General features: G+C 49.2%; 248 protein-coding genes, 5 tRNA genes, 1 other RNA gene and 3 pseudogenes (2 of these 257 cut by a window edge). 154 read left to right on the top strand and 103 right to left on the bottom strand.

What is annotated here, in order from left to right; all coding sequences use genetic code 11:
• The 5 genes from O3660_RS01860 to O3660_RS01840 all read left to right on the top strand — a co-directional run.
• A protein-coding gene (locus O3660_RS01860; RefSeq protein ID WP_049328599.1) for a class I SAM-dependent methyltransferase crosses the window boundary here: on the top strand, positions 1-245 show its 3' portion. 415 nt of this gene lie to the left of the window's left edge; only the last 245 of its 660 coding nucleotides appear in the window; the start codon falls outside the window, past its left edge; the stop codon is at positions 243-245.
• Positions 246-288: 43 nt separating this feature from the next.
• Positions 289-1,116, top strand: a complete 828-nt coding sequence (gene mutM / locus O3660_RS01855) for a DNA-formamidopyrimidine glycosylase (protein ID WP_049328653.1) — start codon at positions 289-291, stop codon at positions 1,114-1,116.
• 64 nt (positions 1,117-1,180) lie between these two features.
• Positions 1,181-1,966, top strand: a complete 786-nt coding sequence (locus O3660_RS01850; protein WP_003685330.1) for a 1-acylglycerol-3-phosphate O-acyltransferase — start codon at positions 1,181-1,183, stop codon at positions 1,964-1,966.
• A 188-nt stretch (positions 1,967-2,154) separates the two neighbouring features.
• Positions 2,155-2,892: a redoxin family protein gene (locus tag O3660_RS01845; RefSeq protein ID WP_049348362.1), complete on the top strand. Its 738-nt coding sequence runs from the start codon at positions 2,155-2,157 to the stop codon at positions 2,890-2,892.
• Between the two features lie 253 nt (positions 2,893-3,145).
• Positions 3,146-4,552, top strand: a complete 1,407-nt coding sequence (locus O3660_RS01840; RefSeq protein WP_049351464.1) for a dihydrolipoyl dehydrogenase — start codon at positions 3,146-3,148, stop codon at positions 4,550-4,552.
• 73 nt (positions 4,553-4,625) lie between these two features.
• Here O3660_RS01840 and O3660_RS01835 read toward each other — a convergent pair whose 3' ends face one another.
• On the bottom strand, positions 4,626-5,756 hold the full coding sequence (locus tag O3660_RS01835; RefSeq protein WP_049351465.1) for a PilT/PilU family type 4a pilus ATPase: 1,131 nt from the start codon (positions 5,754-5,756) through the stop codon (positions 4,626-4,628).
• Between the two features lie 203 nt (positions 5,757-5,959).
• Here O3660_RS01835 and O3660_RS01830 point away from each other — a divergent pair, with 203 nt between their 5' ends.
• The 3 genes from O3660_RS01830 (at position 5,960) to lepB (ending at position 9,606) form a co-directional block, all read left to right on the top strand.
• Complete coding sequence (locus O3660_RS01830) at positions 5,960-6,661, top strand: 5'-methylthioadenosine/adenosylhomocysteine nucleosidase (protein WP_049351466.1); 702 nt, start codon at positions 5,960-5,962, stop codon at positions 6,659-6,661.
• Between the two features lie 132 nt (positions 6,662-6,793).
• Positions 6,794-8,587, top strand: coding sequence for a translation elongation factor 4 (gene lepA / locus O3660_RS01825; protein WP_049351467.1), 1,794 nt, complete (start codon positions 6,794-6,796; stop codon positions 8,585-8,587).
• Positions 8,587-9,606 (top strand): signal peptidase I, encoded by a 1,020-nt coding sequence (lepB, locus tag O3660_RS01820; RefSeq protein WP_049351468.1) that lies wholly within the window; start codon positions 8,587-8,589, stop codon positions 9,604-9,606. The genes lepA and lepB overlap by 1 nt, the downstream gene beginning before the upstream one ends.
• Before the next feature lie 52 nt (positions 9,607-9,658).
• Here the strand turns inward: lepB and O3660_RS01815 are convergent, their stop codons facing one another.
• The 17 genes from O3660_RS01815 to O3660_RS01735 form a co-directional block, all read right to left on the bottom strand.
• Positions 9,659-10,537: a DMT family transporter gene (locus O3660_RS01815; protein WP_049351469.1), complete on the bottom strand. Its 879-nt coding sequence runs from the start codon at positions 10,535-10,537 to the stop codon at positions 9,659-9,661.
• A gap of 300 nt (positions 10,538-10,837) precedes the next feature.
• Positions 10,838-11,281, bottom strand: a complete 444-nt coding sequence (locus O3660_RS01810) for a phage virion morphogenesis protein (protein ID WP_049351470.1) — start codon at positions 11,279-11,281, stop codon at positions 10,838-10,840.
• 2 nt (positions 11,282-11,283) lie between these two features.
• The gene (locus tag O3660_RS01805; RefSeq protein ID WP_049351471.1) at positions 11,284-12,186 is read right to left on the bottom strand and encodes a phage minor head protein; all 903 of its coding nucleotides are present in this window, start codon (positions 12,184-12,186) and stop codon (positions 11,284-11,286) included.
• Entirely contained in the window at positions 12,183-13,652 is a 1,470-nt protein-coding gene (locus tag O3660_RS01800) for a DUF935 family protein (protein WP_049351472.1), read from the bottom strand. Before O3660_RS01800 ends, O3660_RS01805 begins: the two co-directional genes overlap by 4 nt.
• A gap of 15 nt (positions 13,653-13,667) precedes the next feature.
• Entirely contained in the window at positions 13,668-13,943 is a 276-nt protein-coding gene (locus O3660_RS01795) for a hypothetical protein (protein ID WP_049351473.1), read from the bottom strand.
• Position 13,944: 1 nt separating this feature from the next.
• Complete coding sequence (locus O3660_RS01790; protein WP_371464482.1) at positions 13,945-15,438, bottom strand: terminase large subunit domain-containing protein; 1,494 nt, start codon at positions 15,436-15,438, stop codon at positions 13,945-13,947.
• Positions 15,435-15,974 (bottom strand): phage protein Gp27 family protein, encoded by a 540-nt coding sequence (locus O3660_RS01785; RefSeq protein ID WP_049351474.1) that lies wholly within the window; start codon positions 15,972-15,974, stop codon positions 15,435-15,437. Before O3660_RS01785 ends, O3660_RS01790 begins: the two co-directional genes overlap by 4 nt.
• A 1-nt stretch (position 15,975) precedes the next feature.
• Complete coding sequence (locus O3660_RS01780; protein ID WP_013448348.1) at positions 15,976-16,293, bottom strand: hypothetical protein; 318 nt, start codon at positions 16,291-16,293, stop codon at positions 15,976-15,978.
• Complete coding sequence (locus O3660_RS01775) at positions 16,290-16,610, bottom strand: hypothetical protein (protein WP_013448349.1); 321 nt, start codon at positions 16,608-16,610, stop codon at positions 16,290-16,292. The genes O3660_RS01780 and O3660_RS01775 overlap by 4 nt, the downstream gene beginning before the upstream one ends.
• Positions 16,611-16,619: 9 nt before the next feature.
• Positions 16,620-16,823, bottom strand: coding sequence for a TraR/DksA family transcriptional regulator (locus O3660_RS01770; protein WP_049351475.1), 204 nt, complete (start codon positions 16,821-16,823; stop codon positions 16,620-16,622).
• Complete coding sequence (locus O3660_RS01765) at positions 16,816-17,037, bottom strand: hypothetical protein (RefSeq protein WP_049351476.1); 222 nt, start codon at positions 17,035-17,037, stop codon at positions 16,816-16,818. The genes O3660_RS01770 and O3660_RS01765 overlap by 8 nt, the downstream gene beginning before the upstream one ends.
• Complete coding sequence (locus O3660_RS01760; protein WP_009426270.1) at positions 17,015-17,404, bottom strand: hypothetical protein; 390 nt, start codon at positions 17,402-17,404, stop codon at positions 17,015-17,017. Before O3660_RS01760 ends, O3660_RS01765 begins: the two co-directional genes overlap by 23 nt.
• A complete protein-coding gene (locus O3660_RS01755; protein WP_049351477.1) occupies positions 17,397-17,735 on the bottom strand; it encodes a hypothetical protein in 339 nt (112 codons plus the stop codon). The genes O3660_RS01760 and O3660_RS01755 overlap by 8 nt, the downstream gene beginning before the upstream one ends.
• Before the next feature lie 108 nt (positions 17,736-17,843).
• Complete coding sequence (locus O3660_RS01750; protein WP_049351478.1) at positions 17,844-18,347, bottom strand: glycoside hydrolase family 108 protein; 504 nt, start codon at positions 18,345-18,347, stop codon at positions 17,844-17,846.
• A gap of 93 nt (positions 18,348-18,440) precedes the next feature.
• On the bottom strand, positions 18,441-19,028 hold the full coding sequence (locus O3660_RS01745) for a hypothetical protein (protein ID WP_049351493.1): 588 nt from the start codon (positions 19,026-19,028) through the stop codon (positions 18,441-18,443).
• 17 nt (positions 19,029-19,045) lie between these two features.
• On the bottom strand, positions 19,046-19,282 hold the full coding sequence (locus tag O3660_RS01740) for an excalibur calcium-binding domain-containing protein (protein ID WP_240600189.1): 237 nt from the start codon (positions 19,280-19,282) through the stop codon (positions 19,046-19,048).
• Positions 19,283-19,291: 9 nt separating this feature from the next.
• Positions 19,292-19,957 carry a helix-turn-helix transcriptional regulator gene (locus tag O3660_RS01735; protein ID WP_039405155.1) on the bottom strand — a complete coding sequence of 222 codons (666 nt, stop codon included), beginning with the start codon at positions 19,955-19,957 and terminating at the stop codon, positions 19,292-19,294.
• A gap of 142 nt (positions 19,958-20,099) precedes the next feature.
• Between O3660_RS01735 and O3660_RS01730 the strand changes: the two genes are divergently transcribed.
• The 32 genes from O3660_RS01730 (at position 20,100) to O3660_RS01575 (ending at position 37,995) form a co-directional block, all read left to right on the top strand.
• Positions 20,100-20,288, top strand: a complete 189-nt coding sequence (locus tag O3660_RS01730; protein ID WP_009426278.1) for a DNA-binding protein — start codon at positions 20,100-20,102, stop codon at positions 20,286-20,288.
• An 8-nt stretch (positions 20,289-20,296) separates the two neighbouring features.
• Entirely contained in the window at positions 20,297-20,581 is a 285-nt protein-coding gene (locus O3660_RS01725) for a hypothetical protein (RefSeq protein WP_013448358.1), read from the top strand.
• 36 nt (positions 20,582-20,617) lie between these two features.
• On the top strand, positions 20,618-21,493 hold the full coding sequence (locus tag O3660_RS01720) for a hypothetical protein (RefSeq protein WP_049351480.1): 876 nt from the start codon (positions 20,618-20,620) through the stop codon (positions 21,491-21,493).
• Positions 21,486-23,252, top strand: a complete 1,767-nt coding sequence (locus tag O3660_RS01715) for a DDE-type integrase/transposase/recombinase (protein ID WP_049351494.1) — start codon at positions 21,486-21,488, stop codon at positions 23,250-23,252. The genes O3660_RS01720 and O3660_RS01715 overlap by 8 nt, the downstream gene beginning before the upstream one ends.
• Before the next feature lie 41 nt (positions 23,253-23,293).
• Entirely contained in the window at positions 23,294-24,439 is a 1,146-nt protein-coding gene (locus O3660_RS01710) for an ExeA family protein (RefSeq protein WP_049351481.1), read from the top strand.
• Between the two features lies 1 nt (position 24,440).
• On the top strand, positions 24,441-24,674 hold the full coding sequence (locus O3660_RS01705; protein WP_049351482.1) for a hypothetical protein: 234 nt from the start codon (positions 24,441-24,443) through the stop codon (positions 24,672-24,674).
• Positions 24,675-24,684: 10 nt separating this feature from the next.
• Positions 24,685-24,825, top strand: a complete 141-nt coding sequence (locus O3660_RS01700) for a hypothetical protein (protein WP_254321771.1) — start codon at positions 24,685-24,687, stop codon at positions 24,823-24,825.
• The gene (locus O3660_RS01695; RefSeq protein ID WP_318250527.1) at positions 24,822-24,998 is read left to right on the top strand and encodes a hypothetical protein; all 177 of its coding nucleotides are present in this window, start codon (positions 24,822-24,824) and stop codon (positions 24,996-24,998) included. The genes O3660_RS01700 and O3660_RS01695 overlap by 4 nt, the downstream gene beginning before the upstream one ends.
• Positions 24,995-25,189 (top strand): hypothetical protein, encoded by a 195-nt coding sequence (locus tag O3660_RS01690; RefSeq protein ID WP_049351483.1) that lies wholly within the window; start codon positions 24,995-24,997, stop codon positions 25,187-25,189. Before O3660_RS01695 ends, O3660_RS01690 begins: the two co-directional genes overlap by 4 nt.
• Positions 25,186-25,686: a hypothetical protein gene (locus O3660_RS01685; RefSeq protein WP_049351484.1), complete on the top strand. Its 501-nt coding sequence runs from the start codon at positions 25,186-25,188 to the stop codon at positions 25,684-25,686. The genes O3660_RS01690 and O3660_RS01685 overlap by 4 nt, the downstream gene beginning before the upstream one ends.
• Positions 25,670-26,308, top strand: coding sequence for a hypothetical protein (locus O3660_RS01680; RefSeq protein ID WP_318250525.1), 639 nt, complete (start codon positions 25,670-25,672; stop codon positions 26,306-26,308). Before O3660_RS01685 ends, O3660_RS01680 begins: the two co-directional genes overlap by 17 nt.
• An 11-nt stretch (positions 26,309-26,319) precedes the next feature.
• Positions 26,320-26,928, top strand: coding sequence for a DUF3164 family protein (locus O3660_RS01675; protein WP_314052486.1), 609 nt, complete (start codon positions 26,320-26,322; stop codon positions 26,926-26,928).
• Positions 26,929-26,930: 2 nt separating this feature from the next.
• Positions 26,931-27,224 (top strand): hypothetical protein, encoded by a 294-nt coding sequence (locus tag O3660_RS01670; protein ID WP_049351486.1) that lies wholly within the window; start codon positions 26,931-26,933, stop codon positions 27,222-27,224.
• Positions 27,225-27,275: 51 nt separating this feature from the next.
• Positions 27,276-27,584, top strand: coding sequence for an HU family DNA-binding protein (locus O3660_RS01665; protein ID WP_318250535.1), 309 nt, complete (start codon positions 27,276-27,278; stop codon positions 27,582-27,584).
• Positions 27,585-27,748: 164 nt separating this feature from the next.
• A complete protein-coding gene (locus O3660_RS01660; RefSeq protein ID WP_371464478.1) occupies positions 27,749-28,465 on the top strand; it encodes a hypothetical protein in 717 nt (238 codons plus the stop codon).
• A gap of 55 nt (positions 28,466-28,520) precedes the next feature.
• Positions 28,521-29,456: a site-specific integrase gene (locus O3660_RS01655; RefSeq protein WP_049352828.1), complete on the top strand. Its 936-nt coding sequence runs from the start codon at positions 28,521-28,523 to the stop codon at positions 29,454-29,456.
• Between the two features lie 14 nt (positions 29,457-29,470).
• Positions 29,471-29,812: a DUF1870 family protein gene (locus O3660_RS01650; protein ID WP_049352827.1), complete on the top strand. Its 342-nt coding sequence runs from the start codon at positions 29,471-29,473 to the stop codon at positions 29,810-29,812.
• 8 nt (positions 29,813-29,820) lie between these two features.
• On the top strand, positions 29,821-30,021 hold the full coding sequence (locus O3660_RS01645) for a hypothetical protein (RefSeq protein ID WP_039405115.1): 201 nt from the start codon (positions 29,821-29,823) through the stop codon (positions 30,019-30,021).
• An 84-nt stretch (positions 30,022-30,105) separates the two neighbouring features.
• Positions 30,106-30,312 carry a hypothetical protein gene (locus tag O3660_RS01640; protein ID WP_070865663.1) on the top strand — a complete coding sequence of 69 codons (207 nt, stop codon included), beginning with the start codon at positions 30,106-30,108 and terminating at the stop codon, positions 30,310-30,312.
• A 146-nt stretch (positions 30,313-30,458) separates the two neighbouring features.
• A complete protein-coding gene (locus O3660_RS01635) occupies positions 30,459-30,935 on the top strand; it encodes a regulatory protein GemA (protein WP_049350625.1) in 477 nt (158 codons plus the stop codon).
• Positions 30,913-31,254, top strand: coding sequence for a Mor transcription activator family protein (locus O3660_RS01630; protein ID WP_205836768.1), 342 nt, complete (start codon positions 30,913-30,915; stop codon positions 31,252-31,254). Before O3660_RS01635 ends, O3660_RS01630 begins: the two co-directional genes overlap by 23 nt.
• Before the next feature lie 214 nt (positions 31,255-31,468).
• Positions 31,469-32,593, top strand: a complete 1,125-nt coding sequence (locus tag O3660_RS01625; RefSeq protein ID WP_049350593.1) for a hypothetical protein — start codon at positions 31,469-31,471, stop codon at positions 32,591-32,593.
• 58 nt (positions 32,594-32,651) lie between these two features.
• The gene (locus tag O3660_RS01620) at positions 32,652-33,590 is read left to right on the top strand and encodes a major capsid protein (RefSeq protein ID WP_049350594.1); all 939 of its coding nucleotides are present in this window, start codon (positions 32,652-32,654) and stop codon (positions 33,588-33,590) included.
• A 49-nt stretch (positions 33,591-33,639) separates the two neighbouring features.
• On the top strand, positions 33,640-33,909 hold the full coding sequence (locus tag O3660_RS01615) for a Gp49 family protein (protein WP_039405105.1): 270 nt from the start codon (positions 33,640-33,642) through the stop codon (positions 33,907-33,909).
• Complete coding sequence (locus O3660_RS01610; RefSeq protein WP_049350595.1) at positions 33,910-34,248, top strand: capsid cement protein; 339 nt, start codon at positions 33,910-33,912, stop codon at positions 34,246-34,248.
• A 2-nt stretch (positions 34,249-34,250) separates the two neighbouring features.
• On the top strand, positions 34,251-34,538 hold the full coding sequence (locus O3660_RS01605; protein ID WP_049350596.1) for a hypothetical protein: 288 nt from the start codon (positions 34,251-34,253) through the stop codon (positions 34,536-34,538).
• 3 nt (positions 34,539-34,541) lie between these two features.
• Positions 34,542-34,967 carry a gp436 family protein gene (locus O3660_RS01600; RefSeq protein WP_039405099.1) on the top strand — a complete coding sequence of 142 codons (426 nt, stop codon included), beginning with the start codon at positions 34,542-34,544 and terminating at the stop codon, positions 34,965-34,967.
• Entirely contained in the window at positions 34,967-35,464 is a 498-nt protein-coding gene (locus O3660_RS01595) for a Gp37 family protein (RefSeq protein ID WP_371464474.1), read from the top strand. The genes O3660_RS01600 and O3660_RS01595 overlap by 1 nt, the downstream gene beginning before the upstream one ends.
• Before the next feature lie 11 nt (positions 35,465-35,475).
• A complete protein-coding gene (locus O3660_RS01590; RefSeq protein ID WP_049350598.1) occupies positions 35,476-36,882 on the top strand; it encodes a phage tail sheath subtilisin-like domain-containing protein in 1,407 nt (468 codons plus the stop codon).
• Between the two features lie 23 nt (positions 36,883-36,905).
• Positions 36,906-37,421, top strand: a complete 516-nt coding sequence (locus O3660_RS01585; RefSeq protein WP_371464473.1) for a phage major tail tube protein — start codon at positions 36,906-36,908, stop codon at positions 37,419-37,421.
• Between the two features lie 105 nt (positions 37,422-37,526).
• Positions 37,527-37,820 carry a phage tail assembly protein gene (locus tag O3660_RS01580; protein ID WP_049350600.1) on the top strand — a complete coding sequence of 98 codons (294 nt, stop codon included), beginning with the start codon at positions 37,527-37,529 and terminating at the stop codon, positions 37,818-37,820.
• 34 nt (positions 37,821-37,854) lie between these two features.
• The gene (locus O3660_RS01575) at positions 37,855-37,995 is read left to right on the top strand and encodes a GpE family phage tail protein (RefSeq protein ID WP_049350601.1); all 141 of its coding nucleotides are present in this window, start codon (positions 37,855-37,857) and stop codon (positions 37,993-37,995) included.
• A 41-nt stretch (positions 37,996-38,036) separates the two neighbouring features.
• Here the strand turns inward: O3660_RS01575 and O3660_RS01570 are convergent, their stop codons facing one another.
• On the bottom strand, positions 38,037-38,315 hold the full coding sequence (locus tag O3660_RS01570; protein WP_049350602.1) for a hypothetical protein: 279 nt from the start codon (positions 38,313-38,315) through the stop codon (positions 38,037-38,039).
• Positions 38,316-38,372: 57 nt separating this feature from the next.
• Here O3660_RS01570 and O3660_RS01565 point away from each other — a divergent pair, with 57 nt between their 5' ends.
• The 25 genes from O3660_RS01565 to greB all read left to right on the top strand — a co-directional run bounded on the left by O3660_RS01565 (position 38,373) and on the right by greB (position 59,206).
• Complete coding sequence (locus O3660_RS01565) at positions 38,373-40,979, top strand: phage tail tape measure protein (RefSeq protein WP_053090725.1); 2,607 nt, start codon at positions 38,373-38,375, stop codon at positions 40,977-40,979.
• Positions 40,979-41,875, top strand: coding sequence for a phage tail protein (locus O3660_RS01560; RefSeq protein WP_049350603.1), 897 nt, complete (start codon positions 40,979-40,981; stop codon positions 41,873-41,875). The genes O3660_RS01565 and O3660_RS01560 overlap by 1 nt, the downstream gene beginning before the upstream one ends.
• The gene (locus O3660_RS01555) at positions 41,872-42,093 is read left to right on the top strand and encodes a tail protein X (protein ID WP_009426041.1); all 222 of its coding nucleotides are present in this window, start codon (positions 41,872-41,874) and stop codon (positions 42,091-42,093) included. The genes O3660_RS01560 and O3660_RS01555 overlap by 4 nt, the downstream gene beginning before the upstream one ends.
• The gene (locus O3660_RS01550) at positions 42,081-43,178 is read left to right on the top strand and encodes a phage late control D family protein (protein WP_371464472.1); all 1,098 of its coding nucleotides are present in this window, start codon (positions 42,081-42,083) and stop codon (positions 43,176-43,178) included. Before O3660_RS01555 ends, O3660_RS01550 begins: the two co-directional genes overlap by 13 nt.
• Entirely contained in the window at positions 43,141-43,776 is a 636-nt protein-coding gene (locus tag O3660_RS01545) for a phage baseplate assembly protein V (RefSeq protein WP_049350605.1), read from the top strand. Before O3660_RS01550 ends, O3660_RS01545 begins: the two co-directional genes overlap by 38 nt.
• Before the next feature lie 72 nt (positions 43,777-43,848).
• Positions 43,849-44,226 carry a GPW/gp25 family protein gene (locus O3660_RS01540; RefSeq protein WP_049350606.1) on the top strand — a complete coding sequence of 126 codons (378 nt, stop codon included), beginning with the start codon at positions 43,849-43,851 and terminating at the stop codon, positions 44,224-44,226.
• Complete coding sequence (locus tag O3660_RS01535; protein WP_049350607.1) at positions 44,217-45,359, top strand: baseplate J/gp47 family protein; 1,143 nt, start codon at positions 44,217-44,219, stop codon at positions 45,357-45,359. Before O3660_RS01540 ends, O3660_RS01535 begins: the two co-directional genes overlap by 10 nt.
• Before the next feature lie 3 nt (positions 45,360-45,362).
• Complete coding sequence (locus tag O3660_RS01530; protein ID WP_049350608.1) at positions 45,363-45,941, top strand: phage tail protein; 579 nt, start codon at positions 45,363-45,365, stop codon at positions 45,939-45,941.
• Positions 45,942-46,997 (top strand): phage tail protein, encoded by a 1,056-nt coding sequence (locus O3660_RS01525; protein ID WP_049350609.1) that lies wholly within the window; start codon positions 45,942-45,944, stop codon positions 46,995-46,997.
• Between the two features lie 22 nt (positions 46,998-47,019).
• A complete protein-coding gene (locus O3660_RS01520) occupies positions 47,020-47,787 on the top strand; it encodes a hypothetical protein (RefSeq protein ID WP_318250395.1) in 768 nt (255 codons plus the stop codon).
• Positions 47,784-48,266: a hypothetical protein gene (locus O3660_RS01515; RefSeq protein ID WP_049350610.1), complete on the top strand. Its 483-nt coding sequence runs from the start codon at positions 47,784-47,786 to the stop codon at positions 48,264-48,266. Before O3660_RS01520 ends, O3660_RS01515 begins: the two co-directional genes overlap by 4 nt.
• Before the next feature lie 164 nt (positions 48,267-48,430).
• Positions 48,431-48,547, top strand: coding sequence for a Com family DNA-binding transcriptional regulator (locus O3660_RS01510; RefSeq protein WP_080974606.1), 117 nt, complete (start codon positions 48,431-48,433; stop codon positions 48,545-48,547).
• Between the two features lie 79 nt (positions 48,548-48,626).
• The gene (locus O3660_RS01505; protein ID WP_080974607.1) at positions 48,627-49,406 is read left to right on the top strand and encodes a DNA adenine methylase; all 780 of its coding nucleotides are present in this window, start codon (positions 48,627-48,629) and stop codon (positions 49,404-49,406) included.
• 207 nt (positions 49,407-49,613) lie between these two features.
• On the top strand, positions 49,614-50,153 hold the full coding sequence (locus O3660_RS01500; protein ID WP_049350611.1) for a gamma carbonic anhydrase family protein: 540 nt from the start codon (positions 49,614-49,616) through the stop codon (positions 50,151-50,153).
• 14 nt (positions 50,154-50,167) lie between these two features.
• Positions 50,168-50,767, top strand: a complete 600-nt coding sequence (locus tag O3660_RS01495) for a nucleoside triphosphate pyrophosphatase (RefSeq protein ID WP_049350612.1) — start codon at positions 50,168-50,170, stop codon at positions 50,765-50,767.
• An 88-nt stretch (positions 50,768-50,855) separates the two neighbouring features.
• Entirely contained in the window at positions 50,856-51,635 is a 780-nt protein-coding gene (gene rsmA, locus O3660_RS01490; protein ID WP_049329405.1) for a 16S rRNA (adenine(1518)-N(6)/adenine(1519)-N(6))-dimethyltransferase RsmA, read from the top strand.
• Positions 51,636-51,650: 15 nt separating this feature from the next.
• A complete protein-coding gene (locus O3660_RS01485) occupies positions 51,651-52,316 on the top strand; it encodes a sel1 repeat family protein (RefSeq protein WP_049350613.1) in 666 nt (221 codons plus the stop codon).
• 2 nt (positions 52,317-52,318) lie between these two features.
• A complete protein-coding gene (locus O3660_RS01480; protein WP_003747231.1) occupies positions 52,319-53,047 on the top strand; it encodes an amino acid ABC transporter ATP-binding protein in 729 nt (242 codons plus the stop codon).
• Between the two features lie 63 nt (positions 53,048-53,110).
• Complete coding sequence (locus O3660_RS01475) at positions 53,111-53,470, top strand: hypothetical protein (protein ID WP_003747228.1); 360 nt, start codon at positions 53,111-53,113, stop codon at positions 53,468-53,470.
• Positions 53,471-53,474: 4 nt separating this feature from the next.
• On the top strand, positions 53,475-53,927 hold the full coding sequence (locus tag O3660_RS01470; RefSeq protein WP_049350614.1) for a protein YgfX: 453 nt from the start codon (positions 53,475-53,477) through the stop codon (positions 53,925-53,927).
• Between the two features lie 38 nt (positions 53,928-53,965).
• A complete protein-coding gene (gene folC / locus O3660_RS01465) occupies positions 53,966-55,249 on the top strand; it encodes a bifunctional tetrahydrofolate synthase/dihydrofolate synthase (RefSeq protein WP_049350615.1) in 1,284 nt (427 codons plus the stop codon).
• A gap of 13 nt (positions 55,250-55,262) precedes the next feature.
• Positions 55,263-56,411, top strand: coding sequence for a cell division protein FtsN (gene ftsN / locus O3660_RS01460; protein WP_049350616.1), 1,149 nt, complete (start codon positions 55,263-55,265; stop codon positions 56,409-56,411).
• On the top strand, positions 56,404-56,937 hold the full coding sequence (locus tag O3660_RS01455; protein ID WP_049350617.1) for a CvpA family protein: 534 nt from the start codon (positions 56,404-56,406) through the stop codon (positions 56,935-56,937). Before ftsN ends, O3660_RS01455 begins: the two co-directional genes overlap by 8 nt.
• A gap of 152 nt (positions 56,938-57,089) precedes the next feature.
• On the top strand, positions 57,090-58,640 hold the full coding sequence (purF, locus tag O3660_RS01450) for an amidophosphoribosyltransferase (RefSeq protein WP_049350618.1): 1,551 nt from the start codon (positions 57,090-57,092) through the stop codon (positions 58,638-58,640).
• Positions 58,641-58,714: 74 nt separating this feature from the next.
• A complete protein-coding gene (greB, locus tag O3660_RS01445; RefSeq protein WP_049350619.1) occupies positions 58,715-59,206 on the top strand; it encodes a transcription elongation factor GreB in 492 nt (163 codons plus the stop codon).
• 87 nt (positions 59,207-59,293) lie between these two features.
• Here the strand turns inward: greB and plsY are convergent, their stop codons facing one another.
• Positions 59,294-59,905, bottom strand: a complete 612-nt coding sequence (plsY, locus tag O3660_RS01440; RefSeq protein ID WP_049350620.1) for a glycerol-3-phosphate 1-O-acyltransferase PlsY — start codon at positions 59,903-59,905, stop codon at positions 59,294-59,296.
• A 57-nt stretch (positions 59,906-59,962) separates the two neighbouring features.
• On the opposite strand from plsY, the gene folB reads away from it, so the two are divergent.
• The 3 genes from folB to O3660_RS01425 all read left to right on the top strand — a co-directional run bounded on the left by folB (position 59,963) and on the right by O3660_RS01425 (position 61,629).
• Positions 59,963-60,313 (top strand): dihydroneopterin aldolase, encoded by a 351-nt coding sequence (folB, locus tag O3660_RS01435; RefSeq protein WP_049329397.1) that lies wholly within the window; start codon positions 59,963-59,965, stop codon positions 60,311-60,313.
• Positions 60,314-60,359: 46 nt separating this feature from the next.
• The gene (locus tag O3660_RS01430; protein WP_049350621.1) at positions 60,360-61,007 is read left to right on the top strand and encodes a nuclease-related domain-containing protein; all 648 of its coding nucleotides are present in this window, start codon (positions 60,360-60,362) and stop codon (positions 61,005-61,007) included.
• Positions 61,008-61,092: 85 nt separating this feature from the next.
• Positions 61,093-61,629, top strand: coding sequence for an NUDIX hydrolase (locus tag O3660_RS01425; protein ID WP_049350622.1), 537 nt, complete (start codon positions 61,093-61,095; stop codon positions 61,627-61,629).
• Positions 61,630-61,758: 129 nt separating this feature from the next.
• Here the strand turns inward: O3660_RS01425 and O3660_RS01420 are convergent, their stop codons facing one another.
• Positions 61,759-62,397, bottom strand: a complete 639-nt coding sequence (locus O3660_RS01420; protein WP_049350623.1) for an alpha/beta hydrolase — start codon at positions 62,395-62,397, stop codon at positions 61,759-61,761.
• Between the two features lie 39 nt (positions 62,398-62,436).
• Entirely contained in the window at positions 62,437-63,231 is a 795-nt protein-coding gene (locus tag O3660_RS01415; RefSeq protein WP_049350624.1) for a polyamine aminopropyltransferase, read from the bottom strand.
• A gap of 215 nt (positions 63,232-63,446) precedes the next feature.
• On the opposite strand from O3660_RS01415, the gene O3660_RS01410 reads away from it, so the two are divergent.
• From O3660_RS01410 to O3660_RS01385, 6 genes are all read left to right on the top strand, one after another.
• Positions 63,447-63,522: transfer RNA gene (locus tag O3660_RS01410), tRNA-Thr, on the top strand.
• 36 nt (positions 63,523-63,558) lie between these two features.
• A tRNA-Thr gene (locus O3660_RS01405) sits at positions 63,559-63,634 on the top strand.
• Between the two features lie 128 nt (positions 63,635-63,762).
• Positions 63,763-64,554: a 3-methyl-2-oxobutanoate hydroxymethyltransferase gene (gene panB, locus O3660_RS01400; protein WP_049351397.1), complete on the top strand. Its 792-nt coding sequence runs from the start codon at positions 63,763-63,765 to the stop codon at positions 64,552-64,554.
• Positions 64,555-64,673: 119 nt separating this feature from the next.
• A complete protein-coding gene (gene panC, locus O3660_RS01395; protein ID WP_371464466.1) occupies positions 64,674-65,510 on the top strand; it encodes a pantoate--beta-alanine ligase in 837 nt (278 codons plus the stop codon).
• Between the two features lie 88 nt (positions 65,511-65,598).
• The gene (gene mutS / locus O3660_RS01390) at positions 65,599-68,199 is read left to right on the top strand and encodes a DNA mismatch repair protein MutS (RefSeq protein ID WP_371464465.1); all 2,601 of its coding nucleotides are present in this window, start codon (positions 65,599-65,601) and stop codon (positions 68,197-68,199) included.
• 37 nt (positions 68,200-68,236) lie between these two features.
• Positions 68,237-69,088, top strand: coding sequence for a DUF5672 family protein (locus O3660_RS01385; protein WP_049329715.1), 852 nt, complete (start codon positions 68,237-68,239; stop codon positions 69,086-69,088).
• Between the two features lie 44 nt (positions 69,089-69,132).
• Here O3660_RS01385 and O3660_RS01380 read toward each other — a convergent pair whose 3' ends face one another.
• Positions 69,133-69,969 carry a DUF4198 domain-containing protein gene (locus tag O3660_RS01380; protein WP_049351394.1) on the bottom strand — a complete coding sequence of 279 codons (837 nt, stop codon included), beginning with the start codon at positions 69,967-69,969 and terminating at the stop codon, positions 69,133-69,135.
• A 387-nt stretch (positions 69,970-70,356) separates the two neighbouring features.
• Between O3660_RS01380 and O3660_RS01375 the strand changes: the two genes are divergently transcribed.
• Positions 70,357-71,406: a sulfate ABC transporter substrate-binding protein gene (locus tag O3660_RS01375; RefSeq protein WP_210398841.1), complete on the top strand. Its 1,050-nt coding sequence runs from the start codon at positions 70,357-70,359 to the stop codon at positions 71,404-71,406.
• A 77-nt stretch (positions 71,407-71,483) separates the two neighbouring features.
• Positions 71,484-72,542, top strand: coding sequence for a DNA polymerase IV (gene dinB, locus O3660_RS01370; RefSeq protein WP_371464464.1), 1,059 nt, complete (start codon positions 71,484-71,486; stop codon positions 72,540-72,542).
• A gap of 137 nt (positions 72,543-72,679) precedes the next feature.
• On the opposite strand, the gene recB is transcribed toward dinB, so the two are convergent.
• The 5 genes from recB to O3660_RS01345 form a co-directional block, all read right to left on the bottom strand.
• Positions 72,680-76,336, bottom strand: a complete 3,657-nt coding sequence (gene recB / locus O3660_RS01365; RefSeq protein ID WP_049351392.1) for an exodeoxyribonuclease V subunit beta — start codon at positions 76,334-76,336, stop codon at positions 72,680-72,682.
• Positions 76,337-76,480: 144 nt separating this feature from the next.
• A complete protein-coding gene (locus O3660_RS01360) occupies positions 76,481-77,182 on the bottom strand; it encodes a hemagglutinin repeat-containing protein (protein ID WP_049351391.1) in 702 nt (233 codons plus the stop codon).
• A gap of 199 nt (positions 77,183-77,381) precedes the next feature.
• Entirely contained in the window at positions 77,382-77,582 is a 201-nt protein-coding gene (locus tag O3660_RS01355) for a hypothetical protein (RefSeq protein ID WP_080974647.1), read from the bottom strand.
• Positions 77,583-77,615: 33 nt separating this feature from the next.
• Positions 77,616-78,092, bottom strand: a complete 477-nt coding sequence (locus O3660_RS01350; protein ID WP_049329709.1) for a hypothetical protein — start codon at positions 78,090-78,092, stop codon at positions 77,616-77,618.
• 2 nt (positions 78,093-78,094) lie between these two features.
• Positions 78,095-78,421: a DUF4376 domain-containing protein gene (locus O3660_RS01345; RefSeq protein ID WP_053090732.1), complete on the bottom strand. Its 327-nt coding sequence runs from the start codon at positions 78,419-78,421 to the stop codon at positions 78,095-78,097.
• 14 nt (positions 78,422-78,435) lie between these two features.
• On the opposite strand from O3660_RS01345, the pseudogene terL reads away from it, so the two are divergent.
• From terL to O3660_RS01305, 8 genes and pseudogenes are all read left to right on the top strand, one after another.
• Positions 78,436-79,787, top strand: a pseudogene (terL, locus tag O3660_RS01340) (phage terminase large subunit).
• Positions 79,784-80,443 carry a hypothetical protein gene (locus tag O3660_RS01335; protein WP_053090731.1) on the top strand — a complete coding sequence of 220 codons (660 nt, stop codon included), beginning with the start codon at positions 79,784-79,786 and terminating at the stop codon, positions 80,441-80,443. Before terL ends, O3660_RS01335 begins: the two are co-directional and overlap by 4 nt.
• A gap of 533 nt (positions 80,444-80,976) precedes the next feature.
• Positions 80,977-81,693 carry a helix-turn-helix transcriptional regulator gene (locus O3660_RS01330; protein ID WP_049351389.1) on the top strand — a complete coding sequence of 239 codons (717 nt, stop codon included), beginning with the start codon at positions 80,977-80,979 and terminating at the stop codon, positions 81,691-81,693.
• 98 nt (positions 81,694-81,791) lie between these two features.
• Complete coding sequence (locus O3660_RS01325) at positions 81,792-82,067, top strand: HipA family kinase (RefSeq protein WP_318250572.1); 276 nt, start codon at positions 81,792-81,794, stop codon at positions 82,065-82,067.
• Between the two features lie 31 nt (positions 82,068-82,098).
• Positions 82,099-82,329, top strand: coding sequence for a HipA family kinase (locus O3660_RS01320; RefSeq protein ID WP_003685086.1), 231 nt, complete (start codon positions 82,099-82,101; stop codon positions 82,327-82,329).
• 12 nt (positions 82,330-82,341) lie between these two features.
• Positions 82,342-82,491, top strand: coding sequence for a hypothetical protein (locus tag O3660_RS01315; RefSeq protein WP_003684959.1), 150 nt, complete (start codon positions 82,342-82,344; stop codon positions 82,489-82,491).
• The gene (locus O3660_RS01310) at positions 82,488-83,303 is read left to right on the top strand and encodes a DUF3037 domain-containing protein (RefSeq protein WP_371464462.1); all 816 of its coding nucleotides are present in this window, start codon (positions 82,488-82,490) and stop codon (positions 83,301-83,303) included. Before O3660_RS01315 ends, O3660_RS01310 begins: the two co-directional genes overlap by 4 nt.
• Positions 83,304-83,731: 428 nt before the next feature.
• A pseudogene (locus tag O3660_RS01305) lies at positions 83,732-84,196 on the top strand (hypothetical protein); the annotation flags it as partial.
• 148 nt (positions 84,197-84,344) lie between these two features.
• Here the strand turns inward: O3660_RS01305 and O3660_RS01300 are convergent.
• A complete protein-coding gene (locus tag O3660_RS01300; protein ID WP_049351387.1) occupies positions 84,345-85,253 on the bottom strand; it encodes a Dyp-type peroxidase in 909 nt (302 codons plus the stop codon).
• A gap of 103 nt (positions 85,254-85,356) precedes the next feature.
• Between O3660_RS01300 and O3660_RS01295 the strand changes: the two genes are divergently transcribed.
• On the top strand, positions 85,357-86,445 hold the full coding sequence (locus O3660_RS01295; RefSeq protein WP_049351386.1) for a metallophosphoesterase: 1,089 nt from the start codon (positions 85,357-85,359) through the stop codon (positions 86,443-86,445).
• 140 nt (positions 86,446-86,585) lie between these two features.
• Positions 86,586-87,176 carry a LemA family protein gene (locus O3660_RS01290; RefSeq protein ID WP_049351385.1) on the top strand — a complete coding sequence of 197 codons (591 nt, stop codon included), beginning with the start codon at positions 86,586-86,588 and terminating at the stop codon, positions 87,174-87,176.
• Between the two features lie 583 nt (positions 87,177-87,759).
• Here O3660_RS01290 and O3660_RS01285 read toward each other — a convergent pair.
• The gene (locus O3660_RS01285) at positions 87,760-89,160 is read right to left on the bottom strand and encodes a hypothetical protein (RefSeq protein ID WP_049351384.1); all 1,401 of its coding nucleotides are present in this window, start codon (positions 89,158-89,160) and stop codon (positions 87,760-87,762) included.
• A complete protein-coding gene (locus O3660_RS01280) occupies positions 89,139-90,710 on the bottom strand; it encodes a VPA1262 family N-terminal domain-containing protein (RefSeq protein ID WP_371464461.1) in 1,572 nt (523 codons plus the stop codon). The genes O3660_RS01285 and O3660_RS01280 overlap by 22 nt, the downstream gene beginning before the upstream one ends.
• Positions 90,711-90,843: 133 nt before the next feature.
• Here O3660_RS01280 and O3660_RS01275 point away from each other — a divergent pair, with 133 nt between their 5' ends.
• Positions 90,844-91,041 (top strand): dienelactone hydrolase family protein, encoded by a 198-nt coding sequence (locus O3660_RS01275; RefSeq protein WP_371464512.1) that lies wholly within the window; start codon positions 90,844-90,846, stop codon positions 91,039-91,041.
• A 565-nt stretch (positions 91,042-91,606) separates the two neighbouring features.
• On the opposite strand, the gene O3660_RS01270 is transcribed toward O3660_RS01275, so the two are convergent.
• The 4 genes from O3660_RS01270 to O3660_RS01255 are packed head-to-tail and all read right to left on the bottom strand — an operon-like array spanning position 91,607 to position 95,876.
• The gene (locus O3660_RS01270) at positions 91,607-92,719 is read right to left on the bottom strand and encodes an SGNH/GDSL hydrolase family protein (RefSeq protein WP_049351382.1); all 1,113 of its coding nucleotides are present in this window, start codon (positions 92,717-92,719) and stop codon (positions 91,607-91,609) included.
• Complete coding sequence (gene patB / locus O3660_RS01265) at positions 92,716-93,744, bottom strand: peptidoglycan O-acetyltransferase PatB (RefSeq protein ID WP_049351381.1); 1,029 nt, start codon at positions 93,742-93,744, stop codon at positions 92,716-92,718. Before patB ends, O3660_RS01270 begins: the two co-directional genes overlap by 4 nt.
• 10 nt (positions 93,745-93,754) lie before the next feature.
• Positions 93,755-95,191 carry an MBOAT family protein gene (locus O3660_RS01260; protein ID WP_371464460.1) on the bottom strand — a complete coding sequence of 479 codons (1,437 nt, stop codon included), beginning with the start codon at positions 95,189-95,191 and terminating at the stop codon, positions 93,755-93,757.
• A gap of 46 nt (positions 95,192-95,237) precedes the next feature.
• The gene (locus tag O3660_RS01255; RefSeq protein WP_049351379.1) at positions 95,238-95,876 is read right to left on the bottom strand and encodes a DedA family protein; all 639 of its coding nucleotides are present in this window, start codon (positions 95,874-95,876) and stop codon (positions 95,238-95,240) included.
• A 230-nt stretch (positions 95,877-96,106) separates the two neighbouring features.
• On the opposite strand from O3660_RS01255, the gene hda reads away from it, so the two are divergent.
• From hda to O3660_RS01235, 4 genes are all read left to right on the top strand, one after another.
• Positions 96,107-96,775 (top strand): DnaA regulatory inactivator Hda, encoded by a 669-nt coding sequence (gene hda, locus O3660_RS01250; RefSeq protein WP_049329701.1) that lies wholly within the window; start codon positions 96,107-96,109, stop codon positions 96,773-96,775.
• Entirely contained in the window at positions 96,772-97,440 is a 669-nt protein-coding gene (locus O3660_RS01245; RefSeq protein ID WP_049329700.1) for an HAD family phosphatase, read from the top strand. Before hda ends, O3660_RS01245 begins: the two co-directional genes overlap by 4 nt.
• A gap of 92 nt (positions 97,441-97,532) precedes the next feature.
• Positions 97,533-97,814 carry a TonB family protein gene (locus O3660_RS01240; protein WP_224783503.1) on the top strand — a complete coding sequence of 94 codons (282 nt, stop codon included), beginning with the start codon at positions 97,533-97,535 and terminating at the stop codon, positions 97,812-97,814.
• Between the two features lie 157 nt (positions 97,815-97,971).
• Positions 97,972-98,757: an endonuclease/exonuclease/phosphatase family protein gene (locus tag O3660_RS01235; protein WP_049329699.1), complete on the top strand. Its 786-nt coding sequence runs from the start codon at positions 97,972-97,974 to the stop codon at positions 98,755-98,757.
• Positions 98,758-98,920: 163 nt separating this feature from the next.
• Here O3660_RS01235 and ssrA read toward each other — a convergent pair.
• From ssrA to O3660_RS01220, 3 genes are all read right to left on the bottom strand, one after another.
• Positions 98,921-99,283: a transfer-messenger RNA gene (ssrA, locus tag O3660_RS01230) on the bottom strand.
• A gap of 113 nt (positions 99,284-99,396) precedes the next feature.
• On the bottom strand, positions 99,397-100,611 hold the full coding sequence (locus O3660_RS01225) for a pyridoxal phosphate-dependent aminotransferase (protein ID WP_049351378.1): 1,215 nt from the start codon (positions 100,609-100,611) through the stop codon (positions 99,397-99,399).
• 85 nt (positions 100,612-100,696) lie between these two features.
• Entirely contained in the window at positions 100,697-100,912 is a 216-nt protein-coding gene (locus tag O3660_RS01220; RefSeq protein ID WP_003682441.1) for a 4-oxalocrotonate tautomerase family protein, read from the bottom strand.
• A gap of 165 nt (positions 100,913-101,077) precedes the next feature.
• Here O3660_RS01220 and O3660_RS01215 point away from each other — a divergent pair, with 165 nt between their 5' ends.
• Complete coding sequence (locus tag O3660_RS01215; RefSeq protein ID WP_049351377.1) at positions 101,078-101,677, top strand: ABC transporter substrate-binding protein; 600 nt, start codon at positions 101,078-101,080, stop codon at positions 101,675-101,677.
• 59 nt (positions 101,678-101,736) lie between these two features.
• Here the strand turns inward: O3660_RS01215 and efp are convergent, their stop codons facing one another.
• Genes efp through O3660_RS01200 form a run of 3 tightly spaced genes read right to left on the bottom strand, consistent with a single transcriptional unit; the run spans position 101,737 to position 103,807 of the window.
• Positions 101,737-102,297 (bottom strand): elongation factor P, encoded by a 561-nt coding sequence (gene efp / locus O3660_RS01210; protein WP_049351376.1) that lies wholly within the window; start codon positions 102,295-102,297, stop codon positions 101,737-101,739.
• Between the two features lie 42 nt (positions 102,298-102,339).
• The gene (gene earP, locus O3660_RS01205; RefSeq protein ID WP_049351375.1) at positions 102,340-103,497 is read right to left on the bottom strand and encodes an elongation factor P maturation arginine rhamnosyltransferase EarP; all 1,158 of its coding nucleotides are present in this window, start codon (positions 103,495-103,497) and stop codon (positions 102,340-102,342) included.
• A 31-nt stretch (positions 103,498-103,528) separates the two neighbouring features.
• Positions 103,529-103,807, bottom strand: a complete 279-nt coding sequence (locus O3660_RS01200) for a hypothetical protein (RefSeq protein ID WP_049351374.1) — start codon at positions 103,805-103,807, stop codon at positions 103,529-103,531.
• A gap of 102 nt (positions 103,808-103,909) precedes the next feature.
• Here O3660_RS01200 and nadE point away from each other — a divergent pair, with 102 nt between their 5' ends.
• Entirely contained in the window at positions 103,910-104,698 is a 789-nt protein-coding gene (gene nadE, locus O3660_RS01195; protein WP_049351373.1) for an NAD(+) synthase, read from the top strand.
• Between the two features lie 67 nt (positions 104,699-104,765).
• Here nadE and O3660_RS01190 read toward each other — a convergent pair whose 3' ends face one another.
• Entirely contained in the window at positions 104,766-104,966 is a 201-nt protein-coding gene (locus O3660_RS01190) for a hypothetical protein (protein ID WP_003682450.1), read from the bottom strand.
• Positions 104,967-105,082: 116 nt separating this feature from the next.
• Here O3660_RS01190 and O3660_RS01185 point away from each other — a divergent pair, with 116 nt between their 5' ends.
• Positions 105,083-106,222: a homoserine O-acetyltransferase gene (locus O3660_RS01185; protein WP_049351372.1), complete on the top strand. Its 1,140-nt coding sequence runs from the start codon at positions 105,083-105,085 to the stop codon at positions 106,220-106,222.
• The gene (gene metW / locus O3660_RS01180) at positions 106,219-106,800 is read left to right on the top strand and encodes a methionine biosynthesis protein MetW (protein ID WP_003682452.1); all 582 of its coding nucleotides are present in this window, start codon (positions 106,219-106,221) and stop codon (positions 106,798-106,800) included. The genes O3660_RS01185 and metW overlap by 4 nt, the downstream gene beginning before the upstream one ends.
• A gap of 95 nt (positions 106,801-106,895) precedes the next feature.
• Here the strand turns inward: metW and O3660_RS01175 are convergent, their stop codons facing one another.
• Positions 106,896-107,360: a low molecular weight protein-tyrosine-phosphatase gene (locus tag O3660_RS01175; protein WP_003685247.1), complete on the bottom strand. Its 465-nt coding sequence runs from the start codon at positions 107,358-107,360 to the stop codon at positions 106,896-106,898.
• A gap of 86 nt (positions 107,361-107,446) precedes the next feature.
• A complete protein-coding gene (locus tag O3660_RS01170; RefSeq protein WP_049351371.1) occupies positions 107,447-108,547 on the bottom strand; it encodes a hypothetical protein in 1,101 nt (366 codons plus the stop codon).
• Between the two features lie 205 nt (positions 108,548-108,752).
• On the opposite strand from O3660_RS01170, the gene gloA reads away from it, so the two are divergent.
• The gene (gloA, locus tag O3660_RS01165; RefSeq protein ID WP_049351370.1) at positions 108,753-109,166 is read left to right on the top strand and encodes a lactoylglutathione lyase; all 414 of its coding nucleotides are present in this window, start codon (positions 108,753-108,755) and stop codon (positions 109,164-109,166) included.
• A gap of 51 nt (positions 109,167-109,217) precedes the next feature.
• Here gloA and O3660_RS01160 read toward each other — a convergent pair whose 3' ends face one another.
• Both O3660_RS01160 and O3660_RS01155 read right to left on the bottom strand, forming a co-directional pair.
• Entirely contained in the window at positions 109,218-109,967 is a 750-nt protein-coding gene (locus O3660_RS01160; protein ID WP_049351369.1) for a lysophospholipid acyltransferase family protein, read from the bottom strand.
• A 105-nt stretch (positions 109,968-110,072) separates the two neighbouring features.
• A complete protein-coding gene (locus tag O3660_RS01155; protein WP_049351368.1) occupies positions 110,073-110,822 on the bottom strand; it encodes a GNAT family N-acetyltransferase in 750 nt (249 codons plus the stop codon).
• A gap of 308 nt (positions 110,823-111,130) precedes the next feature.
• Between O3660_RS01155 and O3660_RS01150 the strand changes: the two genes are divergently transcribed.
• The 4 genes from O3660_RS01150 to O3660_RS01135 all read left to right on the top strand — a co-directional run bounded on the left by O3660_RS01150 (position 111,131) and on the right by O3660_RS01135 (position 115,027).
• Entirely contained in the window at positions 111,131-112,462 is a 1,332-nt protein-coding gene (locus O3660_RS01150; protein ID WP_049351366.1) for a YadA-like family protein, read from the top strand.
• A gap of 94 nt (positions 112,463-112,556) precedes the next feature.
• Positions 112,557-113,489, top strand: a complete 933-nt coding sequence (locus O3660_RS01145; RefSeq protein WP_371464456.1) for an AEC family transporter — start codon at positions 112,557-112,559, stop codon at positions 113,487-113,489.
• Between the two features lie 182 nt (positions 113,490-113,671).
• A complete protein-coding gene (dnrN, locus tag O3660_RS01140; RefSeq protein WP_049351364.1) occupies positions 113,672-114,145 on the top strand; it encodes an iron-sulfur cluster repair protein DnrN in 474 nt (157 codons plus the stop codon).
• A gap of 498 nt (positions 114,146-114,643) precedes the next feature.
• On the top strand, positions 114,644-115,027 hold the full coding sequence (locus O3660_RS01135) for a hypothetical protein (protein ID WP_371464455.1): 384 nt from the start codon (positions 114,644-114,646) through the stop codon (positions 115,025-115,027).
• Positions 115,028-115,068: 41 nt separating this feature from the next.
• Here O3660_RS01135 and O3660_RS01130 read toward each other — a convergent pair whose 3' ends face one another.
• Positions 115,069-116,034, bottom strand: a complete 966-nt coding sequence (locus tag O3660_RS01130; RefSeq protein WP_049351363.1) for a tRNA-dihydrouridine synthase — start codon at positions 116,032-116,034, stop codon at positions 115,069-115,071.
• A gap of 83 nt (positions 116,035-116,117) precedes the next feature.
• On the opposite strand from O3660_RS01130, the gene O3660_RS01125 reads away from it, so the two are divergent.
• Positions 116,118-117,692 carry a glycosyltransferase gene (locus O3660_RS01125; protein ID WP_049329682.1) on the top strand — a complete coding sequence of 525 codons (1,575 nt, stop codon included), beginning with the start codon at positions 116,118-116,120 and terminating at the stop codon, positions 117,690-117,692.
• A gap of 222 nt (positions 117,693-117,914) precedes the next feature.
• The gene (locus O3660_RS01120) at positions 117,915-119,243 is read left to right on the top strand and encodes an anaerobic C4-dicarboxylate transporter (RefSeq protein ID WP_049351362.1); all 1,329 of its coding nucleotides are present in this window, start codon (positions 117,915-117,917) and stop codon (positions 119,241-119,243) included.
• Between the two features lie 70 nt (positions 119,244-119,313).
• Here the strand turns inward: O3660_RS01120 and O3660_RS01115 are convergent, their stop codons facing one another.
• On the bottom strand, positions 119,314-119,739 hold the full coding sequence (locus tag O3660_RS01115) for a DUF4124 domain-containing protein (RefSeq protein ID WP_049329680.1): 426 nt from the start codon (positions 119,737-119,739) through the stop codon (positions 119,314-119,316).
• A gap of 189 nt (positions 119,740-119,928) precedes the next feature.
• On the opposite strand from O3660_RS01115, the gene guaB reads away from it, so the two are divergent.
• Entirely contained in the window at positions 119,929-121,392 is a 1,464-nt protein-coding gene (gene guaB / locus O3660_RS01110; RefSeq protein WP_003678893.1) for an IMP dehydrogenase, read from the top strand.
• Between the two features lie 274 nt (positions 121,393-121,666).
• Positions 121,667-122,686, top strand: a complete 1,020-nt coding sequence (waaF, locus tag O3660_RS01105) for a lipopolysaccharide heptosyltransferase II (RefSeq protein WP_049351361.1) — start codon at positions 121,667-121,669, stop codon at positions 122,684-122,686.
• Between the two features lie 141 nt (positions 122,687-122,827).
• Here the strand turns inward: waaF and O3660_RS01100 are convergent, their stop codons facing one another.
• From O3660_RS01100 to O3660_RS01090, 3 genes are all read right to left on the bottom strand, one after another.
• Complete coding sequence (locus tag O3660_RS01100) at positions 122,828-123,802, bottom strand: class 1 fructose-bisphosphatase (protein ID WP_049351360.1); 975 nt, start codon at positions 123,800-123,802, stop codon at positions 122,828-122,830.
• A gap of 67 nt (positions 123,803-123,869) precedes the next feature.
• On the bottom strand, positions 123,870-124,223 hold the full coding sequence (locus O3660_RS01095; RefSeq protein WP_049351359.1) for a hypothetical protein: 354 nt from the start codon (positions 124,221-124,223) through the stop codon (positions 123,870-123,872).
• A gap of 129 nt (positions 124,224-124,352) precedes the next feature.
• Complete coding sequence (locus tag O3660_RS01090) at positions 124,353-125,198, bottom strand: 23S rRNA (adenine(2030)-N(6))-methyltransferase RlmJ (protein ID WP_003683388.1); 846 nt, start codon at positions 125,196-125,198, stop codon at positions 124,353-124,355.
• A gap of 125 nt (positions 125,199-125,323) precedes the next feature.
• Between O3660_RS01090 and O3660_RS01085 the strand changes: the two genes are divergently transcribed.
• Both O3660_RS01085 and O3660_RS01080 read left to right on the top strand, forming a co-directional pair.
• Positions 125,324-125,938, top strand: coding sequence for a riboflavin synthase subunit alpha (locus tag O3660_RS01085; RefSeq protein ID WP_049351358.1), 615 nt, complete (start codon positions 125,324-125,326; stop codon positions 125,936-125,938).
• 17 nt (positions 125,939-125,955) lie between these two features.
• Positions 125,956-126,822: an ATP-binding protein gene (locus O3660_RS01080; protein WP_049351357.1), complete on the top strand. Its 867-nt coding sequence runs from the start codon at positions 125,956-125,958 to the stop codon at positions 126,820-126,822.
• 65 nt (positions 126,823-126,887) lie between these two features.
• Here the strand turns inward: O3660_RS01080 and O3660_RS01075 are convergent, their stop codons facing one another.
• On the bottom strand, positions 126,888-127,316 hold the full coding sequence (locus O3660_RS01075; protein WP_049351356.1) for a Spy/CpxP family protein refolding chaperone: 429 nt from the start codon (positions 127,314-127,316) through the stop codon (positions 126,888-126,890).
• Between the two features lie 277 nt (positions 127,317-127,593).
• On the opposite strand from O3660_RS01075, the gene rpe reads away from it, so the two are divergent.
• Positions 127,594-128,274, top strand: coding sequence for a ribulose-phosphate 3-epimerase (rpe, locus tag O3660_RS01070; RefSeq protein ID WP_049351355.1), 681 nt, complete (start codon positions 127,594-127,596; stop codon positions 128,272-128,274).
• Between the two features lie 103 nt (positions 128,275-128,377).
• Here rpe and O3660_RS01065 read toward each other — a convergent pair whose 3' ends face one another.
• Positions 128,378-129,760, bottom strand: a complete 1,383-nt coding sequence (locus tag O3660_RS01065) for a phosphomannomutase/phosphoglucomutase (RefSeq protein ID WP_049351354.1) — start codon at positions 129,758-129,760, stop codon at positions 128,378-128,380.
• A gap of 121 nt (positions 129,761-129,881) precedes the next feature.
• Positions 129,882-130,724, bottom strand: coding sequence for a neutral zinc metallopeptidase (locus tag O3660_RS01060; RefSeq protein WP_049351353.1), 843 nt, complete (start codon positions 130,722-130,724; stop codon positions 129,882-129,884).
• Positions 130,725-130,910: 186 nt separating this feature from the next.
• On the opposite strand from O3660_RS01060, the gene O3660_RS01055 reads away from it, so the two are divergent.
• Positions 130,911-131,408, top strand: coding sequence for a YbhB/YbcL family Raf kinase inhibitor-like protein (locus tag O3660_RS01055; protein WP_002232090.1), 498 nt, complete (start codon positions 130,911-130,913; stop codon positions 131,406-131,408).
• A gap of 76 nt (positions 131,409-131,484) precedes the next feature.
• Here the strand turns inward: O3660_RS01055 and O3660_RS01050 are convergent, their stop codons facing one another.
• The 3 genes from O3660_RS01050 to O3660_RS01040 form a co-directional block, all read right to left on the bottom strand.
• Positions 131,485-131,994, bottom strand: coding sequence for a peptidylprolyl isomerase (locus tag O3660_RS01050; RefSeq protein WP_004519830.1), 510 nt, complete (start codon positions 131,992-131,994; stop codon positions 131,485-131,487).
• Between the two features lie 118 nt (positions 131,995-132,112).
• Complete coding sequence (locus O3660_RS01045) at positions 132,113-133,528, bottom strand: DASS family sodium-coupled anion symporter (RefSeq protein WP_371464452.1); 1,416 nt, start codon at positions 133,526-133,528, stop codon at positions 132,113-132,115.
• A 265-nt stretch (positions 133,529-133,793) separates the two neighbouring features.
• Positions 133,794-134,966, bottom strand: coding sequence for a sugar transporter (locus O3660_RS01040; protein ID WP_371464451.1), 1,173 nt, complete (start codon positions 134,964-134,966; stop codon positions 133,794-133,796).
• A gap of 144 nt (positions 134,967-135,110) precedes the next feature.
• On the opposite strand from O3660_RS01040, the gene O3660_RS01035 reads away from it, so the two are divergent.
• The gene (locus O3660_RS01035) at positions 135,111-135,320 is read left to right on the top strand and encodes a heavy-metal-associated domain-containing protein (protein ID WP_003683379.1); all 210 of its coding nucleotides are present in this window, start codon (positions 135,111-135,113) and stop codon (positions 135,318-135,320) included.
• 246 nt (positions 135,321-135,566) lie between these two features.
• Here O3660_RS01035 and cueR read toward each other — a convergent pair whose 3' ends face one another.
• Positions 135,567-135,959, bottom strand: a complete 393-nt coding sequence (gene cueR, locus O3660_RS01030; RefSeq protein ID WP_004519824.1) for a Cu(I)-responsive transcriptional regulator — start codon at positions 135,957-135,959, stop codon at positions 135,567-135,569.
• 147 nt (positions 135,960-136,106) lie between these two features.
• Here cueR and O3660_RS01025 point away from each other — a divergent pair, with 147 nt between their 5' ends.
• The 5 genes from O3660_RS01025 (at position 136,107) to O3660_RS01005 (ending at position 139,980) form a co-directional block, all read left to right on the top strand.
• Positions 136,107-136,316 (top strand): heavy-metal-associated domain-containing protein, encoded by a 210-nt coding sequence (locus O3660_RS01025; protein ID WP_003674677.1) that lies wholly within the window; start codon positions 136,107-136,109, stop codon positions 136,314-136,316.
• A gap of 98 nt (positions 136,317-136,414) precedes the next feature.
• A complete protein-coding gene (locus O3660_RS01020; RefSeq protein WP_371464449.1) occupies positions 136,415-138,577 on the top strand; it encodes a heavy metal translocating P-type ATPase in 2,163 nt (720 codons plus the stop codon).
• Between the two features lie 87 nt (positions 138,578-138,664).
• A complete protein-coding gene (locus tag O3660_RS01015; protein WP_049351348.1) occupies positions 138,665-138,922 on the top strand; it encodes a hypothetical protein in 258 nt (85 codons plus the stop codon).
• A 122-nt stretch (positions 138,923-139,044) separates the two neighbouring features.
• On the top strand, positions 139,045-139,611 hold the full coding sequence (locus tag O3660_RS01010) for an SGNH/GDSL hydrolase family protein (protein WP_049351347.1): 567 nt from the start codon (positions 139,045-139,047) through the stop codon (positions 139,609-139,611).
• A gap of 120 nt (positions 139,612-139,731) precedes the next feature.
• Positions 139,732-139,980: a CsbD family protein gene (locus O3660_RS01005; RefSeq protein ID WP_049351346.1), complete on the top strand. Its 249-nt coding sequence runs from the start codon at positions 139,732-139,734 to the stop codon at positions 139,978-139,980.
• Positions 139,981-140,045: 65 nt separating this feature from the next.
• Here the strand turns inward: O3660_RS01005 and trpD are convergent, their stop codons facing one another.
• Together trpD and O3660_RS00995 are read right to left on the bottom strand one after the other, a co-directional pair.
• Entirely contained in the window at positions 140,046-141,074 is a 1,029-nt protein-coding gene (gene trpD / locus O3660_RS01000) for an anthranilate phosphoribosyltransferase (protein WP_049351345.1), read from the bottom strand.
• 88 nt (positions 141,075-141,162) lie between these two features.
• On the bottom strand, positions 141,163-141,753 hold the full coding sequence (locus tag O3660_RS00995) for an aminodeoxychorismate/anthranilate synthase component II (RefSeq protein ID WP_003683598.1): 591 nt from the start codon (positions 141,751-141,753) through the stop codon (positions 141,163-141,165).
• Between the two features lie 175 nt (positions 141,754-141,928).
• On the opposite strand from O3660_RS00995, the gene O3660_RS00990 reads away from it, so the two are divergent.
• The 3 genes from O3660_RS00990 to kdsA all read left to right on the top strand — a co-directional run bounded on the left by O3660_RS00990 (position 141,929) and on the right by kdsA (position 144,849).
• Positions 141,929-143,470, top strand: a complete 1,542-nt coding sequence (locus tag O3660_RS00990; RefSeq protein WP_049351547.1) for a YdgA family protein — start codon at positions 141,929-141,931, stop codon at positions 143,468-143,470.
• 78 nt (positions 143,471-143,548) lie between these two features.
• On the top strand, positions 143,549-143,932 hold the full coding sequence (gene panD / locus O3660_RS00985) for an aspartate 1-decarboxylase (RefSeq protein WP_003678944.1): 384 nt from the start codon (positions 143,549-143,551) through the stop codon (positions 143,930-143,932).
• 74 nt (positions 143,933-144,006) lie between these two features.
• A complete protein-coding gene (kdsA, locus tag O3660_RS00980) occupies positions 144,007-144,849 on the top strand; it encodes a 3-deoxy-8-phosphooctulonate synthase (RefSeq protein WP_049351548.1) in 843 nt (280 codons plus the stop codon).
• 56 nt (positions 144,850-144,905) lie between these two features.
• On the opposite strand, the gene mutL is transcribed toward kdsA, so the two are convergent.
• From mutL to O3660_RS00950, 6 genes are all read right to left on the bottom strand, one after another.
• Positions 144,906-146,882 carry a DNA mismatch repair endonuclease MutL gene (gene mutL / locus O3660_RS00975; protein ID WP_049351549.1) on the bottom strand — a complete coding sequence of 659 codons (1,977 nt, stop codon included), beginning with the start codon at positions 146,880-146,882 and terminating at the stop codon, positions 144,906-144,908.
• A 36-nt stretch (positions 146,883-146,918) separates the two neighbouring features.
• Positions 146,919-147,401, bottom strand: a complete 483-nt coding sequence (locus tag O3660_RS00970) for a GNAT family N-acetyltransferase (RefSeq protein ID WP_049351550.1) — start codon at positions 147,399-147,401, stop codon at positions 146,919-146,921.
• Positions 147,402-147,472: 71 nt separating this feature from the next.
• Entirely contained in the window at positions 147,473-148,609 is a 1,137-nt protein-coding gene (locus O3660_RS00965; RefSeq protein ID WP_049351551.1) for a 5-(carboxyamino)imidazole ribonucleotide synthase, read from the bottom strand.
• A gap of 208 nt (positions 148,610-148,817) precedes the next feature.
• Positions 148,818-149,105, bottom strand: coding sequence for a GIY-YIG nuclease family protein (locus tag O3660_RS00960; protein WP_152333220.1), 288 nt, complete (start codon positions 149,103-149,105; stop codon positions 148,818-148,820).
• A 225-nt stretch (positions 149,106-149,330) separates the two neighbouring features.
• Positions 149,331-150,806: an anthranilate synthase component I gene (gene trpE / locus O3660_RS00955; protein WP_049351552.1), complete on the bottom strand. Its 1,476-nt coding sequence runs from the start codon at positions 150,804-150,806 to the stop codon at positions 149,331-149,333.
• A 135-nt stretch (positions 150,807-150,941) separates the two neighbouring features.
• On the bottom strand, positions 150,942-151,319 hold the full coding sequence (locus O3660_RS00950) for a membrane protein (RefSeq protein ID WP_049329655.1): 378 nt from the start codon (positions 151,317-151,319) through the stop codon (positions 150,942-150,944).
• A 136-nt stretch (positions 151,320-151,455) separates the two neighbouring features.
• Here O3660_RS00950 and O3660_RS00945 point away from each other — a divergent pair, with 136 nt between their 5' ends.
• Positions 151,456-152,076 carry a Smr/MutS family protein gene (locus tag O3660_RS00945; RefSeq protein ID WP_049329654.1) on the top strand — a complete coding sequence of 207 codons (621 nt, stop codon included), beginning with the start codon at positions 151,456-151,458 and terminating at the stop codon, positions 152,074-152,076.
• A gap of 52 nt (positions 152,077-152,128) precedes the next feature.
• On the opposite strand, the gene O3660_RS00940 is transcribed toward O3660_RS00945, so the two are convergent.
• The 6 genes from O3660_RS00940 to dnaB all read right to left on the bottom strand — a co-directional run bounded on the left by O3660_RS00940 (position 152,129) and on the right by dnaB (position 156,976).
• Positions 152,129-152,617: a PilX family type IV pilin gene (locus O3660_RS00940; RefSeq protein ID WP_049329653.1), complete on the bottom strand. Its 489-nt coding sequence runs from the start codon at positions 152,615-152,617 to the stop codon at positions 152,129-152,131.
• A gap of 4 nt (positions 152,618-152,621) precedes the next feature.
• Entirely contained in the window at positions 152,622-153,167 is a 546-nt protein-coding gene (locus tag O3660_RS00935; protein WP_049329652.1) for a PilX N-terminal domain-containing pilus assembly protein, read from the bottom strand.
• The gene (locus tag O3660_RS00930; protein WP_049329651.1) at positions 153,146-154,081 is read right to left on the bottom strand and encodes a pilus assembly protein PilW; all 936 of its coding nucleotides are present in this window, start codon (positions 154,079-154,081) and stop codon (positions 153,146-153,148) included. Before O3660_RS00930 ends, O3660_RS00935 begins: the two co-directional genes overlap by 22 nt.
• Before the next feature lie 2 nt (positions 154,082-154,083).
• Positions 154,084-154,731, bottom strand: coding sequence for a type IV pilus modification protein PilV (gene pilV / locus O3660_RS00925; RefSeq protein WP_180947862.1), 648 nt, complete (start codon positions 154,729-154,731; stop codon positions 154,084-154,086).
• A gap of 15 nt (positions 154,732-154,746) precedes the next feature.
• Positions 154,747-155,412, bottom strand: coding sequence for a Tfp pilus assembly protein FimT/FimU (locus O3660_RS00920; RefSeq protein WP_049329649.1), 666 nt, complete (start codon positions 155,410-155,412; stop codon positions 154,747-154,749).
• 157 nt (positions 155,413-155,569) lie between these two features.
• The gene (dnaB, locus tag O3660_RS00915) at positions 155,570-156,976 is read right to left on the bottom strand and encodes a replicative DNA helicase (RefSeq protein WP_371464445.1); all 1,407 of its coding nucleotides are present in this window, start codon (positions 156,974-156,976) and stop codon (positions 155,570-155,572) included.
• Between the two features lie 154 nt (positions 156,977-157,130).
• On the opposite strand from dnaB, the gene O3660_RS00910 reads away from it, so the two are divergent.
• Both O3660_RS00910 and O3660_RS00905 read left to right on the top strand, forming a co-directional pair.
• Positions 157,131-157,712 (top strand): superoxide dismutase, encoded by a 582-nt coding sequence (locus tag O3660_RS00910; protein WP_003683473.1) that lies wholly within the window; start codon positions 157,131-157,133, stop codon positions 157,710-157,712.
• A gap of 223 nt (positions 157,713-157,935) precedes the next feature.
• Positions 157,936-159,477 carry an OFA family MFS transporter gene (locus O3660_RS00905; protein ID WP_049351556.1) on the top strand — a complete coding sequence of 514 codons (1,542 nt, stop codon included), beginning with the start codon at positions 157,936-157,938 and terminating at the stop codon, positions 159,475-159,477.
• 59 nt (positions 159,478-159,536) lie between these two features.
• Here the strand turns inward: O3660_RS00905 and O3660_RS00900 are convergent, their stop codons facing one another.
• From O3660_RS00900 to cmk, 10 genes are all read right to left on the bottom strand, one after another.
• A complete protein-coding gene (locus O3660_RS00900) occupies positions 159,537-160,382 on the bottom strand; it encodes a DUF817 domain-containing protein (RefSeq protein ID WP_049351557.1) in 846 nt (281 codons plus the stop codon).
• Positions 160,383-160,415: 33 nt separating this feature from the next.
• Entirely contained in the window at positions 160,416-161,681 is a 1,266-nt protein-coding gene (ispG, locus tag O3660_RS00895) for a flavodoxin-dependent (E)-4-hydroxy-3-methylbut-2-enyl-diphosphate synthase (RefSeq protein WP_049351558.1), read from the bottom strand.
• 1 nt (position 161,682) lies between these two features.
• Entirely contained in the window at positions 161,683-162,567 is an 885-nt protein-coding gene (locus O3660_RS00890) for a RodZ domain-containing protein (protein WP_049351559.1), read from the bottom strand.
• Positions 162,568-163,323, bottom strand: a complete 756-nt coding sequence (gene pilW, locus O3660_RS00885) for a type IV pilus biogenesis/stability protein PilW (RefSeq protein WP_049351560.1) — start codon at positions 163,321-163,323, stop codon at positions 162,568-162,570.
• Between the two features lie 8 nt (positions 163,324-163,331).
• Entirely contained in the window at positions 163,332-164,420 is a 1,089-nt protein-coding gene (rlmN, locus tag O3660_RS00880; protein ID WP_003683577.1) for a 23S rRNA (adenine(2503)-C(2))-methyltransferase RlmN, read from the bottom strand.
• A 168-nt stretch (positions 164,421-164,588) separates the two neighbouring features.
• Entirely contained in the window at positions 164,589-165,014 is a 426-nt protein-coding gene (gene ndk, locus O3660_RS00875) for a nucleoside-diphosphate kinase (RefSeq protein ID WP_049329641.1), read from the bottom strand.
• A 94-nt stretch (positions 165,015-165,108) separates the two neighbouring features.
• Positions 165,109-166,245 carry a cell division protein ZapE gene (gene zapE, locus O3660_RS00870; RefSeq protein WP_049351561.1) on the bottom strand — a complete coding sequence of 379 codons (1,137 nt, stop codon included), beginning with the start codon at positions 166,243-166,245 and terminating at the stop codon, positions 165,109-165,111.
• Between the two features lie 260 nt (positions 166,246-166,505).
• Positions 166,506-166,820, bottom strand: coding sequence for an integration host factor subunit beta (locus O3660_RS00865; protein ID WP_003678992.1), 315 nt, complete (start codon positions 166,818-166,820; stop codon positions 166,506-166,508).
• Positions 166,821-166,830: 10 nt separating this feature from the next.
• Positions 166,831-168,516, bottom strand: a complete 1,686-nt coding sequence (gene rpsA, locus O3660_RS00860; protein ID WP_152333218.1) for a 30S ribosomal protein S1 — start codon at positions 168,514-168,516, stop codon at positions 166,831-166,833.
• 154 nt (positions 168,517-168,670) lie between these two features.
• Positions 168,671-169,330: a (d)CMP kinase gene (cmk, locus tag O3660_RS00855; RefSeq protein ID WP_049351562.1), complete on the bottom strand. Its 660-nt coding sequence runs from the start codon at positions 169,328-169,330 to the stop codon at positions 168,671-168,673.
• Between the two features lie 216 nt (positions 169,331-169,546).
• Between cmk and ruvB the strand changes: the two genes are divergently transcribed.
• From ruvB to O3660_RS00820, 7 genes are all read left to right on the top strand, one after another.
• Positions 169,547-170,578, top strand: coding sequence for a Holliday junction branch migration DNA helicase RuvB (gene ruvB / locus O3660_RS00850; RefSeq protein WP_003683680.1), 1,032 nt, complete (start codon positions 169,547-169,549; stop codon positions 170,576-170,578).
• 122 nt (positions 170,579-170,700) lie between these two features.
• On the top strand, positions 170,701-172,608 hold the full coding sequence (locus tag O3660_RS00845; RefSeq protein ID WP_049329637.1) for an ATP-binding cassette domain-containing protein: 1,908 nt from the start codon (positions 170,701-170,703) through the stop codon (positions 172,606-172,608).
• Positions 172,609-172,698: 90 nt separating this feature from the next.
• Positions 172,699-173,130, top strand: coding sequence for a type II toxin-antitoxin system RatA family toxin (locus tag O3660_RS00840; protein ID WP_003683270.1), 432 nt, complete (start codon positions 172,699-172,701; stop codon positions 173,128-173,130).
• Positions 173,123-173,395: an RnfH family protein gene (locus tag O3660_RS00835; RefSeq protein WP_049351563.1), complete on the top strand. Its 273-nt coding sequence runs from the start codon at positions 173,123-173,125 to the stop codon at positions 173,393-173,395. Before O3660_RS00840 ends, O3660_RS00835 begins: the two co-directional genes overlap by 8 nt.
• 54 nt (positions 173,396-173,449) lie before the next feature.
• On the top strand, positions 173,450-174,028 hold the full coding sequence (gene pth / locus O3660_RS00830; RefSeq protein ID WP_049351564.1) for an aminoacyl-tRNA hydrolase: 579 nt from the start codon (positions 173,450-173,452) through the stop codon (positions 174,026-174,028).
• Between the two features lie 103 nt (positions 174,029-174,131).
• The gene (locus O3660_RS00825) at positions 174,132-174,341 is read left to right on the top strand and encodes a hypothetical protein (protein WP_036472378.1); all 210 of its coding nucleotides are present in this window, start codon (positions 174,132-174,134) and stop codon (positions 174,339-174,341) included.
• Complete coding sequence (locus O3660_RS00820; protein ID WP_049351565.1) at positions 174,338-174,706, top strand: VanZ family protein; 369 nt, start codon at positions 174,338-174,340, stop codon at positions 174,704-174,706. Before O3660_RS00825 ends, O3660_RS00820 begins: the two co-directional genes overlap by 4 nt.
• A gap of 104 nt (positions 174,707-174,810) precedes the next feature.
• Here O3660_RS00820 and O3660_RS00815 read toward each other — a convergent pair.
• The 8 genes and pseudogenes from O3660_RS00815 to dapA all read right to left on the bottom strand — a co-directional run.
• Positions 174,811-174,918: pseudogene (locus O3660_RS00815) on the bottom strand (opacity family porin); the annotation flags it as partial.
• A gap of 59 nt (positions 174,919-174,977) precedes the next feature.
• Entirely contained in the window at positions 174,978-176,153 is a 1,176-nt protein-coding gene (gene hemW, locus O3660_RS00810) for a radical SAM family heme chaperone HemW (protein WP_049351566.1), read from the bottom strand.
• 96 nt (positions 176,154-176,249) lie between these two features.
• Positions 176,250-176,588, bottom strand: a complete 339-nt coding sequence (locus O3660_RS00805) for a thioredoxin family protein (RefSeq protein ID WP_318250565.1) — start codon at positions 176,586-176,588, stop codon at positions 176,250-176,252.
• Positions 176,589-176,671: 83 nt separating this feature from the next.
• On the bottom strand, positions 176,672-177,181 hold the full coding sequence (locus O3660_RS00800; RefSeq protein ID WP_049351568.1) for a hypothetical protein: 510 nt from the start codon (positions 177,179-177,181) through the stop codon (positions 176,672-176,674).
• Between the two features lie 74 nt (positions 177,182-177,255).
• Positions 177,256-177,849 (bottom strand): RdgB/HAM1 family non-canonical purine NTP pyrophosphatase, encoded by a 594-nt coding sequence (rdgB, locus tag O3660_RS00795; RefSeq protein ID WP_049358175.1) that lies wholly within the window; start codon positions 177,847-177,849, stop codon positions 177,256-177,258.
• Positions 177,850-177,858: 9 nt separating this feature from the next.
• Positions 177,859-178,089, bottom strand: a complete 231-nt coding sequence (locus tag O3660_RS00790) for an NGO_0222 family membrane protein (RefSeq protein ID WP_003679018.1) — start codon at positions 178,087-178,089, stop codon at positions 177,859-177,861.
• A 122-nt stretch (positions 178,090-178,211) separates the two neighbouring features.
• Positions 178,212-179,297: an outer membrane protein assembly factor BamC gene (bamC, locus tag O3660_RS00785; RefSeq protein WP_371464511.1), complete on the bottom strand. Its 1,086-nt coding sequence runs from the start codon at positions 179,295-179,297 to the stop codon at positions 178,212-178,214.
• 126 nt (positions 179,298-179,423) lie between these two features.
• Positions 179,424-180,299 (bottom strand): 4-hydroxy-tetrahydrodipicolinate synthase, encoded by an 876-nt coding sequence (gene dapA, locus O3660_RS00780; RefSeq protein WP_371464444.1) that lies wholly within the window; start codon positions 180,297-180,299, stop codon positions 179,424-179,426.
• A gap of 337 nt (positions 180,300-180,636) precedes the next feature.
• On the opposite strand from dapA, the gene O3660_RS00775 reads away from it, so the two are divergent.
• From O3660_RS00775 to O3660_RS00755, 5 genes are all read left to right on the top strand, one after another.
• Positions 180,637-182,028 carry a nucleobase:cation symporter-2 family protein gene (locus O3660_RS00775; protein WP_070460825.1) on the top strand — a complete coding sequence of 464 codons (1,392 nt, stop codon included), beginning with the start codon at positions 180,637-180,639 and terminating at the stop codon, positions 182,026-182,028.
• Positions 182,029-182,144: 116 nt separating this feature from the next.
• Complete coding sequence (locus O3660_RS00770) at positions 182,145-183,287, top strand: class I SAM-dependent RNA methyltransferase (protein ID WP_371464443.1); 1,143 nt, start codon at positions 182,145-182,147, stop codon at positions 183,285-183,287.
• A gap of 287 nt (positions 183,288-183,574) precedes the next feature.
• Entirely contained in the window at positions 183,575-184,111 is a 537-nt protein-coding gene (gene nrdG, locus O3660_RS00765; protein WP_371464442.1) for an anaerobic ribonucleoside-triphosphate reductase activating protein, read from the top strand.
• A 35-nt stretch (positions 184,112-184,146) separates the two neighbouring features.
• On the top strand, positions 184,147-185,928 hold the full coding sequence (gene nrdD / locus O3660_RS00760) for an anaerobic ribonucleoside-triphosphate reductase (protein WP_371464440.1): 1,782 nt from the start codon (positions 184,147-184,149) through the stop codon (positions 185,926-185,928).
• A 189-nt stretch (positions 185,929-186,117) separates the two neighbouring features.
• Positions 186,118-186,504 (top strand): DUF5339 family protein, encoded by a 387-nt coding sequence (locus O3660_RS00755; RefSeq protein WP_371464439.1) that lies wholly within the window; start codon positions 186,118-186,120, stop codon positions 186,502-186,504.
• A gap of 296 nt (positions 186,505-186,800) precedes the next feature.
• Here O3660_RS00755 and O3660_RS00750 read toward each other — a convergent pair whose 3' ends face one another.
• The 5 genes from O3660_RS00750 to rfbD all read right to left on the bottom strand — a co-directional run bounded on the left by O3660_RS00750 (position 186,801) and on the right by rfbD (position 192,719).
• Positions 186,801-187,331, bottom strand: coding sequence for a transposase (locus O3660_RS00750; RefSeq protein ID WP_049351540.1), 531 nt, complete (start codon positions 187,329-187,331; stop codon positions 186,801-186,803).
• 256 nt (positions 187,332-187,587) lie between these two features.
• Complete coding sequence (locus tag O3660_RS00745; protein ID WP_371464438.1) at positions 187,588-187,857, bottom strand: hypothetical protein; 270 nt, start codon at positions 187,855-187,857, stop codon at positions 187,588-187,590.
• 107 nt (positions 187,858-187,964) lie between these two features.
• Entirely contained in the window at positions 187,965-188,834 is an 870-nt protein-coding gene (locus tag O3660_RS00740) for a hypothetical protein (RefSeq protein ID WP_065425742.1), read from the bottom strand.
• A gap of 21 nt (positions 188,835-188,855) precedes the next feature.
• Positions 188,856-191,705: an excinuclease ABC subunit UvrA gene (gene uvrA, locus O3660_RS00735; protein WP_049352391.1), complete on the bottom strand. Its 2,850-nt coding sequence runs from the start codon at positions 191,703-191,705 to the stop codon at positions 188,856-188,858.
• 150 nt (positions 191,706-191,855) lie between these two features.
• Complete coding sequence (rfbD, locus tag O3660_RS00730; protein WP_049352388.1) at positions 191,856-192,719, bottom strand: dTDP-4-dehydrorhamnose reductase; 864 nt, start codon at positions 192,717-192,719, stop codon at positions 191,856-191,858.
• A 609-nt stretch (positions 192,720-193,328) separates the two neighbouring features.
• Here rfbD and O3660_RS00725 point away from each other — a divergent pair.
• The 4 genes from O3660_RS00725 (at position 193,329) to dld (ending at position 199,759) form a co-directional block, all read left to right on the top strand.
• On the top strand, positions 193,329-194,528 hold the full coding sequence (locus tag O3660_RS00725; protein ID WP_371464437.1) for a calcium-binding protein: 1,200 nt from the start codon (positions 193,329-193,331) through the stop codon (positions 194,526-194,528).
• Positions 194,529-194,680: 152 nt separating this feature from the next.
• Positions 194,681-195,544, top strand: a complete 864-nt coding sequence (locus O3660_RS00720; RefSeq protein WP_003683512.1) for a phosphoribosylaminoimidazolesuccinocarboxamide synthase — start codon at positions 194,681-194,683, stop codon at positions 195,542-195,544.
• A gap of 237 nt (positions 195,545-195,781) precedes the next feature.
• Positions 195,782-197,902 (top strand): polyribonucleotide nucleotidyltransferase, encoded by a 2,121-nt coding sequence (pnp, locus tag O3660_RS00715; RefSeq protein WP_308111255.1) that lies wholly within the window; start codon positions 195,782-195,784, stop codon positions 197,900-197,902.
• Between the two features lie 165 nt (positions 197,903-198,067).
• Positions 198,068-199,759 carry a D-lactate dehydrogenase gene (dld, locus tag O3660_RS00710; protein ID WP_049352383.1) on the top strand — a complete coding sequence of 564 codons (1,692 nt, stop codon included), beginning with the start codon at positions 198,068-198,070 and terminating at the stop codon, positions 199,757-199,759.
• A 60-nt stretch (positions 199,760-199,819) separates the two neighbouring features.
• On the opposite strand, the gene O3660_RS00705 is transcribed toward dld, so the two are convergent.
• From O3660_RS00705 to O3660_RS00695, 3 genes are all read right to left on the bottom strand, one after another.
• Complete coding sequence (locus O3660_RS00705) at positions 199,820-201,184, bottom strand: sodium-dependent transporter (protein WP_049352380.1); 1,365 nt, start codon at positions 201,182-201,184, stop codon at positions 199,820-199,822.
• Positions 201,185-201,965: 781 nt separating this feature from the next.
• A complete protein-coding gene (locus O3660_RS00700) occupies positions 201,966-202,649 on the bottom strand; it encodes a 16S rRNA pseudouridine(516) synthase (RefSeq protein WP_049352378.1) in 684 nt (227 codons plus the stop codon).
• Positions 202,650-202,796: 147 nt separating this feature from the next.
• Positions 202,797-203,273, bottom strand: a complete 477-nt coding sequence (locus tag O3660_RS00695) for a hypothetical protein (protein ID WP_003683363.1) — start codon at positions 203,271-203,273, stop codon at positions 202,797-202,799.
• Between the two features lie 340 nt (positions 203,274-203,613).
• On the opposite strand from O3660_RS00695, the gene dnaQ reads away from it, so the two are divergent.
• From dnaQ to O3660_RS00670, 5 genes are all read left to right on the top strand, one after another.
• Positions 203,614-204,351 carry a DNA polymerase III subunit epsilon gene (gene dnaQ, locus O3660_RS00690; protein WP_049352375.1) on the top strand — a complete coding sequence of 246 codons (738 nt, stop codon included), beginning with the start codon at positions 203,614-203,616 and terminating at the stop codon, positions 204,349-204,351.
• Positions 204,348-205,034: a 2-C-methyl-D-erythritol 4-phosphate cytidylyltransferase gene (gene ispD / locus O3660_RS00685; RefSeq protein WP_049352373.1), complete on the top strand. Its 687-nt coding sequence runs from the start codon at positions 204,348-204,350 to the stop codon at positions 205,032-205,034. The genes dnaQ and ispD overlap by 4 nt, the downstream gene beginning before the upstream one ends.
• Before the next feature lie 32 nt (positions 205,035-205,066).
• Positions 205,067-205,546: a 2-C-methyl-D-erythritol 2,4-cyclodiphosphate synthase gene (gene ispF / locus O3660_RS00680; protein WP_049352371.1), complete on the top strand. Its 480-nt coding sequence runs from the start codon at positions 205,067-205,069 to the stop codon at positions 205,544-205,546.
• A gap of 43 nt (positions 205,547-205,589) precedes the next feature.
• The gene (gene rpiA, locus O3660_RS00675; RefSeq protein ID WP_049352368.1) at positions 205,590-206,261 is read left to right on the top strand and encodes a ribose-5-phosphate isomerase RpiA; all 672 of its coding nucleotides are present in this window, start codon (positions 205,590-205,592) and stop codon (positions 206,259-206,261) included.
• A gap of 73 nt (positions 206,262-206,334) precedes the next feature.
• The gene (locus tag O3660_RS00670; protein ID WP_049352366.1) at positions 206,335-207,072 is read left to right on the top strand and encodes a thermonuclease family protein; all 738 of its coding nucleotides are present in this window, start codon (positions 206,335-206,337) and stop codon (positions 207,070-207,072) included.
• Between the two features lie 179 nt (positions 207,073-207,251).
• On the opposite strand, the gene O3660_RS00665 is transcribed toward O3660_RS00670, so the two are convergent.
• The 3 genes from O3660_RS00665 to O3660_RS00655 all read right to left on the bottom strand — a co-directional run bounded on the left by O3660_RS00665 (position 207,252) and on the right by O3660_RS00655 (position 207,618).
• Positions 207,252-207,342 (bottom strand) — tRNA-Ser (locus O3660_RS00665).
• 64 nt (positions 207,343-207,406) lie between these two features.
• Positions 207,407-207,493, bottom strand: a tRNA-Leu gene (locus O3660_RS00660).
• Between the two features lie 38 nt (positions 207,494-207,531).
• Positions 207,532-207,618 (bottom strand) — tRNA-Leu (locus tag O3660_RS00655).
• 94 nt (positions 207,619-207,712) lie between these two features.
• Here O3660_RS00655 and rnr point away from each other — a divergent pair.
• The 4 genes from rnr to recR all read left to right on the top strand — a co-directional run bounded on the left by rnr (position 207,713) and on the right by recR (position 213,309).
• The gene (gene rnr, locus O3660_RS00650) at positions 207,713-210,193 is read left to right on the top strand and encodes a ribonuclease R (RefSeq protein WP_152333343.1); all 2,481 of its coding nucleotides are present in this window, start codon (positions 207,713-207,715) and stop codon (positions 210,191-210,193) included.
• Between the two features lie 81 nt (positions 210,194-210,274).
• On the top strand, positions 210,275-210,622 hold the full coding sequence (locus O3660_RS00645) for an ArsC family reductase (RefSeq protein WP_049352361.1): 348 nt from the start codon (positions 210,275-210,277) through the stop codon (positions 210,620-210,622).
• Positions 210,623-210,767: 145 nt separating this feature from the next.
• Positions 210,768-212,621, top strand: coding sequence for a SurA N-terminal domain-containing protein (locus tag O3660_RS00640; protein WP_049352357.1), 1,854 nt, complete (start codon positions 210,768-210,770; stop codon positions 212,619-212,621).
• Positions 212,622-212,703: 82 nt separating this feature from the next.
• The gene (recR, locus tag O3660_RS00635) at positions 212,704-213,309 is read left to right on the top strand and encodes a recombination mediator RecR (protein WP_049352356.1); all 606 of its coding nucleotides are present in this window, start codon (positions 212,704-212,706) and stop codon (positions 213,307-213,309) included.
• Between the two features lie 62 nt (positions 213,310-213,371).
• Here the strand turns inward: recR and O3660_RS00630 are convergent, their stop codons facing one another.
• Positions 213,372-213,659 (bottom strand): hypothetical protein, encoded by a 288-nt coding sequence (locus O3660_RS00630; protein ID WP_003683377.1) that lies wholly within the window; start codon positions 213,657-213,659, stop codon positions 213,372-213,374.
• Between the two features lie 214 nt (positions 213,660-213,873).
• On the opposite strand from O3660_RS00630, the gene O3660_RS00625 reads away from it, so the two are divergent.
• The 4 genes from O3660_RS00625 to O3660_RS00610 all read left to right on the top strand — a co-directional run bounded on the left by O3660_RS00625 (position 213,874) and on the right by O3660_RS00610 (position 218,992).
• Complete coding sequence (locus O3660_RS00625; RefSeq protein ID WP_049352353.1) at positions 213,874-215,124, top strand: lipoprotein-releasing ABC transporter permease subunit; 1,251 nt, start codon at positions 213,874-213,876, stop codon at positions 215,122-215,124.
• Positions 215,117-215,800, top strand: a complete 684-nt coding sequence (gene lolD / locus O3660_RS00620) for a lipoprotein-releasing ABC transporter ATP-binding protein LolD (protein ID WP_003683651.1) — start codon at positions 215,117-215,119, stop codon at positions 215,798-215,800. Before O3660_RS00625 ends, lolD begins: the two co-directional genes overlap by 8 nt.
• Before the next feature lie 132 nt (positions 215,801-215,932).
• A complete protein-coding gene (recD, locus tag O3660_RS00615; protein WP_049352351.1) occupies positions 215,933-217,696 on the top strand; it encodes an exodeoxyribonuclease V subunit alpha in 1,764 nt (587 codons plus the stop codon).
• A gap of 96 nt (positions 217,697-217,792) precedes the next feature.
• Positions 217,793-218,992 (top strand): hypothetical protein, encoded by a 1,200-nt coding sequence (locus O3660_RS00610; protein WP_049352348.1) that lies wholly within the window; start codon positions 217,793-217,795, stop codon positions 218,990-218,992.
• A gap of 95 nt (positions 218,993-219,087) precedes the next feature.
• Here O3660_RS00610 and O3660_RS00605 read toward each other — a convergent pair whose 3' ends face one another.
• Entirely contained in the window at positions 219,088-219,489 is a 402-nt protein-coding gene (locus O3660_RS00605) for an RNA-binding S4 domain-containing protein (RefSeq protein WP_371464435.1), read from the bottom strand.
• Positions 219,490-219,693: 204 nt separating this feature from the next.
• Between O3660_RS00605 and O3660_RS00600 the strand changes: the two genes are divergently transcribed.
• From O3660_RS00600 to O3660_RS00580, 5 genes are all read left to right on the top strand, one after another.
• Complete coding sequence (locus tag O3660_RS00600; RefSeq protein ID WP_049352345.1) at positions 219,694-220,653, top strand: acetyl-CoA carboxylase carboxyltransferase subunit alpha; 960 nt, start codon at positions 219,694-219,696, stop codon at positions 220,651-220,653.
• An 88-nt stretch (positions 220,654-220,741) separates the two neighbouring features.
• Positions 220,742-222,067, top strand: a complete 1,326-nt coding sequence (gene tilS, locus O3660_RS00595; RefSeq protein ID WP_049352344.1) for a tRNA lysidine(34) synthetase TilS — start codon at positions 220,742-220,744, stop codon at positions 222,065-222,067.
• Positions 222,068-222,286: 219 nt separating this feature from the next.
• Positions 222,287-222,886 (top strand): RNA polymerase sigma factor RpoE, encoded by a 600-nt coding sequence (rpoE, locus tag O3660_RS00590; RefSeq protein WP_049352341.1) that lies wholly within the window; start codon positions 222,287-222,289, stop codon positions 222,884-222,886.
• A gap of 5 nt (positions 222,887-222,891) precedes the next feature.
• Positions 222,892-223,440 (top strand): sigma-E factor negative regulatory protein, encoded by a 549-nt coding sequence (locus tag O3660_RS00585; protein WP_049352338.1) that lies wholly within the window; start codon positions 222,892-222,894, stop codon positions 223,438-223,440.
• Positions 223,441-223,558: 118 nt separating this feature from the next.
• Positions 223,559-223,901: the beginning of an RNA methyltransferase gene (locus tag O3660_RS00580; protein WP_049352336.1), read on the top strand. The gene runs 440 nt beyond the window's last position; 343 of the gene's 783 nt are visible here — the first part of the coding sequence; the start codon lies at positions 223,559-223,561; the stop codon falls past the right edge of the window.

Raw genomic sequence — 223,901 nt, 5'->3', positions numbered from 1 at the left:
CCGCTATTGGTTTCGAAATGGAATATGGGCAATTTATGGATTATCTGCCTGCTGTGAATTCGCCATCTGCTTTGCGGTTTTGGCGGTTTATGGAAAAGGCGGGGGATAGGTGGTGGCCTCAATGTGCGGCGGTTTATGGTGTGGTTTTAACGAAACATTTAATTGGTGTCCATCCTTTGCCTGAATTGGAATCTGCATTCGATGGCAATACGGTTGCTTTAAGTACGGCACGTTTGGCTGAATAGTTTTCAGACGGCCTATATATAATGATGAATTTGGAGACTAATGATGCCTGAATTACCTGAAGTGGAAACGACTTTACGCGGAATCGCGCCGCATATTGATGGCAAAAAGATAGAAAAAGTCATTATTCGCCAGTTTAAATTGAGATGGCCTATTCATCCAAACTTGGCGCAAATTTTGGCCGAGCGCAAAATTTTGGCATGCAACCGTCGTGCGAAGTATTTGATTATTACTTTTGAAACAGGTATTTTACTTATTCATTTAGGTATGTCCGGCAGTTTGCGGATTTTTACCGCCGATGATGAGCGTATCGCCACACCAGATAAACACGATCATTTGGATTTTGTATTTGATGACGGTACCGTATTGCGTTATCACGATCCGCGTAAATTTGGTGCGGTATTGTGGTATGAGGGTATTGCCGAGCATCATCCGCTGTTGGAAAAACTGGGGCCGGAGCCGCTCTCGGACGATTTTGATGCAAATTACCTGTATCAGAAATTGAAAAACCAAAAGCGAGCAGTTAAATTAGCGCTGATGGATAATGCGGTGGTGGTTGGCGTTGGCAATATTTATGCGAATGAAAGTCTGTTTAAGGCAGGTATTTCGCCATTGCGTCCGGCGAATAAGCTGACCAAAAAAGAATGCGCATTATTGGTGGAAACCGTTAAAGCGGTTCTGCAAAGGGCGATTGAAACCGGCGGCAGTACGCTGCGAGACTTCGTTAATAGCGATGGAAAAAGCGGCTACTTTCAGCAGGAGTATACGGTCTATAGCCGTCACAATGAGCCTTGTGTCCAATGTGGTGGGCTGATTTTTAAAGAAACTTTGGGGCAGCGTGGAACATTTTATTGTCCAAATTGCCAGAAATAGTTTCAGACGGCCTTAAATGTCAGAGGCCGTCTGAAAATAATGAACACAATACAGAAGAAATTTTATGTCTAAACAAAAAGCTCCTTTTTTTAAACGACTGGGCAGACTTTGCCGTTTGGCAGCTTGGTTATTCAGAACCGGTCGGGATTTGCGTGCCATCGATGGCAACAATGCAGAGGAACGCAATCACGCTGTGGTTGTTTTGGGAAAAGGTGCGTTGGATGCTTTGGATATCGAATTGGAAATCGGCGTACCGCCGCAAGGAAATGTGAGCGGTACTTTGGTGGTGGCCAATCATGTGTCTTGGTTGGATATTTTTGCCATGAGTGCCGTTTATCCGAGCAGTTTTATTGCGAAACAGGAAATTAGCGGCTGGCCGGTTTTGGGGAAAATGGGTAAAAATGCCGGCACGGTGTTTATTAAGCGCAATTCCCGCCGTGATATCGAGCCGATTAATCAGGCGATTTGTGCGGCATTGAAAGCAGGGCAAAATGTCAGTTTCTTTCCCGAGGCACGCACTTCTTCTGGCTTGGGTATTTTGCCGTTTAAAGCAGCCCTGTTTCAATCGGCTATTGATGCGAAAGCGCCGATTCAGGCAGTAACTTTGCGATATTATGATGGCGAAGGACAACGGACGGATCTGCCATCCTATGCGGAGGTAAACCTGTTTCAGTCTTTATGGCGTATTGTTTCTATGAAGAAAATCCGTATCCGTTTGGATTTCTCGCCTCAATACAAACCGACAGACATGCCGGATAAAGACCGCTATGTTTTGAAGGATATTGCGGAAACAGCCATCGGTGAAATTGTGGCTTCGGATTCTCCCGTTCAGCCCTTACCTAAAAAATAATTTCAGTCAGGTACTTGTTTTATTTCAGACGGCCTCCATTTAAAGAAACAGCTGTTTTCGGTTTAATTGAATTGATAGTTTAATGTAATTAATATTATTTGAACTATAAATTATACAAATCGATAGGCCTGCATTAGAATGCAAGCATTGATTCATTTCTCAAACCCGAATTTTTAAGGAGCTTAAAAATGGCTTTGCAAGATCGTACCGGTCAAAAAGTACCTTCCGTAGTATTCCGCACTCGCGTTGGCGACACTTGGAAAGATGTTTCTACTGATGATTTGTTCAAAGGCAAAAAAGTAGTCGTGTTCTCTCTGCCTGGCGCATTTACTCCAACTTGCTCTTCTTCTCATCTGCCACGCTACAACGAATTGTTTGGCGCGTTCAAAGAAAACGGTGTTGACGCAATCTACTGCGTATCTGTAAACGACACTTTCGTAATGAACGCTTGGGCTGCTGAAGAAGAAGCTGACAACATCTACATGATTCCTGATGGCAACGGTGAATTTACTGAAGGCATGGGCATGTTGGTTGGCAAAGAAGACTTGGGCTTCGGTAAACGCTCTTGGCGTTACTCCATGCTGGTTAACGACGGCGTGATTGAAAAAATGTTTATCGAACCTGAAGAACCAGGCGATCCTTTCAAAGTGTCTGACGCTGACACTATGTTGAAATACATTGCTCCTGACTGGAAAGCTCAAGAGTCTGTTGCCATCTTCACCAAACCTGGCTGCCAATTCTGTGCTAAAGCTAAAAAAGCTCTGCAAGACAAAGGCTTGTCTTACGAAGAAATCGTATTGGGCAAAGATGCAACTGTTACTTCCGTACGCGCTATTACCGGCAAGATGACTGCTCCTCAAGTATTCATCGGCGGCAAATACATCGGCGGCAGCGAAGACTTGGAAGCTTACTTGGCTAAAAACTAATTGCCTGTATGCTTAAGACGGCTTGAAAAGGCCGTCTGAAAGACCCAAATATAGAGTTATTCAAACGACGTTTGCAAATCGGCGTTCTGAATAACTCTATATTTACAAGTAGAATTTGAGATTATTGTTTTAAATCGATATTTAGGTATTGGCTATTAATTTTTAGATTTTGATAGTTTATGAAGTTTAGGCCGTCTGAAAACGGATAACCTGATGGCAATATCGGTTTGGATATAGACAGTAAGGATAAAATATGAAAAAGATTCAAGCAGATGTGGTAGTACTGGGTGGCGGTACAGCCGGTATGGGCGCATTTCGCAATGCCCGACTTCATACAGACAATGTTTACCTGATTGAAAACAATGTATTCGGAACAACTTGTGCACGTGTCGGCTGCATGCCGTCCAAATTGCTGATTGCGGCTGCGGAAGCGCGCCATCATGCTCTGCATACCGATCCGTTTGGCGTACATTTGGATAAAGACAGCGTAACGGTAAACGGCGAAGAAGTCATGCACCGCGTGAAGTCCGAACGCGACCGTTTTGTCGGTTTTGTAGTCAGCGATGTAGAAGAGTGGCCTGCCGACAAGCGTATTATGGGTACGGCAAAATTTGTTGATGAACACACCGTCCAAATTGATGACCACACTCAAATTACTGCAAAAAGTTTTGTGATTGCCACCGGTTCGCGCCCTGTGATTTTCCCACAGTGGGAAGTTTTGGGCGATCGCTTGATTGTGAACGATGATGTTTTTTCTTGGGATACCTTGCCTAAGAGTGTGGCCGTGTTCGGCCCTGGCGTAATCGGCTTAGAGTTGGGTCAGGCTTTGCACCGTTTGGGCGTAAAAGTTGAGATTTTTGGCGTAGCCGGTGCGATTGGCGGTATTTCCGATCCTGTTGTCGCTGAAGAAGCCAAAACCGTTTTTGGTGAAGAGTTGACTTTGCATTTGGATGCCAAAACCGAAGTCAAATTGGATGCAGAAGGTAATGTTGAAGTTCATTGGGAACAAGATGGCGAAAAAGGTGTGTTCCATGCCGAATATGCTTTGGCTGCCGCCGGTCGCCGTCCGAACGTGGACAATATCGGTTTGGAAAACCTGAATATCGAAAAAGATGCGCGTGGCGTGCCTGTTGCCGATCCGTTGACCATGCAAACCAGCATTCCGCATATCTTTATCGCAGGCGATGCGTCCAATCAATTGCCTCTGCTGCATGAAGCTTCCGACCAAGGCAAAATTGCCGGCCACAATGCCGCTATTTTCCCGAATATTGAGGGCGGTTTGCGCCGTAGCGTAATCGGCGTGGTATTCACCAGTCCGCAAATTGCCACTATCGGCTTGAAATACGCGCAAGTTACGGCGAAATATCAGCCTGATGAGTTTGTCATCGGCGAGATTTCCTTCCGAAATCAAGGCCGCAGCCGCGTTATGTTGGTCAACAAAGGCCATATGCGTTTGTATGCTGAGAAAGCGACCGGCCGTTTCATTGGTGCGGAAGTTGTCGGTCCTGCTGCCGAACATTTGGCACACTTGATGGCTTGGGCGCATCAAATGAAGATGACGATTCCGCAAATGCTGGATATGCCGTTCTACCATCCGGTTATCGAGGAAGGTCTGCGTACTGCATTGCGTGATGCCGATGCAAAACTGAAACAGGCTTGATTATTTGATGGAATAAAGGCCGTCTGAAACTCGTAGTAAGGTTTTAGACGGCCTTTTCTATGCTTTGAAGCTGTTAAATCAATTCTAAATCCGGACCGGCATTTTGCGCACGACGGCTTCGTAATTGAATGTCTAGGCGCAAGTCATGGGGGGAGTCGGCATTTTTAATAGCGTCTTTATAGCTGATATCGCCGTTTTCATACAAATCATACAAGGCTTGGTCAAAAGTGATCATGCCCATGCCGGTTGATTTTTTCATCATTTCTTTGATGTTGTGGACTTCGCCTTTTTGAATCAAGTCAGCAATAATCGGCGAATTGAGCAAAACTTCGACCGCCGCCACACGACCCCGTCCGCTTTCACGGGGAATCAGTCTTTGTGAAATAAAGGCTTGCAGGTTGAGCGACAAGTCTGTCAGCAACTGGGTACGGCGCTCTTCGGGGAAGAAGTTGATGATGCGGTCGAGCGCTTGGTTGGTATTGTTGGCATGTAGTGTCGCCATACACAAATGGCCGGTTTCCGCGAAGGAAATAGCGTAGTCCATGGTCTCGCGGTCGCGGATTTCGCCAATCAAGATAACATCCGGTGCTTGGCGCAGGGTGTTTTTCAGCGCAATCGGCCAATTTTCGGTATCTACGCCGATTTCTCGTTGGGTGATGATGCAGTTTTTGTGTTGGTGGATAAACTCAATCGGGTCTTCGATGGTGATAATGTGGTCGAAGCTGTTTTCGTTTCGATAGTCGATAAGGGAGGCGAGAGAAGTGGACTTGCCCGAACCTGTACCACCGACAAAAATAATCAGGCCGCGTTTTCTGAGGGCGATGTCTTTCAGAATAGGGGGCAGATTAAGCGTTTCAAATTTAGGTATATTGCTGGTAATGGAGCGGAACACCAATGCAGTTGCACCGCGTTGAACCATGGTATTGACACGGAAGCGGCTGGTATCGGGCAGGCTGATGGCGAAGTTGCATTCGTTGGTGGAAGAAAATTCTTCGATTTGTTTGGAAGACATAATCGAAAAAGCGATTTCCATACATTTTTCAGCACTCAACGGCTCATCACTCAGTCGCGTAATTTTGCCGTCCACTTTCATGGCTGGCGGGAAATTGGTGGTAATGAAAAGGTCGGAGCCTTTGTATGTGTTCATATGGTGTAGCCAAGCGAACAATTCTTCTTTTGCACCCGGAGTATTTTCGTCAAACATAAGAATTCAGATAGTTAATATTAAGTTATTTCATTGAGAATAATTATAACAGAAGCAACCATTATTTGCTGTTTGCCAGCTCGAGCGTCAATCTGTTTTAAATTGAGTGTCGTTCTGGGAATATAGCAGATTTTTCAGTATCCCTGTGATTTTAAATTCTGCTGTTATAATGTTGCCCGATTAGTGAATGGAAAGGTAACGAGATGTCAGTACAAACAATTGCCGTGGTCGGCGCAATGGAGCAGGAAATCGAGCTTTTGCGTGAAAGCATGGCTAATGTCAAGCATGTGTCCTTCGGTAAATTCTCTGCGTATGAAGGCGAGTTGGCCGGAAAACGCATGGTATTGGTTTTGAGCGGTATCGGTAAGGTTAATGCAGCGGTTTCGACTTCTTGGGTCATTCATCAGTTTGCACCGGATTGTGTTATTAATACCGGCAGTGCAGGCGGTTTGGGCAAGGGCCTGAAGGTTGGCGATGTGGTTATCGGCGAAACTGTGGCGCATCATGATGTTGATGTAACGGCTTTTGGTTATGTTTGGGGGCAAGTACCGCAACTTCCTGCTGTGTTTGCATCGGATGAGAACTTGATTCGCCAAGCAGAAAAGGCGGCGCAAGTGTTTGAAGGTACGTCCGTAACGCAAGGCTTGATCGTCAGTGGCGACCGTTTTGTGCACAGTAGCGAAGGTGTTGTGGAAATCCGCAGCCATTTCCCTGACGTAAAAGCAGTGGAAATGGAAGCCGCGGCGATTGCGCAGACTTGTCACCAGTTGGAAGTGCCGTTTGTGATTATTCGCGCCGTATCCGATTCGGCAGATGAGAAAGCGGACATCAGCTTTGAAGAGTTTTTGAAAACAGCGGCCGTCAGCTCTGCGAAGATGGTGACCGAGATTGTCAAATCGCTATAAAATCATGCAGAAACGTTGAATTTCCGTTAGAATACGGAACGATTCAACCTTATTCTAAGGCCGTCTGAAAACCGAATCCCTGTTTTTTCAGACGGCCTTTCCGACTTTAATTGCATTTATCTTAATAACAATATGAAAAACATACGGAATTTCTCCATTATTGCCCACATCGACCATGGTAAATCGACGCTTGCCGACCGTTTTATCCAATACTGCGGCGGCTTGGATTTGCGCGAAATGAGTACGCAGGTGCTCGACTCCATGGACATCGAAAAAGAGCGCGGCATTACCATTAAAGCGCAAACCGCCGCGCTCAACTATAAAGCACGCGATGGGCAGGTGTATCAGCTCAATCTGATTGATACTCCGGGACACGTCGACTTCTCTTATGAAGTATCCCGTTCGCTGTCGGCTTGCGAAGGCGCGCTTTTGGTTGTTGACGCATCGCAAGGCGTGGAAGCGCAAACTGTGGCGAACTGCTACACCGCGATTGATTTGGGCGTGGAAGTTGTGCCTGTTTTGAACAAAATCGACTTGCCTGCTGCAGAACCCGAGCGCGTGGAGCAGGAAATTGAAGACATTATCGGCATTGATGCCGTTGGCGCGGTGCAGTGTTCTGCCAAAAGCGGCATTGGTGTGGAAGATGTTTTGGAAGAAATCGTTGCCAAAATCCCTGCGCCGACTGGCGATGAAAATGCGCCGTTGCAAGCCGTTATCGTCGATTCGTGGTTTGACAACTACGTCGGCGTGGTCATGCTGATTCGAGTGAAAAACGGCACCATCAAGCTGAAAGACAAAGTGCGCTTTATGAGCACCAAGGCGGAAACGCAGGTTGAGCAGCTAGGCGTATTCACGCCGAAATCGGTTCAAAAACAAGAACTCAAAGCCGGCGAAGTAGGCTTTTTGATTACCGGCGTAAAAGAATTGGGACAGGCGAAAGTCGGCGACACGGTTACTTTGGTTGCCAACCCTGCCTCTGAGCCGTTGCCCGGCTTCCAAGAAGTACAAAGCCAGGTATTTGCAGGCCTTTATCCGGTGGAAAGCCACGACTACGAAGCTTTGCGCGATGCGCTGGAAAAATTGCAGCTGAACGATGCTTCGTTGAAATTTGAGCCTGAAGTTTCCCAAGCATTGGGCTTCGGCTTCCGTTGCGGCTTCTTGGGTCTGCTGCACTTGGAAATCGTGCAGGAACGTTTGGAACGCGAGTTTGACATGGACTTGATTACCACCGCGCCGACGGTGGTTTATGAAGTCGTGTTGAAAAACGGCGAGAAAATCGAAGTTGAAAACCCGTCCAAACTGCCTGAAATCAGCACCATCGAAACCATTCTTGAGCCGATTATCACTGCAACCATTCTTGTGCCGCAGGAATATGTCGGCAACGTCATGACTTTGTGTAACCAAAAGCGCGGCGTTCAGGTTAATATGCAATACATGGGCCGCCAAGTCATGCTGACTTATGATTTGCCGATGAACGAAGTTGTCATGGACTTCTTCGATAAGCTTAAATCGACTTCGCGCGGCTATGCTTCGTTGGACTACCATTTCAAAGAGTTCCAACCGTCTGATTTAATCAAGCTCGACATTATGGTCAACGGCGAAAAAGTCGATGCCCTGAGCCTGATTGTCCACCGTCAAAGCGCCGTTCACCGCGGTCGCGAGCTGGCAGCAAAAATGCGTGAACTGATTCCGCGCCAGATGTTTGATATTGCCGTACAGGCCGCCATCGGCAGCCAGATTATCGCCCGCGAAAACGTCAAAGCCCTGCGTAAAAACGTCTTGGCGAAATGTTACGGCGGCGATATTACCCGTAAGAAAAAACTTCTTGAAAAACAAAAAGCAGGCAAACGCCGCATGAAACAAGTGGGCAACGTGGAAATCCCGCAAAGCGCGTTCTTGGCGATTCTGCAAGTGAGTGATAAATAATGAGTATAAATCTGACTTTAGGCGCAATCGTTGTACTGCTGGCCGGCTTGGTCCTCAACTTCAAAAGCAGTAAAGAGCGTCAGGAAAACGGCGAATGGAGCTCCGGCCTGCAATGGAGTTATCTCTTGTGCATGGTCGGCGTATTCGGCATTTTGTCCGAATTTATGAGCTTTACCGCCGTATTGCTGGTGTTTGTCGTGTTCACCGGTATTGTTTGGGCAATCCATAAAGGCCGTCTGAAAAAAAGCGAGACCGGCGAAGACAATGCGCATTTTACCGACTATATGGGCGGCTTTTTCCCTATCATCTTGGTTATCTTTGTGTTGCGCAGCTTTATTGCCGAGCCGTTCCAAATTCCGTCCAGCTCCATGCGTCCGGGCTTGGTAAAAGGCGATTTTATCTTGGTGAACAAATTTTCTTACGGTATCCGCCTGCCGATTTTGAATAAGGTCATTATCCCTGTCGGCAACATTGCCAGAGGCGATGTCGTGGTGTTCAATTATCCACTTCAGCCTGAGATGAATTACATCAAGCGCATCGTCGGTATTCCGGGCGACGTTGTGGAATACCGTGATAAGGTTTTGACTGTTAACGGTGAAATTATTTCCGAAAAACCAAACGGCAATTATCAATACGCAGATGATACCGATCCGTCTATGATTCATACGCTTGAGCGTTTTCATACGGCCTTAAACGGCAAAAACTTTGATGTGGTCAAAGAGGCCGGTCAACCTTCCGTATCTATTGCTGTATTGAACAAATACATCTCCGAAGTGATGCCTGAAAGCAATTACTCGCTTGAAACAAGCGGTTTGGAAAATTGCGAATATGCAGAAGACGGTAATGGCTTTATCTGTAAAGTTCCTGAAGGCCGTTATTTCGCGATGGGCGACAACCGCGACAATAGCGCCGATTCTCGTTACTGGGGATTTGTTGATGACAAACTAATCGTCGGTAAAGCCTTTTTCGTTTGGATGAACTTTGGCGAACTCAGCCGTATTGGTACCAGTATCCAATAAGCAATAACAGATTAAAAGGCCGTCTGAAATTTTTCAGACGGCCTTTTTGTATCTATTTTTTGTCTTTTAACGAACCTAAATAAATCGCCAATAAAGTCAAAGTGGCGCCGCTCCATTGGACGGTATTAATCGGTTTATCCAGCCAGAAATAATCGATCAACATGGCGGCGACTGGTTCGGAGAGCAGTAGGAGGCCGGTCAGTGACAAGGATAAAAGCGGGATGGCGTAAGCAATTAATGCCCAAGCAAAGCATTGCATGACGATGCCGTAGATGGAGACTAGAATCACATCGTTTAAAGTTTTGGGGTATAGATGGGCGGCATCGAATAGTAGAGATGGGATGACCAGCGCCATTGCGCCGCCGAAGCTTAAAATCATCATCAGCGGAAACAAACCGACTTTTTCCTGCTCATGGGTTTTGCGTACAAAGACCATAGACAGGGCCAGCATGGCACCGGACATTACGCCGCTGACAAATCCCCATGCGGCATTGTCGTTATGACCGAACTCTGGGCTGCCGATTAAGGCTACGCCTATGGTGGCCAATATCAAACTTAAAATTTGCAGGGCGCTTAAACGTTCTGAATAAAAAAAGAAGCCGATGGCGGCTAAAAAGAAAATCTGCAGGCTGTTGAGCAAGGTGGAAATGCCGGGGCCTACGGCGTGAATGCTTTCGTGCCAAAGTGCGAGGTCGAATGCGAGGAAAACGCCGGATAAGATTGCGTAGCCAACCGTTTTTCTTTTCGTGGGCATTTTTTGTCTGAAAAAACGCCCGAGTAGGAAGAATATAGGGGCGGCGATCAGCAAGCGCCAGAATGCGATGGCGTAAGAGCCGACATCGACAAATTTGACGATCAAACTGCCCAAGCCGAAGACGACGCAGCCGACGACCAGCAGGGGTGCTGCATAATTTCCCGAACGTGTCTCCATCGGCTTCTCCAAGAATGAAATGAAGACGATTATTCCATAAAATATAGTTGGGGCGCTAATGATAAATAGTGGTAAGCTAAGATAAAGGGTTTATGATGAAAGGCCGTCTGAAAACTGTTTCAGACGGCCTTTTGATGATTTTCTGGCTTGATTGAAACCCAATGAGATAAATATATAGGAATGATGAGATAAATGGGAAGAAGTGGGATGATGGGGGATGAGGCGGGATGGGAAAAGTGAAAAAGAGTTGCAAATAGTGCAACAAAAAACGGACGGTTTTTTATCGTCCGTTTTTTGTTGTCAGAGTCCTTTTTTGAGTGCGGCGATGGCGATGTCTAGGATTCGGCGTTCGGCGTCCGGTTGGAGTTCATTGTTGCCGTTGATGGGGAGGTAGGGGCGCGCGGGGAGGTTGGTTTTGTGGCCGCGCCCTGCTTGACCGCCGAGGTGATGGATGGCGGCATATTTTTTGTTGCTGCCGATGCGGGCATAGTTGCTGCCGACCTGTGTGGTCAGGCTGGCGGCGAGTTGCCCGCTTTTTTGCAGGGTCTTGCCTCCCTCGTCTGCGGCGCGCCGGCTTTGTTTCCATTGCTGTCCGCCCCAACCTTCGGATTCGAAGTTTTCTTCGGTCATGGACAACAACTCGGTGGCGATGCCCCGCATCATGGCGCGGGTATTAGTGGCGTTGTTGAGCAGTGTACTTAAACCGTGGTCGAGCCGCTCTGCGTCTAATTTAATTTCAAGCATGGTCATCCCCTCAATAATTCACGCACCCATGCCAACGATTCGGGGGTTAGGGCGTTTTTGAATCTGTCGTTACCCATCATAGTTTTTAGGGCAATGCGGGCGATGTCCGGATGGGTTACCTGTGCTTTGTCTACGGCGATTTGCGCCATGCGGGATAGCATTGATTTGCCTTGGTTGGCATTGAAGCCTGCATTTGGTGCGATAAATTTGTTATTGATACGGATGCCGGTACGCTGTGCGTAACGCTCCTCGCCGGTATAGGGATTTGAACCTATATTGACGGTAATGGTTTCAAGCGTCGGACGAGGTTGGACGCGCCCTTCTCCCGCACTGCGCGACAGGGGTTTGACGCGGCACCGACAGCGGAAATCAAGCGGCGGATATAAGGTATCCCAAACAGGGTCGTCTGCGGCATAGACACGGTTGTGCATCATACGGTGGGTTTCGCGGGTGCGGCTGTCGTTGATGGCGACGTACTGCCAATAAGGGTGCGTATCGATGGAGTCCATCATTTCGGCGTAGCGACCCGCCATGTAGGCTGACTGCATATTGGTCAGATAAATGGTTTTAAGGCGGTGGGGGCTGCCGAGCTGTACGCTTTGGGTTTCGCCTTCGGGATTTTTAACTTCCTGCCTGCCCCACCAGCCTTTGCGTTGCAAGACGGGGGCGAGTTCGCGGCTGAATTCTTCCAGCGTCCGCCCTTGTTCAGCGGCATCGACGACGGCGGAATAGATGTCGGAGAGTACATCCATTTTGGCGGTTTTGGCCACCGTAAAGGCAGTGGCGTGCGCGTCGTCCAACATATCCTGCCAATCCCAAGATACGGCAATGCCTTTTTGCTTTAGATAGGCGACGGCGGCTTCCGGCGTCATGCCGAAGACGGCTTTAATATCTTGGGGGTTCATGATTTAAGCTCCTGTACCACTTCAATCCTGCCGACCAAGTCGGAAAGGAAAATCAGGCGTGCCAACTCGTTTTGTAAGGCGGTATCGTCCATATTCGGATAGGCGGCGGACAGACGGTCAAGCAGGTTCTCGGCGGTTTCTCCCTGCCTTAATTCAGCCACTAGAACGGCAGTCAGCCGTTCGCCTTGTTTATTCAGGATGCCTGTATCGGGTGCAAGTCCGTCGATGACCAAACCTGCATCCGTCAAATCGAACTCGGCAAAATCAGCAGATCTACCCTCTTGGGTTGGTTGGACTTCGTCCGCCAAGTCGCCGTCCTCAAGGCCGTATGTGCGCTGCCAGTATTGGTTGGTGAACTTGGCACCGGCATCCACCATCATCTTATCTCTTTCGGCCCGCTCTTTTGTGCCGCTCTTCTCGTTTTCAAACAGCACGAATTTCGGCGCAGATACGTCTCCGAAATTAATCTCCACCACCCACTTTATCAACTGATTTAATGCCACCTCAACAATACGGGTATCGCCGTCACGGATGTCGTCCGTTACCTCCAAACCAGCGGTCGCGCTGGCGTGGGTACTGTCTTTTTCGGTGGTTTGGTCTTGTCCGAGTAGAGCAATGCTGATTTCGGAGCGGCAATAACGGATGAGCTTGTCGTAGGCATCAATAGATGATGCCTTGCCGCTTGCCTCGTGGATTTCGACACTGGAATCGTTGGGGATGGTGCCGACGCTGTTGCCGATTAGAGCTTCGAGCGCGTCTAGCAGCTTGTCGGTATCCTGCGGGGTATTGGAACGCGGCTCTTTACCAATCAGCCAAGGCGCACCGTATTTCTCGGTGAACTGCATCCAAAATTTAAGGCCGCCGCGTTTGAAGGTGACCAGCCAAAAAACCAAGCCCAAATCGCCTAAGCCGTATGGGTTTAGATAATCTGCCTCATGTGTCGGGCAAAGAAACTTATAAGGCGGGGGAACGGTATCGGTCAGCCCGTTTTGGATGTAACGCAACTCGCCGTCGTCGTTGAAGGCGAACCACTCTTGCGGCTTGGCAATGATTTTTTCAGGCAGCCATGCAGAATCTGTACGCCAAATCAGCTCGATGGGTTGATAACCGTAAAAAACAGCGTTTAAAACATCTTTAATCAGGCGGTAAACATCGGTTTCAGCCAGCCAGCTATCGACAAAATCCCGGACATTTTTAGGTGTGTCGTCGCCCTCAAGCCGCCATTCGAGGCGGGCGACAGCGGCTTTTCGGCGGCGAACCAGCGAGCCGACTAATGGGTCGCGCATCAGCTCGCGGTAAACGGAGATTTGCCTGCCCATTTTGCGCAAAACAGGGTCGGGATTAGGCAGCCAGCCGTTAAAACCGCTGAAAAACGGGCGGGAAACGGCGAGATGTGCAGATAGATCCTGCGGCTTGAAGGTTATGATGCCTTGACTGGTTTTGAGTTTGAGGTGGGGTTTGGGCATGAATAAAACTTTCTATCAAAAAGGTAAGCACAATTCATATATTTTTCGCCAGAGATATGGCAATGATTGAGCCGTATCTTTTATAAACTTGAAAGGACTGTGCGGATTCCAATGTTTAGGCAGCAGTTTTGCCAGTATCAGAAGTAGAGGGTAAGAAGCGAGTAGCAATAGAAAAATTATGAATCTTGCTACAAGCAATACTGTAAAAGGCAGTGATGCAATAAGCGTAATTGCCACCAATACGGGTAAACACAGGGTGAAAATAATTTTCTTGATGGTTTTATCATTCATATCAATAACCTTTGGTTAATGCGCTTTTTCGGCGGATCCGGCGGCTGGCTACGCGTATCGGTCCGGTATTCAGCTCGCGGCTGGCGTAATGGGCAAGGACAAAGGCAATCGCCGCGTCGCCGTGGCGTTTTTTGCCGTCTTGACCTTTGGTGCGTGCATCGGGGATGCGCGGCACGCCTCTGACCAGCTCGAAGGCGCGCAGGTCGGTCAGGATGTCTTCGTCTTTGGGGATTGCGTCCAACGTGCCGTCTTCGAGGGCGGCTTTGAACGGAGCGGTATGGGTGCGGTACCAGTTTTCCGAGAGCATGACCGACTCGCATACCTCCGCGCCAAATTCGTCGCGCATGGCTTCGGCGATTGACTGACCGTTGCCGCGCGCGTCCAATGCCGCTCCGCGCAGATTGGGTAAGCCGTGCAACAGGTGTTTCATGATTTGCTCTTGTTGAGCAAACGGCATATTGCCCAACTCCAATACGAACGGCGGCTTAAGGCTTAAATTAGGCTGCTGCAATAAAGGGACGATGACGGTACGGTCGCCGCTGCGGGCAAAGTCTTCACCCACAAAGGAAACCCGGGTTTTATCCAAACCGTCGAGCAGCGGTTGCAGGGTGTCGGCGATCCAGTCCGCGACTTCGGCAGCGCGGCGCGGCTCGGGCAAGAGGCCGAACTCATCGCTTTGGTCGTATCTGATAACCGGCGTATAAGGACTCATACGGCTCTCAATCAAGGCTCGGTTGAGCCATTTGCCGCCGCCGTTTTTAGGGATGCAGTCCAACTCTTCGGATGCATCGTCGCCGTAGAAATCACGAATCTCTTTGCACCATGCCTCCTCTCCCTCTTTCGTCCACTCTTTACCCAAACGCAGGCAGATGCGGCGGTAGAGGCCGTCTGAAACGGCCTCGTCGAAAGTAATGCGGTGGATGGAGTACGGCTTTTTGCCCGCACGGATGTCGGTAATCAGCTCGTTGAACGGATTGTCCACACCGTCATGGGTAGAGATGATGTGTACCTGCCCGCCCCACATCAGCAATGCCATTGCCGCTTTGAGCAGCTCGGAGAGCTGCTCGTGGAACGCCGCTTCATCGATGATGACGCGCCCCTGCTTACCGCGAAGGTTTGAGGGGCGGCTGGATAAGGCGGTAACGCGCCAGCCGGACGCGAAACGGATGACGAAGGCGAGGACGGATTTTTTGTCGTCACCCTCGACGAACACCTCCTCAGTCTCTTCGATTTCTCCCGCCGCCAAACCGTAGAATTTCGCCCAGTTGGCACAATCGCGGATAAACTCTAAAGCCATGTCTTTGTTGTAGCCTATGTACCATGCGTCCATGCCGCCCGATGAGGCGGCAAGTAAGGCGGTATCGGCAGCCTCGCCCCAGCTCAGACCGATGCGTCGGGATTTTTCGCAGAGTTTGACGGGAGAGTTATCGGCGCACCAACGCTGCTGGTAAGACAGCAATGCCGATGGCGTGCGGTCTTCGGTTTTGGTCGTCATGATGCGATACCTAAAATCTGTTTGCGGATGGCTTCGGCAGCCGCGTCGGACAGCCCGCCTTTTTTTGCCTGCTTGGCCACGTTTTCGGCGGCGGCTGCGACTTTGGCTTTAACTTTTGCCTGATATTCTTTTAGACGTGTACTGGCTGATGTTAGAGTCGCGATATTTTTGGCCGATTTCGCAACCATGCTAAACCTGTCTACAGCCGATAAGTCTTCCATTTCACCAATTTCCAACATGGCTTCAAATAATTCGGACTGCACCATTGCAACCAATGCTTCGCTACGGGTATCGCCTTCATCGGCTGCGCCTTCGGCAATCAGTCGCGCGGCTTCGGTGCTGGATTTGATAGCGGAAAAACGACGTTGCACTTTTTGGCCGTAGCGGTGGGCGGCAGAGCGGCTGATTTCGTAGCCCTGCTGCTGCAACCATTCGGACAATGCCTGATAGTCGGCGAAGCCGTTTTCGACGAGCTTGCGTTCGAACTCGTGTCGGACGGCTTCGGGGAGCTGGTCGATGACGCTGCGTTTTGCCATATCAGCTCCACACTTTTTCGGGGCGGGCGATACCGGCGCGGCATTCAACCGTGTATTCCGCGATATCGACACCCAAACTGGTCAGGTCGGCAAACCACAAGCCGTGCGGTGCTTTATTCAGCTCGACCATTTTGCGGTCGGCAAGGTAGTCGAGCTGCTGGCGCAGTTCGGTGGCGGTGGTCTGCGGGTAAATCGCATTCATGATGTCCAGAAGAAAGGTCTCGCTGGTGGTATGCGGGCGGGCTTTATTAAGGGTGTTGATGATGTTCCAACGCATCCCCTCGCGGCGTTGTTTGGCAATCAATTCTTGGCTAATCATTTTTTTACGCTTTCCATTTTGTAGATTTCGGTGAGTTTTTCGGCGACGTTGTCGAGCTTGGCTTCGAGGACGACCTGATTGCGGATGTAGTCTTCCCGCAAAACATAGGTCAGGGGCAGGCCGGCGTTGAATTCCGCCAGTTTGTTTTCCATTATTTCGACTTTTCCTTGCAGGCGTTCCTGCTGTTTTTGGCGTTCGTCCTGCTGCTCGCGAAATTGCGCCAGCAGCATTTTGCCGAAGGTAAAACAGATGCCGAGGAAGGAGAGTAAAAAGCCGACAAGCTGCCAAAATTCGATGTGTATAAAGGTTTTTTCCATTTTTTAAGATCATCCGTGTTCGAAATATTCTTGGCAAACGATGCAGCGGGTGCAGCCTTTGACTGCTTTTCGCCTTGCTTCCGGTATCGGGCTGCCGCAATCTTCGCAATGGCTCAGGCTGTCGGCGCGTTCCGGTGTGTTTTGATGTTTCGCCAGGGACTCTTCCAAAAATATGGCTTCACGCTCTGATGCGCGGTCGGCAAAATCAGTCATGTTTCAGACGGCCTTTCGTGTACCAGTTCTGCCAGCCCTCAATTTGGATTTCGAGCTTTTGACAGTATTCACCGTAGCGCACGGCATGGTTCAAGAGTTGTTCGGGTGAGCCGCCGGTCGGACGCTCGGGGCGTTCGTATTTGACCAGCAGCCCGGTAGATACAGGCGGCAAATCCACTGTCGGTACGGTTTTAATCGGGGTATCCGAAGGCACGGTTGTAGAGGTGCAGGCTGTTAGAACCGATACCGTTAAAACCATTGCCGTCTTTTTGAATCGCGTCATGCGTTTGCTCCTGTAAGGTGTTTTTGGTTTTATCCAGCTCGCTCAGGGCGGATGCCAGCTCGATGCTTTGACGCTGCGCGAAGTCATGCCAACGCTTCGTTTCCGCCTGCGCTTTTTTAAGCTCGTCGGCGTATTGTTTGGCTGCCGCCATTGACGAGTTTTGGTAGGCGGTAATCAGGGCGGTTTGCTTGGCATCGGCTTTGTCGGCGGCATAGTGATAGCCGTTTAGCCAGATGCCTAACACAATCAATGCACGCCATGCCAATGCCGTTTTGTTTTTGTACAAAAAATCAATCATTGCCGCTCCATTCTTCGGGATTCGCGGATTTTTTGATTTCCGCCAACTGCGGTACGGCGGCAATGCCGCGTTTGATTAAGGCGTAGCCTCCGACCATTGCGCCGTATGCCCACCAAAGCCATTCGGGGGCATCGGGTGCGAGCGAGAATTTATAGGTCATCGCTGCGGCGGCAACGTTTGCCCATAATTTGGTATGGCTGATTTTCCCGGTTGCGGGATTGGAGACTAAGCCGCCCAGCCATCGGAAAAAGCCGGTCATTTTTGACGGTTTTTCTTCGCGGCGCGTTTCGCCGCCGCCACCCCGCTTGGACGGTGAGGCATCGTCCGGCATCCCTGAGAAGGTATAGCTGAACGAATGCCCAGATCGACGCTGAAACTGGGAGACATCACGGCGGCCATTAGGGCGAGTAAAGACTTTTTTGACATGATTGCTCCTTTTTTAATCAATGTTGTCCGCTGATGCGTGGATCAGGTTTTGCGCGACGCGGCGAATCCAGCCTTTGCCAAAAGAGGTGAACGTACCGAGCTTGGTATAAAAGACCAGACGCTCGGCGTTGAACCGCAATAAAAGGTCGTTTTCGGGAAGGGAATTGATGGCTTTGAGACTGATCTCGCCGATGATGCCGTCGTCCGGCACGCCTGCGGCGCGTTGGAGCATACGGGCGGCATTGCCGTAACCGTGGTTGACGCAGGCATCAAAAAATTGGAAAGCGACCGCTTCGGTCATTTTGTCGGCGTGGTAACGCTCCCAAAACGCTTTACGGTAAATGCCAACAGCCTGCTCACGGGTCATGGCACGCATGGAGCCGGTAAAGCCGTTTGCCTGTGCGGTACGCTTGGTGACGCCCCAGTTGGTTTCACCGCCGGGGTCTTTGGGATGGTTGACGTAACCGCCCTCGTGGGAGAGGACGCGGTTGATGAATTGGTTGAATTTGTCTGACATGGAAAATCCCTGTATTGAGGTTGAAATCAATACAGGGATTTTAGAAAAGGTCGTCTGAATGGGCTTTTAAAGGAGGTTAAAACCTGCCGGAAGCTAAGGTGTAATACACAGCTCAACTTCGGGATTGCATTTATCGCTTTTCATATATGCTTCATTTGAATCGTCCATTGCCTCAATCTGCATAGGTATATCCGATTTTGCCAACATGGAAACACTTTTCTGCTTACGATTGACCGTAATGAAATAATCCACTCCATTTTGATTATAAGTGGCTTGCATTTTTTTGACGGCAGTCTGAATGGCATCCATAAATGCCAAACGGTCTATCTCATAATCCAACGCAATAGCTGTGTAATACATACTCACTAAGCAATTGTTGATTCTTTGAGTTTTCGCCAATGTATTACAATTTATCCGGACGTTCTCAAAAATATCTCCTTCCTTGACCAGTTTTGCAGACAACGTAATGCCATTACCAAGGTCTTTTGTTTGATGTGTCTTGCCCGCAACAATTGATATTCTTGGGAACAAATCCATCATTCCATTGTTCAATTCATTGAACCGTTCCGAAAATGTTTCAGGATGAGGACCAATCATCCCTCCTGTTTTCATCACTCCTCCTGCATTAACCAAATGTGCAGCAGCCAATAAGAAGATTCCAAGATATATTTTTGTTTCCATTCTATTTCTTTCAGAAATCATCTTTTCTTTTTCGGGCAATTCTTGCCGCTTCCGCCCGGGTTGCAGTCGCAAGCCCGTCCGTCGCCGTCCCTGTCCAAACTCTTCCAGCCGCTCAATCCTGATTTTTTGCGGGCTTCATAAAATTTCTGCGCTGCCTGCTGCGTCGGAAAGTCTTTGCAGCTTTTCGCCAAGGCGGGGGCGGATGCGGAAAACATCATAACAGACACCAGCAATGTCAAATAACCCTTTTTCATTTTGTCTCCTTAATACAGGTCTTTGGATACCTGAACCACCTGCCCGATGACTTGTATATCAGGGTGGTCTGCCAGCATCAGCGGCATAGGCGGATAGGTCGTGTTGTCGGAAATCAAGAGCAGGCTGCCGTCGATTTGGCGTTGGACACGCTTTACCCATAAAACGTCGCCGCTGCGGATAACGTAAATCTGGCCGTCGCGCGGATTGGTTTTGGAGGTATCAACCAGCAGCGTGTCTTTGCTGCTGATGGTCGGCTCCATGCTGTCGCCTTTAGCTGTAACGATGTTGAGGTCTTGCTCATGCAGGCCGCGCTGGAGCAGCCAGTCTCGCCGGAACGCCAAATGATTGGCGGGGTCTGTTACGCCGTAGGCGGTCGTGCCGTTGCCCGCGGAGACCTCGACATCGAACATGGGGATATAGGCGTAGTCGTCTGACAATGCCGTCAAACTAGAAATATTCCTTTTGCTATTCTTTTTCCCAGAAATCAGCCAGTTTGCATCAACATCAAATTTGCTCAATATTTTTTCCACCATATCAAATGGTGGACGCTGCTTTCCGCTTAAAACATCATTTACCCTGGATACTTTTTCATCTATCAAATCGGCAAATTCAGCGATAGTCAGCTCTTCTTTTGCAAGAAGTTCACGAATATTTCCAGTAAAAATCAAACTCATAGAATTAATCCTTAAAAATAAACTAGAAATAATCTTGCTAGCCAGAAATATTCCTATTATACTTGCATCAAGTTTGATACAAGATTGTTTAAATCTTTAAACAATCATGATTCTAGCACGAGAACGAAATAGGAGATATTCCGTGAAAGCAGAAAAAATAAAAGCAGGTTTCCGAGAGCGCGGTGAAACGATGAAGGATTGGTGCATGGCGCGTGGTTATGACCCGACGTACGTGTCCCGCATTCTGAACGGAACCGTCAAGGCAAATCGGGGGAAGGCGCATCAAATCGCGCTGGAACTCGGGCTTAAGTCCAAACAAGACGCAGCGTAGGAGTCGATATGGCAGAAAGTAAAAGGGTACAACGGCTATTGAGGGTCTTTATCGCGCTTGACGAGCATCCGATTATCGGTCTGAGCAATAAGGATTTATCGGTCGGACTGGGGCTGACGCCATCGCAAGTCAGCAGGGATATTGATGATTTGGTTGCATCGGGATTGGTCATCAAGCTCGAAAACGGCAACTACGCCTACGGTATCAAAACCCTGCAAATCGCAGAGCGATTTAGAAAACAGCAAGAGCGGCTGAATGCGCGCTTGCAAGAATTGGAAAACCGAATTTACTAAATGCGACGACGTCGTCGCATTTGAGGAGCAAAAGAAATGGCAACAGAAATTTTAGGGCATACGGTCGGCGCAACGGCAAACGAACTGGCTATCCACAGCATGGAGGTTATGGACAAGTTTTCGAGCGGCGAGGCCTACAACGAGACGGTATGGATTGAGCGCGGACGATTTGCGGTACGCCAAACGATGGAAGGGATGTTTGAGCTGGGACGCGCGCTGATCATCATCAAGGAGCATACGCCGCATGGGCGGTTTGCCGAAATCGCTGAAAAAGAATTCGGCCTCGGACGGCGGGAATCCCAAAGACTGATGAATGCCACCCTCCGATTTATCGACCCGAAAATGAAACAGGTGCAGCCTAAGCTGATGACGTTGGGCAAATCCAAACTGCTCGAGCTGCTGGTTGAAGACGACGACACTTTGTTGGAGCTTGCCGAAGGCGGCGAGGTCAACGGCAACACTTTTGACGATGTCGACCGTATGACGGTCAAGGAGCTGCGCGTCGCCCTGCGCGAAAGCCGCGAAACGGCGGAAGCGAAAGATAAGGTAATTGCCGATAAAAATAAAAAGGTTGATGAGCTGGCGGAAAAGCTGTCGAAAAAGCAGACGGGTGTCAAAGAGCCTAAACCTGTGGATGTGGGCATCGAGCTGACGATGCAGCTTGGCAGCCTGGAAGTCGGTATCCGCTCGCAAATCAGCCGATTGCGCGAGATGTTTGAACAGATGGCGGCTCACGGCGAAGCGCATGGATTTGACCACCGCGCGAAGATGGTCGGCACGCTCAATCAAATTATTTTGGACTGCGAGCAACTGCGCGAAAGCTATGCCCTTCCGACCGAAGCCCCGACAGACAATGTGCCGGAATGGTTGGGCGGTGAAACGGGAGAAGGCGATGAATCCGGCAATGATTGAGCGTCTCAAGGCAGTCGAGAATCAGGCGGAAGCAATGGGACGCGGCGCACGCTCTGCATATCTTAAGCAGCAGGCGCAGGAATTGGGCATCAGCCTTGCCACGCTATACCGCAAGCTGGAGGCGGTCAGCGTCAAGCCGACGCGCAAACGGCGCAGCGATGCGGGCAAGACGGAGCTGAAGCCGGAAGAAGCTAAATTGATTTCGGCGGTTTTGGTGGAGGCAATGAGGCGCAACGGCAAGCGGTTGATGTCGGTGCGGCAGGCGGTGGAAATGCTGCGCGCCAACGGAAAAATCGAGGCGGCGCGGATTGATGAGGAAACCGGGGAAGTCATGCCGCTTTCTGAAAACACCATTACCCGGGCTTTACGAGAGTACAAGCTGCATCCCGACCAACTGCTCCAGCCCGAACCGGTCAGCCGGATGAAATCAGAGCATCCGAACCATTGTTGGCAAATCGACCCGAGTTTGTGCGTTTTGTATTACCTGCCACGTCAGGGCAAGGATACGGGGCTGCGGGTCATGAAAGAAGAGGAGTTTTATAAAAATAAGCCGAAAAACGTCGTCAAAATCGAAAATGACCGCGTCTGGCGGTACACGGGGACAGACCATGCCTCCGGCACGATTGCGGTGCGTTATTACTTCGGCGGCGAAACCAGCGCGAACCTCTGCGATTTTTTCATCTACATGATGCAGCAAAAGGCAGACCCGTTAAAAGACCCGTTTCGCGGCGTGCCGCGCATGGTCATGCTTGACCCGGGCAGCGCGAATACTTCGGCGGCGTTTAAAAATTTGTGCAAGTCGTTGGATGTGCATGTGCAAATCAACAAGCCGGGCAATCCGCGTGCCAAGGGACAGGTCGAGAAAGCTAACGATATTGTCGAGACGGCATTTGAGAGCGGGTTGCGCTTTACCGAGGTACACGACATCGACCAGCTCAATGCTTTATCGGAACGATGGATGCGTTACTACAACGGTACGCAAAAGCACAGCCGCCACGGCATGACCCGCTATCAGGCGTGGAACAAAATCAAACCCGAGCAGCTCATCCTGCCGCCGCCTGCGGATTATTGCCGAGAGCTGGCCATCAGCGCGCCGAAAGAGGCGAAAGTCTCGGCGGATTTGGAAATCCGCTTCGGCGGACGGGTATATAGCGTGAAAGGCATCCAGGGGATTTTGGTCGGTCAGAAGGTTTTGGTCGCTAAGAACCCTTGGGAGGTAAACGGGGCGCGGGTCGCCACTTATGACGCGGAGGGTAATGAGATTTGGGTATCCGTCCCCGAAGTGGTGTTTGACGAGATGGGCTTCCGCGCTGATGCGGCAGTCATTGGGGCGGAATACAAAGCCCCTGCCGATACGGACGCGCAGCAGCATCGCAAAGAGCTGGACAAGCTGGCGATGGGTGCGGAAACGCTGGAGGCGGCAGCCGCCAAACGCAAAGGCAAAGCAGTCCCATTCGGCGGCGAAATCGACCCGTACAAACATCAGGAAGATACGCTTGCCGCGCGCAATACGCTCTTTATGCCCAAACAGGGACAGCAGATGGCGTACAACCGGATGGAGGTCTCTGAGCAGGTATTGAGCAAGGTCGAAATCGCCAAACGCTTAAAACCCCGCGTCGAGGCAGACGGCGGCGACTGGAAACAGGCGATGGCGGTCATCCTCAAACACTACCCGGAAGGCGTGGTCGAGAGCAAATTGGACGAGGTTTACGACAGGCTCAAGACGATGGGTCGTCTGAAACTGCATAAAACCGGTTAGGCAAATGCGACGACGTCGTCGCATTTGAAAAAAGGGAAAGCATGAAACAGACCTTTAAGCAAATCGGCAAATCCTATGCCGCCGCGGCAGCCGAAATCGGATGCAGCAAGCCGATGCTGGTGGCGGTAGTCAATCACGGGCAATGGCCGAAAAAAAACGCAGCCGAGCTGCGAAGGAAGTTGAAACAATTTTTTGAAACGAATGGTGCGGAAATCCCAGCGAGCCTGAGAAACGAGCCGGAAGCCGCACCTGCCCAAGCAACTTACGAAGACAAGGACAATGAGATGTTACTACGAAAAGCAACTTTAAACCAAGCGGCAAAACAACATTTTAGCTTATTCCGCGACCCGTTTAACGACGAAATCCAGTCTGCAGACGATGTGTATATGACGCCGGATGTGCGCTATGTGCGCGAGGCAATGTTTCAGACGGCCTGTCACGGCGGTTTTGTGGCGGTGGTCGGCGAAAGCGGCGCGGGTAAATCCACACTGCGAGAAGACCTGCAAGACCGCATCAACCGCGAAGGCCGACAAATCATCCTGATCGAGCCTTATGTCTTAGCAATGGAAGACAACGACCAAAAAGGCAAAACGCTTAAGGCGGTACATATTGCCGAGGCCATTTTGGAGGCGGTGTCGCCGGGAACCAGCCCGAAACGCAGCCCGGAAGCACGTTTCCGCCAAATCCACCGCGCTTTGTCGGAAAGCGCGAAAGCAGGCAACAAACACCTGCTTTTGATTGAGGAGGCGCACGGTCTGCCGCTGCCGACCCTGAAACACCTGAAACGCTTTTTTGAACTGAAAAACGGGTTTGAACGCCTGCTCGGGATTGTCTTAATCGGTCAGACGGAGTTGGCGCAAAAACTTAGCGAAAACAATCCTGCGGTGCGCGAGGTGGTGCAACGCTGCGAGGTGGTCACACTCTTGCCGCTGACCGACGGCAAACTAGAAGGCTATCTCAAGCACAAATTTGACCGCGTCAATGCGGACATGGCGAAGATTTTAGACCAAAGCGCGATTGATGCGGTTGCTGAGCGTCTGACAGTCAAAAGCCGCACGAGCAAGGGATTGGAAACCAACAGCCTGCTCTATCCGCTGGCGGTCAACAACTTGGTGGCGGCAGCGATGAATCAGGCGGCGGAGCTTGGTTTTGAGATGGTTGACGGCGATGTGGTACGGGGGGTGTGAGATGGATAACAAATTCGGAAAATTTATTGACCCCAATCACTTACTGCTTCCACTTAGAAAACAGGTAGCTACCGGGAAAGTCGGCAGCATGGAATACACGATGGAAATCTCTGTGGGATGTGAGCCGATGGTTGTCAGTAAAGCTACTGGGAAGCGGTTTGTATTGACTTGGCAGGACATAGTGGAGTTAGCCGTTCTGGCCGGTATCAACGAATCGGAAGAGTCTGAAAAATAAAGGGGAAATCATGAAAAAATATGAAATCGAATTTGCCATTGTAATTGTGCTGCTGTCCATCGTCGTAGCCATACAGGCAATGCTGACCGAGCCTTGCCGCCAAAAACAGCCTATGCAGATCAACGTCTATGACAGGGGGCAGTACAAATGAGGGGGTTATGGATACTGACCGCCATGCTTGCCGCCTGCCAGCCGGTCGCGGCAACGGCAGATCAAAGAGATGCTCTTGAAGCCGATAAAAACTGGGAGGTAGTTTACGGCGGGATGAGCGAGACAGACAAAATAACAGGCGTGGTTTTGGAGCCCGCGGGAGAAGAAAAATGAACAGGGATTACAGCAAAATAAAAGTATCGGTATGGCGCGAAAAAGGCGGTCATCTTGTCACTGAGCTGACAACGGTGTCGGGTAAGTTTGTGATGATGTATGTGTCATCTCGGCTATCGGATGAAATTGAGGATGTGGTTCAGACGGCATTGCGGTGTTTGAGCCGTAAGGATTTGGAGGCGGCGCGATGAAAGTACGCTGCCCCACCTGCGGCGCGGTGATGAGCTTGGATGTCTTAATCGCCCATGACGATGCCCGTGAAGCCCTGATTGCCCTGACCGGCATTTCAGACGACCTTTTTAAGGCGGTATTGCGGTATCTGACGCTGTTTCGCCCCGCCGAAAAGGATTTAAGTTTTAACCGGGTTTCAAAGCTTATTGGCGAGATTGCGCCGATGATACGGGAGGGCGAAATCGTCCGTAACCGTAAAACTTACCCGGCTCCGCGTGAGGCTTGGATTTGGGCGGCAACACGATGCCTTGAGGCACGGGACGCAGGAAAGCTGACGCCGCCGCTGACCAGCCACGGTTATTTGTTGGAAAACATTACGTTTTGGTCGCCTGAAAAGACGGCGGGAACGGCGGTTTTGCCCTCTCCCCAACCCTCTCCCGCAGGAGAGGTGGCAAACACCAAATTGAGGAGCGGGTTGGGCGGTTTGATGGAGTGGTCAAATGGAGGCGAACAATAACTGGCTTAAAAAAGCAATCGCGCAGGGTTTTATGATGCTCGCCGCCCTAAACCTCAAAGGCCGCCCTGCCTCGGCGGATTTGACGGCAGTCGCCGAACTTTGGTTGGGCATACTGAGCGGCCGGTCGTGGCAACCGGAACAGGACGGAATCAGGATACAGGCAGCCTTTAGGGCTATCGCGGCATCCTCGTCAGAGTGGCCAAACCCTGCCGACCTTATCAAACACCTGCCGCCGCCCGAAATCAGAATGGTGCCGAGGCTGGAAAAGAAGCACCAGCCGACGGAATACGGCAAGGCGCAGTCCGCCGAGCTGAAAAAGATTGTCGGCAGATTGAAAAACGCACCCTGCATGAACAGGGATTGGATACACGGGCCGAGGCACCGGTCGGTGGACGAATGTCAAAGGATTTATGCCGAAAGGCAGAAAGGTAAAGAAATGAATGATTGGAAAAATCTAAACGATGAACTCCCGTGTATCGGGTGGATTTGCGACGTACTACTACCCGATGGAACGATCATCGAGAACGTGGAGGCAGTAGAAGTTGATGACGATAACGCTTTTATGCCCGAAGTTGGTTTTAAAAAATACCCCGAGGCCACGCATTTTCGAAAATCAAAATGAAAGGGAAACAAATGAACATTGATAAAACCCAATACAAACAGGATGCCAAAGGTAATCTCGTGCCGCTGGCCAATATTAAAGAAATCGACCTGCTGCGCGATGAGCTGGTGCAGGAAATCGCCGCCAAAGCCCGCGCGGTACAGGATAAACTGATGGCGTTCAAACGCGAGGCGATGGACGATATTGCAGCGTTTGTACAGTTGAGTGCCGACCGCTATGACGTGAATGTCGGCGGTAAGAAAGGCAATATCAGCCTGCACAGCTTTGACGGCGCATACCGCGTCAACCTTGCCATGCAGGACACGCTGGTATTTGACGAGGGATTGATTGCCGCCAAAGCCCTGATTGACGAGTGCATCAACGAATGGACGGAAGGCAGCCGCACGGAATTGAAAACACTGATTAACGCGGCGTTTCAGGTGGATAAAGAAGGCAATATCAGCACCGCCCGCGTACTTGGTCTGCGCCGCCTGCAAATCACGGATGAAAAATGGCAACGGGCGATGGATGCGCTCTCCGACAGTTTGCAGGTGCATATCAGCAAGCCGTTTGTGCGGGTGTATCAGCGCGGCGAGGATGGGGAGTATCAGTTGATGAATTTGGATGTGGCGAAGGTGTGAACATGGGAAAAATTTTCTTGTCACTCATATGCCTTTTTGTGTTAGCAGCTTGTGAACCAACTGCCAGTTATCAGCAATATAGAGAGGGAAAGCCAGTAGATATTCAAACCGAAGACCGCATCGTTGTGAAACGCATTGCTGTTATTCCTGATGATCTTGCTTACTCAAATTATCGCGGGGTATACGTAATTACCGACAAGAAAACCGGTAAGGAGTACATCGGTTTATCAGGTGTTGGCATATCCGAATCTGGCAGTCATCCAAGCGGCAAGACATCAATCTCTGATGAGCGGTAATAAAAACTGAAGCTATCTGAAACTATAAATTCATAAACCGCGCGGCACGGTCTGCCGCATTTAAATCTAAATAGGAGTCAAAAAGTGAATAAATCTGAATTAATCCAAGCCATCGCCGATGAGGCAGAATTGAACAAACGCGATGCGGCGGAATTTGTCGATGCGTTTGTCAGCGTGGTAACGCAGACGCTGAAGGACGGCAAAGACATTACGTTGGTCGGCTTCGGTTCGTTCCACGCTGCCCAATCTGCCGAGCGCAAAGGCCGCAATCCTAAGACCGGCGAGCCGTTGACCATTGCCGCCCGTAAAACGCCAAAATTCCGCCCGGGCAAGGCGTTGAAAGAAGCGGTCAACCGTTAAAGCCGCTGATGTTTAAAAAAAGGTCGTCTAAAGAGATTCAGGCGACCTTTTTATTTTGGTGAAATAATTTTAAAAATGTTATTGACTATGCGAAAATATCGCGTATAATACAACTCATCAGGAAGCACAAAGCAAGCCTGAACAACCTAAAAGGATGAATCAAAATGGCTAAATACTCTTACTCCTACGCTTGCGGTCATGGTACTGGAAGCGTATCTCTTTTCGGCAAAAGTGCCGACCGCGAGCGCAAACTGGCTTGGTACGAGCAAAACATGGTTTGCCCCGAATGCTACAAAAAACAGCAAGCAGCAGCCGAACAGGTTGCCGTTATCAAATACCGCATGGGCTCGGTGCCGTTGTTTTCCGTGGTGGTACACGGCAGAACCTTGGCAAATAAAGAATCCCTGAAAGCATTAGGTTTTTGCTTTACCCACGACGAAAAAGAAGGATTGGCCGGAGTGTTGGCTACGAAAGAGCCGCCCAAGGCATGGCAAAAAACTTTTGAAGCTAAGTCTGAAAGCGAACTGATGGAAAAAGCCGAAGCCATCATCCAAGAAATCGCCCCGCTCGGCTACCGTTTGGAGCAGCCGGCCAGCAATGTGCTGGATATGGCGATGCTGCGCCACCAATGGCAAAAAATCGCCGAGAAAGAAGCCAGCAAACCTGCATACAACGGCTGTTTTGATTTCTTGAAAGAGCGGCATGGCGCAGATTATGCCAACCGCAGCCGCGAGGGCGGCAAACCGTGGAACGGCAAAATCTACGGCCGGCCAGGCAGCTACAATTACTATGTGGACGACACCAAATACAGTATGACTGATGAGCAAAAAGCAGCCATCGATGAGTACCGTGCCGCCCTGCAGGCTTGGCGCGAACAATAAACCATCCAACCGGCGGGGAGCCTACGGCAGACCCGCCACTCCTTAAGGAGCAACCATGAGCTGGTTTAGCAATTGGCTGTCCCAGCCGCCGCGATTTAAGGCGGCAGCCGATGAATACCTGTCTGTCAGCCTCGCCGAATGTTGCCCGGAAATGCAAAAATACACCCGCTACCGAATGGAGCGGTATGTGTATCCGTTTATCGGGCAACAGCGCATCCACCGCATCACGCCCATGCAAATCATCCGCTGCATCCAAACCTACGAGCAAGATGCGCCGTCGCAGGCACGGAGGCTGTTGCAGGTGGTATCCGGGGTGTACCGTTATGCCAAGGTGCAGGGCTGGTGCCGCTACAATCCCGCAGAGGGGCTGGGCATTGCGCTCAAACCCTATACCTACAAGGGCTTTAGTTTTATCCCACCGCAGGATATGCCCGAATTTTTGGCGGCGGTGGATACCCATACCAATATCGATGCCGCCGCGCTGACCGCCTTTTGGCTCATTGTCTATACTGCTGTTCGGCGCGGCGAGGCGGTTAATGCAGCGTTGTCTGAATTTGATTTTGCGACGGCAACATGGACGATCCCTGCAGCGCGGATGAAAATGAGGCGGCCACATGTCGTCCCACTCGCGCCTCAAGTTGTGGATTTGTTGTCTGCTTGGCTGGTTGAGCGAACACGGCGCGGAATTGCCGGAGACCTTTTATTCGGCGGCATCGGCGGACACCGACCCTTGCACGTTATCACGCAGGCTGGCTGGCGGGACAAGATGACGATACATGGATTCCGCAAAGTTTTTAGCACGCACGCCCACGAAAGCGGGCTATGGTCAGTTGATGCCATTGAATTGCAGTTGGCCCATATCATCAGCGGTGTACGCGGCGTTTATAACAAGGCAATGCTGTTAGACGAGCGCAGACGGTTGATGATTTGGTACGCGGACGAGATAAACCGATGGCGCGCCATCGGTCGCGGCGGATATAATGGCTCCTAAGGAGGAGTTAATCTATGCACCACACTGTCATTGAGGCATACCGTCGTCTTTTGTTTTTAACCGTTTTGGAGGCAGCCAAAACGGTTGCCTGTACATCTGTACGTCCTGATGGGGTGTCAGAGCGGGCTTGGCACCGATGGGAAAGTGGCGAAGGAGCCATGCCTGATGAGGTGGCGGAAAATCTGTTGGCCCTGATACGGCTCAGGCAGAGAGAGATAGACAGTATCGCCGCGCAGATTGCCGGCGGAACTAAGCCTATACTGACCGCCCCAAAAAAAGGGGCGGATGTATTGGAATACAAAATCAAATTGTCGGTTTTTGCCGAAGCAATGGCGATGGGCTGTAAAACAAAATAGGAGGCCGAATGAAATATCCCGAAGCAGGCTACACCCCTGCAAATTTAAGATTTGTGATGGATACATACGGGCTGACCCTTGCCGAGGTTGGACGACGGACTGGCACGGCGTTGCGCACCGTGCAAAACTGGGTCGCCCCGGTTGATGCCAAGGATCACTCTGGGATGCCGCACCGCAAGTGGGTCATGCTGCAAAACACGCTCAAATAACTCTTGACTATGCGAAAATATCGCGTATAATAAAACTTATCGGGAAGCATGAAGCAAGCCCGAAAAACCAAAAGGACTCAAAAAATGAAAGATTTATTGGATACTGAAATGAAGCAGGCCGAACTTAGAAAAGTGGATGCCGAAATCGCAAAAATCATCGCAAACGCGCATAAGATAAATGCGGAATCGGTCAAAATAGCCCAAGAGGCTCGGTGGTATCCCATTATGATTGCTACCGGATTGGTATCAGCCGTCGCCGCAATGATGGCGGTAGTGATTAAATTTTTATGACGAAAGCCCCCAAACGGGGGCTTTTTTACATCCTTCCGTTTTAGTTGCACTGCGCAAAAATCCCGAATAGAATATCATTATTTATTGATTTTCTTGAAAAAAGTGAAACGATGTTTCACTTTTTTGAGGTTCTTAGGGGGCTGGAAATGGAAACCCGTGCTCAGAAAAAACAGCGGTTGATACGGCTCATCCATGTGGCTAAAACCCAGTTGATGATGGACGACGGCGAATACCGCGCGCTGCTCGCCAACCTGTCATGCGGCAAGACGAGCAGTACCAAACTGTCGGTCGAAGAGCTGGAGCTTGCCGTACGGGCAATGAAGATGCGGGGTTTTGTGGTTACCACAAAAGCGCAGGCGACATCAAGCAAGCCTGATTTGCCGGTGCATATGCCAAACCGCATGATGGAGGCGCAGGTCAAAAAGATACGCGCCCTTTGGTTGGAGCTGCACCATTTGGGCGTAGTGCGAAGCCCGTCTGAATTGAGCCTGGCTCGATTTGTCAAACGCATGACGGGCATAGATTATCATGGATGGTTAGGGACTGATGACGCGATACGGGTCATCGAGCATTTGAAGAAGTGGAAAGTGAGGGTGGAAAATGGCGGACAACAGAGTGCCTGAGCTGGTGGCGGACTTGGAAGACCAGGCGGTCGCCTGCTTGATGTCGGTATTGCCGATGGAGCGGCAGCAGGCGGTCGAGGTATCTAAAAAGCTGTCTCATCATCTGACCAGCAACTGGGGCGGGCAGTTGATTTATTTCCCAAAAAACCTTTTGGGCAGGGTATCCGAGCGAGACCTGAAGATTTATAAGGAGTTTAACGGCAAGAATCATGTGGAGCTTGCCCGCAAATATGATTTGACTGTCCAGCACATCTACCGCATCGTCAAGGAGGTCGGGATGGCGGAGCGGGCAAAAAATCAGGGAGATTTGTTTGTGTGATTACCCGATTTATTCAAGATAGCGGTCAGGATTCGTCCTGACCGCTTTTTTAGCGCATTTGTCGGTCTGGATAAGGGTTTGCCTATCCCAGTGGGTAAACGCGCTAAAAACGCGATTTTAACGCCTTTTTGACTAATCATTCTTTAAGCCGCATTAAAAGGCGGTTCAGACGGACTTTGCCACAATAGCCTCATCCATCCGATGAGGCTTTTTTATGTCTTACGAAATTTTTCGCGCAGGGACGCGTACCGATGCAAACGGCAATACGGTAACGATTACCGAGGCTGACCTTGCCGCCGCTGCCCAAGCATATGACCCGAAGGTGCATGAGGCTCCTATTGTGGTCGGGCATCCCAAGGCAGATGCGCCCGCCTACGGCTGGGTCAAGTCGCTTGGTGTGCAAAACGGCGTGCTGACGGCGGACTTTGCCCAAGTCGATGAGGGCTTTGCGGATTTGGTTAAAGCCGGACGATATAAAAAAGTGTCGGCAAGTTTCTACCCGCCAACCAGTCCGAACAATCCTAAACCGGGCATTTGGACGCTGCGCCATGTCGGCTTTTTGGGCGCGCAAACGCCCGCCGTCAAAGGTTTGTCCGCCATCAGTTTTGCCGAGGGCGAAGTTTATGTCGAGTTTGCCGAAGACGCACATCTTCAGACCGCCTCGTTATTAAGCCGTTTCAGAGACTGGTTTATCGGCCGTTTCGGCCTGGAAGAAGCCGATAAAGTGCTGCCTGATTGGCAAATTGAGGCAATTAAAGAATTGGCTGCCGTGCCTCAAACCCATGTGCCTGCCGAATTTACCGAATCACCCCCACCCCCAGAAAACCATGAAAACAAGGAGACCTCTATGTCGCTGGAACAAGAGCTTGCAGTCGAAAAGGCCGCCCGTGAAGCTGCCGAGAAACAGGCCGCTGAATCGCAGGCGGAATTGAAAAAGCTGCAAGACGAGCAGCATGCCGCCCTGCGCGATGGTGCGCATGAGCAGAATGCCGAATTTGCCGAAGGCTTGGTTAAAGAAGGTCGTCTGAAACCTGCCGACAAGGATTTGGTCGTCAAGGTTTTGGATTTTGCCGAATACCCTGACGACGTAACTGCCGACTTCGGCGAAGGTAGTAAGAAGCAGCCTTTGTCTGCTGCGCTGCGTGCGTTTTTTACCGCCGTTCTGCCCAAGCAGATTCAGGGCGGCGAGATGGCTAAAGGTGAAACGCCGTCGGGATTGGCGGCAGACTTTGCCGAAGCGTCGGACCCGGAAGCCTTGAGCCATCACCAACGTGCATTGGCATTGGCGGCGAAGGAAGGTATCCCTTACGAAGAGGCTGCCCGCCGTACTATTGCTTAAATCATCAACCCGTCAAATGCGACGATGTCGTCGCATTTGACCTGAAAAAGGATAAAACATGAGTGCATCTCATTTGCGCGGCCTGCGCGGACAGCTTGATCCGGTTTTGACCAATCTCGCACTGGGCTACAAGCAGGCGGATTTTATTGCCGAGAAAATCTTCCCGGTGGTGTTTACTGAAAAAGAAGGCGTGCGTGTGCCGGTGTTCGGCAAGGGTTCGTTTGTCGAGTATCAGACCGAACGTGCGGTCGGTGCGGCATCGAATGTGATTACGCTGGACTCGCCAAGCTTTATGCCGGTCGTGTTGGAAGAGCATGATTTGGCCGCCGGTGTGGATTACCGCGAACAAGCGGAATCCATGTACGACGAGCGCGCCAAGGCAACACGCCGTGCGGTCAAGGGCGTGCAGCTGCGTCAGGAAATCGAAACTGCCGCCCTCCTGCAAAACAAATCGGCTTATCAGTCCGGTTTCAGCAAAGACTTGGCCGCCACCCAAAAATGGAGCGATAAAAACTCTGATCCGTTGGCAGACATCGAAACCGCCCGCGAAACGGTGCGTGCCGGCTGCGGTGTACGCCCGTCGGTGCTGGTGGTCGGTGCAAGCGTGTTGGCGGCATTGAAACGCCACGAGAAGCTCATCGGTGCGCTGGGTGCAAACGAACGCAAGTCCCTGCTCACGGTCGAGCAGCTGAAAAATCTGCTGGAGCTGGACGACATCATCGTCGGCGAGGCGGTATCTACGCCTGCCGCCAATAAGGCCACCCAAGATATTTGGGGCAAATTCGCCAGCCTGATTGTGCGTCCGAATGTGGCTTCCGGCGGCAATGACGAGGGTGAGCCGAGCTTCGGTTATACCTTCCGCCGCCGCGGTATGCCGGTAGTCGACCGCTACGAAGAGGTCGGCGGCAAGGTGGAATACGCGCGCTATACCGACATCCGCAAAGCGGCGGTGGTCGGCGGTGCATGCGGTTTCTTGTTTGAAAACGCGGTTGCTTGATAAGTAAAAGGTCGTCTGAAAGGCTTCAGACGACCTGTGGAGAGAAAATATGACTTTATTTTTAAAGCGTGAAGATTTGGTTGCGCGTATTGCCGACACTCGATACCACCGTGTCGAAGGTACGACTGCTACCGTATGTACTGTGATTTTGCATTCCGGCTTTGTGGTCATCGGCAAGTCTGCCTGTATTACTCCCGACATCTTTGATGAGGCAAAAGGCCGCGAATTTGCCTATGAGGATGCCCTCAAAAATTTGTTGGACCTCGAAGCTTACCGCGTCAAAGAAAATGCGCATGACGCGCAGGAAAAGGAGTCTTAAATGGCACAAACGAAACAAGTGGTCTTGGTAACCACTGTCAAAACATCAGGCAAGGTGGTCAAAAACCGCTTTGTGGATTTTGCAGGCAAACAGGCCGTCGCCGGTGTGAAAGTGCTGGGTGCTGCTACTTTGGATGCGGATGCGGGCGAAATGTTGGCCGTTGATGTATTGGGTATCGCCTTAGTCGAGGCAGGCGGCACGATTGCCGTGGGCGATGAAGTGGCAGCCGATGCACAAGGCGCGGCAGTCAAGGCGGCAGGTAATGCCAAGATTGCCGGTACGGCGCGCTCGGCGGCAACTGCTGCGGGCGAAGTCATCCAAGTATTTTTGAAAGGCTGATTATGGCTAAAGTTTATATCGCAAACACCCCGTTAATTTTGGAAAACGAACAAGGCGGCCAATTCCGCGTCGAAGCCGGCGAAGCGGTCGAATTGACAGCGGAGCAGTACGAATCAGTTGCGGCACACGTTACCCCGACACTGACAACCGGCGAAGAGCTGGATGCGCAACAAAATGGCACTCCGCCGTCCGAGGGTACGCCGTCAGATGATACAGGCAATGCCGCTGCGGGCGAAGTTGAAAAACCGAAACGCGGTAAAAAACCGGCAGCAGCCGAAGAGGCGGAGTAAGCCATGTATATCGGTGCGGATGATTTGACGGCTGCGATGGGCAAAATGGAGTTGGTGCAACTGACCAACGACAATGCGCGCGGGACGGAACCCGACGCTCAGGTCATTGATGCGGCAGTGCGTTATGCCTGCGATTTGGTGGACGGATACCTGCGCGGCAGATATGTACTGCCTTTGGCGGAAACGCCGACGGTATTGCAGCCTTTATGCATCAACATTGCCCGCCATTTTTTACACAGCCGCCGAATCAACCGCGCCGACTTTCCAAAACCGCTGGAAACCGCCTACAACACGACGATTAAGACACTTGAGTCTATCCGTGACGGCAAAATCCATATCGGCATCGCTACATTGGACAAGCCGTCGCAACCTGAGCCGGGCGCATATCACGTCCGAGTGCGCGACAAAATGGATTTGGGAGGCTACTGATGAGCGCGACACGTCCGATTATTGATGCGGTAGTAGAGCATTTGCAGGCCGCTATCCCGTGGGTCAGCGTTGAGGCTTTCCCTGACCGCCCGTCCGAATACCAATTTATCCATCCCGTCGGGGCAATCTTGGTCGGCTACGGCGGCAGTAAATTTGGAGATATTGAGCAACTCGGCCGTATTGAGCAGCAGCGCGATGTCAGGCTGATGTTGACCGTTTTTGGCAGCAGCCTTAATGCGGATGACGGCACGCTGGCGATTTTAGATGAGACACGTCTTGCTATGGTTGGTTTTGCGCCGCCGAACTGCCAGCCCTGCCACCTTATCAGCGATGAGTTTTTGGCCGAGGATGCGGGTGCATGGCAGTATCAGCTGGTCTTGCAGACCGAGACCCAGCAGGTCGAAGTCTGCCGTGAGAAAAAACGCCCGCTCTTCATTGCTGCCCACTACCGCCGCCCCGACCAAGACCTCAACCCCGATTTAAAATCTAAAAAATAGGAGTATCCATCATGGCAGCAGCCTACCATCACGGCACGGAGACCATCCGCATCGACGGCGGTTCCAACCCCGTCTATACCGTTGACGGCGCAATTACCGCCATCGTCGGCACTGCGCCAGTCGGCGCGGTCAATGAGCTGACGGTATGTCAAACTAAAAAAGACTTTGGCCAATTCGGCGGCGAGCTGACCGCTCAAGGCTTTACCCTGCCGGATGCCGCACACATTTGGACGCGCTACGGCAGCGGTGTTGCCTATGTCGTCAATGTTTGCGACCCCGCCAAACATAAGACAAGCGTCAGCAATGAGGTATTGACGGTTGATCCTGACACTTTGACGGCCAAAACCGCCAAGCCCGCTTTGCAAAGCGTCTACACGCTGACGGACGGCAGTAATGCGCTGACCGAAAACACGCACTACACCATCAATACGCTAACCGGTGAGATTACCTACAAAACCAAGCCAACCGACCCAAAAATCAGCTACACCTACACTGACCCGACGAAAGTTACCGAAGCCGACATCGTCGGCGCATATGTCGCCGCTACCGGCAAGCGTACCGGCCTGGAACTTTTGACTGAAGGCTTCAACCGCCAAGGTGCGGACGCTAAAATCATCATCGTACCGGAATATGACAAGACTGCCACCGCTCGTGCGGCAATGGAAGTCATGGCAACCAAGCTCAAAGCCATTGCTTATGTCAATGCGCCGAAAAGCACGACCCTGAGTAAGGCTTTGGAAGGACGCGGTCCGTTGGGAAGCATCAATTTTCAAACCTCATCCGACCGCTGCCAGCTCTTTTACCCCTACGTCGTCGGTTTGTTGGGTTTGGAAAGCCTTGCCACCCATGCGGCAGGTCTTCGCATGAAAACCGATGTGGAACAAGGCTACTGGTACAGTATCTCCAACCGCGAACTTTTGGGCGTAACCGGCGTGGAAATCGGTCTGACTGCTCGCGCCGACGACCCGCAGTCGGAAACCAACCGCCTGAATGAAAAAGGCATTACGACTGTCTTCAATTCCTACGGTACAGGCTATCGTATGTGGGGTAACCGCCTTGCCTGCTTCCCGACTACATCGCATATTAAAAATTTCGAAGTGGCACAACGCACCGGCGACATTATTGACGAGTCTATCCGTCGTTTAGAGTTGCAGTATGTTGATAAACCGATTGATGCAGACGATCCGAATGCCTTGATTGACAGCCTGCTTGAGAGCGTCCGCACCTATATGTCTACGCCTAAATCTATTGTGGGCTTCTCGGTGGATTTGGACTATGAATACGATTTAGTCGATGCGTTTAGCAAAGGTCAGGTCCCCATCGTTTACGACTACACGCCGAAACTGCCGTCCGAGCGTATTACCAATACCAGCGTGATGACCCGCAAGTATCTCATCAATTTGGTATCGGCTAACTAAGGTCGTCTGAAAAAGGAAGAAATATGTCTGCAATCAATGCAATCTACAATGCCAACATCTATATTGACGGCAACAGCCTTTTGGGTAATGCATCCGAGTTTAAATTGCCTGAGTTTGAGTTTGGTCAGGACGACTTTACCGGTTTGGGTATGGTCGGCACGATTAAGCTGCCAAACGGCGTTGAGGCGCTGGAAGGCGAAGTTACTTGGAACAGCTTTTATCCTGAAGTGGCTAAGAAGGCATCCAACCCATTCAAAGCCGTGCAACTGATGGTACGCGGCAACCTGCAAACCTTTAATGCAGCAGGTTTGGCAGAAGAAGTCCCCATCGTAACTACGGTAACGGCGATGTTTTCAAAAAACGCCTTGGGCGGTTACAAGCCGAAGGAAAAGGCGGAATTTAGCTCAACCTACCAGGCGACAGAAGTCCGCCAAGTCGTCGGCGGTCGAGAAGTGCTGTACTACAACGCGCTCAAAAACATCTACCGCGTAGACGGTCAGGACGTTTTGACCCAAATGCGTAAAAACATTGGTGCTTAATCTTTAAATCGGATTAAAAGCCGTTTCAGACAATCTTTGACACAATCACCGTATCTTTACCGATACGGTGATTTTTTATTTTTATAAACGTTTTGGAGATGGCAAATGAATGAAGCCAAGAAATTGCAAGAAGATTTGGGTGTAAATACCGTTGTGAAACTGAAATATCCGGTACTGCTGGCGACGGGTCAGATGTTGGAACAGGTAACACTTCGTCGTTTGTGCGTGGGTGATTTGCGCGCCGTCTCGCATCTGACGAATGAGGTGGAGCAAGAACTGGCCCTGTTTGCCCGCATGACAGGCATGATTCCCGAAGACTTGGACTGCTTGGATTTGGCGGATTGGAAACAGTTGCAGGAAACGTTTCGCCGCTTCACGGAATCTGACCAAGACAAATAGTCCTCCTCTTTCAAAGGCCGAAGCGCAGCGGCAGTTGCTGTCTGCCGCTGCTGATTTGGCATGGTGGTTCGGTTGGAGCGTGGATGAGGTTTATACGCTGCCGCTGGACGAATTTGAAGACTGGCAGAAAGAAGCAACCCGCCAAATGAAGGCGGGTTATCAGAGGGGGATGTAAAAAAGCCGGACAAATCAGTATCCGGCTTTTCTTTCTTCAAATTATGCGGTGGTATTTGATTTTCCTACCCAATACAACAATCCGGAGAGGATGCCGCCCAGCAAGGTGGATGTCAATGCGGTCAATGGAGAGGCCATCAATGTAGCAAAAGCGGCAATCAAGCCGCCGAATATTGTTGAGATAACGGGTTGATCGGCAGTAAACAGCGAAAAAAATACAATCCCGAAGACGGTTGAAGACAACAGCCAGAAAAATATTTGCCCCGATATTTCAAAGCTGTCGGAAAAGTCCAACGGCTGCTCATCTTTCCTTGTGTTCATGGCCAGTCAATCCGTGTCTGTCAAATTCTTTTTTAATCATAGGTGTGGGGTTATCGAATGTCAAGCGAATTGGCGATAGGTATTGTTTTGGGTGCGTCCGTCAAAGCAGGGTTTTCTTCTGTTTTCGGGCGGACAAAAAACACAATCAAAGAGTTGGGTAGCGAAATCCAGCGTGTCAAAAGCCAGCAGGACAAACTGGGTTTGTCCATTTCGAAGGGGTTGGCATCGGGTAAACGCGGGTTGGGCGATATGCGCCGCCATTACGACATGATGGGACAGTCCATCCAAAAAGCGACCCATGCTCAAAAAAAGCTGAATGATGCCATCAAAAAACAGGAACGCGCCAAAGAATTCCGTGCGGGATTGCGTTCGGAAATGATGGATACGGCAGGTCATGGAGCGGTGGTTGCCGGTCCGGTTATTGCTTCAGTCAAAAAATACATGGAGCAGGAAAGTGCGTCGGCAGATTTGAAAATTGCCATGATGCGTAAAGACGGCAGTTTCGGCAGGTTTGACGAAATCGACCGTCTGACGACGAAATGGGGCGCAGACCTGCCGGGCAATAAAAAAGACTTTACCCAAATGGCTTTAGGACTGAAAAGTCAAGGTATTTCAGACGATACCATCATCAACGGCGGCGGTCTGGCAACCGCACAACTGAATACGGTTATCGGTATTCCGATTGCCGACGGCAGTTTTTTTGCCAAAAACATGGAAGCCCACGGTATCAAAGAAGCCGACCTGCTCAAATCCGCCGACCTGACCCAACGTGCCTATTTCGCAGCGGGGCTGAAAAAAGAAGATATGTTCGAGGCGATGAAATACTACTCGGGCAAGGCAAATAACATCGGCTTTACGGGGTTGGAGCATCAGAAAAAGATTTACGGCGTCGAAGGTTTGGCGGCGACAAAAGGTATCGAAGGGTCTCAGTTCGGTACGAACTTCAGCACTTTCTTGGGAAACCTTTCCAAGGGTGTTGAGAACCTCGAATATGCAGGGCGTGGACGGAAAGGCGAATTGCGTAAGATGATGCAGTCTGCGGGCGCGAACTTCGACTTTTTCAATGCTGACGGCTCTGTCAAGGATTTACGCCAAATTACAGGTATTTTGGAATCGGAGTTCGGAAAAATTCGTGCCAAATACGGCGACAAAGGGGTCATGGATATTTCCAATGCCATTTTCGGCTCTGAGGGTGGCAGGATTGCGGATATTCTGATTCAGTCAGGCGTTAAAGGCTTTGATGAAATGCTTGCCAAAATGGACGCGCAAGCCTCTTTGCAGGAACGAATCCAAGTCAAAACAGGGACGCTTTCCGCCGCACTGGAGGCGTTGGGCGGTGCGGCAGAGAATACCGCCGCCGTTTTCGGAGGCGTGTTTGCCGCCGAAATTCAGCAGTTTGCCCAAAAAGCTCAGGTATTTGTAGAAAACACTTTGCAGCCTTGGCTGAAAGAAAACAAAGGGCTGATTAAGTGGGTCGTCGGACTTGCTGCCGGATTCTTTGCGGGAAAACTCGCCATATTGGGGTTGATGTATGCGGCAAGTATGGCATTGATGCCTGTTCGTGCTTTGGCTACGGGGTTCTTCAAGGCTCAAGCTGCCTTCAGACTATTCCAACTGATGCGGCTCGGGAAAATAGGCAGGGGCGTCATGCTGCTGCGTATGTTCGGTCTGTCTGCGAAAAATGCCGCTTCCGCCGCCCGCTTTTTTTCATCGGTATGGAAAATCGGCAGTAGCATCATCGGTTCGGTCATCCGTAATGTCTTGAAGCTGGGAAGTACCTTTTTACAGTTCGGCTTCAACGTAATCGGTTTCGTTGTCAGGCAGATGCTCATGTTGGGCGGGGCATTCCTACGTCTGGGAGTGATGCTGCTGACGACCCCTATTGGCATTGCATTGACCCTGCTGGGTGTCGCCGCCTATATGCTCTACCGCAACTGGGATGCCGTAGTTGCCGGTGCGAAAGCATTGTGGCAAGACCTGGGCGTTTTTGTCGGCGGCGTAGTCAATGCTATTGTGTCTTTTTTCGGTACTTGCTGGGAGCGCATCAAAGCTTATTTCGGCGGCGGTATCGGCAATATTTCGGCGCAGATACTCAGTTGGTCGCCGCTTAATCTGTTTTATCAGGTATTCCGCGGCGTTATGTCTTGGTTCGGCGTGCAGTTGCTGTCCAGTTTTACCCAGTTTGGTGCCAATATCATCCAAGGGCTGTGGACCGGCCTTAAATCCAAATTCGATGCGGTCAAGGCATGGTTTGCTGAGAAGGCAGCATCTCTCAAGCAAACTTTTGCCGGTGTGATGGGCATCCACTCGCCCAGCCGCGTTTTCCGCCGATTTGGCGGATGGATGATGGACGGTCTGCAAATCGGCTTGGACAGGGGCGCGGCGAGTCCTATTGCCTCGATGGCCGGTGTGGCCGGTCGTCTGAAAAGCGGTTTTGCAGAGCATATGGGACAAATGGCAGCTCGAGTATCATCTGGCCGCGCTGCATTTGCGGACGCACGCAGCTCCCAGGCAACAGGCGGGATGACCATCAATTACAACCCAACCATCAATGCGCCGGGCGGTAATCCTCAGCAGATTGAGGCTGCGCTGCAAATTGGCCTGCGCGAATTTGAGGCAATGTTCCGCCGCATGATGGACGAAAAAGCACGGAGGGCTTATTGATGTATGCGATGTTGGGTGATGTGCGATTTGAGCTTTTAAACAGCTTCACATCGCTTGAGGCAGAACATTCGGCGAACTTTGCCAAACATGAGGTCTTAAAAGGCCGACCGCGGCTGCAGGCCTTACAAAACGAGCTGACGACGCTGCGTTTTTCGCTCAAGCTGCATTGGCGGCTGGGCAATCCCGATACGGCTTATAAGGGTCTGCTGTCGGCTTTAGAGGCGCAGCAGGCAGTGTCTTTGGTTTACGGCAGCGGCCGTTTTGTCGGATGGTTTGTACTTGAGCGGTTGACGGAGCGCATGTTGATTCAGGATGCGCAAGGACGGACGGCGGCGCGTGAATTGGATGTGGAGCTGACCCAGTTTGTCGGCGACCCGAATAACCCGCTCCCGACTCCTGCCGTCAAGTCGGGCGGGCAAAATCCGCTCCTGTCCTTATTGCCGGAGAGCGTGCAGGCAAAAGCGGGCAAATTGATTTCTGCGGTGGAAAAAGGTGTGAAAATTTACCGAGCAGCCGAAGCGGGCATCAGTGATATGCAGAATCTGATACAGGCTGCCAAAAATCTGAAAAACGACCCATCAGGGGCATTAAACCTGTTGGGGGACGCACTCAATATCGGCGGCAGCACTTTAGGACGGCTCAATGCCTTGCCGGAAGTAACGGCGGTTTTCGGCGACCTGAAAGGCGCGGCTGAATTTGCATTGCAGGCCGGGCAAGCGGCCAACAGGCTGGGCGGTGCCGTCGGCGCATTGCGTGCCGGGTATGAGAGCGGCTCCGTCGGCGGCTGGCTGGATGCGGTCGGAAACGGTGTTGCCGAGGCATCTGATGCGCTGGCAAACGGCTCTGCCGCTGCCCAGGCTTTGACCGGCTGGCTGGCGGCAAGAAAGGATAAATGATGAGTGCGGTAATACGCTACACCACCCAAGACGGCGACCGTTGGGACTTAATCGCGCACAAGCATTACGGCAATGCGCTGTTGATTGACGGCCTGATTGCGGCCAATCCGCACTTGCCGTTGGCGGAAGAGTTCGCAGGCGGTCTGACGGTCTTTGTCCCCGTCCTTGAAACCAAACCGAAAAACAACCAAGAGGAGCTGCCGCCGTGGATGCGTTAGGTGCGTTTTTAAAATCAAAAGGCCTTGACGGCGGCGGCAGTACCCATCCGGTTACCATGCCCGATTTTGTCCTGTCTTACGAAGACAAGGATATAACGGCAGATGTCGCGCCGTATCTGATTTCGTTTAGCTATACCGATTACCTTGAGGGGCAGTCGGATGAATTGCAGGTTGAGTTTGAGGATACGGACGGCCGCTGGCTGCGTAATTGGTATCCCGAACAGGGTTATGCTTTGTCTTTGAGCTTGGGCGACCAATTTACCGGGCTGGTCTCTTTCGGCAAATTTGAGATTGCCGAGATTGAATACAACCATCCGCCGTCGACGGTCAGCCTGAAGGCTCTATCGACCGGGATTATCAAGTCCAGCCGCACTTTGCGCGGTAAGGCGTATGAAAACACGACTCTGGCCGCCATTGTCCGTCAGGTGGCAGGCCGTCTGAAGCTGGAGGTAACGGGTACGGTCAAAAACATCCCCATCAAACGGGTGACGCAGTATCAGGAACGTGATATTGAGTTTTTGGCACGTTTGGCGCAGGAGTACGGCCACAGCTTTAAAATCGTCAGCAATAAGCTGGTCTTTGCCGATAACGCCGAACTAAAACAGCGTCCTGCCGTTGCCGTACTACTACCCGAGGACATCATCCGTATCCGCCTGCGCGATTTGATTAAGGGGGTTCCGTCTAAAGTAGATGTCAAAGGCTACGACCCAAAATCCAAACAGACCGTGTCGGCCAGCCGCAGCAGTAAATCAAGACGCGGCAAAGCCAAACACGGCAGTACGGGCGATACATTGCGTATCGTGCCGAATAAGGGTGAGAGCGCGGCGCAATTAAACGCCAGGGCAGATGCCAAATTGGCGGATGCGCAGGACGACCAATGTGCGGGTACCGTTACACTGGTTGGCAATGCGCTGTTGGTGGCGGGTCAAATGGTACGGCTTAAAGGATTTGGCAAGTTTTCTGGCAAATATCTGGTCAAGCAATCAAGACATGATTTCACGCGCCACGCCGGCTATACGACGGAAATCGAAATCAAGATGACGGAATATGTCCCTGATGAGGAGGAAAACAGTGCAAACCCATGATTTTACGGCAACGATGCAATTCGGCATTGTATCGGCGATTGATGCGGCGGCGCACAGTTTGAGGGTCAAAATCCCCGTACTCGACGACATGGAAACCGATTGGCTGCCGATGGTGACACCGGCGGCGGGCGGCAACCGTTTTTACAGCCTCCCCGATGTGGGCGAACTGGTTGTCTGCCTGCTGGATGCGCGGGGTGAGACCGGCTGCGTTATCGGCGCGATTTACAACGCCGCCGACAAGCCGCCGGTATCCGACCAAAACAAATGGGTCAAACGGTTTACCAACGGCACGGTCATCTCGCACGACCGCCGCAGCGGCGAGGTGGTTGTTGAGACGCCGGGCAAAGTCAAAATCAAAGCGGCGAAAAAAGTAGACATCCAATCGCCGGAGACAGAAATCACGGGCGATGCGATAGTAAAAGGGATGTTGACTTATACCGCAGGTTTGACGGCCAGCAATGACGGCGGCAGCGTCGCGGCAAATATCAAAGGTACAGTCAACATCACCGGCGACCTCTTCGTCAACGGCATCAACATCGGCAAACACATCCATGACGGCGATTCCGGCGGGCAAACCGGTGAGCCTAAAAATCATTAAACCGCATTAAAAGGCGTTTCAGACGGCCTTCTCTACAATCCCTGTATCTATAAGCGATACAGGGATTTTTTGATGTTTTACGCCGCGCCTATCTCGAAACACTGGCAGCTCGCGCCCGAAGGCTCGGGCGTGGTTCAGGGCGCGGACGACATCGACCAATGTATCCGCAATATCCTGTCCACCCGCAAAGGTGCGGACGTTACCCGTCCTGATTTCGGCTCCGACCATTACAAATGGCTGGACACACCCGAAGACGTGTTTGTCCCGAATGTCGTCCGCTCGACCATGTTGGCAATACAGACGTGGGAAAAGCGGGTAGTAGTCGAAGACATTATTTTCGGCGGTGCTGCGCCTCATCTGACCATGACGGTTTACTGGCGCGTCGCCGATGAGGTGGCGGGTGAGATTTATACGACAGACATCAGATTGGAGCAGGCGTCATGGATTTGAACAAGCTAAAACGCGAGGACGTCAAAGTGGTTTCGGACGATCTGTCCGAAATCTTGGCGCAAACCATCGCCGATTATGAAGCCCGCAGCGGCAAAACCCTGCAGCCTGCCCATATCGAACGGCTGCTGATCAATACCTATGCCTACCGCGAGACATTGGCGCGCAAAGCGGTCAATGAAGCCTACCGCCAGCAGCACCCGCGCTTTGCCACCGGCCTGATGCTGGATTTGTGCGGCGATGATGTGTCCACCCCGCGCCTGCAGGCGCAGCCTGCCTTGACCACCCTGCGCTTTACTGCGGTATTGAGCGGTTTGGAACAAATTGCCGTACCCAAGGGCACGCGGGTCAATGCTGGGCAGACCAGCTTTGTTACCGCCGAAGCCGCCCTGCTGACTGCCGTCCAAAGCAGTGCCGAAGTGGCCGCCGAATGCACCGTTACCGGCACAGTCGGCAACGGCTGGTCGGTCGGACAAATCAACAGCCTGGCCGAGCGGCTGCATCCGACAATTGATGTGGCCGTGGCCAACACCACCGTCTCCGCCGGCGGGGTGGAAATTGAAGACGACGAGGCCTACCGCGAGCGGGTGTTGCTGGCACCGGAGAGCTTTAGCGTAGCCGGGCCGGTGGGTGCCTACCAATATTGGGCGCGGCAGGCCAGCCCGGCGGTGGCGGACGTGTACGTGGCCAATGATATCGACGGCGGCAGCCAGCCTATAGGCGGTCGGGTGGCGGTAACCGTGCTGGCCAAAGACGGCCTGCCCAATGCCGAGCTGATTGGCAAGATTCAGGCTGCCTTATCAGCCGAGAAACGCCGCCCGCTGTGCGATACGGTGGTGGTCAAAGCCCCGACTGCCGTCGATTACACGTTGGACGCCGAGCTGACCCTGTTTACCGGCACCGATGCCCGCACTGCCAAAGCGGCCGCCGAGGAGGCATGGGTGGCCTATGAAGCCGCCCGCCGTAGCCGGCTCGGTTTGGACATCGTGCCGCTGGACATTCAGACGGCCTTGAAAGTGGCCGGCGTTTATAACGTGGTACTGCATAACCTGCCGCTGACTGTGGTCAAGCCCGACCAGTGGGCACGCTGCACCAGTACTACCATCCGCATTGCCGCACAAACGGCGGAGGGTTAGGCGATGGCCAAGCTAACCTACGCCGCCGTCATCGAACGCGACCAACGCGCCCGCGCGCTGGCCGAATTGGGACTGCGTTTGGATTTGGCCGAGCTGCCGCAGCTGATGCCGCGCCTGGTAGATTTGGTCGCCCCCGAACACCTGCCGCTGTTGGCCGAAAGCCGTAGCATCTTGGGTGCCGACGGCTACTGGTTGGCCGAATCCGACGACGCGCAGCGCAAGCTGATTAAGGGTGCCTACGAGCTGCACCGCTACAAAGGCACGCCGTGGGCAATCCGCGAGATCGTGCGGCGGCTCGGGTTCGGTGAGGTGCGGATTATCGAAGGGCTGAACGGCCAAACCTACGACGGCAGCATCAACTACAACGGCAGCCATGTTTACGGTGCCGGCAGCTACTGGGCGCACTACCGCATCATCATGAACAACGTGATTACCAACGACCAGGCCGCGCTGTTGCGCAAAACGCTGGCAGCCTTTGCACCGGCACGCTGCCTGTTGGCAGCCTTGGATTATCAGGCCGTGCCCCTGCGTTACAACGGGCGGGCGGCCTACGACGGCAACTTTAACTTTGGAGCAGCTTAAATGGCGAATATCACGGAAGAACTGAACAACCCGCAATGGGCGGAAGGTATCTACCAGCTGGAAACCACCGACCCGGTATTGGGCGGGCCGAACGGCATAGCCAACCGGCAGGCCATGCAACTCGCGGCGCGGACGCAGTATTTGAAGAAGAAGCAGGAGAAGGACAAACCAGGTGCGGCCAGCACTACCAAGGCCGGCATCGTACAGCTCTCGTCTGCCACTAATAGCGCCAGCGAAGAGCTGGCCGCCACGCCGAAGGCGGTGAAGGCGGCTTACGACAAAGCCGTTACCGCCGAAGCAGCAGCAGAAGGTGCAGTCAACATCACCGCCAACCAAGAAATCGGCGGCGACAAAACCTTTACCGGCATTGCTACCCTGAAAAAGGGCGCGATTGTGGCCGACAGCGTGGGCGACTTTAATGCCAACCAATACCTGCAAATCGGCGCCAACAACGTAAATTCTTATTTTTACAACAAGCGCAGCGGCAAATACCTGTCAATGCGCAACGACGGCGAGCTGCGTTATGACGGCAAGCGCCTGCTCAATATGGACGACCTGTTGGGCATGGTGCCCAGCGGCACGGTGCTGTATTTCGCCGGGCAAAGCGCGCCCGCAGGCTGGCTCAAAGCCAACGGCGCGGCCGTATCCCGCACCGCCTATGCCGCGCTGTTTGCCGCCATCGGCACGACTTACGGCGCTGGCGACGGCCGCAGCACGTTTAATTTGCCCGATTTGCGCGGCGAGTTCATCCGCGGCTGGGACGACGGCAGGGGTGTGGATACGGGGCGCGTGTTTGGCTCGGCGCAAGGAGACGCCATCCGCAACATCATTGGCCAATTTGTCTCAGATGACTACAACCGTTCTTTAGTTAATGAGATTCTTGGTGTATTTACAATGACCAAACGCAATAGTTCTCTATCCTATGATGCTGCGTCTACCGTAACTACAGGCGGCGAATATCTGAACGCAATCAAATTTGACGCCTCGCGTGTCGTCCCTACGGCCGCCGAAAACCGCCCACGCAACATCGCATTGTTGGCCTGCATCAAAATTTAATGCCGTCTGAAAAGGAAAAATCATGAGCGAAAACCAATACCCGCCAACCAAGCCCGTCTGCCAGTTGGATACCGACAACCTTTACCTGCACCAAACCGTGGCTGACCTCGACCCGTTGGCCGCAGACGGCAGCTACCTGTTGCCAGCCGGCTGCATCGTCGCCGAACCGCCCGAGGCTCGTGTAGGCTTCGCCGCCTGCTGGCTACCCGAAAGAGCCGAATGGCAATACCTGCCCGACCATCGCGGCAAGACGGCTTACCGCACGGCAGACGGTGCGGCAGTACAAATTGAACAGGTGGGCGAACTGCCTGACGAACTGACCTTTACCCCACGCGAGAACGAGCATCAAACATGGGATGTTCAGGCTAAGGCGTGGGTGCTAACCAAGGCCGCCGCTTCCCAGTTGCTGGCTGAAGCCATCGACAAAGGCACGGATGCGATTAACAACCTAGTGGATGAAGCTTATCGCCATGTAACCCGCTTCCAGCCTGAGTATCTATTGCGAGAACAACAAGCAAGGGACTACAAGGCCGGCGGCTGCAAAGGCGAAGCGCCGCTGCAAGTGGCGGCGTTTGCCAAGCCTGCCGGGAAAACCGCCTGCGAAGCGACCGACATCATCATTGCCCAAGCCGACAACTTGCGCATGGTCATGGGCAAACTGGGTGCATTGCGGATGCGCAAGTTTGAACTGAAAGGGCTAAAGACTGCCGCCGAAGTAGAGAAACGCACGGCAGAAATCTTGGCGGAGATTAAGCCGATTGCCGACAAACTGGGCGAGGTGGGCAAATGATTTATTTGGCTTTGTATCACGGACACCGTGGCGGCACGGGGCCGAAGGTGTGGGCGGAACGGTTTACAGATGGGCTGACCCGTGTTTTGACACGCGGGCGGTACTCACATTGCGAAATCGCGGTAAGGCTGCCTGAAACGGCAACCGGGCAGGAATACGAGTGCTACTCCTCATCCATCCGGGACGGAGGCGTACGCTGTAAAGTAATGACGCTGCCTGAAGCCAAGTGGGACTTAATCCAAATGGAGTCAACCTCCGAAGCACACGAACGTCTGCAAAGGCTATGGGCGGAAACCCAAGGCCAAGGCTACGACCTGAAGGGCGCATTGGGCATCGCCTTCGGGCTGCGGCATAACCGCCGCCGCTGGTTTTGCAGCGAATGGTGTGCGACTGCCCTAGGGCTACCCGCAGGCTGGCGTTGGTCGCCCAACGACCTCGCCGCCATCGTGCCCGCTTTATTCCAACGGGAGGCGCAATAAAAACCCCGCCACAGGGGCGGGTATACGCAATAAGTGGGACGGCGACGTAGTGGTGCGGGAACACCGCTACGCCAGCCAAGCAGATCATGCCTGCATTGACTTCTAAGGCCGCCTTAGTCTCTAGAGACCGAGGCATTCTATCCGTGATATGGGAGTGAGTGCAAATGCAAATCTACCGCGAAATGCGCTGCAAATACTGTGGCAAACTGCTTGCCAAAGGCAGCGGATGCGTGCAAATCAAATGTGCACGCTGTAAAAAAATCAATTCATTCAGTAACTAAAAAATCATCAGAGTGCCGTTGAGCATCATATTTAATCTGATTCCGAGCATCCCGAATGCCGAAAATTAGGAGTATATATATGATGCAAAAAACACAACAAACTCTACCGATTATCCCTTGGATGGGCGGCAAACGACGACTAGCAAAACACCTGTTGCCCATGTTTCCCGAGCATTCCTGCTATGTCGAGCTGTTTTCTGGTGGTGCGGCGTTGTTCTTTATGCGCCCAACGCCTGCTAAAGTAGAGGTACTCAACGACATCAACGGACAGCTCATCAACCTGTACCGCGTGGTACAACACCATTTCGATGAGTTCGTCCGCCAGTTCGAGTGGACACTGACAAGCCGAGAGGTCTTTGCCCGCCTGCAAAGCACACCGCCCGAATGCATGACCGATATTCAGCGTGCCGCTCGGTTCTTCTACCTTCAACATAATGCTTTCGGCGGCAAGACCGTCCATCAACATTTTGGCACGGCCACCACGTCAAAAGCGTGGGATGCATCGCAAATTAAGGCAAAACTGACAGCAGCCCAAGCTCGTTTGAGAGGAGTATTTATCGAAAACGAACCGTGGGAGCGTTGTTTCAAGCGATATGACCGAGAGCATACCTTCTTCTACGCAGACCCGCCGTACTGGCAAACCGCAGGTTACGACCACGCATTCGATTGGCCTCAGTATGAGCTGCTGGCCAAAGCGATGGCGGAGAGTAAGGGTAAATTCATGCTATCTATCAACGATCATCCTGATATAAGGGATTTATTTAAAGACTTCCGGATTGCCCAGCTTACGCTTACCTATACAGTTGGTAGAGACAAAACTGGTAAAACAAGCGGCGAGCTGGCCATATGTAATTGGTAAAATAAAAAGCGACGATAATGTCGCTTTTTAAAAAGTGCAAATTAGTTGCAAATATTGCAACAAAAAACTGAGCGGATTATCTCAAAAATCGCGTCGGTTTTTCGCGAGCGGCTTCACTTGATTTCGTATTGTTGTAGTATAAAATCGTTTTACGCCGTGTTTTCAGACGGCCTGATCAGTTTTGGTTTTGAGAAAAGGATATTGGAAATGGCAAACCCTATTCGTGCGTTTTTGGATTATGTGCCGTCGGTTGATGAGTCTTGTTTTGTAGATGAGACTTCGGTAGTGATTGGTGAAGTGTCGCTGGCGGAAGATGTATCGATATGGCCTTATGCCGTATTGCGCGGCGATGTGAACAGTATTTCTATCGGCAAGCGCAGCAATGTGCAGGACGGTAGCGTTTTGCATGTGTCGCATAAGAATGCGGCGAAGCCTGACGGTTCGCCTTTGATTATCGGCGATGATGTGACGATTGGGCATAAGGTCATGCTGCATGGCTGCCGAATTGGGAATCGTGTGTTGGTGGGCATGGGCTCGATTATTTTGGATGATACGGTTGTCGAAGATGATGTGATGATAGGCGCAGGCAGTTTGGTGCCGCCGCGCAAACGTTTGGAAAGCGGTTTTTTATACGTTGGCTCTCCTGTGAAACAAGTGCGTCCGCTGACGGATGAGGAAAAGGAATTTTTGACGTATTCCTCTGCGCATTATGTCCGCCTGTCCGGCCAGCATAAAATTTCAAAATAAGGAAAACCAATACAATGAACGCAATTTATCTGGCTTCGGGCAGTCCGCGCCGTCGTGAGATTTTGGAAAATTTGGGTTTCACAGTACGCCGCCTTCCTGCGGATATTGATGAAACCCCTAAAGAAGGCGAAGCTGCAGTAGAGTATGTGCGCCGTATGGCCTGCGAGAAAAATGAGGCGGCGGTGGCTCAATGGTTTACTGCTCATGATCAAGAGCCTGAGTTTGCTGTATTGACGGCGGATACGACGGTGGCGGATGGTGCGGCTATTTTGGGTAAACCGGAATCCGAAGCGGATGCGGTCGATATGCTGGAACGTTTGTCCGGACGGACGCATCAAGTGCTGACGGCTGTATGCGTTTACTGGCAAGGCGTGCGCCATGATGTGGTGCAGACGAGCGAAGTGCGCTTTAAAACGTTGACGGCTGAGGAGATTGCAGCCTATGTTGCCAGCGGTGAGCCGATGGATAAAGCCGGTGCGTATGGGATTCAGGGCTTGGGAGGCGTATTTGTCGAGCATTTGCAGGGCAGTTTTACCGGCGTAATGGGTTTGCCGGTTTATGAGACCGCGCAACTACTGAAATCTTTGGGTTTGGAAGCGCCGCCGTTTGCTTAAAATTAGGCAAATGCCGTCTGAAAGCGTGCCGACAAAAACGCCTGTTTCAGTTACAATACTGCCTTAAACAGCTTGCTTGAAGAAAGATATGAAAGAACATAAGGCCCGGAAACGCTTCGGGCAGAATTTTTTGCAGGATACGCGGATTATTAGCGATATTGTCAACGCGGTCAGACCGCAGCCCGATGATATCGTGATTGAAATCGGCCCGGGCTTGGCAGCTATTACCGAGCCTTTGGCGAAAAAACTCAATTGCCTTCATGTTTGCGAAATCGACCGAGACATCGTACGCCGTCTGAAAACCTTGCCGTTTGCAGATAAATTGGTGATACACGAAGGTGATGTATTACAGTTTGATTTCAACAGCATTGAAGGCAAGAAAAAAATTGTCGGCAACCTGCCGTACAATATTTCCACGCCGCTTTTGTTTCGATTGAGTGAAGTGGCAGACGATGTGATCGATATGCACTTTATGCTGCAGAAAGAAGTGGTCGAACGCATGGTGGCGCAGCCGAAAACCAACGACTATGGTCGTCTGGGCGTGATGCTACAATATTTCTTCGATATGGAAATGTTGATTGAAGTACCACCCGAGTCCTTTGATCCTGCGCCGAAAGTGGATTCGGCCGTGGTGCGCATGATTCCGGTGAAACACCGCATCGGTAAAGCAGAAGATTTTGAACATTTTGCCAAACTGGTGAAACTGGCTTTCCATCAACGCCGCAAAACCATACGCAATAATTTGAAGGAACTTGCCGGCGATGATGATTTGCAGGCAGTCGGCATCAATCCGCAGGACAGGGCAGAACACATCGCCGCTGAGAAATATGTGGAATTGAGCAATTATCTGGTTCAAAAGGCCGTCTGAAAGGTTGGGAACTTAATGTTGAAAAAATATGTCTGGTGTGGGTTGGTTGTACTTATTACCGGTACGGCATTTGCATTAGGCACCGGCGGAGAAGAAAACCTGCGGCGCAAAGCAAAAGCCGGCGATGCTGAAGCGCAATATCTGCTGGCCATGCAGTTGGAAATGACAACAGACCCTGTAAACCTTAAAGAAAGCGAGTTTTACTATTGGCTGAAAAAAGCTGCAGAAAACGGCGAGGGAGCGGCACAAGACTTACTTGATGATATTGAAGCTGAATATGATAAAACAGCTTTAGAAGACGAACTTGCGCCTAACGGTTCACAAAAATTGATGAATGAAGTGTTCAAACTGGAAAATCAGAAGCAGAAAAATTATCCGCTGATCAAAGAAAAATTATTTAAAGCGGCAGCTTTGAGCAACTATGCAGCTTTAGTGGATACCGCATGGCTGTTTGGAAATCGGGATAATGCGCAGAAATACGGCGTTCCCTTCCATCCCCTGAAAGCCTGCATCCTGTCGGTATATACCAACAACCGTTATGGCGACTTGAACAAAGATGCGCTGGATATATTGTGTCGCGGCATTTATACCAAGGACAACAGTGAGAAAATCGAGCATTACGCCAAACAGATTAAAAACAGGCCGTCCAAAATCTGGTCAATTTTAGAGAATGTCAAATAAACATGATTAAATTCAAAAATGTACACAAACATTTTAAAGATTTGCACGTTATCAACGGCGTGAATCTGGAAGTCAAACAAGGCGAAGTGGTCGTTGTATGCGGCCCTTCAGGCAGTGGCAAATCTACGCTGATTCGTACGGTAAACCAACTTGAGCGCATTGAAAGCGGCGAGATTTGGGTGGACGGCATCAATGTTGCCGATCCGAAAACCGATTTGAACAAAGTGCGCGAAGAAGTGGGCTTTGTGTTCCAAGGGTTCAATCTGTATCCGCATTTGACTGTCTTGGAAAATATTATTCTTTCTCCGATGAAAGTGAAAAACCAAAGCCGTGAAGAGGCGGAAAAGAAAGCGATGGAGCTTTTGGAACGCGTCGGCTTGGCGCATAAAAAAGACGCGCTGCCCGGCCAGCTTTCCGGCGGTCAGCAGCAGCGTGTGGCGATTGCACGCGGTTTGGCGATGGAGCCGCGCGTGATGTTGTTTGACGAGCCGACTTCCGCGCTTGACCCTGAAATGGTCGGCGAAGTATTAAAAGTAATGAAAGACTTGGCGGAAAGCGGCATGACCATGATGTGCGTAACCCATGAAATGGGTTTTGCACGCGAAGTTGCCGACCGTGTGATTTTTGTCGATAAAGGCCAGATTCTGGAAGATGAAACGCCGGAAGAGTTTTTTACCAATCCGAAACACGAGCGTGCCAAACAATTCCTGCAACAGGTGATGACACATTAAACTTAGGCCGTCTGAAATTTCAGACGGCATGATCGGTTAGAATGATTTTGAAAGTTGAACATTATGTATTTTGTTGACCGTACTGCTGTCGTGCTGAAGCCGACCGCCCGTTTTTTAGAATGGCTGAAATCCGCCGATGAAAATATGCCCGATTTGACCGTCGAGCAACTGCGCACCAACTGTTCCGTATTCCTTGTGCCGCAATTTGACGAACCCGAATCCGTCATTTCTTATTTTGACGAACGTTACCAGCAGATTTTTGAAGCCGAATTGGCAGGCTGGGACATCGATAAAAGCAAATGGCCGCAAGACATGAGCTTGAAGGCTTTTTGGGAATTTTTTGATACCGAAATCCACGATATGGTTTTGGATATGGAAGAGGCGGAATTGAACATTACGCCTGTTTTCGACAATATGATGTAAAGCCGTGCGAAGTTTTCAGACGGCCTTAAAGCCCTCGCGTTCTTTGAAAATTCTGATTGTTTTCTTACACCTTTTGGCGTTGGTCTTATGCCTTGCCGAGTTTTATGGCTGGATGATGTGGCTGGGTTTGGCGACATTGGCCGGTAGTTTTACCTATGCTTGGCGCAGCGTTAATTTTCAGACTCGAAATGCGGTCAGAAAAATCATCATCGACCGCCAATACCGTGCGACGGTTTACTTGAATGGTGAGGAAGAGGGAAGAAGCGCAGTTTTGCAAGATGGCAGTATGTTGACAGTTTATGCTTTGTTTCTGCAATGGAATGTTGACGGAAAAATGAACAAACACTGCATCTTGCCCGACATGACCGACCGCGATGCCTACCGCCGTCTGAAAGTATGGGCGCGCTGGTGTCGTGAAAAAGAAGACAAAGCAGAACTTGCGGCAGATATGGATTAAACGGCTGTTTCAGACGGCCTTTTGAAGCGATCAATACAATGAAAACATTACAAGACTGGCTTTCTCATTTGGAGACTGCCCATAGTTCCGGCCTTATTGATATGGGCTTGGAACGCGTGGGAGAAGTGAAAAAACGCATGAATTTGGTGCCGCAATGTCCTGTCGTCGTGGTGGCGGGTACCAATGGCAAGGGTTCCGTATGCGCCTATTTGTCGCATATTTATAAAGAAGCCGGTTTTAAAGTCGGCACGCTGACCAGTCCTCATCTTCTGCGTTACAACGAACGAATCGCCATCAACACTCAGCCGGTTTCAGATGAATTGATTGTTTCCTCATTTGAGCGTATCGAAGCGGCACGCGGTGAAATTTCTCTGACGTATTTTGAGTTTAATGCTTTGGCTGCCGTCGATATTTTCATGCATGAAAATGTGGACGTAATGATTTTGGAAGTCGGTTTGGGCGGACGATTGGATGCTGTGAATGTATTTGACGGCGACTGCTCGGTTGTTACCAGCGTGGATTTGGACCATCAGGCATTTTTGGGCGATACTGTCGAGCAGGTTGGTTTTGAAAAAGCCGGCGTGTTCCGTAGCGGCAAACCGGCCGTGTGCGGCCAAAACCCTGCGCCTGAATCATTGGTCAAACACGCAGAAGAAATTGGCGCAAAACTGTTGATGGTTCAGCGAGATTTTGATTTTGCGTCAATGGAAAGCGTGCAGTGGAACTACCGCTTCCATCCGCAATCTTCAGACGGCCAAAGCCGTAACCGTAATTCCTTGCCGTTTCCTGCTTTGCGTGGCGCGTATCAGTTGTCCAATGCCGCGTGCGCACTAACTGTTTTAGAATGTCTGAACAATCAGCTGCCCGTTGACATCGGAGCGATTAAACGCGGTTTGCTGTTGGTTGAGAATCCTGGACGTTTCCAAGTTTTGCCCGGCCGTCCGCTGGTGGTCTTGGATGTCGGCCACAATCCGCACGCAGCCCGTGCTTTGCGCCGCAGCCTGATTAACCTTGCCTTTGCACAAAAACGGACCGCTGTATTCAGTATGCTGTCCGACAAAGATATTGACGGCGTGCTGGAAATCGTTAAAGACCAGTTTGACGAGTGGAATATCGCGCCTTTAGATGTACCGCGCGGCATGACTGTGGAGGCTTTGCAGGCCAAATTGGCTGAACACGGCATCGACAATGTAAATGTTTTTGAAACCGTCGTCGCAGCCTACCGCGCTGCTTTGGCGAAAGCAACCGAAAATGATAGAATCGTTGTTTTCGGCTCATTCCATACTGTTGCCGATGTAATGGCTGTTTTGAAAGAACACTAACGAGGAAATTATCATGTCCGACAATAAACAAAAAGAAACTCCAAACGGATACGATTTAGACGGTTACGAACAACTCAAACGCCGCAACCGCCGCCGCTTGGTTTTGGCCTCCGGCTTGGTGGTGGCTTCAGGTATGCTGTTCGGCCTGGCGCTGACATCGGGTGACGATAAAAATTCACCGTTTAAAGAAGCCCCTGTCGGTCAGAGCCAAGTCAAAACGGCTGACGAGCCGAGCAAGGCCGTTGTTTTAGAGCCGAATAAAGAGGATGTCGCTGCTGCTGAAGAGGCTGCCCGCCATGCGGATGCCGAAGCACCAAATAAACCGCAAAATGCTGGCGACGAAGAAGATAATGCGCCGGTTGAAGTATTGAAGCCAAGCCGTGAATCTGCTCCCGAAGATGTTGGCGAGTCGTTGGTTTTGATCAACGATACTTTGGATGACGGCAATATTAAAGGTTTGGAAGAGTCCGAACGTATTCAACGAGCCGAGGCCGCCAAACGTGAAGCTGCGGAGCGCCGAGCCGAAGAACGCCGCCAACGTCAGGCTGAACAACGTGCTGCTGCGGCCCGTAAAACACAAGCCCAACAGGAAGCTACTGAGAAAGAAAACGCATTGGCAGCTAAAAAACGCGCACTTCAAGCGCGTGCTGAGAAAGCAGAGCGTGAAGCCGCTGCCGAACGCAATAAATTGGCACAATTGGAAAAAGCAGAGAAAGCCATTGCCGAGCGTAAATCTGCCAAAAACAGCAAAGACAGCGTAAAAGATAAGGCCGAGCCTGCTAAGAAAGCAGAAGCCAAAGTTGAAAAACCAAAAAATGAAAAGGCTAAACCAGAAACGGCCAAAGCAGAAAAAGCCGATAAGGTAAAAACTGCCGAGAAGCCGTCTGAAAAAGCCAAACCTAAAGCTGAAAAAGAAAAAGCAGAAGCCAAACCTGCTAAAAAGGCCGCTATTCAGGCTGGTTATGCTGAAAAAGAACGCGCACAAAGCCTGCAACGTAAAATGAAAGCCGCAGGTATCGATTCGACCATTACTGAAGTCATGACCGATAAAGGTAAGGTGTATCGCGTGAAATCAGCCAGTTATAAAAATGCACGCGATGCAGAGCGCGATTTGAACAAATTGCGTGTACATGGCATTGCCGGGCAGGTGACCAGTGAGTAATCTGCCTGTTGCCGATTTGTTGGCGGCCGCCGTCATCGTCATCTGCATCATTATCTCGTTGACACGGGGTATTATTGCCGAAGCAGGGGCGATGGTGGCGTGGGTAGTATCGTTTATTGCAGCCAGAACGCTCGCCGTGCCGTTTGCCGATGTGGTCTTTAAATCGGTTGAGCCGCATTCTTTGGCGGTTGCCATGGGTTTTGCCGCTGTGTTTTTTCTGGCATGGCTGTTGCAGAAACTGGCACGATCGCTGTTAAGCAGTTTGATGTCTGCCGTTGGTTTGGGAAGCATTAACCGTTTGCTTGGCGGCGTATTCGGTGCAGTGAAAGGTGTGATTTTGGTGACGCTGGCAGTGATGGTTTTTTCACACACTGATTTGCCGAAAACGGAAGAGTGGCAAAGTTCGTACACAATTCCGTATTTTGAATCACTTTCCGATGCTGCGATGCCTTATTTGCCTGGAAAAGATACCGCAATGCCGCATCTTTCGGGTAAAGCAGCTGAAGTTGAAGAATTGGATGATTGAGTTTGACGGATTCAGACGGCCTATGGGTCGTCTGAGTCCGTTTTTATTTGCGTAAATTTAGCATCATATTGTCAACAATTCGAGCAAACTCATCTAAATTATTTTATAATGACAGCTTACCCATTTAATCTTCAAACTCGGAGAAGCACGATATGTGTGGTGTATTAGGTTTGGTTAGTCATGAGCCGGTCAATCAGATGCTGTATGATGGTTTGCAGATGTTGCAACATCGTGGTCAGGATGCAGCAGGTATTGTTACTGCCGAAGGCAATATATTTCATATGCACAAGGGCAAAGGCATGGTGCGCGAAGTGTTCCGTACCCGCAACATGCGCGACTTGGTCGGTAATGCCGGCATTGCACACGTCCGCTATCCGACTGCAGGCAATGCGGGCAGCAGTGCAGAAGCCCAGCCGTTTTATGTCAGCTCCCCATTCGGCATTGTTTTGGCACACAACGGTAATCTGACCAATACAGAAGAGTTGTATGAAAATGTATGCAACAAACACCTGCGCCACGTTAATACCAGCTCCGATTCTGAAGTTCTACTCAATGTATTCGCGCATGAATTACGCCGCGAAGTCTCTAAAAATACAGCCCCTTATCAACTCACCATCGACAATATTTTCAACGCCGTTTCCGAAGTACACCGCATAGTGCGCGGCGCATACGGTGTCGTAGCCATGATTGCCGGATATGGCATGGTTGCCTTCCGCGATCCTCACGGTATCCGTCCGTTGGTATTGGGTTCGCAAACCGATGAATCCGGTAAAAAATCGTATGCCGTTGCCTCTGAATCAGTTGCTTTCAACGCGCTTGCCTATGATTTGGAACGTGATATCCAGCCGGGTGAAGCCGTGTTTGTCAGCTTTGACGGTTCAATCGTGTCGCGTCAATGCAGCGATAAAGTCAAACTCAGCCCTTGTCTCTTTGAATACGTCTATTTCGCGCGTCCCGACTCCGTCATCGACGGTGTATCCATCTATCAGGCCCGTCTGGATATGGGCGTTTCTTTGGCGGAAAAAATCAAACGCGAGTTGCCCGTCGACGATATCGATGTCGTGATGCCTATTCCTGATACCAGCCGACCCAGCGCGATGGAGCTTGCCGTCCATCTCGAAAAACCATATCGCGAAGGTCTGATTAAAAACCGCTATATCGGCCGCACTTTCATCATGCCCGGACAAGCAACGCGTAAAAAATCAGTACGCCAAAAACTCAGTCCGATGGAAACCGAGTTTAATGGCAAAAGCGTTTTGTTGGTGGATGATTCCATCGTGCGCGGTACGACCAGCCGTGAAATCGTTGAAATGGTACGAGCGGCAGGTGCGCGCAAAGTCTATATTGCTTCTGCAGCTCCCGAAGTGCGCTATCCGAATGTGTACGGTATCGATATGCCGACCCGTGAAGAACTGATTGCAAACGGCCGCAGCGCAGCAGAAATCTCGGCTGAGATTGGCGCGGACGGCATTGTTTTCCAAAACTTAGAAGACTTGGAAGCAGTAGTCAAAGCACTCAATCCAAAAATCGAATCCTTCGATTCTTCATGCTTCAACGGTGTTTATCAAACCGGCGATATCGACGAAGCGTATCTAAACCGCCTCTCTACCGAAAAATTAGGTTGTGGCGGTTTGAAAGTTCATCCAAGCAAAATGGAACACAGCATCAGTATCAGCGATAGTGATAGTGATGATGAAGAATAAAGTAAATTGACTTACAATAAAGGCCGTCTGAAAATTAACGTTCAGGCGGCCTTTAATTATGTTTTAGACACATTATGAGTACCGAAACCAAAAATTACATCACACCTACCGGTTGGCAGGCACTGAAAGACGAACTTTATCATCTGGTCCACAAAGAACGCCCAGAAATCGTCCAAATCGTTAACTGGGCGGCAAGTAATGGCGACCGCAGCGAAAATGGCGACTATCTTTACGGCAAACGCCGTATGCGCGAAATCGACCGCCGTATCCGTTTTCTAACCAAACGCTTGGAAGCTGCCGTCGTCGTCGACCCTGAAGCGCGTGAAGCCACGGATCAGATTTTCTTCAGCGCCACCGTTGGCTTATTGCGCGGAGATGGTCGTGAACAAACCGTTAAAATCGTCGGCGTAGATGAAATCGATACCGCTAAAAACAAAATCTCATGGATTTCCCCTTTGGCGCGCAGCCTGATTAAAGCACGCGAAGGCGATGAAGTTGTCTTGGATACACCGGAAGGACGTGAGGTTATAGAGATTTTGTCGGTGGAGTATATTAAGATTGACTGATTATGCGTGAATAAAGCGAATGAAACTACAAAAGGCCGTCTGAAAAATATACTTTCAGGCGGCCTTTTATTGATTGTATTTATGTTTTTAAGATTTTCCGGCTTTATCTCCGATTTTGCTTTCTTTACCTTGAATCAGGTTTTGAATATTGCTTTTGTGGCGGTACAACACCAATGCTGCAATGAATACGGTTGCCCATGCCCAAGAGGCGTGCGGCATCATGAAGAAGGCGAAGATGGGTGCGCAGATGGTGGCGACCAGTGCGGCGAGTGAGGAGACTTTGAAACCGAATGCCATGACCAGCCAAATCAAGGCGCAGAGTAGGGCGGTTGCAGGAGAGAGGGCGAGTAAGACGCCCAATGCGGTGGCTACGCCTTTGCCGCCTTTAAAATTGAAAAATATTGGCCACATATGGCCGACCAATGCGGCGATGGCAACCAGTGCTATCGTTGCACCAGACAAATTTAAAGTGTCTTGCAGACAGCGCGCCAAGATGACGGCAATCAAGCCTTTTACTGCATCGCCGAGCAGGGTCAGTGCGGCTGCTTTTTTCTTACCGCTGCGCAAGACGTTGGTGGCACCGGGGTTGCCGGAGCCGTAAGTGCGCGGATCGTCCATGCCGTAATATTTTGATACGATGACGGCAAAAGACAGGGATCCGATAAGATAGGCGGCAATAATGGCGAGTACATTGAACATTTTGGGTGCTTTACTTAAAATGGGAACGGTTATTCTATCAAAAAAACGGACAGGCAAATGGATAAAATCTTTTTGTACGGCATGAAGGCCGATACTTTAATCGGCGTATATGATTGGGAGCGCGAGCGTAAACAGACTTTGATTTTGGATTTGGAAATCAGTGTTCCCGAGCGTACCGGCACGAGCGACGATATCGGCGACACCATTCATTATGGCGAAGTATGCGAAGTTGTACGCCGCAGCCTTGCTGAACAGGATTTTTTACTGCTGGAAACTTTGGCGGAATATATCGCCCAATTGATTTTAAATGATTTTGGTGCGGCCAAAGTGCGTGTCCGTATTGTGAAGCCGGGTATCTTGCCAGATGTTGCGCAGGTCGGTATTGAGATTGAACGTACTCGGGAATAAACCATAAATATATAAATTTTTAGTTTTAAATAAAAAAGAAAACGTCATGATTGAACAAATATTGGGAAGTATGTCGGGTATATTTTGGATTTTTCTGATCATTATTCCTTTGCTTTTATTAAAAGCATTGTTGAAAAATCCTAAAATAAAGGGAAGTATGGGGGAAATAGCAGTTCGTTCTGTAATTGGAAAAAATTTAGATGAGAAAACTTATTCTGAGTTTCACGATTTAATTATTCCATCTCGAGATGGTACGACACAAATTGATCATATTTATGTCTCAATTTTTGGGATATTTGTGATAGAAACTAAAAATTACACAGGTTGGATTTTTGGTAGTGAAAAGCAATCTAAATGGACGCAAATCATCTATAAACAGAAACATTATTTCCAAAACCCGTTGCGTCAGAATTATGCTCATATCAAAGCATTGTCAGAACTATTGCAATTTCCTGAGGAGAAGTTTCATTCAATGGTAGTTTTCTTAGGTGATTGTGAGTTGAAATCGAAAATGCCACCAAATGTTTGCCGTATTAGGCAGGCGGCGGCTTATATTAAGAATTTTCAGACGGCCTTATTGCTTCCTCATGAAGTAGAGGCAATAGTTGCTGTATTGTCTTCAAGTGACTACCAAGCAAATAGTGAAAAGCTGCGAACACATACGGAGCGTTTGCAACAACGACATCAGCGGTAACTATTAGAAAAGGCATCCTCTGAGTTTATTTCTGTAAAATTTCAGACGGCCTTTAATATTTAATAATTTGGACATGAGGTAAAAAATGGATTTGAAAGAAACTAAATTAAGCAGCGAGTCAATCTACGAAGGTTCTTTTGTTACCATCAGCCGCGATCGGGTACGCCTGCCCAACGGCAACGAAAGCCAACGGGTTGTGATCCGTCATCCGGGTGCTGCGTGTGTATTGGCGGAAACGGAAGACGGCAAAGTTGTTTTGGTACGCCAATGGCGTTATGCCGCCGATCAGGCAACGTTGGAATTGCCGGCGGGTAAATTGGATGTGGCGGACGAAGATCCTGCCGAATGCGCTTTGCGCGAGTTGGCAGAAGAAACGCCATATGTCGCCGACAGCGTCAAACTGTTGTACTCCTTTTATACTGCAGTCGGTTTTTGCGATGAAAAAATGTATCTCTACCAAGCGCAAGGTGTGCGTTTGGGCAGCGAGTTAAGCAACGATGAGGATGAAATTACAGAAACCGTCCTGATGAGTAAGGAAGAGGTGCGCAATGCATTGGCAAACGATGAAATCAAAGATGGTAAGACTTTGATTGGTCTGCAGTATTGGTTGACTCAGAATTGATATGTTAAGCAGAAAATCCTTGATGGATTTCTGAATACTTGAGCCTGATATTTAGATAATAAGGTTTCATACAAACAAGGCCGTCTGAAAAAGCTTTCAGACGGCCTTGTTTTATTGTGTAGCCAGATTTTAGCCTAATAAAGCCGGTGCAAACCGTGTAATCGTATCGCGCAAAACGATGAGTTTGCCGTGGAAGAAGTGGGACGAACCGGCAATGGTCACAACAGGTAGGCCTTGTGGTTCTGCCCATGCCAGGGCTTTGTTGATTTCAACGACTTCGTCTTCCGCGCCATGAATCATCAATGTTTTGGCGACATCGGGAACGTTGGATGGTTCCGGGCGATCGGTATAGTGATGGACGGCGGCGCCCATCAGTAACAGTAAATCAGGCGTGCGCGCTTGTGCGGCAAAGGTGGAAACGTAGCCGCCGAATGAGAAACCTGCCAGGACGAATTGCGGCGCGTCAGGATGTTGCGCGCGGGCGTAGTCGATAACGGCAATACAGTCTTGCGTTTCGCCACGGCCGTAGTCGTGTTCACCTTCGCTATTGCCTACGCCGCGCAAATTGGGCAGGTAGCAATGGAAGCCGAGTTGGCTGAGGGCTTTGGCGGCGGTTTGGATGACTTTGTTGGTGTTGGTGCCGCCTTGCAGGGGATTGGGGTGGTTGATGACGGCAACGCCGCGGGTGGATTCTTGTGTGCTTGGCAGATAGATGGTTTCCAGCAAACCGGCCGGACCGGGGATTTGAATGATGTCGGGTTTGAGCATGAGTGTGTCCTTGTTTGTTTTCAGACGGCCTGAAACGGTTTACAGATAAAAATTCTTGCCATTGTTTTGATTGTTGGCTTTCAAATCAGCAAGCATCCGTTTGAAGTCCAAGCCGTATTTCTCGCTTAATTTTTCGGCACGTTTTTTTAAGTTGTCGATATTTTGCTCTTTAGGGCTACTTTGGAATGCCATGACCGCTACGTTGCCGTGGCTCTCGGCAGGCAGCTCGAGTACGCGGCCGTCAAAGACGTTGAGCAGGCGTTCGACAAAGCGTTGATAACGCTGGTCGCCGCTCCACCAGTTGGTGACAAATACACCGTCTGGAGAGAGGGCGTTGCGGCAGTCTTGGAAGAAGGGTTCTTCTACCAAAGCATCGATAATCTGTTCGCCGTCAAAACCATCTACCAAAATTACATCGGTATTGTGGCGGAACACTTTAATATATTCCGCACCATCTGCCTCGATAATTTCAAAATTTTCGCCTTCGTGCGGCAATTCAAACAGGCTGCGCGCCACGGCGATGACTTGAGGATTGATGTCCACAGCGGTTTGCTTGGTGTGGGGCAGATAGCTGTCTATCCAACGGGCAAACGAGCCGCCGCCCAAGCCGATTTGGGTGATGTGTTTGGGCGGAGTTTCTGCAAACAGCAGCCAACCCATCATGGCGCGGCTGTACGACAACACCAGCTCTGACGGATGATCGACATTCATGGAGCTTTGAATGGTGTCGCTGCCCAAGTGCAGGGAACGGATATTGCCTTCTTCAGAAATGCCAACTTCGGGCAGATGGGATTTGGCTGGGCGCAGGCGGCGGTAAGGATGGCGGGGTGGCATGGGTGCAGACGAAAGATGTAAAAGGAGTTATTTTAACAGAAACAATGATGTTTTGCGCTGGGGCGGTTTTCAGACGGCCTTTGAGTATGTTGGATGAAAAGATAAGGCAGGTATTTAATTTTCTTTAGAATCATTGGTTTTTATAATTTCGTGAGTAACTTTGTTTTAAAATGCTTGCCAAGATGGGAACTTATCGGCATAATGCCGACTTACTTGCCGGTATAGCTCAGTTGGTAGAGCACCTGACTTGTAATCAGGGGGTCCCGAGTTCGACTCTTGGTGCCGGCACCAGTTAAAGACTGATGATGCCGCAAGGCATTTCAGTAAGCCGGTATAGCTCAGTTGGTAGAGCACCTGACTTGTAATCAGGGGGTCCCGAGTTCGACTCTTGGTGCCGGCACCAATTAAAAGCCCGATTGTGAAAGCAGTCGGGCTTTTTGCTTATGCTTTGATATTTTAAAAGCAGACCTTATAATACCGCGTTTCCATTACAACAAAGGGCTGCCCGTCGGGCGGAACACACAAAACACCATGATTACCGTAAACACTTTGCAAAAAATGAAAGCAGAGGGCGAAAAAATCGCCATGCTGACCGCTTATGAATCCAGCTTTGCCGCGCTGATGGACAATGCCGGCGTGGATGTATTGCTGGTAGGAGATTCTTTGGGCATGGCGGTGCAAGGTCGTCAGTCCACTTTGCCGGTGAGCTTGCAGGATATGTGCTACCACACTGAATGTGTGGCTCGCGGTACTAAAAATGCCATGATTGTCAGCGATTTGCCGTTTGGCGTATATCAGCAGAGCAAAGAGCAGGCATTTGCGGCAGCGGCAGAGTTGATGGCGGCCGGCGCGCATATGGTCAAGCTTGAAGGTGGTGTCTGGATGGCGGAGACCACTGAATTTCTGCAAATGCGCGGTATCCCTGTTTGCGCCCACATCGGCCTGACCCCGCAATCCGTGTTTGCATTCGGTGGCTATAAAGTTCAAGGCCGCGGCGACAAGGCAGAAGCGTTGCTCAACGACGCCAAAGCGCATGATGTGGCAGGTGCGGCAATCGTATTGATGGAATGCGTTCCTGCAGAGTTGGCGAAAAAAGTGACCGAGACAGTTTCTTGCCCAACCATCGGTATTGGAGCAGGCGTGGATTGCGACGGTCAGGTTTTGGTGATGCATGATATGCTCGGCATTTTCCCCGGTAAAACCGCCAAATTCGTGAAGAACTTTATGCAGGGCAAAGACAGCGTTCAAGCCGCGGTCAAAGCTTATGTGGACGAAGTCAAAGCAAAAACGTTCCCATCTGTCGAACATACGTTTGCCGGATAAAATAAAAACCAGGCCGTCTGAAACTTATTCCAGACGGTCTTTTTGATGAATAAAAGCGTATAATCGGCCCGTGATTTCCGTTGGTGAAACGGCGGAAAATATAAAGGATTTTTCAAACCATGCAAATCATTCATACGATTAAAGAATTGCGCGAGTGGCGCAAAACCGCCGGAAAAGTGGCATTTGTGCCGACTATGGGCAATCTGCACGAAGGCCATCTTGCGCTGGTGCGCGAAGCGAAAAAACGTGCCGATAACGTTGTGGTCAGTATTTTTGTCAACCGCCTGCAATTCGGACAAGGCGAAGATTTCGATAAATATCCGCGCACTTTGCAACAAGATGCCGACAAATTGGCAGGCGAGGGCGTTGCCGTCGTGTTCGCGCCTGATGAAAAAGAGCTGTATCCGAATGTGGAACAGCGTTTCAATGTCGAGCCTCCGCACTTGCAAAACGAATTGTGCGGCAAATTCCGTCCGGGCCATTTCCGCGGCGTGGCGACTGTTGTGACCAAGTTGTTCAACATTGTTCAACCTGATACCGCCTGCTTCGGCAAAAAAGACTATCAGCAGCTGGCGATTATCAAAGGCTTTGTTGAAGATTTGAACTTCAATATCGACATTGTTCCTGTCGACACCGGCCGCGCTTCAGACGGCCTGGCACTTTCCAGCCGCAACCAATATTTGAGCGAAGCAGAACGCGCAGAAGCGCCGCGCCTCTATCAAGAGTTGCAAAATATTGCCGCTGCCCTGAAAAACGGCAATCTGGATTACGCCCAGCTTGAAGCCGAATGTATCCGCCATTTGACCGATGCCGGCTGGGTGGTTGATTACGTTGAAATCCGCCATGCACACAGCTTGGCAGTGGCTCATGTTGGCGATAAAGAATTGGTGGTGCTTGCCGCCGCCCGTCTGGGTACAACGCGACTGATTGATAATTTGGAAGTGGCTTTGGCTTAAACCCAAGCTGCTGTTAAAGGCCGTCTGAAACCTGTTTTTCAGACGGCCTTTTGTTACAATAACGCTTTTGCGTTCCTAAGGCTTTTCCATGTCCAAACCCACCGTTTCCCCGATGATGCAGCAGTATCTAGCCATCAAATCGCAACACGCCGACAAGCTGGTGTTTTACCGTATGGGCGACTTTTACGAGTTGTTTCTGGATGATGCGGTGGAGGCGGCAAAGCTGCTGGACATCACCCTGACCACGCGCGGGCAGATGGACGGCGTACCGATTAAGATGGCGGGCGTGCCGTTTCACGCGGCGGAGCAGTATTTGGCGCGGCTGGTGAAGATGGGCAAAAGCGTGGCAGTGTGTGAGCAGATGGGCGAAGTCGGCGCGGGCAAAGGGCCGGTGGAGCGCAAAGTCGTGCGCATCGTAACGCCTGGCACGCTGACCGACGCGGCGTTTCTGGAAGACAAGGAAACCAACCGCATCGTGGCGGTGAACGCGGATAAAAAACACATCGCCATCGCGTGGGCTTCTTTGCAAAGCGGCGAATTCAAAACCAAGCTGACGACGGCGGACAAACTCGCCGACGAGCTGGCGCGTTTGCAGGCGGCGGAAATCCTGTTGCCCGAAGGCAAAAGCCTGCCTGATGGTTTTCAGACGACCTCCGCCAACATTACGCGCCTGAACTCATGGCAGTTTGCCGCCGATGCGGGCGCGAAATTGTTGACCGAATACTTCGGCTGCCAAGACCTGCACGGCTTCGGTTTGGACGGCAAGGAACACGAAGCCGCCGTCGGCGCGGCGGGCGCACTGTTGAACTACATCCGCCTGACGCAAAACCTGATGCCGCAACACTTGGACGGCATTTCGCTCGAAACCGACAGCCAATATATCGGCATGGACGCCGCCACGCGCCGCAATCTCGAAATCACGCAAACCCTCTCCGGCAAAAAATCGCCAACCCTGTTTTCCATACTCGACAGCTGCGCCACCCACATGGGCAGCCGCCTCTTGGCACTCTGGCTGCACCACCCCTTACGCAGCCGCGCCCACATCCGCGCCCGCCAAGAAGCCGTTGCCGCGCTGGGTTCGCAATACGAAGCCCTGCAAGGTCGTCTGAAAAACATCGCGGACATCGAACGCATCGCCGCCCGCATCGCCGTCGGCAACGCCCGCCCGCGCGACCTCGCAGCCCTGCGCGACAGCCTGTTTGCCCTGTCTGAAATCGAATTGTCCGCCGAGGGCAGTAGTCTCTTAGAAACCCTCAAAGCCGTTTTCCCCGAAACCCTGCCCGTCGCCGAAACCCTCAAAGCCGCTGTAATGCCCGAACCCGCCGTCTGGCTCAAAGACGGCGGCGTCATCAACCAAGGTTATTGCGCGGAACTTGACGAGTTGCGCCACATCCAAAACCACGGCGACGAATTCCTGCTCGACCTCGAAGCGCGCGAACGCGAACGCACCGGCCTTTCCACCCTCAAAGTCGAGTTCAACCGCGTCCACGGCTTCTACATCGAGCTATCCAAAGTCCAGGCCGAACAAGCCCCCGCCGACTACCAACGCCGCCAGACCCTGAAAAACGCCGAACGCTTCATCACCCCCGAACTCAAAACCTTCGAAGACAAAGTCCTGACCGCGCAAGAGCAGGCATTGGCATTGGAAAAACGCCTGTTTGAAGCCCTCCTCAAAGACATTCAGACGACCCTTCCCCAGCTTCAAAAAGCCGCCAAAGCCGCTGCCGTCCTCGACGTACTCTCCACCTTCGCCGCCACCGCCGCCGAACGCGGCTTCGTCTGCCCCGAGTTCGCCGACTACCCCGTCATCCATATCGAAAACGGCCGCCATCCCGTCGTCGAGCAACAAGTGCGCCACTTCACCGCCAACCACACCCGCCTCGACCACAAACACCGCCTCATGCTCCTGACCGGCCCCAACATGGGCGGCAAATCCACCTACATGCGCCAAGTCGCCCACATCGTCCTCATGGCGCACACCGGCAGCTTCGTCCCCGCCGATGCCGCCCAAATCGGACCCATCGACCAAATCTTCACCCGCATCGGCGCCTCCGACGACCTCGCCTCCAACCGCTCCACCTTCATGGTCGAAATGAGCGAAACCGCCTACATCCTCCACCACGCCACCGACCAATCCCTCGTCCTCATGGACGAAGTCGGACGCGGTACTTCGACTTTTGACGGCCTCGCCCTCGCGCACGCCATCGCCGAACACCTGCTGCAAAAAAACAAATCCTTCAGCCTCTTCGCCACCCACTATTTCGAGCTGACCAAACTGCCCGAAGCCCACGCAACGGCAGTCAATATGCACCTTTCCGCGCTCGAACAAGGACAAGACATCGTCTTCCTCCACCACATCGAACCCGGCCCCGCCAGCAAAAGCTACGGCATCGCCGTCGCCAAACTCGCAGGTCTGCCCAACCGCGCTTTGAAAGCGGCTCAAAAGCATTTAAACGATTTGGAAAACCAAGCCGCCGCCAACCGTCCGCAGTTGGATATTTTCAGTGCCATGTCGTCTGAAAATGGGGCTGAAGAGGAAGGGAAAGAACAAGAAGTTGAGCCTGTTGATAATTTGCAGAACAATGAATTGGCTGAAGCGTTGGCGCAAATTCAGCCCGACAACCTCACGCCGCGCGAAGCCTTGGATGCCTTGTATCGCTTGAAAGATATCTGCAATAAGGCGTCGTAAATAACTCAAAGGCCGTCTGAAACAGGGGAATATATTAATGAGTTTTACTGACATTACCGTGGTTGGTATTACCGGCGCAGATTCTTATACCGGGGGCACGATGTATGCCATTATCCGTAGCTGTGCCGAATTGCCCGGCAGCCGTGGATTGCTGATCAGCCCGAGCTGTCCGCAAGGTTTGCCGGAAAATATCCGACATCAGCCTTGCCGGAAATTCGGTTATCTGGAATACAATCTGTTTGTTTTGTACCAACTGATGTATTACATCGATACTGATTATTGTTTGATTGTTCAAAATGACGGTTGGGTGTTGAACGGTCAAAACTGGCAGGATGCCTATCGGGAATATGACTATATCGGCGCACCTTTGCCGATTTTGTTGGAAACCGAAGCCGACGGGCAGTTTTTCCTGAAGGGGACCGACCAATATTTGGCCAAACAGCATCTGATTCAGACTTCCCCGAATTTGGACGAGCCGCAGAACGGCGGTTTCAGCCTGCGCAGCAAGCGGCTTTTAACCATGCCGCGGCAACTGGGCTTAAATGTAGAAATCCGGCCGCCTTTGCCGCCGAAAGACGGAAAAATTGCCGGTATGGAATGGCTGGTGCGGCTGCACCACGAGGATATGTTTTTGACGGCGCAACACCGTTATAGATTGCAGGACTTGGGTTTGAAATTTGCGCCTCCGAATATTGCTACGCAATTTTCTTTAGAAGTACCGTTTATCAATCAAATGAGGAATGTCCCTTTAGAGCGTGTCTTTGGGGCGCACTGGATGGGAAATGTGGTCTTGACCGGCTGCAATCGTGTCCGGTTTGCCCAATTGAATGAGGATAGATTGGAAACATACTCCCGTTTTTTTAGAAATTTGGGTTATGAATGGGAATAAATTAAGGCCGTCTGAAAGTTCAGACGGCCTTTTGTTAATGGCTGTTAGTGTTGATGATGGAGGGCATGGCGTGCAGCCGCGCGTTTGGTACCGACAGGTACGATCAGCGTTGCGTAAGCGTTGTCTTGTTGACATACGCTTTTATCGCTGTAATCGGTCTCGTTTACCACTTTGATTTTCCACAAACCATCAATCAACATAATCACATTGACCACGCCGTTTTTATCGGTTTTGCCGGAGAAGCCTTGAGGCTCGCGGTGGTCGTGGGTCGATTCCAAGTCCATTTCGGCCAAAGTGTCCGAGCTGGCGGTAACGGTGGCTTTAACCAAAGGCTCGCCTTTGTACAGGACTTTGACCGGCAAAATACCGCCCGCTTTGACTTCGTTCGGATTTTTCAGCGGAACCAGTTCCAGCTCTTGGCCGATAGGGCGGGTCAATACAGCTTCATCAACTGCGCCATTGCCCACTTGGACAAAGCTTTTGCCGAACATTTGCGCCTGTTCGCAATAGGTGGCGCCGGCCAGCTGTTTCAAGTTTTGCTGTTTCCAGCCGTCTTGGTTTTTCGACCAGAAAGTCGGTTTGTAGGTTGCGCTGACCCAGTAAGAACCTTCAGGCAAAGCGGCTTTGGAAACGTATTGATAGTTTTCGCCTTTATTTACCAAATCAACGGTTTTCTTTGAGCTGCCGGTCAATTGCAGTGGTTTGAAAATATGCACGCGGTCATCGGCGATTTTTTCGACATTGGGGAAGTCATGGCTGTAACCCAAATCCGCATGCAGGATTTGGCCGGCAGGTTGATGTGTCGGTGCGGCCACCCAAACATCGTGCGCCTGCGCCACTGCGCCTAATCCCAGCAATCCTAAAAGCATCCATTGTTTCATAGTTTCTACACTCCATTTTGTTGTTGAATGAAAGGCCTTGTATTTTGGCGAGTAGAAACATTACTCTTATTTGCATTTTTTGTAAATAAAAAGGATTAGATTTTTTAATTATAAATAATTATTTATATTGGATTTTCAGACGGCCTGACGTATTGGGTCATGCTGTTTGCAACGTATGTTTATCTTGTATAAATAGCTGCTTTAATCTTTATCTGATTGATGTATATATAATTTATCGTAATGCTTATCTGTGTGGGCATTTTTTCCCGACTTCCGCACGGATTGTATATAACCAAAACTGATAAACGCGAAAGCAAACATTATTTCCAGTTTGCATCCAATCCCGATAAAGTGCTCCCATATTTTCAACAGGAGTCGACCATGAATATCCGTACGCTTTCTTTTGCCGCTTTGACCGCCGCACTGGCTTTGAGCGCGTGCTCGCCAAAAGCCGAACAATCCGCCGACAATGCTTCTCAAGCTGCCGGAGGTAAGGGAGGAGAAGTCAAATTGCTGAACGTCTCCTACGATGTCGCCCGCGATTTTTATAAAGAATACAATCCTTTATTTGTCAAAGAGTTTGCCGCAAAAAACGGCGGACAGTTGGTTGAAGTCCAACAGTCGCACGGCGGCTCCAGCAAGCAGGCTCTGGCTGTCGCTAATGGTTTGGCTGCCGATGTGGTGACCATGAACCAGACTTCCGATATCGAGCTTTTGGTGAAAAAAGGTTTGGTCAAAGCCGATTGGAACACGCGCCTGCCGGACAATGCCGTGCCGTATACCAGCAACGTCGTTTTCTTGGTACGCAAAGGTAATCCGAAACACATCCAAGACTGGGGCGATTTGGCCAAAGACGGCGTGCAAATCGTTTTGGCCAACCCGAAAACCACCGGCAACGGCCGCTACGCCTTTTTGGGTGCGTACGGTTATGGTTTGAAAGTGAATAACGGCGATGAAGGCAAAACCAAAGATTTTGTGGCTGCATTGCTGAAAAACACACCTGTGTTTGAAAACGGCGGCCGCGCGGCGACGACGACCTTCAGTCAACGCAATATCGGCGATGTCTTGGTTACCTTTGAAAATGAGGCCAACTACGTCAGCAAAAAGCTGACCCAAGACCAGTTTGAAATTGTCTACCCAAGCTACACCATTCTTTCCGAAGCGCCGGTTGCCGTCGTGGACAGCGTAGTCGATAAAAAAGGAACACGCGCCGCTGCCGAAGCCTATCTGCAAAACCTCTGGAGCGAACAGGCCCAAGAGTTGGCCGCCAATCTTTATCTGCGTCCGCGCAATGCCGAAGTATTGGCGAAACACAAAGCCGATTTCCCTGAAATTGAGACATTTAATCCGAATGAGAAATTTGGATCGTGGGAAGAAATCATGAAAAAATTCTTTGCCGACGGCGGATTATTTGACCAGCTTTCCAGTAAAAAATAAGGCTTAAACATAGAGGCCGTCTGAAACTTCAGACGGCCTTTTGTTACAATAAGCCTTTTTCTTATCCACCTTTTCCCATGTCCCAACGCAAAATCATCCATATCGATATGGACGCATTCTACGCTTCGGTAGAACTGCGCGAGCAGCCGCACCTGAAAGGGCTGCCCGTCGTTGTGGCGTGGGACGGTACGCGGTCGGTCATTTGTGCCGCTTCTTATGAAGCACGCAAATTCGGTTTGCACTCGGCCATGTCGGTGGCGACGGCGAAAAGGCTGTGTCCTCAGGCGGTGTTTGTGCCGCCGCATTTTGATTTGTACCGCCAAGTTTCGGCGCAGATTCATGCCGTGTTTCGGCGTTATACCGATTTGATCGAACCTTTGTCTTTGGATGAAGCCTATTTGGATGTTACCCGAAATTTTGAAAATATCCCGTACGCCAGCGAGGTAGCCAAACGCATTCGTGCCGAGATTTTTGAAGAAACCGGTTTGACAGCCTCCGCAGGCATCGCGCCCAATAAGTTTTTGGCAAAAATCGCGTCCGACTGGCGCAAGCCGAACGGGCAGTTTGTGCTGCCGCCGCAAAAAATCATGGTGTTTTTGGAGAGCCTGCCGTTGGGTAAGATTCCCGGTGTCGGCAAAGTCACGCTGAAAAAGATGAATACCCTCGGTATGCAGACCGCCGGCGATTTACGCCGTTTTGAGCGCGGCGAACTTTTAAACCATTTCGGCCGTTACGGCTACCGCCTTTACGATTTGGCACGCGGTATCGACGAGCGGCCGGTCAAAGCCGAACGCGAACGCCTGCAAATCTCAACCGAAATCACCTTGCCCGAAGATTTGTCTTTGGCGCAGGCTTCGAGCCATTTACCGCACCTTGCCGAAGATCTCTGGCGGCAAATAGAACGCAAAAACGTCGAAGCCAAAGGCGTTACCCTCAAACTCAAAACCCACGATTTCCGCATTATTACGCGTTCGCTGACGTATTCTTCCGTCCTGCCCGACAACGCTTCACTGCTTCAGGCGGCGCATACTTTGTTGCAACGCATACCGCCGCAACGCGAAGACGCCTTCCGCCTGATCGGTATCGGTGTGAGTCATTTACTGCCGAAAAACCAGCAGCAGACGCTTTGGTTATAAAGAAATAGAAAAGCATTCTTTCCTTTTGAAGATAGGGCGCAGGACAATATTGTTCCATAACCATATCGGCAGCCGTTTAAACAGGCCGTCTGAAAACGTTTCAGACGGCCTTTTTGACGGTTTAACAAAATGATTTATCAAGAATTTGTTTTTCGTTCAACAAAAGTGGAAAGCAGGGCGGTATCGATGTCCCATTTCCAAATGCCTCGTTCCGAGCCGTCCATGCCGCGTAGGAAGAGGTAGCGGATGGCGATTTTGGTCAACGGCTTGCCGCGCAGGGCATAGTAGCGCGCAATGGCAACGGCGTAGATCAGGGCTTGCAGGTAGTAGTGATGATGCGCCACGGATTCGTTCATCGCTTGTTGCGTGTACGCGCTTGTATCGTTGCCCAAATGGTTGGATTTGTAGTCGATTAAAATGACATTGCCGTCTGAATCTTGGCAAACCATATCGATAAAGCCGTTCAAATAACCTTGTAAATCATGGAAATCAAGCAGTTGCGCGGCTTGGACGCATTCGGGCGACAGGTTTGCTTCGCTTGAGGCAAACCAATGGCGCAAGTCGTCCAGTTTGAAATCGTCCATGTACAGGGTGAACCCCATTTCGGGCAGGCGTCGGGTCGGCGGAATCTGCGACAGGCTCTCACCGATTAAAGGCGTCAGGCGGCAGGTGTCGAGCATGGCGCTTACCGTAGGCAGCCATTTGTCTTCAAAGCTGTGGCGTTGTAAAACTTCGGCAATCATTTCGGATTGGCTCTCGGCTGAGCCGGCGAAGTCGAGTTTTTCCAACATTTCATGCAAACATACGCCGGCATTGGTGCCGCGGGGGAAATGGTGGATATCAAGGCCGTCTGAAAGTGGGGACGGCAGGTTTTCAGACGGCATGGCACGGTCTGCGCTTTCTGCCGGGTCGATGGCAGGTTGCAAAGGCTCGTGTTGTTCGTCGGTTGACTTGGTGTGTCTGCTCAAACCGGTAAAGCTGGTGTGGCGGATAAAGTCAAAATCGCGGCGTTTGATGCTATGTGCGCCAAAAGCTTGGTCTTGCTGGCGGCTGTATTGGTAGACGGTTTCCGGCGGGGCTTCTTCCGTGAAGGCAAACTCCGTATTTTCAGGCGCATTTTTGATAAAGCGTTGCCAGTTGAGCTTGAGCATTTCCACAACATCTGTCGCGCTTTTATAGCTTTGGTTGACGCTTTCGCGGTCGGCATCCGGCAAACCTTCGAGCAGATAGGCAAAAGGATTGTTTGGCGTACAGTATTTGTTGGCGGCGGCGTAGATGTTGAGCTGTTCTTCGGCGCGGGTAAGGGCGACATAGAGCAGGCGTAAATCTTCCGCCGTCTTTTCGTCGGCCAGATGGCTTAGTTCTGCTTCCGAGGTTTGCGATTTCGCCAGCAGCTCGGTTTCGTGGTTGTCCGTATGCAGGATTTTCCAGTTTTCTTTGGAATTGTCTTTGGTATCCCACGCGAAGGGGCAGTAAACCAAAGGATATTGCAAACCTTTTGACGCGTGCATGGTAACGATTTTGACCAGTTTTTCGTCGCTTTCAAGACGGATGGTTTGCGCGTCTGACGGGAAATGGCCGCTGCGCGCACGGCTGATTTGTTCGTTTAACCATTTATGCAGGGCGGCAGGGTTGCGGCTTTGGCTGTCTTCTTCGGCCAAAAGCTCCAAAATTTGGTAGTAGTTGGTCAGGCTGCGTTCGTTGCCGCCTTTGAGCAGGCGTGTTTCGATATTATGTAGGGCGGCAAACTGCTGCACGGCGGCAAAAATGCCGCCTTTCCGCCATTTTTCCATGGCTTCGGCAGACGACTCCAGCCATTTGAGCAGCTGGTGTTCGTTGTGGTTGAGTTCGTAAATCTCTTTGGCGGTATAGCCGAACAAAACGCCGGTCAAGACAAAGCGCAGCCAGTCAGTCTGCCTTGGGTTGAGCCAAAAGCCGATCAACGCGGACAGCGAGTCGGCCTCGGCAGAATCGAAAACGGACTGGCGCGACAGCAACACGCTTTGGATACGGCGCTGTTTCAGTTTACCGGCAATCATCGCTGCTTCGTTGTTGGTGCGCACCAAGACTGCAATATCGCCGGACTCCAACGCGCGGCCTTTGAAGTTCAGACGGCCTTCGGCCGCTTCATTGAGCGCAAAGGCAATTTCATCGGCGCAATATTCGGCGGCTCGGCTGCGCAAAATCTCTTTGCCGGTTTGATCGTCCGTATTGAGCCAGCGCACTTGGATGGCGGGGCGGTGTGGCAACAGCCGGCTTTCGGCGCGGCTGGCGGAGACATCGCTGTAATCGATGTTTTCCAACACGAAGGGGTGTTTTTTTTGTTTGAACAAGGCGCTGATGCCGTTAATCAGCTTGGCATGGCTGCGGTAGTTGACGGCGAGGGTGTAATGCCTGTCCGCATCTTGCGCGGCTTGCAGATAGGCGTAAATGTCCGCACCGCGAAAGCTGTAGATCGCCTGTTTGGGGTCGCCAACGAGAAACAGCGGGCAGCCTTGTTCGATAAAAATTTGGCGGAAAATTTCGTACTGCAATGGGTCGGTATCTTGGAATTCGTCAATCAGCGCGATTTCCCAGTTTGCCGCCGCCGCTTTTGCCAATGCGTTGCCGTGTTCATTGGTGGTCAATGCCTGATGGACGTCCAGCAGCAAATCGTCAAACACGCGCTCGCGGCGTGATTTTTTTTGTTCGGCAATAGATTGGTTGATGTAGGAAAGGAGGTCGAGTTGCAGGCAGATAAAGACCGCTTCTTCCGCGCTTTCCATTGCCTGCAAATCACGACCGAGATTGGCCAAGGCTTGCAGCTGGATAATTTCTGGCGCATCGGCATCGGCTTTATATTCTTTTTTCAGTTTGCTGTTGAGCGTGTCGATACTGAAGAGGCTTAATTTCCCTAGCGTTTGTTTGCTCAGGCGGGGCAGATGACTGGATTCGGCGTTTGTTTTTAAATCGATAAAAACATTTTCAAAGGTATTTCTTTTGTAGGTCTGGCCATTAAGTTTGGGCAAGATTGTCCAAAACGCTTTTTCCAAGTCTTCCAACTGACCGCAAACTTTTTGCCATGTTTCTTGAAGGTTGGCTTGGGCTTCTTTCAAACTGCCTTCAGGCCGTCTGAATTTCAGATAGGGGCGGCCGGTGTAGCTTTTGATTTCGGCAAGCATTTCTTCAGGCGTGCATTTCCGGTCAAAAACCAATTGTGCCAATGTGGTATCGGTTGCCACTTTCTGCCGCCAAAAGTCCTGCGCAGGAATCAGCAGCCTCTCGCGCGAGTCGTCCGATAGCTCGACATCCAAAGGCGCGCCGCACAAAAACGCATAATCGCGCAAAACGCGCTGACAGAAGCCGTGGATGGTGTAAATCGATGCGTTGTCAAACTGGCTCAGCGTGGCTTTGAGGCGGAGAATCAGGCGATGGCAGCTTTCCTGTCCGTCTTGCTCACCTAAAGCCAAAGGAATCAAGCGATTGAGAAAGTCATCGGGGGATTTTTTCTCTTTTTCGTAATATTTGTTCAGGCCGTCTGAAATATGTTCCGGCTTGCCGCCCAAAGTTTGGATTTCGTTCAAAACCTGCAACACTTCGTCCAAACGCGCGCGCAAACGGGTTTTCAGTTCTGCCGTCGCCGCTTTGGTAAAGGTAACGACCAGAATTTTCTCGATGTCTTTTTTTTCTAAAACAATCAGTCGGGTAAAGAGCGCGGCAATGCCGTAGGTTTTACCCGTACCGGCAGAAGCTTCAATAAGGTTGGTGCCGTCGATGGAAAGTGTAAGCGCATCAAAAGGAAGGGCGGAAGACATGGTTGGAACGGAATAATATTAGCGAGGCATTATCATAACAGAGATAGTGTGTGGTTTTGCATTGATGATAAAAATGCCGTCTGAAAACTTTCTATTTTCAGACGGCATGTCTTAATGACTATTAAATGACTTCAATAGCGCATCTTAGTAGCGCAAACGGCGTTTGGCGTATCTTGGTTGGCGAGGACGATAGGTATAACGGTTCGCCGCAGGAGCTTTACTGTAGTCATAGTAGTGCGCAACATTATTACCGTTGATGGTCGTATTGTTGACGCTCAAACCGGTTGGAGAGCCGGTAGTAATAACAACATTGTCGCTTTGGATGGTGTTTGCCGTATTGGTTACGTTGGCTTCATTTTTACCTTTGGCGTTGATGCCGCCGTCAGGTTTGCCTGAAGCGTAGCTGCCGTTGACATTGACGGTCAGGTTTTTTTCGTTAACGCTGCTGATTGCGCCGGAAGTATTGACTTTGTTGCCTTCTACTTCAACGGAGTTGTTGGATACCAGGTTGGTACCGTGCAGGTTGACGTCACCGTTGTTGGCATTGATTTTAATGTCATTGCCAGCCGCTACATTCGCGCCTGTGGCGGTAGAAGAAGCGTTATCGGTTTTGTTGACGCCGACAGAGCCATTGACGTGAGGAACGGCAACACCGGTTTCAACATTGATTGTCGTACCAGCGCCGATACCGACATTAACGGCTGTACCTTGGTTGGAGGCAGTATTGGCTGACTCGGTGAAGGTTACGCCGTTGCCTGCGGTAATGTTGACGTTGTTGTTGGCAGTAATGTTGGATGCGATTTCAGCAGAGTCTTTGGCGTTGATGACAACATTGGTCGCATTCATATCGCCTTTGACGGCGGTAGATTCTTTTTTGTTTTCATCAGCGTAGTTGACGTTCAGGTTGGCATTTACATCAACGTTTGAACCGTCTTTGGTGTATCGATGAATTTGATACCGGCTTTGGCAGTCACGCTGCCGTTTTCTTTATTGGTTTCGGTGCCAGAGTAGCCTTTAATGGAATACTCGTTGACCTGTTTGTTTTCTACTGCTTTGCCGCTTGTCGACAGAACTTATAAATCAGGTGGTCGTCGTAGCTCGAATTGCGGTTGATGGTGCTGCTCACAGTAAAGGTTTGGCTGTCTGCAAAACACTCCCAGCCGGGCAGGTGCAGTTCGGCTACGAGGTCGAGATAGGCGGGCAGTTCGCTGCGGGTGTTCCCGCACCTGCCGCGTTGCCGTCTCATCTTTCTTATTCCCCGCCTGCGTGGCGAGATTTTTCATGCCTGCCTTTTTAGGACGGACACGATGGTGGCAAGATCATTGGGCGACCAGCGCCAGCAGTCGGGCAGCCCCAATGCGGCGGCGTACCACTCGGAGCAAAACCACTTGTCGCCGCGTTGGCGGGTTTTGAATACCACGCCGACGGCACCGAACCAGTCGTAGGGCTGGCTGACGGTATTGCGGTATAGACGGTCGAGTTGGCCGTGCTCATTGATGCTGTCGGGCAACGGGATTAGATCCCACTTATCAGCGGGCAGCAGCATCGTTTTGGCGCGCACGCCGCCGTCGCGCACGGAAGATGAAATACAGTCGTACCCGCCGCCTTCGACTGGGCCGTAGGCAATCTCGGCGTGGCTGTATTGGCCACGAGTGAGAATGCGGGTCAGCCAGTCGGTGGCTCGAGCACACCATACGCGCCAGCCGGAGCCGCCCCGATGGCCTTTATAGAGAGCTAGGTAGTATCGTGGTTTCATGATTACGCCTCCTCCAGCTCGGCGGCGGGCTGCTCGTAGTTAGCTGTCCAGCCGTCCGAATAATCGTATTCCAGCGGATTTTCGGCCTTTAACATGGCGGCTTTATGGCGTTCGGCGTTGGCAAAGTTGGCCTGCTCATCCAATACCATCTGCGTAGTCATCTCATCCAGTAGCTCGCGGGTCATGAGGACGAAATCGTTTTCCATCGTTTTCCAGCGTAACCCCACCGGCAACTCTTTCATGGTGCGCAGTAGGATGTATTGGGTGCAGCTCTCATCGTTGGTGTGAAACCACTTACCCACGCTTTTGACAAATACCCCAGGAATCATACGGCAGCTTGTATATGTTTACACGCTGGATGTTTTATCAAAGACGTGGCTATATTTGGCAGCGAGCGAATCATCACGCCCTAATCTGTAACGCCCTAGAACGTGTTTTCAACGGCGAAACAAAACGCCTGATTATTAATATTCCGCCGCGATACTCGAAAACGGAAATCGCGGTCGTGAACTTCATCGCGTGGGCGATGGGGTGCGTGCCGGATTGTGAATTTATTCATGCGAGCTATTCGGCTACGTTGGCGGTCAATAACTCCGTACAGATTCGGAATTTAGTGCAACACGAAGAGTATCGGGCAATTTTCCCTGATTTAGCACTTGCAAGCGAGAGTAGTCATCACTGGAAAACAACTGCCGGCGGCGTGATGTACGCAACAGGTACGGGAGCACGATTACCGGCTTTGGCGCGGGCAAACACCGCGAGGGGTTCGGCGGCGCAATCATACTGGACGATTTGCACAAGGCCGACGAAGCACGAAGCGAGGTCAGACGGCAGAATGTTATCGACTGGTTTCAAAATACGCTGGAATCACGGAAGAACAGCCCCGATACACCGATTGTCGTGATTATGCAAAGGTTGCATGAAAACGATATTGCAGGATGGCTGCTTGACGGCGGCAACGGCGAAGAATGGGAACATTTGTGCTTACCAGCGATTCAAGATGACGGCACGGCGTTATGGCCTGAAAAGCGCGATATTGAAACACTGCGCCGAATGGAACAAGCCGCGCCGTATGTGTTTGCCGGGCAGTATTTGCAAAAATCTGCACCGCCTGATGGCGGTACGTTCAAGCCTGATAATCTGCAATTTGTTAAGGTATTGCCTGCCGGTAATATCAGATGGGTGCGCGGATGGGACTTAGCCTCAACCGCAAACGATGGCGACTATACAGCAGGCGGCAGGCTTGGTGTTACAGAAGATGGGCGGTACATTATTGCCAATATTGTGCGCGGCCAATATGGGGCGGATGAGCGAGACAGAATTTTGAAAAACACGGTGCAAAAAGACGGTGTGAAAACAAAAATATCTATCCCGCAAGACCCTGGGCAGGCCGGCAAGTCGCAAACCCTATATTTAACCCGTCAATTGGCGGGTTTTTCTGTATCTGCCAGTCCTGAATCGGGCGACAAGGTAACACGAGCCGAACCATTCGCGGCACAGGTCAACATCGGTAACGTGATGTTATTAGATGACGGCACATGGGACACAGACGCGCTGATTTCAGAAATGCGGATGTTCCCAAACGGTCAGCATGACGACCAAATCGACTGTTTGAGCCGTGCATTTAGTGAGCTATTGGACACCCGAACGGGCATGATTGATTACCTGCGTTCGCAGGTTGAGGCAAACAAATGAGTAAAAAGACACCATTATCGCAAGGCTTTGTTGCCCGCGTTGCCGCTGGTGTCCGTTACGCCTTTACCGGCAACGCGGACGGGTGGTTTGATACGGGCGAGCCTTTAGCCCCTGTCGCACAGCAGGCAGAGGGGCGGCGGTTCGACTATGAGCCGTTCTACAACGTCGGGCATTCTAAGCCGCGTGAACGCGAGGCAATAGGCTTTGCACAATTACGCGCCCTTGCCGATAACTACGATGTGCTGCGTTTGGTTATTGAGACGCGCAAAGACCAAATGGAGTGCCTAAAATGGACAATCCAAAAGCGCGATGTCGAATCAACGGCAAACAACGAATCGCAGCGCAAAGACAGAAAGATTGACGAAGCTATTGCGTTCTTTCAGTCGCCTGACAAAGAGCATACATGGACGGACTGGCTGCGCATCTTGCTGGAAGATTTGTTTGTCATTGACGCGCCATGTATCTATCCGCGTAAAACACTGGGCGGCGACTTATTCGCCCTTGAAGTGATAGACGGCGCAACAATTAAGCGCGTATTGGACAATACAGGCCGCTTGCCAGCACCGCCTGATACAGCGTATCAGCAAATCTTGCACGGCATGGCGGCGGTTTCACAATTTCAGCCCACTTATTCAACGCTTCCTGCGTTTTTTTGACATCTTCTGCTTGCATATAAGCCAAGACTTTCAACCGTGCTTCATACACCTTTGCGCAATTAATTATCTTCTTGCACTGTGTCTGTTTTTGGTCTATCATATTCACTCCTTTTGTTGCAGGCCTCGTGCCTCAACCCTGCCCCACGTTCCTGCGTGGGGCTTTCCTTTTCAACTCCGGCCAAATCTCGTACCCGCCATTCCCGACGGGCTTTTTTATTTGGGTTGATCGTCTGATTTCTTTGAGTTCAAAAACAAGTCGGGATATTTCAGCTTTATCCGTGCAGGTATTCCGCGCTTCGTCCAATTGAAAACGCATTGAGGGCTATTCCCCGTTATTCGACCAATCTCCGCGTAACTGCCGATTGATTGCAACAGGCGTTTGTCTTCGCTGACTCTTTTATCCATAAATAAACCAAATATTTAAATCTAATGCCAATATTAAACACTATGTTTAGATAAAAATTAAGTCTTGTTTGACAACATTTTGTTTAAATATGGGAGAATAATTAAACCAACTGCGAATAGGATTAAAAATGACAATGCACGAAACAACTGACAGACTTTTTGAGATAGCCAAAGAGCAGGGAGTTTTAAAGCCGGCTGATATAGCAGGGCGTCTAAATATCAGCCAGCAGGCGTTGAAAAACTGGGAAAGTCGAGGTATAGCGGCAAAGGCGTTGCCTGAAGTAGCAAGAGTATTCGGCGTATCGGAAACATGGCTGCGAACAGGAGAAGGCAGCCGAACCGTGCCCGTCCTCATTGACCCAGGCCTACCCCATGAAGTCAAAGACATTCACAGCCCGATGATGTGGAGCAGCAACGACCTGCTGCCGGAGGATGACTACACGTTTGTTCCATATCTAAAGGAAAGTTGTTTTAAAGGGGGAACCGGCGCGTATGAGATTCCAGATTACAACGGCTACCGCCTGCCGTTCGGCAAATCCACGCTCAAACGCAAAGGCATCAATCCCGACAACGTCTTCTGCTGCACCCTAACCGGCGACAGCATGGAGGAGAAAATCGCAGAAGACGCGGCAATCGCGGTAGATACAGGCGAAACCGCTATACGCGACGGCAAAATATATGCTTTCGCACAAGATGGGATGTTCCGCGTCAAATACCTGATACGGCAGCCCGGCGGCAATGTGCTGATTCGCAGCCACAACAGCGGGTTCTATCCAGACGAAACCGCCCCTTTGGACAGCCTGACCGTTATCGGCCGCGTCTTCTGGTGGAGCGTGTTGGATTGACAAATTCCGCCCTGGGAAAATCTCAAAAAGTCGGATTTACAGATTTACACAAAGTGTAATTTTCATAGGGAAAAGAAATGTTGCAGATACAGACAATAATGGACCGTGCAGAGCAAGGCATTACCTCGCCATTCATCTGTATGGCGGAGAATAGTCTGGAATATTTCGTCAAAGGGCTGCATGCCACCCGTGCGAGCCAAATAAACGAATGGATAGGTGGAAACATAGCGCAGGCTTTAAGTTTGCCCGTTGTCCCGTTTGATCTGTTGGAAGTCGGAGAAGAGCTGTACGAAGAATTACCCGCAAGGATGAAGGAAATCGGCAAAGGCATCTGTTTCGGCTCGCAGACGCAAAAAAGGCTACGCATTGCTTGAGCCGGCGGACATCCCCCGAATCGATATAGTTATGCAGCGTCAAATCGCCACCTTCGATTGGTTTATCCGCAATGAAGACAGAACAATCGGCAACCCTAACCTTTTGTATAGAAATTGCGACAATCCCCTGATCGTCATCGACCATAACTGCGCCTTCGACACCGGCTTCAATCCAAAAAACTTCCTGCAAAATCATATTTTCTCATCGGCATTTAAACAGGTTTTGGAAGACTGGGTGCTTCAGGAAGAGATGGAATTATAGCTGAAAAGCGCATTGCCAGCCTACAGAAAAGCGTGTGATAATCTGCCGCTGGAGTGGGCATGGGCAAACGAAGAGCGCGACCTGCCCGCCGCCTATAACCGCAGCTATACCGACGAAACCGTCCGCCGCATTGATAACGGAACACTTTGGAGCATCTCATGAACCAATATGCCATGCGTTTTGCCGTCATACGGTTTATGCCCTATGTCCAAACGCGCAAATTTGCCAACATCGGCATCATCATAACCCACCCTCAAAGCGGCTACTTCGACTTTAAAATCGAACAGCGCTACAGCAGATTGAGCCGTTTTTTCCGCCACTTCGAGCCGTTCGTCTATAAAGCGGCAACCCATACCTTTGCAGAAGAATTACAGCGGATTAGAAAACTGGCGGCACACTCCGCGCCCGATCAGATACGCGCCATGCTCGACCATCTGACCCGCCCGCGCGAAGCCCTGATTATGGCCACCCAACCGGGCGTAACCCTCGCCTCCGACAGGGAGCAGGAACTGAACCGCCTGTTTGATTATTTTGTCGCCCACAGCTTTGCCAAAAGCCAACCCGAAGCAGAACTTACCCGCCAAATACAGGCAATGTTAAAGCCGCTTCAGACGGTATACCCCTTCAAAGAAAGCACAATCGGCGACCCGTCAGGCTTTCACGCCTCCATCCCCTTAGTGCAAAAGGCGGAAAACGGCGAAATACGGAAAATCATTAAGCCGATATATTTCGGACAAAAAGACCCTGCCGACATCTATCACAAGTCGGATAAGTGGATTGCCAGCATAAAATGGTTGCGGCGCAGCGGATACATCGACCGCTCTGAAATATTGTTTGCCTACGAGCCCCCGGAGTATCCAGACAAGGCACAACAAAAGGCATTGCTTGACGTGCTGGGCGATCTGAAGGAGCAACGTATACAGCTTGCTCGCAACAAGGACGACGCAATCATCAGAAACTTTGCCTCCGCCTGATTGCCCCGTTTTTAACTTGGTGGAATTTCGCCAAATTAAAACTGAAGCCGGCGCGTGTCAGATTAGCCTAACTTTGTAAAATTACCGATTTACACAAAGTGTAAATTTCAGGCCGTCTGAAATTCAGGCGGCCTTTTTCACGCCCGCTGAACCTGAAACGACACAAAACCGACACAACCGCCCGAAATGCGGTTTTTTTGTGCCTTCGAAATTTCAAAAATAAATTCTTTTAATAATCAAAATGTTTATAAATTTTAAACAAAAATCTTAAACAGAGTGTTGCATATTATTAAACACTATGTTTAAATACACCCATCGAAGCAAAACACAGTTTCAACGGTTCTTTAAAAATTTGAAAGCGTAGTAACCGCCCTTCAGGTATTGCGTGAGCGGTAAATCAATTCGTCCGCCGTGTAGTCAAGGGGTTGATGATGAAACCGTCTGAAATGTTGAGAGTGGCAGGTAAACCAATCGCGTATTACCCGGAATTGGCAAAGCCTTTAGGCGGCGTGAACGCGTCAATCTTATTCAGTCATTTCTTCTACTGGCACGATAAGACACGGCATGAATTAGGCATTTACCGGACAGCGGAAGAAATTGAAATTGAAACTGGGCTATCCGTTCAAGAGCAAAGAACGGCACGGAATAAACTGAAAGAACGCGGTGTCTTGACCGAGACTGAAAAACGAATTGAACACCGCATTTACTACAAGCTGAATTTAGACGCTTTTGATGATTTGATGTTGCAACATTCGGGGAGTGAGGAATCAACAGCCCCGAAATGCAATATCAACAGCCCCGAACTTCAAAATCAACATTCGGGGAGTAAGGAATCAACAGCCGTTATAAGAACAGAAGATTTAACAGAAGATTTAACAGTATATACCCCCTTATCGGTTTTTATCGTTGTCTGTAATCAGGGTTTATTAAGAAATGATAGGATAAATTTCTATGATGATACCATAAAAAATATTAAGGGAATTTAAATAACAAAACCTGCCTTTGAAAAGGCAGGTTTTTTTTCAGACGGCCTGTGAGCCGTTAAAGATTTTGCAAACGCTCGACAGAAGGTGCGTAGTAGTAAGCACCTGATACGGCTTTAGACAAATATTTCAGCAGTAAGTCGGTTTTGCCGTCTGCATCGCCGAACATATTGAGTAGCTGAACTTCAATATTGTGCAGCGTGTTGCAATAGGAAGTGAACATCAAACCATGTTCGCCGCTGAGTTTGCCGAAGGGCAGGCTGCGGCGGACAATTTTCAGGCCAATGCCGTTTTCTTTGACATTGACGCGGCCGAGATGGGAGTCGGGCAGGCGCACGTCTTTGCTGAATTCGTCATTGGCTTCTTTGCTGCGGCCCACGCAGGCTTCTTGTTCGACAGTAGAAACGGCATCCCATTTTTTCAAATCGTGCAGGTATTTTTGCAGCAAAACATAGCTTCCGCCGGCATCCGGCTTGCCTTCGGGAATGATGGCAACATTGCGTACATTGTCATCGCCCTGCGGATTTTCCGTACCATCGACAAAACCGTCCAAGCCGCGGTCTTCATACAGGCGCAGGCCGTGTTCTTCAGTGGCTACGCGAATGCTGTCGCCGAATGCGCCTAAAACAGATTGGGCCAAGGCATAGGCGGCTTTTTGCTCGGTGGCTTGAATGTGGATATAGAGGTCGTGTTGGGTGGAAGGGGCAAGGCCGTTTCCCAATTCAGGGAAAGGTTTGATTTCGCTGCCTTCGTCAGTATGGCCGAACGATTGCCATGCGCGGCTGCCGAAGGCAATGGTCAAACCCAAAATATCATTCGGAAAACGGGTTTTTAATTTGGCCAGTGCCTCCAAAGAAAGACGGCAGGCAGATTTGATGTCTTCGTTGCGGCCGTCTGAAATGTCTGCTTCGATAAAAATACCGGCTTGTGCGTGATCAGGAATAATGGCTGATTGGGGATGGCTCATGATGATTCCTTTCAAAATATTATGGGTTTTTACGCGTGGGATTATACACTGAAAGTTTCAGACGGCCTAAAATCTTCCTTTTGATTTTTTAGGGCAAAAAGGCATGTTTGGCAAGATGTTTTTTGTGAGCGTCATTCTGTTGCAAGTGTTTACATTCGGGCTTGGTCGTTCGTTGCAATGGCTGTTTGCGCCTTGGATTGGTAAAGTCGGCAGACGTTGGCTGATGGGTATTTCCTATTTCATTACAAACGGCTTGTTGGTCGGCTTGCTGCTGGAGTTGGGACATATGATGTTCCGCATGGTGGCGTTTTGGATGGTGATCTTGCTGTTTGTGATGTATGCCGCGTTGGCGACATTTATCCTGTATCTTTTGCTGCGCCGTTTTGTGGCGCGCCAACCGCTGTCACGAAGCCTGCGGCTGTTTGCGCCTTTGTTTGTGGCCGGTTTGCTCGGTTTTGGGATGTATAACGCCTATACGCCCGTTGTCCGCCATCAAACCGTATTCATCAATAAGAAAATGGATAAGCCGCTGCGTATCGGCGTGGCCAGCGATTTACACTTGGGGATTTTGTTTGGCGCGCGTCAATTGGACAAGCTGACGGACATTATGAAGCGGGAACAAGTCGATATGGTGTTGCTGCCGGGCGATTTGATGGACGATACCGTCGATGCTTACCTTAAAGAAAACATGAAACCGCATTTGCAGAAGCTGACTGCACCGATGGGCGTTTATGCCACTTTAGGCAATCATGACTGGTTCCGCGATCAGAAGCGTATCAAGCATGAATTGGAAGCGGCAGGTTTGACGGTTTTGGCCAATCAGGTTTTGGAAGTGAATGGCGTGTTGCTGGTAGGGCGGAGCGATGATTTGGATCGCAAGCGTCCCAGTGCGGAACAGCTTTTGGAAGGTCAAAATACCCAATTACCGGTTTTATTGATGGACCACCGTCCTACTTCAATCGAAGCCCATGCCCGGCTGCCGATTGATGTGCAAGTTTCCGGCCATGTTCACAACGGCCAAGTTGCACCTGCCAACCTTATTGTCCGTACGCTTTATCGTCTTGCTTACGGTTATGAGGCGATCGGCAACGGCCATTTCTTCACCACTTCGGGCTACGGCTTCTGGGGCATTCCCCTTCGTTTGGGTTCGCAATCAGAAGTGTGGGTTATCGACATCAAGTCAAAGCATTGAAATAGAAATATAAACTTCAGGCCGTCTGAATTTCAGACGGCCTTTTTTATAAAAACTGGGAAAAAATATTGGAATTGGATTATAATCAATGTAAAAAATCAGCCATCGATATGAGTGGCATCATAACTAGGGAACTCACTATGGGCATTATTAGTCTTACACTTATCTTCGTATCAATCGCCACCGTCTTATTGTATTTCAAACAACAGTTGAAAGACCGCAAAAAAGACTGTCGCGAATCCTTTGTTTCTTTGCGCATTGCGCTCGACTGCCGACATCAGGCCGTCCGTCATGTATTGGATGCATACAGCAAACATCTGCAAGAGCAGGGCATTGCATCGGATCCAAACGTTCAGCAGATGTGTGCTGAAGTCGAAACCGCATTGGCGCAAACTGCCAAAACCTTTTCCGAATCTAAAATCAAACATCTGTGCGAAGCCGAAACAGCATTGAATTATGCGCTGAAAAAATTGCAAATTGCCGTCAACGGCCTTTTGAAACAGTATCCTGATGAGAAATTGGCCGGTTTGATGGAAATGCTGGATGCTGCAGAAGCGGAAGTCACATCGGCACGCCGCACTTACAACCGCAGAGCCGGAAGCTACAACCATCATTTGAACAAATTGCCCAACCGCCTTGTTGCCAAGCCATTAGGCTTTGATAAGCAGGCAAGATTGGTTCGTTTTACGGAAAACCAAACGCAACGAATGAGCAGCAACGTTTTGGCTTGATATTGAAATGACACCAAAGCAGGTTAAGCTGTTATTTTGGCTGAACGGATATAAATGAACGGCTAAGATCTTTACAAAAAAACTCTTTGCTCGACAGCTGAAATCCAAATACAGGATTTCGGCTGTTGTTTGTTCTCGATCCCCATTTTATTCTCTTTAGGCACGCTAGATGCGCAATTGTTAGGCATCCAGGTCACCTTTTAGACAACAACAGGTACGCTTAGTCTGTTAGTTACTTTCAATAGGTTTAAATATGGTGTCCTCAGATGGCTTTACGCGGTCACTTCTGGGATATTCCCTATTTCATTTATCTTTCTTACCAACTACATTTGACACTATATCTATTCGCACTTTATCTCCTCAATATCTTTGTCAGACTTTCTATTAACCAATCAAACACGGGTTTTACGCGAGGAGGGGTAATATTTCGTTGCGGGCGGGAAACATATACTGTCCACTGCTTGCGGGGAAGTTCGGGGAAAAGCTTTACCAATTTGCTACTTGATAAATAAGTATGGTAAGCAAAGCGTTTTTGCTTGTTAATGTCTTGACACTAAATACTGCAAACAACGTAGGAAATTTTTCATCCATTAAATCTATCCAAATGAGTCCAATTTCTCCACCTTAAATCATTGTTAAATTGATTAGGGTAATAAATACCATTCTGAATATCTTCAAACGATAGTGATGAATCTTGTTCTAATTCTTCAGCGATACAAGCTGGTTGCATTCGGGACAAATGCAGATAAACAAATTTATCCAGTTCTACAATCGAAGCAAACCATTCTTGTTGGAAATTCAGGATTTGATTAATTTCGTTTTGAATGAAATTTTCTCTATCCTGTTTAGGAAGCATTATTTGGAAATATTTCACTAAAGCTCTATCTAGGACACTTCTAGCAATTGAGTAAGGATTCCCAAAATCCCAGTCCTTCCACTTCTCAAAAGCTAATTTGCATAAATACTGAACCCTATTTTCATCAGCATGAGCAAAAAAATACGCCAAACATTCTTTGATATGTGCCTCATCTTGATTTAATTGCAGACTGTCAATATAGATGCGGATTTTTTCATCGGTAGCATTGCTCAAAAATGCACCGAATCCTAGCTGTAAAGAAGGGTATCTGACAGGATATTGGTTAAAAACATCAAACCATTCATTAGGGCAATCTTTCCAAATATCTAATAATTGGATTTGCTCATTTTTCATATTATTTCTAAATAAATGATCTAATCTAAACAACAAAAGAAATTTTGCCAAATTATTGGTTGTGTGCAGCGCAAAAGGTTGGCGATATTTTTTTGGTAGCAAAGCAAGCCAATATAAAAGATTAAAAACCTTAGTTTCCTGATTAATCAATGATAATATTTCGTGGTCATAATGCTCGGATATAAATGAATATGATTGATGAAAATTTAAAGACAGACGATTATATAATTCATTTAAATGCCATTTATCTTCTGCGAGTTCTTTCCATCGTTCATTTTCTAAATTTTCTGTTAGAGAATCCATTCTCTCATTGTCATTAATTGATGCATTCTGAAGAGTAGACAACTCAATTTCCAGATGAGATAAATATTTCATAGCTAAATTTTTACAGGATTGAGAGAAAATAATTCCTTTTTCATAGCTGATTACCCAAAATTTAGGAAGAAGACAAGTCAATTCAAAAGCTATCTTTTGATCTTTATCACTAGAATGCTCATCTTGTAAAATGTTAATCAGCCATGAAATACTTTCTATCAACGTATTTTTCTTATCTATATCATCAATATAAATAACCGCATCATGGTAATCAATGCTTGATGGATAGAAATTATCCTGATATTGCCAAAAATGGGATTTATCATCCCATTTCCAATTAGCAAAATCAAAATGCTCATCAAAGAATGAAAATATTCCATCAGGAACGCTGGCATCATACTCAGGGGATTGAGCGAGGCAAAGTATTTGAGCAGTAGTTAATTGTTCTTCGATTTCCATAGAATATTATTCTCATCATTAATTGATTGTTCCCACATTTCTTCAAAAACATCAGCAATAATCTGCCCATCTTCAACTTCTTGAATGATGTGATGGCTTTTTCCTAGGCTATTCACCGATGTTCCCAATGACCAAGCTCTTACAGGTTCATCTATTGCTTGTGGAAAAATAATAAAACGGTCATGAAAATCGCCAACCTTAGAACGGTCAGCATTGACAAAGGTCAGATTTAACCAGCCAGCTTGACGAATTGCTTGGTTAATTTCGTTTGCAAGGTCGGCTTTATAAGATGATGTTTTATTTTCTTGTGGAGCAATTTTTAAGCCAGTTAGTGCTTTGATTGGTGAATTAGCAGACGGGCTAAAAAATACAGTTTCCAATAAATCTTTTGCATTCAAATAGGGATCCCAAAGATAAATACCATTTTTTCCATATTTTTTAATCAACTCTCTAATAAAATCCAACGCTTCTTGACGCATATCCCGCTTAAATTGCCTTAATTTCAAAGTATCATGTAATTCTTGTTTTTCTATTTTAAGAAATCTATTTCTAACCCAATTTCGATAATCTTTAGTATTCTTGCCAATTTGGCTTTGTGATGTCGGGGTAAAAATATTGATTCTTTTCTCTTTTCCATTAGGTAATTTGAATATTCGTTGATTATACTCCTGCAGGCTCATAGGGGAATTTACACTCTCGACGAATGAGCGTACTTGACCGCCACTACAAATTATCTGATTACTTTCATCCCAAATTGTATAATACCCCTTCCCATTAATTTGCTGAAATGGAATGATATTCCTCCCCGCGACTAATGGAATTTTCTGAAAATCAATAATACTGCCATATTGTTCCCTCCAAAAAATGCCTGAAAAGTTCATCTCTCCTGAGAAATGGGGGCTAACTGCCAAATTAGACAATAACTGATGACTTTGTTCATCTCTTCTTTCTATTGTAAATGCCACCGCAGCACAAGGAATTTGCACGATGATATTGCCTAATCTATCAGAATGAGTACCGATTTTAATGGGTAAGTATTCCTGTAACCTTCCAGAAAGCTCGTCCAAGGCAGCAAGATTTTTTATCAGTGGCGCAACGTATTCTTTGCTTTCGTCAAACCATTCAAAAAGATGTGAGCCTCCAAAAAAATTATTCTTGAGTAAACCTAAAAATTCATTCTTCCCTTGCTCTAAAGGCGGAACATAAACAGGAGGAATAGTTTTTAAATGACCATAACAAAGTTTATTGCGATCATCTTCATTCGAACCTGGAGTAACTAAGTAAGAAATGATTTTAAGAAAATCTTCTATAGAAACAATTCTTTTGAGAACTCCAAACTTTTGAGATTTATCAGCCTTTAATTTAATAAGATTTGGTGTAATGTTCTCTTTCTCTGTCAAAGGCAAATCTGTCTCATGAGCAACTGCCAGTGAGAAAATATTAAAAGAAGGGTTACTATCTCTTATACCAATCACTTCAAAAAGCTCAATACATTTAAAATTACCGATAGACGGCATTTTTAATATTTTTTCTATTGATTTAATATCCATTTAATTTCTCTATATAAAATATCTAAAAAAAATTTCTAAATTATGTAATTTATATTGAAATATCAAATATGTATAGTATGCAACAGCGTATCTAAGTCTCACTCAACGGTATTGATTGGCGTGAGTACTTTTTATAACTGAACGCTTCGACAAAACCAAACAATATCCTGTCATTGTAGTAGTTCATCCAGGTGGGGGTGTAAAAGAGCAAACAGTAGGGGTTTGTGTGCGTAAACTTACTGAAGTAGGTTTTTTAGCGGTGGCGAACAGCGTTTTTGGAAAAGTCCATTGGCTCAAGGCAGAACGGTCGAAGCCCAAGGGACGGAGCTGATCATGGGGAATTATGTTTTTTATACATCGGGAGAAGCGGTGTCCGCACCATTTGCTTACGCTTGTGAAGCCTATGATTTATACCTTACACATGCGCGTCATGTTGCCTAACAGCAGAAAACAAATTGCTAATACGCAGTTTTTCTGAAGGCTGTCTCATGATGCTCTGCGTTTCACGAATAAATTCCTCGTCCAGAGTTTAATCCAACACAGCATATCAGGAGAATCCACCTTTGGGTGCGCTACTCCAGCCAAGAAAGAGCTGGTGTGCATTGAGGATGCAATCCACATTTTTTATATGATAAAGACGCAGACAAGGAGGTTAAAAAACTGCGGATTTCTTTCAGGAAAATCTGTAGTTTTAAGTAATATTATCTTGTTTGGATGTTACTTGAAAAAGTAGCAAGGTAGCTATCTTTATCTTTTACTCAATAGTCGAAACCTAAGTACAAGATTTAAGCTTTTGTGTAAAGAGGTTTTTTACCAAGGTATCAGGCCGTCTGAAATATGAATTTCAGACGGCCTTTTGTGTACTGTTAATGAAAAGCACTTAGGCTTTTGCCAATTTATTGGGCAAAGCGGATCAGGCTGTCGGCAAGCTTATCGGCTGCAGTTTCATAACCTTGTGCAGAGAAGTGAACGCCGTCTTTGGCTGCCAAGCCTTGAGCCATCCAGTTTTTCATGCTACATGCTCCGCCCATTGCATCCTGCCAAGACCAGAACATGATTTTTTCATCACGGGCAACACGTTGCTGCATTTGTTGTATTTCGCTGAGCAAGACAGGGCGGTTGCCGCAGCTGCCGTAGGCGGTTTTCAAAGATTCCGGAGCGCCGAGGATCAGGATACCTGCGTTGGGCAGGGTGTTTTTGATTTGACGGATGTAATTGCGCCATGTCTGCTCGGTAGAGGAAATATCGAGATTGCCGGAAAAGGCTTCATTGGTACCGTAGGCAAGGATGATTAAATCGGCTTTGGTTTGTGCCAAATCTTCCCACATGCCCGGCCGCCATTTTGACCATTGGGATAACTGCGCGCCGTTGATGCCCATAGCGGAAACGGTTATGCCGCGTCCGGGGCGTTCGATATTAATGAAACCGATTTGCCAAGGCATGCTGCTGCTGAGGGTCATCGGCAAGGAGGCGTTGGTACGCAGCAGTTGCCAACCGTTTTGTGTGGCAGGGATTTCGCGTCCGTTGACAGTCAGGGTTTGCTCTGACCAAACCGGTTTGCCGAAGATGGAGATTTGTTGCATATCCATGCTGCCGTCGGCTGCGCTTAAGGTAACGCTGCCGCCATCGGCGCGCGCTTCAATCCCGCCGAAAGAAAAATCGCTGTGTGATTTGCGGCTGCTGATGGTGTTCCAACCGCTGCCGTTGTAACGGACGGTTGCCATGCGTTGGCCTTTGACAGTATTGGGGTAAACCCAACCAATGCCGCCGTTGCCCCATTGTTGTTGCAAACGGCGACGCAGGCGGTCGGTGAAATAGTCGCCGGCGGTGTGGGAGTCGCCGACTTGGATAATGCGGAATTTGCCGTCTGAAGTATGGTTAAGCTGTTGCAGTTTGTTTAGCCAGGCAGGGCGGTTAGAGCCGTAGTTGCTTAACAGGCCGTCATTGGTTGCGCAGGCGGTAATAGGGAGTGCGAGAAGCGTGAGGAGTAAGGTTTTATTAAATTTCATGGTTGTGTATCGTGTGTAAAATTAATTTTTTCCATAATTTTTCCGGCCAGTAATTTTTGGCCTTCTGCGGAAAAGTGAATGCCGTCCTTGCTGCGGTAACGGATGATTTTTCCATCTACTTTGACAGAGTCGGCATATTCTTCTGCGCCATTGCTCAACAGTTTGTCGGTCGGCAGCCAAATGGCTTGAGGCGACACCGTACCCGACAGGATTTTGTCGAGGTAGCGCATCTGTTCGTTGAGCTTGGCTTTTTTCATGTAAGGAATGCCCAGCCAAATGACTTGGACATCATGTGCGGAGGCTGCATCAAGAATACGGCGGACGCGGTTGAGGTATTCTGCCTCCCATTCGGGGGAAGCGAACTTCAGGTATTTTTTACCCATCGGGAAATCCCAAGGGTCGTTGGGGCCTAAGAATACAACCAAAACGCGGATGTCGGGTTCTTTTTGCAAAGTTTGTTCGATGGTTTTCGGCCAGTCGAAGAAATTGGGGTAGGACAAACCGGTGCTTTGTTTGCTGAGGTTGACCGATTGTACGCCATATTCTTGCTTGAGGTGTTTTTGTACGAAAGGTGCAACGCCCTGCATCAGCGAGTCGCCGGCAAAGAAAACTTTGTTGCCTTTTTTCAACACGACCTGCGTTGCCGACTGATCAGCCTGATTGCTTGGCTCACTGGCTACGGTATCCGTATTGTTAGCCGCATCGGAAGCAGCAGAGTCTTTTTGATTGTCCGATACTTCAATGTCTTCCGTATTTTCAGACGGCCTTGTTGTTTCAATACCAAAGTCTTCCGAAGCCAAAGCGTCTTCTGTTTCCAGTGAAGCTTTCAGGCCGTCTGAAAATTCGTAGGCTTTTTGTTGCCAATCCGCACCGATACGCCACCAAGCGTATTCGGATAAAGGCTCAAGCGGACTATTTTCATGATAGGTCTGCTGCCAATAGGCATTGATGGAGTTTTGTGCAAACCACGCCAGTGCAACCGCACTGAGCAGAATAGAAACAAACAGGGAGATAAAGCGTTTCATGTTCTGCTCCTTAGAAGTTGGCGTAAATAAAGCCGGGAATGCCGGACGGGGCGAAGACGATAATCAGGGCGAGGATAAGCGTGATGGGGATAAACCATAGCCATGCAGGCAGGTTGTCCAAGCCTTTTACCGATGCTTCAAATAGGCGAAGCAAATACGGGTACAGCAAAAGTATCAGTGCAAATGCACCCAGCAACATGAGGTCGGTCGGCAGAGGCGCGTTCCAACCTTTGTCATTGGCAAATAAGGCGCTGAACAGCATTTCCGTATCGGCAAGCGTTGTGCTGTTGAATATAACAAAAGCGAAACAAACGAAATGGAAGGTAAACAGCCAGGCAAGCGGTTTGCCGATTTTCAGACGGCCTAAGGCATTGCGACCGACGATTTTGTCGCCGCAATTAAGGAATACCAAAGCCGCACCGTGCAGCGCGCCCCAAATCAAAAAGCTCCAGCCGTAGCCATGCCAAATGCCGGAAAGCAACATGGCAATCATCAGATTGAGTTGGGTACGTCCGAAGCCTTTTTTGCTGCCGCCCAAAGGGATATAGATATAGTCGCGAATCCAACTGGACAGGCTGATGTGCCATCTGTCCCAGAAGTCGCGGATGTTGATGGCGCGAAGCGGCGCGGCAAAGTTTTTCGGCAGCTTGAAGCCGAGCAGCATGGCCAAGCCGATGACCAAATCCGAATAGCCGGAAAAGTCGAAAAAGAGTTGGAAAGTGTAGCCATAAATCGCAGACAACACGCCCCAGCCGTCGAACTGGGCTGGATTTTCAAAAACAGGCGATACCCAGCCTTCCTCCAATACGCCGGCAAGCCACCACTTTTTGGCGATGCCCAATACAATCAGGCCGACCGCCAACGCCGGATAAATCAGTTGGCGCGCCTGTTTGGTGCGGATTTGCGCCAATGCGCCCGCTTGTTCGCCGTCTATGCTTTTAAAAGCGGCCGCACGGATAATCGGGCCGGATGTGATGGTGGGGAAGAAGCTCAGATGCAGTAGGAGCTCGTGCCATTCAAAACGGTCTCCTTTGGGCTCGCGGTAGCAATACACCAAGTAAGCCAGCGATTGGAAAGTGTAATAAGACAGGCCCAAGGGCAAAAGGATGTCGATGACGGCGCTTTGCCCCGTATATTGTTGAATAATCGGGCGGAAAAAGTCGAAGTATTTGAAGAAACACAAAACAGTCAATGCCGCCGAAATACCGCAACCCAGCCAAAATTTGCGGATATTCTCGTTTTCAGAAAACATCAGCACGCTGACCAGGTAAACCACAGACGAGTAAACCAAAATCAGCGCGGCAAAGATAGGGTCGATACGGTAAAGCCAGCCCAGTCCGGCAATCAAAAGTAAAACGTTTTGAACTTGCGGCAAACGTGCAAATGCCCAGTACAGCGGCAAAAATGCGATAAAGAATACCGCAAACTCAATGGACAGCAACGGCATGACAATTCCTTGATGTGTTTAAACTTTCAAACTTTTCGATTGATTGTTATTTTTTGGCGTTAAGTTTGGCACGAATGACTTCGACTACCGCGGGTAAAATCGAAATCACGATGATTGCCGCCATGACTAAGCCCAGATTGTTTTTGACGACGGGGATGTTGGCGAAGAAGTAGCCTGTATAGGAAAACGACAATACCCACAACACTGCGCCGATAATGTTGTAACGGATAAACGTGCCGTAGTGCATATCGCCCATGCCTGCGACAAATGGCGCAAACGTCCGCACAATCGGCACAAAGCGGGCAATGATGATGGTTTTGCCGCCATGTTTTTCATAAAAAGCATGGGTTTTTTCCAAATACGAACGTCGGAAAATTTTGGAATTCGGGTTGGCAAACAGTTTTTGTCCAAAATACTTGCCAATCATAAAGTTGGCCGCATCGCCTAAAATGGCGGCCGCTAAGAGCAGCAATACCATGACGTGGATGTTCATGCCGCCGATGGCCGCAATACCGCCGGCGGCAAACAGCAGCGAGTCGCCGGGTAAAAATGGCGTTACGACCAAACCGGTTTCGCAGAAAATCACAACAAACAAAATCGCGTAAATCCACGGGCCGTATTGGGCGGAAAGGTGGACAAGGTGTTGGTCGATATGGAGGATGAAATCAATAAGGGTAGAAATCACTAGAGTTCCCCAAATAAAAAGGCCGTCTGAAAAAGAACAGACAAATGTTTCGGCGAGAAGTTCGACATTGTAAAACCAAAGAGGAATAAAACCAATGCCGTAAGCGCGTCAAGATATGTTTAGAAGTGCAGATATGTTGCAGGTATAGGCTTCAGACGGCCTTTATCCTTGATGGTGGAGGGCAAAACAACGTAAAATAAAGCCGATTTCAACCTAACCGGTGCGCCTTTGTGAACCAGCTCATCTTCGATTTCTCCAGCCATGATTATCCCGGCTTCGACAAATTTCTGGGAACAGAAAATGCCGAGCTGGTGTATGTGTTGCAGCACAAACATGGGCAATTTATCTATGTGTGGGGAGAAGAGGGCGCAGGCAAAAGCCATCTCTTGCAGGCATGGGTCGCACAGGCACTCGATGCCGGAAGAAATGCCATCTATATTGATGCCGCTGCCACGCCGCTGACAGAAGCCGCGCTGGATGCGGAATATCTTGCCATTGACCAAATCGAAAAGCTTAATAATGAAGAACAGGCTTTACTGTTTGCCATCTTCAACCGCTTCCGCAACAGCAGCAAAGGCTTTTTGCTTTTGAGTTCCGAATATACGCCGCAGCAGCTTGTTATCCGCGAAGACCTGCGCACACGCATGGCGTATTGCTTGGTTTACGAAGTCAAACCGTTGACTGACCGGGAAAAAATTGATGCGCTCGTCAGCATGGCGGCCGCCCGTCAGGTAACCATCGATCCGGAAATCTTCGAATACCTGCTGAACCATTGGCGGCGCGATATGGACAGCCTGATGCAAATGCTCGATACCCTCGACAACTACGCCGTTATGATGGGCAAGCGCATTACTTTGCCGCTTTTGCGCCAGCTTTTAAAACAACAGGAAACCCAATGAAAAACCTTGCCATTTTCGACCTCGACAATACCTTGATCAATACCGATTCGGATCACTCCTGGCCGCAATACCTGATTAAAAAAGGCATAGTCGATGCGGCTGAAACCGAGGCGCAAAATGAAAAGTTTTACCAAGACTATCAAAACGGTTGTCTTGATATCGATGCCTTCCTCAAATTCCATCTCGCGCCTTTAGCCCGTTTCAGCAAGGAAGAATTGGCTGAGTTTCATCGCGAGTTTATGGCCGAATATATTGTTCCGCATATTTCTCCGATGCAGCGTATGCTGGTGCAAAGCCATCAAATGGCGGGCGACGAAATGTTGGTTATTTCTTCGACCAACGAATTCATCATTACCCCTATCTGCCATCTTTTCGGTATTCACAACATTATCGGCACACAGCTTGAAACCGGTGAAGACGGCCAATATACGGGCAACTATGTTGGTACGCCCAGCCTGAAAGAAGGCAAAATTACCCGATTGAACCAATGGCTTGCAGAGCGTGGCGAGACCTTTGAAAGCTACGGCAAGGTTTATTTTTACAGCGACTCCAAAAACGATTTACCGTTGCTGCGTATCGTGGACGAACCTGTCGCCGTCAATCCGGATGCCGAGCTGGAAAAAGAAGCCAAAGCAAAAGGTTGGCCGATTTTGAATTTCAAATAACGATGAATCAGGCCGTCTGAAATATTTAACCTAACCACAACCCTAATAAGGACTAAAACATGAAAACGACTAAACTCCTCGCCTAAGCCCTGTTGTTTGCCGCTGTATTCGGTACCGCACAAGCAGCTGATACCGAAACCCTGGAAGCCATGAAAGCGCAAAACGGCAGCGTTAAAACCGTTTTGATGGATGTTTTCACAACTCCTGCCGGCAATGTTGACCGCGTGAATATCATTCAATCCAGCGGTAATCCTGAAATGGACGAACGCGCAGTGAAAAGCGTTTCCAAATATCCTTATCCGAAACGCAAAACTGCATCTAAATATCAACACACCGTTACTTTTGAAACCAATGTTGAAGTAATCAACAACTAATTCGGACGCAAGGCCATCTGAAAAACAGAAGGCGTTTTGATTGGGAAATTCCCTGTCAAAACGCCGTTTTATTCTTTAAACAAGTATAACCAAAATTGCCGTAAAACCACACGCTCCGGTGCTATACTGAAACAAATAAACCGCTTCATCACACATCATGTCTCCCCGTCCAGTTACCATTACTTCCTACAATATGCACAAAGGCATGTCTGCGCTCAACCGCAAAGTGCAGGTCAACCGCATGGCTGACGCGCTGGGTGCATTGGGTTCGGACGTTTTGTTTTTACAAGAAGTCCAAGGACAACATCTCAACAGAAGCCGCCGTACCGACTTTCCCGATGCGCCGCATTATGACATCATCGGCGACAGCCTCGATTATCATCGCAGCTACGGTAAAAATGCCGTCTATCCTAAACGCCATCACGGCAACGCCATTCTCAGCCGCCTGCCGCTGAAAACGGAAAACAACCTCAACATCAGCGTCAACAAACTTGAACAACGAGGCCTGTTGCATTGCGAAGTCGTGCCCGAAGGTTGGGAAGATCCGCTGGTGTGTTTGTGCGTCCACCTCAACCTGCGCGAGCCGGACCGCCTCAAACAATACCGTGCCATCAGCGACTACGTTGGCCGATATATTTGTCCGGAAAGCCCGTTGATTATCGCCGGTGATTTTAATGACTGGCGGCAGAAATCAGCCCATGAGCTGGGCAGGGCATTAGATTTGAACGAAGTATTCGTCGATAATACAGGCAAACGCCCCAAAACCTTCCCTTCGCGCCTGCCCATCCTCAGCCTCGACCGCATTTACACGCGCAACCTTGATGTCATTGATTCTGAAATCCACAACAGTAAAGACTGGCAGCATTTGTCAGATCATCTGCCATTGAGTGTAACGGTTAGGCCGCATCGTAAAATGAATATGAAATCAGATAGAAAAATGTAAGGTTGAAATTTTTTTAAAGCACTATTGGCAATGTATCGAAAGAAAAAGTTTTTTCACTTGGATATTTGAGACAAAAACAGGCCGTCTGAAAAGTTTCAGACGGCCTGTTTAAGTTTATAAAAAAGCGCAAACCTTTTTATGTCAAAAGTTTGCGCTTTAAATCTGGTGGAGGCGGGGGGAATCGAACCCCCGTCCGAAAGTCCTCTACAGAGCGTTCTACATACTTAGTTGTGTCTATTTAGAATCTCGTCCTCATCATGCCGACCAACAGGCCTTCAGAGAACCAGTTACCTTAAATCTCGTTTCCTGCCAAGTAACCTGACAGAAAACCAGTCAATGTAGAATGACGTTGCGGTAGCTTGCGCTACACAGCCCATTGACCAACTGCTGCAACGGCAGGCCTTAAGCGGCCAGTGCGTAAGTTTCGTCGTTTGCGACTATTTAAATTCAGTGTTTAACGGGAAATCTGAGACCCCGGTATGCCCGCATCTGCTTTGCAACCCCCGTCGAAACCAAGATCGCCCCCAGATAGGAAAAGTCGATTATACGCATGTCAGCGTGCTTTGCCAAGTTGCCGATTGATTGAAAAGGCCGTCTGAACAGCAGTTTGCTTTTTCAGACGGCCTGTTTGGCTTAGGTTTATTGATGGTAGTTTTGCAAGAAGCGTTTGAGTTTGTCCATGGCTTCTTCGATTTGATGAACGGGCGGCAGGGTAACGATACGGAAGTGGTCGGGGCGTATCCAGTTGAAGCCTGTGCCTTGGACGAACAAGACTTTTTCACGCACGAGCAAATCGTAGACGAATTTCATGTCGTCATGAATGCCGTACATTTCGGTATCGATTTTTGGGAACATATACATCGCGCCCATTGGTTTGACGCAGGAAACACCGGGGATTTGGTTGATCAGTTCCCATGCTTTATTGCGTTGTTCCAACAGGCGGCCGCCTGGCAGGATAAATTCGTTGATGCTTTGATAGCCGCCCAAGGCCGTCTGAATGGCGTGTTGCATCGGCGTATTGGCACAAAGACGCATGGAAGAGAGCATATCGAGGCCTTCAATATAGCCCTTGGCATGATGTTTCGGACCGTTGAGCACCATCCAGCCTTGGCGGAAACCGGCCACGCGGTAGGCTTTGGAGAGGCCGTTAAAGGTAATGGTCAGCAAGTCGGGAGCGAGGGCGGCAATGTGATGGTGTACAGCACCATCGTAAAGAATTTTGTCGTAAATTTCGTCGGCAAAAATAATCAGGCCGTGTTTACGCGCCAGTTCGGCGATTTCCAGCAGGATTTCTTTGCTGTACACCGCGCCGGTAGGGTTGTTGGGATTGATGACGACGATGGCTTTGGTTTTCGGCGTAATTTTGGCTTCTATATCGGCCAGATTCGGGAACCAGTCGTTTTCTTCGTCACACAAATAATGACGCACATTGCCGCCGGCCAGTGTCGCGGCGGCGGTCCACAGTGGATAGTCAGGCGCAGGAATCAGGATTTCATCACCGTCGTTGAGCAATGCCTGCATGGACATGGTAATCAGCTCGGAGACGCCGTTGCCGATGTAAACGTCGTTGACGGTAATATCGCGCAAGCCTTTGGTTTGATAGTAATGAACGATGGCTTTGCGTGCGGAATAAAGGCCTTTGGAGTCGCAATAGCCCTGCGCGGTCGGCAGGTTGCGGATCACGTCAACCAAGATTTCATCAGGCGCTTCAAAGCCGAATGGGGCAGGATTGCCGATATTGAGCTTGAGGATTTTGTTGCCTTCTTCTTCCAGTTGCAGGGCTTTTTTATGAACCGGGCCGCGGATGTCGTAGCAAACGTGATCCAGCTTGGACGATTTGGGAAATTTCTCCATGATGTGTGTTCCGTAAAATTGTTAACAATGGGGGTAAATGTACTCTTTTTGCGGGTAAATTAAAAGCATTTCAGACGGCCAAAGCTTACTTATTGCGCGCTTCGGCTCGGCGAACCGTCACGCTTTTTCCGCCTATGCCCCAGTTATCCATATCGATTTCGTCAATGACGACAACGGTTGTCTCAGGGTTTTTGTTGAGAACGCGTGAGAGTAATTCGGTTACGCCGCGGATTAATTCGGCTTTTTGCTCTGCACTCGGGGCTTCACTGCCGCCGGTTACTTTGATGTTGACGTAAGGCATGGCTGTCTCCTTTTAAAATAACGTTCATATGTTATCTTATTTTTATCAGGCCGTCTGAAATTTAATTGCAGGATTTTTCATTGCTCATGACTGCTTTTACAAAGAATTAAGTTTTTTGGAATAGATTGTTTTTACAATGCGGTTTTATTTTGGATGGATATCGTCATGAACCGTTTTCTTCAGTCTTTGATTGTGGCTGCACCGATGGTAATTGCCGCGCCTTATGTGGCAGCGGAAACGCATCCGGCGCAAAAGCAGATGCAGCAGAACATTGATGCCGTGTTGAAAATTGCACGCAATACGTCTTTGACAGAAGCGCAACGTGTGAAACAAGTTGAGCAGTATGCCAACCGTTATTTGGATTATGAGCGTATTTCGGCTTTGGCGGTTGGTGCGCCATGGCGTGAATTTTCTGCCAAACAGAAAGCTGATTTTATCCGTGCATTCAAAGATATGGTGATTGCGATGTACTCGCATTCTGCACTGATTGGTGCGGCGGATGCGAATGTGCGCCTGTTGCCGAAGATGACGGCAAACGGCAATAAGTTTGACGTTTTCTCGGAAATTCAGACCAAAAAAGGCACCAAGTATGAAGTGGCCTACCAGCTTTACGAAAGCGGCGGTGCGTATAAGATTTACAACATCCGCGTGGACGGTACCAGCCTGGTAACGGTATACCGCAATCAATTTGGCGAGCTGATTAAGAGCAAAGGTATTGACGGTACGATTGCGACTGTCGAAGCCAAGGGCTTGAAGAAACAATAAGGCAGATTGAGAAAAAGGCCGTCTGAATATTCAGACGGCCTTTTTGTGTTACGGGCTGATTAAGCACGTTTGCGGAATTCGCCGGTACGGGTATCGATTTCGACTTTGTCGCCGTTTTCGATGTAAGACATCACTTGGATTTCAGTGCCACCGACCAGACGTGCGGTTTTCATCACTTTACCGGAGGTATCGCCTTTAACGGCAGGCTCGGTATATTCAACTTCGCGAACGATGATGGTAGGCAATTCTACGGAGATTGGGTTGCCTTCGTAGAAAGTTACTTCGCATACGTCTTCCATGCCGTCAACGATGAATTTCAACGCGTCGCCGATGTTGTCGGCTTCGATTTCGTATTGGTTGAATTCTTCGTCCATGAAGACGTACATTGGATCGGCAAAGTAGCTGTAAGTACAGTTTTTGCGGGCCAAGATTACGACGTCGAATTTGTCGTCGGCTTTGTAAATGGTTTCAGAAGCGGCACCAGTCAGCAGGTTTTTCAGTTTCATGCTGACTTTGGCGGAAGAGCGACCGCCTTTGATGTATTCGGTTTTTTGAACAACCATAGGGTCGTTGCCGACCATGAATACGTTGCCGGCGCGCAGTTCTTGTGCTGTTTTCATTGTAGTTTTCCAATCAAATCGGTTGTAATAAAACGCGCTATTTTAGCGTATTTTTTTGTGCTTTGAAATAAAGGCGGCAAGTTTTTCAACGGCACTTTTTTGTGCAAAAAGTCCGTCCCGCCATTTTGCCGCGCTTTGCCGCCATTCGTTTTGGTGTGCCGTCAGGGTTTGCCATGCCTGCAGGCGCTGGCTGTCGCTGAGTGCTTCACCGTTGTTGAGTTCGTCGGAAAGGCGGCGGTGTGCCGTGGAGACAACATCCGGATAAACCTGATGCGCTTTGTCCCAAAACGCGTGCAGCTTGTCGAGATGGATATTTTCTTCTTGCGGATAGATGTGCCAAAAGAAAGGTTTTCCGACGAGCTGGGCACGGACAAAGCTGTCTTCGCCGCGAATGACGGCGCCGTCGGCAAGGGTGAGCAGTTTGTCGAAATCCTGTTGGGCAACGAAAGGGATTTTGATCAGGGTAACGTGTTCGCTCTGATACACATCGCCGTCTTCAAGCAGGGCATTTTGCGGCACTAGGCCGCTGTTTTTCAGGCTGGCGATGATTTGTGTACCTGCCAACAGCAGAGTAATGGGTTGGCCGGCCTGTTGCCACATGGTCAGCCATTTTGCCCAAATATCGCTTTGATAGCCGAAAAGCAGCCATTCGGGCGCATTTTTTTCGGGAAGTTTGAGTTGTCGGCGTAAGGCTTCCGTATCAAAGCGGGCAGATTCGGCGTAATCGCGTTCGCGCAGCAGGCCGCCGCTTTTTTCGCTGAAACCCATAAACCAAAAATATTTCTGTATGCCGCCGGCTTGAGGCGAGGGCATTAAGTGCAGCCTTTCGTTGCTGTCTTCCGCGCTGAGGTATTCCCAGTTAAGCCAAAGCGGTCGGTGTTGGCGGATGATGGTTTGAACGTTGTCGGGCAGTTCGCAGGCGAAGGTTTCGATGACGATGTCGGGGGTAGGGGCTGTATCGGTATCTTCGGCATGGTCGGCTTGCCAAGCGTGAATGCCGATGCCTTGGTGGATATTGGGAATCGAGGCCAAGTTAGGGCAGAGTACCTGAAGGGACGGGAAGTCGTCTGTCCATAAATGCACTTGCCAACCGAGTTCGCGTTGCAAAACACGCGCCAGCCGCCATGAAACGCCGATGTCGCCGAAGTTGTCGATGACGTTGCAGAAAATCCAGCAGGTATAAGGTGGGTTGGTGTTCATGGAAAAATATGCCCAAGGCCGTCTGAAAACATCAGAATGCGCCGAAATAGTGGAACAAATAAACAATCAGCAAAACAATCGGGATAAACATCAAAATGCTTTGCCGTTTCAATTCAGGCTCTTGTTTGAGGTGGTGTTTGATGACGTCAAAGAGGACGAATTTAAATAGGAACGTGGCTTCGCAGGCAAGGATGATGCCGTTGATGAGGTGTTGCGTTTTATCTTCGGGCGGGTTGAGGGCAAACCACAAGAGGGTGGCGAGCGGAACCAGGCAGACAACGAGCCAGCGCAGAAGTATGGGTTTGGACATGGTGTGCGTGCAAGAAATAAAAAGGGCATTATACCCTGTCGGCTTTCAGACAAGTGCAAATCAGGCTATCATTCGTTTTATTTGAAGCGAACATTTATCCCTATGCAAACCCAAGCCATCATCCGCCATATTGTTCAATGGCTCAAAGATTACGCCGAGCAGGCGCGTGCCAAAGGTTTTGTCGTCGGCGTATCCGGCGGCATCGATTCTGCCGTGGTTTCCACACTTGCCGCGCAAACCGGTTTGTCGGTTTTGTTGTTGGAAATGCCGATTCGTCAGAAATCCGACCAAGTCAACCGCGCGCAAGAGCACATGGGCCGTCTGAAACAGCGTTATCTCAATGTGAAAGCGCAAAGCGTCGATTTGACTCAAACTTTCGATACGTTTGCCGATACCGTTGATGTCAGCGAAACCGAATTTCCCAACAAACAGCTGGCACTTGCCAATGCACGCAGCCGCCTGCGCATGACGACGCTTTATTATTACGGTCAGTTGCATGGTTTGCTGGTGGCGGGAACGGGCAATAAAATTGAAGATTTTGGCGTCGGTTTCTTTACCAAGTACGGCGATGGCGGCGTGGACATCAGCCCGATTGCCGATTTGACCAAAACTCAAGTGTACGCGTTGGCAGCCGAGCTGGACGTGTCGGAGGATATTCAAAAAGCCGTACCGACGGACGGACTTTGGGATACCGAGCGTACCGATGAAGAGCAAATGGGCGCATCATATCCTGAACTCGAATGGGCGATGAGCGTGTACGACAGCCACAAGCCTGAAGATTTTGAGGGCAGACAGCGCGAAGTTTTGGCAATCTATACCCGATTGCACAAAGCCATGCAGCACAAAGTCAATCCGATTCCGGTTTGCAAGATTCCGGAAGAGCTGTTTTAAGTTTGAACATCAAAAGGCCGTCTGAAAACGCTGGATTAAGGTTTCAGACGGCCTTTTATATTTTATTTCAATAAGAATTGGGAATATGCTTGAAAAACAGCATCATCAGATACCAAAACAGCGTAGCGGCCGCCGCACCCAGCAATACCCACGCACTGATTTTGGCGATTTCCCGAATGGTGCGCTTTTGTTTGCGGCTGAACAAACGGTTCACAATCAATGCCGCTATGGCGCAAAAGAAAAAAAATCTCAAAAGCCTGCCTATCATTTCACATTCTCCCAAAAATATTGCCTTTAATCAGGGCAGGCCGTCTGAAGCCTTATGCACAAAACAAAAACGAAACGTTATAATACCCCTTTTGCCGCTTCACTTGGAAATTACAAATGACAACAAATGCCTCAGTGGGCATTGTAACGCCCCAGAAAATCCCGTTTGACACACCGTTTGCTCTGGAAAACGGCAAAACCTTACCCCGTTTCGACCTGATGATTGAAACCTACGGCACACTCAATGCCGACAAAAGCAATGCCGTCCTTATCTGTCATGCCCTGTCAGGCAATCATCACGTTGCCGGCAAGCACAGTGCGGAGGATAAATACGCCGGCTGGTGGGACAATATGGTCGGCCCCGGCAAACCCATCGATACCGAACGCTTTTTCGTTGTCGGTTTGAACAACTTGGGCGGCTGCGACGGCAGTACCGGTCCTTTGTCCGAAAATCCTGAAACCGGCCACGAATATGGCGCGGATTTTCCGGTTGTAACCGTCAAAGACTGGGTGAAGTCCCAATCCATGCTTGCCGATTACCTCGGCATTCAAAAATGGGCGGCCATTGTCGGCGGCAGCTTGGGCGGTATGCAGGCATTGCAATGGACGATTTCTTTGCCTGAACGCGTTGCCCACGCGCTCGTTATCGCTTCTGCGCCTAAACTTTCCACTCAAAATATCGCGTTTAACGATGTTGCCCGTCAGGCCATTTTGACCGATCCAGATTTCCATGAAGGCAATTACCGTAGCCATCGTACCGTTCCTTCACGCGGTTTGCGTATCGCGCGCATGATGGGGCACATCACCTATCTTGCCGAAGACGGCTTGGGTAAAAAATTCGGCCGCGATTTAAAATCAGATGGTTATCAATACGGCTATGGCGTTGAATTTGAAGTGGAATCTTATCTTCGCTATCAAGGCGATAAGTTTGTCGGTCGTTTTGATGCCAATACTTATCTGCTGATGACTAAGGCACTCGACTACTTCGACCCGGCCGCCGATTACGGCCACAACCTCACGCGCGCCGTGGAGAATGTGCAGGCCAAATTTTTTGTTGCCAGCTTCAGTACTGACTGGCGCTTCTCGCCGCAACGTTCGCATGAATTGGTCAAGGCATTAATCGCCGCGCAAAAATCCGTGCAATACATTGAAGTCAAATCCAATCACGGCCACGATGCCTTCTTGATGGAAGATGAAGCCTATATCCGCGCGGTTGCCGCTTACATGAACAACGTTTATAAGGACTGCCAAAAATGAATCTGCGCGACGATTTGCAACTCATTTACGATTGGATACCCGAAGGCAGCCGCGTACTTGATTTAGGCTGCGGCGACGGCGAACTGTTGGCCGCGTTGGTGGAACATAAAAATTGCACCGGCTACGGCGTTGAAATCGATACCGACAGCGTGATTGCCGCCATATCCCGCGGCGTGAACGTCATTCAAGCCGATTTGGAAGAAGGTTTGGTGGCTTTTGGCGATCAAAGTTTTGATGTGATTGTCTTGAGCCAAACCATTCAGGCGATGCAGAACACGGAAAAAATCCTGCGCTGCCTGATGCGCGTGGCCAAGCAGGCTATTGTCAGCTTCCCTAACTTCGGCTACTGGCGCAACCGCTTTCAAATTGCCGTCGGCGGCCATATGCCGGTTTCCGAGCGGATGCCGTATCATTGGTACGATACGCCCAATATCCATTGGTGTACCCTTAAAGACTTCGATTTATTGTGCGCCAAAAACAAAATCCGCGTGCTTGAGCGTGCGGTCATGACCGGCAATAAACAGATTAAACATCTGCCGAATTTATTGGGCAGTCTGGCGTTTTATCGCGTAGGTTGATTGAGGTCATAGATAAAGACCGTCTGAACAGGTAATCACGAAAGCATGGCTTTTGCAGATACCTGTTCAGACGGCCTTTTTTTGTTAAAGCCGGTTTAAGCCTGTTTCAATTTTTCCAACAAGGCCAAACTGCCGGCATCGACCAGACGGTAGGTTTCGTCAAAGTCGCCCGTGTACCACGGATCGGGAACGTGGTTGTAACCTGAATCGGGAATAAGGTCGGTCAGTTTGAAGATTTTGCCGGGGTGGAAACCGAGCTGCTTTTCGGTTTCTCTGAGGTTGTTGTCGTCCATCACGATGATGTAGTCGAAATGTTCGGCATCGCTGGGTTTGATTTTGCTGCTGGTAAAGCCTGACGGGTCGATGCCGTGTTGCTTGAGTGCGCGGCGCGTGCCTTCGTGCATGTCTTCTCCGTCGTGCCAGCCTGATGTGCCTGCGCTGGCTGTAATGACGGCATTGCCCATGCCTGCTTCGCGGGCGCGGTGGCGCAGGACGTATTCGGCCATGGGGGAGCGGCAGATGTTGCCGAGGCAGACGAAAAGGATTTTGTGGGTTTTCATATGCGTGAAAATGAGCGGTAAGCTTTGAAAATCAATGCAACACGCTAAACCGTTTTCAGACGGCCTTGGCGTGTTGCATTTTCAACTTAGTTTACATGGCTGAAGAAAGGATTGTGGCCTTCCAGTTTCAACGCTTGGGCATAAGTAGGGATGTTCTCGTTTTCGCCCAGTGGGTTGTGCAGCAGGTAGAGGTGCTCGATTCGGCATTCGGCCATCAGGTCGAGGAAGTTTTGCTGAACGATGGCGATATTGTCGGTTGAGGCCAGCTCCCATGTGAAGGTCTGCGGAACGATTTCAAACGTGCTGTCTGTCGCGTTGAAGCTGAACTGGAGCTTGCCATCCGCTTTCGCTGCGGCGACAACGCCGACACGCGGGCTTTGCATACGGATGGCGCGGATGGCGTTGGTGGCAAAAACGTCCATGGCCATGCGTTGGCGGGTGTGGCTGCCGTCGGTAAGCGCGTCAAGCGGCGTATTGGGCGAGAGCGGGTTGGTAAAGAGGGTAACGCCGTCGAGGGCGAGATGCTCTTGCCAAACCTGCATCAATGGCAGGCCTGCCTGTTGCAGGTTGAGGCCCAAGGCCGTCTGAATGTCTTTATTGCCGTAGCCCAGCGCGTAAACCACATGGACGGATTGACCTTCGGGCAGCGTCAATGGTTTGTATTCGAATTTTTGCAGGAATGCGCCTGCCGCTTCATCGTTTTGCTTGGCTTGGAACCACTCGCCCGGGGTAACGCTGCTCAAGTCGGTAGATTGAACGAGGTAAGGCAGCCATTGTGTGTTTTGCGTGAGGGTGCGCAGATTAGGGTAGTTTTGCAGGCAGGAAAAGAGGGCTTCGGTAGGTAGCGTGAGCGGCAGGGTTTGTTCTTTTTTGCAACCGGCGACCAAAACGACAGGCAGGGCAAACCATTGGGCTTCGTTATCGTTTTCTGCTTTTAAGACTTCGCCCACGCTTTGAATCAGGCTGGTGTAAGTACCAACATCGGGCGCCATGGTCATCGCCAATGAAAGGTTGATGTAATGGTTTTGGCTGAGCATGGTGCGGATTTCGGTTTGCAGTTGTCCGGCCGAAAGTTTGCGTGATGCGGAGGAGGAGTTGTGCGCCAGCTGATAGGCATTGAGCAGAAGGTAGTTTTTGATAGGGCTCTGCGGATAAGGGCGGGTATCTGGAAGAACAAAGGTTTTCATGACGGTTTGAAGTGTTGTGTTGTAAGTGTGGCGATTATAGCAATTTAGTCAGTCGGTGTGCTTGTTAATAAATCAAATTCAACTGGCGATAGGGATACGCTTCATTTTCACACGGGTTAAGTATCGGCATTTTCTAAGATGAGGAGGGTAAATGCCCGATGTGTTATAATTCATGACCAAATATAATTCAGAAAGGAACAAAATCATGCGCTTGCTTCATACTATGTTGCGTGTCGGCAATCTCGAACGCTCTTTGGATTTCTATCAAAATGTATTGAACATGCAACTGTTGCGCCGCCGTGATTATCCTGAAGGCCGTTTTACTTTGGCTTTTGTCGGTTATGGCGATGAGGCGGACCATACTGTTTTGGAACTGACCCACAACTGGGATACCGAGTCTTACGACTTGGGCGAGGCTTACGGCCATATCGCGATTGAAATTGATGACGCTTACGCTGCGTGCGAACGTGTCAAAGAGATGGGCGGTAAAGTGGTACGCGAAGCCGGCCCGATGAAACACGGCACGACTGTGATTGCGTTTGTCGAAGATCCGGACGGCTACAAAATTGAATTTATTCAAAAGAAAAGCGGTAGCGATTCGGTACAATATTCATCTTAAGACATGAGATAATGGAAAAGGCTGTCTGAACATTCAGACGGCCTTTTTTGATTAGCCCAACTGTTTTTGCTTTTCGCTCAACAGGGCGTGTACGTGAAGCGCGGTAACATAACGGTCTTCTCCTGCTTCAATCGGATCGAGGAAATGCAGCTCGACCGTGCTGGAAGGTTGGCTGATGACCATGCAGATAGATTGCCAAAGGCTGATGTCGCCGTAGTAGGCAGTGTGCGGATTGGGGCTGCTGCCGTCCGGATTCGGATAGCGGCAGAGTGCCGGAATAATCGGTACACCTGCATCATAGGCCGTCTGAAAAAAGCTGGGTTTGAACGGCAGGATTTCACGGCCTTCGGTACTGGTGCCTTCGGGGAAAATGGTGACGGTATCGCCGTTTTTCAGCGCTTCGGTCACGCCTGCAATTTTGGCGGAATTGCCTTTGATACCGCGGTTGCGCGAGACGTAAACCGTTTGCGCCTGTGTGGCGAGATAACCGACCACCGGCCATTTGGCCACATCGTCTTTAGCCACAAAGCGGCCGGGAAAAGCGCCGTTGACCGCCATAATGTCCAACCATGAAATATGGTTGCTGATAAGCATTTGGCCGCGGTCTTCTTGCGGCGGCGTGCCGAAAGTTTGCAGTTTCATGCCGCAGGAAGCGAGTACGCGCAGCGACCATAATTGGATTGCGCGCAGTTTGCGTTTGCTGCTGTAAAAGGGAAACAGAAAAAACATTTCGGCCATGCCGTACAAAAGGCAGCCGGCAATACAGAGAAGACGGAAGGCGAAGCGTAGTTTGGCAGTCATGTCAAAGGGGGAGTGTTTGTGTGTGTCGGGCGTGTGGGTTTGAATCGTTTCAGGCCGTCTGAAAGGCTGGACTCGCACTTTCAGACGGCCTGTGTGCCCTGACGTTTATGGGCGGGGGGCGAATTTTTGCAGATAGCGGTCGCTCAGTTTCGTGATGTCCATCATGATCAGCACATCCGCGCAGTTGAATGCTTCATCGACGCAAGGCTCGCCGCAAAACCACGCGCCTGCTTTGAGATAGCCTTTGATCAGTGCGGGTACAGGCGGATTTTCAGACGGCGTGATGCTGTCCCATTTGAGCGGGTTGAGTGGTTTGACGCGCCATTGTTCCGGAGCGAGGTATTTGTCTTTCAAAGCATGATACAGGCCCGCCGCATCGTTGCCGCCGTCGCGCATTTCGATACTGCCGCAACCAATCATAAAGCGCAGGTTTTCGTCTTTCATGAATTTGACCAAACCGGTCCACAACAGCATGACCAAGCCGCCGTTGCGGTAGTCCGGGTGGGTGCAGGCGCGGCCGAGTTCTACGGTTTGAGGCAGGATGTCTTTCAAAGGCTCAAGGTCGAATTCATGCTCGCTGTACCAGCCGCCGACTTTTTTTGCGGTTTCTTCTGTAATCAGGCGGTAGCAGCCGATAACTTCGCCGGTTGCATCATCGAAGGCGAGTAGATGGTGGCAATGTTCATCATAAGGATCGACATCGCGGCCGTCATCGCTTTCGATTTCCGCTCCCAATTCTTGGGCAAAAACCTGATAGCGCAATCTTTGGGCGGCTTCGATTTCAGCTTGGGTTTCTGCAAGGCGTACGCTCAGGCCGATTTTGGGGCTCGTTTGATTGAAACGGCTGGGGGACATGATGTTTCCTGTTTGAAGAAAATGGCTGATTATAGCGGATATACGGACAGATTTATATTGATTTGCTTTGCGGTAGGGCAAATTATGTCGGGTTGTTGGAAAAAGGCTTCAGGCCGTCTGAAACTGATGGCTGTTTCGAAGGATGGTCAGGAATATTTGCCAGGATGTTTGAAATTTATGACACAAATCAAAATATCTATCCAAATTATTTAATATGAGAATAAAAATATATACAATATAACTAGTTCAAAAGTATTAATATGATTGAATGGGATATTTTTAATATTTAAAAAATGGAGAATATAAAGATGAAACTGAATGTATCGCTCAGACCTTTGTGTTTGGCTTTAGCGCTTTTTTTCGGTACTGCGTATGCGGACGGAGGTATCGTTGCTGGAACCATGCACAAGACGGGTTCTTTGGCTGTCGGTAAAGAATCCGTATCGGGCGAAAATGCCGCTGCAGTTGGCGACAAGGCTAAAGCAGGTGGCTATAAGGCGGCTGCTTTGGGTTATGATTCTGCCGCTTCCGGTTTAAGCGCAACTGCTTTGGGTGGCGAATCCAAGGCGGAGGCATTGCGGTCGGTGGCGGTTGGCTTTCGGGCCCATGCCAAGGGAACAAATGATGTAGCAGTCGGTGGCGCAGCGGCTGCTTCTGGCGGTCAATCCGTTGCAGTTGGCCTGCTGTCCAAGGCTTCGGCTTTGCGTGCCGTTGCGGTAGGTAATGGCGCGCAGGCAAGTAATATTGATGCAGTAGCTATCGGCAGAGATAGTGAGGCGGATGCGCTCAGTGCGACGGCCTTAGGTGATCGAGCTAAAGCACGTGGGACTCAATCACTTGCGCTGGCATCGGCTGCTGAAGCAGAAGGTTATCAAGCAGTGGCGGTTGGTACGCGTGCGGTATCGAATGCCGTAAACAGTGTAGCTTTGGGTGTCGAGTCTTCCGCTACAGCCTTGAACGGTCTGGCTGTCGGCACCAGCTCCAGTGTGCGTAAAGAAGGTGGTACCGCAGTCGGCGGCGGCGCATCGGCTTTGGAAGAGAAATCTTTGGCACTCGGTTTCCAAGCCAAAGGTAAAGCCGAGAAAGCAGTGGCTCTGGGTGCACAAAGCATCGCAGATTCGGCTGCAGGGCAGGCAGGCTATGATTTTGCGACACAGTCGGCAAGTCAATCTGAAGAAACGGCATGGAAATCGACATTGGGCGCGGTTTCGGTTGGCAATGAAAAGGACAGCCGTCAAATTACCCATGTGGCTGCCGGTACTCAGGATACGGATGCGGTAAATGTGGCTCAGGTTAAAAGGCTTGCGGAAAGATGGCGGGCCGACAGTCAGCAAAAAGAGTCGGCGGTGGCTGCTCAAATCAATCAGATACGAGCTGAAACACACGTAGAAATGAAAAAACTGGAAGACCGTGCGGATGCCGGCTCTGCTGCTGCGATTGCGGTGGGTAATCTGGGACAAGCTTACCAGCCGGGACAGGGTGCGGTATCCATTGGCAGCGGCGTTTGGCGCGGAAAGGCCGGTTTTGCTGTCGGAGTATCGAAAGTATCCGCCAGTGGCAAATGGCTGGTGAAAGGTTCGGCTGTTGGCGCATCTAAGGGTGGTGCAGGCGGTGGAGCCAGCGTAACCTATCTGTGGTAGAAAATTTCAGATGGCCTTGAATGTTGAGGCCGTCTGAATTTGGCATGCCAAGCGGTAGAAGCGTAAAATTAACGTTTTTGTCGCTTTTTTTATTATGGAAACCTCTTTCCTGCTTGCCGGAAAAATTACCGAGCTGACGCTGATTGTTTTGATGGGTGTGGCCTTGGTGAAGGCCGGGCTGTTGAAATCGGAAAACAGCTACACGCTCTCTGTTATCGCACTTTATCTGATCAGCCCGTCCGTCATGATTCATGCTTTTCAGATGGACAATACGCCGCAGATTATTGAAGGGCTGAAGCTTTCCGTCATGCTGGCAGTGTTTTTCCATGTGGTGTTGATTGTTTTGGGCAGGTTGTTTAAGCACTTGTTCAAACTCGATGCGCTTGAACACGCGGCGACGGTGTACAGTAATTCGGGCAACCTGATTATCCCTTTGGTGATGTCGGTCTTTGGTGCGGAATGGGTGATTTACACCAGCGGTTTTATCATGGTGCAGACGTTTTTGTTTTGGACGCATCTGCGCCTGTTGATTTGCTGCCGCGGCAATGTGGCTTGGAAAACCATTTTCACCAATATCAACATCTTATCCATGCTGGTCGGGCTGCTGATGTTTACCTTTCAAATCAAGCTGCCGCATATTGTCGATAATACTTTGGCGACGGTAGGCGGCATGATTGGCCCGGTTGCCATGTTGGTGGCGGGCATGCTTTTGGCTTCTTTGCCGCTGCGCTCGATTATGTGGACGCCGAGGCTGTATCTTGTTGCTTTTTTAAGGTTGATTTTGATTCCGATATTATTGCTTTTTGCCGTTAAAGTCTGCGGTTTTGCCCATCATAATGCGCATGCGGATACGGTTGTTTTAATCAGCTTTTTGGCAACGACTTCGCCTGCCGCCTCGACAGTTACCCAAATGGCGGTTGTTTACGGTAAAAATGCCCAAAAAGCCAGCGCGATTTATGGGCTGACAACCTTGCTTTGTGTGGTAACCATGCCGGTGATGATTGCATTATATCGTTGGATTATTTAAGAAAAGGGCAGGCCGTCTGAAACGTTGGCATTATGTTTCAGACGGCCTGTTTGTTATTTTAAATTTGAAAATAACTTTTATTATCAATTAATTAAACAATTAAAAAACTATACAAAGATGATAGCTGCGTGTATCCTTACGCCTAACATTCATCCAATATAAATCTTTAAAGGAACACAGCCATGACTGACTTTACCCTTTGGGAAACCGCGCCTTTCAATTCTACGATTGACCATATCCTGCAACGTTATCACAACGTTCACCGCGCCCAGTTTGAAGAGTTGGTACCACTGGCGCAAAAAGTGGCGCAGGTTCATGCCGACACTTTCCCTGCCGAAGTGACCGATTTGTTGGCCTATATGCAAAACGAGCTGTTGATGCACATGATGAAAGAGGAACGCATGTTGTTCCCGATGATTAATCAGGGCGTGGGCCGTGGCGCGGCAATGCCCATCAGCGTGATGATGCACGAGCATGAAGAACACGACCAAGCCATTGCACGTCTGGAAGAGTTGACCAATAATTTTGAGCTTCCAGAAGGCGCTTGTGGCAGCTGGACCCGTTTGTACACATTGGCCAAAGAGATGGTGGATGATTTGAAAGACCATATCCACTTGGAAAATGAGATTTTCTTCCCTCGCGTTTTGGCTTCTTAAAATTTGAGGTTAATCAAGGCCGTCTGAAAGTTCAGACGGCCTGTTCTTTAATCCCTTGCTAAGTTAGTACAATAGTTCTAAAATTTTAATAAAGAAATAAAATTGGGCAGTAAAGGCACACATCCGTTCTTTTGTTTACTTAAGAAGGAGTTTATGAATGAAACATTCTAAAGTTTTACTATCGGGTATTCTGTTTGCTGCTGTGACTGCGTGCGCCCAAACGACGGGCGGTGACTGGAGCGCCCTGCAGGATACGAAAACAGGTGTGCAGTAGCGGCCTTATTATGAATTTGGCAATGTACTTCAGAAGATTTCTTTTAAGCAAACCGGCAATCCGGAAAATGGTCTGAAAAAGCCTGTCTTGACTGTGTATCGTCAGGGCAAGCTGTTGGGCGAAGCATATAATTTGGGAGCCTCTCATGGCAGCCCCTTGTTGCAACCCTGTTTTTGGTAAACGGCAAGTCATTAAATATCAATGACGACGATGATAGAAAACTGTTGGCGGCTGCTAAGAGAATCGATTTTTACGATTTCGGACGTAGTCGGATCGGCCATGCAGTCTTTACCGCGCCTAACGGCATCTGTCAGGATATGAAACACGGCAAAGGCGTTTCCTACAAGCTGGTTACCAACTATATTGATTTTCCGGATTATCCTTCGCCTGAAAATATCTTGATTATTACTGCGCAAGGCAAATATGAGCAAGACGGCTTCATGTTGGATTCTACCGAGTCAAGGGTGACCAGTGCCAATAAAGAATTTGCCAGAAAATATGGCGAAGCCCTGAAATCTAAGAATGGCCCTGAGACCAGACAGGTAAACATGGCTAATGCAGCCAGTGCGGAAAAAGGCAGATTGTTGGCTGATTATGTATGTAGGTGATGAAATCAAAGGCCGTCTGAAATTCAGACGGCCTTTTTTAATCATGAATGCATCTCTTGTTCAAACGACAGCAGAATCTGTTTCACTTTATCCGCTTCTTTGATGGCGCGGATGCGGTCAAACAATACCTGCGCCTGTTCAAACTCTTTTTTCATCATGCCCAGCCATTGTTTCAAACGGGCAACTGGATATTTGTTGTTGGCTTCTTTGGCAAGGCACAAGTCGAAAAATTGGACTATCCATGAAGAGACTTCGGCAAAGTCGGTGTCTTTCACTGTTTCGCCGTTTTCATATTGCTTGATTTGCCGCGCCAAGTCGGGACGGATGACCGCGCCGCGTCCGAGCATCACGCTGTTGCAGCCGCTGACGGTTTTAATATCGAGATAGTCTTGAAGGTTGAACACATCGCCGTTGGCGGTAACGGGAATACTGACTGCATCGCGGATTTTGCGCACCCATTCCCAATGTGCCGGCGGTTCGTAGCCTTCGACTTTGGTGCGTGCATGGACGGTTAACGCGCATGCGCCGCCGTTTTCAATCGCGGAAGCGCATTCCAATGCCAGACTTTTGTCTTCATAACCGAGCCGCATCTTAGCAGTCAACGGAATGTGTTGTGGCAGGCGTTGGCGCAGGGTGTGGACGATGTGGTAAATCAAGTCCGGTTCTTTGAGCAAGATCGCACCGCCTTTGTGTTTATTGACCGTCGGCGCGGGGCAGCCGAAGTTGAGGTCGATTTTGTCGGCACCGAAACGCACGGCTTCCAAAGCGTTGACGGCCATGTTTTCCGCATCGCTGCCCAAAAGCTGGACAGTACAGGGCGTGCCGGCCGGCGTGCGGTTAGCATGGGTGATTTCGGGAACATATTTAAGCCAAGTGGCGCGTGAGTGGACCGTGTGCGTAATGCGGACAAATTCGCTGACGCATTCGTCAAATCCGCCAATACGCGTCAACAGGTCGCGCATCACATCATCCACCAGCCCCTGCATGGGGGCAAGAATAAGCTGCATGAGTCAGGCCGTCTGAAAAAAGGAGGACATATTGTAGCGGTATATCGGTTAAAATACAGCTTCCTTTTTCAGACGGCCTTTTTATGATGCACACAATTCCGGCAACCGCCGCCATGTTGGTAAAAAATTCAGAACGTTATCTTTCAGAAGTTTTGAGTGCGCTGAAAGACTTTGACGAAGTCCTGTTGTTGGACAACGGCTCGACCGACCGTACTTTTGAAATTGCCAAGGGCTTTCCGAATGCCAGCTATTACAAGCATGACTTTATCGGGTTTGGCCCGATGAAAAATCTGGCGGCCAGACTGGCGCAAAACGATTGGATTTTCAGCATAGACAGTGATGAAGTGGCGGATGAAGCTTTAATCGAATCCATTCGTGCGGCCGTTTTGGAAAATGAGAAGGAACACATCTTTTCGCTTTCCCGTTTGAACCATTACCACGGCAGACTGATTAAAGGCTGCGGCTGGTATCCGGATATTATTCCGCGCCTTTACCATCGCAGATTTACCCGTTTTTCCGACCGTCAGGTGCATGAGTCTTTGGTGTTGCCGCAGGAAGCCAAGGTTAAACAACTTGATGGCCGTCTGAAACATTATTCTTTTGAAAACGCCGAAGGGCTGATTCAGAAAATGCAGCAGTACAGCTCACTGTATGCGGAAGAAAACCGCTTTAAGAAAGACAGTTCGCCGTTTAAGGCTTTGCTGCATGGCGGCGTATCGTTTGTGAAGAATTATCTGCTCAAACGCGGTTTTGCTTATGGGGCGGACGGGCTGACGATTTCAGTGTCCAATGCGCAAGGTTCGTATTACAAATATGTCAAACTCTACGAGCGCAACCGCACGATAACCGTCTCCCTCATCATCACCACCTACAACCGCCCCGATGCTTTGGAGCTGGTGTTGAAATCGGCTTTATCGCAAACCCGCCTGCCGGATGAGATTATTGTCGCGGATGACGGCTCAAGGCAGGAAACCGCCGAAGTGGTTGATTTTATCCGCCGTAGGACAAGCATTCCTGTTAAGCATTCATGGCAGCCCGATAGAGGCTTTCGTGCCGCCGAATCGCGCAACCGTGCGCTGGCGCAGGCGAAAAGCGATTATATTGTGTTGATTGACGGCGATATGGTCTTGGATCCGTCTTTTATTGCCGATCATTTGAAGATTGCCCGAAAAGGCCGTCTGATACAGGGTTCCCGCGTGATTTTGACTGAGGATAAAACGCAGGATATTTTGGACGAAGGCGATTTGCCTGCCTTGTCTATGTTCAGCTCGGGAATAGAAAAACGGCTGTCCGCCCTGCGCTGCCGTTGTTTGGCCAAATTGGCAGGCCGAAAAGGCAACCGCAAACACAAAGGCATCAAAACTTGCAATATGGGCTTTTTCCGCAGCGATGCGCTTGCCGTCAACGGGTTTGACAATAGCTTTGTCGGCTGGGGCAGGGAGGACAGCGAATTTGTCGCCCGTTGCTATCATAACGGTATGAAACGCCATAATCTGAAATTTGCCGGTATTGCGTACCACCTCTGGCACAATGAGGCAGAACGCGATTCTTTGCCGCAAAACGATGCTTTATTGGAGGCAACGTTGTCGGAACGCAAAATCCGCTGTGTTCATGGCGTATCGGATTTTATAAAAGATGAAGAAGTAGCTGGAAAATAGCCGTATCATCTTTTTAAATCATAAAGGCCGTCTGAAAATCTTTAGACGGCCTTTTTTGTATTTTTAAAAACCTAGCGGGTAAATGAGAATATTATTTATTTGATGTAAATCAGTATGTATAGTTCGGTAAAGTATGGTTAGGACAGAGGGTTTGCTCTATAATTCGAGTGTTTGTAATTTTATTTCGGTCAAGGCCGGATTTTGGGAGTTGTTATGTCAACTATGTTTTTTATCCAGTTTGCCATTGTGCTGCTGTGTATCCTGATTGGTGCGCAGGTTGGCGGTATTGGTTTGGGCGTGCTCGGCGGTATCGGCTTGGCCGTATTGTCTTTTGGTTTCCATCTGCAGCCGACCAGCCCTCCGATTGATGTGATGCTGATGATTATGGCGGTAGTCTCTGCCGCGGCGGCCATGCAGGCCAGCGGCGGTTTGGACTATATGATTAAGATTGCCACGCGCGTGTTGCACCGCAATCCGAAATACATCACCTTTATCGCGCCGGCGGTAACTTACACCTTTACCGTCTTGGCAGGTACGGGCCATGTGGCTTACTCGGTCTTGCCCGTGATTGCCGAAGTCAGCCGTCGCAATGGCATCCGTCCTTCCCGTCCGCTGACGATGGCGGTTATCGCTTCCCAATTTGCGATTGTCGCCAGCCCGATTGCCGCCGCGGTTGTTGCCTGCGTCACCATGCTTGAGCCGCAGCACATCACGATGGCGGACGTGTTGAAAGTTACCGTTCCGTCCACGATTTTGGGTATCGGTTTGGCTTGCGTGTTCGTAAACAAACTGGGCAAAGAGTTGAAAGACGATCCGCATTATCAGGCTTTGCTACAAGATCCGAATTATGTGAAAGAATACATCGATGTGGAGGAACAACAAACCGATGTCGTCATTTCGCCGAAAGCCAAATTGTCGGTCGGTATTTTCTTGACTGCGGCATTGCTGGTGGTCGTGATGGGTGCGCTGCCTGAGTTGCGTCCGGCTTTTGAACACGATGGCACGATCAAGCCTATGGGTATGGCGCATACGATTGAAATCGTGATGTTGTCTGCTTCTGCGCTGATTATTTTGGCGTGTAAACCCAATGGCGATGCGATTACCCGAGGTTCGGTATTCCATGCCGGTATGCGTGCCGTAATTGCGGTGTTTGGCGTGGCTTGGTTGGGCGATACCTTGATGAACGGCCACTTAACAGAAGTGGAATCGACCGTCAGCCATTTGGTTGAGTCTGCACCATGGACCTTTGCCTTTGCCCTGTTTATTTTGTCGGTATTGGTCAACAGCCAAGGCGCGACAGTGGCGACGCTCTTCCCAATCGCCATCAAACTGGGGATTCCAGCGCCCATCATTATCGGCACATTCGTTGCGGTAAACGGCTATTTCTTTATACCAAACTACGGCCCGATTATTGCCGCTATTGACTTCGATACAACCGGCTCGACCAAAATCGGCAAATTTATCTTCAACCACAGCTTCATGATTCCAGGCCTGTTGAGCATGGCATTCAGCTTAGCCATCGGCTTGTTGTTGGTTCAGCTGTATTATTGATAGGCTGAAAAAATAAAGGCCGTCTGAAATTAAATTTCAGACGGCCTTTTTGATATTGTTATCCGAGAGCTTAATTGCAGTATTTATTGACGTCGTTTTGGTATTGCTTAATCAGGCTGTCGCGATTGGCCAAGCGTGCGCTTTCGGCGACTTGGCGGTTGATTTTGGCGATTTTGCAGTTTTCCAGCTTGTTTTGGCGGTTTTGCTCTTCGATTTTTTTATTGCGTTCTTCAATTTGTTTGTTTTGTTCCGCAACCTGTTCGTTGGGCTGCTCGGCAACTGGTTCAGATGCCGAAACAGCAGGCGCAACGGCAGGTTTGACGTTGTGTGTGCGGATGTTGACCACGCCGGAACGCTTCGGTTGCAGACGGTTTGGCGTATCGGAATAGCTGTTGCCCGACGTGCCTTTCCAAGTGTAAACCTCGGCCGCGCCGGTCAGGGCGGCGGAAGAGAGAAGGGCTGCTGTCAGACAGGTTTTGAGTACGGAAGATTTCATGGGTTTCCCTTATGTAAATGATGTTCTCATCGAACCTATTTTACTTGAAACTGCAATGCGTTGGCATATTTTTGTACCTCAGATCAAATGATGTAAAAAAATAACGTTAAAACATGTATTGCCAATGTTAGCATCAAGCCGGTGTGATATAATGCCGTGCATCTTGCACAAACTGAAAGACCGAGCATCATGCGTATTGTAGAAAAAGCCTATACTTTCGACGACGTTTTGTTGGTTCCAGCGCACTCAAACGTGCTGCCTCGAGATGTCAAACTTCAAACCAAACTCACCCGCGATATCACGCTCAACCTCCCTCTACTTTCTGCTGCAATGGATACCGTTACCGAAGCGCGTCTGGCCATTTCTATGGCTCAAGAAGGCGGCATCGGCATTATCCATAAAAACATGACGCCGGAGCTGCAAGCGCGTGCCGTTTCCAAAGTGAAGCGCCATGAGAGCGGCGTGGTAAAAGATCCCGTTACCGTTGCGCCGACCGCATTGATCCGCGAAGTTTTGGAAATGCGCGCACAACGCAAACGCAAAATGTCCGGTCTGCCTGTTGTTGAAAACGGCAAAGTGGTCGGTATCGTGACCAACCGCGACCTGCGTTTTGAAAACCGTGTCGATCTGCCGGTTTCTGCCATCATGACCCCCCGTGACCGTTTGGTGACCGTTCCTGAAGGTACCAGCATCGATGAAGCCCGTGAAATCATGCATGCGCACAAAGTTGAGCGCGTTTTGGTATTGAACGACCAAGATGAACTCAAAGGTCTGATTACAGTTAAAGATATTCTGAAAACAACCGAATTCCCTAATGCCAACAAAGATGCCGAAGGCCGTCTGCGCGTCGGTGCCGCGGTGGGTACCGGCGGCGATACCGAAGAGCGTGTCAAAGCATTGGTGGAAGCCGGTGTGGACGTGATTGTGGTCGATACTGCCCACGGCCATAGCCAAGGCGTTATCGATCGCGTGCGTTGGGTAAAAGAAACTTATCCGCACATCCAAGTCATCGGCGGCAACATCGCGACTGCCAAAGCCGCTTTGGATTTGGTGGCTGCAGGTGCGGATGCCGTTAAAGTTGGTATCGGCCCGGGATCGATTTGTACGACCCGTATCGTGGCCGGCGTGGGCGTGCCTCAACTGACTGCGATTCACAATGTTTCCGAAGCCCTGAAAGGTACCGGCGTTCCCCTGATTGCCGACGGCGGTATCCGCTTCTCCGGCGATATTGCCAAAGCTCTGGCGGCAGGTGCATACAGCGTCATGCTCGGCGGTATGTTTGCCGGTACGGAAGAAGCACCGGGCGAAATCGAACTCTACCAAGGCCGCTCTTACAAGTCTTACCGCGGCATGGGTTCGTTGGGTGCGATGAGCCAAGGTTCTGCCGACCGCTACTTCCAAGACAAAACCGACAGCACAGACAAATATGTTCCTGAAGGCATTGAAGGCCGCGTGCCTTACAAAGGCCCGATTGTGAACATCATCCACCAGCTGACCGGCGGTCTGCGCTCCAGCATGGGTTACTTGGGTTGCGCCAATATTGCTGAAATGCACGAGAAAGCAGAATTTGTGGAAATCACTTCTGCCGGTATGAGCGAATCTCACGTTCACGACGTACAAATCACTAAAGAAGCGCCTAACTACCATCGTTAAACCAGTATAAAAAGGTCGTCTGAAAATATTTCAGACGGCCTTTCTGTTTTTATAAGGTTTTAAAAATGAAGCAAATATTGCTTGCCGCCGTTTGGCCTGGTGTTTCAGGTTGGGTATTTGCAGAACTTGCCGGATAAATTGGGAAGACAAACGCTTCACGCGCTGAAATGACATGTATCAACCAGTACGTTTTGAACTGAGCGATTAAACCGAGTTTCAGACGGCCTTTTAAAAATCGTATTACAATAAGCCAAAATTAAAAACACATTCCATTATGTCCAAAAAAATCCTGATTATTACCCCAAGCTGGATTGGCGACTGCGTTATGACCCAACCGCTTTATCGCCGTTTGCATGAGCTGCATCCCGGCTGCATCATTGATGCGTTTGCACCTAAATGGTCGATGGCCGTATTTGAGCGTATGCCTGAAATCAACCGTGTAATAGAAAATCCGTTTGGACATGGTGCGTTGGAATTGAAAAAACGCTGGCGTATCGGGCGTGAATTGGGAAAAGAAGGCTATGATCAAGTGATTGTTTTGCCTGGTTCGCTCAAATCCGCCATCATTGCCTTGGCTACGGGTATTAAGCAGCGTACGGGCTACGTCGGCGAGTCGCGCTATTTTTTGCTGAACGATATCCGCAAGTTGGATAAGGCCGCATTGCCTCTGATGGTCGACCGCTATACTGCGCTGGCGCATCCGACCCAAGCGGATTTTAACGGGCATTCTGATAATCCCTGTTTCACGATTGATCCCGAAAGCCGTCAAGCTGCTTTGGCAAAACATGGTTTGACGGCGGATAAACCGATTTTGGCATTTTGTCCCGGTGCGGAATATGGTCCGGCCAAGCGTTGGCCTGCGCGTCATTTTGCCGAACTCGGCCGCCGATATTTGACCGAGGGTTGGCAGGTTTGGCTGTTTGGTTCGCAAAAAGATTTCGATATTGCAGATGAAATCAACCGGCTTTCAGACGGCCTGTGTACCAATCTTTGCGGCAAAACCAATCTTCCGGAGGCGATTGATCTGTTGTCTTGCGCCGATACGGTCGTGTGCAACGACAGCGGTCTGATGCACCTTGCGGCCGCGCTTGATCGGAAATTGGTTGCGGTTTACGGTTCATCCAGCCCTAACCATACGCCGCCTCTAAGCCAAAAGGCAAAAATCGTCAGCTTGAATCTGGATTGTTCGCCATGTTTTAAACGCGAATGTCCGTTGGGGCATACGGATTGTTTGAACAAGCTGACGCCGGATATTGTGCAAAAAGCGGCGGAGGAGCTGGCTCGTTCGGCGTAATCCAATAAAGATTAGATGGAAAGCAGAAAGAGTAGATTTGAATCTGCCTTTTTGATTTTGTTTCTTTTATTTTTTAACAAAAGGCCGTCTGAAATATGATTTTCAGACGGCCTTTTTTTGGTTTGAAATCAATACATCTAATTATTTTTGATGCAGATTATAAACGTATTCCACTTCTTCGCGGCTACCCATGAATACGGCAACACGTTGGTGCAGGCCGGTAGGTTGGATGTCGAGCATGGCTTCGATGGCGTTGTTTGATGCGCCGCCGGCTTGTTCCATAAGCAGGCTCATCGGGTTGGCTTCGTACATCAGGCGCAGTTTGCCCGGTTTGGATGGATCGCGTTTGTCTTGCGGATACATGAATACGCCGCCGCGCATCAGGATGCGGTGAATTTCGGCAACCATGCTGGCTACCCAGCGCATATTGTAGTTTTTGCCGCGTACGCCGGTTTCACCTGCCAGCAATTCGTCAATGTATTGTTGAACAGGGGCGAACCAATGTCTTTGGTTGGACATATTGATGGCGAATTCTTTAGTGGATTCAGGAACGCGCGGATTTTCTTTGGTCAGCAGGAATTGGTTGGCATCGTCTAAAGTGAAGACAAATACGCCGTGACCAACAGTCAGTACCAGTTGGGTTTGTGGGCCGTATAAAACATAACCTGCAGCCACTTGGTCGCGGCCTTTTTGCAGGAAGGATTCGGTAGTCAATGCGCCTTCAGGTTTCGCCAAGATGGAGAAGATGGTGCCGACGGAGATGTTGACGTCGATATTGGAAGAGCCGTCCAACGGGTCAAACAATACCAAATAGCCGCCGTTTTCGTGTGTGGCGACATAGGTGTCTTCTTCTTCGCTGGCAAGGCCTGCGATGTTAGCATTGGCTTTTAAAACATCAATCATGATGTTGTTGGCGATGACGTCAAGTTTCTTTTGGTCTTCGCCTTGGATGTTGCCGGTACCTGCCATGCCCAAAACGCCGGAAAGCGCGCCGAGGCGGACTTTGGCGTTGATGTCCAAACAGGCGGTAGCCACGGATTCCAATACGCTGGCCAGCTCTTGCGGCAGTTTGTGTTCGGGCAGGTGTTGGGCTAAGAATTGGTTCAGTGTATTCATGGTTTCACTCTTTTCCTAAGTTTGAATCGGGTATTTTTCAATTTCAGGCCGTCTGAAAACGGCGTGTTCATTTGGTTTTGCTGTCGGCCATGTCTAAAACTTCTTTAGTGCAGGCGATGCTGGTGTCTTTGATGCGTTTTTTCAGCTCGTCGCTCATGGAGTCGCTACCGCCCAAAAGCGAGGTTGCTTCTTCAGGATTGATTTGGTCGACTGTTTTTTCACCGATGCAGCGGCAGATTTTTTCAGTGGTCGCGGAATCAAACGGGCTTTTTCCGGAAGCTTTTTCTACGCAGGCTTCGGTTGCCGAGCGGACAAATTCGGTGCGGAAACTTTGGGTAAATTCTTCTTTAAATTCGTTTTTTACTGATTCGCTGCACGCGCAAAGCAGGAGCGTGCAGGCTAGGGGTGTGCGTATATTCATGAGGGACGGTCGTTAATTGTTATGTTGTGAATTGTAGTGGAAAAAGGCTTAAGTATAAAGGGTTAAGGCCGTCTGAACGGGTATGGCGGAAAAATCGAAGCGTTTGGGTATGCATTCAGACGGCGGCGTTTATTTCGTTTTGCTTTCCAATATATAATGCGCGCCGGCATCTTGCGCTAAAATTTTGGCAAGTTCGGGCAGATTGTTTTGCAGCTGTTCGGCAAGCATATAGGGCGGGTTGATGATGAACATACCGCTGCCGTGCATACCGAAGCCGTCACTGCGCGGCGTATGGACATGAAGCTCGGCGTGCAGATAATTGTCGGGAGCGATTTTTTTGAGTTCGTCCGGCAGTTTGCGGCTTTCTTCGCGGCTCAGGCAGGGATACCAAACCATGTAGCAGCCGGTTTCAAAGCGTTTCAAAGCATCTTTCAAAACTTGGACGACACGGCGGTAGTCTTGTTTTTCTTCGTAGGGCGGATCAATCAAGACTGCAGCGCGGCGGGGCGGAGGAGGCAAGAGTGAAATCAAACCTTGATAACCGTCCACTTGACTGACCTGTGCTTTACGCGCGGGACGGACTTCGCGCATATTGTTTTGCAAATGGACAAAATCGGTAGGGTGCAGCTCAAAGAGGCGCATTTTGTCGCTGTCGCGCGTGAGCGCCTGTGCCAGCCAAGGCGAGCCGCAGTAAAGATTGTCTTGCGGCAGTATTTGTTTCAGACGGCCTACAAATTCGGCCAATTCGGCAGGCAGCTTGTCAGCTTGTTCCAAGAGAGCAATGCCTTGTTTGTATTCGCCGACTTTTTGCGCTTCATCGCCGCTCAAATCATACAAACCGGCACCGCTGTGCGTATCGATATACCAATAGGGCTTGTCTTTGCGGTTGAAATATTCAAGGACGAGGAAGAGGGTGAAGTGCTTGAGCATATCGGCATGGTTGCCGGCATGGAAGGCGTGGCGGTAGCTGAGCATGATCGGGCTGCGGAAATAAAAATCCGATTATACCCCAAACCATCGCCATCACCGCTTTCAGACGGCCTTTGTGCCTGGAAAATGCTACAATATCCGCCTTATCGTACCATCGGAAAGAAGACATCATGTTTACAGGCATAGTACAAGGCATGGGCAAAATTACAGACATCGCCCAACCTTCGCCCGACTTTCGTACCCACACTGTCGAGCTGCCCCCCGAAATCGCCGACAATCTGCAAACCGGCGCCTCTGTCGCCAACAACGGCTGTTGCCTAACCATTACCCGAATCGACGGCAACAAAGTCAGCTTTGATTTGATGGACGAAACCTTACGCAAAACCAATCTCGGCAGCTTGAAAGTCGGTGACAGTGTCAATTTGGAACGCGCGGCGCGGTTTGGCGATGAAATCGGCGGTCATTTGATGAGCGGCCATGTGATGGCGGTTACCCGAATTTCCCGTATTGAATCCAGCGAGTTCAACCGCACAGTTTGGTTTGAGCTGCCGGAAAACCTCAAACCCTACATCCTGACCAAAGGTTTTGTCGGTTTGGACGGTTGCAGCCTGACCATAGGCGAAGTCAGCGACAGCGAATTTTGCGTACACCTGATTCCGGAGACTTTGGAGCGTACCCTGTTTGGCAGCCGCAAAGAAGGCGACCCCATCAATATTGAAATCGATCCGCAAACCCAAGCCGTTGTCGATACCGTGATGCGTGTATTGGCTCAAAAGGCCGTCTGAAAAAAAAGAAAGCCGAAATGAAATTATCCAATTTTTTGAAAAAAGCTAATTCCGTTTTAAACCGTCTTGATTTAATCCTGCCTGACGAAGCCGGTAAAACCGACTGGCGCGCTTTGGCCTACCGTTGGCACAGCGTGGGCAAAAAAGGCATTTTGGAAAGCCTGCCGCGTCCGCATACCTTTCCTTTGAGCAGATTGGCGGCAGTCGGTTCGCAAACCGACAGGCTGAAACGCAATACCGAGCAATTTTTGGCAGGCCGTCCGGCAAATAATGTCTTGATGACCGGCGCGCGCGGTACGGGCAAATCTTCCTTGGTTAAAGCGTTGTTGCACGAATATGCCGAGCGCGGCCTGCGACTGATTGAGGTGGATAAAAGCGATTTAATCAGCTTGCCGGCTTTATTGACGCTGTTGTCCGAACGTCCCGAGAAATTTATCGTTTTCTGCGATGATTTGTCGTTTGAAACTGGTGATGAAACCTATAAAGCCTTGAAAACTGCTTTAGACGGCGGACTGTCGCAACGTTGCACCAATGTTTTGGTTTATGCCACTTCCAACCGCCGTCATTTAATTTCTGAATACATGGATGAAAACGGCGGTACTACGGGCATTCGCGGAGAAATCCATCAGAAAGAGGCCGTCGAGGAGAAAATTTCCCTTTCTGACCGCTTCGGCTTATGGCTGAGTTTTTATCCTTTCGATCAAAACGATTATTTGACCGCCGTAGCCAACTGGTTGGACGATTTCAATGTGCCTTTTGACGATACAGCGCGCCAAGCCGCGTTGCAATGGGCGCAAATGCGTGGCAGCCGTTCAGGCCGTTCGGCATGGCAGTTTGCCTGCGACTGGGCAGGCCGGTTGCCGGAAGAAAGAGTGCTGGATTAAGGTTGAAAAAACAAAGGCCGTCTGAATATGGTTTCAGACGGCCTTTCTGTATTTTTATTGATTTATTAGCGCAAGCATGAAGACAACCATTGCTGGCGTTGGCGTGGATTGAGCAGATGATAGAAGCGGTATTGGATTTCCATTTCATCCACCGCATAGTCCATGCTGGAGAGGTAGCGGTTTTCAACATAATCGCGAGTGGCGTTTGAGTCGAATGAGTCGCCGGAGAGGATTTTGATGATGGTTTGACGGCGGTTGCGGTCGGAGCGTACGGTTTTACGGTAGGCTTTATCGTTGATTTGTTTGAAGTCGGTACGCAGGCGGCGCAGGGCGGCGTGTTGGTCGGCGGATAAATTGAGCTGTCGGATGTCGCAATTCGGGTGGAAGTCGTTCAAAGTGGCCAGAAACGGATCGGCATGTGCAGGCAGACTGGAACAGAGTAGGGCGAGTGCTAAGAAAATAAAAGTCGGATAGCGGGAAAGTGCAACAGACACGGTGTTTTCCTAATGTTTCATCAGGTTTGGAAATATAACCGATAAGCGTGTGAAAGGCAGTATCAATGCAGTTAACTTTTGTTAATGATGTTAGATTTTTTTGCACATATATGTAATCTAATAATTTATTTTCAAAGCCTTACTATGTGATTATAAGTTTCATTAATGTATATGAAATGTAAATTCATAAAAATGACGGCAGAGATATTGTCGGCAGCATACAACATAGGGTTAAAAATGCGATAATGACAAAGGAACACACTTTAGGAGAATAAACATGGCCGACTACCGTATTGCACCCAGTATTTTGTCCGCTGATTTTGCCCGTTTGGGCGAAGAGGTTGCCGAAGTGATCCGCGCCGGTGCGGATTTGATTCATTTTGACGTGATGGACAATCATTATGTGCCGAATCTGACTTTCGGCCCTATGGTTTGCGCGGCTTTGAAACCGTATGCAACCGTGCCGGTCGATGTGCATTTGATGGTTGAGCCGGTTGACGATTTGATTCATGCGTTTGCCAAAGCCGGTGCCAATATTATTACTTTTCATCCGGAAGCCAGCCGCCATGTCGACCGCAGCTTGGGTTTGATTAAAGAATACGGCTGTCAAGCAGGTTTGGTATTGAATCCTGCTACGCCGGTCAATATTCTGGAAAACGTTTTGGACAAACTGGATATGGTGTTGCTAATGTCGGTCAACCCGGGCTTCGGCGGACAAAGCTTTATCCCGAATACGCTGGTGAAAATCCGCAAAGTGCGCGAGATGTTGGACGAGTATGAACGGCAAAACGGCCGCCATATCGCATTGGAAGTCGACGGCGGCGTGAAAACAGACAATATTGCTGAAATTGCGGCGGCAGGTGCGGATACGTTTGTGGCCGGTTCGGCGATTTTTGGTAAACCGGATTACAAAGCCGTTATCGATGAAATGCGTCAACAGTTGGCGCAAGTCGGATAACAAAGCCGGGATATTCTTGGTTTCCAAACTTTGGAATCATCAATGTTTAATATTAAAGGCCGTCTGAAATGATTTTCAGACGGCCTTTTTTTAGCCTAAACCCTTACAGCGGCCATTTCAATGCTGGATTGCTTTCAATGACTGCTTTGAATTGGTTTTGAATACGCTCAATCGCTTCTTGCGTATCCGCTTCAAAGCGCAATACCAAAATCGGCGTGGTATTGGAAGCACGCATCAGGCCGAAGCCGTCAGGGAATTCAACGCGCAAGCCATCGATGGTGATGATTTCGGTCGCACCTTCAAACTTGGCATTGGCAGCCAGCTCTTCAATCACTTTGTGGCCGTTGCTGCCTTCCGGCAGGTCGATGTTGAGTTCCGGAGTGGAAATGCTTTGCGGCAGCTTGTTCAACACTTCGGACGGATTGTCGAAGGCAGACAGGATTTCCAAGAGGCGTGCGCCGGCATACATACCGTCGTCGAAGCCGAACCAGCGTTCTTTAAAGAAAACGTGGCCGCTCATTTCGCCGGCAACCAGTGCGCCGGTTTTTTTCATGGTGGATTTGATGAAGCTGTGGCCGGTTTTTTCCATTACAGGTTCGCCGCCGTGTTCTTTAATCCAAGGCGCAAGCAGACGGGTGGATTTGACATCGAAAATCACTTTGGCTTTAGGATTTCGGCTCAACACGTCTTGCGCGAAAAGCATCAGTTGGCGGTCTGGATAGATGATGTTGCCGTCTTTGGTGACCACACCTAAGCGGTCGGCATCGCCGTCAAATGCCAAGCCGATTTCGGCATCGCTGTTTTTAAGCTCGACGATGAGGTCTTGCAGGTTTTTCGGTTTGGACGGATCAGGGTGGTGATTAGGGAAATTGCCGTCCACTTCGCAGAAAAGTTCGGTCACTTCATTGCCCAAACCTTTGTAGAGTTTGCCTGCAAATGCGCCGCCGACACCGTTGCCTGCGTCAATCACGATTTTCATCGGGCGTTTGAGCTTGATGTGGCCGACGATGTTGTTGTGGTATTCGCCGGAGATGTCTTTTTCGGTTACGCTGCCTTGTTTGTCGGCGACAACAAAACCGTCTTTCTCAACAATAGCTAAAAGTTCTTGAATGGCTTCGCCTGCGAGCGTGTCTCCGCCGAGCATCATTTTGAAACCGTTGTAATCGGGCGGATTGTGGCTGCCGGTAATCATTACGCCGCTGCCGCCGCATTCGTTGATGGCTGCGAAGTAGAGCATAGGGGTGGCAACCATACCGACGTTGAGGACATCGATGCCGCTGTCGGTAAAACCGCGTTGAATTTGTGCCATCAGGCCGGGACCGCTCAAACGGCCGTCGCGGCCGAGTGCGATGCGGGTAATGCCTTTTTTGGAGGCTTTAGTGGCAATGGCTTTGCCGATTAAGTAGGCAGCTTCGGCAGTCAGGGTTTTACCGACGATGCCTCGGATATCGTAGGCTTTGAAAATGTCGCGGGCGATATTTGCCATGTGGATTTCCTTTAAATTTAAGGGGAAATAATGGGGCTTATTTTAACACGGCTAAAAGGCCGTCTGAAGCATTCAGACGGCCTTTTGTCGTTACATCAAAGAACAGTGTTACTTGGACGAATCAATTGTTGAAAGTGTTGCACTGGTTGATGTCGCCGCTTTCCAAACCGCGCTTGAGCCAAGTCATGCGTTCTTCGGACGAGCCATGGGTAAAGCTGTCGGGAACGACATAGCCCTGAGCCTGTTTCTGCAAGCGGTCGTCGCCGACGGATTCGGCGGCCAGCATGGCTTTTTGAATGTCTTCGGCTTTGAAGATATTGTTGTTGACGGCGTAGTGTCCCCAAATACCGGCGAAACAGTCGGCCTGCAATTCGAGTTTGACGGAAAGGGCATTGGCCTCTTTCTTGCCGACTTGTTGTTGCATTTTGTGGACTTTAGGCAGAATGCCGAGCAGGTTTTGAGCGTGATGGCCGACTTCATGGGTAATAACGTATGCAAACGCGGCATCACTGGCGGATTCGAGCTTGGTGCGCATGTCTTCGTAGAAACTCAAATCCAAATAAACTTTTTGGTCGCCCGGGCAGTAAAATGGACCCATGGCAGATTGGCCTGTACCGCAGGCGGTGGATGTACCGCCTTCATACAACACCATGGTTGTCGGTGTGTAGCGTTGGCCGTGTTGTTGGAAATATTTGCTCCATGCTTTTTCCGTCTCGGCAAGGACGACACGGGACATTTCGTTCAATTCGGCTTCTTGTTGGCTGTCGAGTCGGGTAGCTTGCTGGGTAGGAATGCCCATTGAAGATGAGCCGCCAACCAAACCGCTCAAATCCACGCCGTAATATGCACCGACCAAAACCACGATAATGCCGAGTATGCCCGGCGTTTTGCCGCCACCGCCGCCGCCACGGCTTCCGCGGCGATCTTCGACGTTTTGGCTTTGTTCACGACCTTTCCAATCCATAATGTGTATCCTGTGTAGTTTTCATGCGGCGGATTATACTATGGAATGTCAAATGTATTTGATCGAATTGTGAATATTGCTTGAGGCCGTCTGAAAATACGACATCGGGAAAGTGAAAACGGCAGTATCTTTCAGACGGCCTTGGTGTTTGTTAGAATGAACAAACCTACTATTGGGAGATATAAGATGAAAGTCAGCAGTAAAGCTATTGTCAACGGTGAATTTGAAGACAAATACGGCAAGCGCGGCAGCCAGTTTAGCCCGAGCGGTATGCCTTCTTATTCGATTCCTTTTGAAATCGAAGATGCGCCTGAAGGAACAAAATCGTTTGCCGTGGTGTTGGAAGACAAAGATGCCATTTCAGCATCGGGTTTCGTATGGACACATTGGTTGATTTCGGATTTGAAACGCACTTCCGTGGCAGAAAATGAGAGTATTTCTGCAACAGATTTCACACAGGGCGCGAACACTTGGGCGAGCGCGTTAGGTAAATTTGAAATTGAAGAGGCTTCTTTTTACGGTGGTATGGCGCCACCGAACAACCGTCATCGTTATGAGCTGATTGTGTACGCGCTGGACACCGTTTTGGATTTACCACGCGGTTTCCGCTTTAATGAGCTGCATTTTGCCATGCAGGGTCATGTGTTGGATTCGGCATGCGTGGTCGGTACTTATGATGTGTGACGGTATGCGTCATTATTGAAAAACAGCCTGTCCGGTTTTAATTCGAACAGGCTGTTTTTATGGGAAATCAAATCAATTAAACCACTTCGGCTTTAGTGATGATGACAGGCTCGCTTGGTACGTCGTCGTGGTAGCCGTGACGTTTGGTAGAAACGCCTTCGATGGCATCGACAACGTCAAAACCGTCAACGACTTTACCGAATACGGCATAGCCCCAGTCTTGGACAACGGTTTTGCCGTACAGCTCTTTAGAACGGAAGTTCAGGAAAGCGTTGTCGGCAGTGTTGATGAAGAATTGCGCGCTGGCAGAATGAGGATCGGAAGTACGCGCCATGGCGATGGTGTATTTTTCGTTAGGCAAACCGTTGGACGCTTCGTTTTGAATCGGATCGCGGGTTTCTTTTTCGTTCATGTTTTCATCCATGCCGCCGCCTTGAATCATGAAGCCTTTGATAACGCGGTGGAAGATTACGCCGTCGTAGAAGCCGTCTTTGACGTATTGCTCGAAGTTTTTGGCGGTAACGGGGGCTTTGTCGAAATCGAGTTCGATTTTGATGTCGCCTTTGTTGGTGTGCAGGATAATCATGGGTTTCCTTTCGTTAGAATCCGGTTTTGAATCATTCGTTAAATTGTGTCTGAACGACAAACTTCAAGGCCGTCTGAAAAATATTCTTTCAGACGGCCTTGTTGTTTAGGTTGATGGTTTACATCAGTACAGCATAAGCCCACAGAGCAACCAATACGATACAGAGGACATTCAGCAATAAGCCGACATTCATCATTTCGCGTTGCTTAATCAAGCCTGTACCGAACACAATCGCGTTAGGCGGTGTGGCAACCGGCAACATGAAGGCACAAGATGCACCAATGCCGATGACGAATACCAAGACTTGTTCCGGCAGGCCCATTTGCGCGGCGATGCTGGCGAAAATAGGCACAAGCAAGGCGGCGGAAGCCGTGTTACTGGTGAACTCGGTCAGGAAGATGATGAAGGCGGCAACCACGAAAATCACCAGCAATGCAGGAGAATGGGAGAACGTGGAAGCAACTTGCTGACCCAGAGCTTCAGATGCGCCGGAAGATTGCAGCAATGCGCTCAAGCTGATACCGCCACCGAAGAGCATCAATACACCCCAGTCGGTATTGCGGGCAACTTCTTTCCATTGCGCCACGCCGAATACGACGACGGCAACGGCGGCAATCAGGGCAATAACGGTATCAGGGTTGGAAATATCGAATGCGGCTTTGATTTTGGAGCTGAATACCCAAGCGATGGCTGCGGCCAAGAAAATCAACAGCGCAATCACGCGGTGCAAAGTCCAAGGGATAGATTCAGCTTTAACTTCCACGCGCTCATTCAAATTAGGTTTGAGGATGACGTACATGGAGAACAGCATCAGCGGCAGAATCAACAGCATCATCGGCAGGCCGAGCTTCATCCAGCCGACGAAGTCCAAGTTCAGCGCTTTGGCGGCAATCATGTTCGGCGGAGAACCGACCACGGTGCCCAAGCCGCCGATACTGGCGCAGTAGGCGATACCGAGCAGGACGAAAACGTAGGTTTTGCGTTCTTTTTTTTGGTCGAGGTGGCTCATCATACCCATTGCCAAAGGCAACATCATCGCGGCAGTCGCAGTGTTACTGATCCACATAGACAGGAAGGCGGTAACGGCAAACAGCATCAACACGGCAACTTTCATATTGCCACGGGACAGGCGCAACAGGCTGACAGCGATTTTACGGTCGAGACGCTGCATGTGCAGGGCGGTTGCAAGCGCGAAGCCGCCGAAGAAGATGTAAATCGTCGGGTCGGAGAAACCGGCCATCGCTTTTTTGATGTCCATATCCGGGAAACCGAGTACAACGGCAAGGATAGGGATCATCAGTGCGGTAACGGTAATGTGTACGGCTTCGGTAAACCAAAGTGCCGCAACGAAAATCAACAGCGCGATACCTTTGTTGGCATCGGGGCTGTAGGGAAGGATGTAATAAATGCCGAAGCAGACAACAGCAGAGATAATGGTCGTCAGCAGTCCTTTAAAGTCGGTAATCGGCTTCTGCGCACTGAGAAGCTCGACGTTCTCAGGATGCTGAGTCTTATCCTTGGCGTTTAAGTCCATGATGTATTCCTCTGAAACATGATTGGTTTTTCTTTTCAGCCGTACGTTCAGACGGCCTAATAGGCGACAGTATATTTGTAATTTGATGTAGTGTAAACAAATTGTAAATTGTTTTTTAGAAATGAAATGAAAACCGGATAAGCAGCAAGAAAACTGCTTATCCGGCGGAATGAAGATCCATCGTGAGTTAATAAGAATCAGGACAAATCGGTAAAACTGCCAAAATTACGGCAGGGTCAGTAATACCATCCTGATTTATATGGATTTAAACATTTTGCGTCAGATTGTCTTGTTCCTTAAACAATAAACCGCAAACGGCCAGACCTGCCGCTGCCAGCAAGGCTCCAGCAATGCCGATATTGGAAAGGCCGAACCAAGTGGTCACATAATGCCCCAAAAGCGCACCGCCGCCGATACCGACGTTGTACAAACCTGAATAAATTGAGTTGGCCACATCTGTTGCATCCGAGGCAAATGCCAAGACTTTCGACACCATGCCCAAGCTGACGATGACGATGGCCACACCCCAAATAAACACCAGCGCGTACACCGCATAAGGGAAAGAGGCAAACGGCAGAAGCAGCAGGGCAGAGAGCAGGATGACCGCCACCGCGCCAAGCATAAACAGGCGTTGCGATTTGGCAAACCATTTGCCAAACAGATAAGAAGCGGCAAAACCTGCCAAACCGTACAGGCTCAAAACGATGGTAACTTGTTCAGCCTTAAATCCGCCAACTTGCAACACAAAAGGCTCGATATAGCTGTATGCCGTGAAATGTGCCGTAATAATCAACACCGTCATTGCATAAAGCAGCATCAGGTTGCGGCGTTTGAACAAACTCGGCAGGCTGCTTAAAGAGCCGGTATTTTGGCTGGGTAAAGCAGGCAGGTTTTTGGCCAATACCACCATTACGCCGGCAGCGCAGACGCCGATCAGCAGGAAACTGAGCTGCCAGCCGAAGTACTGCCCGACCACGCGCCCCAGCGGAATACCCAAAACCATCGCCAAAACCGTACCCGTACTGAGCAAGCCCAAAGCCTGATTGGTTTTGCCGGTGGGCGCAAGCCGTACCGCCAAAGAAGCCGTAATCGACCAAAATACCGCGTGTGTCAGCGCAATCCCGATACGGCTGACCAAGAGGATGTTGAAGTTCCAAGAAAAAAACGACAGCGCGTGAAACAGCGCAAACAGTGCGAACAGCATCAGCAATAATTTGCGCCGTTCGATGTTTTTTGTCATCAGCATCAGCGGCAGCGATAGAAGCGCAACAATCCACGCATACACCGTAATCATCATGCCCACTTCCGTTGCCGGTTTGCCAAAGCTCTGACCGATGTCGCTCAAAAGCGCAATCGGAATGTATTCGGTGGTATTGAAAATAAACGCCCCCACCGCCAGCGCGCATACGCTAACCCATTGTTTGAATGTTGAAGTCATTATTATTTCCGTTTGATGAAGCAAAAGGCGTTATTGTACGCCTATCTGCATTTTTCAGACGGCCTTAATGAAGAATTTGCAAGCTGTTTGCGTAAGGAGTAAAGTGTTCGGCAACCATATTTGTTTGAATGAAAGGAAATACAAATGCAAACTGTTACCTTCAACATCGACGGCATGACCTGCGGCGGCTGCGTGAAAAGCGTAACCCGTCTTTTGGAAGGCGTAGAAGGCGTGGAAAAAGCAGAAGTCAGCTTGGAAAACAAAAATGCAGTGATTACTTTTGATGAAAGCAAGACAGATACCGACGCGCTGATTGATGCCGTAGAAGACGGCGGCTATGATGTGGCTTTGTAACCGATAAGCGTATTTTGAAAAGGCCGTCTGAAACGCTTCAGACGGCCTCTGTCTCTTGATAACTTACTTTTTGCCATTATTTGGATTACACCGCCACACGGGTAAACAAAAGTTTTCGCGCATATCTGAAGCAAAGCGGCGGCAAGTGGCTGCCGTATTACGACGAGGCCTGTACCAAACCGTTAGCGGCCGACTAAGGCTACCTGAAACTTTTCAGGTAGCCTGTTTCTATTCTGCCCAAGCCGCCTAACTCTCCTCCAGCCCGGCCAAAATCGAACAATCCGGGAAGTCGTCTCCCGCGCAGGCATCGTGCCAACGTTGCAGCTCGGCCACCATGCCCTGCAAGCGTTCGATTTTGGCTTCCAGCTCGGCGATGTGCCGCGCGGTGAGCGTTTTCACTTCGCGGCTGGTGCGCTGCGGGTTGTGTTGCAGGCTCAAAAGCTGCCCGATCTGCGGCAGCGAAAAGCCCACTTCCCGCGCATGGCGGATAAAGCGCAGCCGGACAAGGTCGGCCTGTCCGTAGCGGCGGTAGCCCGCTTCGCTGCGCGCGGCCGGGGCGATTAGGCCGTGCTTTTCGTAGTCGCGGATTTGTTTGGCGGAAAGGCCGCTCTCGGCCGCGGCCTGGCTGATGTTCATCATGATGCTTGACCTTTACTTCGGGTAAAGCTTTATAGTGGCGGCACTTAGCGGGAAAGCAAGAGCAGACCCATCATTTCAGGTTACCTGAAAGCTTTGGCTGCAACGGGCTTTAAAACCTCAGCCTCATTCCAACAGAAAGGAAACCCTATGCAAACCATCACATTAAACATCGAAGGCATGACCTGCGGCGGCTGCGTGAAAAGCGTTACCAGCATCCTCGAAGGCGTAAACGGCGTGGACAAGGCCGAAGTGAGCCTGGAAAACAAGAATGCCGTCGTGGAATTCGACCCCGCCCAAACCAACCCCGCCGCGCTGATAGAAGCGGTGGAAGACGGCGGCTTTGATGCGGCTTTGTAAATCGAATCGCAACAAATCGACTGCAACACCCCAAAGGCTACCTGAAATCCTGCTCCGCTTTTTTCAGGTAGCCCAACCACATTCAGAAGGAAGAAACCATGCAACAAAAAGTCCGTTTTCAAATCGAAGGCATGACCTGTCAGGCATGCGCTTCGCGTATTGAAAAAGTGTTGAACAAAAAAGATTTTGTCGAATCGGCAGGGGTGAACTTTGCCAGCGAGGAAGCGCAGGTTACGTTTGACGACAGCAAAACCTCCGCCGCAGACATTGCCAAAATCATTGAGAAAACCGGTTACGGCGCGAAGGAAAAAACGGAAGACGCGCTGCCGCAGCCCGAAGAAACAGCGCATGTAAGCTGGAGGCTGTGGCTTTTGCTGGCCATTAATATTCCGTTTTTAATCGGCATGGCAGGCATGATGATCGGGCGGCACGATTGGATGATTCCGCCTGTATGGCAGTTTGTGCTGGCAAGCGTGGTGCAGCTTTGGCTGGCCATCCCGTTTTACAAAAGCGCGTGGGCGAGCATTAAAGGCGGGCTGGCGAATATGGACGTACTGGTTACCATCGGTACAGTATCGATTTATCTGTATTCCGTCTATATGCTGTTTTTCAGCCCGCACGCGGCGCACGGCATGGCACACGTGTATTTTGAAGTAGGCGTGATGGTGATCGGTTTTGTGTCGCTGGGCAAATTTTTGGAACACCGCACCAAAAAATCCAGCCTGAACAGCTTGGGCTTGCTGCTCAAGCTCACGCCGACCCAAGTCAACGTGCAACGCGATGGCGAATGGAAACAACTGCCCATCGACCAAGTACAAATCGGCGACCTTATCCGCGCCAACCACGGCGAACGTATTGCTGCCGACGGCATCATCGAAAGCGGCAGCGGCTGGGCGGATGAGAGCCATCTTACCGGCGAATCCAACCCCGAAGAGAAAAAGGCGGGCGGCAAAGTGTTGGCAGGCGCGCTGATGACCGAAGGCAGCGTGGTGTACCGCGCCACTCAGCTAGGCAGCCAAACCTTGCTCGGCGACATGATGAACGCGCTTTCTGAAGCACAAGGCAGCAAAGCACCGATTGCGCGTGTGGCCGATAAAGCGGCGGCGGTGTTCGTGCCTGCCGTCGTGGGCATCGCGCTTTTGACTTTTATCGCCACTTGGCTGGTAAAAGGTGATTGGACGGTTGCGCTGATGCACGCCGTTGCCGTTTTGGTGATTGCCTGTCCGTGCGCGCTCGGTCTGGCAACCCCTGCCGCGATTATGGTCGGCATGGGCAAAGCGGTGAAACACGGTATTTGGTTTAAAGACGCGGCGGCAATGGAAGAAGCCGCCCACGTCGATGCCGTCGTGCTGGACAAAACCGGCACGCTGACCGAAGGCAAGCCGCAGGTTGCCGCCGTTTATTGCGTTCCCGACAGCGGCTTTGACGAAGACGCTTTGTACCGCATCGCCGCCGCCGTCGAACAAAACGCCGCTCATCCGCTCGCCCGAGCCATCGTTTCCGCCGCCCAAGCGCGCGGTTTGGACATTCCCGCCGCACAAAACGCGCAAACCGTTGTCGGCGCAGGCATTACCGCCGAAGTGGAAGGCGTGGGTTTGGTGAAAGCAGGCAAAGCCGAATTTGCCGAACTGACCTTGCCGAAGTTTTCAGACGGCGTTTGGGACATTGCAAGCATTGTTGCAGTCTCGGTCGATAACAAACCTATCGGCGCATTCGCACTTGCCGACGCATTGAAAGCCGATACCGCCGAAGCCATAGGCCGTCTGAAAAAACACGGCATCAACGTTTACATCATGAGCGGCGACAACCAAGGAACGGTTGAATATGTCGCCAAACAACTGGGCATCGCACACGCCTTCGGTAATATGAGTCCGCGCGATAAAGCTGCCGAAGTGCAGAAACTCAAAGCCGCCGGCAAAACCGTGGCGATGGTCGGCGATGGTATCAACGACGCCCCCGCGCTCGCCGCCGCCAATGTTAGCTTCGCGATGAAAGGCGGCGCGGACGTTGCCGAACACACCGCATCTGCCACGTTGATGCAACATTCGGTCAATCAGCTTGCCGATGCCCTGTTGGTATCGCAGGCGACTTTGAAGAACATCAAGCAAAACCTGTTTTTCGCCTTCTTCTACAATATTTTAGGCATCCCGCTCGCCGCACTCGGCTTCTTAAATCCCGTCATCGCGGGCGCGGCCATGGCGGCAAGCTCGGTTTCCGTGTTGAGCAATGCCTTGCGCCTGAAACGGGTGAATATTGAGTGATAATATAAAGGCCGTCTGAAGACTGTTTTTTCAGACGGCCTTCAATCCATATTTTCTGATTTTGAGACCCAAGCGGGAGTATGTCGTATGGACATGATGTTGTTGACCAATATTGTATTGATTGTTTTATGTATTTTTACTATGTTGCTGGTGTGGTCGCGAAACTGGAAACGCAAGCAGGCGTATTTTGAGAAAATCAAAAGCAATCCGGAAAACCTCAAATGGGTTGAGCAAAATCTGACTGGTCAGGAGTGGAAGGATTTGAAAGTCGTGAGCGACCATTTTGGCCTACCCATGTTGCAGGCCAAGCAATTAATTGATTTTTATAAAAACAGTCAGCATTAATTTATGATTTAACGATAGAATTTGACTGAAGTTAAGGCCGTCTGAAATAGCACTCTTATAATAATATAAGTAATATTTCAGACGGCCTTGCTGTTGGTTCAAATAAAGGGAGGAGAACAAAAATGACCGTTTACTTAATCGGCGATTCCGTTCGGCTTGCATCGGAGCCTTACACACGCGCCGCTTTGCCTGAGGCGGATATTGTTTCTCCATCGGAAAACTGCCGCTCGTCGTATGATGTGCTAGAGCATATCGGGCAATGGACAGAGGGCGCGACTGTGGGAGACATTATCCACATCAACTGCGGTTTGCACGACATCCGTCACAATCAAGGCTGTAATGAGCCGGTGGCCGATATAGAAATCTACCGCAACAACCTGACCCGAATTTTCGATTATCTGAAACAGACAGGTGCAAAAATTATTTGGGCGAGCAGTACGCCGTTTTTGGAAAGCGTACACAATATCGTCAAACCCTCGCGCCGTTATCTGGCCGACTTGAAGGCCTATAACCGTGTGGCGGAGGATTTGGCAAGGCAATATGGTTTTGCCGTCAATGATTTATACAGTCTGATGTTTGGGCAGGATTTGACTGATGTGATGCTGTGTGACGGACTTCATTTCAATGAGTTCGGCAGTAAGATGATAGGCAAGGCAGTAGCCGAAGCAATATTGAAACAGATGGACTAACCCTACTTAACTCGTTTTGTCATGTTTTGGCTTTCAACGGCCTTTAAAGCTAAAGCAAAGTTCCCAATATCAGGTAATGAAGCACTAATTCTTATCAACATTTAATCTAGGAGTATGGCCATGAGCGGCGAATTAGATAAAATCAGCGGTAAAGTAAAAGAAGTGGTTGGAGACGTATCCGGCAATGCTAAACTTGAAGCTGAGGGCTTGATTCAACAAGGCGTTGGCAAAGTAAAAGAAGTGGTCGGCAACATTGAAGAAAAAGGCAGCGATGTTTTGCAAAAAGGCAAAGAAGAAGCCGAGCATTTGGTTGATGAAGCCAAAGAAAAAGCTGAAAGCTTAATTAATGATATTAAAAGAAAATTTTAATATTTAAAGAATAAAAGGCCGTCTGAAAGATTTTTCAGACGGCCTTTGTTTTATGGTTTTAAAGTTTAGGCAAACTGTTTGCCAAATTCGATAAATTCGTCTTTTTTGGCTTTGGCTTTGCCGGAGTCGATGGCTTCTTGAGCGGCTTTGACACCATCTGCCAGCGAAGCAACCACATTTCCTGCATAGAGCGCGGCAGCGGCATTAAGGACGACGATATCGCGTGCGGCACCGGCTTTGCCGTCCAACACTTCGTTCATTTTTTGCAGGGATTCTTGCGCGTTTTCGACTTTGATTTCGTCTAAATTGCGGCGGACTTCCATGCCGAAATCGGCTGGGCTGATGTCGTATTCGGTGATTTTGCCGTCTTTCAGTTCGGCAACGCGGGTTTTGCCGGTCAGCGTGATTTCATCCAAACCGCCTTCGCCGCACACAACCAAAACATGTTTGGAACCAAGCTGTTGCAATACGCGGGAAAGAATGCCGCACAAGTCGATGTGGAATACGCCCAACAGTTGGTTTGCCGCACCGGCAGGGTTGGTCAGCGGGCCCAAGATATTGAAGATGCTGCGGAAGCCGAGCGAGCGGCGGACTGGGGCAACATAGCGCATGGCGCTGTGATGGTTGGGCGCGAACATAAAGCCGATGCCGGTTTGCTGAATGCTTTGGGCAACCTGTTCGGGGTTGAGGTTGAGGTTGGCGCCCATTTGTTCCATGACATCGGCAGCGCCGCTGGATGAAGAAACGGAGCGGCCGCCGTGTTTGGCGACTTTCGCGCCCGCTGCAGCCGCGACAAACATGGAAGTCGTGGAAATATTGAAAGTTTTGGCACCGTCGCCGCCCGTGCCGACAATATCGACCAAGTCATCGGCGTTTTCCAATGGCACTTTGGTGGCAAATTCACGCATCACGCTGGCTGCGGCGGTAATCTCGGAAACGGTTTCAACTTTAATCCGCAGGCCGGTCAGGATGGCGGCGATTTGCTCGGGCGGAACTTGGCCGCTCATGATTTGGCGCATGAGGTCGGTCATTTCATCGTAGAAAAGTTCGTTGTTACTGATGAGGCGTTCAATCGCTTGTTGAGGGGTAATCATGATTTTTCCTTTGTTCGTGTCCGATGTGATTCAGGCCGTCTGAAAATGCGGTTTGAACACTGTCAAACACCTTTCAGACGGCCTTTCATTAAGATTTTTGCGGACGATAGTCTTTGAATTCTTCCAGGAAGTTTTTCAGCATATCGTGGCCGTGTTCGGTCAGCAGGGCTTCGGGGTGGAACTGTACGCCTTCGACGGCATATTCTTTGTGGCGTACGCCCATGATTTCGCCGTCTTCCGTCCATGCGGTAATTTCGAGGCAGTCGGGCAGGGTGGCGCGGTCGATGGCCAGGCTGTGGTAGCGCGTGCAGTTGACCGGATTGGGCAGGTCTTTAAACATGCCTGTGCCGTGATGGAAAACGGGGGAGACTTTGCCGTGCATCATCGTTTGCGCGCGCACGACATTGCCGCCGAACGCTTCGCCCATGGTTTGATGGCCAAGGCACACGCCCATGACGGGCAGCCTGCCGGCAAAGTGCTGCATGGCTGCAACAGAAATGCCTGCTTCTTTAGGGGAACAAGGGCCGGGGCCAATGACCAGATATTGCGGTTTCAGGGCTTCGATTTCTTCGATGGTGATTTCATCGTTGCAGCGAACCAAAACTTCCTGCCCCAATTCGGCAAAGTATTGGACGATGTTGTAGGTGAAGCTGTCGTAATTATCAATGAATAAAAGCATTTGCAAACCTTTAATGACATTTTGGCAGATAGGGTAAGGCCTGCCAAAAGTGTAAAAATCGTTTATGTTTGCATAATATCACAATCTTTACCTAAAGGCCGTCTGAAACGGCGGATAAGACAAAACAGCTAAAAAATGCTATGCTTTACGCTTTGAACCTAATCTGTTTGAAGTGATGAAAAAGTATCTTATCCCGACTGCCGCCATTGTTGTCGCCGCTGTGCTCGGCACGCCTTATTATCTTGGTGTCAAAGCGGAAGAAAGCCTGACCGAGCAACAAAAGCTGTTGCAGGAATCCGGTTTCCTGACCGTTGAGTCCCACCAATACGATCGCGGCTGGTTCAGTTCAACCGAGACCACCGTCATCCGCCTCAAGCCGACCCTGCTTCAAAATACGCAAAAATACCTGCCGGACAATTTGAAAACCGTCCTGCAAGAGCCGATTACGGTCATCAACCACGTGACACACGGCCCGTTTGCCGGCGGTTTCGGCACTCGCGCCCATGTGGAAACCGAGTTCCAATACCATCCGGAAACCAAAAAAGTTTTGGACCGCTTCTTCGGTCAGCAAACGCCGTTGACCATGACCAATACGGTTTACCTTTCCGGCGACGGCAAACTCAGCCTCAATATCCCCGCCTTCGACTATGAAGAGCTCTCCGGTATCAAGCTCAACTGGAAAGGCTTTAGCGGCAATACCGATTACAGCCAAGGCTTCAAAAGCTATCGCCACGATTACCTTGCGCCGTCTTTACAAGTCAAATTGGCCGATAAAGGCGATGTGTCTTTGGAAAACCTGCGCTTCCAATCCGAAACGGAAGACGGCCTGACCAAACTTTCTTTGGGCAAGAGCAGCATTACGCTGGATAAATTCCTGCTGCAATGGAAAGAAAACATCGATTACAACGTTAAGTTGAACGAACTGGTCAACCTTGTGACCAACCTGCAAATCGGTGCATTCATCAATCCAACCGGCACGATTGCTCCGTCTAAAATCGAAGTCAGCAAACTGCGTTTCGATACGCAGACCGGCGAAGTCGATAAATTCATCAACAGCGAAGGCCGCTTCCAATTTGAAAGCCTGACCTATGGCGAAGATAAATACGGCCCTCTGGACATCAATGTTGCTGCCGAGCATTTGGATGCCGCATCACTTCTGGCATTGAAAAACAAAATTGCCGAAGTGTCGGTGAAGAAAATGAGCGAAGAAGAAATCCAGGCTTCCTTGATTCAGACGGCCAAAAACGAGGCTTCAGGCCTGTTTACCAACAATCCGGTTTTGAACGTCAAAACCTTCAAATTCACTATGCCTCATGGCGATGTCGATGTCAGCGGCAAGCTTGCGTTTAAAGGTTTGGCCGCCAAAGACCTCAACAACTTGGGCGATATGCTGAAGAAAACCGAAGCCGACTTCAACATGAGCGTACCGCAAAAATTGTTGGAGCAGCTCGCCGTCAACCAAGCAAGCAGCCTGTTTAGCGTTAATACCGAAGATGAAGCCGCAGGCCGCGCCAGCATCGACGATATCAACGAAACCTTGCGCCTGATGGTGGATAGCACCATTAAAAGCATGGCAAGCGAGAAATATCTGACCTTAGAAGACAATAATGTCAAAACCCATCTGACTCTGCAAAACAGCGAGTTGAAATTAAACGGAAAAGTCCTGCAAAGCGACCCAGAACCTGAGTTTGACGAAGCAGACTTTCCCAATAACTAATCCTCAATCACACAAACAGCGGTTTTAACTTCCCAGAAGTTAAAACCGCAAATCAACCCACAATCAAAAAGGAAACCCATGTTCCGTACCATGCTCGGCGGCAAAATCCACCGTGCCACCGTTACCGAAGCCGACCTCAACTACGTCGGCAGCATTACCGTTGACCAAGACCTGCTGGATGCGGCAGGTATTTGCGTTAACGAAAAAGTCGCCATCGTCAACAATAACAACGGCGAACGCCTTGAAACCTACACCATCCCCGGCGAACGCGGCAGTGGTGTCGTTTGTCTCAATGGCGCGGCCGCGCGTTTGGTTCAAAAAGGCGACATCGTGATTATCATGTCTTACGTTATGTTGTCCGAACCCGAAATTGCAGCGCATGAGCCGAAAGTCGTCCTCGTCGATGAGAACAATAAAATCCGCGACGTGATTTCTTATGAGCCGCCGCACACCGTGTTGTAATATTCAAACAAAGGCCGTCTGAAACGTTTCAGACGGCCTGTTTCCCAAATTCAACTTATCTGAAAGGCTTTCCCGTGAATATCCAAATCAACAACATCACCGTCAGCAACGATGCGCCCTTTACCCTTTTCGGCGGCATCAATGTCCTTGAAGACCTCGACTCTACGCTGAAAGCCTGTGATCAATACGTTAAAGTAACCGATAAACTCGGCATCCCTTACGTGTTTAAAGCCTCTTTCGACAAGGCAAACCGCTCTTCTATTCACTCTTTCCGCGGTGTGGGTTTGGACGAAGGCATGAAGATTTTTCAAGCGGTGAAACGCGAGTTTAACGTTCCCGTGATTACCGACGTTCACGAGCCTTACCAATGCCAACCGGTTGCTGAAGTCTGCGATGTCATCCAGCTGCCTGCCTTTTTGGCGCGCCAAACCGATTTGGTGGTGGCAATGGCGAGAACCGGCAATGTCATCAACATCAAAAAACCGCAATTCCTCAGCCCGTCTCAAATGAAAAACATTGTGGAGAAATTCCAAGAAGCAGGCAACGAGCAAATCATTTTGTGCGAACGCGGTGCAAACTTCGGCTACGACAACTTGGTAGTGGATATGCTCGGCTTTAGTGTGATGAAAAAAACGTGTAACAACCTGCCCGTTATTTTTGACGTCACCCATTCCCTGCAAACGCGCGAATCTGGTGCCGCCGCATCAGGCGGACGTCGCGCCCAAGTATTGGACTTGGCACTTGCCGGTATGGCAACCCGATTGGCCGGTTTGTTCCTTGAATCTCATGCCAATCCCGACCAAGCCAAATGCGATGGACCAAGCGCATTGCCGCTTGCCCAATTGGAAGACTTCCTGACCCGTGTTAAAGCGATTGATGAAACCGTGAAATCGTTTGCACCTATGGATATTCGTTAAGGGCGAATAGTTGAAAGGCCGTCTGAAAGCATTTTCAGACGGCCTTTTTATCGGCGTTACTGTCCGCGTAAAAACAACGCATCCAATTCTTTTAAAGTCAGTTTGACCCAAGTCGGACGACCGTGGTTGCACTGGTTGCTGCGCGGGGTGTTTTCCATATCGCGCAGGAGCGCATTCATTTCTGGCAGCGTAAGCTGGCGGCCGGCGCGGACTGAGCCGTGGCAGGACATGGTGGCAAGGATGTGGTTTTCGTGTTCTTCGATGGTTTGGCTGCTGCCGACTTGGGCGAGTTCGCCCAATACATCTTTGGCCAGCGAAACGACGTCGGCTTTACCGAGCATGGCAGGAACTGCGCGGACGGCAAGGGTATTGCCGCCCATGTCGGACAATTCCAAGCCAAAGCCTGTCAGCATTTCGGCATGATCGGCAAGGGCGGCGCATTCTTCGTGGGACGCGGCAAAGGTTACGGGAATAAGCAGGCGCTGGCTTTGCAGGTTGCCGTTTTCCTGACGTTGGCGTTTCATTTTCTCGTAGTTGACGCGTTCGGCAGCAGCGTGCATATCTATGAGCAACAGGCTGTCTTCTGCTTGGGCAAGAATGTAGATGCCAAGTAATTGGGCAATAGCAAAACCGAGCGGCGGCAGTTCGGATTGTGATGGAAGGCCGTCTGAAAGCGGCGTATCTGTTTTGGGAGTAGGCATTTCAGACGGCATATTGCCGAAACGTGCCTGTTCGAATTGGCTCAACTCAAGGTCGATGTCGTCGGTTTTTTTGTAGAGCTCGGCATAAGTATTCATGGCCGCGCGGCTTTCTCGTAGGGACAGGCTGCGTTGTTGCGGTGTACGCGCGGCTTGGTAAGGCATAGGCGCGGTTTTGCCTGATGAACCAAAGGCATTGCGTGTATCGGGTTTGTTGCCCGTCGGGTAGTTAGATGCGCTATCAAACAGATTTTCGCTGTCGTTTTCAGACGGCATTGGGGTGGAGACAACGCCGGTAATGTCATGCAACACTTCGCCTGCGTTGCTGACGCTTTCGGTCAAGTCGGCGCGCGTGTCGGCAAGGGCTTTGTTGAGCGTGTGGAACACGAGTTGGTGTACTTGTTGGCTGTCACGGAAGCGGATTTCGGTTTTGGTCGGGTGGACGTTGACATCCACGGCTTCGGGCGGCAGGTCGAGGAAGAGGACGAAAGCAGGCGTCAGCGCGTTGTGCAATACGTCGCGGTATGCCTGCTTGACGGCATGGAGCATGACTTTGTCGCGGACAAAACGATGGTTGACGAAGCAGTATTGTTTGTCGGTTTTGCCTTTGGCAAAAGTCGGCTTGGCAATCGCGCCATAGAGCCGCAATGCGCCATTGCCGCTGTCAATTTCCAATGAGGCCGTCTGAAAATCATCGCCGACAATGGCGGCGATACGTTCATGCAGGCTTTGTGCAGAAAGTTTGAACACTTGTTTGCCGTCGCGTTTGAGTGAGAAGGCAATGTGCGGATGCGCCAGCGCAAGGCGTTCGAGCATGGTGGCGCAGTGGGCGTATTCGGTGTTTTCGGATTTGAGGAACTTGCGCCGCGCAGGGGTATTGAAGAAGAGTTCGGCAGCTTCGATGGTGGTGCCGATGGGGTGGGCGGCGGCGGTGGGGCTGCTGAGTTTGCCGTCTTCTGCTTTGACTTGGGTCGCGTGTGAACTGTCTTCTTGACGGCTGGTCAGGGTCAGGCGGCTGACTGAGGCGATACTGGCCAAACCTTCGCCACGAAAGCCCATACTGGCAACGTGTTCCAAATCGTTTAAGGTTTTGATTTTGCTGGTGGCGTGGCGGTGGAGCGCAAGCTCGATGTCGTCTGAGTGGATGCCGCTGCCGTTGTCGCTGACGCGAATCAGGCGGATACCGCCGCCGGCCAGCTCGACATCAATCGCTGTCGCGCCTGCGTCGATACTGTTTTCAACGATTTCTTTCAGAGCGTTGGCAGGGCGTTCAACCACTTCGCCGGCGGCGATTTGGTTGACAAGATGGTCGGGCAGTGCGGCAATTCGGGACATCGGTTTCTTTCAAAAAAGCAACGGCGGAAGGGAAAATTACAGGTATTTGCGCATCAATTCGCATTCGACGCGGACGGTTTTGTTCAGCTGCAACACGGCAGTACCGAGCAATTCATAACGATTGAGGCGATAGAAAGGTACGGAATTGAGCGAGGCATACAGTTTGAGAAAGCTGAGGCCTGCATTTCGTGCCATTTCTTCGGCGCGGCTGAGCAGGGCCGTACCCAAGCCGAGATTGTGGAAGAGCGGATGGACGTATAAGGCGTCCAGTTGCGCTTCTTTGAAATCGACTTGGAAGAAGCCTTGAATCAGCCCTTTGTATTCGACCACCCACAAGGCTTTGTTTTTATCGGAGATGGTTTCCAAATAGCTGTTGATGTCGAGCAGACTTTCCCATGTGTGCATAATAGTTTCATCATAACAGCGAATGCAGGCGTATTGAACGGCATGCAGATGGGCGTTGTGTATAGCTTGGCAGTCTTTTTCGGTTGCCGGACGGAGGATGGTCAGAAGGCTCATGGCGGATGGTCGGAAAAATTGATTTCAGACGGCCTTTTGCAATCAAAGGCCGTCTGAAAAAGTGGGTAAGGTTACAGGCTTTGATGTAAGGTTTGTGCGGTTTGGAACGCGTTGTCCGCATCGTTGGCCAAGACGGTAAAGTGGCCCATTTTGCGACCTTTCCGCGCGGCTTTTTTGCCGTATAGGTGCAGGTGTGCATTCGGACTGCTTTGCAGCGGCAGCCAATTCGGTTCGCCGCCGTCTTCCTGCCAAACGTCGCCCAAAATATTCGCCATGCAGCATGAAGAAAGCAGCTTGGTATCGGCGGGCGGCAGGTTGCACATAATGCGTACCTGCTGCTGGAACTGGTCTGCTGCACAGGCATCCAGCGTATGGTGGCCGGAATTGTGCGGGCGCGGGGCGATTTCGTTGACGACCAATTCATGCGTGTCGCCGACGACGAATATTTCCACAGCCAACACGCCGACATAATCCAATTCGTCCGCCAAGCGTTGCGCCATCTGCCGCGCCTGTTGTTGCACGTCGGCACTCAGCCGCGCAGGAACGATGGAATAGGCGAGGATGCCGTTTTCGTGGATGTTTTCGGCCGGGTCGAAGGTTTGCACGTTTTCATCGTTCAGACGACATACGATCACGGAAATCTCGCCGCGCAAATCCACCATTTTTTCCAAAACGCAATCCACGCCGCCGTGTTCGGCAAACGCGGCTTTGAGTTCGTCCACCGTTTTAACGCGGATTTGACCTTTGCCGTCGTAGCCCAAAGTCGCCGTTTTCAAGATACCGGGCAGAAATTGCGCGCTTTCTTCGCTGATGTCGCCTGAACGGCAAATCGCTTGATACGGCGCAGTTTGCAATCCCGCTTTGCGTATCCACGCTTTTTCCTGAATGCGGTTTTGCGCGATGGCAACACAGTCGCCGCTGGGGGAAACGTTGGTATGCTTTGCCAGAAAGCGCATCGCGTCGGCATTGACGTTTTCAAATTCAGTGGTAACCGCGGAGCATTTTGCCAACTCGTCCAAAGCGGCTTGGTCGTCAAACGGCGCGCACAAATGGCGGTCGGCAAATTCCGCCGCCGGCGCGTTCGGATCGGGGTCGAGAACGGTTACTTTGTAGCCCATGGTTTTGGCGGCAACGGTAAACATTCTGCCTAATTGGCCGCCGCCGAGGATGCCGAGCATGGCGGGAGGAAGGATGGGGGAGGTGTTCATAGCGTTTTAATTTGTCTGTGTTCTAATGTTTATTTCAGGTCGTCTGAAACCGTTAACCCGTCATTCCCGCGCAGGCGGGAATCCGGAGGGTAAATACCCTGCAATGTTTAAAGATTTCTGAAACCTAAGAGTCTGGATTCCGGCCTGCGCGGGAATGACGAAATTCAAGTGGTACCAAGGTTAAATTACATGTTTATGGAAATGATGGTTATTTAATAATTTCAAACCATAAATCCTGCCAACCTGGATTTTTCTCTTCAATAAGGCGCAGCTTCCATTGCCGATTCCATTTTTTCAATTGCTTTTCCCTGGTAATGGCGTGTTCCATCGTGGAATGCAGTTCATACCAAACCAACATGGTTAGATGATGCTGATTTGTAAATCCTTGCGCCAAATGTTCTCTATGTTGGTAAACACGTTGGATAAGATTGGATGTTACACCGATATACAGCGTTCCGTTTCGTTGGCTGGCGAGTACGTAAACGGCAGGTTGCATCATGTTTCCGCAAAAAACTTTAATCCGTCATTCCCGCGCAGGCGGGAATCCAAGCCTCAATCTTTCAGAAATCTTTAGAGATTCCCGTAATTTCAAATTTCTGGATTCCCGCCTGCGCGGGAATGACGCGGTAAAGGTAACTGTTCTAATCAAACGATTGCTGCTTATTGTTTGGATTTTCAGACGGCCTGTTGATTCCTTAAAGGCCGTCTGAAAACTCCAAGTCTACCTATCTAACCCCTCCTGCACCATCTGCGCCGCCCTGACCACTGCTCGGGCTTTGTTCTGAGTTTCCTGCCATTCTGAGTTCGGATCGGAGTCGGCGACGATGCCTGCACCGCTTTGGACGTATAGCGTGTTGTTTTTCACCACGGCGGTGCGGATGGCAATCGCCAAATCCATGTCGTTGTTGAAGCCCCATACGCCGACGGCGCCGCCGTAGATGCCGCGTTTGCTGGGTTCGACTTCTTCGATGATTTCCATGGCGCGGACTTTGGGTGCGCCGGAAAGTGTGCCGGCGGGGAACGTGGCGGCGAGGATGTCCATGTTGGTAACGTCCTCTTTCAGACGGCCTTCGACGTTGGAAACGATGTGCATCACATGGGAGTATTTTTCAATCACCATTTTATCGGTTACTTTGACTTCGCCTGTTTTGCTGATGCGGCCGACATCGTTGCGCCCTAAATCGATGAGCATGACGTGTTCGGCGATTTCTTTGGCGTCGCTTAATAAGTCCTGCTCGTTGGCAAGGTCTTCGGCGGGGGTTTTGCCGCGCAGGCGCGTACCGGCGATGGGGCGGACGATGACGTCGCCGCGTTCGCGGCGGACGAGGATTTCAGGCGAGGAGCCGACGATGTGGAAATCACCGAAATCGTAGTAAAAGAGGTAAGGCGAAGGGTTGAGCGTGCGCAGGGCGCGGTAGAGGGCGAGCGGGCTGTCGGTGAATTCCATGCTCATGCGCTGGCTGGGGACTACCTGCATACAGTCGCCTGCGAAGATGTAGTCTTTGATTTTATCGACACAGGCTTTGAACGGCTCTTCGCCGAATTCGCTGACGGTTTGGGTGTGTTTGCTGCCGAGCGAGAGCGGGATGGCGCAGCTTTGGCGCAGCTGGGTGCGGATGTCTTCGAGGCGTTCGCGGGCGCGTTCGTAGCCGTCGGGCTGCGAGGGATCGGCGTAAACGATGAGGTGGATTTTGCCGCTCAAATTGTCGATAACCGCCAATTCTTGCGACAACATCAGCAAAATATCGGGCGTGCCGAGCGGGTCGGCTTTGACGGTGTTTTTCAGGCGGTGGGCGAAGTGTTCGAAATTGTAGATGGTTTCGTAACCGAAGTAGCCGACCAGTCCGCCGGTAAAGCGCGGCAGGCTTGGGATTTCGGGCGTTTTGAAGCGGTTGTGGAAGGCTTCGATAAAGGGCAGCGGATTGCCGTTGTGTTGTTCAACGATTTCGCCGTTTTGGTAAACATCGACGTGTTTGCCACTGACTTTGAGATAGTGGCTGCAAGGCAGGCCGATAAAGGAATAACGGCCGAAACGTTCGCCGCCGACAACGGATTCGAGCAGGTAGGTGAAAGGCTTGTTGGCGAGTTTGAGGTAGATTGAGAGCGGTGTGTCCAAGTCGGCAAGCAGCTCTTGAACGAGTGGAATGCGGTTGTAACCTTGTGCGGCTTGGGCTTGGTATTCTTGTTTGCTGATCATCTTGATAAGTCTTTCAGACGGCCTGTTTTAGGGTGTTAAATCGTGTGAAGAGTATAGCATTTTATTGGGATTGTTGACAGTCTGAGCGTTATGTTAGATATGGAAAACGCCGTCTGAAAAAGACGGCGCGAGGTATTAGGCAAGGGTATTGGCGATTTTGTTTTTCCGGCTTCGTTTCCACTTGAAGATATAAGCGGCAACAACGGGAATCAGGGCGATAATGGATTTGAATGTCCAGCCTGAATACCATGTGCCTTCGGGAACATCGCTTGCAAGCCAAGTGAAGTACGGCCACCAGCAGGCAACCAGGCTGCCGAGGAACAGCGGCCAAATATGACGGCTTAAGTTACGTTGCCATAAAAGGAAACAGATGGCTGCCCAAACGAAAGTCAGTACGGTAATCAGGAGAATGGTGTAGGCATCTGAAATCAGGATGGCGGCAAAGTAGTAGCTGAGTGCGACCCATAATAGGGCAAGTATCAAGACGATGATTTCTTCCGGGCGTTTAAACATGATTTCTCTCTTTTGTAAGACTGGCAATGCGTTAATACTATACCCTAAACAAGAAGCGATGATAAGAGTCTTTCAGACGGCCTTGTAGTCAGGTTTGCTATAATGAGTGCAATCAATTTTTTGGAAAGGATAAACCATGACGGCAAACTTTCAAGAAACGCTGAAGGCTTTGGGCAAACAGGCGAAAAAGGAAGCTGCGGAGCGAGAAGTCGAAGCGAAGGCTAAAAAGCAGGTAGAGGATGTAGATTTCAGCAAGGCGGTTGGTAAGGTTACACCGTTGAAAAATGCGGGTAACTATTATGAACAGCCCCGTGATAAATCACCTATCAAGCCACGACCTAAAGAAATGGCGACTTTGGAGCAGGAAGATTATTTTTATGTGGGCAGCGGCGGCTGGGAAGAGCCGCCGGCTTCGTTCAGTAAAAACGGGCAGGGTAAAAATGATTTGATGCGTTTGCGAAATGGTCATTATCCTGTTGTGGCTGATGTGGATTTGCATGGCTATACGCAGGAAGAAGCGCAGCAGGTATTGAACGAGTTTATTGAGTTTACGAAAAAACGCGGTGTTTGCGGCGAGATTGTCCACGGCAGCGGCTTGGGTTCCGCAGGCTATAAACCGGTTTTAAAAAATATGACGCGCCGCTGGTTGATGCAGCATCCTGATGTGTTGGCTTATGTCGAGCCCCGACAAGGCAATGATGGCGCAGTCAGGATCTTGTTGAAACGCCAACGCCGAGACGATGATTGGAAACAGTAAAATAAAAAAAGCAGTGTCGATAAAATGACACTGCTTTTTTATGTTTGTCAGATTAAGAAGATTTCTTTTTGGAAACCGATTCGCAACCTTTGCCATTGGTCATTGTAGTTTTGGAATCTTTGGCAGAGTCAATATCAGTGCATTTGTAAGCATTGCCCAAACTATCCATCCAAACGGAAAGGGTATAGCCTGTTTTGATGGGAATGGCTTTCAAACGATAGGCTCGGCTTGTACTGGTATCAATCATTTCGGCAGAGTATTTATATTTGTCTGCCAAATCTTTATGGCCTTTGTATGAGGAAATAAAGTCATCCAACTGAGTTTTAATCTCATCAGTTTTCCACTTTGGATTTTTAACCATCTGGTTTTTAAAAGCAGAATTGATGGCGACTAACTCGGCATGCGCTTGTGATTGGTAGCCGCGTTCAATGTAGCGGTTGTAAGAGGGAATGGCAATGACGCTCAGGATGGCTAAGATGGCGACAGCAATCATCATCTCAACCAGCGTAAAGCCTAGTTGTTTGGTAGAGGTGGTATTCATTATATTATTCGCTGGCAACGTAAGACTGAAGAACGACTTGGGTATTGGCATTCTTACCCCATGCTTTGGCGGTAACGCGGTAAGTAATTCGACCCTCTGTCGTTTTACCTAAATATTCGATGATGTAGCGTGGATTATTTACGATGCCACTTTTTTTGTCTAAAGGATATTCCGTACCATTGGCGTCAATACACAGGCTTTTGTCGCATTTGCGCTTCCAAGCATCTACGGTTGGGTTGCCTTCTTCAGTAAAATCGCCATTGGATTTGACGTTTGGTGTGGAGCATAAACCTTTTTCACATTTTGCGGTAAAAGTAGTCTTTTTATCTTCAATATCAAAAATTTGATTTTCACCTTCACGCAGTGCCGCTTCGGCTAGGGTAGTTGCCAGTTTACGGTCGGCATCATTGGTGCTGATACGCTGTTCGGTATTGTAGGACTGGGTGGCTGTAACCACGAGCAGGGCGATAACGACCATCATCATTAAGACGATAAACAAAGCATAGCCCTGCTGCCGTTCGGGTTTGATTAGAGTGATCGGTCGGCGCATACGTTTCCTCCGCGGATGGTGGCATTAATTTTATAGATATCGACTTTATTGTCTTGTTCTTTTGATGGGTCAATACTGCCGTTATTCAGTACGATTTGGATAGAAGCCGGAGACTTGGCCTTAGCTGAGATATCCAATGCGGTTTTGTAATCAAATGATTCTGTATTCAATCCGCTGGCAGATGCATTTTCAGAATCAGGACATTCTGCATAGATATAGTGGATATCCATAGCAGTGATGCCTTTAATTAACAGCTGCGGATTACTCCATGAGCCATCATTTGATAATTGGAAACGGAACAAACCGCTCTCTTCGCCAAGTTTACCGACAGCGTAGGCAATCATTTCATGTTTCATAATGGCGATACTGCCGTCTTGATCAGAGTTGGTAATTTTTAAAGCTGATTTTGCCGCAGCCAAATCTTTAATTTCTATGTGAGGTTTGGCAATGCCGGAGCAGCTGCTGGCAATGGCAGTTTTTGCAGCAGAGTCCGCTTTGTCGATACCGTATTGGAACAGCAGGGCTTTGCCAGTTTGAACAAAGCCTGTATAGCTTAATTTATTGATTTCTTTAACCGGTAACAGCTTATTCACACCGGCTGTTTTCAATGTATATTCATCCGAGCTTTTGTCTTCTATCACTGCAGAGGCAGGAAAATTCGCCATATTGAAGCAGCCGAAATTACCTGCCATACGCGCATCGCGGACGATCATATTGGCGGCGTTGCGCAAATCTTGTTGGATACCGATACGGGCGTTGGCAGACTTGTTTAATCCGCGCGCAGTAAAGTAGGTGGAGCTGACAGCCATTAAGACGATCATGCTGAGCAGGCTGGCAACCAGAAATTCAAGGATGCTGAAGCCACGAATGGCGATTTTATTGGGAATATGGTTGAGTAAGCGTTTATTGTTCATTGTTAGTCTCTTACGCGTGATTGGTAGGTATAGACAACGTGATGCCCCGATGTATTGAGATTTTTTGCGCTATTTTCTTCTTCGACATCTTGCAACCATAAAACTTTCACGATGGTCGTGTCGCCTTTGCCATCGCATTTTGCGTTAAACCCATTTTCGTAAGTCGGCTCTGCACCGGAAGAATCTTTGCAGATGGTCGAGAAGACTTGGGCTTCGGGAAGGGCTTTGGCTAAATCAGCTTTAAACTGTGCAATTTGAGCCTGTGCAAGTTGGGCTTTGCTCATTTTGGCTTCAAATTTTGCAGTTTGTTTAGAGTCGGATTTTAGGTAGGCATCATAGGATTTTTTATAACGGGAGGTTTTTTCCCCTGCAGTATCGGTTTCTTCAGAGAGCGTCGGATTAATGAGCATGCCTTCAATTAGATTTTGTGTAATTTGGGCGACTGTGGTTTGATTTTCAGACTCGCGCACGCTGGATACGGTACGCAATTGAACAGCCAGAAGGGCAAGCACACCGATTGCAAGGACAAACATGGCGATCAAAACTTCAATCAGGGTCATACCTGATTGAAGTTTTGGAGTAAAGCTTGTTGAGCTTGTTTTCAGACGGCCTTTAAATGATCTGAGATGAGTAGGATTAGTAATGTTCATAAGATACCGTTGTTATTATTTGGAAGTGTATTCGCATATTTTGCGCTCATCGTTTTTAGCACAGATTTCGACATGCCCATTGCCATTGATTAAAAGTACGGTAGCACGGGCTTTCTTGGTTTCAGCATCGGCAGCAGATTTATCCGTTAGGCTGATTTTGATGTGGCCGTCTGAAAATTGATAATTTTTGCCATCAGTTGAATGACCAAATGTACCATTGGGAAGAAATCTCCACCAGACTTCTTTTGAAGCTGAGGCCGAGAGGGCAGAACGGTCATTGCCGATAGGGATATAGTTGAAGCTGCATTCCACTTTGTCGGTATCTCCATTAAGGATAATGGAGCGGATGGATAAATCAACTGTGTCGTTTTGATAGCGTAAGTCTTCGTTTTTATCAGCGTAGGCCAACATACCATTACCGGCATATTTGGAATCGCAACCATTATTGGGTGAGCCATCGGATTTGATTTTGACCGGGCAGATGTAAACGGGAAGATTGAGACGGACGGCCTCATTACGCGCGAAGCGCAGCAGATTTGCAATTTGCTCTGCTTGCGATGCCGCACGTCTGGAGGCAATCCATTGATTCATATTGGGAAGTGCGATGACTGCCATTACTGCTGCAATAGTAATGACGATCAGCAACTCAATTAGGGTGAAGCCTTTTTGTGTCTGATACATGAGTGATTTTTTAGTAGTAATGTGTTGGGTAACTGACGTTTTCTCTTTTGCACTTGCCTGTGGCAATGCTTTTGCTTTTATTAGATTTATTCTAAACGATTTTGTAATGCGTGACTAATGAAATATGAAATTCGGTTAGTTTTTCGGACAATCTGTCTCAATCTTCCATCAACATGGATTCTGGAATATAGGCAGCATTATCAAATTTGGTAAATTGACCCATCCAAGTGAGGAATACTTTCCCAACGGGACCGTTACGGTGTTTGCCGATAATACATTCCGCCAAGCCTTTTACGGGTGAATCTGAGTTGTAGTATTCGTCGCGATACATGAACATAATCAAGTCGGCATCTTGTTCGATTGCGCCGGACTCACGCAAGTCGGACATCATCGGGCGTTTGTCGGTACGCTGCTCAACTGTACGGCTCAACTGCGACAGGGCAATGACGGGAACTTGCAATTCTTTAGCCAATGCTTTGAGGGAGCGCGAAATTTCGCCAAGCTCGGAAGCACGGTTGTCAGAGCGACCAGAACCTGACATCAATTGCAGGTAGTCGATAACGATCAACCCCAATTTGCCGTTGAACTGGCGTGCAAGACGACGGGCGCGGGCGCGGAGTTCGATCGCAGTCAAACCCGGCGTTTCATCGATATACATGGGTGCATCGGAGAGTTTAACGACCGCTTCGTTCAGACGGCCCCAGTGTTCGTCTTGTAATCTGCCGGTTTTTAAAACGCTTTGATCCAAACGTCCGACTGAACCCAGCATACGCATGACCAACTGCGCACCGCCCATCTCCATAGAGAATACGGCGACAGGCAATTTGTTTTCTACGGCAACGTGTTCCGCAATATTGATCGAAAAGGCGGTTTTACCCATGGACGGACGACCTGCGACGATGATCAAATCGCCTGGTTGAAGACCTGATGTTTTTTTGTCGAGGTCGATAAAACCTGTCGATATGCCGGTTACTTCATCAGGATTGTCGCGCGAATAAAGCATATCGATGCGCTCGACCACTTCTTTCAGAAGGTCGGGCATCTCAAGGAAGCCTTGTTTGGATTTGGCGGTGCTTTCGGCGATTTGGAATACTTTGTTTTCTGCCTCGTCCAAAAGCTGGCCTGCATCGCGCCCTTGCGGATTGTATGCGCTGCGTGCAATTTCCGTGCCGACTTCGGCAAGCTGGCGCATGATGGAACGTTCGCGCACGATTTCGGCGTAGCGGCGGATATTGGCAGCAGATGGCGTATTTTGCGCCAGCGTAATCAGATAGTTGAATCCGCCTGCCGCTTCCAATTCTTCATTGCGTTCCAAACTTTCTTGGACGGTAATGACGTCGGCAGGACGGCTTTCATTAATCAGATTGGCAATCGTACGAAAAATCAGGCGGTGTTCGTGGCGGTAGAAATCCTCGCCGGAAACGACATCGGCAATACGGTCCCAAGCAGAATTTTCCAGCATCAGGCCGCCCAATACGGATTGCTCCGCTTCTGTGGAATGTGGCGGCAGTGACAATGCGCTGATTTCACGGTCTTCAGACGGCATATCGGAATAATTGCTCATGACGGGCATCTCTGGCTGGGAAATTGCAATCCACTATTATAGCGCAGTGTAAGTTCAATTGGTTTGTTTAGGCTAAAGCAGGTAAAATAGTAATGTTGTCGATTTGACAACACACACTACCAAAATATAAATATCAAGAATTAGGAGCATAAAAATGGAACACAAGCTGCCACAATTGCCTTATGAACTGGATGCGTTGTCCCCTCATCTGACCAAAGAAACTTTGGAGTTCCACTACGGCAAACACCATCAAACCTACATCACCAATTTGAACAATCAAATTAAAGGCACTGAGTTTGAAGAAATGCCTTTGGAAGAAATCGTGAAAAAATCTTCCGGCGGTATGTTCAACAACGCTGCCCAAACTTGGAACCACACTTTCTACTGGCTGGGCTTTACCCCTAAAGGCCAAGGCAAACCTGCCGGCGAATTGGCTGCAGCCATCGACGCCAAATGGGGCAGCTTCGAGAAATTCCAAGAAGCGTTCAATGCCTGCGCGGCCGGTACTTTCGGATCAGGTTGGGCATGGTTGGTGAAAACGCCTGCCGGTGAATTGGATCTGGTTTCTACTTCTAATGCAGGTACTCCGCTGACTACTGAAAACACTCCGCTGTTGACTTGCGACGTATGGGAACACGCCTACTACATCGACTACCGCAACAGCCGTCCTAACTACCTGAAAGGTTTCTGGGAAATCGTTAACTGGGATGAAGTTGCCAAACGTTTCGCCGCATAAAACGATATGGATGAAAAGGCCGTCTGAAAAATTTTCAGACGGCCTTTTTGTCAATATTGGTGTGAAGAGATGGTTTAGATGAATGTTTTTTCTGTCTGATGCGCAAAATTATCATGGAGCAAAAAAAAGGATAAAGGGGAGATTATGCTAAAATATTGTCAACAATTTTTTGATTCCGCATGATATGGAATCAGCGTTTGAAACACATAGACAAGAGGATTTTATGAAATTTCTAGACCGTGAGGCGACCATTGCCAAACCCGGCTTTAATCGTTGGCTGGTACCGCCTGCCGCTTTGGCCGTGCATCTTGCCATCGGGCAGATATACGCTTATTCCGTGTTCAATGCGCCGCTTACCAAGCTTATCGGTATTACTGAGTCGGCTGCAGGAGATTGGAAGCTGACCACGGTTGGTTGGATTTTCAGCATTGCCTTGGCGATGTTGGGCGCGTCTGCCGCTATGTTCGGTACTTGGATGGAGCGCGTTGGTCCGCGTAAGGCGATGTTTGTTGCTGCCTGCTGCTTCAGCTTGGGCTTTTTTGTGTCGGCGATCGGCGTCCATACGCATAATCTGTTTTTGCTTTATTTGGGCAACGGTGTGATTGGCGGGGTTGGTTTGGGCTTGGGCTATATCGGGCCAGTATCGACACTGATGAAATGGTTTCCCGATAAACCGGGTATGGCGACAGGTTTGGCGATTATGGGCTTTGGTGGCGGCGCGATGTTGGCTTCGCCTTTATCCGTGTCGCTGATGAATTTCTTCTCCAGTGAAACTTCGGTTGGCGTAGCGCAGGCTTTTGTCGTCTTAGGGTTGTTCTATCTGGTGTTGATGATGTTCGGTGCGTTTACCATCCGCATACCTGCCGATGGCTGGAAACCTAAAGGTTATGTTGCGCCGAAAATCAAAAGCAAATTGGTCAGCAGCAATCACGTCAATGTTTCCGAAGCCATGAAGACACCACAATTTTGGCTCTTGTTTTGGGTGTTATGTCTGAACGTGACGGCGGGTATCGGCGTTTTGGGTCAGGCTTCTGTCATGATTCAGGAGCTGTTTTCTGAAACTTCTGTCGGTAAACAGGCTGCCATTGGTGCGGGTGCGGCGGCAGGTTTTGTGAGCCTGTTGAGTCTGTTTAATATGGGCGGCCGCTTTTTGTGGTCCAGCGTGTCCGACAAAATTGGGCGTAAAAATACTTATACTATTTTCTTTGTGCTCGGCTCGCTGTTGTATTTTGCCATTCCGTCTATTGGCGAGAGCGGTAACAAGGCTTTGTTTGTTATTGGGTTTTGCGTCATCATTTCCATGTATGGTGGCGGTTTCGCAGCGATTCCGGCGTATTTGAAGGATTTGTTCGGCACTTATCAAGTTGGTGCAATCCACGGCAGGATTTTGCTGGCATGGTCAACTGCGGCCGTTATCGGCCCGGTGTTGGTCAACTATATCCGCCAAAGCCAAATTGAAAGCGGCGTTCCGGCTGCCGAGGCTTATAGCATTACCATGTACATCATGGCAGGTTTGTTGATTGTCGGTTTGCTGTGTAATTTGAGTGTCCGTTCGGTTCATGAAAAGCATCACGAAAAAGATATTAAGGTCGCGGCACATAGCGGCAACCCCGATGATGAAACCGCTGTATCCGATGCCTATCTGATCAGCAAGAAAGTATCAGTGGGCGGTATCGGCGTATGGTGGCGCTGGGCTTTGGTCTGTATCCCTTTGTGCTATGGTGTCATTATGGTGTTTGTTAAAGCCTTAAGTTTGTTTAATTGATTGTTGAAAATTAAAGGCCGTCTGAAATTTTCAGACGGCCTTTTTTACATGTTGAACAATTAATCTTTTGATACGCTAATGGTATGTTTGATGTGTTTTAAATTCGCAACGATGGTAAAAGTCATCATCACCAGTAAAGCCCATGAACTCCATTTGCTGATGTGTACTGATGCCCATGCGCCGATTTGGTTTGGATAGCGCCAAACGCCGAATAGGGTTCCCAAATTTTCCGCCAGCCAAATAAAAAATCCGATCAGGACGAAAGCGAGCAGGAGCGGCATTCTACGAGTGGTGTCATAGGGCGTGTATAAGACCGTTGTCCGGGCGTATAGGCCGAGAGCAAAAGCAGCGAGATACCAGCGATAGTCGCCGATATAGTGATGGGTGAAAAAATTGATATAAATCGCCAGTGCGCACAAAGTGCCCAACCAATACGGCGGATGGCTTTTGATTTTGAGGTCAAACAGCCGCCATGCTTGAATGATATAGCTGCCGACTGCGGCATACATAAAGCCTGCAAACAGCGGTACGCCGCCAATTTTGGTATAAGCCTCATCAGGATAGCTCCAAGACTGGATATCGCCTGATGTCTTGAACCACTCTAAAGCAAAGCCCACCAAGTGAAACAGCGTAATCGATTTCACTTCATCCCAAGTTTCCAGCTTGAAATACAGCATGGCTGCTTGTACGGAGATGGCAAAAATCAGCAGCAGGTCGTAGCGTGAAATCCCCAACCAGCCTGTTTTCGGAACGAGGAACATGGCAATGAAAAACAAGCCTGCAAATAAGCAGGCTTGTGCTTCTTTCAAACCGAAAAACCAAAATTCAACGATAAAGCGTCGCCAACCATGCAAATCCTTGCGTTTGGGATGCTCAGTCAGCCAAGTATCCAGTTTGCCCAACATATTTTCAGACGGCCTCTTAATCTTAAAAATGTTTTAGGCAGATTGAATCGGAATGACGCGGTTTTGCTTACGTTTTGCGCCACCCTCGCAGTAGTTGGTTTTGACATAATCTTCAACGATTTGTAAAAACTCAGCAGCGATATTGTCGCCTTTGAGGGTGACTTTCCGCTCGCCGTCTACATAAACCGGCGCAACCGGTGTTTCGCCTGTACCGGGCAGGCTGATACCGATATCGGCAAGCTTGCTTTCGCCCGGACCATTTACCACGCAACCCATTACAGCGACGTTTAATGATTCAACGCCTGGATATTCAGTGCGCCAAACAGCCATTTTCTGGCGTAAATAGTTTTGTACATCTTGAGCCAACTCTTGGAATACGGTACTGGTGGTACGGCCGCAACCCGGGCAGGCTGTAACCATTGGCGTAAAGGAGCGCAAGCCCATGGTTTGCAGGATTTCCTGACCGACAATGACTTCTTGTGTGCGGGGGGAGCCGGGTTCGGGCGTAAGGGAAATTCGAATGGTGTCGCCGATACCTTCTTGCAATAATACGGACAGAGCTGCGGTGGAAGCCACAATGCCCTTGCTACCCATACCTGCCTCAGTCAGACCGAGATGGAGCGGGTAACGGCAACGACTACCTAATTCGCGGTAAACCTGAATCAAGTCTTGTACGGCGCTGACCTTGCACGACAAAATGATTTTGTCTTCAGGCAAGCCTAAAGCCACGGCTTTTTCTGCCGATTCCAGCGCCGAAACAATCAAAGCCTCTTTCATGATTTCTTCAGGCGGTTTTGGTGTGGCAGAAGCTAAGTTGGCATCCATCATGCGCTTGGCAAGGCTTTGATCAAGCGAACCCCAGTTCACACCGATGCGTACGGCTTTATTGTTTTCTGCGGCAGTACGGATCATAAAGGCAAATTTTTCATCGCCTTTTGCACCTTTGCCGACATTGCCCGGGTTAATCCGATATTTGGCCAAAGCTTTGCCGCACTCTGGAAATTCAGCCAATAAGCGTTCGCCATTAAAATGGAAATCACCAATTAAAGGCGTGGTGTAGCCCATATCGTCTAAGCGGCTGCGGATTTCGGCTACTTTGGAAGCAGCTTCAGGAGTATTGACCGTGATGCGGACCATTTCCGAGCCGGCATCGCTCAATTCTTTGACCTGTTGGGCAGTTGCTGCGGCATCTGCCGTATCCGTATTGGTCATGGATTGAACAAGAACGGGCGCATCGGAGCCGATAATGAGGTGGTCAATTTTGACTTGATGTGTCTGACGGCGTTTAGGTGTGGTCATTTTAGTTTTTTCCTGCAACAAAAGAGGCGGATTTTTCACCGGCAACACGGTATTTCAAAGGTTCGATAGGTGTGCCACCGTAATTGGCTTCCGAGCCGGCTGCAATACCGATCCAAACATTGTAGGGTGCGCCGCCTCTCAGACGTTGTTCGCTTCCGGCAGGAACGATACGGCTGAATACTACTTTTCCATCTTTGTCTGTAATAATCAGATTGCTTCGGTATTGGACTTTAATCCAAAGTTCGTCTTTCTCGACTTTGACGGCAGGTTTCTCTTCTTGTGCTACGGCAGAAGCCTCAGAAGCAGCTTGATCATTAGCCACTTCAGGCTTATTGGTAATTTCTTTTTTGCCGTCTTCCGTCATTTCGCTAACGGCAACATTATCCGTTTTTAAGGCGGGCGTTTTCATCGTATCAGCAACATCTTTGCTGTTTTGAATATTTGCCTGTTCGTTTTCAAAACTGGATTTGCTTTGCCAAAAGTAAACGCCGCCTACAGCCAAAGCCAGTGCGGCTATCCCCAATATCCATTTTGGGAAGCCTTGCTTTTCAGTGTCTTGATAGCTTAAGCTGGTGTTGGCACTGCGTGTTACCGCGTATACATGGTCTTCAAGTTGCGGAGTAATGGAGAGCAAATGTTTGGCGATGGTTTGTTCGTCGATTTTCAGAAATCGTGCATACGAACGCAGATAGCCTGAAACAAAGACTAAACCGGGAAAGCCTGAATATTCCCCTTTTTCCAAAGCATCAATTTGTTCGGCAGACAGTTTCAAACGTGAAGCAACATCTTGAATATCGATTTTGGCATCAGTTCTGTGTGTGCGTAATTCATCCCCCAATGTTTTGGCGGCTTGTGTGTCGTAGCTAATTTTATCGTTATTTTCCATTTAGTGGCCCGTTGTGACAGTTTGTAGTTCGTCTGAATAAGGGAAGTTTGCCCTAAGTTGGGCTTCGTATTCGTATGCGGCGTGTTTATTGCCCAAAGCAGTAGCCAAACGCCAGCCTAAGAGCAAATCGTCAGCCTGCAGGACCTCAACTTTGCTTTGGTATTGGCGGAAATAATAGTCGGCATCGTTCAGATTGCCTGCCATCATTTTGGTTCGGGCAAGTTCTTTGAAAGCAGGGAAAAATTGTGGATTCGCTGCTAAAGATCTTTCCAAATAGGCTTGCGCTAAAGAGTATTGGCCTAACCTTGCACTGCAAATGCCTTTATTCATGTTGGCAATAAAGGGGCTTGGGTAGGTTGGGTCGGCCAGTGCTTTGTCAAAATAAGCCAAAGAATCGGCTGGTGCATTCATTTGATTGCACAAGAACCAGCCGTAGTTGTTGTTGACTTCCGCGCTATCAGGTTTTAAAGACAATGCTTTAAGAAAGCTTTCCTGAGCTTTGTCCTTGACTTTCAAATACTGATAAATCTCGGCGCGTACCAACCAAGCAAGGTCATTTTTTGAATTGAACTTAAGCGCCTCTTCGATACTTTCAGTAGCTTGGCGGTAGTTTTGGCCGCGCATATATTCTACAGCCAGTTGGGTTTTGATATTAGAAACTTGAATGGCACGTTCTTTAGGGCTTGGACCGGAAGAGGAAGCGCAGGCTGAAAGAGTCAGTGCGGTAAGTAAAGCGAATCCGAACTTGATTTTCATAATTAACCTTATTGTTCGACCAAAATCTGTTGCCATTTTTGTTGGCGGCGTGTTTTATCTTGTACTTGTCCGGCCAGTTGTCCGCAAGCAGCGTCAATGTCGTCGCCGCGGGTTTTGCGGACAGTAACGACAAAGCCGGCTTGTTGCAGAATATCGCGGAAGACACGGATATTTTCATTGGTAGAACGTTCGTAGCCGGAATTTGGGAAAGGATTGAACGGAATCAGATTGAATTTGCATGGTACATCTTTAACCAATTCAATCAATTCACGCGCATGTTGTGCTTTATCGTTGATGCCGTCGAGCATAACGTATTCAAAGGTAATAAAGTCGCGGGGGGCTTTGACCAAATAACGTTGACAGGCCGCCATCAATTCTTTAAGCGGGTATTTTTTATTGAGTGGAACAATCTGATCGCGCACTTCATCGTTGGATGCGTGTAAAGACACGGCCAAAGCAACAGGCATTGCATCACGCAGTCTGTCCATTTGTGGAACCATACCCGAAGTGGAAACGGTTACGCGACGGCGGCTTAAGCCGTAGCCGTGATCATCCAGCATAATGCTCAAAGCGGTAACAACATTATCAAAGTTTGCCATGGGCTCGCCCATACCCATCATCACCACGTTGGAGATAACGCGTTCATTTTTAGGGGTAACGCCCATGGCTTTATTGGCCCACCAAAGCTGGCCGATGATTTCAGCGGCAGTCAGGTTGCGGTTGAAACCTTGTCGTCCGGTAGAGCAGAAGGTGCATTCCAATGCGCAACCTACTTGGGAAGAGATGCACAAAGTTCCGCGTTCGGCTTCGGGAATGAAGACGGTTTCTACACCGTTGCCCGTGCCGACATCCAGCAACCATTTGCGTGTGCCATCAGTAGATTCTTGTGCCATCATTAATTTAGGCACTTCGATTGTGGCTTGTTCATTTAACTTGGCACGCAATGATTTGGCCAAGTCAGTCATTTCTTCAAAGTTTTGTGCACCGGCTTGATGCATCCAACGCATTACCTGCTTGGCACGAAAAGGCTTTTCGCCCATTTCGGCAAAGTGTTGCGTCAGTCCGTTTAAATCATAATTCAGTAGATTGGTTTTCATGTATTTTTATGTTTCTCAGTAAAGCTTTTAAAGCAAAGGGGCTTATTGGGCAGCTTTGCTTTAATAGCCTTTGGATTTTCAGACGGCCTTTAATTTGTAGGACATACAAAGCAGTTTTGCCGTCCGATATAAATCGGACGGCCGTAAAGCGGCTACAGGCTTTTATTCTTAGCGTGGGCAGATTTCGCTTTGGCTGAAGAAGTAAGCAATTTCAATTGCAGCATTTTCAACACTGTCAGAACCATGTACGGCATTAACACTGACAGATTCTGCAAAGTCGGCACGGATTGTGCCAGGAGCTGCATCGGCTGGATTGGTTGCGCCCATCAATTCACGATTTTTGGCAACGGCGTTTTCACCTTCTAATACTTGAATCATGACAGGATTGCGAGTCATGAATTTAACCAAGTCTTCATAAAAAGGGCGGTCTTTGTGTACGGCATAAAATTCTTTTGCTTCACGCTCAGAGAGATGTTTCATTTTTGCCGCAATAATGCGCAAGCCGTTTTCTTCAAAGCGGCTGTAAATCTTGCCGATGACGTTTTTTTCTACTGCATTGGGTTTGATGATGGAAATCGTACGTTCTATGGCCATGTTATGTCCTTGTTTTTATTGAAAGATAAGTTGTCGTAGCCAAGAGGCGAGGGAAGTGTATTCTACCAAATTTCGCCCCTTTTTGGGAAAGGCATTATTTGCTTAAAGTCAGGTGCGGTTGTTCCAAATAGACTTCAGATTGCATTTCGATCATACGGCTGGCTGTACGGGTAAATTCTTCTGCAAAATCGCCTTCGACGTAAATATCATTTACGCTAACTGCGCTGGTAGCGCACAGCTTCACACGGAAATCGTATAAAACGTCAATTAACCATGTCAGACGGCGTGCTTCTGCTTTTTCTTGAGGGGTTAGGCGTTCTAATCCTGAAAGGAAAACCATCTCGTAATGTTCGGCTAAATACAAATAGTCAGCTTGTGAGCGAGGGCCAAAACATAATGCGCGGAAATCAAACCAGATGGCGCGTTCTGACTGGGCTTTATGAGGAATTTCCCGTCCATGAATAATGCTGATGCCTGGGTTTAATTCAGAGATTCCGCTCATTTCTTTAAATAAAGCAGCCAGTTTTTGCTCGTTTTCTTCATTATTGGGGACAAAGAAAATTTCGGCAGGACGCAACGTACGCAAGCGGTAATCTTCGCCGCCATCCACATTTAAAACAGTCAGGTTGGACTCGATAAGAGCGATGGTTGGCAGAAAGCTACTGCGGTTTTGGCCTTGAGGATAGAGTTCGGATGGGGCGTAGTTGGAAGTGGCTACCAAGACGACACCTTCACTCAACAGGTTTTCCAGCAAGCGACCCAAAATCATGGCATCGGCAATATCGCTGACGTGAAACTCGTCAAAACACAAAACTCGTGTTTCTTTGGAAATTTCTGTTGCAACGGCTTTTAAGGGATTGGCTTCGCTTTTCAAGACTTTAAGGCGCTGATGGATTTCGGCCATGAAGGCATGGAAATGCACGCGACGCTTGCGACGATAAGGGAGACAGCCGAAAAAAGCATCCATCAAGAAACTTTTACCACGTCCTACGCCGCCATAAAAATAGAGTCCTTTAGGTACTTGGGGGGAACGCAAGCTACGGCCGAGAAAACGGTTGCGTTTGCGTTTGAACATCATCAGCTCGGTCCACAAACGATCCAAATATTCAATGGCTCGCGCTTGGGCTTCGTCGCGGATAAAGTTAGGCTGTTCGGCTGCAGCTTGATACCAAGTCAATGGGCTGTGGTTTTCAAATGGAGGTGGTGTGAATAGTTGGTCTCTATTGCTCATGTGTAACCTTTATTATGTTTTGCTGGCGATAGTTGAAACATCATCCGCAATAGTTTGGACAGCAGTTGGAATGATGTTTTCATTACAGAATAGTCGGTCTATTATAAATGATTTCAGACGGCCTGCGTTTTTTGCAAAAGCATTGTAGTAAATATAGTTGAAAGAGTGTGCGATTAAGGTATGCGTGAAAAGAGCCGGCTTTGGTATTTCTTGAGAAAATAAAAAAACGCCGCATTTCTGCGGCGTTTTGCTACTAAGTATTAATGAGCACTTTCTTGCAATGCCAAGTCTACACGCTCACGCAACTCTTTACCCGGTTTGAAGTGAGGAACATGCTTTTCTGGCACTTCCACGCGTTCGCCAGTTTTTGGGTTGCGCCCGATACGGGCAGGGCGGTGGTTCAAATCGAAGCTGCCGAAGCCGCGGATTTCGATACGTTGTCCACGAGCCAGTGAGCGGGTCATGGTATCAACCAAGACTTTTACACTGTATTCGACATCTTTAGCCAGCAGTTGGTTGCCATTTTTCTCGGCAAACACTTCTGCGAGGCGAACCATCAATTCAGACTTCGTCATGTCTGCAACCTTATTCTTGGTCGCCGGACAGTTTGGCTTTCAGCAAGTCGCCCAGGCTGGTAGTACCGGCATTGGCAGTTGCAGCGGCGTTAACTGAATTCAGGGCTTCGCGGTTTTCTTTAGCGTCTTTAGCTTTAACAGACAGGCGGATGCTGCGGTTTTTGCGGTCGACGGTTACGATAACGGCTTCAACCTCATCACCTTCTTTCAGTTTGGTGGTCAGATCTTCAACGCGGTCAGCTGCGAATTCGGAAGCAGGCAGGTAGCCTTCTACTTCGTCAGACAGGGCAACAACGGCACCTTTGGCGTCAACAGATTTCACAGAACCTTTAACCAAAGAACCTTTGTCGTTTACGCTGATGAAGTTACCGAAAGGATCGCCTTCCAGTTGTTTGATGCCCAAAGAGATACGCTCTTTGTCAACGTCGATTGCCAATACAACGGCTTCAACTTCTTCGCCTTTTTTGTATTTGCGTACAGCTTCTTCGCCAGCTTCAGTCCAAGACAGGTCAGACAGGTGAACCAGACCGTCGATACCGCCGGGCAGGCCTACGAATACGCCGAAGTCAGTGATAGATTTAACCGCACCGGAGATTTTGTCGCCTTTATTGTGGTTGGCGGCAAATTCTTCCCAAGGATTGGCTTGGCATTGTTTCATACCCAAAGAGATACGGCGGCGGTCTTCGTCGATTTCCAGGATCATTACTTCAACTTCGTCACCCAGTTGAACAACTTTGCTTGGGTGTACGTTTTTGTTGGTCCAATCCATTTCGGAAACGTGTACCAAACCTTCGATGCCTTGCTCGATTTCAACGAATGCACCGTAGTCGGTCAGGTTGGATACTTTACCGAACAGGCGGGTACCTTGTGGGTAACGACGGGTCAGGCCGCTCCAAGGATCTTCGCCCAGTTGTTTCATACCCAGAGAAACGCGTTGTTTGTCTTGGTCGAATTTCAGGACTTTGGCTTCTACTTCTTGACCAACTTCCAAAACTTCGCTTGGGTGTTTCACACGGCGCCATGCTAAGTCGGTGATGTGCAACAGACCGTCGATGCCGCCCAAGTCAACGAATGCACCGTAATCGGTGATGTTTTTAACGATACCTTTGATAACTGAACCTTCTTGCAGGTTTTCCAGCAAGGCTTTGCGTTCTTCGCCCAAAGTAGCTTCCAGAACAGCGCGGCGGGATACAACAACGTTGTTGCGTTTTTTGTCCAGTTTGATCACTTTGAATTCAATTTCTTTGCCTTCGAAGTGAGAAGTGTCTTTTACAGGACGTACGTCAACCAAAGAACCCGGCAGGAATGCGCGGATGCTGTTGATCATAACGGTCAGACCGCCTTTGACTTTGCCATTGATAACGCCGGACAGGATGTCGCCGTTTTCCATCGCTTCTTCCAAAGCGATCCAGTCGGCAGCACGTTTGGCTTTTTCGCGGGACAGTTTGGTTTCGCCGAAGCCGTTTTCAACAGATTCGATGGTAACGGTAACGAAATCGCCAACTTTAACTTCAATCTCGCCCTGAGCGTTTTTGAATTCAGCAACATCAATCAGAGATTCTGATTTCAGACCTGCGTTAACGGTAACGAAGTTTTGATCGATGCCGACTACTTCGGCAGTAATCACTTCACCTGGGTTCATCTCTTGCAGGGTAAAGCTTTCTTCCAGCAGCTGGGCAAAATTTTCCATAGTCATATATACTCTTTTCGGTACACCGCCAAGGGGTGCGGGTTAGGTTTGAAATGACCTGCCGTCCTTGGCGCGGCAGGTTGGGAAATGTTTTCAGACGGCCTTGTTATAGGGTTAACAGGCCGTCTGAAATGAAAACTTCGCGATTATACTCCAAATTTTAAACTTTATGATACCAATCAAGCACTTTTTTTACAGCTTCTTCGATAGAAAGGTTATTAGTATCTAAAAGCAGGGCGTCGGGCAGCTGTTTCAACGGAGCAATAGGGCGGCGGCGGTCTGCTTCGTCGCGCGCTTCAATGTCCGACAAAATACGCTCGAATGCAACGCCTTCGCATGGGATACCGAGTTGTTTGGCACGACGTTGGGCGCGGACATTGGCACTTGCGGTCAGGAAAATTTTTAATGCGGCATCAGGGAAAATAACCGAGCCGATATCGCGGCCGTCGGCGACCAAGCCTTTTTCAGTTAGGAAGTCGCGTTGGCGTTGCAAAAGGGCGGCACGCACTTTAGGCAACTGTGCGACGGCAGATGCGCCCATGCCGATCGCTTCGGTACGGATTTGCTCGGATACATCTTCGCCGTTTAATAATACGGCGCTGCCTTCAAATTGTGCGGGCAAGGTTTCTGCCAGTGTGCTGACGGCATCTTCATCTGTCCAGGCAACATTTTGTTTTTGTGCGTAAAGTGCGGTCAGGCGGTAAAGCGCACCGGAGTCGAGGTAAAGAAAACCCAAGGCTTCGGCTACGCGTGAGGCAACCGTCCCTTTACCGGATGCGCTGGGGCCGTCGATGGCAATGACTTTTTGCTTGAGGCTCATGTGTTCTCCTGAATGCGATAGGTATTTGAATTAACCGTTTATTATACGTTGCTTTGGCCGTCTGAAAGCGAAAATTTTTGTGTGATTTAGATTTGAGGGAAAAGTGGCTCGGCCTTATCGGGTATAATGGCCAAAATCATAATTTAACCGCTTTGTCTGATTGTTCGGGCCGTCTGAAATAACGGGTCGGGAACGGTCTTAGAATTTAGAAACATTATGTTACAAACTGATAATCTTACTTCTGCACAACCTCAGCGCATTATCACTGCTCAAAATATTTCCGCTCAGGAAGAATTGCTTGAACGCGCTTTACGTCCGAAAACTTTAGACGACTATATCGGGCAGGATAAAGCAAAAGAGCAGTTGGCCATTTTTATTCAGGCAGCGAAAAAACGTGGTGAAGCGCTTGACCACACTTTGCTGTTTGGCCCTCCGGGTTTGGGCAAAACTACTTTGGCGCACATTATCGCCAAAGAGTTAGGCGTTAATTTGCGCCAAACCAGCGGCCCGGTTTTGGAACGTGCCGGCGACCTTGCAGCCTTGTTGACCAATCTCGAGCCGCATGATGTGCTGTTTATCGATGAAATCCACCGTTTAAGTCCTGTGGTTGAAGAAATCCTTTATCCCGCGCTTGAAGATTATCAGTTGGACATCATGATAGGCGAAGGACCGGCCGCGCGTTCGGTTAAAATCGATTTGCCGCCGTTTACATTGGTAGGCGCGACGACCCGTGCCGGTATGCTGACCAATCCGTTGCGCGACCGTTTCGGTATCGTATCCCGATTGGAGTTTTATCAGAATAAAGATTTGGCAACTATTGTTGCCCGTTCTGCACAGTTGTTGCAGTTGGATATGGGCGACGAGGGCGCAATGGAAGTGGCCAAGCGCAGCCGCGGTACGCCACGTATTGCCAACCGCCTTTTGCGACGTGTGCGCGATTATGCCGATGTGAAAAACAACGGCGTCATTGATGCGGAAATTGCCAATGCAGCCTTGAGTATGCTGGATGTGGACGGGCAAGGTTTGGATGTGATGGATAGGAAATTCCTTGAGGCGATTCTGCACAAATTCAGCGGTGGTCCTGTCGGTTTGGAAAATGTGGCTGCTGCAATTGGCGAATCGACCGATACCATCGAAGATGTGATTGAGCCTTATCTGATTCAGCAGGGCTTTTTGCAACGTACACCGCGCGGACGCGTAGCAACCGAACGAGCCTATCTGCATTTCGGCTTGAAGGTTCAAGAATAATAATGAAGGCCGTCTGAAAACCGCTTTCAGACGGCCTGATACTTTCAATTTCATATGATTGTCGGCAAATATCTGCCGATAATCGGTTAAAATGTCTCCCTTTTCTTTTTTGAAGTTTCCCCATGAATATCTTATCCGTAGAAAATGCTTCTTTTGCCGTCGGCCACGTCGCCTTGCTCGACAAAACTTCTTTTCAACTCGACAGCGGCGAGAAAATCGGTTTAATCGGCCGTAACGGTGCGGGTAAGTCTTCGTTTTTAAAAATCCTCGCCGGCGTACAAAAGCTCGACGATGGGCAGATTATTGTTCAAAACAACCTCAAAATCGTTTATGTACCGCAGGAATCCTTTTTTGATAAGGACGCAACCGTATTTGATACCGTTGCCGAAGGTTTGGGCGAAATTCGCGATTTATTGCGCCGTTATCATCATGTCGGCCATGAGTTGGAAAATGGTTCGAGTGAGATTTTGTTGAAAGAGCTCAACGAATTGCAACTTGAAATCGAAGCGAAGGACGGCTGGAAACTGGATGCGGCAGTCAAGCAGACTTTGGGGGAACTCGGTTTGCCGGAAAACGAAAAAATCGGCAATCTTTCCGGCGGTCAGAAAAAGCGCGTCGCCTTGGCGCAGGCTTGGGTGCAAAAGCCCGACGTATTGCTGCTGGACGAGCCGACCAACCATTTGGACATTGACGCGATTATTTGGCTGGAAAATCTGCTTAAAGCGTTTGAAGGCAGCTTGGTTGTGATTACCCACGACCGCCGTTTTTTGGATAATATCGCTACGCGCATCGTCGAACTAGACCGCGGCATTCTGCGCTCCTATCCCGGCTCGTTCTCTAAATATAGCGAGAAAAAAGCGCAGGAATTAGCGGTTGAAGCGGAACATAACCGCCTGTTTGACAAATTCCACGCGCAGGAAGAAGCGTGGATACGCAAAGGCATTGAAGCGCGCCGTACCCGTAATGAAGGCCGCGTGCGCCGTTTGGAAGAGCTGCGCCGCCAGCGCGCCGAACGCCGCAATGTACAAGGGCAGGTCAACTTCAAGCTCGACAGCGGCGAGAAAAGTGGCAAAATCATCGCCGAATTGGAACACGCTTCGTTTGCCTATGGCGACAAAGTCATCATGGACAAATTCTCCGCCATTTTGCAGCGCGGCGACAAAATCGGCTTAATCGGTCCAAACGGTATCGGTAAAACCACCTTCCTCAAGCTGATTTTGGGTGAATTGCAGCCGACCTACGGCAGAATCCGCATCGGCAGCAAGCAGGAAGTTGCCTATTTCGACCAGTTCCGCAGCGCGTTGAATGAAAATGATACTGTGTTTTACACGCTCGGACAGGGCAATGATTACGTTGAAGTCGGCGGTAAGAAAAAGCATGTGATGAGCTATTTGGAAGATTTCCTGTTTCATCCGGCTCGCGCACAAAGTCCTGTTTCATCGCTCTCAGGCGGCGAACGCAACCGCCTTTTGCTGGCAAAACTCTTTACCCGTCCCGCCAATATTTTGGTCTTGGACGAACCAACCAACGACTTAGACATCGACACCCAAGAGCTGCTCGAAGACTTACTGCGTGATTATCAAGGCACGGTATTCCTTGTCTCGCATGACCGTATGTTCTTGGATAATGTGATTACCCAAAGCATTGTTTTTGAAGGACAAGGCCGTCTGAAAGAATACATCGGCGGCTATCAAGACTATATTGACGCAAAATCGCGGGAAGATAAAATTCAGACGGCCTCTGCGCCTAAAGCGGTTGCCGAACCTGAAAAAATTAAACCCAAAGCCAACCGCACAGTCAAACTTTCCTATAAAGAACAGCGCGAACTCGATGCCCTGCCTGATGAAATCGCCGCTTTGGAAACCGAGCAGGCTGAAATCAATGCCCAGCTTTCCGATCCTGAAATTTTCAAAGATTACGAAAAAGCAGGTGCATTGCAAAGCAGGGCTGAAGAAATCGAGATGTCGCTTTTGGAAAAACTGGAACGCTGGGAATGGCTGGAAGCGAAACAAAATGGCGAAGCGGTTTAAATTGGGAATTTTGTCCCAAAGTAGGGCAGATATTTTTCTAAATCATGCCGTCTGAACCCCGAATATTCAAAAACAAGGTCTACAACCAACATGAAAAAAGTCGAGAAAAACGTATTGGTGCTGCATAGCGCTAAGGAAATGTTTGAGCTGGTGGACAAAGTTGAGGACTATCCAAAATTTTTGCCGTGGTACAGCAAGACCGAAGTCATCGAACGCAAAGGCAATGAGCTAAAAGCGCGCCTGTTTATGGACTATATGCGCGTCAAACAGTCATTTGCGACGCACAACCACAATATCCCGGGGCAGGAAATCCGCATGGATTTGCTCGAAGGGCCGTTTAAAACCTTGCGCGGCACTTGGAAATTTATCGATTTGGGCGATGATATGTGTAAAGTCGAATTCAGATTAGAATACGATTTTTCCAATGCCGTACTTTCTGCCATGATTTCCCCGGTGTTCGGCCATCTCGCTGGCACGCTGGTGGATGCTTTTATTAAAGAGGCCGACCGCCGCTATGCTTGAGATTGAAATTGTTTACGGACTGGCCGACAGGCAAGTGTTGAAGAGCATGACCGTTGCAGAAGGTACAACCGTACGCGAAGCTACCTTGAAAAGCGGATTGGAGGTGGAGTTCCCAGAGTTGGATTTACAGCAAGCACCTTTGGGTATTTTCGGCAAGGCAGTGAAAGACGAGACTGTATTGCGCGATGGCGATCGGATTGAGGTTTATCGTCCATTATTGATTGATCCTAAAGAAGCGAGACGTAAACGTGCAGGGCAAGAATAAATCAAAGGCCGTCTGAAACTTTTTCAGACGGCCTGTCAAACTGAAAGAACAGTAATGAGCTTGAAAATTAAATTAATCGTTGGTTTGGGCAATCCAGGCCAAGAATACGAACAAACGCGCCATAATGTCGGCTTTTGGCTGTTGGACGAACTAGCGTGGAAATGGAAAGTCAATTTTAAAGACGAAAAGAAATTTTACGGCGAAGTAGCGCGCACCACTACGCCTGATGGCGATGTTTGGCTACTCAAACCCATGACCTTTATGAACCGCTCCGGTCAGGCAGTAGCCGCTTTGGCTCAATTTTACAAAATCAAGCCGGAGGAAATCTTAGTGGTTCATGACGAGCTGGATATTCCATGCGGCCGTATCAAATTCAAACTTGGCGGCGGCAACGGCGGACACAACGGCCTCAAAGACATTCAGACTCGTTTGGGTACGCCTAATTTCTACCGCCTGCGCTTAGGTATTGATCATCCGGGCGACCGTAATCTGGTTGTCGGTTATGTGTTGAATAAACCGTCGGCGGAACACAGACAGCAAATTGATGATTCCATTGCCAAATCCCTGCAAGGATTGCCGGCCGTGTTAAATGGCGAATGGGAAGAGGCAACACGTTTTTTACACAGTAAGTAAGCGTACCCGAATCAAACGGGCAACCTTGCGCATCATGTTCAGACGGCCTGAAAACAGACGGTGCAGTCTGACTAGTGATAAACCAATCAAAGAAACAGTAAATATGAGCGAACTGACTAGCCTTATGCAGACCGAAGCCCCAGGCATTGTTGGCGAAACATTAGACTTCTGCCTTTACGAATGCAGTATTGAAGATGCCCCGGATGCAGAAGAAGTGGCACAATGGCGTGATATTTTGAAGGCGCGTGGTGGAAAATTTGTCCGCTTGGCAGACATCTGTCAAACATGGCTGGATGAAGAGGCAGACAAATGAAAGCCTTACCATTAAACAAATTTACTGCCGCTGCCTTGATCTGGTTTGCCGCCGCCATTTATGCCTTACTTTTCAAAGAGGGCGGCAATAGCGCTCCACCATTTCCCCATTTTGATAAAGTCGGCCATTTCGGACTTTTCTTCGGTCAGGCATGGCTGTGCGCAAAAATATTTATTCAAGAGAATAGGGAAATACCCTATAAAGGCATTCTGTTTGCCGCTTTATTGTTTGCAGTAGGAAGTGAGTTAGCTCAGGCATTTCTGACTGCTACGCGGCAAGGTTCGATTGCGGACGGCATTGCCGATATGGCAGGTACGGCTGCGGCGCTGTGGTTTGCAGAAAAAGTAAAAACAGCAAAAAGTTAGATATATTTAAAGAAGTTAAAAGGCCGTCTGAAATCCTGAGAAACAGGTTTCAGACGGCCTTTTGTTACTTGATATTTGAAGCAATGATTGCTTCATGATAAGAATTAGAATGTTACGCGTACGCCGGCAGATACTTCGTGGGAATGGAGCTTAACGTTATTGATCTTGCTCCAGTGGTTATAGCGATAGCCTGCATCCAAGGCAACGTTTTGTATTTTCTTGTCGTAAATTAAGCAAATCTAAAAATGTTTTAACTGTTGTAAAAAAGCACTTATAAAAAACACTGTAACAAGTCGTTTAAGAACAAACGGCCTTGTTCTGTCGGGCGGAATACGATCGGGTCTGATTCAAGCAGGCCTTTTTGTCTGGCGGTTTCGATTTGTGCCATGATTTTTGCAGTGGGTACGCCGGTACGTTCCTGCAGCATTGAGGCAGGTACGCCGTTGGTTAGACGTAGGGCATTCATCATGAACTCGAATGGAAGGTCTTCGTCAGCAACGGTTTTGCGTTCGACTGCTTCATGCGGATTGCTCTGCATGGCGGCAAGATAGTCGTTGGGATGACGACGGCGGACGGTACGCTCGATACGGTCGGGATAGGAAATTTTGCCGTGTGCACCCGCGCCTATGCCCAAGTAATCGCCGAACTGCCAGTAGTTCAAATTATGGCGGCACTGCATATTAGCTTTTGCAAAAGCCGATGTTTCATAGTGAATAAAGCCTGCTCCTTCCAATTCGCCATGTACGGCATCTTCAATATCCAATGCTGCTTCATCTTGCGGCAATCCTTTGGGCGGCGTATGACCGAAAGGCGTGTTCGGTTCCATTGTCAGATGATATGCGCTGATATGAGATACGCCTGTTGCAATAGCGGTTTGCACATCGTTTAAGGCCGTCTGAACGGTTTGGTTTGGCAGGGCATACATCAAATCGATATTGACTTTGTCAAATAATTTCAATGCAGTATCAATGGCTGTCAGGGCTTCTTTGCCATTGTGAACGCGTCCCAATCGAGCAAGCATATCGTCGTTAAAACTTTGCACACCGATAGACAGACGCGTAATGCCTGCGTCTTTAAACCCTTGAAACTTCTCAATTTCAAATGTGCCCGGATTGGCTTCTAAAGTAATTTCCGCTTCGGGTTGCAAGCGCACTAATGAACGCACGCCACTTAACAAGCGGTCAATCGATTTCGCTTGAAACAGGCTGGGTGTACCGCCGCCGAAAAATATAGTTTCCACCGGTCTGCCCCAAATATTGGGCAATTCAAGCTGCAAGTCGGTTAATAGGGCATCGATATAGGCGTCTTCCGGCAGGCCGTTTTTCAGGCTGTGGGAATTGAAGTCGCAATATGGACATTTTTTGATGCACCAAGGAATGTGGATATAGAGTGATAAAGGAGGTAGGGCGGTTAGCTGGCCGGGGCGTTGGAAGGTGATTTGGGTCATGGTATGTGTTGAGGCTCAAGGCCGTCTGAAATTTTTAGGCCGTTATTTTAACTGAAATGTCGGCTGGGAAAGTAATCAGTAGGAAATATGCGAAGGCTAAGCGCTCAAAAATGCTTCAATTTCTTCTTCTGATAATTTGGAATTGCAGACGGATTTTATTTTGCCTTGAGAGATATTGAGTAATGCGGGAACAGTTTTGATGCCGTATTGTTCACGAAAAGTTTTTAAAGCTGCTTTGTTGCTGCTGTCTGTAAAGCGGATGGTAAGCTGCTTGTTTAAGGAAACGGTAGACAGTTTTGCAACAAAACGGCGACAGTATGAACAGCTTGGTTTGCCTAAAAAGACGATAGCAGTTTCTTGACTGTCAATGAGTTGCAGAAGTTCGTCAGGTGTGGTTGGGATGAAGGCAGCAACGTGTTTTGCAAAGGCTGCCAATTCTTCAGGTGTGGGCTTGGGCATGGGAATGAATGTGAGATAGGCCGTCTGAAGGTTTCAGACGGCCTGTTGTTTTTATGTAGTTAAAGTCTTTTGCGCATCCAAGATGAGAGTTTGGGTGCACCGAATAGCAGGAAAATGCCGATAAAAAGCTGCGCGATGTTGGTAAGTATACCGGCTTGGTTTTGTGCGCCGAGGTCCGCCCAAACGGATGTATGTGTATCGATAGCAATAGACTGTACAAAAAGATAGAGAGAGAACTGGTAAATTAGGTCGGGGATAGCTTGGAAAACAGTATATATGCCTATTAATACAATACCGGTCGTCAGCCATGGTGCAGGGTGTTTTGGGGCTTCCTGTACGGTTTGCAGATGTTCGGGCAACAGGCGGTTGGCAATGGCGGCAGGGAAACACCATAGCAGCAGCCATGCAATTAGATACAAGCCGTAGAGCATCAGTACGGATGAGATTTGTTTACTGTCATACATGCTTTCTGTCTGTACGAATATGGTCGCGATGCTGCCAAGTGTTTGTACGATACCGATTAAAACGACCAAGCGGATGGCGACAATCAAGATTTGCTTAGGGGACATGGATTTCTTCCATTATTTGTTGGATTTGGAACATCTAAAAAACGTTTCAGGTTTTCAGACGGCCTGCTATCGATTTATAAGGTTTCGATTTTTCTTAACAATTCACGCAATGCTTGGGCGCGGTGGCTTTCAGCATTTTTGATTTCAGGATCAAGCTCGGCGGCGGTGCAACCGTGTTCGGCCAGATAGAAATGTGGGTCGTAGCCGAAGCCGTTGGTGCCTGCGGCTTCTGCCTGCCATTGCCCGCGCCAGATGCCTTCTGCGATGATGGGCTGCGGGTCATTTTCGTGGCGGACGAGGACGAGTACGCAGACGTAGTAGCAGCTTTTGTCGTCTTTATCGGCAAGATCGGCAGAGAGTTTGGCGTTGTTTGCGGCATCGGATTTGGGGCTTTCGCCTGCATAACGTGCGGAGAAAATGCCGGGTGCGCCGTTTAAGGCATTGGTGCAGATACCGGAGTCGTCGGCAAGTGCCGGTAAACCGCTGTATTTGGCGGCATGACGTGCTTTAGCCAGGGCATTTTCAACAAAGGTATGGTACGGCTCGGGACATTCGGGCGTATTGAATTGTGATTGCGGCAGGACTTCGATGTTTAAGTCGGCAAAGAGGCGGGAAAATTCTTTGAGTTTGCCTGCGTTGCCACTGGCAAGGACGATTTTTTCAAACATGGTTTTTCCTTAATGGTTTTCGGTTTGCTGCATACGAGCCATTTGTGCGCGTGCTTTGTGGCGGATGTAAAGGGCAAGGCTGCCGATTTGGGCAAAAACGGCGGCAAAGGCAAACAGAAAGGCGGCAACGGCGAATTGTTTGCTGTGAATGCTCAGAAGATAAGCGCCCAACAAAATCAGTACGATAAACATCAGGGTAAACAGGGCGGTCAGGAGCAGATAGGCTTTTTGTCGGGTCATGGCAACTTGGGTAAGAGGGAAAAATGTTCTGATTATAACGTCAGATTGGGAATTTGAAACCATGCCGTATTCATTAAAAAGGCCGTCTGAATATTTCAGACGGCCTTAAGTCGAATAACGGATTAACGCAATTCTGTGTGCAGGCGGCTCAACAATGTGGAGGCATCGCTGCCTTTGTATGGGCTGCCGTCTTTGTTCAACAGATGGAGGCGTGCGCCATTGTTGATAGGCTCAACATACACGATGATTTCAGGATAAGTTTTTGGCGCTTCTGCTTTGCCTTTGCCAAATACGCGTTTGAACAGGCCCGGTTTTTTATTGGCAACTGCTTCGCCTTCGGTTGGCGCTTGTTGAACCAAGAAAGCGCGGCGTTCGGCATTTTGACCGATAACTGTCAGGCCGATGCGGTCAAGCGCAAGGGCGGTACGACGCCAGTTGCGGCCGTAATCGCCTGCCAGCAACAAAGTGCCATTGTCCACACGCGCCAATTCAGAAGCATTGCTGCGGGCGGCAACGCTTTGGGTCAGAGCCTGTTCGGCTTGCTGGCCGTCAACGCCCAAATATTGCATAAAGCGGGCGAGGAATGCAGCTTCGAGATTAGGGTCGTTTTCACCCGGCTGCCACATCGTAGTGTCTTTTTTACGGTCGGCATAAACTTCTTTCATGCCTTTGTGGGCGAAGAAGATGTCGGTCGAACCGTTTTTGCCTTGTTCGATGCGGATGATGAACTTGTCGCGTTCGCTAGTAGAGTAGATGCCACCCAAGCCGACTTTATCCAACAGGCGGCGCAGGCTGTCTTGAGGGATTTTGGCTCGGTTTTCTGCCCACTCGGTTTCCATTTGACCGATGGCCGGTTCTTCAGATTTTATGTCGAAACCGTTTTCTTGCCAGAACACTTTCAGCAACGGCCAAATTTCGCGAGGCGATTTACCATCGACAACCAACCAGCGTTGGTTGCCATCACGCTCAAGGCGTACGCCTTTAACAGATTTCAAAACTTCTGCATTGGCAGGTTGTTGTACGGCTTGAGTGCGGCGTTTGTTGAAGTCGCTGGCGCGGACGGCGCCGCTGCCTGCCGGTAATTGATAGAGGTTGCCTTGGTCTGGGTTGTTCAAATCAGGTGGTACTTCCAGTTTGACCAAGCGGTGTGATTGACTTTGATAGTCGAGTTTGGGTTGTTCTTTTTTGCTGCCGGAACAGGCAGTCATGCTAATCAGGGCGAGGGCTACTACGATGGGTTTGATATAGGTCATCTTGTTTTCCTGTGGATGAAGTTCTTAACAGGGAGGCCGTCTGAAAAGGGTGTTTGGGATTCAGACGGCCTTATTTCCGGATCAGATTTGTCCTGATTTTTCCAGAGCGGCTCGGACTTTGGCTTGACCGGCTTCGGTCAGTGCTACCAAAGGCAGACGAACATGGGGTTCGCATTTGCCCAATAAGCTCAGGCCCCATTTGGGCGCGGATGGGCTGGGCTCGCAGAACATGGTGTTATAAATTGGGATAAGTTGCTCGTTTAGACGACGGGCGGTCGCAATATCGCCCTCAAGGGCGGCTCGGCACATGTCGGCAAAGAGTTTCGGTGCAACGTTGGCTGCAACGGTTACCACGCCATGACCGCCACACAGCATGAAAGGCAGGCCGGTAGGGTCATCGCCGGAGAACACGGCAAAACCTTCAGGAACGCTGTTGATCAATTCGATGTTGTTGCCGATATTGCCGCTGGCTTCTTTCACACCGACGATATTCGGAATCTCGGCCAAACGCAAAATAGTGTCGTTGCTCATGCTCACGACGGTACGGCCGGGAACATTATAGATAATCATCGGAATCGAAGTGGCTTCGGCGATGGCTTTGAAATGTTGGTAAATGCCTTCTTGCGAAGGTTTGTTGTAGTAGGGAACAACAGATAAGGTATAGTCCGCACCGGCTTGTTCGGCGGCTTTGGAAAGGGCGATGGCTTCGACAGTATTGTTGGCGCCTGTGCCAGCGATAACGGGAACGCGCTTGTTGACGTGTTTGACAGTGGCTTCAATAACGGCCAAATGTTCTTCAACAGGCAGGGTGGCTGACTCGCCGGTGGTGCCGACTGCAACGATGCCGTCGGTGCCGTTTTCAATATGCCAGTCAATTAAGTCATGAAGTTGTTCGTAGTTGATGCTGCCGTCTTGATTCATCGGGGTAATCAGGGCAACCAGACTGCCTTTTAACATACGGAAACCTTTTAATTTTATGGTGTAGGTGAATTATGCAGTGGATTGTAGCTTACTTTGTTGTTTGTGTGAAACATATCCGCTAAGCGGCTTTGCTGTTTAATGGTGACTTGTCATTATCTTAATGAATAATACATTTTTAAATCATTGGTTTGTTTGTTTTAAGATGGAAAAATGATGTCAAGAATTAAAATGTGTTAAGGCGGTTTGAGGCCGTCTGAAAACGATTGGGCGGAACTTTCAGACGGCCTGATGGTTTTGAATTTGCTGATACATTTCAAATTGGTTAAAATACGCATCTTAATATTTTTTAACGATTCTTGAGAGAAGGTTCAACATGGCCGGAATGACTGAAAAACAAGCGGAACCGCTTGATTTGGTTTATGGTTTGGAAGATAAGCCGCCGTTTGGTAATGCGTTGTTGAGTGCGGTTACGCACCTTCTGGCGATTTTTGTCCCGATGATTACTCCGGCATTGATTGTCGGCGGGGCGTTGGAGCTGCCGGTTGAAATGACGGCTTATTTGGTGTCGATGGCGATGGTGGCTTCAGGTGTCGGCACTTATTTGCAGGTCAACCGTTTCGGGCCGGTCGGTTCGGGTATGTTGTCGATTCAGTCGGTCAACTTCTCTTTTGTTACCGTGATGATTGCGCTCGGTACCGGTATGAAAGAGGGCGGCTTGACTAAAGATGTGATGATTTCAACGCTCTTGGGCGTGTCCTTTGTCGGCGCGTTTTTGGTGTGCTTCTCCGCTTGGCTTTTGCCTTATCTGAAAAAAGTGATTACGCCGACTGTAAGCGGCGTGGTCGTCATGTTGATCGGCTTGAGCTTGGTGCATGTCGGCATTACTGACTTTGGCGGCGGCTTCGGTGCGAAAGCAGACGGTACGTTCGGTTCGATGGAAAACTTAGGTCTGGCATCGCTGGTGTTGCTGATTGTATTGGTTTTCAACTGCTTGAAAAACCCATTGCTGCGTATGAGCGGCATCGCGGTGGGTTTGATTGTCGGTTATATTGTTGCGCTGTTTTTGGGCAAAGTAGATTTTTCCGCCCTGCAAAACCTGCCGCTGATTACCCTGCCTGTTCCGTTTAAATATGGTTTCGCATTTGATTGGCACGCGTTTATCGTTGCCGGTGCGATTTTCTTGTTGAGCGTATTTGAGGCAGTTGGCGATTTGACCGCGACTGCGATGGTCTCCGAGCAGCCGATTGAGGGTGAGGAATACACCAAACGTCTGCGCGGCGGCGTATTGGCAGATGGTTTGGTGTCTGTGATTGCGACTGCGTTGGGCTCTTTGCCTTTGACTACTTTTGCGCAAAACAACGGCGTGATTCAAATGACCGGCGTGGCTTCGCGCCATGTGGGCAAATATATTGCGGCGATTTTGGTATTGTTGGGCTTGTTCCCTGTTATCGGCCGCGCGTTTACCACGATTCCGAGTCCGGTTTTGGGTGGTGCGATGGTGTTGATGTTCGGCCTGATTGCGATTGCAGGCGTGCGGATTTTGGTCAGCCACGGTATTCGCCGTCGTGAAGCGGTCATCGCGGCTACTTCTGTCGGTTTGGGTTTAGGCGTGGCGTTTGAACCGGAAGTGTTCAAAAACCTGCCGGTATTGTTCCAAAATTCAATTTCTGCCGGCGGTATTATGGCGGTATTGTTGAACTTGGTGTTGCCGGAAGACAAAACCGATAAAGCGGTTAAGGTTGAAACCGACAGTTTGGATCACTAAGCAAGCTTTGTTCAAAGGCCGTCTGAAGTTTCAGACGGCCTTTGGTTTTTCAGCTATAATATTGTTTTTATTTGTTATCCGAGTGGTTCGGATAGCTCTACCCGGAAAGGTTTTATATGACGGTTTATTCACTTTTTATCACTTGTCCTCGCGGTTTGGAAGCACCTTTGACGCAGGAACTTGAAAACATGGCATGTCAGGATATCCGCGCTGTTGACGGCGGTGTGGCATGTAAAGGCACGATGGAGCAGGTGTATCGCATCAACCTGCATTCGCGCGTTGCCAGCCGTGTTTTGCTGCGCTTGACCAAAGGCGGTTATCGCAACGAACACGATATCTACAAACTGGCACGAAATCTGCATTGGACAGGTTGGTTTAAGCTGGAGCAGACCTTTAAAGTCAAAGTTGAAGGCAAGCGCGCCAATGTGAAAAGCCTGGATTTTGTCGGTTTAAAGATCAAAGATGCCGTCTGCGATGCCTTCCGGGATATTTATGATGCGCGTCCGAGCGTGGGCAAAATCAACCCCGATATCCGCATTCATGCCTTTATCGATGAGCGCAATGTGGAAATCTTTATCGATACTTCCGGCGAAGCACTCTTCAAACGCGGCTATCGTCAGGATACAGGCGAAGCGCCATTGAGGGAAAATTTGGCGGCAGGTTTGCTGCTTTTGGCAGGCTATGACGGTACGCAGCCTTTCCAAGACCCGTTTTGCGGCAGTGGCACGATTGCCATTGAGGCTGCATGGATTGCGACACACCGTGCGCCGGGCTTGATGCGCCGTTTCGGTTTTGAAAAACTGCAAAACTTCGACAAAGAAAAATGGCAAGCCCTGCGCCGTGAAGCTGAAAAACAAATCAAACCGGCCGCCGCGCCCATTTCCGGCAGCGACAACGACCGTTATATGATTCGTGCCGCATTGGCCAATGCCCAAGCCGCCGAAGTGGATAATTTCATCCGCTTTGACGTGCAAGATGTGCAGGCTGCGCGACCAAACGGCGAACACGGCATTATGATTTCCAATCCGCCTTATGGCGTGCGCCTTGCCGAAATTCAGGCTTTACAGGCGCTTTATCCTCAACTGGGCACATGGTTGAAACAGCATTACGCAGGCTGGCTTGCCGGAATGTTGACCGGCGATCGAGATATGCCGAAATTTATGCGCCTTTCTCCGAAGCGTAAGATTCCGCTGTTTAATGGCAACTTGGATTGCCGATTGTTTTTGATGGATATGGTTAAAGGCTCGAATCGGGGGTAAAACCTGAAATTAAGGCCGTCTGAAAGATGATTTCAGACGGCCTTTTTTGATTTGTTAAAACCGTCTTTGTTATAACGGAGTTTGCTTTTCTTTTTTTATATTAATGCACTGAAATTGTTTTCAGACGACCTTTATCAAGGGAGCCGTGTAGATGTAATTATTGAAATTTACAATCTATCAAATTATAAAAAGCTATTACAAAATAAAGATGGATTGTTAAATAAAATACCATATTTAGTAGTATTGTGTTTTAATGCACACCATATCTTGTGTTTTATGGCATTGCAATGTGCGGTTTGAAATTTACAATCGAGCAAATCGTATGGCAGGAAGTGCCGGGCGAAGTGTCGCTGGCGTTTCTGTTTTCAGGCTGCCCGCTGCGCTGCAAGGGCTGCCACAGTGCCGATGCGTGGAAAGAGGGGATCGGCATGGAATTGACCGAGGATTATTTGAGAGGCCGTCTGAAACGCTATCGCGGGCTGATTAGCTGCGTGTTGTTTATGGGCGGGGAATGGCAGCCGGAAGCCTTGCAGAAAATGTTGGGCATCGTGACGCAGGCGGGTTTGAAAGCCTGTTTGTACACCGGTCTGGAGCGTGAGGAGCTGGAAGCGGTTTCAGACGGCATCCTGCCTTATCTGACGTATCTGAAAACCGGCCGCTGGCAGATGGAGCTGGGCGGCTTGGACAGCCCGGCAACCAATCAGAAATTTATCGATTTGCGCACGGGCGAGGTGTTGAACCGCTTGTTTATCAAAGACAAACCCGCGCCCAAAATCATCCCGATTACGACTCAGCCGCAGGCGGCCGCTTTTCAGACGGCCTGAGGCTTTTTTATCCAACCCACACAGGAGGAATTAACATGATTCGGCTGCATCCCGAACAGTTAAACGGCAAACTGCAATTCATGCACGACTATATCAGCGCGCAAAACGCGGCGGACGGCTCGAAAATGGATGCCAACGCCAACGTTACCCAGAAAAACATCGCCACGATGGAAGCGGAAATCATGAAAGACTTTTTCGTGCAGATTAACCGCGCCCAAGTGTCGCGCAAAATCGCCGAAATTTTCGACCAATCCGTCGCCGACGAATACATCCGCCAGATTGAGGCGCACGAGATTTATGTCCACGACGAAACCAGCCTCAAACCTTATTGTGTGTCGGTTACGCTGTATCCCTTCCTGCTCGACGGGTTAAGCAAACTCGGCGGTGAATCCAAGGCGCCGCAGCATTTGGCTTCGTTTTGCGGTTCGTTTATCAACCTAGTGTTTGCCATCAGCGCGCAGTTTGCCGGCGCGGTGGCGACGGTGGAGTTTCTGACCTATTTCGACTACTTCGCCCGCAAAGACTACGGCGACGATTATTTGGAAACCCACGGCAAAGAAATCGCCAACCACATGCAGCAGGTGGTGTACAGCATCAACCAGCCCGCCGCCGCGCGCGGTTATCAGAGCGTGTTTTGGAACATTTCCGTTTATGATCAATACTATTTCGACGCGATGTTCGGCGATTTCGTTTTCCCCGATTTCAGCAAACCGGTGTGGGCGAGCGTGGCGAAGCTGCAAAACTTCTTCCTCAAATGGTTCAATCAGGAGCGCATCAAAGCCGTTTTGACCTTCCCTGTCGTGACCGCCGCGATGCTGACCGACGGCGGCAAATGCAAAGACACCGTGTTCGCCGACGAAATGGCGAAAGAGTTGGCGGAAGGCAATTCCTTCTTCGTCTATCTTTCCGATAATCCCGACTCCTTGGCTTCCTGCTGCCGCCTGCGCAACGCCATCGAAGACCGCACTTTCAGCTACACCCTCGGCGCGGGCGGCGTAGCGACCGGTTCCATCAACGTCATCACCATCAACATGAACCGGCTGGAACAAGACGGGCGCGACCTTGCCACCGAAGTGGCCAAAATCCATAAATACCAATACGCCTACCGCAAACTGATGGAAGAATACCAAACCGCCGGAATGCTGCCCGTTTACGATGCAGGCTTCATCACGCTGGACAAACAGTTCCTTACCATCGGCATCAACGGTATGGCGGAAGCCGCCGAATCGCAAGGCATCAAAGTCGGCTACAACGACGATTACATCAATTTTGTCCAAGGCCGTCTGAAAACCATATTCGAAGCCAACCAAGCCGCCAGCAAACACTATGGCGTGAAGTTCAACACCGAGTTTGTTCCCGCCGAAAACCTCGGCGTGAAAAATGCCAAATGGGACAAAGCCGACGGCTACCAAGTCAGCCGCGAATGTTACAACTCCTATTTCTACGTCGTCGAAGACGAAGAAATCAACGCGCTCGACAAATTCCTGCTGCACGGCAAAGAACTGGTGGACTGGCTCGATGGCGGCTCCGCACTGCACTTGAACCTCGACGAAGCCCTGCCCGAATCCGGCTACCGCTCGCTGTTGGATATTGCCGCACAAACCGGCTGCAACTACTTCTGCGTAAACGTGCGCATCACCATCTGCAACGAATGCGGCCATATCGACAAACGCACCCTGCACGCCTGTTCCGTCTGCGGCAGCCACGACATCGACTACGGCACCCGAGTGATCGGTTATCTGAAACGCGTATCCGCATTCAGTAGCGGTCGACGTAAAGAACACGCGCTCAGACATTATCACCGTAAAGCGGCGTAATCATTGAAAAAAGGATTACTTAAAAAAGCAAGGGCCGTCTGAAATTTCAGACGGCCTTGATCATGTTTATATAGACTGACTCTTTCAATGATATATTTTTGATTAAATTAAACAAAAAACCTTGACACCTTCATATAATGAATTAACATATAACATCCTTTAACCTAAATTTAAAAAAGTGAGAGACACATGAAAACATCAGCTTTATTGGCGGCTTTGTTGGCAGCCCTGTCCCTGTCAGCATGCAGCGGTTCAGGCTCATCTTCTTCTGCCGTTTGTGACGAGTACGAAAAAGCATTTGCCGAAGCAACTAAAGACGTAGATGCCGCAACCAAAGACATGATGCAAAAATCTTTCGAACAAACCAAAGAAGCCCTGAAAAACCTGCCTGCAGACCAACGCGATGCAACTTGTAAAACTTCTTTGGACGCTTTGAAAGGCGTTCCTGCTGCCGAAACTCCTGAAGACAAAGCCGAAGAAGCCAAAGATGCTGCTGAAGAGGCTAAAGAAGATGCAAAAGACGCAGCGGAAGATGCCAAAGAAGCTGCTGAAGATGCTAAAGAAGAAGCTAAATAATATAAATAGCTTTATTGAAAAACGGATTCCAATAATTTGGAATCCGTTTTTTGTTGTGTGAGTTAGGGTAGTTATTTTAGATAAAGCTTTTTCAGTTTTCAGACGGCCATTTCTCATGCCATCTGAAAGCGTTAGTTTTAACTAAGTTGAAATTTACAACAGCAAGCCGTCAATCAAGCAACCGAGTGCGTGCGTACCGCACACACCCTACGCGATGGTTTTGAAGTTCCGCGTGATTTGCAGGTAGGGTGTGTGGCGCAGCCACGCACGCGGTCGGTAGTTCTTTATTATGGCATTCACTCTCCAAAACTCATTACCGCCGTTTCTTTTGTGCCGCCCCAATCTAACGGCAGCCGTCCATCCCGCACATAACGGTGAAATGACGAAAACGCCCAATCGCGAACATTGCCGCACAATCGATGTTTGACGGGATTGAAATGGATATAGTCCACGCAACGCTGCAAATCCGTTTCGTCGTGCATGGTGTGTTCGTAAAAACGCCGTTGCCAAATACCTCGTTCGTGCCGCCGCTGTTTGCTGGCAGACAGATTTTCGGCACGAGGGAAATGTGCGGAGAATTTGGTTTTAATCAGCCGCCAGCGCAGGGAATAATCCGCATCGTCGGGCGGCAGCGTCCAAATGGCGTGAATGTGGTTCGGCAGTACGCATGCGGCGACGGTTTCAAAGGGATATTGTTTTTGCACATCCATATAGGCCGCCCGCAATAAGCCGATATGTTCGACAAGCAGGCGTGATTTCGAGTCGGCGAGTTTGACAGTGAAAAAGAATGTGCCGCCGGCAATGAAGTTTCTGCGATAACGCGCCATAGGATTTTTGCTTGTGGTTTGGGTGTTGAAAAAGGAATGGTTTGTTGTTTAAGGTTTTAACTTTGTTGGAGCTGACGCTTTCAGACGACATTGGAGGCCGTCTGAAAAGTTAAAACGGCAAGCCATCAATCAAGCAACCGCGTGCGTGCGTACCGCACACACCCTACACGTTGGTTTTGAAGTTCCGCGTAATTCACAGGTAGGGTGTGTGGCGTAGCCACGCACGCGGTCGGTTGGATATGCAGGCTACGGCTTGCTACGCGTTGGTTTTGAAGTTTCGCGTGATTCGCAGGTAGGGTGTGTGGCGTAGCCACGCACGCAGTTGATTGAGTATGCAGGATAAGGCTTGCTGCGATAACGTACCATAGGATTTTTGCTTGTGGTTTGGGTGTTGAAGAAGGAACGGTTTGTTGTTTAAGGTTTTAACTTTGTTGGAGCTGACGTTTTCAGACGACATTGGAGGCCGTCTGAAATGTTGAAACGGCAAGCCGTCAATCAAGCAACCGCGTGCGTGCGTACCGCACACACCCTACGCGTTGGTTTTGAAGTTTCGCGTAATTCACAGGTAGGGTGTGTGGCGCAGCCACGCACGTGGTCGGTGGGTATGCAGGCTACGGCTTGCTGATTTACAGTTTATTTAAGCAAATTTGATACAATTTTCCATGAATCAGTAAATCGTAATACTACAGTAAGTAAACCACCTATAACGATAAGTCCCGTGTATAGAGGATGAGCTTTCACTATCTCTGGAAATACAGACCAATGGAAGCCGTATTTTTCTCTAAATGTTCCATTATTCTTTAAAGTATTGGCATGAGTCCTATCAAAAAAATTAGCTAACATATCTAATTTTCTTAATGTTGACATATGCAATGCCTTATAATTTTTATCTTTAAATGCATTTGCTTCTTCAGCACCTTCCATTGCATCCCTGGTTGCTACCTTGTTCATAGCAGCAAGTACCATCATTCGACCTTTATGTTTTTTGCCATATTGGTCTGTATACTCATGACTTGCATAATTTCTCCCATATAAAGAAACTAAAGCACGTGCTAAATCAAATTTTTTATCATCTGAAATAGTAGTCGGCTCACCCCCTAAAACTCTATAACGATGCTCTAAAGCTTGGAAACCATAATTAATATCTCTCATATTCCAATGAATATAATGAGCTCTAGAGTTTGTTCTAATAAAGTTGAAATAGTTATCAAGTACATCTTTTTCAAGTTCATCTAATGACTCATCTATCTTATCTTCTTTTTTCTTAATTTCAGCCGATAGCCAAATTGACCAATAATGCGTCTGAGCATCTTCTAAGTTTCGGAGCCCTATAGATGTTACTCTTCCTGTTTTAAATGCTTTTTTATGTTCATCATAAAATGACTCGCAAGAATAATGAATAACGTAGCTGTTACCCTTCTCTGCATAAATATGATTCATTGACTCTTTATTCTTTTTCCTATTTTTCAATCTTTCAAGTTCTGATGTGGCTGATTTAGTCATTAACAACTCCTGTCAATATGATTATTTTATTATGTATTCCAAATACTTCCCAGTATAACTTCCTTTCACTTTCGCCACTTCCTCAGGGCTACCTGAAGCAATAATCCTCCCCCCGCCATCGCCACCTTCCGGCCCTAAGTCCACAATCCAATCCGCAGTTTTAATCACGTCCAGATTATGCTCGATAATCACAATCGAGTTGCCTTTACCTTTCAGACGGCCTATGACTTCCAGCAGCAGGGCGATGTCGGCGAAATGCAGGCCGGTGGTGGGTTCGTCGAGGATATAGAGCGTTCTGCCGGTGTCGCGTTTGGAGAGTTCCAGGGCGAGTTTGACGCGTTGGGCTTCGCCGCCGGAGAGGGTGGTGGCGGACTGGCCGAGGCGGATATAGCCGAGGCCTACGTCCATCAGGGTTTGCAGTTTGCGCGATACGGTGGGGACGGCGTCGAAAAATTCGCGGGCTTCTTCGACGGTCATGTCGAGGACTTGGCTGATGTTTTTGCCTTTGTATTGGATTTCGAGGGTTTCGCGGTTGTAGCGTTTGCCGTGGCAGACTTCGCAGGGGACGTACACGTCGGGCAGGAAGTGCATTTCGACTTTAATCACGCCGTCGCCTTGGCAGGCTTCGCAGCGGCCGCCTTTGACGTTGAAGGAGAATCTGCCGACGTTGTAGCCGCGTTCGCGCGAGAGGGGGACGCCGGCGAAGAGTTCGCGGATGGGGGTGAACAGGCCGGTGTAGGTGGCGGGGTTGGAGCGCGGGGTGCGGCCGATGGGGGATTGGTCGACGTTGATGACTTTGTCGAGGTGTTCGAGGCCGTGGATGTCGTCGTATGGGGCGGGTTCTTCTTGGGCGCGGTTGAGTTCGCGGGCGGTGATTTTGGCGAGGGTGTCGTTAATCAGGGTGGATTTGCCGCTGCCGGATACGCCGGTGATGCAGGTAATCAAACCGAGCGGCAGCTCAAGGGTAACGTTTTTGAGGTTGTTGCCGCGCGCGCCTTTGAGGACGAGCATTCGGTCGGGATTGACGGGCGTGCGTTCAGTCGGCACGGCAATGGATTTTTTGCCGCTGAGGTATTGTCCGGTAACGGATTTTTCGCATTTGGCAACGTTTTCGGGTGTGTCGGCAATCAATACGTTGCCGCCGTGTTCGCCTGCGCCGGGGCCCATATCGACGACGAAATCGGCTTCGCGGATGGCGTCTTCGTCGTGTTCGACCACAATCACGCTGTTGCCCAAATCGCGCAGGCGTTTGAGGGTGGCGAGCAGGCGGTCGTTGTCGCGCTGGTGCAGGCCGATGGAGGGTTCGTCCAAAACGTACATCACACCGGTCAGGCCGCTGCCGATTTGGCTGGCGAGGCGGATGCGCTGGGCTTCGCCGCCGGAAAGGGTTTCGGCGGAGCGGCTCAAGTTCAGGTAATCCAGCCCGACGTTAATCAGGAAGCCGAGGCGTTCGGTGATTTCTTTGAGGATTTTTTCGGCGATTTGTTTTTTGTTGCCGTCCAAATCCAGCGTTTCGAAGAATTGGTGGGTTTTGGTGAGCGGCCAGGCGGAGACTTCGTGCAACGGCTCGCCGCTGACGTAAACGTAGCGGGCTTCTTTGCGCAAACGTGCGCCGCCGCAGCTCGGGCAGGCGCGGTGGTTTTGGTATTCGCGCAGTTTTTCGCGCACGGTTTCGCTGTCGGTTTCGCGGTAGCGGCGTTCGAGATTGGGGATGATGCCTTCGAAGGCGTGGCTGCGGTTGAAGGTGGTGCCGCGTTCGGATAGGTAAGTAAAATCAATGACTTCTTTGCCTGAGCCGTGCAGGATGACTTTTTTGACTTTTTCAGGCAGCGTTTCCCAAGCAGCCTGCACGTCGAAACCGTAATGCCGTGCCAGCGACTGAATCATTTGGAAATAGAACTGGTTGCGTTTGTCCCAGCCGTCAATCGCGCCCGTTGCCAATGACAATTCGGGATGCGCGACCACTTTTTCGGGGTCGAAGAAATTGGTGTTGCCCAAGCCGTCGCAAGTCGGGCAGGAACCCATTGGATTGTTGAACGAAAAAAGGCGCGGCTCTAATTCGGGCAGGCTGTACGAACACACGGGGCAGGCGAAACGTGCGGAAAACCAATGTTCTTCGCCGCTGTCCATTTCCATTGCCAGCGCGCGCTCGTTGCCGTGGCGCAGCGCGGTTTCAAAACTTTCCGCCAGCCGCTGCTTGATGTCCGCCTTCACTTTCACGCGGTCGATGACCACGTCGATATTGTGCTTGATGTTTTTTTCCAGCTTCGGCACTTCGTCCAACTGATAGACCTCGCCGTCCACGCGCACCCGCGCAAAACCTTGCGCCTGCAAGTCGGCAAAGAAATCGACAAACTCGCCCTTACGCTCGCGCACCGCCGGCGCCAGAATCATCACGCGCGTGTCTTCCGGCAGCTTCAACACGGCATCGACCATCTGCGATACGGTCTGGCTCGACAGCGGCAGATTGTGTTCGGGGCAATACGGCGTGCCGACGCGGGCGTACAAAAGGCGCAGGTAATCATGGATTTCCGTTACCGTGCCGACGGTGGAACGCGGATTGTGGCTGGTGGATTTCTGCTCAATGGAAATCGCGGGCGACAGGCCCTCGATCAAATCGACGTCGGGTTTGTCCATCATCTGCAAAAACTGCCGCGCATAGGCGGACAGGCTCTCGACATAACGCCGCTGCCCTTCAGCATACAACGTGTCAAACGCCAGCGACGACTTGCCGCTGCCCGACAGCCCCGTTACCACCACCAGTTTGTGGCGCGGAATGTCCAAATCGACGTTTTTCAAATTATGCGTGCGCGCGCCGCGGATGCGGATGGTGTCGTTGTCGTGTGAATGTTTGGGATGATGGTTGCACATGGTGTCAGGCCGTCTGAAAAATAAAATAAACGGCTATTGTAGCACTTTTCAAATGACAGACTGGATAGATAAAGCATTTGATATAAAAGAAACAAAGAGGCCGTCTGAAAATATGTTTTCAGACGGCCTTGATATAGATGGATCAGCTTATCAGTCGATTGTGCGGAGAATTTCGCGCAGGGCTTTTTGCCAGTCGGACGGTTTGATACCAAATTCGGTCTCGAGGCGTGAGCAATCCATGATGCTGTATGCAGGACGTGGAGCGGGCAGGGGGTATTGATCAGTGGTGATCGCGTTCAGTTCCGGAATGCGGAAGCTGTCGTCTAATTGGTGGGCCGTCTGAAAGATGGCTTTGGTAAATTCGTACCATGTTGCCGATTTATTGCCACAGTAATGGAAGATACCGCGTGGGGAAGTAGGCTGTTGCAATAAACTGATGATGGCATGAGCCAAGTCACCTGCATAAGTCGGGCAACCGGTTTGGTCATGAACGATGGAGAGGGAGTCACGCTCTTTAGCAAGGCGCAACATGGTTTTGACGAAATTGCTGCCGTATTCGCTAAACAGCCATGAAGTACGGACGATTGTACTTTCCGGATGCGCGGCTAAAGCCAAAAGCTCGCCTGCAACTTTGGATTGACCGTAAGTGCTGCGCGGATTGGTGTAGTCGGTTTCGCGGTAAGGGCGTTTGCCTTCGCCGTCGAATACATAATCAGTGGAAATATGAATAAAGCGCGCGTGTGCGGCGCGGGCGGCTGCGGCCAGGTTGTGAACAGCGGTTGCGTTGACGGCAAAAGCAGCCTCTGCGTTTTCTTCTGCTTTATCGACGGCAGTGTAAGCCGCGGCATTAACGATGGCATCTGGTTGGAAGTTTTTGATCATGTGATGCACGGCTTCGGTATCGGTAATGTCCAGCGAAGTAGAGTCGGTAGCAATCAGTTCCCAATCTTCGGGCAGGCGGTCGCGCAGACAGCGGGCAAGCTGGCCTTTGGCTCCGGTCAATAAAGTACGCATGGTTGAGTATCTCCTCTGATAGCTGTTAAATAGGTATTCGTGTCATTATAGTGTAAATACGACAAATTCACATTATTGACGTAGAACAAAATGCGGATGCGGCTGTATTTGGGCAAATTATCGATATCATCTATCCACAATAATAACCACTTATTGGTATTATGTTTGCTTACTATAACTATAGTTAAAGTTCAGCTTTCAACAAGATAGATAAAGGATCTATGCTGTTTGAGAGAGTGTGAATCAATGTTGATATTTTTATTGTTGCTAGGATAATGGAATTTAAAAACAGGCAAAACTCCGTCCTTTTGTCGGAAAATTCTACCGTTTGATATTTTTCAGTAAATATCTTGAAAAATATAACTAAAATAATATTTGAGCAAGGGCGGATTTGCTCGTTCCTCTAGCTCGATATCTTTATTAACCATTTTGGGAGTAATTATTATGGCAAGATCTTACAGCGGGCATCGTGGACCCCAGGCTAGTAAGCCTATCTGGACCCCAGGTAAGCCTTACTGCTCTTCTATTCCAGGGCAGTCCGACCCAGCTCACTTCTGCGGTTCATCAAAATCTTCTGGTTCTACCGGCAGCACCTCTAGAATTGGCAGCGTGCCGCCAATAGTTAATGTGGTACCTGGTTCACCTTACCACCCTTGGCACACCAAACCGAGCCATAAGCGTAGACGACCTCAACTAAAACCTGCGCCACAACCAGAACCGCAACCACAACCACAACCACAAAAACCTCAGCGTAAACCACCTCAACCAAAACCTGAGCCACAACCGCAACCAAAACCACAACCACAACCACAACCACAACCAAAACCACAACCAAAACCTGAGCCTAAGCCTAAGCCAGAGCTAAAACCAGACTGCAAAGACTGTGTTGACGACCATAACCAAGACAACTCATACGGTCACGAAGACAAAAACCCAGGTAATATCATCCGACCCAACGTTATCCGCGGTACTGATGCTAAAGATACCATTTATGGTACTGCTGGCGAAGACATCATCTTCGGTGGCAACGGCGCAGACGTAATCTACGCCGGTGCAGGTAACGACACCATTTACGGTGATGCCGACGGTGACTCTCTGTACGGTGAAGAAGGTAAAGACTACCTGCAAGGTGGTGACGGTAACGACTACCTGAACGGTGGTTCCGGTGCTGACATCATGCGCGGTGGCGACGGTAACGACGTTTATTTCGTTGACGATGCCGACGACCAAGTTATCGAGTACGGTAATCTGAACGGCGGTATCGATACTGTTCGTACAGTTATCGACTACACCTTGACTGATAACGTTGAAAACCTGTTTTTGCAAGGTATGCAAAACCTGAACGGTACCGGTAACTCTTTGAACAACAACATCGAAGGTAACGGCGGCAACAACCATCTGTACGGTTTGGCCGGCGATGACTGCCTGGTTGGTAAAGACGGTAACGACTACCTCGACGGCGGTGTCGGCAACGACATCCTGATCGGCGGTACCGGTAACGACACTTACTTCTTCGACAAAGGTTACGGTCACGACACTATCCGTGAGGAAAGCGGTAATGACACCCTGTTGTTCGGTAAAGGCATTGCAGCTTCCGACGTATTGCTGAGCAAATCAGGTGCTAACCTGACTGTTTCTGTCGGTTCTGACAGCATCACCATCGACGACTGGTTCACCGGTAACAATCACAAAGTTGAAAACTTCAAATTTGCTGACGGTAGCACTTACCAAGTAACCGGCCACGGTGACTACTACTCTCTGTCTGCTGTGAACCACATCCAAGAACAGACTCAAGTTTCTGGATGGTAATTTTCAGGGTTCTTCTCTGAAATCAACGGTTAAGGCCGTCTGAAACCAAAATATAAGGTTTCAGACGGCCTTTATTTCGTAAACAATCTGACGAAAAATTCCAAATTGGGCTAAAATGTCGCATTCTTCTGTCTATCTAAGAGATACCCGAAATGTCTGAAATCAGCTTGAAAAAAATCTACTCCGGCAAAGTACGCGATTTGTACGAAATTGACGATAAACGTATGTTGATGGTTGCTTCCGACCGACTGTCTGCATTCGATGTGATTTTGGATGACCCGATTCCGGGTAAAGGGGAGATTCTGACGCAGATTTCCAATTTTTGGTTTAAAAAACTGGCTCATATTATGCCTAACCACTTTACCGGCCATACCGTTTACGATGTTTTGCCTGAAAACGAAGCCAAAGTTTTAGAAAAACGCGCTGTCGTGGCTAAAAAACTCACTCCGGTGAAAGTGGAGGCTATTGTGCGCGGTTATCTGGCAGGCAGCGGTTGGAAAGATTATCAAAAGACAGGCTCTGTCTGCGGTATTCAACTGCCTGAAGGTATGCAGGAAGCGCAACAACTGCCTGAAGTGATTTTTACGCCATCGACCAAAGCTGAGGTTGGCGATCATGATGAAAACATTAGCTTTGAAGAATGCGAACGCATTATCGGAAAAGAATTGGCGGCGGAAGTACGCGCCAAAGCGATTCAGCTTTATACAGAAGCGGCCGAATATGCCAAATCTCGCGGTATTATTATTTGCGATACCAAGTTTGAATTTGGTTTGGATGAAGAAGGTACGCTGACTTTGATGGACGAAGTGTTGACGCCTGACTCCAGCCGTTTTTGGCCTGCCGACCAATATAAAGTCGGCACCAATCCTCCGTCTTTTGACAAACAATTTGTCCGCGACTGGCTGGAGCAAAGCGGTTGGAACAAAAAAGCGCCTGCGCCTAAAGTGCCTGCCGATGTAATTCAGAAAACAGTCGAAAAATATCAGGAAGCATTGACTTTGCTGACTCAGGATTAATTTTTAAGTTTGAAGGCCGTCTGAAAGAGATATGTTTCAGACGGCCTTTTTATTGTATCAATACTGGATTTTAAGGATGGTTGCCTTTATAATCGAGAGTTGTTTTCAGTGCCCTAAAAGGCCGTCTGAAAGCTTGTTTATAACCTGCCGCACGGTCTGAAACCCTAACTATGCACATTCGGATTTTAGTGTGCATTATTAGTGTTTTAGCAGTGCGGTATTTTGAAAGGAACAATAATGTTCAATAAACACGTTAAGACCTTCCAATACGGTAATCAAACCGTTACTTTGGAAACCGGCGAGATCGCTCGCCAAGCCGCTGCTGCCGTTAAAGTATCCATGGGCGACACCGTTGTTTTGGTTGCCGTTACTACCAACAAAGAAGTGAAAGAAGGCCAAGACTTCTTCCCTCTGACTGTCGATTACCTCGAGCGTACTTACGCAGCAGGTAAAATCCCCGGCGGTTTCTTCAAACGTGAAGGCAAACAAAGCGAAAAAGAAATCCTGACCAGCCGCCTGATCGACCGTCCGATTCGTCCTCTGTTCCCTGAAGGTTTCTACCACGACATCCAAATCGTAGCGATGGTCGTGTCTGTTGACCCTGAAATTGATTCTGACATTCCTGCAATGTTGGGCGCGTCTGCCGCGCTGGTGTTGAGCGGCGTACCGTTTGCCGGTCCGATTGGTGCGGCACGCGTGGGTTATGTAAACGGCGTGTACGTTTTGAACCCGACTAAAGCCGAATTGGCTAAATCACAATTAGACTTGGTTGTTGCCGGTACTTCTAAAGCCGTGTTGATGGTGGAATCCGAAGCCGACATCTTGTCTGAAGAAGTGATGCTGGGTGCGGTTGTTTACGGTCACGATCAAATGCAAGTGGCCATTAACGCCATCAACGAGTTCGCCGATGAAGTAAACCCTGAAGTATGGGATTGGAAAGCGCCTGAAACCAATGAAGAATTGGTTGCAAAAGTACGCGAAATTGCGGGCGAAACCATTAAAGAAGCGTTCAAAATCCGTCAAAAACAAGCGCGTTCTGCCAAATTGGACGAAGCTTGGAATGCAGTGAAAGATGCGCTGATTACCGAAGAAACCGATACTCTGGCTGCCAATGAAATCAAAGGTATTTTCAAACATTTGGAAGCCGACGTTGTCCGCAGCCAAATTTTGGACGGACAACCGCGTATTGATGGTCGCGACACCCGTACCGTTCGTCCGCTGAACATTCAAACCGGAGTATTGCCGCGCACTCACGGTTCTGCATTGTTTACCCGTGGCGAAACCCAAGCCCTTGCCGTAGCGACTTTGGGTACTTCTCGCGACGAGCAAATTATTGACGCGCTTTCCGGTGAATACACCGACCGCTTCATGCTGCATTACAACTTCCCGCCATATTCTACCGGCGAAGTCGGTCGCGTCGGCGCACCGAAACGTCGTGAAATCGGACATGGCCGCTTGGCAAAACGCGCACTGGTTGCCGTATTGCCGTCTCCTGAAGAATTCAGCTACACCATGCGTGTCGTTTCCGAAATTACCGAGTCCAACGGTTCGTCTTCTATGGCTTCCGTCTGCGGCGGCTGCTTGAGCCTGCTGTCTGCCGGTGTGCCTTTGAAAGCACACGTTGCCGGTATTGCGATGGGTCTGATTTTGGACAACAACAAATTTGCCGTATTGACCGACATCTTGGGTGATGAGGACCACTTGGGCGACATGGACTTCAAAGTTGCCGGTACGACCGAAGGCGTAACAGCGCTGCAAATGGACATCAAAATCCAAGGCATTACCAAAGAAATCATGCAAATCGCTTTGGCTCAAGCCAAAGAAGCACGTTTGCACATCTTGGATCAGATGAAAGCCGCCGTTGCAGGCCCGCAAGAGCTGTCTGCACACGCACCACGCTTGTTCACCATGAAAATCAACCAAGACAAAATCCGTGATGTGATTGGTAAAGGTGGTGAAACCATTCGTTCGATTACCGCTGAAACCGGTACTGAAATCAATATCGCTGAAGACGGTACCATTACTATCGCTGCGACTACTCAAGAAGCAGGCGATGCGGCGAAAAAACGCATCGAAGAAATCACTGCCGAAGTGGAAGTGGGCAAAGTGTACGAAGGTACTGTGGTTAAAATCCTCGACAACAACGTTGGCGCGATTGTCAGCGTGATGCCGGGTAAAGACGGTTTGGTACACATCAGCCAAATCGCTCACGAGCGCGTACGCAATGTCAGCGACTACCTGCAAGTAGGTCAGGTCGTAAATGTAAAAGCATTGGAAGTAGACGATCGCGGCCGCGTGCGCCTGTCTATCAAAGCTTTGCTGGAAGCACCTGCACGCGAAGAGAAAGCAGCCGAATAATCTGATTATTCAAGCTTGAAACAAAAGGCCGTCTGAAAATTTCAGACGGCCTTTTGTTTATTTAAAAGATGAGTATAAAAAACAGGTTTCGCCTTTACTTTGATAAAAGGGATTACTACAATGATTGCAATTTAATAAATATATTTATCTCTCAAGGAGTATGCAATGAATGCTACGCAATTAATCAGCCGGCTGACGCAAACCGTCGGTGAAAAATACATCATCACAGACCCGGCAAAAACTGAACAATACCGTCAAGGCTATCGTTTTGGCGAAGGCAAGGCGTTGGCGGTTGTCCGTCCGGGTACGGTGTTGGAAATGTGGCAAATCTTGCAGGCGTGTGTTGAGGCTGGTGTTATCGTGATTACGCAGGCCGCCAATACTGGCCTGACCGGCGGATCGACTCCTGACGGTAATGATTACGACCGCGATATCGTGATTGTGAATACCATGCGTCTGAACATCATTCAGCCGATTAACAATAACGAACAGGTTGTCTGCCTACCCGGTTCTACCCTGAATCAATTGGAGCTGCTGCTGAAACCTTTAGGCCGTGAGCCACACTCCGTGATCGGCTCGTCCTGTATCGGCGCATCTGTATTGGGTGGCGTATGTAATAACTCCGGCGGCGCTTTGGTACAGCGTGGCCCGGCTTATACGGAAATGGCTCTGTTTGCACAAATCAACGAAGAGGGCAAACTGGAGCTGGTCAACCATTTGGGCATTGATTTGGGCGAAACCCCTGAAGAAATTCTGACCAATCTGCAAGGTTTCCATTATCAGAAAAAAGACATTGTTCAAAATGCAGGCAAAGGGCATGACCATGCTTATTGCGATCATGTCCGCCAAGTGAATGAACCGACTGCCGCCCGTTTTAATGCCGACCCTGCGCGTCACTACGAAGCATCAGGTTGCGCGGGCAAGCTGATGGTGTTTGCCGTACGCTTGGATACGTTCCCACAAGAAAAACAGACTGCCGTTTTCTATATCGGCACCAATGATATTAATGAGCTGACCGATATTCGTCGTGCTGCTTTGAGTGAGTTTAAAAACCTGCCTATTTCCGGTGAGTATATCCATCGTCATGCTTTTGATATTGCTGCCGTTTATGGTAAAGATACTTTTTATATCATTAAGACGTTCGGTACCCACCAACTTCCGAAACTGTTTGATCTGAAAGCCCGTGTGGATAGATTCAGCAAAAAGATAAGTTTCTTACCAAAACACTTCTCTGATAAATTCATGCAACTGATCAGTAAAATTTTGCCCGATCACTTGCCGAAGTCTATGCGCAACTATCGGGATAAATATGAACATCACCTGATTTTAAAAATGGGTGGCGAGGGCGTAGAAGAAGCGCGTGCTTTCTTGAAAGAATATTTTGCAACCCATGGCGGCGCATTCTTCGAATGTAATGCCGAAGAAACGCAGGCGGCCATGCTGCATCGCTTTGCTGTGGCTTCTGCCGCGATCCGTTACCGTTCTGTACATGATGATGAAGTAGAGGATTTGGTTGCACTCGATATCGCCTTGCGCCGTGATGATCGTGATTGGTTTGAAACACTGCCGCCTGAAATTGACAATAAAATCATCCATAAATTGTATTACGGACATTTTATGTGTCATGTGTTCCATCAGGACTACATCATTAAAAAAGGCAACGACTGTATGGCTTTGGAACATGAAATGCTCCATCTGCTTGACCAACGCGGTGCGCAATATCCTGCCGAGCATAATGTCGGTCATCTGTATGAAGCCAAGCCCGAGCTGAAACAGTTCTATAAAAAACTTGACCCGACCAACAGCTTCAACCCCGGTATCGGTAAAACCAGTAAGAAGAAAAACTGGGCAGAATAAAGCATAGTCAAAATAAAGGCCGTCTGAACTTTTCAGACGGCCTTTTTATATGCTTGCTTATCAGAACAAGTTGCTGACAAAAATCAGCAGAATCACCAACGGTACGAGGTATTTCACATAGGCAAACCAGATATTGACAGTGGTCTGGTTGCCTTTGTAGAGCAATTCGTCCTTCGCTTCATCTTTCATCACGAAGCCGACAAACAAGGCAGAGCCGAGCGCGGTCAGCATAAACAGGATGTTGCCGCTGATATAGTCAAAGGCATCAAAAATGTTTTTACCAAACACGGAAATGTCTTTCCATGGACCGTAGCTCAAGATGGAAGGAATATTGCCGAAGATAAAAATACCTGCCAGTACGATGGTAATCGCGGCTGCGCGGCGGATTTTGGTTTTCTCCTGAATGGTCGTAATCAACACTTCATAAATAGTCAGAGAAGTGGTCAGCGCGGCAATCAGAAGCAGGGAGAAGAAAATTACTGCAAACACAGGGCCTGCCCACATATTGGAAAACACGATCGGCAGGCTTTGGAACACCAGAGTCGGGCCGGAGTTAGGGGCAACGCCGAAGCTGAAGAGGGAAGGGAAAATCATGAAGCCCGCCAACACGGCAATCAAAGTGTTGGTAATCGCGGTAATCACGGCCGTCTGAACCAGATCTTCATTTTTATCCAGATAGCTGGATAACGTAATCATCACGCCGAAACCCAAGCTCAAGGCGAAGAATACTTGTCCTAAAACGAAGACGAACAGTTCAGCGGTAATTTTGCTGAAGTCAGGTTTCAGATAGAAGGTAATACCTTCCATTGCGCCCGGCAGGGTAACGTTGCGCACGACCATGGCAATCAGGAATAAAAACAGCAAAGGCATCAGGTATTTTGCCGCTTTTTCAATACCACCGATTACGCCTTTGACCAAGATCCATTGGTTTACAACCACAAAAAGGAAGGTGTAGAAAGCAATTTCCCAAGGGCTGTTTTCGATGTGTTCGGTAAAGAAGCTTTTGGTGACTTCGCCGGAAACCGGACTGGAAATGTCCAAATTACCGCCGATGATATTGATGATGTAGCTGATCACCCAGCCGCCGAGCACCATGTAATAGGCCATGATGCCGAATGCGCCGAGCAGGCCCATCCAACCGACCAATTTCCAAACTTTGGCAACGGGTTTGCCATTCATTGTGCCGCCAAACGCATCCAGCGCGTTCACGCCTTTACGGCGGCCGATGACGTTTTCCACCAAAATCATCGGAATACCGATGACCAGCATGGCGATACAGAACAGAAACACATACGCGCCGCCGCCGTTTTCACCGACCAAATACGGGAAACGCCATGTTGCGCCAAAGCCGACAGTCGCGCCGGCAACGGTAAGGATGTAAGTCAAACGGTTGGACCAGGTTTGACGGGGTTGATTGGAAGACATAAATACTCAGATGTATAAAAACAAAGACAACATTTTACCGCAAAGATTTAACGAATCTTGACTAAAGTCTAAAAAGAAAATTAGTTAAAAAAACCATGTAGTAAAGAATTTTTAGTGGATTTATCTGGTTTGATTGGTATTAAAACCTGCAAACAGAGAATTTGGCTGAAGCGATATGAATGATTGAAAGAGCCGTAACGATAAAGGCCGTCTGAAAAGTAGGATATGGGAAAAGGTTGTTGTGAGGATATTGGATAGCACCAAGGTGTGCTTTCAAGTATGTCGGCAACAAAGATGGTATTTATCTAAGGCTGTCTAATAACATCCTGTAACCTTAGCTTGGATAGTCGCTGATAGTTTTTCTTTCTATAAAACGATTTGTCTGAAATGGGAACGGCACAGATTGATGCGGAAGAGACGAGAAAGAGAAAAGGAGTAATGGCAAGTTAATGAGTGGAGACGGGGTTTAGCAATGATGGCTTCTTTAGATGAGATGGGCCGTCTGAAAGTACGCCCGCTTGGTTGCCAAATTTTAGATAAAAAAAAACCATCTATACTAAGGGGAAAGTATAGATGGCCAAACACATTACGGGGAAAACGTCTTACTCACTTACTCACTTCTTTCGAAGCAAGCGTTACTCAGACAGGCGAATTATACAATAGTTCAGTCTTCACAGTGTTAAATTCTGTTAAATAAAAATAATAAGGTTTAGATTTTTGATTTTAAATAAATAAAAAATCCATATTGTTTAAAAATTTATCGAAAAAATTTGGAATTTTTTTAGATTTGGATAAATTTCCATTCTCCGGCGGCTAAATCATCGACATTCCAGTCGCCGAATTCCTCACGGTGGAGCTGCTCGACACGGTTGCCTGCGGCCGCAACCATGCGTTTGACCTGATGGTATTTACCCTCGGTAATAGTCATCATCAATGTGATTGGGTCGGCCAATACTGCTTCGGCTGCGGCAACGGTTTCATTATCGTCATGCAGAAGGACGCCGTTTTTGAGTGTGGTGCAAAGGGTATCGTCGGCAGGATGTTTCAAAGTGACGCGGTAGAGCTTCGGAACTTTGTGTTTGGGCGAGGTAACGCGGTGGTTAAATTGCCCGTCGTTGGTAATCAGAATAATGCCGGTTGTGTCTGCATCCAAGCGACCGACTGCCTGCATATCGATATTGCGCATGTGCTCGGGAAACAGGCTGAAGATGCTTGGATATTGCTGAGGTTTATGCGAAGTCTCGTAATCCGCAGGCTTATGAAGCAGAATGTAGAAATGGGGCATGGGGACGGCGGCAATTTCTTCGCCGTCAACAGACAGGGTGTGCACTTGAGACGGATCGATATTGTCTTTGGCACGATTATGGATTTCGCCGTTGATGGTAATGCAGTCGTTGTCTATCAGCCATTGGCATTGCTTGCGGCTGCCGAGGCCTTGTGATTGGATGTATTTGAGCAGTTGCATGGTTGGTTGAAAAGTAAGAAATGTTCAGACGGCCTTTATTGTACTGGAAAACCGGTGTTTAGGCCGTCTGAAAAGTAGGGGCAAAAAAAATCGCCCCTTTAAAATTTTAAGGGGCGCAAAAGGAACACAAACCACTACCAAAAACTGTTACAGGGCAAATTCTCCTATTTGATGTGTTGCCGGATAAAGTGCTTTCATCAAGTCATGTGGTGAAAGCGAGAAATCTTTGCTATTTGTCGTCAGACGGCCTTGCTGCGGCGTCAGCTCAAGCAATCGGGCGTTTGCCGACTGGATAAACTTGTTTTTCGTGCGCTGCATTTTTCTTTGCAGGGCGGAAACAACGCGGTTGTACAGACTGTCTTTTTGTTTGACTTCGCGTGTACCGGCAACCCAGCTCAAGCGTGTATTGCCATCTTCATCTTCAATCAGCAGGATGCCGGTTTCTGATTGGGGCGATTTACCCATGCAAGGGAGCCAAACATAATATCGGCCATCTAAAGTAATGAATACTGCGTCATGTACTTCACATTCGTCGCAACACTTGGTAGCGATTAAAGAGCGGATGGCTTGTTGGTGCAGTCTCAGAATGTCAAGGGAGACTTGCTTAAAAATACTTTCGGGCATTTTCTTCTCCTTTCATTCTGTTGTACGGTTGTTTTGTCTCGATGGGTTGTATTATACGGCGATTTTTTAAATTTGCAAATGATAATTGTTCCTATTATTTAATCTGTAAGTAAGGTATTAATTATTAAAGAAATTAAATTTAAAAAATTTTCTAGAAATTGGGTTTTCTACTCAAAAATGTTGTAATAGATGGCCATTAAATGAGAAAAGAATAAAGGCCGTCTGAAAAAATCCAGCTAAAAAGGGTATTTCAAAAGCAGCTAAAGTTTTGCTGACTATACATTTCAGACGGCCTTCAGTATGATTCAGGACGTTTTGATAATTGCAGAAACTACCAACCATGAGCCAACGTCAGATTATCCTCGATACGGAAACCACGGGTCTTTATCCTGAAAACGGCGACCGTCTGGTCGAATTTGCCGGCTTGGAAATGATAAACCGCCAAATGACCGACTCCACCCTTCATTTATATGTCCACCCTGAGCGCGATATGCCGGAGGAAGCGGCGAAGGTGCATGGTTTGACGATTGAAGTATTGGAAGCGAAGAATGCGCCGCCGTTTGCTCAAGTGGGTAAACAGATTGCCGACTTTATCCGTGGCGCAGAGCTGATTATCCATAATGCCAAGTTTGACGTCGGCTTCCTGAATATGGAATTCCGCCGCATGGGTTTGCCTTCTATTGAGGAACTCGGTTGCAAAGTTACAGACACGCTGGCCATGGCGCGTGAAATGTTTCCGGGGCAAAAGGCAAGCTTGGATGCGTTGTGTAACCGCTTTTCCGTTGACCGCAGCAAACGTGTCTTGCACGGCGCGTTAATCGACTGCGAGCTTTTGGGTGAAGTCTATCTTGCCATGACGCGTCAGCAGTTCGACCTGATGGGCGGCGAGGCGGAAGAAGAGGGCGAAGTCAAACAAACCGTTATTGCCGAAACCAAACGTACATCGCAGTTGAAAGTTATCAAAGCCAATGCAGACGAGCTGGCCGCACATGAAAAATATTTGGACGATTTAGGCGAAGCGTGTGTATGGCGAAAGGCCGAAATGCCTGATGAGGCCAATGCCGGAGCGTCAGCATGAGGCGCCGCAATATTGCTTTGATTCCTGCTGCCGGTGTCGGTGCGCGATTTGGTGCAGGAAAACCCAAACAATATGTTGAAATCAATGGTAAAGCCGTATTGCAACATACCATAGAAATCTTTGAGCAACACTCCCGTATAGATTTAATTGCCGTTATTCTTTCACCGGAAGATTCAGTTTTTCAGACGGTCTTGTCTGAGAAAGTACGCGTCTTTCGAATAGGCGGCGCAAGTCGTGCGGAAACGGTACGCAATGGTGTGTCCGTTTTATTGGAGCAAAGTTTGGCTGAGGCGCAAGACAATATTTTGGTTCATGATGCCGCACGCTGTTGCCTGCCTGCTGAAGCGTTAACACGTTTGCTTGATGAGGCGGGTGAGAATGATGAAGGCGGTATTTTGGCCGTACCGCTGGCCGATACGCTCAAGCGCTCAGACGGCAGTCATCATATTGATGAAACCGTTGCGCGCGCAGGATTATGGCAGGCGCAAACGCCGCAGCTTTTTCAGACGGCCTTGTTACACCGTGCTTTATCGGTTGATGATTTAAGTGAGATTACGGATGAAGCATCAGCTGTTGAAAAACTGGGTATCCGGCCGCGCTTGGTGCAGGGCGATACGCGCAATTTGAAATTGACGCTGCCGCAAGATGAATACATTGTCAGATTGTTGCTCAAGGCCGTCTGAACAATCAAAACCCATTATTTAAGGAAACAAACATGAATATCCGTGTCGGACAGGGCTATGATGTCCATCAGTTGGTCGAAGGCCGAGATTTGATACTTGGCGGCGTCAACATTCCGTTTGAAAAAGGCTTGCTGGGTCATTCAGATGCCGATGTGCTTTTGCATGCGATTACCGATGCCCTGTTGGGGGCAGCCGGTTTGGGCGATATCGGCAGTCATTTTCCTGATACCGCAGCCGAATTCAAAGATGCAGACAGCCGTGTGCTGTTGCGCAAGGCTTATCAAAGCGTGCAGGAGTTGGGTTGGAAGGTGGTTAATGTCGATACGACCGTGATTGCGCAAAAGCCAAAACTTGCGCCACACATTCCGGCAATGCGCGCCAATATTGCCGCAGATTTGGGTTTGCCTGAAAGCTGCGTGAACATCAAGGGTAAAACCAACGAAAAACTTGGCTATCTGGGACGTATGGAAGCCATTGAAGCGCAAGCGGCAGTATTGCTGATTAAGGCCTAAGAGCTTAAAATTACTTTATTATTCAAACTGAAAGACTGACAACATGGCAACTCAAGACGAACTCAAACGTATTGCCGCCGAAAAAGCGGTGGAATTTGTTCCTGAAAACGAATACATCGGTATCGGTACCGGCTCTACCATCAACTTCTTTATCGAAGCTTTGGGTAAAAGCGGTAAGAAAATCAAGGGTGCCGTGTCTACTTCTAAAAAATCCAGCGAGCTTTTGGCGAAATACGAGATTCCAGAAGTTTCACTGAATGAAGTGATGGGTTTGGCGGTTTATGTTGATGGCGCTGACGAAGTCAACCACGCGCTGCAAATGATTAAAGGCGGCGGCGGTGCGCATTTGAATGAAAAAATCGTGGCCAGCGCATCCGATAAATTTGTCTGTATCGCCGATGAAAGTAAATATGTTTCCCGTTTGGGCAAATTTCCATTGCCGGTAGAAGTGGTTGAAAATGCCCGTTCGCTGGTGTCGCGCAAACTGCTTACCATGGGTGGACAGCCTGAGTTGCGTGTTGGCTATACTACTTTCTATGGCAATCAAATCGTTGATGTTCACGGCCTCAATATCGACCAAGCCCTGAAAATGGAAGACGAAATCAATAAAATCACCGGCGTACTCGAAAACGGTATTTTTGCCCGTGATGCCGCCGATGTATTGGTTTTGGGTACGGCAGAAGGTGCAAAAGTCATCCTGCCTTGTCAGGATTAATGGAGATTAATCAATCTTAAAGGCCGTCTGAAAGTGCATCAGGTCTTTCAGACGGCCTTCAATTTGGCAAAATATGCAAATCAGTAAAATTATAAAATGGTTGCCCGTTGTTTTATCTGTTTTGGGCGCGCTTGGTTACAGCTCACGCGATACCGAGTTGATTCGTACAGGGGTAAGCGTTGCCGCAACATTGGCACAAGGCGACAATATCGGTTTGGAAAAGGTCAATGAATGGCTGGGGGAAAATGTCGTCAAAGCGACATCTGACAGCAAAGCCGAAGATAAACCCAAACCGGAACAAAAACAAAAGTCATCGCGACAATCCTACACATACAACGGAAAAATCATCAAAATCCATGATGGCGATACCATGCACATTATCGATAGCGACGGCAGGAAACACAAAATCCGTATGGCCTATATCGATGCGCCGGAAATCAATCAGGCTTATGGTACGCAATCACGAGACAATCTGATTGATGCAGCATTGAATAAAAAAGCCAAAGTCCGCGTGTTTGAAGCCGATCGTTACCAGCGCGAAGTTGCTCAAGTATCAGTCGGCACGATTGACTTGAATTTGATGCAGATACGGGATGGCACCGCATGGCATTATGAAAGTTATGCCAAAAAACAACAAAGTAAAACCGCCTACACTGACTATTCGGCCGCACAAAAACAAGCCAAGGAAAAACGTAAAGGCTTATGGAAAAAAGATAATCCGCAAGCGCCTTGGCAATTTCGCCATCAAAACCATGAGCAGCAGAACGGCAATAAAAAGCAGTCTGATAAACAATGGTTTGGGATTTGGTAAGTTTTAAGAAAGAGGCCGTCTGAAAACTTTCAGACGGCCTTTAATCATCAAGGTTTAGTATAAGATAAGAATGAGTGGTAGGTTTCTGATTAGAGGGTAAAAGAAATAAAAGTGTAATGTAATATTTTTAAGAAGGGCAGATATGAAAAAAGACACCGTTAGTTGGTGTCTTTAGTATCTGGCAGAGAGGAAGGGATTCGAACCCTCGATACGCTATTCACGTATACACGCTTTCCAGGCGTGCGACTTAAACCACTCATCCACCTCTCTGTGGACTATTATCCTGAGTTGTTATTTCAGAATAATGTGAAAAATTGACTGATTGATTTATCAGTGGTGCCCAGGAGAAGACTCGAACTTCCACACCCGTGAGGATACTAGCACCTGAAGCTAGCGCGTCTACCAATTCCGCCACCTGGGCAATTTAAATTTTCTTAAGCAAAGAAGCACCAAATTATTTGGTGCCCAGGAGAAGACTCGAACTTCCACGCCCGTGAGGACACTAGCACCTGAAGCTAGCGCGTCTACCAATTCCGCCACCTGGGCTTTGCTTTATTCTTCAATTTAAGGTAGAGTTGACTACCTGAACTGCGAAGAAGCAGCTATTATATATTTTAAAAAAAGAATGTCAACTATCAAAATGAACAAAAATACTAAATCTTTAAATTTACGAGAAAAAGACCCGTACTTGGAGCGGGAGAAACAACGTTACGCTCATCCGTTGCCCAGCCGTGAATGGGTCATTGAATTATTGGAACAAAAAGGTGTGCCGACAAAAATCGAAGCTTTGGCACATGAATTGTCGATTGAAGAAGATGAATATGAATTCTTCGAGCGCCGTCTGAAAGCGATGGCGCGCGATGGCCAGGTATTGATCAACCGACGTGGCGCGGTGTGTGCGGCAGAAAAATTGGCATTGGTTAAATGCCGTGTCGAGGCGCACAAAGACGGCTTTGGTTTTGCCGTGCCGCTAACGCCGACAGGCGAGGGCGATTTCGTTTTGTATGAGCGTCAGATGCGCGGCGTGATGCACGGGGATATTGTTACTGTTCGTCCTGCCGGTATCGACCGCAGAGGCCGTCGTGAAGGTACGGTTTTGGATGTGGTGGAGCGTGCGCAGTCTAAAGTGGTCGGCCGTTTTTATATGGATCGCGGCGTGGCCATTTTGGAAGCGGAAGACAAGCGTTTGAGCCAAAGTATAGTGTTAGAGCCTGAAAGCGTGGCGCACTTTAAACCGCAATCTGGCCAAGTGATTGTGGCTGAAATCGAGACGTATCCTGAAGCACATCGTCCTGCTGTGGCTAAGCTGATTGAAGTATTGGGTGATTATGCCGACAGCGGTATGGAAATCGAAATCGCTGTACGCAAGCACCATTTGCCTCATCAATTCAGCGAAGCATGTGTCAAAGCTGCGAAGAAAATTCCTGATCATGTGCGTAAAACCGACTTGAAAGGGCGCGTGGACTTACGCGATTTGCCTCTGGTAACCATTGACGGCGAAACTGCACGGGACTTTGACGATGCGGTTTTTGCTGAAAAAGTCGGCCGCAATTACCGTTTGGTGGTGGCGATTGCCGATGTCAGCCATTATGTCCGTCCTGATGACGGAATTGATGTAGATGCTCAGGAACGCAGTACCAGCGTGTATTTCCCACGTCGAGTGATTCCAATGTTGCCGGAGAAGTTGTCCAACGGTATCTGCTCGCTCAATCCTGATGTTGAACGCCTGTGTATGGTGTGCGATATGGTGATTACCTATGCCGGCAATATCAAGGAATACCGTTTCTATCCGGCAGTAATGCGTTCACATGCGCGACTAACCTACAATCAAGTTTGGGATTGGATTTCAGACGGCCAGGATCATCCGTTTAAGCAACAAATCGATACTCTGTATCAGTTATTTAAAATCTTGCAGAAAAAACGTTTCGAGCGTGGCGCGGTTGAGTTTGAGAGCGTTGAGACTCAGATGATTTTCGACGACAACGGTAAAATCGATAAGATTGTTCCTGTTGTCCGCAACGATGCGCACAAGCTGATTGAAGAATGTATGTTGGCGGCGAATGTTTGCGCGGCAGAATTTTTGCTGAAGAACAAACATACGGCTTTGTTCCGCAATCACTTGGGTCCGACTCCCGAAAAACTGGCCACTTTACGCGAGCAGCTTGGTTTGCTGGGGCTGAGTTTGGGTGGCGGCGATAATCCGACGCCGAAAGACTATGCTGCGCTTGCCGAGCAATTTAAAAACCGTCCGGACGCGGAGCTGTTGCAAGTAATGATGTTGCGTTCTATGCAACAGGCGGTTTATGAGCCGCATTGCGACGGTCACTTTGGTCTGGCTTATAGCGCATATGCACACTTTACTTCGCCTATCCGCCGTTATCCGGATTTAACGGTACATCGTGCCATTAAGGCTGTGTTGAACGGACAAACTTACCAGCCCAATAAAACCTGGCAGGCTTTGGGCGTTCATACCTCTTTCTGCGAGCGCCGAGCCGATGATGCCAGCCGCGATGTGGAAAACTGGCTGAAAACTTATTATATGCGCGACAAAGTCGGCGAAGTCTTCAGTGGTAAGATTTCGGGCATGACCAGTTTCGGTATTTTTGTAACCTTGGACGATATTCATATCGACGGCTTGGTTCATATCAGCGATTTGGGAGAAGATTATTTCAACTTCCGTCCTGAAATTATGGCGATTGAGGGCGAACGCAGCGGTGTCCGTTTCAATATGGGCGATACAGTCACCGTAAAAGTTGCGCGAGCCGATTTGGATACCAGCAAGATTGATTTGACCTTAATCAGCGGCGGTTCAGTCGGTAAGAAACGCGGCGGTAGAAAAGCAAAACCTGTAAGTAGGCCAATAGTTGCTGATAAGCCTGTCGAAAAGCGTAAGCGTAAACTTTCGGCTAAAGAAATTGATGAAGCGTTGGCCGCTCCCGTGAAGGCAAAGAAGAGCAAGGTGAAAAGTAAACCTGCCTCCAAGCCTGCTAAGCCAAGTAAACCTAAAGCCGCGAGCAAGAAAAAAGCGCAGGCGAAAACAGCTTCCGTCAAAGCCGGGGGTAAAAGTAATGCTCAACACAAAAGCGTGAAGATTAAAGTGAAGAAAGCTGCTAAGAAATAGGCGGCATTCAATTCAGGCCGTCTGAAAAGTTTCAGACGGCCTGAATTTGTGATTTTATGAATAAAACCAAGGATAAATAAGATGATAAAACTATACGGTATTCCCAATTGCGATACGGTTAAAAAAGCGCGCAGTTGGTTGGCGGGAAACGGCATCAAGTTTGAGTTTGTAGATTTTAAGAAAAACGCCCCGACTGCCGAATTGATTGATGGCTGGCTGGAGCAGGCAGCTTTGGAAATTTTGCTCAATAAAAGAGGTACGACTTGGCGCAAGTTGGATAAAGATGCGCAAGAATCTGCCGCCACAAAAGAAGGGGCGATTGCCTTGATGGTGGAAAATCCCAGCATCATCAAGCGGCCTGTATTGGTCAAAGAAGGACAGGTTCATGTCGGATTTTCAGTAGAAGCGTATCAGGAAATTTTCGGATAAGGCATTTTTAGGTTTTTAGGCCGTCTGAAAAAGCAAGCCTCGAAAAAATACGTTACAATACGCGCTTTGAGCCTGTTTTCAGGATTTTAAGATTTTTGCGGCAGCATTTTCCGGCTGCCGCGCCAAACTTTTCTTTCGGATAAATATGTTCCATATTGTTGAAAAATATAAAACACCCGCCCAGATTGTTTTAGGTATCATCGGTCTGACCTTTATCGGATTCGGTGCCAATAATTTGTCTTCGCCGGGTTCTGATTACATTGTTAAAGTCGGGGATGAGAAGGTCAGCGAGCATGCTTTACAGATTGCGATACAAAATGAGCAGGCTGCCGGCAATAATGCGCCTTCGCGTGATGCGATATTCCAATCTTTATTGCAAAGAGCTTACCTGAAGCAGGGTGCCAAGCTGATGGGCATTGCCGTGTCTCAGGAACAAATCAAGCAAGTTATCGTGGATGATCCGAATTTCCATGATGCTTCCGGCAAATTCAGTCAGGATTTGCTCAAGAAGTATTTGGATCAGCGCAAAATGACCGAGGATCAGTTTGTTGAAGATATCCGCGAACAGTTCCAGTTGCAAAATCTGTTGAATTTGGTGCAAAACGGTGCGTTGGTCAGCGATGCGCAAGCGCGTCAGTTGATTAACCTGACTCAAGCCACCCGTACCATCCGTTCATTTACATTCAGCCCTGAAGCATTTACGGCACAAGTAAAAGTAGATGATGCGGCTTTGCAAAAGTATTATGAAGCGCATAAGAAAGATTACTTGATTCCTCAAGCCGTTAAGCTGGAATATGTGGCTTTGAACATCAAAGATTTGGCTGATAAGCAAACCGTCAGTGCGGAAGAAGTACAAAAAGCTTACGACAGTAAAAGCGTAGATTTGTCGCCAAGAGCCGAAATTGCGCATATTTTCATTCCGGTTATGCCTAACGGAGATGAAGCAAGCAATGCGGAAATTAAAGCTGAAGTAGACAAAATGGCCGCAGAACTTAAAGCACACCCAGATGCTTTTGCCGAGCTGGCGGCCAGGTACTCCAAAGATTTGTCCAGCAGCAACAAAGGCGGCAATTTGGGCTACCTGAGCAAAAGCGGCGGCAGCGGCTTTGGACCTGAATTCGATAAAGCGGCATTTGCATTGGGCAAAGGCGAAGTCAGCGATACCGTTAAATCGTCTTTGGGTTATCACATCATCAAAGTTTTGAATGTCGAAGCTGAGCCGACTTTGGAACAAGCCAAAGCGCGTATCGAAGCAGACTTGAAACTGAAAAAAGCAGCTTCTGCCTTTAATGCCGCTAAAGAAAAATTGGGTGAAGATGCCTTCAATGATCCATCTTCTTTGGCAAAAGCAGCCGCCAATTCAGGCTTGAAAGTGGAAAACCTGGATGAATGGGTAACCAAAGCGGGTGCGAAAGAAGCCGGTTTGCCTGAAACGTTGATTAATGCTGCGTTTAGCGACGATGTGCTGAAGAAAAAACACAATTCTGAAGTCATTGCTATCAACAACGAAACCGTTTGGGTTATTCGTGCGAAAGAAGTGCGCGAAGAGAAAATTGCACCATTTGCAGAAGTCAAAGACACTGTCCGTGCAGCATATCTGCGCTCTGAAGCTGCCAAACTGGCAGAGAAGAAAGCCCAAGAAACTTTGGCTGCGTTGAAAGCCGGTAAAGCTGCCGACGTTCAATGGTCGCCTGTTTCGCAATTGAGCGCGCAAGATGCACGCAGAACCATGTCTCCAGAAGCTTATGCGGCTTTGTTGAAAGCGCGTCCTGTCGGCGGTAAACCTGCGTACGCATTATTGGAAGGTATGCCTGCACCGGTGATTATGGAAGTTCAGAGCGTTTCTGCTCCTGAAAATGCCGATTCACAGATTCCGGCTGCCAAACAGGCTTTGGTTCAGCAGCTTTCTGCCAATGTGTTTGATAATTTACTCCAGTATTTGGGTAAGAAAATCGATCGTACGCAAGGTGCACAGCAAGTTAATAATGCTGCCGAATAAGCAGAGTATTTGAGTAGGGCAGCCGGATGAATTCCGGCTGTTTTCTTATTTTTAGCTATCTTTTAAAAGGCCGTCTGAAATCATGAGTAAAAATCCTGATGCCTTTGTCCGCTTGATTAATGCATTAAAAATCCTGCCCAATGTCGGCCCGAAATCCGCACAACGCATGGCTTACCAGCTTTTACAGTATAAACGCGAAGAAGCGCAGGAATTGGTGGATGCTTTGCAATTTGCCTTGAAACAGGTGCAGCATTGTCGGATGTGTAATACATTTTGCGAAGGAGAATTGTGTGAAATTTGCGCGGACGAAAAACGCGAGAAAAGCCGTTTGATGATTGTTCATATGCCGGCAGATGTCTCCAGTATGGAGGCGGCTAATTGTCATGATGGTCTGTATTTTGTGTTGATGGGGCAAGTCAGTCCGGCGCAGGGCATGGATATTTCGGCAGTAGCGTTAGATAAGCTGGTTGCCCGTTTGCAGGCGAGTGATATTGAGGAAATTATCATTGCAACCAACTTCACAGCCGAAGGCGATGCGACAGCGTATGTATTGGCGGAATTGTTTAAAAATCTTCCTTATAAAGTCAGCCGATTGGCAAGGGGAATCCCTTTAGGCGGCGAGATGGAATATGTGGATGCCGGTACTTTGGCTCAGGCTGTTTACGATAGAAGAAATATTCAATCTTAAATGGCAATATAAAAAGGCCGTCTGAAAGTCTTTCAGACGGCCTTTTTATTGATTAAATCAGATTATTTGCAGCTGACGCCTTGAATTTGAGGCGTATCGCCGTTGCCGACTTTGAATGCACATTTGGTTGCGCTGCTGCCGGATACGGTAACAACACCGTTTCCGCTGTTGAGGCTGACAGGTTCTTTTACGCCCATGCCGACAGCAGTGGCTGCCAGTTTTTGAACATCGGCGTCGGAGTAAGCGGTATTGTTTGAACTGATTTTGATTTCTTTGGCGGCATATGCGTTGAAGCTGAATGACAAACCTACAGCTACGGATACGAGGGCCAAGAATTTTTTGCTGTTCATTAGTGTATTTCCTTTTTGATGGTGACAAAGTGTGTCACAGCTTCAGAATAAGGGTGATTGGCCGATTGTGCAAGTTTTTCGGCGGAATTTACGGGAAGATACATGGTTTTACATACACTTTATCCCTGAATGCTACATCAGTCGGGCAATCGGACGACCTGTCGGTTTTACGGTACAATAAGCCTTTTTTGACAAACGAATGAGGCATTTTTGAATGGCTTCTTTAGAAACTTGGATAGGCCTGCGCTATCTGCGTGCGAAAAAACGTAACGGCTTTATGTCATTTATTACCATGATTTCAATCGCCGGTATCGCCTTGGGTGTAACGGCTCTGATTGTGGTTTTATCCGTGATGAACGGATTTCAGAAAGAGATACGCGGTCAATTGTTGAACGTTGCACCTCATGCGGAAATTGGCTATTACGATGTCGGTAGCGCGCCGGGTTGGCAGAATTTGCGCGAATTTGTAAAAGGCAAAAAGGAAGTATTGGCCAGCGCGCCTTATGTTTCCGATCAGGCTTTGCTTGCCAACGCCGGTGAAGTGCGCGGTGTGCAGATACGTGGTATTTTGCCGTCTGAAGAAAAAAATGTCGTGGATTACGGTAAGGATATGCCGGCCGGCAGTTTTGATGATTTGAAACCGGGCGAATTTGATATTATTTTGGGTCAAGGGCTTGCTGAGGCATTGGGCACGGAGATTGGCGGCAAGGTTACAGTGATTACGCCAGAAGGTAACGTTACCCCTGCCGGCGTAGTGCCGCGCTTGAAGCAGTTTAATGTAGTCGGTGTGGTAAAAACCGGTGTTTATGAAGTCGATAACACATTGGCTATGACGCATATCGAGGATGCGCAAGTCTTGTATCGACTGGGTGAAAATGTCGGTGGGCTGCGTTTGAGACTGGCTGATCCTCAGAATGCACCCTCTTTCATTGCCAAGTTGATTCCTGATGCTAAAAAAGATGAGGTATGGGTGCGCGACTGGACGTTTAACAACCGCAGCTATTTTGAAGCCGTAGAGTTGGAAAAACGCATGATGTTCATTATCTTGACACTGATTATCGCGGTTGCTGCGTTTAACCTCGTCTCTTCCTTAGTAATGGCGGTAACGGAAAAACAAGCCGATATTGCGATTTTACGCACTTTGGGTTTGTCTCCGGGCGGCGTCATGAAGATTTTCTTGGTGCAGGGCGCATTTGCGGGGTTCTTCGGTACGCTTGTGGGCGTGGTATGCGGTGTATTGCTGGGTTGGAATGTCGGCAAGATTGTCGCGTTTTTTGAAGATCTGTTTGGCGTGCATTTGATTAACTCTCAAGTTTATTTCATCGATTACCTGCCTAGCGATGTGAACTTGAAGGATGTCGCCGTTATTGCCTGCATTTCGCTTGGCTTGGCATTTATCGCCACACTGTATCCGAGCTGGCGTGCTGCAAAAACCCAACCTGCGGAGGCTTTGCGTTATGAGTAAGACAATTTTGAAATGTACCGGCGTTGGCAAAAGCTATAATGACGGCGCATTGAATGTACAAGTGTTGAATCATTTAGATTTTGAAGTTGCCGAAGCGGAAAGCGTGAGTATCATCGGTTCGTCAGGCAGCGGTAAATCCACATTGCTGCACCTTCTCGGTGGCTTGGATATGCCGTCTGAAGGCAAGGTAATACTGATGGATCAGGATTTGGGCGGTTTGAGTCAAAAACAGTTGGGCGAATTGCGCAACCGTTATTTGGGCTTTGTGTATCAGTTCCACCATCTATTGCCTGAGTTTTCTGCTTTGGAAAATGTCATGATGCCGCTTTTAATCGGCAAAATGCCCAAGGCGATGGCCGAGGAAAAGGCTGTTAAGATGCTAAAAAAGGTTGGCTTGGACAAGCGTATGCTGCACCGTCCAAGCGAACTTTCCGGCGGCGAGCGTCAGCGTGCGGCGATTGCCCGTGCTTTGGTTAATGAGCCGAAATGCCTGTTGGCGGATGAACCGACGGGGAACCTTGACCGTAAAAATGCGCAAAATGTGCTGGACATGATGCTGGATTTGAAACGCGAATTGAACACCAGCCTGATTGTAGTGACCCATGATGACGAGCTGGCTGAGCGTTTCGACCGGGTAATGACCATGAAAGACGGCAGCCTGCAAGTGCTGCAATAAGGTTATTATTTCAGGCAAATATTTTATGCTTTGAACGGTATAATAGAGGCCGTCTGAAAAACAGGTTTTCATTATATGGAAATACTGTTTTTCAGACGGCCTTTCTTTTTTCGTATCAATCAATCCTAAGCCATGAATCCGACCAACTCTATCCTTTCCTCTGCCGCAGATGCGGCTATAGCGTTTTTCCGCCGCCACGAAGTACAGGGGGCATCCGTTATTGAACCTTATGTGGTTCGACTGTTTGCAGCCTTGCAAAACGGGCATTCGTTCATTTATTTGGATAAAGAGGATATCGATGCCTTAAGCAACTTGCCGAATTTGGTCGGTAATGCGGATAAACCGCTTATCCTGCAAGGCCGGAAATTGTTTTTGGGGCGAATGTGGCAGTTGGAGCATGATTTGGCTGTTGAAATCAAACGGCTGGCCAGAGCCGAAGCGGAAGAAGTGAATTTCATGGCGGCTTCAAAAAGCCTGAGCGACTGGTTTGATACTAAAGACAGTAAAGAGCAACGGGATGCTGCGGCTTTGGCTTTGCTGCAAAACTTTATGCTGATTACCGGCGGGCCGGGTACGGGTAAGACGACGACCGTAGCAAAGCTTTTGGGTCTGATTTGCAATAACAGTACGAAGCTGCCACGTATCGCTTTGGCGGCGCCGACGGGCAAAGCGGCTGCGCATATGGCACGGGCTTTGCAGCGTGCTTTAGACGGTTTTGATTTGTCTCCGAGCATTAAAGCGCATTTGGAAAATTTGGAAGGGCAGACCGTCCATCGATTGTTGAAACTGCGGCCGCCGCAAATGCGCCCTGCGTTCAATCGTGAATATCCGCTTGCTTTGGATGTTTTGGTGGTGGATGAGGCTTCGATGTTGGATTTGCCGCTAGTGTTGGATTTGTTGCGTGCCGTACCGAGCGGCTGTCGTTTGGTGTTGCTTGGAGATGAAAACCAGTTGCCGTCGGTTGGCTTGGGAGCCGTATTGGCGGCATTATCACGTCCGACGGCTTTGGATAAAGAAACCGCTGAAAAGTTGGAAGTGTACCTGCCCGATCATGATTTTGAGATTAAAGGGCAGCCACAAGCTTTATCGCAAAACAATGCCAAATTGACATTCAGCCACCGTTTTGGTGCAGACAGCGGTATCGGCTGTTTGGCAAGGGCGGTGGTGTCCGGGGAAAAGCAAACTGCGGTTGAACAGTTTGACAAGTTCCCCAAAGAATTGGGAATGAAATCAGGCCGTCTGAAAGAGCAGGTTGCCTTGCTGTATCAAAAGCAACAGGATTATTGGCAGGCCGTAGCGGAGAATAATGTTGCACTCGCCTATGGTTATGCGGCCGATGTGGTGGTATTGGCGGCTTGGCGGCAGGATGCTGATGATTTGAATCAGGCTTATCAAGAATACTTGCAACGGCAAGGCAAGGTTTCGGGCGAAACGCCTTGGTTTGCCGGACAAATCATCATGATTACGCACAATGATTATATGTTGGAAGTGTTTAACGGCGACATCGGGCTGATTATGCCGGATAAAGAATCGTTGAATGGCTTGTCTGCATATTTTCCTGAGAAAGATGGATTCAAAAAAATTGCTATCAGCCGTTTGCCCGATTTTGAATCGGCTTTTGCCATGACGGTGCATAAGAGCCAAGGTTCGGAATATCGGGAAGTATGGCTGTTGCCGCCGTCAGTACCTGCAACGACGGAGAGTGAAGAAGAGGCCCGAGGTTTGGATAAAGCTTTGCTTTACACGGCCATTACCCGTGCGCGTGAACGTTTTGTATTTTGGGGAAATGCGGAGGAATTATGTAAAGCTGTGGAATGCCATCAAAAACGCAGGACAGCATTGGCCGATGCCTTGAAATGGCAGTTTGAACAGCCTGATGAGCAGGCTTCCGTTTGACCTGAATCAAGAGGCCGTCTGAAAGAGGATAAAGCGTTTAAATCTGCTTGATTGATTACACTAATTTACATACGATAAAAATAATTAGTAAATAAAATGAATAATTTATACGAAATTCATAATTTTGTACGCTTTATCGAATACTTCACTTTCAATACCTTCTTTTGGAGAGTCGGCATGAAATTTCAAACCAAACTGATTGCAACCTGTATTTTATTGGCTTCATCATCTTATTCTTTGGCAGAGAATGCTGATGGCGGACGTGATGCGGCGGCTTTGGCCACCACCAACGATTACGTCAATTCCGGCAGTATCATTCGCAAAGATGACGATAGAATCAGCATTTTCAATGATTTGTTGACTGTAAATGGTGGCTTGCGCGTACGTGCGGATGCCAAAGACATCAATGCCAACAACAGCAGCATCAATCCGACGCCTGAAGATACCAATGCCAACTTCAATGCGGAGTTTTGGTTACGCGCAAAACTGTATAAAGATTGGAAATTGGTGGCGCAAATTGAGCCGAATATCGATTTGGAAACCGGTAAATTCAACGGCGATCATGATGTGCCGGTCAATAAACTGTATGCCGAAGGCACTTTGTACAACAATATTAAAGCGCGTGTCGGTAAATTTGGTGCGTTCTCTTCCTACGGCCGCGTCTGGGATACCGAAGTAACCGGCGGCGAAATCTTCTTCGACAATAAAACCCTGCCTACCAAAATCTATGCGGGCCGCCGCACTGGCAACCTGAACGACAACACATGGGGCATTGGCGGCCGCCGCAGACATTTTGCCGCGGTTCAAAGTATGTTGCCTGTGAATGAGAATATCAACGTCGGCGCAACCGTCAGTTACATGAAAGACATCGATGTACGCGGTGCGAAGAAAAATGCGGTCTTCGGAGAAATCGGTACGGACATCAAGTTTAATGATGATTGGCATTGGATGGCCGCAGTCAGCAAGTCCAATATCAAAGCCTATAATGATGCCGGACAAAAAATTAAAAATGATGGCGTGTTCACTGAAGTACGCTATAAATTGGCCGACTGGAGCGTCCGTAATTCTTATGACGTATTCTTGAACTACCGCCGTGTCGGTTCATTGTCCGGTGTCTCTTCTGTTGAGGATTACAGCAAAAACGTCCAAGGCGTGCAAATCGGTGCGACCTATATTCCTTGGAAAAACTGGAAATTCAAAGGTTTCTATTTGGCCGGCAAACAGGTTACGCCTACCGTCGGCACAGATAAGCAGGACGTAAACGTTATTCGTGGTCAGTTAGAATATAAATTTTAATCATCACAAAGAAAAAAACAGGCAGGATGTCCTGCCTGTTTTTGGTTTTCAGACGGCATGGATATAGGGCCGTCTGAAACAATGGATAAAACGCTTTACCAGCTATCGCGCTTCATACGGTCAAGCTGGCGGCGGTCGCGTTTGGTTGGGCGTCCGTCCGGATAAGCAACACTGATGCGGCTGGCTTGGTCGAGTTGTTTTTGAGCCTCGCGTTCGGCAGCCGTTTTCATGTCTTCTTCGTAGAGTAAACGCGCTTCCGGTGCCGGGCGGCGTTGATGATTGAGCGCGGCAACTTTGAATTTGTAGGGAAGGGAGTTCAAAGTCATGTCGATGGTGTCGCCGGCAGAAATATTTTTGCTGTTTTTCACTTTTGAGCCGTTTACTAAAACTCTGCCCAGCTCAATATGTTTTTGTGCCAGCGCGCGGGTCTTGAAAAAGCGTGCGGCCCACAGCCATTTGTCCAAGCGCATGGACGAATTGTCATGATCGTTTTTCATAGCCTGTTTGAAATGATTGAACTGAATTGAAGTTTATCATAAGATACGGCACTTCATGCGTTTAGTGCAGCTATACTATTCCTTTGTTAAAGGCCGTCTGAAAGATTTTTTATTGCAAAAGATGGCAGTTTCCCTTTGAGAAATGCTGTCAAATGCGTCTGATTAGCGTATCATGTCAGCAACCGTTACCGAGAGCTTTGTTTTATGAAACCCGTATTTTTGGACTTCGAACAACCCATCGCCGAATTAACCAATAAAATTGACGAGTTGCGATTCGTACAAGACGAATCTGCCGTTGATATTTCTGACGAGATTGCCAGACTGAAAAAGAAAAGCAGTGAGTTGACCAAGTCAATTTTCAGCAAGCTGACTCCGGCTCAAATTTCACAAGTATCCCGCCATCCGCAACGTCCTTATACTTTGGACTACATCAACGGTATTTTTACCGATTTTGAAGAGTTGCACGGCGACCGCCATTATTCTGACGATCATGCCATTGTCGGCGGTTTGGCGCGTTTTAACGGCCAAAGCGTGATGGTTATCGGCCATCAGAAAGGCCGCGATACCAAAGAAAAAATCCGCCGCAATTTCGGTATGCCGCGTCCTGAGGGTTACCGTAAAGCACTGCGCTTGATGAAGACTGCCGAAAAATTCAATATTCCAGTTATGACCTTTGTCGATACTCCGGGCGCGTATCCGGGCATTGGTGCAGAAGAACGCGGCCAGTCTGAAGCCATCGGCCGTAATTTGTACGAACTGACCCGTCTGCATGTGCCGGTATTGTGCACCATCATTGGTGAAGGCGGTTCAGGTGGCGCGTTGGCAGTGGCTGTCGGCGACTACGTCAATATGCTGCAATATTCGACTTATTCGGTGATTTCTCCCGAAGGTTGCGCTTCTATTCTTTGGAAAACTGCTGAAAAAGCAGCAGATGCCGCGCAAGCATTGGGTATTACCGCCAAACGCCTGCAAGAGTTGGATCTCATTGATAAAGTAATTGATGAGCCTTTGGGCGGCGCACACCGTGATTTTGAAACCACGATAAAAAACGTCAAAACCGTTTTGGAACAGCAATTAAGCGAAGCGCAAAGCATGACCATGCCTGACTTGCTTTCTCGCCGTTTCGACCGCATCATGGCTTACGGTAAATTTACCGATAAATAAGTTTGACTGCTGAAAAAGCAAGCAGATGTCGCTGCTTGCTTTTTTTGTGTTCTATTTTTGAGTAATTCACAATTTCAGGCCGTCTGAAATGTCGCAACTATCCCCTGATTCCCTATTTAAAAGTTTTCACGCAGCTTTTCCTGATTTGCCGAGCCATACTGTGGTTGAAGTTGGTTTGAGTGGCGGATTGGATTCTGTCGTCCTGCTGCATCTTTTGCACCGGACGCGTGAATTTCACCATTTTGATTTGCGTGCCGTCCATGTTCATCATGGTTTAAGCACTAATGCCGACAGTTGGGCAAAATTTTGTCAGGATTATTGTCGGGGTTTGAATGTGACCTTGCGCGTGTGCCGTGTCAATGTGGAAAAACAAGGAAAAGGTTTGGAGGCTGCGGCCAGGGCTGCCCGATATCAGGCATTTTCAGACGGCCTGAAGAAAATTATTGTTTTGGCCCATCACCGCAATGATCAAATCGAAACATTTATGTTGTCGGCTGTGCGAGGGGGTGGATTACGCGGTATGGCGGCCATGCCGGTATGGCGTGATTTAAATGAAGAGATTCAAATTTGGCGGCCGCTTTTGGCATTTTCCCGTCAGGAACTGGCTGAGTATGCGCAACAATGGGGATTATCTTTTGTTGAAGACGAAAGTAATGAAGACTCAGGCTATTTACGCAATTGGATGAGAAATCAGGCTTTGCCGAAATGGCAGCAGCGTATCCCGAATTTTGAGCAGCAAATTTGTACCAATGTTCGATTATTGCAGGAAGATTTGCAGCTTTTAGATGAATTGATTGAGTCTGAATACCAGCGCATCAGTCCAAACGGAATATTCAGCATCAGTCTATGGCGGCAGTGTACCCCGCTTTTGCGTCGTCGGCTGCTTTGGTATTTTTTGCGAAAGCAAACGGAATCATTGCCTTCTTATCACAGCATTGCCGATTTTGCCCGAGTATTAGAAACCGCTGATCAAGCGCAGTTGAATTTGCCAGACGGGAAACTAGTCGTATATCGAGATAAGCTGTTTGTTTGTCAGGAAAGTGAGTTTCAAAAACTGCCTTGGTGTAATGGCAGGGAAGTTCGAGGCCGTCTGAAAGATATTTTGCTGGAAAACGGTTTCGTTTTATTACCCTTTAAGGGAGGTTTGTCAGAAGAGGAGTTGGAGAAGCAGGCGGTACTTCGAAATGTGGCCAAAGGTGATGTGATTCAGTCGGGGCAGAGGGAAAAATCAGTCGAAAAACTATTGCAAGAGTGTCATATTGTGCCATTCGTCCGTAAATATTGGCCGATTATCCTAAGTATGGGCAACAAGTGCCTTGCTGTTATTAATCTTCGGGTGGGAAGCGATGTTCAAATAGGGGAAGGCTATCTGCCTGTTCATGAAAAGTTAGCTAAATATATAGTAGAAAAGTAAAGAGACTAACTTTAAATTTAATAAGTATTAGTAATTTAACTACTTTTGCTAAGTGTAGATATAATAAGCAATATAGCTTATATTAGAGTATCTATACGAATAAACTTTTGCGATTAAATGTAATCTTGTGGAACTTTTTCAAAGCGATGCTGTCTTTATTGTGCACAGCACGCTTTACTATTTTTTGGTTTAAAGCAGTAAAACGATTAAAGGTTGGGTATGAACGATCGCCAAATAGATCAAGTTTTGGTGGAGCGCGCGCAGAAAGGTGACCATAAGGCATTCGAGATGCTGATGTCCAAGTATCAGCGTCGGCTAAACAGACTGATTTCCCGTTTTATTCAGGATGAGCACGAAGTACACGATGTAACCCAAGAGACAATGATTAGGGCTTATCGTGCGCTGGTTAATTTTCGCGGTGAGAGTGCATTTTATACATGGCTGTACCGTATCGGTATCAATACGGCAAAGAATTTTCTGACCACTTCGGGTCGCCAGTTTTTTGTCAGTTCGGAAGCAGCCAATGAGGAGGGAGATGTTCTCGATTTAACCGATCAGATTGCAGATTACCATACGCCGGAAGCTGAAATGATGAATCGGGAAATCTTGCAGACCGTCGAAGCAAGCATTGCGCAACTGCCAGACGATATGCGTCAAGCCATTACACTTAGGGAAATGGATGGCTTGTCTTACGAAGAAATAGCTCGGGTAGTGGATTGTCCGATAGGTACTGTACGTTCGCGTATTTTCAGAGCGCGTGAACTGATTGCAAAAGATTTGCGGCCGCTGTTGGATACTTCTGAAGATCAAAGGTGGTAATAAAAATGAATGACAAAACAAATAAAGCATTGGAGTATGTGTCTGCATTGATGGACGGTGAAGCATTGACTGATGAAATGCTGGATGCTGTATTGGCAGACGAGGAAGCCTTGCGCGCTTGGCATGAATACCACATTATCGGCGACTGTATCCGTCAGGGTGCTGCGGCGAGTGTTACCGGTGAAACCATGCAAAGCAAAGCATTTACAGTGCCTCAAAACGAGGCTGAAGGCAAACAGGAAAAATATGCTCAGCATGAAGCGGCCAATAGCGGCTTCTTCAAATTCTTTGCGGCTGCTGCCAGCGTGTGTGCGATTGCTGTTGCAGTATGGCAATTTACACCGCAAACTTCTCGTGACGCTATGCCGGTTGCAGAGAAGTCTAATGTTCAGCCAGCCCAAAATATTATTCCGGTAAGCGGTACGCCTAGTGATAAAGCAGCTTCCGAGCCTGGCGAAACTGTTGTGCCAAATGCGGCAAAAGACGGCAAAATTGAAAACCGTCCGACTGTCCGTACCGAGCAGCAAAATGAGCAGCAGACAGTTGTGCAGTAAAAAATGAAATCATGTAAAACCCTTGCTTCATTGTAAGGGTTTTTTATTTTCTAAGTAAAACCGTTAGGCCGTCTGAAAGCATAGCTTCAAGGAAGTTAAAACAGTTATAATGCGCTCCATGAAACTGATTACCTCTGCTCAAAACGAACAGCTCAAACATTTATTCCGTCTGCTGACACAGGCCAAAGCAAGGCGTGAAAGCGGTGAAACCGTATTGGAAGGCATACATCTGCTGCAAACTTATTTGCAAAGCGGCGGTACGCCCAAACAGGTTTATCTACCTGAAAAGAAACAGCAACATCCTGAAATTCAAGAAATTGCGGCGCAGTTGGATGAGGGATTGATTACTTGGGTCGGTAACGAAGCATTGTCTAAAATCACCAGTCTGACCGATGCCGATGATGTGATGACTTGGATTGATATTCCGCAGCAGGCAGGTTTGCCTTCAGACGGCGATTGCG

The organism is Neisseria sp. 27098_8_139, assembly GCF_041433195.1.
Classification (GTDB): domain Bacteria; phylum Pseudomonadota; class Gammaproteobacteria; order Burkholderiales; family Neisseriaceae; genus Neisseria; species Neisseria subflava.
This window is presented reverse-complemented; position numbering and strand designations above follow the sequence as displayed.

Bases quoted from the DNA above. Each gene is read 5' to 3' on its own strand.
- mutM (WP_049328653.1), top strand. From the start codon at position 289: ATGCCTGAATTACCTGAAGTGGAAACGACTTTACGCGGAATCGCGCCG.
- O3660_RS01850 (WP_003685330.1), top strand. From the start codon at position 1,181: ATGTCTAAACAAAAAGCTCCTTTTTTTAAACGACTGGGCAGACTTTGC.
- O3660_RS01845 (WP_049348362.1), top strand. From the start codon at position 2,155: ATGGCTTTGCAAGATCGTACCGGTCAAAAAGTACCTTCCGTAGTATTC.
- O3660_RS01840 (WP_049351464.1), top strand. From the start codon at position 3,146: ATGAAAAAGATTCAAGCAGATGTGGTAGTACTGGGTGGCGGTACAGCC.
- O3660_RS01835 (WP_049351465.1), bottom strand. From the start codon at position 5,756: ATGTTTGACGAAAATACTCCGGGTGCAAAAGAAGAATTGTTCGCTTGG.
- O3660_RS01830 (WP_049351466.1), top strand. From the start codon at position 5,960: ATGTCAGTACAAACAATTGCCGTGGTCGGCGCAATGGAGCAGGAAATC.
- lepA (WP_049351467.1), top strand. From the start codon at position 6,794: ATGAAAAACATACGGAATTTCTCCATTATTGCCCACATCGACCATGGT.
- lepB (WP_049351468.1), top strand. From the start codon at position 8,587: ATGAGTATAAATCTGACTTTAGGCGCAATCGTTGTACTGCTGGCCGGC.
- O3660_RS01815 (WP_049351469.1), bottom strand. From the start codon at position 10,537: ATGGAGACACGTTCGGGAAATTATGCAGCACCCCTGCTGGTCGTCGGC.
- O3660_RS01810 (WP_049351470.1), bottom strand. From the start codon at position 11,281: ATGCTTGAAATTAAATTAGACGCAGAGCGGCTCGACCACGGTTTAAGT.
- O3660_RS01805 (WP_049351471.1), bottom strand. From the start codon at position 12,186: ATGAACCCCCAAGATATTAAAGCCGTCTTCGGCATGACGCCGGAAGCC.
- O3660_RS01800 (WP_049351472.1), bottom strand. From the start codon at position 13,652: ATGCCCAAACCCCACCTCAAACTCAAAACCAGTCAAGGCATCATAACC.
- O3660_RS01795 (WP_049351473.1), bottom strand. From the start codon at position 13,943: ATGAATGATAAAACCATCAAGAAAATTATTTTCACCCTGTGTTTACCC.
- O3660_RS01790 (WP_371464482.1), bottom strand. From the start codon at position 15,438: ATGACGACCAAAACCGAAGACCGCACGCCATCGGCATTGCTGTCTTAC.
- O3660_RS01785 (WP_049351474.1), bottom strand. From the start codon at position 15,974: ATGGCAAAACGCAGCGTCATCGACCAGCTCCCCGAAGCCGTCCGACAC.
- O3660_RS01780 (WP_013448348.1), bottom strand. From the start codon at position 16,293: ATGATTAGCCAAGAATTGATTGCCAAACAACGCCGCGAGGGGATGCGT.
- O3660_RS01775 (WP_013448349.1), bottom strand. From the start codon at position 16,610: ATGGAAAAAACCTTTATACACATCGAATTTTGGCAGCTTGTCGGCTTT.
- O3660_RS01770 (WP_049351475.1), bottom strand. From the start codon at position 16,823: ATGACTGATTTTGCCGACCGCGCATCAGAGCGTGAAGCCATATTTTTG.
- O3660_RS01760 (WP_009426270.1), bottom strand. From the start codon at position 17,404: ATGATTGATTTTTTGTACAAAAACAAAACGGCATTGGCATGGCGTGCA.
- O3660_RS01755 (WP_049351477.1), bottom strand. From the start codon at position 17,735: ATGCCGGACGATGCCTCACCGTCCAAGCGGGGTGGCGGCGGCGAAACG.
- O3660_RS01750 (WP_049351478.1), bottom strand. From the start codon at position 18,347: ATGTCAGACAAATTCAACCAATTCATCAACCGCGTCCTCTCCCACGAG.
- O3660_RS01745 (WP_049351493.1), bottom strand. From the start codon at position 19,028: ATGGAAACAAAAATATATCTTGGAATCTTCTTATTGGCTGCTGCACAT.
- O3660_RS01740 (WP_240600189.1), bottom strand. From the start codon at position 19,282: ATGAAAAAGGGTTATTTGACATTGCTGGTGTCTGTTATGATGTTTTCC.
- O3660_RS01735 (WP_039405155.1), bottom strand. From the start codon at position 19,957: ATGAGTTTGATTTTTACTGGAAATATTCGTGAACTTCTTGCAAAAGAA.
- O3660_RS01725 (WP_013448358.1), top strand. From the start codon at position 20,297: ATGGCAGAAAGTAAAAGGGTACAACGGCTATTGAGGGTCTTTATCGCG.
- O3660_RS01720 (WP_049351480.1), top strand. From the start codon at position 20,618: ATGGCAACAGAAATTTTAGGGCATACGGTCGGCGCAACGGCAAACGAA.
- O3660_RS01715 (WP_049351494.1), top strand. From the start codon at position 21,486: ATGATTGAGCGTCTCAAGGCAGTCGAGAATCAGGCGGAAGCAATGGGA.
- O3660_RS01710 (WP_049351481.1), top strand. From the start codon at position 23,294: ATGAAACAGACCTTTAAGCAAATCGGCAAATCCTATGCCGCCGCGGCA.
- O3660_RS01705 (WP_049351482.1), top strand. From the start codon at position 24,441: ATGGATAACAAATTCGGAAAATTTATTGACCCCAATCACTTACTGCTT.
- O3660_RS01700 (WP_254321771.1), top strand. From the start codon at position 24,685: ATGAAAAAATATGAAATCGAATTTGCCATTGTAATTGTGCTGCTGTCC.
- O3660_RS01695 (WP_318250527.1), top strand. From the start codon at position 24,822: ATGAGGGGGTTATGGATACTGACCGCCATGCTTGCCGCCTGCCAGCCG.
- O3660_RS01690 (WP_049351483.1), top strand. From the start codon at position 24,995: ATGAACAGGGATTACAGCAAAATAAAAGTATCGGTATGGCGCGAAAAA.
- O3660_RS01685 (WP_049351484.1), top strand. From the start codon at position 25,186: ATGAAAGTACGCTGCCCCACCTGCGGCGCGGTGATGAGCTTGGATGTC.
- O3660_RS01680 (WP_318250525.1), top strand. From the start codon at position 25,670: ATGGAGGCGAACAATAACTGGCTTAAAAAAGCAATCGCGCAGGGTTTT.
- O3660_RS01675 (WP_314052486.1), top strand. From the start codon at position 26,320: ATGAACATTGATAAAACCCAATACAAACAGGATGCCAAAGGTAATCTC.
- O3660_RS01670 (WP_049351486.1), top strand. From the start codon at position 26,931: ATGGGAAAAATTTTCTTGTCACTCATATGCCTTTTTGTGTTAGCAGCT.
- O3660_RS01660 (WP_371464478.1), top strand. From the start codon at position 27,749: ATGGCTAAATACTCTTACTCCTACGCTTGCGGTCATGGTACTGGAAGC.
- O3660_RS01655 (WP_049352828.1), top strand. From the start codon at position 28,521: ATGAGCTGGTTTAGCAATTGGCTGTCCCAGCCGCCGCGATTTAAGGCG.
- O3660_RS01650 (WP_049352827.1), top strand. From the start codon at position 29,471: ATGCACCACACTGTCATTGAGGCATACCGTCGTCTTTTGTTTTTAACC.
- O3660_RS01645 (WP_039405115.1), top strand. From the start codon at position 29,821: ATGAAATATCCCGAAGCAGGCTACACCCCTGCAAATTTAAGATTTGTG.
- O3660_RS01640 (WP_070865663.1), top strand. From the start codon at position 30,106: ATGAAAGATTTATTGGATACTGAAATGAAGCAGGCCGAACTTAGAAAA.
- O3660_RS01635 (WP_049350625.1), top strand. From the start codon at position 30,459: ATGGAAACCCGTGCTCAGAAAAAACAGCGGTTGATACGGCTCATCCAT.
- O3660_RS01630 (WP_205836768.1), top strand. From the start codon at position 30,913: ATGGCGGACAACAGAGTGCCTGAGCTGGTGGCGGACTTGGAAGACCAG.
- O3660_RS01625 (WP_049350593.1), top strand. From the start codon at position 31,469: ATGTCTTACGAAATTTTTCGCGCAGGGACGCGTACCGATGCAAACGGC.
- O3660_RS01620 (WP_049350594.1), top strand. From the start codon at position 32,652: ATGAGTGCATCTCATTTGCGCGGCCTGCGCGGACAGCTTGATCCGGTT.
- O3660_RS01615 (WP_039405105.1), top strand. From the start codon at position 33,640: ATGACTTTATTTTTAAAGCGTGAAGATTTGGTTGCGCGTATTGCCGAC.
- O3660_RS01610 (WP_049350595.1), top strand. From the start codon at position 33,910: ATGGCACAAACGAAACAAGTGGTCTTGGTAACCACTGTCAAAACATCA.
- O3660_RS01605 (WP_049350596.1), top strand. From the start codon at position 34,251: ATGGCTAAAGTTTATATCGCAAACACCCCGTTAATTTTGGAAAACGAA.
- O3660_RS01600 (WP_039405099.1), top strand. From the start codon at position 34,542: ATGTATATCGGTGCGGATGATTTGACGGCTGCGATGGGCAAAATGGAG.
- O3660_RS01595 (WP_371464474.1), top strand. From the start codon at position 34,967: ATGAGCGCGACACGTCCGATTATTGATGCGGTAGTAGAGCATTTGCAG.
- O3660_RS01590 (WP_049350598.1), top strand. From the start codon at position 35,476: ATGGCAGCAGCCTACCATCACGGCACGGAGACCATCCGCATCGACGGC.
- O3660_RS01585 (WP_371464473.1), top strand. From the start codon at position 36,906: ATGTCTGCAATCAATGCAATCTACAATGCCAACATCTATATTGACGGC.
- O3660_RS01580 (WP_049350600.1), top strand. From the start codon at position 37,527: ATGAATGAAGCCAAGAAATTGCAAGAAGATTTGGGTGTAAATACCGTT.
- O3660_RS01570 (WP_049350602.1), bottom strand. From the start codon at position 38,315: ATGAACACAAGGAAAGATGAGCAGCCGTTGGACTTTTCCGACAGCTTT.
- O3660_RS01565 (WP_053090725.1), top strand. From the start codon at position 38,373: ATGTCAAGCGAATTGGCGATAGGTATTGTTTTGGGTGCGTCCGTCAAA.
- O3660_RS01560 (WP_049350603.1), top strand. From the start codon at position 40,979: ATGTATGCGATGTTGGGTGATGTGCGATTTGAGCTTTTAAACAGCTTC.
- O3660_RS01555 (WP_009426041.1), top strand. From the start codon at position 41,872: ATGATGAGTGCGGTAATACGCTACACCACCCAAGACGGCGACCGTTGG.
- O3660_RS01545 (WP_049350605.1), top strand. From the start codon at position 43,141: ATGTCCCTGATGAGGAGGAAAACAGTGCAAACCCATGATTTTACGGCA.
- O3660_RS01540 (WP_049350606.1), top strand. From the start codon at position 43,849: ATGTTTTACGCCGCGCCTATCTCGAAACACTGGCAGCTCGCGCCCGAA.
- O3660_RS01535 (WP_049350607.1), top strand. From the start codon at position 44,217: ATGGATTTGAACAAGCTAAAACGCGAGGACGTCAAAGTGGTTTCGGAC.
- O3660_RS01530 (WP_049350608.1), top strand. From the start codon at position 45,363: ATGGCCAAGCTAACCTACGCCGCCGTCATCGAACGCGACCAACGCGCC.
- O3660_RS01525 (WP_049350609.1), top strand. From the start codon at position 45,942: ATGGCGAATATCACGGAAGAACTGAACAACCCGCAATGGGCGGAAGGT.
- O3660_RS01520 (WP_318250395.1), top strand. From the start codon at position 47,020: ATGAGCGAAAACCAATACCCGCCAACCAAGCCCGTCTGCCAGTTGGAT.
- O3660_RS01515 (WP_049350610.1), top strand. From the start codon at position 47,784: ATGATTTATTTGGCTTTGTATCACGGACACCGTGGCGGCACGGGGCCG.
- O3660_RS01510 (WP_080974606.1), top strand. From the start codon at position 48,431: ATGCAAATCTACCGCGAAATGCGCTGCAAATACTGTGGCAAACTGCTT.
- O3660_RS01505 (WP_080974607.1), top strand. From the start codon at position 48,627: ATGATGCAAAAAACACAACAAACTCTACCGATTATCCCTTGGATGGGC.
- O3660_RS01500 (WP_049350611.1), top strand. From the start codon at position 49,614: ATGGCAAACCCTATTCGTGCGTTTTTGGATTATGTGCCGTCGGTTGAT.
- O3660_RS01495 (WP_049350612.1), top strand. From the start codon at position 50,168: ATGAACGCAATTTATCTGGCTTCGGGCAGTCCGCGCCGTCGTGAGATT.
- rsmA (WP_049329405.1), top strand. From the start codon at position 50,856: ATGAAAGAACATAAGGCCCGGAAACGCTTCGGGCAGAATTTTTTGCAG.
- O3660_RS01485 (WP_049350613.1), top strand. From the start codon at position 51,651: ATGTTGAAAAAATATGTCTGGTGTGGGTTGGTTGTACTTATTACCGGT.
- O3660_RS01480 (WP_003747231.1), top strand. From the start codon at position 52,319: ATGATTAAATTCAAAAATGTACACAAACATTTTAAAGATTTGCACGTT.
- O3660_RS01475 (WP_003747228.1), top strand. From the start codon at position 53,111: ATGTATTTTGTTGACCGTACTGCTGTCGTGCTGAAGCCGACCGCCCGT.
- folC (WP_049350615.1), top strand. From the start codon at position 53,966: ATGAAAACATTACAAGACTGGCTTTCTCATTTGGAGACTGCCCATAGT.
- ftsN (WP_049350616.1), top strand. From the start codon at position 55,263: ATGTCCGACAATAAACAAAAAGAAACTCCAAACGGATACGATTTAGAC.
- purF (WP_049350618.1), top strand. From the start codon at position 57,090: ATGTGTGGTGTATTAGGTTTGGTTAGTCATGAGCCGGTCAATCAGATG.
- greB (WP_049350619.1), top strand. From the start codon at position 58,715: ATGAGTACCGAAACCAAAAATTACATCACACCTACCGGTTGGCAGGCA.
- plsY (WP_049350620.1), bottom strand. From the start codon at position 59,905: ATGTTCAATGTACTCGCCATTATTGCCGCCTATCTTATCGGATCCCTG.
- folB (WP_049329397.1), top strand. From the start codon at position 59,963: ATGGATAAAATCTTTTTGTACGGCATGAAGGCCGATACTTTAATCGGC.
- O3660_RS01430 (WP_049350621.1), top strand. From the start codon at position 60,360: ATGATTGAACAAATATTGGGAAGTATGTCGGGTATATTTTGGATTTTT.
- O3660_RS01425 (WP_049350622.1), top strand. From the start codon at position 61,093: ATGGATTTGAAAGAAACTAAATTAAGCAGCGAGTCAATCTACGAAGGT.
- O3660_RS01420 (WP_049350623.1), bottom strand. From the start codon at position 62,397: ATGCTCAAACCCGACATCATTCAAATCCCCGGTCCGGCCGGTTTGCTG.
- O3660_RS01415 (WP_049350624.1), bottom strand. From the start codon at position 63,231: ATGCCACCCCGCCATCCTTACCGCCGCCTGCGCCCAGCCAAATCCCAT.
- panB (WP_049351397.1), top strand. From the start codon at position 63,763: ATGATTACCGTAAACACTTTGCAAAAAATGAAAGCAGAGGGCGAAAAA.
- panC (WP_371464466.1), top strand. From the start codon at position 64,674: ATGCAAATCATTCATACGATTAAAGAATTGCGCGAGTGGCGCAAAACC.
- mutS (WP_371464465.1), top strand. From the start codon at position 65,599: ATGTCCAAACCCACCGTTTCCCCGATGATGCAGCAGTATCTAGCCATC.
- O3660_RS01385 (WP_049329715.1), top strand. From the start codon at position 68,237: ATGAGTTTTACTGACATTACCGTGGTTGGTATTACCGGCGCAGATTCT.
- O3660_RS01380 (WP_049351394.1), bottom strand. From the start codon at position 69,969: ATGAAACAATGGATGCTTTTAGGATTGCTGGGATTAGGCGCAGTGGCG.
- dinB (WP_371464464.1), top strand. From the start codon at position 71,484: ATGTCCCAACGCAAAATCATCCATATCGATATGGACGCATTCTACGCT.
- recB (WP_049351392.1), bottom strand. From the start codon at position 76,336: ATGTCTTCCGCCCTTCCTTTTGATGCGCTTACACTTTCCATCGACGGC.
- O3660_RS01360 (WP_049351391.1), bottom strand. From the start codon at position 77,182: ATGAATGCGACCAATGTTGTCATCAACGCCAAAGACTCTGCTGAAATC.
- O3660_RS01355 (WP_080974647.1), bottom strand. From the start codon at position 77,582: ATGAGACGGCAACGCGGCAGGTGCGGGAACACCCGCAGCGAACTGCCC.
- O3660_RS01350 (WP_049329709.1), bottom strand. From the start codon at position 78,092: ATGAAACCACGATACTACCTAGCTCTCTATAAAGGCCATCGGGGCGGC.
- O3660_RS01345 (WP_053090732.1), bottom strand. From the start codon at position 78,421: ATGATTCCTGGGGTATTTGTCAAAAGCGTGGGTAAGTGGTTTCACACC.
- O3660_RS01335 (WP_053090731.1), top strand. From the start codon at position 79,784: ATGAGTAAAAAGACACCATTATCGCAAGGCTTTGTTGCCCGCGTTGCC.
- O3660_RS01330 (WP_049351389.1), top strand. From the start codon at position 80,977: ATGACAATGCACGAAACAACTGACAGACTTTTTGAGATAGCCAAAGAG.
- O3660_RS01325 (WP_318250572.1), top strand. From the start codon at position 81,792: ATGGACCGTGCAGAGCAAGGCATTACCTCGCCATTCATCTGTATGGCG.
- O3660_RS01320 (WP_003685086.1), top strand. From the start codon at position 82,099: ATGCAGCGTCAAATCGCCACCTTCGATTGGTTTATCCGCAATGAAGAC.
- O3660_RS01310 (WP_371464462.1), top strand. From the start codon at position 82,488: ATGAACCAATATGCCATGCGTTTTGCCGTCATACGGTTTATGCCCTAT.
- O3660_RS01300 (WP_049351387.1), bottom strand. From the start codon at position 85,253: ATGAGCCATCCCCAATCAGCCATTATTCCTGATCACGCACAAGCCGGT.
- O3660_RS01295 (WP_049351386.1), top strand. From the start codon at position 85,357: ATGTTTGGCAAGATGTTTTTTGTGAGCGTCATTCTGTTGCAAGTGTTT.
- O3660_RS01290 (WP_049351385.1), top strand. From the start codon at position 86,586: ATGGGCATTATTAGTCTTACACTTATCTTCGTATCAATCGCCACCGTC.
- O3660_RS01285 (WP_049351384.1), bottom strand. From the start codon at position 89,160: ATGGAAATCGAAGAACAATTAACTACTGCTCAAATACTTTGCCTCGCT.
- O3660_RS01280 (WP_371464461.1), bottom strand. From the start codon at position 90,710: ATGGATATTAAATCAATAGAAAAAATATTAAAAATGCCGTCTATCGGT.
- O3660_RS01270 (WP_049351382.1), bottom strand. From the start codon at position 92,719: ATGAAATTTAATAAAACCTTACTCCTCACGCTTCTCGCACTCCCTATT.
- patB (WP_049351381.1), bottom strand. From the start codon at position 93,744: ATGAAACGCTTTATCTCCCTGTTTGTTTCTATTCTGCTCAGTGCGGTT.
- O3660_RS01260 (WP_371464460.1), bottom strand. From the start codon at position 95,191: ATGCCGTTGCTGTCCATTGAGTTTGCGGTATTCTTTATCGCATTTTTG.
- O3660_RS01245 (WP_049329700.1), top strand. From the start codon at position 96,772: ATGAAAAACCTTGCCATTTTCGACCTCGACAATACCTTGATCAATACC.
- O3660_RS01235 (WP_049329699.1), top strand. From the start codon at position 97,972: ATGTCTCCCCGTCCAGTTACCATTACTTCCTACAATATGCACAAAGGC.
- O3660_RS01225 (WP_049351378.1), bottom strand. From the start codon at position 100,611: ATGGAGAAATTTCCCAAATCGTCCAAGCTGGATCACGTTTGCTACGAC.
- O3660_RS01220 (WP_003682441.1), bottom strand. From the start codon at position 100,912: ATGCCTTACGTCAACATCAAAGTAACCGGCGGCAGTGAAGCCCCGAGT.
- O3660_RS01215 (WP_049351377.1), top strand. From the start codon at position 101,078: ATGAACCGTTTTCTTCAGTCTTTGATTGTGGCTGCACCGATGGTAATT.
- efp (WP_049351376.1), bottom strand. From the start codon at position 102,297: ATGAAAACAGCACAAGAACTGCGCGCCGGCAACGTATTCATGGTCGGC.
- earP (WP_049351375.1), bottom strand. From the start codon at position 103,497: ATGAACACCAACCCACCTTATACCTGCTGGATTTTCTGCAACGTCATC.
- O3660_RS01200 (WP_049351374.1), bottom strand. From the start codon at position 103,807: ATGTCCAAACCCATACTTCTGCGCTGGCTCGTTGTCTGCCTGGTTCCG.
- nadE (WP_049351373.1), top strand. From the start codon at position 103,910: ATGCAAACCCAAGCCATCATCCGCCATATTGTTCAATGGCTCAAAGAT.
- O3660_RS01190 (WP_003682450.1), bottom strand. From the start codon at position 104,966: ATGATAGGCAGGCTTTTGAGATTTTTTTTCTTTTGCGCCATAGCGGCA.
- O3660_RS01185 (WP_049351372.1), top strand. From the start codon at position 105,083: ATGACAACAAATGCCTCAGTGGGCATTGTAACGCCCCAGAAAATCCCG.
- metW (WP_003682452.1), top strand. From the start codon at position 106,219: ATGAATCTGCGCGACGATTTGCAACTCATTTACGATTGGATACCCGAA.
- O3660_RS01175 (WP_003685247.1), bottom strand. From the start codon at position 107,360: ATGAAAACCCACAAAATCCTTTTCGTCTGCCTCGGCAACATCTGCCGC.
- O3660_RS01170 (WP_049351371.1), bottom strand. From the start codon at position 108,547: ATGAAAACCTTTGTTCTTCCAGATACCCGCCCTTATCCGCAGAGCCCT.
- gloA (WP_049351370.1), top strand. From the start codon at position 108,753: ATGCGCTTGCTTCATACTATGTTGCGTGTCGGCAATCTCGAACGCTCT.
- O3660_RS01160 (WP_049351369.1), bottom strand. From the start codon at position 109,967: ATGACTGCCAAACTACGCTTCGCCTTCCGTCTTCTCTGTATTGCCGGC.
- O3660_RS01155 (WP_049351368.1), bottom strand. From the start codon at position 110,822: ATGTCCCCCAGCCGTTTCAATCAAACGAGCCCCAAAATCGGCCTGAGC.
- O3660_RS01150 (WP_049351366.1), top strand. From the start codon at position 111,131: ATGAAACTGAATGTATCGCTCAGACCTTTGTGTTTGGCTTTAGCGCTT.
- O3660_RS01145 (WP_371464456.1), top strand. From the start codon at position 112,557: ATGGAAACCTCTTTCCTGCTTGCCGGAAAAATTACCGAGCTGACGCTG.
- dnrN (WP_049351364.1), top strand. From the start codon at position 113,672: ATGACTGACTTTACCCTTTGGGAAACCGCGCCTTTCAATTCTACGATT.
- O3660_RS01130 (WP_049351363.1), bottom strand. From the start codon at position 116,034: ATGCAGCTTATTCTTGCCCCCATGCAGGGGCTGGTGGATGATGTGATG.
- O3660_RS01125 (WP_049329682.1), top strand. From the start codon at position 116,118: ATGATGCACACAATTCCGGCAACCGCCGCCATGTTGGTAAAAAATTCA.
- O3660_RS01120 (WP_049351362.1), top strand. From the start codon at position 117,915: ATGTTTTTTATCCAGTTTGCCATTGTGCTGCTGTGTATCCTGATTGGT.
- O3660_RS01115 (WP_049329680.1), bottom strand. From the start codon at position 119,739: ATGAAATCTTCCGTACTCAAAACCTGTCTGACAGCAGCCCTTCTCTCT.
- guaB (WP_003678893.1), top strand. From the start codon at position 119,929: ATGCGTATTGTAGAAAAAGCCTATACTTTCGACGACGTTTTGTTGGTT.
- waaF (WP_049351361.1), top strand. From the start codon at position 121,667: ATGTCCAAAAAAATCCTGATTATTACCCCAAGCTGGATTGGCGACTGC.
- O3660_RS01100 (WP_049351360.1), bottom strand. From the start codon at position 123,802: ATGAATACACTGAACCAATTCTTAGCCCAACACCTGCCCGAACACAAA.
- O3660_RS01095 (WP_049351359.1), bottom strand. From the start codon at position 124,223: ATGAATATACGCACACCCCTAGCCTGCACGCTCCTGCTTTGCGCGTGC.
- O3660_RS01090 (WP_003683388.1), bottom strand. From the start codon at position 125,198: ATGCTCAGCTACCGCCACGCCTTCCATGCCGGCAACCATGCCGATATG.
- O3660_RS01085 (WP_049351358.1), top strand. From the start codon at position 125,324: ATGTTTACAGGCATAGTACAAGGCATGGGCAAAATTACAGACATCGCC.
- O3660_RS01080 (WP_049351357.1), top strand. From the start codon at position 125,956: ATGAAATTATCCAATTTTTTGAAAAAAGCTAATTCCGTTTTAAACCGT.
- rpe (WP_049351355.1), top strand. From the start codon at position 127,594: ATGGCCGACTACCGTATTGCACCCAGTATTTTGTCCGCTGATTTTGCC.
- O3660_RS01065 (WP_049351354.1), bottom strand. From the start codon at position 129,760: ATGGCAAATATCGCCCGCGACATTTTCAAAGCCTACGATATCCGAGGC.
- O3660_RS01060 (WP_049351353.1), bottom strand. From the start codon at position 130,724: ATGGATTGGAAAGGTCGTGAACAAAGCCAAAACGTCGAAGATCGCCGC.
- O3660_RS01055 (WP_002232090.1), top strand. From the start codon at position 130,911: ATGAAAGTCAGCAGTAAAGCTATTGTCAACGGTGAATTTGAAGACAAA.
- O3660_RS01050 (WP_004519830.1), bottom strand. From the start codon at position 131,994: ATGATTATCCTGCACACCAACAAAGGCGACATCAAAATCGAACTCGAT.
- O3660_RS01045 (WP_371464452.1), bottom strand. From the start codon at position 133,528: ATGGACTTAAACGCCAAGGATAAGACTCAGCATCCTGAGAACGTCGAG.
- O3660_RS01040 (WP_371464451.1), bottom strand. From the start codon at position 134,966: ATGACTTCAACATTCAAACAATGGGTTAGCGTATGCGCGCTGGCGGTG.
- O3660_RS01035 (WP_003683379.1), top strand. From the start codon at position 135,111: ATGCAAACTGTTACCTTCAACATCGACGGCATGACCTGCGGCGGCTGC.
- cueR (WP_004519824.1), bottom strand. From the start codon at position 135,959: ATGATGAACATCAGCCAGGCCGCGGCCGAGAGCGGCCTTTCCGCCAAA.
- O3660_RS01025 (WP_003674677.1), top strand. From the start codon at position 136,107: ATGCAAACCATCACATTAAACATCGAAGGCATGACCTGCGGCGGCTGC.
- O3660_RS01020 (WP_371464449.1), top strand. From the start codon at position 136,415: ATGCAACAAAAAGTCCGTTTTCAAATCGAAGGCATGACCTGTCAGGCA.
- O3660_RS01015 (WP_049351348.1), top strand. From the start codon at position 138,665: ATGGACATGATGTTGTTGACCAATATTGTATTGATTGTTTTATGTATT.
- O3660_RS01010 (WP_049351347.1), top strand. From the start codon at position 139,045: ATGACCGTTTACTTAATCGGCGATTCCGTTCGGCTTGCATCGGAGCCT.
- O3660_RS01005 (WP_049351346.1), top strand. From the start codon at position 139,732: ATGAGCGGCGAATTAGATAAAATCAGCGGTAAAGTAAAAGAAGTGGTT.
- trpD (WP_049351345.1), bottom strand. From the start codon at position 141,074: ATGATTACCCCTCAACAAGCGATTGAACGCCTCATCAGTAACAACGAA.
- O3660_RS00995 (WP_003683598.1), bottom strand. From the start codon at position 141,753: ATGCTTTTATTCATTGATAATTACGACAGCTTCACCTACAACATCGTC.
- O3660_RS00990 (WP_049351547.1), top strand. From the start codon at position 141,929: ATGAAAAAGTATCTTATCCCGACTGCCGCCATTGTTGTCGCCGCTGTG.
- panD (WP_003678944.1), top strand. From the start codon at position 143,549: ATGTTCCGTACCATGCTCGGCGGCAAAATCCACCGTGCCACCGTTACC.
- mutL (WP_049351549.1), bottom strand. From the start codon at position 146,882: ATGTCCCGAATTGCCGCACTGCCCGACCATCTTGTCAACCAAATCGCC.
- O3660_RS00970 (WP_049351550.1), bottom strand. From the start codon at position 147,401: ATGAGCCTTCTGACCATCCTCCGTCCGGCAACCGAAAAAGACTGCCAA.
- O3660_RS00965 (WP_049351551.1), bottom strand. From the start codon at position 148,609: ATGAACACCTCCCCCATCCTTCCTCCCGCCATGCTCGGCATCCTCGGC.
- O3660_RS00960 (WP_152333220.1), bottom strand. From the start codon at position 149,105: ATGCAACCTGCCGTTTACGTACTCGCCAGCCAACGAAACGGAACGCTG.
- trpE (WP_049351552.1), bottom strand. From the start codon at position 150,806: ATGATCAGCAAACAAGAATACCAAGCCCAAGCCGCACAAGGTTACAAC.
- O3660_RS00950 (WP_049329655.1), bottom strand. From the start codon at position 151,319: ATGTTTAAACGCCCGGAAGAAATCATCGTCTTGATACTTGCCCTATTA.
- O3660_RS00945 (WP_049329654.1), top strand. From the start codon at position 151,456: ATGACGGCAAACTTTCAAGAAACGCTGAAGGCTTTGGGCAAACAGGCG.
- O3660_RS00940 (WP_049329653.1), bottom strand. From the start codon at position 152,617: ATGAATACCACCTCTACCAAACAACTAGGCTTTACGCTGGTTGAGATG.
- O3660_RS00935 (WP_049329652.1), bottom strand. From the start codon at position 153,167: ATGCGCCGACCGATCACTCTAATCAAACCCGAACGGCAGCAGGGCTAT.
- O3660_RS00930 (WP_049329651.1), bottom strand. From the start codon at position 154,081: ATGAACAATAAACGCTTACTCAACCATATTCCCAATAAAATCGCCATT.
- pilV (WP_180947862.1), bottom strand. From the start codon at position 154,731: ATGAACATTACTAATCCTACTCATCTCAGATCATTTAAAGGCCGTCTG.
- O3660_RS00920 (WP_049329649.1), bottom strand. From the start codon at position 155,412: ATGTATCAGACACAAAAAGGCTTCACCCTAATTGAGTTGCTGATCGTC.
- dnaB (WP_371464445.1), bottom strand. From the start codon at position 156,976: ATGAGCAATTATTCCGATATGCCGTCTGAAGACCGTGAAATCAGCGCA.
- O3660_RS00910 (WP_003683473.1), top strand. From the start codon at position 157,131: ATGGAACACAAGCTGCCACAATTGCCTTATGAACTGGATGCGTTGTCC.
- O3660_RS00905 (WP_049351556.1), top strand. From the start codon at position 157,936: ATGAAATTTCTAGACCGTGAGGCGACCATTGCCAAACCCGGCTTTAAT.
- O3660_RS00900 (WP_049351557.1), bottom strand. From the start codon at position 160,382: ATGTTGGGCAAACTGGATACTTGGCTGACTGAGCATCCCAAACGCAAG.
- ispG (WP_049351558.1), bottom strand. From the start codon at position 161,681: ATGACCACACCTAAACGCCGTCAGACACATCAAGTCAAAATTGACCAC.
- O3660_RS00890 (WP_049351559.1), bottom strand. From the start codon at position 162,567: ATGGAAAATAACGATAAAATTAGCTACGACACACAAGCCGCCAAAACA.
- pilW (WP_049351560.1), bottom strand. From the start codon at position 163,323: ATGAAAATCAAGTTCGGATTCGCTTTACTTACCGCACTGACTCTTTCA.
- rlmN (WP_003683577.1), bottom strand. From the start codon at position 164,420: ATGAAAACCAATCTACTGAATTATGATTTAAACGGACTGACGCAACAC.
- ndk (WP_049329641.1), bottom strand. From the start codon at position 165,014: ATGGCCATAGAACGTACGATTTCCATCATCAAACCCAATGCAGTAGAA.
- zapE (WP_049351561.1), bottom strand. From the start codon at position 166,245: ATGAGCAATAGAGACCAACTATTCACACCACCTCCATTTGAAAACCAC.
- O3660_RS00865 (WP_003678992.1), bottom strand. From the start codon at position 166,820: ATGACGAAGTCTGAATTGATGGTTCGCCTCGCAGAAGTGTTTGCCGAG.
- rpsA (WP_152333218.1), bottom strand. From the start codon at position 168,516: ATGACTATGGAAAATTTTGCCCAGCTGCTGGAAGAAAGCTTTACCCTG.
- cmk (WP_049351562.1), bottom strand. From the start codon at position 169,330: ATGAGCCTCAAGCAAAAAGTCATTGCCATCGACGGCCCCAGCGCATCC.
- ruvB (WP_003683680.1), top strand. From the start codon at position 169,547: ATGTTACAAACTGATAATCTTACTTCTGCACAACCTCAGCGCATTATC.
- O3660_RS00845 (WP_049329637.1), top strand. From the start codon at position 170,701: ATGAATATCTTATCCGTAGAAAATGCTTCTTTTGCCGTCGGCCACGTC.
- O3660_RS00840 (WP_003683270.1), top strand. From the start codon at position 172,699: ATGAAAAAAGTCGAGAAAAACGTATTGGTGCTGCATAGCGCTAAGGAA.
- O3660_RS00835 (WP_049351563.1), top strand. From the start codon at position 173,123: ATGCTTGAGATTGAAATTGTTTACGGACTGGCCGACAGGCAAGTGTTG.
- pth (WP_049351564.1), top strand. From the start codon at position 173,450: ATGAGCTTGAAAATTAAATTAATCGTTGGTTTGGGCAATCCAGGCCAA.
- O3660_RS00825 (WP_036472378.1), top strand. From the start codon at position 174,132: ATGAGCGAACTGACTAGCCTTATGCAGACCGAAGCCCCAGGCATTGTT.
- O3660_RS00820 (WP_049351565.1), top strand. From the start codon at position 174,338: ATGAAAGCCTTACCATTAAACAAATTTACTGCCGCTGCCTTGATCTGG.
- hemW (WP_049351566.1), bottom strand. From the start codon at position 176,153: ATGACCCAAATCACCTTCCAACGCCCCGGCCAGCTAACCGCCCTACCT.
- O3660_RS00800 (WP_049351568.1), bottom strand. From the start codon at position 177,181: ATGTCCCCTAAGCAAATCTTGATTGTCGCCATCCGCTTGGTCGTTTTA.
- rdgB (WP_049358175.1), bottom strand. From the start codon at position 177,849: ATGTTTGAAAAAATCGTCCTTGCCAGTGGCAACGCAGGCAAACTCAAA.
- O3660_RS00790 (WP_003679018.1), bottom strand. From the start codon at position 178,089: ATGACCCGACAAAAAGCCTATCTGCTCCTGACCGCCCTGTTTACCCTG.
- bamC (WP_371464511.1), bottom strand. From the start codon at position 179,297: ATGACTGCCTGTTCCGGCAGCAAAAAAGAACAACCCAAACTCGACTAT.
- dapA (WP_371464444.1), bottom strand. From the start codon at position 180,299: ATGTTAAAAGGCAGTCTGGTTGCCCTGATTACCCCGATGAATCAAGAC.
- O3660_RS00775 (WP_070460825.1), top strand. From the start codon at position 180,637: ATGGCCGGAATGACTGAAAAACAAGCGGAACCGCTTGATTTGGTTTAT.
- O3660_RS00770 (WP_371464443.1), top strand. From the start codon at position 182,145: ATGACGGTTTATTCACTTTTTATCACTTGTCCTCGCGGTTTGGAAGCA.
- nrdG (WP_371464442.1), top strand. From the start codon at position 183,575: ATGTGCGGTTTGAAATTTACAATCGAGCAAATCGTATGGCAGGAAGTG.
- nrdD (WP_371464440.1), top strand. From the start codon at position 184,147: ATGATTCGGCTGCATCCCGAACAGTTAAACGGCAAACTGCAATTCATG.
- O3660_RS00755 (WP_371464439.1), top strand. From the start codon at position 186,118: ATGAAAACATCAGCTTTATTGGCGGCTTTGTTGGCAGCCCTGTCCCTG.
- O3660_RS00750 (WP_049351540.1), bottom strand. From the start codon at position 187,331: ATGGCGCGTTATCGCAGAAACTTCATTGCCGGCGGCACATTCTTTTTC.
- O3660_RS00740 (WP_065425742.1), bottom strand. From the start codon at position 188,834: ATGACTAAATCAGCCACATCAGAACTTGAAAGATTGAAAAATAGGAAA.
- uvrA (WP_049352391.1), bottom strand. From the start codon at position 191,705: ATGTGCAACCATCATCCCAAACATTCACACGACAACGACACCATCCGC.
- rfbD (WP_049352388.1), bottom strand. From the start codon at position 192,719: ATGCGTACTTTATTGACCGGAGCCAAAGGCCAGCTTGCCCGCTGTCTG.
- O3660_RS00720 (WP_003683512.1), top strand. From the start codon at position 194,681: ATGTCTGAAATCAGCTTGAAAAAAATCTACTCCGGCAAAGTACGCGAT.
- pnp (WP_308111255.1), top strand. From the start codon at position 195,782: ATGTTCAATAAACACGTTAAGACCTTCCAATACGGTAATCAAACCGTT.
- dld (WP_049352383.1), top strand. From the start codon at position 198,068: ATGAATGCTACGCAATTAATCAGCCGGCTGACGCAAACCGTCGGTGAA.
- O3660_RS00705 (WP_049352380.1), bottom strand. From the start codon at position 201,184: ATGTCTTCCAATCAACCCCGTCAAACCTGGTCCAACCGTTTGACTTAC.
- O3660_RS00700 (WP_049352378.1), bottom strand. From the start codon at position 202,649: ATGCAACTGCTCAAATACATCCAATCACAAGGCCTCGGCAGCCGCAAG.
- O3660_RS00695 (WP_003683363.1), bottom strand. From the start codon at position 203,273: ATGCCCGAAAGTATTTTTAAGCAAGTCTCCCTTGACATTCTGAGACTG.
- dnaQ (WP_049352375.1), top strand. From the start codon at position 203,614: ATGAGCCAACGTCAGATTATCCTCGATACGGAAACCACGGGTCTTTAT.
- ispD (WP_049352373.1), top strand. From the start codon at position 204,348: ATGAGGCGCCGCAATATTGCTTTGATTCCTGCTGCCGGTGTCGGTGCG.
- ispF (WP_049352371.1), top strand. From the start codon at position 205,067: ATGAATATCCGTGTCGGACAGGGCTATGATGTCCATCAGTTGGTCGAA.
- rpiA (WP_049352368.1), top strand. From the start codon at position 205,590: ATGGCAACTCAAGACGAACTCAAACGTATTGCCGCCGAAAAAGCGGTG.
- O3660_RS00670 (WP_049352366.1), top strand. From the start codon at position 206,335: ATGCAAATCAGTAAAATTATAAAATGGTTGCCCGTTGTTTTATCTGTT.
- rnr (WP_152333343.1), top strand. From the start codon at position 207,713: ATGAACAAAAATACTAAATCTTTAAATTTACGAGAAAAAGACCCGTAC.
- O3660_RS00645 (WP_049352361.1), top strand. From the start codon at position 210,275: ATGATAAAACTATACGGTATTCCCAATTGCGATACGGTTAAAAAAGCG.
- O3660_RS00640 (WP_049352357.1), top strand. From the start codon at position 210,768: ATGTTCCATATTGTTGAAAAATATAAAACACCCGCCCAGATTGTTTTA.
- recR (WP_049352356.1), top strand. From the start codon at position 212,704: ATGAGTAAAAATCCTGATGCCTTTGTCCGCTTGATTAATGCATTAAAA.
- O3660_RS00630 (WP_003683377.1), bottom strand. From the start codon at position 213,659: ATGAACAGCAAAAAATTCTTGGCCCTCGTATCCGTAGCTGTAGGTTTG.
- O3660_RS00625 (WP_049352353.1), top strand. From the start codon at position 213,874: ATGGCTTCTTTAGAAACTTGGATAGGCCTGCGCTATCTGCGTGCGAAA.
- lolD (WP_003683651.1), top strand. From the start codon at position 215,117: ATGAGTAAGACAATTTTGAAATGTACCGGCGTTGGCAAAAGCTATAAT.
- recD (WP_049352351.1), top strand. From the start codon at position 215,933: ATGAATCCGACCAACTCTATCCTTTCCTCTGCCGCAGATGCGGCTATA.
- O3660_RS00610 (WP_049352348.1), top strand. From the start codon at position 217,793: ATGAATAATTTATACGAAATTCATAATTTTGTACGCTTTATCGAATAC.
- O3660_RS00605 (WP_371464435.1), bottom strand. From the start codon at position 219,489: ATGAAAAACGATCATGACAATTCGTCCATGCGCTTGGACAAATGGCTG.
- O3660_RS00600 (WP_049352345.1), top strand. From the start codon at position 219,694: ATGAAACCCGTATTTTTGGACTTCGAACAACCCATCGCCGAATTAACC.
- tilS (WP_049352344.1), top strand. From the start codon at position 220,742: ATGTCGCAACTATCCCCTGATTCCCTATTTAAAAGTTTTCACGCAGCT.
- rpoE (WP_049352341.1), top strand. From the start codon at position 222,287: ATGAACGATCGCCAAATAGATCAAGTTTTGGTGGAGCGCGCGCAGAAA.
- O3660_RS00585 (WP_049352338.1), top strand. From the start codon at position 222,892: ATGAATGACAAAACAAATAAAGCATTGGAGTATGTGTCTGCATTGATG.